Here is a 226,236-nt window from a genome sequence, read left to right on the forward strand (position 1 = left end):
CGCGGGCGGGCTGGCCGCGCCCTGCCGTCCGTGCGCCCGAACCCTCGCGTGCCCGGCCGGTCGTGCGCCCGCGTCAGCCGGGTCCGGCCGTCCGCGCGCCCGGGCTGGCCGCGCCCGACCCTCCGCGCGCCCTGCCGTCCGTGCGCCTGACCCTCCGCGCGCCCGACTCTCCGCGCGCCCGGCCGTTGGTGGGCCGGGGTCAGCCGGGTCCGGTCGTCCGCGCGGGCGGGCTGGCCGCGCCCTGCCGTCCGTGCGCCCGAACCCTCGCGTGCCCGGCCGGTCGTGCGCCCGCGTCAGCCGGGTCCGGCCGTCCGCGCGTCCGCCCCCGCCCCCGCCCCGGGCGGTCCCGACGCAGCAGGTCAGGGCCGGAAACGGTACGCGACTGGTCATATGACAGAAGCGCCGCGATCCCGTCTCGCCGAATCATTGCCGTGGTCACAGAACACGCCCACGGCCGGGGCAATCGAGCAGGTACCGGAGCACGCGTATGACGGTCCACCCACCCCCACCGGCGGCCGAAGGGGAATCCGGCCGCCGATCGCGCCTCGCGCCCCTCGCGCACCCCCTCGGCCGGAACGGCGAGATCGAGCGGATCCCGCGGTGCGTGACGCGGCAGCCCGGCGGCCCCCGGGCGCTGCTGCTCCTCGGGGAGGCGGGAATCGGGCGTACGACCCTGTTCCGCCACGCCCGCGAAGCGGCCGACGGCGACGGCGCGCTCGTGCGCTCGGCGCAGGGCTGGGCCGCGCACCGGCAGCCCGTACCGCCCACCGGCCGGGGCAGGCCGGAGATGCGGGAGGAAGCCGAGGGCAACCCCCGGACTCCGGTGGCACCGAGCCGTCGTACACCCGCGCCTGTCCGCGAGGCGCTCTTCGGCGGCGGACCGGCGTGGCGCCCGGCCACGGCACGGCCGGCCGGGGCCCGGCTCGACGCGCTTGCCCCGGAGGCCGGACCGCCCCCGTTGTGCGCCGCGGGTAGGGTCTCCGGCCTCGCGGGGTTCAGCGCGGCCTTCCGCGGACGCTTCGGCGTGTCCTCCACGGACCGGCCCGACCGCCGGAGCGCGGACCGCACGACGGGAGACGCGCCGTGCTGACCCGAGTCTCGGCCCTTTCCGCCGACGGGCTGTCCTTCTCCACCCGGGACCTCCCTCCCGGCGACCGTGCCGCCGGCTGGCGGCGCGCGCTGTCGCGGGCCTTCGTGGACCTGGAGGTCGCCGCGGAGCACGGCCGCCCCTGGGCCGGTGAGCTGGCCGTCGAACGCTGGGGGCCGCTCCAGATCGCCACGGAGGAGTCCGGCCCGGGCACGCTCGTGCGCGGTGCCCGGTCGGTGGCGGCCGACGGCCGCACCCACATCCTGGTGCGCCGGCAGCTGGACGGCACCGCGTTACTCCTCCAGGACGGCCGCGGCGCCGAACTCCTCCCCGGCCGATGGGCGTTCCTCGACGCACGACGCCCGTTCCGGATCGTCCTGCCGCGGTCGCAGCGGGCCCGGACCCTCGTGCTGCCCAGGGCACACCTGCACCTGGACGAAAGGCAGCTGTCCGTGCTCACGGCCACCGTCGTGGACGACGCGGGGGAGGGCGCGGCAGCCCTGCTGCTGCCGCTGCTGTGCGGGCTCGTCGAGGAGATCCCCCGGGCCCCGGCGAGCCGGCGCGAGCAGCTCGCCCAGGTGACGGCGGAGATCCTGGCCACCGTGGCCCTCGAACAGGCCGGCAGCCGGCCCGTGCCCGCGCTGTGGGAGCGGATCACGGCGTCCGTGCAGGACCGGCTGGCCGAGCCCGGACTCGCCCCGCAGGACATCGCCGATCAGCACGGCATCTCGCTGCGCTACCTGCACCGGCTGTTCCAGCAGCACGGCACCACCGTCAGCTCCTGGGTGCGGGCCCGGCGCCTGGAGGGGGCGCGCGGGGAACTCGCCCAGCCGGGCGCGGCCCACAGGGCGATCGCCGCGGTGGCCGCCCGCTGGGGTTTCACCAGCCCGTCCCACTTCAGCCGGACCTTCCGCGAAAGCTACGGCATGTCGCCGGCGCAGTGGCGCGCTGCCGCGGCGGCCACGGCCGAGCCGGCCCCGGACCCCGCGGAGGTCCGCGCTGTGCGCTGACAGGCACCACCCGGGGCACTGCCGGCCCGGTCGGCCCCGTCCTCGTTCCCTAGCTTTCGGTGCGGATGGTTTCGACGGAGGGGACGGTGATGAAGCGCAAGGTGATGGCAGGGGTGCTGCCGGTGCTCATGGTGGCGGTGAGCGTGGTGGGATCCGGGGCGCCCTTCTCGGCCCAGAGCGAGGCCGCCGCCGCGCCGGCCTCCAGCACGGCGGTCGGCGCCCAGTACGACACCACACACGTCTACGTCACCCCGGGCGCCTTCGTCATCAGCTGGGAGGCGACCTTCGGCGGCAGCCACACGGCCAAGGCCGTCACGACCGGTGTCCCGGAGAACGACGGCCGCGGTGACATCCGGGCACGGACGGGGAACTCGTCGACGAGGAGGCCGTGACGAGCGAGCCGGACGCCGCGCGATGGCGGGCCGTCGGCGAAGGAGGCCGCGACGCATGTGATCCCCCGGGCCGAGAGCCACTGAGAGCATCTTCGCCGCTATCGCCCGCACCGCACGGCGGGCCTCCCGATATGGAGAACCGACCGATGAACAGCAGAGAACCAGGTCCGGACAAAGGCGGCCACGCGCGCCTTCGGCACCTCAAGGAGCGGCTGGCCGAACATCACCGCCGCGCGCGGGCCGAACACGAGGAGGCCGAGCTGGACGGCGCCGTCGACGGTGCGGCGTTCGACCTCGGAACGGACATCGCGCACCCCACGCTCGGCGGCGCCGAGTCCGGGTACGACGTCGACATGGACCTCGGCGTGGACCGCCGGGAGTAGCCGACGCCGTGCCCGGTTCCCGGCCGGGCTCAGTCGAGGGCGCCTCCGGTGACCCCGGCGGTGATGTGGCGCTGGGCGAGGACGAGCAGCACGGACGCCGGGACGGACGCCAGGACGGCGGTGGCCATGAGGGCGTTCCAGTCGTTCGTGTGCGCGCCGACGTACTGGTAGAGGCCGACGGTCACCGGCCGCACCCTGTCCGTGGTGTTCAGCGTGAGCGCGAACAGGAAGTCGCCCCAGGCGAGAAGGAAGACGAAGAGGCCGGCGGTGATCAGCGCGTTCACGCTCAGCGGAAGCACCACGGAGCGCAGGACGCGCAGCCGCCCCGCGCCGTCCACCCGGGCGGCCTCGATGATCTCCCGCGGAATGCCCCGCATGGAGGCGCGCAGCAGGAGGATCGCGAAGGGCACCCCGGCGGTCGAGTCGGCGAGGACCAGCCCGCCGAAGGAGTTCAAGAGCCCCAGGTCGCTGTAGGCGCCGTACAGCGCGTCGGCCACGACGATGCCCGGCACCGCCTGGGCGACCAGGATCCCGAAGAGCACCGGCGTGGTGCCCCGCGGCGGGAACCGGGCCAGCGCGTAGGCGGCCGGCACGGCGAGCGCGAGGCTCAGCACCACGCTGCCGAACGCCACGACGACGCTGGTGACGAGGCTCCGTCCCTGATCGCGCAGGGCGGTGGCATAGCCGCCGAAGTCCGGATGCCGGGGGAACCAGCCTGCCCGCAGGACGTTTCCCGTCGGCTGCAGCGAGGCGTTCACCATCCAGTAGACCGGGAACAGCATCAGCGCGAGCAGGACGATCCCCGCGAGCGTGGACAGCGGGCCGGGTGCGGACGCGCGCTTCACGGCGGTGCCCCTCAGGAGTTCAGGGCGCGACGGCGCGCGCGCAGATGGACGTAGGCGAAGCCGAGCGAGACGAGGATGAGCAGATTGCCCGTCGCGGCGCCGCGCCCGAACTCGAACTGCTCGAAGGACAGCGCGTACGACCGGGTGGCCAGGGTCTCGGTGGCGCCGGCCGGTCCGCCGCCCGTCACCACGAGGACGAGGTCGAACACCTTGACGGTGTAGACCGCGCCCAGCACCAGCACGACACCGGCCACCGGGCGCAGCAGCGGCCAGGTGATGTGCCGGAACGTCGCCGTCCGGCCGGCGCCGTCCAGCCTCGCCGCCTCGTACAGCGGGGCCGGGATGTCCTGGAGGCCGCTGTACAGGAGCGCGGTGTTGAACGGGATGCCCACCCAGACGTTGACCAGGATCACCGAGACCAGCGCCTCGTCGGTGCCGGTGAGCCAGGGCACCCCGGACGACACCAGGTGCAGGTCGCGCAGCACGCGGTTGACGACTCCCGAGTCGGTGTCGAGCATCCATCGCCAGGTCGTGCCGGAGACGACCAGGGGCAGCAGCCACGGCAGCAGCAGGAGCGACCTGAGCACGCCGCCGAGCGGGAACCTCCGCCGGAAGAACAGGGCGAGGGCCAGCCCGAGCACGAACTGCCCGAGCAGCGAGGCGGCGGTGAACACGACCGTGGTCAGCACGGTCGGCCAGAACAGGTCCGACGACAGGACCTTCGCGTAGTTGCGGAGCCCCGCGAAAGGCGCTGAACCGGTGTAGAACGTCGTGGCCGTGTACTGCTGGAAGCTCATCACGAGGGTCTTGACGACCGGGTAGCCGAGGAACAGCAGCAGATAGGCCGTCGCGGGCAGCAGGAACAGCCACGGGGCGAGCCGCCGCCGGACCCGGTCAGGAATCCGTGGCGATCCGCTGCGCATGCCTGAGTGCTTCCTCCGGTGTCCGCTCGCCGGTCAGGGCGGCCTGGACGGCGGTGTAGATCCCGGTCGCCGCCCGGGGCCATTCGACGCCGAGCCGTGCGGTGCGGGACCGGGAGCGCTCGACGCTCCGGACGAAGGCCGCCATCGAGGGGACCCGCCGGGCGTAGCGGGCCGCCACCGCCGAGCGGGAGGGGACCGTGCGGTACTGCTCGGCCACGGCGAGCATCCGCGCGGGGTCGTTCAGGCAGGCGAGGACCCGGGCGGCCTTCTCCTGCCGTGCCGCGGAGGGGCCGCGCGGGACCGTCCACACCTCGCCGCCGAGCGGGGTGACAAGGGTCTGCCCCGGCCGGCGGACGGGTATCGGGGCCACCCCCCACCGCAGCCCCTCGGTCCTGTCCAGCGCGGCTGTGCGCCAGGGGCCGTTGACCATCATGGCCGTCCGGCCGGCGACGAACTGGTCGTGCACATCGGCCTGCGTCCAGTTCAGCACCGACTTCGACATGGACCCGCTGTCGACGAGGTCGGTCCAGAGCCGGAGGGCCTGCGCGGCCTGCGGGCTGTCCAGCCGCCGCTCGTCCCCGCCGTTGGACCACAGGAAGGGCAGGAACTGCCAGGTGCCCTCGAACGAGGCGTTCGCGTCCACCGCCATGCCGTAGCGGCCCGGACGGGTCAGCCGGGCCGCGGCCGTCTTCAGCTCGTCCCAGGTCGTCGGTACGGCGACACCGGCCTCGGCGAGCATGTCCTTGTTGTAGAAGAGGGCGACCGTGCTGACCGTGGGCGCCAGCCCGTACACCTCGCCCCGGTAGGTGCCCGCCGACCGGATGCCCTCGGCGTAACCGCGGGCGTCGATGCCGTATCGGCCCAGCGGGGTCAGCGCGCCGGTCCGGGCGATCTGCTGCAGATCGGGGTTGTCCAGCATCAGCAGGTCGGGGAGGGTCCGCGACGCCGCCTGGCGCAGCACCGCGGGGACGAGCGAGGCTCCCGGGACGCTCCGGTGCTCGACGGTGACGCCGGCGGCCTTGCCGCAGGCGGTCAGGCGCTCGCCCCACTGGGCGTGCTCGGTGGTGTCGGTGTAGTAGTCGAGCGCGGTGATGGCGGTCACCTCGCGGCCGGCGGATCCGGAGCTGCCGCCGCACCCGGTGGCGGCCAGTACCAGCGCGACGGTTCCGAGCAGGGCGGTGAGCCGCCGCGCCGGCGCTCTGACCGGTGAGATCATGGAGGTGCCTTCCCGAGGGGTCTGGTGCCGGAGTGCCGATCCCGGGAGGTGAGGGCGAGACGGTCCATAGCGGCATCTTCCGGTCCGATCGGGGATGCTATCGCATTCAACTTCTTGGCTGATCTTCGGCTCAGAGGTCCACGGCGGCACCACGGGCACAGCCGCGGGCCGCCGCCTCCCGGATCATCGCCGCCACGCCGCCGGGCCGCGCGAGCACCACGGCGTGCGAGGCGTCCAGCACGTACTCGGTGGCCGCCATGCGCTGCGCCATGAAGCGCTGCGCGGTGGGGTTGAGCATCCGGTCGGCGGCGGCGATGGCGTACCAGGAGGGCGCCCCCGCCCATGCCGGAGGGCCGGACCGCGCGGTCAGCGCCCGCTGGGCGATCGGGCGTTGTGCCACGGACAGCACGCTGGCCAGCCGCGGTGACAGGTCGGCGGCGTACACCTGGGGGAAGCGTTCCGCGCGGATGTACAGCTCGCGGTGCGGGCCGGCGGAGCAGGGCGCGGGCACGGCGGCGGCGACCATCGCGTCCGCCGCCGGCACCGGAGCGAAGCGGCTCGTGACGTCCAGCAGGCACTCTCCGGCGTCGAGGCCGAACGCCGCCACGTAGCACAGCGCCACGACCTTGTCGGTGCCGGCGGCGGCCTCGGTGACGACCGCCCCGCCGTAGCCGTGGCCGGCCAGCACGACCGGGGTGTCCAGCCGGCGCAGCACGGTTTTGAGGTAGGCGGCGTCGTGCGCGAGTCCGCGCAGCGGGTTCGCCGGGGCGAGCACCGTCAGTCCGGTGGTCTGCAGGAGCCGGACGACCCCCGCCCACGACGAGGCGTCGGTGAACGCGTCGTGCACGAGTACGACGGTCGGCGGAAGGGGGGTGGGGCCGTGCACTCCATGACCTCCGGCTGGGTGGGGTGCCCAGCCAAGCGCATCCGGGTCCGCCCGGCATCGCGTGAACGTACCAGGCGTGCGCTCACTCGTCGGGCAGGGCCATCACCAGATGGGCCAGCTGGACACGGGAGTTGACCGACAGCTTGCGGAAGGCCGCGGTCAGGTGGGTGTTGACCGTGTGCGGGGAGACGACGAGCGCCTCCGCAGCCGTACGGTTCGTGTGGCCCTCGGCGACCAGGCGCGCGACCTTCCGCTCCGAGGCCGTCAGCGACGCCCAGCCCTGGACGGGGCGCTGCCCGCCCGTGGCCGCGCGGCCGGTGGCCCCCGCGGCGTGCAGATCGCGCCGCAGGCGGGCCGCCACGGCGTGCGCTCCCGAGGCGGCGAACGCCTCATGGGCCCGGGTCAGTTCGCGTACGGCCTCGGGTTTCCGTCCCGCCGCCAGCAGCGCGCGTCCGAGGTCGGCGCGGGCCGTGGCCCGGACCAGCGGGCGCGGACTGCCGTCGAGCAGGGCGACGGAACGTTCCAGCAGGGCGAGGTCGTCCGTCACGAGCCCGCGGGCCCGCGCCGCCACCCCCGCGGCGGTGGGCACCGAGGGATTGCGCGCGGCGTGGGATTCCGCCTGCGCGGCCAGGTCCTCGGCGAGCCGGTGGTCCGCGCCGCGCACGGCCATCCGGACAGCGGAGCCGACCCAGGTGCGCAGCAGCCGCCAGCGCAGCAGCGGCCCCTGCTCCTGCACCCGGCGGATCCGGTCGACGGCCAGCGACACGTCCCCGTCGGCGTCCGCGTGGACCGCCTCCAGGAACCGCACCGCCGCGGTGTTGCCCGGGTTCGGCTTGGCCGCCAGCCTCTCCCGCGCCTGCGCCAGATGCTGCCGGGCCGCCTCCTGATCACCGCGCAGCAGGGCGATCCGGGAGCGGATCACCCGCGCGTTCACCTGCTGGACGGGCACCTGTACGTCGTCCTCCAGGCGCTCCATCGTCACGAAGTCGGCGTCGGCGTCGTCGAGCCGGCCGAGCCCCAGATGCTGCTGCCCCTGCGCCCACAGCAGCATCGCCTCGCGGATCCCCCCGAATCCGTCCGCCGCCCTGGCGAGCAGCCGCTCGCCACTCCGGAAGTCGTCCATGTGCTGGTACGCGACGATCTCCTCGGGGAAGAACGCGGGATCGACGGCGCGCAGCGCGGTGAACCGTTCGAGCGCCACGGAGTTCTCGCCCGCGTTGAGCGCGATCTCACCGAGCGCGAACAGGGCCTGGACATGGGCCTCCCGGTCGCCGGTCGCGACGGCGGCCCGCAGCGCGTCCTCGCCCGCCGCACGCGCCGGCGCGAGATCGTGCCCCCGGGACAGGGCCAGCGCGCGCAGAGCGGTGAGACGCGCGCCGACCTCCGGGGCGGTGCCGGCGACCGCGAGGGCCGCGTCGGCGCGGCGGCGCAACTCGTCGGCCAGGTCCATGTTCCACAGCGTCGCGCCGAGGGCGGCCTGCAGCCGGCCGAACGTCCGGACCGGCGGCAGGCCCGCCAGCAGCCGGTCGCCGGTCGCCAGCGCCTCCCGGTACCGGCCGGCCCGGGTCAAGGTGCCGATGGCCTGCTCACCCACGGCGTACCACAACGGCCGGGCGGTCGGCACCAGTTCCAGGGCGCGCGTCACCAGGTCGGCGGCGAGGCCCGGGGTGACCGGCAGGACGTCGGCGGCAGCGCGCCGCAGCAGCGTCACCGCCTCCTCGTCGCCGGGCAGGGCCCCGCGCAGGATGTGTGACACCACGTCGATCGGCTGGTGGCCGGCGGCGACGAGCCGGCCGGCGGCCTCCCGGTGCAGCGCCTTCCGGGCCGAGGGCGGGATGTCCACGTACACCGCCTGGCGCAGCAGATCGTGCCGGAACACCAGCCGTTCGCCGTCGTCGTCCAGCAGTCCCGCGCCCACCGCCTCCTCCAGCGCCTCGATCAGCTCGACGGGCGGCCGGCCGCAGAGCGCCGCGGCGTCGTGGAAGCCGAAACCGCGTCCCAGCACCGCCCCCATCTGCAGGAAGCGCAGCGTGCCGGGGCGCAGGGACCGGAGCCTGCCGCGCACGCCCACCACGAGTCCCGGGGGCACCGGCGCACCGGAGGCGTCGGCGCCGCGCAGCCCGGCGAGCATCTCGACCGCGAGGAACGGGTTCCCGCCGGCCCCTTCGAGCAGGTCGCGCACCCGCTCGTCGGCGGCGGTCCCGAGGGCGTCACCGGCCAGCTGCCCGATGGCCGCGCCGGACAGCGGGCCCAGGGCGAGGGTGTGCACCGGGAGTTCGTCGCGTACGGCGGCTACGATCTCCTCCGCCGGGCCGCCGACGCCCTGCCGCCCCGTCAGCAGCCACAGCACCGGTGAGGCCCGCAGGCGCCTCGGCAACTGCGTCAGGGCGAACCTGCTGAGCGGATCGGCCCACTGCACATCGTCCAGCGCGATCAGCACCGGCAGCCGGCCCGCGCGGGCCTCGATCACCTCGGCGAGGCGCTCCACCAGCCAGATCCGCTGGTCGTGACGGCGGGCGAGGTCGGCCAGCGCATCGCCGGACAGCAGCGGCCGGTCGCCGTGCAGGACGCAGGTCGCCAACGACGACAGCGGTACGAGGTGGTGGAGTTCGTCGGCCTTGCCGAGGCCGACGGAGAATCCCGCCGCACCGGCCCCGGCGACGGCTTCGCCGAGGAGCGTGGTCTTGCCGATGCCCGGTTCCCCCCGGATCAGGGCGAGCGCGCCGCTTCCGTCGTGTGCCACCGAGGCGATCAGCCTCCGAAGCTCTTCGAGTTCGGCCTCGCGGCCGCGCAGCCCGCTGCGGGACAGCGCTCCGCCGGACACCGTCACGCCCAGCCCCTCCTTGTCCGCACCCGCCGTCCCGGCCGGCACTCCGGAGGCCCACTATGGCAAAAACGGCAGCTCAGCGCATATGCGATGGTTACGGCGAGCGGGCGGTGCGGCCCTCGCGGACGAGGCCGGAGCGGATCTTCAGGCGCTCAGGCCCCGCGGCTCCCGGGCCGAACGGGCCGCGCCCAGGGCGGAGTTCCGCCACTCGGCGGGGGAGACGCCGTAGGCGGCCCGGAACACCCGGCTGAAATGGGAGGCGCTGGTGAATCCCCAGCGGTGGGCCACCGCCGCGACGGTCCGCCCGGCCGGCTCCCGGCGGGCCAGATCGCGCCGGCACTGCTCCAGCCGGCGCTGCTGGATCCACCGGCTGACGGTGATGTCCTCCAGCTGGAACAGCTTGTGCAGATAGCGCACGGAGATGTGGTGGGCCCGGGCGATGGCGTCCGGCGTCAGATCCGGATCGGCGAGGCGCTGGTCGATGTAGGCGCGGATCCGCAGCAGCGACATCCGGGCGCCGCTCGGGGTGTCCGCGCAGGTCCCGCCGAGCCGCTCCTCGGCCAGCGTCTGCACCAGGTCCACGACATTGCGGGCGATCAGCTCACCCGTCCGCTGCGGATACGTTCCGGCCGCGTCCACCAGCCGGGACAGGAACGGCGACAGCAGCCCGCCGAGCGCCGAGTCGGCGCCGAGCGCGGACGCCGTGATCTGCCGCAGGTCCGACTCGCTCAGGCCCAGGACCTCGCGCGGCAGGACGAGAGACTTCGTGCGGAACGCCTCGGGCAGGGTCAGCCGTACGGGCCGTGCCATGTCGTAGACGAAGAGCTGCCCCGGCCGCACATACGCCTCGCGGGTGTCCTGCTCGATCCGGGCGACCCCTCTGGTCAGCAGCTTCACGACCACGTAGTCGTCGTCGGCGGAGCCCGCGATGAGCCGCGGGGTCCGCCGGGCCCGCAGCGGATCGCCGTCCACCGTCACGACCTGCATCGGTCCCAGCGGGGACGTACGGATCGTGCCGCCGTCGACCTCGTCGGGGACGCCCATGTCCACGGCGCCGAACGTCCGGGACAGGGCCTCGCGCCAGTACGCCCGCCGGCGCTGGGCCGGCACCGCTTCGGTGGTGTAGAGGGTGCCCGTGAGCCCGGGTTCCGGCGTGGACGATTCCGGCGACATGATCTCCGCCCTTCGGCAAGTGCGCTTTCCAGCCACACCGTGCCAGCGCGGACGGTCCGTCACATCGCGCGAATCCGTGAGATCAGGAAGCCGGTCCGTCGCCCCCCACCTGCTGTGATGTCCCCCACGTACCCTTGCCGTCGCGGAGAAGGGCTACCTAAGTTCGGTGATATGTCCGTTCCTGATGCCCCCCGTCCCGACGAGCCGGTCGACTTCACCGTCGATCTCACCGGCCATGAACTGACCCGGCGTGCCCATGTCATGGAGGCGCTGGGCGCCGACTGGGACCCCGTGCAGGTGATGCGCGACGAGCAGGCGGCGTACGAGCTGCTGTACTCGGGCCTCGACGAGGAGCAGCAGCGGCTGTACGACACCCTCGTCGCCGCCGGTGTCCTCCCGCAGCGCGGGGACGGCCGTGCTGCCGCTTGACCCCGAGGCGGACATCGGGCGACGCGCCTGGGTGACCTGCCCGAACTGCCGGGACCACCTGGGCTGCCCCACCTGCGAGGAGCGCCGCAGGTGCACGGACCACTGGCGCTACCTGCTCTCGAACACCGGCAGCCTGATCCACCTCCAGTGCCCCTCGTGCACCCACGTCTGGGACCACGAGACGGGATTCGGTGCGACCCGCGGCGGCCGGCCCCGCGGACCCGGGGGCCGGTGACCACCGTGCTCGGACGGCCGGGGCCGTAGGAGGATCCCGGCGCCGTCAGCGCGACCGGGGACGTCCGGCTCCCGGCGCGGCGACGGCGACGGGGCCGAGGCGGACGGCCTGGGCCGGCTCCCGCTCCGGCAGGCCGACGTCCTGCTCCTGGAGTGCGATCACCGTCGCGGTCCCGGGCGGCGCCCGGGGCGGCGCGGCCGGCAGGGCCTTCGCCGTGGGGCGATCGAGAACGGCCGCGGGTCCGTCGAGGAGCGGCACCGGCGGCTGGCGCGGCACGGCGCGCGATGGCCGGGCGCCCGCGCTGCCCCCGGGGCGGCAGCCGCCCGCCGGGGCCCGCCGGTGCGTCGAGCGGCAGGGCCGGCAGGCCGGCCGCCTCCGACGCGGACCGCGGTCGCTCGCCGCCGGCCGGGCCAGGAGCAGGTTCTCGCGCAGGGCGCAGGGCGCAGGGCGCCGGGCAGCGGCTTGACCGGCCGGCCCGCACGGGCGAACCGGCGGGGATCGGCGGCGACGGGCCGGCCGTCGAGCACATGGCGCAGGCGTCCGCCGTGCGGCGGGTGCAGCCCGGCCGCGACGGCCGCCGGCGTCGACCTGCCCGCCCCGCCGGGGCCGGTGACGGCCGGGCGCCGCCCCGGCGCGAGCCGCAGCCGGACCCCGCCCGGCGCGGGAGCGGTGCGGCCGGGGTGCCGGACTCCCGGGGAGTGGCGGTCCTGACGGCGCGCGATCCGTCCGTGGTCCCGTCCGGCTGGTTCAGGAACGGACCAGCGGGGTGTCCACCAGGTGCTCGGCCAGGAACCACGCCTGGAGTTCACCGGTGCGGACGATCTGCGAGACCAGCAGGTCGTTCGTGCCGTCGTCGCCCAGCTCGGCGGCGCGGGAGGCGGCGTCATGGGCCTCGGTCAGGATGGTCTCGTGGGCCGCGAGGAGCCGCGAGAGCATCGCCGGGACCTCCTCCACGCCGTCCGGCGGGCGCGGGATCGAGGTGATCTCGGCGACGTGCCGGGGATCGCCCACGGCGACGCCGCCCAGGGTCTGGACCCGCTCGGCGAGGACGTCGACCAGTTCCAGCTGCTCGCCGGCGTGCTTGTCCAGGAGCAGATGCAGCTGGTAGAAGGTCGCGCCGCGCATGTTCCAGTGGTGCTTCTTGTAGAGGCCGTAGAGGATCTGGGTGTCCGCCAGCACCTTGTTCAGGCGCTGGCACGCGTACACGCGCGCCTCGTAGGACAGGGCGATCGGGAACTGCTTGACGGTCCCGAACTCCTGGATGACCGCGCCCTTCTGATGCAGCCACGGCTGGCTGCTGCTGGGCTTGGCGGCGGTGGTCATGGTGTTCCTCCTGCTGGTGCCGTGCTCACGTACGCGGTCGACGCTAGGGGTCGAAGCGGTGGCCGCCTTGCCTGGGAGCGCACGCGCAGCCGCCTGTCAGCGCACGGGTACCGGCGGGATCGCCTCCCGTGCCGCTCCGTCTGCGACTGTCCGGCGAAAGGAGGCGGCGGTGGCCGTACGGTGGGGCCCGAGGGGGAAGGCCGCCGACAGGCGGACGAGGTGTCGTCCCGCCGCCCGCGGACCCGTTGTGACGGCGCGTGGGACCTGCCCGCCTCCATGATGGTTGAATGTAGAACAACATTCGGGCTGAGAGGTGATCACCATGAGCGATGTCGAGGCGGAGCCCAGGGAGGCGCGGCGCGGCGAGGAGGACGCCGGCGAGCCGCCGGGCGGGACGCCACGGGTCGAGGTGCTGGCCCCGCGCGACGTCCCCCTGGGCGGCCCGCGCGCGATGACCGTACGGCGCACCCTGCCGCAGCGCTCCCGGACCCTGATCGGCGCATGGTGCTTCGCCGACCACTACGGCCCGGACGACGTCTCCGTGACCGGCGGCATGGACGTCGCCCCGCATCCGCACACCGGTCTGCAGACGGTGAGCTGGCTCTTCAGCGGAGAGATCGAGCACCGCGACAGCCTGGGCAGCCACGCCTTCGTCCGGCCCGGCGAGCTGAACCTCATGACCGGCGGCCACGGCATCGCCCACACGGAGGTCTCCACCGGGCGGACCACGGTCCTGCACGGCGTCCAGCTCTGGGTGGCCCTGCCCGAGGAGCACCGCGGCACCGCACGCGACTTCCAGCACCACGTCCCCGAGCCCGTACGGACCGAGGGTGCCGAGATCCGCGTCTTCCTGGGCTCCCTCGCCGGGGTCACCTCCCCGGTGCCAGCCTTCTCGCCCCTGCTCGGCGCCGAGATCGCGCTCCGGCCGCACACGTCCGTCACGCTCGCGGTCGACCCCGGCTTCGAGCACGGACTCCTGGTCGACCAGGGATCCGTCCGCCTCGCCGACACCCTGCTGCGCCCCGCCGAGCTGGGCTACGTCCACCCGGGCCCCGGCACGCTCACCCTGGCGAACGAGTCCGACGACACCGCACGTGCGGTCCTCCTCGGCGGCACCCCATTCGAGGAAGAGATCGTCATGTGGTGGAATTTCATCGGCCGAAGCCATGAGGACATCGTCAGGGCCCGGGCGGACTGGCAGAATTCATCCGACCGTTTCGGCACCGTCGACGGATATCCGGGAGAGCGCCTTCCCGCGCCTGTCCTGCCCCATGCCACGCTCACTCCGCGGCGGAATCCGCCGCGTCACTGACCCTCTTTCGAAAGGCATCCGATGAGCCAGCCTTCCCCCGCCCCGGTCGTCGAGCGCGTGGACGCCAGGAATCGCTACGAGATACGCGTGGACGGCGAGCGCGCCGGTCTCACCGCCTACCGCGACCGCGGTGACCAGCGCGTCTTCTACCACACCGAGATCGACGAGGAGTTCGCCGGCCAGGGCCTCGCCGCCCGGCTGGTCCAGGAGGCACTCACCGACGTACGGAACTCCGGCAAGCGGATCGTGCCCGTCTGCCCGTACGTGGCCAAGTTCCTCAAGCGGCACGAGGAGTTCGCCGACCTGGTCGACACCGTGACACCCGAGGTCCTGCAATGGCTGGACACCGAATTGGGCTGAACCACCCCGCCGGCCGTCACATCCGGCGGCCGGCTTCTCCCATGAGCAGCCGAATTCCAGTGGCGTGGCTTTTCCTGCGAAACGTCACGCCCTTCGGTTCTGCGGATTTCCGCACCCGGGAATTCAGCGCGGCCCAGGAGTAGACGAGGTAGCCCTCGATGAAGGGTTCCGGGTCGTTGCCGTCCTGGTAGAGCCCCCACGCGAGGGCCCCCGTACGGCGCCGCGAGCGCGCCACCTGGTGCATGCGCTCCGTGAGCTCGGCGCGGTCGCGGGACGGCACCCGGTGCCCGAGAGCGCACGGGAGGTGATCCGTCGGCGCAGGACTCCGGGCCCTGGTCCGGTGCGGGGGACGCGGTCACCGCCCTGGCACCGGGGCCGGACGCCGGGGACCGGCACGCAGCGGGGCCGGGGCGCCCCCGGTGAGGGGGGGCGCCCCGGCCGCTGCGACGCGCTCCGGCGGGACCTCAGGACGGCGGCCTGGTCCAGGCCGGGTCGGATGCGGACAGGCGGTGCGTCACCGCCGAGGTGAGCGCGAGGAGCAGCACGGACAGCCCCAGCGCCAGCACGAGACGGTCGTGCAGGACGAGCTCCGCTCCCACGAACGCGCCCAGCAGCATGGCGATCACGGACAGGATCCGGCGGCCGGGCCTCGGCGCCGCGCCCCCCGCCGCACGGGAGTCCGCCGCAAGACCGGTGAGGGTCAGTGTCAGGACGGTCGTGGTGAGGTCAGGGACCCCGAGGCGCCGGGCGACCGCGTTCTGCAGACCCATACCCAGCCCGAGGCACACGATGAGCGTGTACTGGACCCCGGGGGTGACCCGGCCGTCGACGACCGCCGTGACGACGACGGTGACCCCGACCAGGACCGTCTGCACGGCGGTCGCCGTCGTCAGCAGACGCCCGCGGTGCCCGCCGGACCGGGTCGCCAGCCAGCCCCCGGACAGCGCGCCGAGGAGGAACACCACCAGCGCGACGACCGAGGCGAGCGCGGACAGACTCGCCGCGCCGCCCAGCGCGAAACCGAGGAACACCACGTTGCCCGTCATGTTGGCGACGAAGACGTGCCCCAGCGCCAGATAACTCACCGCGTCGACGAGACCGGTGACCACGGTCAGCGTCAGCATCAGCGGAGGAAGCGGGCCATGGCGGTCCCCGCTCGGCGGTACCAGCGTGCGGGCAGCGTCAGTCAGCAGGCTGCGCATGGGTCCTCCCTTCCGGCGCCCTCGGCGCGCGGTGCAGCACCAGGCGGGTCAGCAGCCCGCTGGCGGGGCCGATCACGATCGCGGCGACGGCGACCCACACCGGCCACGGGGCGATCCCCAGGGCGTGGTCCACGGACCAGCGGCCAGGCCCGGTCAGGGCCAGCGAGGCGGAGACCACGACGAGGACCAAGGGGTACTCGTAGCCATCGTTCTGCACCCAGAGGCCGTGGTGCCACTTCACGGTGCCCGCGACGGTCATCACGCCCATGGCGGCCATCGCCGCCAGGGGCGTGAGCAGACCTGCGGTCAGGAACAGGCCGGCACCGATCTGACTGGCGCCCGCGACGACCGCGGTCAGCCGGCCCCCGACGAAGCCGTCGTGCCGGAACTCCTCGGTTCCGCCTGCCAAGCCGTGGCCCCCGAGCCGGTAGCTCACCTTCTGCACTCCGTGCCCGGCGACGAGGAGTCCCGCCACCAGCCGGAGGACCAGCAGTCCCGCATCCATGTCTTCCTTCCTGTTCCTGATTCGGTCCTTGATCCTTCGCCGGGTGTGGGGTCAGCCGGCCGCGTGGGCGCCGATGAAGGCCTGCGCGTAGACGACACCGAGGCCGTAGGCGCCGGCGTGCTCCTTGACCACGTCGGTCACCGGCACGTACGTCTCGGTACGGGCCCAGTCCCGCTGGAGCTCCAGGAGCACCTGCACCCAGGTGACCGGGACGACACCGGCCTGGACCATGCGCTGGACGGCGTGCTCGTGGGCCTGCGGGCTGACGCCGCCGGACGCGTCGGTGACCACGTAGACCTCGTAGCCCTGGGCGAGGGCGGAGAGTGCCGGCAGGACGACGCAGACCTCGGTCCACAGACCGGCTATGACGATCTTCTTGCGGCCGGTGGCCTTGACGGCCTCGACGAACGCGGAGTCCTCCCAGGCGTTCATCGAGGTGCGGTCGATGATCTTGTGGTCGGGGAAGACCGCGGGCAGCTGCGGCATGATCGGGCCGGAGAAGGACTCGGCGGCCACGGTGCTGAGCACGACGGGAACGTCGAACACCCTGGCGGCCTTGGCCAGACCCACGGTGGCGTTGATGATCGCGGTGCGGTCGCCGCTTCCGGTGCCGAAGAACATCTGCGGCTGGTGGTCCACGAACAGCACCGCACAGTTGTCGGGCGTCAGCAGGTCGGGGCTGGGGGACGCGGTGACCTGGGCGATGTCGACCATGAGGGGAACCTCTCTCGGTGTCAGTACGAAACAGTGGGACGGAGACCCGGCGGGGGCGGGGGCAAATGCCCTGCACCCGCCGGGAGTTCAGAGGAAACAGGGATCGAACGGCGTGTCGGCGGCGGCCGGGAGCAGCCCCCGGCGCTCGCGCCACGCGCGGTGCTGCTCCGACTCGGCGACGGCCTCGCCGAGCGCCGCCGCCTGGCGCGCGCCCGCCGACCGGGACGGCCGGGCCGCCTGGTAGCCGCCGAAGTGCGCCACCGGGCTCCACTCGGGAGTGACCGCGGGAAGCTCCTCGTCGAGCCCGGCGTACTCGCCGGCGGCGTAGACGATCCGGCCGCCGGTGACCGTGAGCAGCGACTCGATGTGTGCGATCTCCGGCTCGGGCACGGTGAAGAAGTCGTCCGACAGTACGGCGAGGTCGGCGTGACAGCCGGGCCGCAGCACGCCCTTGACCTGCTCCTCGCCGGTCAGTTCGGCACCGGCGACGGTGAACATGCGCAGGGCGGTCCGCCGGTCGACGCGGTTGCCGGGCGGCCGGAGCACGAGGTCGCCGACGCTGCGTCCGCTCACCAGCCAGTGCAGGGCGATCCAGGGGTTGTAGCTGGAGACCCGGGTGGCGTCCGTCCCCGCCGCCACGGTCAGGCCGCGTTCGAGCATGGCCCGGATCGGCGGGGCGTCCGCGGCCTTCCCCGGGCCGTAGCGGCGCAGGAACGCCTCGCCCTGGAAGGACAGCCGGTTCTGGACGGACATGGCTCCGCCGAGCGCGGCGACCCGGTCGAGGCTGTGGGCAGACACGGTCTCGGCGTGGTCGAACAACCAGCGGTTCCCGGCCGGGAACAGCCCCTCGGCCGCCAGCTTCTCGAAGACCGCGAGGTCCCGGCGGATGGTCTCGTCGTAGGTGGCGTGCAGCCGGAAACCCCAGCCCTTCTCCATGAGGAGCCGGACCGCCTTCTCGAACTCCGGCTCATAGGCGCCGAGTTCGGGGCGCGGCTGGGCGAAGTTCTCGAAGTCCGCCGCCGCCCAGGTGAGATTCTCCCCGGCCCCGTTGAGACGGAGCCAGGCGTCGCCGTCCTCGGGGCTCGCCGTCTCGGTCCAGCGGGTGAGATCGGCCAGCTCCTGGCCCGCGGTCTGCGGGAAGAGGTGGTAGGCGATGCGCAGCGACAGCTGACCGGCCCGCGCCAGCTCGATGACCGTGCTGTAGTTCTCGGGGAAGTTCTGGAACCCGCCGGCGGCGTCGATCGCCGAGGTCAGACCGAACCTGTTGAGTTCGCGCAGATAGTGACGGGTAGAGACCTTGCGGTCCTCGCCCTCCAGCACCGGCGCCTTGGCCAGCGTCGAGTACAGGACGAGGGCGCTGGGCGCGGCCAGCAGCATGCCCGTCGGCTCGCCGTCCCGGCCGCGGACGATCTGTCCGCCCCTCGGGTCGGGCGTGTTCTTGTCGAACCCGGCGGCCCGCAGCGCCGCCCGGTTGAGGACGGCCGACTGGTACAGGTGCAGGACGAACACCGGGGTGTCGGGGGCAGCCGCGTTCAGTTCGGCTGCGGTCGGCAGCCGCCGCTCGGCGAACTGCTCGGCCGACCAGCCGCCGACCACCCGCACCCACTGGCCCTTCGGCGTCCGAGCGGCCTGTTCCCGCAGCATCGCCAGGCCCTGACGGAGTGTCGGCACCCCGTCCCAGCGCAGCTCCAGCACATAGTTGAGCCCGCCGCGGATCACATGCAGATGGGCGTCGTTGAGACCGGGGACCATCCGCCGCCCGAGGGCGTCCACCACCTGGGTGGCCGGACCGATGTGCGGGGCCACGTCCTGGTCGTCACCGACGACCGTGAGGACACCGTCCCGTACGGCGAGCGCCTCGGCCTGCGGGCGGCGCGGGTCCCCCGTATGGATCTTCGCGTTGCGGACGACGAGCTCCGCGGCATTGTCGGCGGCCTGGGGAACCAGCCCGCCGACCGGCATTGCAGACACGTGTGCGGGACCTCCGGGATGAGCGTCTTCGCGGGTCCGCCGGGTTCGGCCGCGGCGGACGGGAAGGGCGATGGATGGAAAGAGCGGCGCCGGCGCGGGAGTTCGCCGTCGGTCACTGTGCGGACCGCGACCGCTGTGCCGCCACGCTAGGCCCGGTGGACGCCCCCGGGTGTCCCGTCCGTGCACGGAAACGTTCCCCACAGCGCACTCGGCGCACACCGGCGGGCGGTGCGGGTGCGGGGCGTCCGCCCGCAGGCCGGACCGGGTGCGGCCGTCGTGCACTGTGAGCACGCCAGGCGTGCGCTGACAGGCAACCGGCGCGTCCACGGCGGTTCTAACGTGCACTCCAGCGGCGCCGGAAGCGCGCAGCACCCCATCCGGGCCGTGTGCCGGGACGACCGGCCTCCCCGACGCAATTCCAGGAGATACCCATGTCCGATGCCCTCACTCCGGCCCAGCCGGTACTGGAACCGGCCGCGGCCGAGTTCGCCGCCGCGACCGCCAACCCGCCGTACCTGTTCGACCTGGCCCCGGCGGACGGTCGCAAGGCGGTCGACGAGGTGCAGTCCGGCGACATAGCCGAGCCGGCGGTCGACGAGGAGTGGATCACCGTCTCGGGCGGCCCGACGGGCAGTGTCCGGGCGCGGATCGTGAAGCCCGCCGGTACCACCGGCACCCTGCCCGTCATCATCTACATCCACGGCGCGGGCTGGGTCTTCGGCAACGCGCGGACCCACGACCGGCTGGTGCGCGAACTCGCCGTCGGCGCGGCGGCAGCGGTCGTCTTCCCGGAGTACGACCTCTCGCCCGAGGCCCGCTACCCGGTCGCGATCGAGCAGAACTTCGCGGTCGCCCGGTGGGTGGTGGAGCAGGGCGCGACCAAGGGCCTCGACGGCTCCCGCGTCGCCGTGGCCGGTGACTCCGTCGGCGGCAACATGACGGCGGCGCTGACGCTGATGGCCAAGGAGCGCGGCGGCGTCCCGCTGGTCCAGCAGGTGCTGTTCTACCCGGTCACGGACGCGAACTTCGACACGCCGTCCTACCACCAGTTCGCCACCGGCTACTTCCTGCGCCGCGACGGCATGCAGTGGTTCTGGGACCAGTACACCACCGACGAGTCCGAGCGCGCCCAGATCACCGCGTCCCCGCTGCGCGCCACCACCGAACAGCTCGCGGACCTGCCGCCGGCGCTGGTCATCACCGGCGAGGCGGACGTGCTGCGCGACGAGGGCGAGGCGTACGCCGACAAGCTCCGCGCGGCGGGCGTGCCGGTCACCGCGGTGCGCTTCCAGGGGATCATCCACGACTTCGTGATGCTCAACGCCCTGCGCGGCACCCACGCCGCCGAGGCCGCCATCACCATGGCCGTCCGTACGCTGCACGCCGCGCTGCACACCGCCTGACACCGAGGAGACACCCCAGCCATGAGCACCACCACGCCCACCGTCGTCCTCGTCCACGGCGCCTTCGCGGACGCCGCCAGCTGGTCGGGGGTCATCGATGACCTGCAGAGCGCCGGCATCCCCGTGATCGCGCCGCCGAACCCGCTGCGCGGCCTGGTGGCCGACGCCGCGTACGTCGCCTCCGTCGCGTCCCAGATCGACGGCCCCGTCATCCTGGTCGGCCACTCCTACGGCGGCGCGCTCATCACCGTGGCCGGCACCACCGACAACGTCGTCGGCCTCGTCTACATCGCCGCCTACGCCCTGGAGGAGGGCGAGAGCCTCGGTGAACTGCAGGGCCGCTTCCCGCTGTCGCCGCTGGTGAGCAACCTCAAGGAGTGGACGTATCCCGTCGCGGGCGGCGACCCGGCCGTCGAGGTCACCATCGCCGAGGACGCCTTCCCGTCGGTCTTCGCCGCCGATGTGCCCGCTGACGTGACCAAGGTCCTCGCCGCGGCGCAGCGCCCACTCGCCGCGGCGGCCTTCGAGGAGAAGGCACCGGCCGCCGCGTGGCGGACCAAGCCGTCCTGGGCCCTGGTGGCCGGCGCGGACAACGCGATCAACCCGGAGGTGGAGCGCTTCGGTGCGAAGCGGGCCGGGGCGACCGTGATCGAGGTCGAGGACGCCTCGCACGCCGTCGCCGTCTCCCGGCCGAGGGCGGTCGCCGACCTGATCCGGGAAGCGGTTCGCGCGACGAGCTGATCCGGCGACAGGCCGGCCGCGCGGACGCCTCCCCGCATCGCGTCCGCGCGGCCTCGCGGCCCGGTACGCGGGTCACCGCTCCGCCCGCGGCGGGGACCCCTGCGCGCGCCGGACCCTCGGGCGCGCGCCGGCCGCGTCCAGCGGACGCGGGGGAGCCGGACCCGTGCGTCGTACCGCGCACCACCGAGAGCGGACCGTCACCCGAGCCGGTCGTACCGCCCGGAGAACCGGAAGGCGCTGCCCTTCACCCGGTACCTGGTACCCGGTACAGGAAATACACCGCGCCACCGAGTACCGCCCACTGCCGGGGATCGCTCTCGTACGGGCTCAGGCGGACCGTGTCCGGGCCGAACGCGGCGGGCCGCGCGATGACGTCGCGGACCGGTCGGAGGCCTGGGGCGCGGTCTTCGGGCGCTTGGCCGGGTCGATGTCGGCCGAGGAGGTCGATGACGGACCCGGCGCTTCCGTAGCCGCCGGTCCGCGTCATGGCCGAAGGCATTCCCGGCTCGTCGCCGCCGAGGTACGGCCGGCCAGCTCCTTTGGACTGCCGCCCCGTGCGCGGCAAGGTCCCGTTGCCGGGCCCGCCGTCCCCGGCCACGCCCGCCGTCGGGTCGCTGCTCGGGCCGAGGAAGGGGTGCGCGGGTGTCCGAGGCGGTGAGGCCGGCACCGAGGGGGAGAAGCGGGCCGCCGCCGTGCGTGCGGCCGACGGGCGTCCCCCGGCCGCCCCGCCTCCGGAGTGCGGGAGGCCCCGGGCGGGTGTGTCGCACCGCCGCCGCCATGACACGACGTCACTTGCCGATTACCCTGCGCATGTGATCAGGATGCGGGACAGCGGGGGCGGGAGCGCGGGACGCTCACGCCGCGCCGCCCTGCTGCTCGGCCTCGTCCTGGTCATCGCCGCCCACCTCACCGGCGCGGTGCACGCCTGCTCCTCCGCCGGCCCGGACCCGAGTCCCGTGCTGGCGCAGCCCGTTCCGCACCTCGCGGACGCGACCGACGGCCGGGGCTCGACCGCGCCACCCCCCGGCCACCGGCACGCGGCGGACGGTCACGGCGCTCACACGGCGGACCGGCCGCGCGCCGCCCTCGACGACACCGTGCCCGACGGCGGGGCACACCAGCCGCCGCCGCCCGCCGTGACGGGCGACCGCCTCGCGCACCCCGCGTGGCACCGGCGGTTCAGCCGCTCGCCCTCCTGCCGCTCCGGCTCCTCGCTCGTGCTCAGCTGCGTGCTGCGGCAGTAGGACGCCGCCCGCACACCCCGGCACCGGTACGCGGCGCGGGGTGTGCCCGCGCGCCCCCCACCCGCACAGCGCCCGGCGCACCGCCGCCGGGCGTGAAGGAGCCGTACGCCCATGCACCTCTCCCTGCCCGAACCGTTCGAGCCCCGTACGCCCGGAACGCCCCGCACACCTCGTACGCCCCGTAGACCCCGTCCGCTCATCGCCCGGCGCCCCGCCCATCTCGTGGGCGACACCCCGGTCCTGTGGGTGGACGAACCCTTCGCCCCGCCCGGCCGCGGATTCCACGCCAAGCTGGAAGGGGCCAACCCGGGCGGCCTCAAGGACCGGCCCGCCCTGCACATGGTCCGCGAGGCCCGCCGGCGCGGCGAACTCGCGCCGGGCGCCCCGATCATCGAGTCGTCCAGCGGCACCCTCGGCCTCGGCCTCGCCCTGGCCGGGCTGACCTACGGCCACCCCGTCACCGTGGTGACCGACCCCGGCCTCGAACCTCCGCTCGCCCGCCTGCTGACCGCGCTGGGCGCACGGGTCGTCCAGGTCGCCGCGCCGCATCCCGAGGGCGGCTGGCAGGCGGCTCGCCGCGAGCGCGTCGCCGAGCTGCTGGCCCGCACCCCGGGCGCCTACTGCCCGGACCAGTACCGCAACCCCGACAACGTCGCCGCCTACCGGCCGCTGGCGGCCGAGCTGATCGCCCAACTCGGCCGGATCGACGTGCTGGTGGCGGCGGTCGGCACCGGCGGCCACTCCGCCGGTGTCCGCGCCGTGCTGCGCGAGGTCTTCCCGCGGCTGGCGCTCATCGGGGTGGATTCGGTCGGCTCGGCGATCTTCGGCCAGCCGGCGGGCCCCCGGCTGATGCGCGGCCTGGGCTCCAGCATCCACCCGGACAACGTCGACTACGCGGCCTTCGCCGAGGTCCACTGGGTGGCCCCGGCCGAGGCCGTCTGGGCCTGCCGGCAACTCGCCCGCCGCCACTACGCGTCCGGCGGCTGGAGCGTCGGGGCGGTGGCGCTGGTGGCCGGATGGGCGGCGCGCACCCACCCCGCCGGGACCAGGATCGCCGCGATCTTCCCCGACGGCCCGCACCGCTATCTGCACACGGTCTACGACGACACCTGGTGCCGCGAGCACGCCCTGCTAGGGCAGGCGCCCCCGTCGGAGCCCGACGAGATGGCCGAGCCGGACGCGCACGCGGTGACGCGGTGGACCCGGTGCGCCCGGGTCCGTGATCCGCTGGCGCGCGACCTGGCCAGGGCGGGTGCCCGGTGAAGCGGCTGCGGGTCCACGTGACCTCCTTCGACCGGCCGTCCCGGCTGCTGATGGTGAACCAGTTCGCCATCAACCTCGGCTTCTACATGCTCATGCCCTACCTGGCCGACCATCTGGCCCACGGCCTCGGTCTGGCCGCCTGGGCGGTCGGACTGGTGCTGGGGGTGCGCAACCTCACCCAGCAGGGCATGTTCCTCGTCGGCGGCACCCTCGCCGACCGCTACGGCTGCAAGCCGATGATCCTCACCGGCTGCGCCCTGCGCTCGGTCGCGTTCGTGCTGCTGGCGGTGGCGGACTCGCTGTCCGCTCTGGTGGCCGCCTCGGCGCTGACCGGGCTCGCCGGTGCGCTGTTCAATCCGGCCGTCCGCGCCTATCTCGCGGCGGACGCCGGCGAGGAGCGGCGGGTGGCGGCGTTCGCCGCCTTCAACGTCTTCTACCAGGCGGGCATCCTGGTCGGCCCGCTCGCCGGTCTCGCCCTGCTCGCCTGGGACTTCAGTGCGGTGTGCACGGTGGCCGCGCTCATCTTCGGCGCCCTCTCCGTACTGCAGGCCCGCGCGCTGCCCGCCCGGCCCCCCGCGGGCCGTGGCGCCGAACCCGCCTGGAGGGCGGTCGCCGCCGACTGGCGCACCGTCGCGGCCAACCGCCCCTTCGTGCTCTTCGCCGCCGCCATGAGCGGCTCCTACGTGCTGGCCTTCCAGGTCTACCTCGCCCTCCCGCTGCAGGCCCGCGCACTCTTCGGCCGGCACACCGCGGTGGTCACCGGCGCGGTCTTCGCCGCCTCGGCGCTGGCCGCGCTGGCGGGACAGCTGAGACTGACCGCATGGGCGCAGCGCACCCTGTCCGGGCCGCAGGCCGTCGCGTACGGGCTGATGCTCATGGGCGCGGCCTTCCTGCCGCTGCTGCCCCGCGTGCCGGGCGCCGCGGCCGGTGCGGGGGCGCTGACGGTGTGCGCGGTCCTGCTGGCCGGGGGCGGGGCGCTGCTCTACCCCTTCGAGATGGACACCGTGGTCCGGCTCTCCGGCGACCGGCTCGTCGCCACGTACTACGGCGCCTACAGCACCGCCTCCGGCATCGCGGTCTCGCTCGGCAACCTGGCCGTCGGGGCGCTGTTCGACACGGGCGTGCGCTGGCTGCCGTGGGCCGCGCTGGCCGCCACCGGGCTCGGATGCGCCGGACTCGTCGTACGGCTGCACCGGGCCGGACACCTGGGCGCGAGCGCGGTTCCGGTGCCCGGGTAGGCCAGGATCGCCGCCTTCTGGCCGGAGCAGCGGTCGCCCGGCTTCGGCCACCTCGGCATGATCGTGCCGTTCGCCCCGGGCAGGAGACGGCCTCCACCGCCCACCGGAGTGAGGGACATCAGCAGAAAGGCACTCCATGTCACCCCTGTCACCCGCGTCCGAACCGTCCGACCCTTCCGAACCGTCCGACCCTTCCGACCCGTTCGATGACCTCGACGTCCCGGCGCTGGCCCGTCGCCCCGGGGTGAAGTGGCACCGGGCCGCGCCGGGTGTGATCCCGGCGTGGATCGCCGAGATGGACTTCCCGCCCGCCCCCAGCGTGCGCGCGGCCCTGTTGCGCTGCGTGGAGGAGGACCTCGGCTACCCCTCCTGGGACGGGCGGCACGCCGACAACCCCGTGCGGACCGCCTTCGCCGACCGCATGCGAGCACGCCACGGCTGGCTGCCCGACCCCTCCCACGTGCGGGAGTTCACCGACATCAACCAGGGCCTGCAAGCCGTCCTGAACGTCTCCACCCGGCCGGGCGACGGTGTCGTCGTGCACACACCGACCTATCCGCCGTTCCTGGAGACGATCGCGAGCATGGGCCGGCGTCTCCACCCGGTGCCGTACACGCCGGACGGCGACAGCTGGTCGTTCGACGCCGAGCGGCTGGACCGGGAGCTGACGGAGCGGCCCTCCCCGGTGCTGCTGCTGGTCAACCCGCACAATCCGACGGGGCGCGTGCTGCGGCGCGAGGAACTGGAGGCGCTGGCGGCGCTCGCGCTCCGCCACGACCTGCTGGTCATCGCGGACGAGATCCACTCCGATCTGGTCCACGCCCCGCACCGGCACATCCCGTTCGCCTCGCTCTCGGCCGAGACGGCGGCACGCACGGTGACCCTGACCTCGGCCACCAAGGCGTTCAACGTGCCCGGGGCGCGCTGCGCCGTGGCCCACGTGGGCGCGGCCGGGGTGCGCGAGGCACTGGCGCACCCCAGCCATCTGTACGGCGAGCCGAACACCTTCGGCGTCGCGGCCACCCTGGCCGCTTGGCGCGACGGGGACGAGTGGCTGGAGCGGCTGCGGGAGGTCCTGGAGCGCAACGCCGCGCTGGTCCGCCAGGAGCTTCCGCCCGGTGTGCGCTACCGGGTCCCGCAGGCCACCTTCCTCGCCTGGCTCGACTGCCGCGGTCTGGAGGCGGTCCGCGACCCGCACGCCTTCTTCCTGGACAAGGCGCGAGTGCTGCTCAACGACGGCCGTACGTTCGGACCGGGCGGCGAGGGCTTCGTACGGCTCAACTTCGGTACGTCGCAGGGCATCCTGCGGGAGATCCTGCGCCGCGTCAGGGAGTCCCTGGACTGAGGGCCGCGGCCCTCCGGTGTCCGGCGGGGACGCGTACGACGAGGGCGCGGACCGCTCGGTCCGCCGCCCGCACCTTCCCGCCCGGGGGGCTCGCCGCGGTCGGCGGAACACCGCCACCTCCCCACTGTGAAGCGAATCACAGTGGGGAGGTGTCACGGTTCTCCCGCCCCGGGTGTCTCGATGGGCATGGCCGAGGATCCCTTCACCGAACACCGTCCGCTGCTGTTCACCCTCGCCTATGAGCTGCTGGGCAGCGCCGCGGACGCCGAGGACGTACTGCAGGAGAGCTATCTGCGCTGGAGCGCCGTCGACCCGGAAACGGTCCGGCATCCGCGCGCCTATCTGGTCCGCCTGGTGACCCGTCAGTGCCTCAACCATCTGCGGACGGTCAGAGCACGGCGCGAGGAGTACGTCGGCACCTGGCTGCCCGAGCCGATCCGCACCGCGCCGGAGGTGACCGACGACGTCATCCTGGCCGAAGCGGTGTCGATGGGCCTGATGCTGGTCCTGGAGACACTCAACCCGCTGGAGCGCGCCGTCTTCGTGCTGCACGACGTGTTCGGCTACACCCACGACGAGATCGCCGCCTCCACGGGCCGCACCGGTGTGGCGGTACGGCAGACCGCCCACCGCGCACGCCGGCACGTCCAGGCACGCCGCCGCCGCTTCGCGCCCGACTCCGACGCCACGCGCGCCATCGTCCAGCGGTTCCTGTCCGCCACGGCCACCGGCGACGTCCAAGCCCTGATGGACGTACTGGCGCCCGATGTGGTGCTCATCGCCGACGGCGGCGGCAAGGCGACCGCCGCCCGCCGCCCCGTCACCGGGCGGGAGGAGGTCGCCCGGTTCACCCTGGGCGTCTCCCGCACCAGCACGTCGACGGACATCGAGCCCGCCGCGTACAACGGCATGCCCGCCGCGCGCTTCCTCACCGACGGACGGCTCGACTGGGTCGTCGCGTTCGAGACGGACGGCGCGCTGATCACCGGCCTGTACGGCCTGCGCAACCCCGACAAGCTGCGCCGCGCGGACACCCTGCGCACGCTCGGCAGATGAGGAGGACCACCACCATGGAGACCATGACCGTGGAACGCGTGATCGACGCCCCCGTCGAAGAGGTGTTCGCCTGGCTCACCACGACGACGAACTACACCGCCTCACCGCTCGCGGTGCGCTGCACCCTGACCCGCGTCGGACAGGAGGCGCCCTACGGCGTCGGTGCCGTCCGCACCCATCTGTGGCTGATGGGCTGGTTCCGGGAACGCATCACCCGCTACGACCCGCCGCACGCCACCGAGTACGTCGTGGAGCGCAGCCTGCCCCCGTCCCGGCACGAACTCGGCAGCATGACCTTCACCGAGGCGGGCGAGGGCACCCTGGTGCGCTGGACGACCCGCGCCGAGCTGCGCGTCCCGCTGCTCGGGCCGCTGCTGACCCGGCTCGTCGTACGCCCCGTCCTCCTCGGCACCTTCCGCAACATCCTCGCCACCGCCGACACCGCGCTGACCCGGTCCCGGGTGTGACGTGACCGTGCCCGTCGTGGAGTCCCGGGACCCGGAGTCCCGGCACGGGCGCGTCAGCGGGCCCGGGCGGAGACGGTACGGGGGTGGTCTCCGCCCGGGGCGGCCGTCAGGCCGGACGACGCCGGGGCGCCCGCGTCAGGGCAGGGTGCGGCACAGCAGCGCGGCGGGGCCGGGGCGGCTGCCCACGCGGGTGGTGAAGGCGATCCCGGCGGCGTACTCGTTCGTCCCGCACTGCCCCTTGTAGGCGCCGGCGGCGAAATCGCCGCCGGGCGCGTCGGCGGGCCGGGTGTCGGAGCGGTCGAACCACACGGTCCGTCCGGTGCCGGACAGCGCGGTCCGTGCCGGCGCGCACAGCGCGGCCGACACGCGTTCGCCGCGCAGGCTGTAGCCGATGAGGAACTCGCCGGCGGGGCACTGGTACTTGGTGTAGCCGGACGCCCAGTCCCCGCCGGACGGTACGTTGCGCTCGTCGGTGACGACGGTCTGGCGGGCCTCGGCGGCGCGCAGGTCTCCCGTGGCGGTGTCGGTGCACAGGCCGCGCCCGCCGGTGTGGCTCAGCCCCGCCAGCCGGGTGCCGTCGGGGCAGGCGGCCTTGTGGGCGCCCTGATCCCAGTCCCCGGTGGCGCGGACCCGCAGCGATGCCACGGCGTCGCCGTGATCGGTGCTGAGCATGCGCCACAGCGGAACGGCCGCGACCGGACCGGTCCTGCCCGGCGTGGTGATCAGGTGCTGCCATGCGGTGGCCCGCCAGTCGCCGGAGTCGAGGATGCCGGAGCGGTGCCCGGAGCCGTCGTAGCGCAGCAGCGCCCAGTCGTCGTGGCCCTCGAATCCGACCAGCGGCCAGAACGCGAAGTCGGCGTCATGGTCGGCGAAGTAGTCGGTGACATTGCCGAACCAGGTGCGGGCCGCGGCGTTCGTCTCGCCCGCACCGATGCCGAACTCGCTCACCCACACGGGCGCGGTGTAGTGCTTGCCCGCCTCCGTCACGAAGAACGCCTCGTCGTCGAGGGCCGCCGACAGCTCAGCACGGGACAGGTCCTGGTAGCGGGCGTCGTGGGTCTCGCCGATGCCGGTGGCGCCGCTGTGCCGCGGGCCGGTGTAGCCGTAGAAGTGTGCCGAGTAGACCAGCTTGTGGGTGTCGACGAGGGTGTGCGAGAGGGTGCGGGCGGGGGTGAGCACCGGTCGGCCGTGCGGGAGCCCGTCCACGGGGATGCCGGTCCAGTTGACGCCCTCGATCACGATGAGGAGGCGTGGGTCGGCCTCGGTGAGGATGCGGTCGGCGGCGAGCTGGGCGGCGCCGTACCAGTCGTGGTTGTCACCCAGGCCCCAGTTGGGGTCGTCCAGGACGTCGCGCCGGACCTCGTTGTACAGGTCGGCGCCGACCACCCGTGGTACGGAGGCGTAGCGGCGGGCCATGAACACCCAGTCGTCCGCCCACTGGGCGGTGGACTGCCCGCTGTTCCAGCGCTCGTTGCCGTCGACGCCGCAGCACCACCGGGTGGTGTTGGTGTGGTTGTTGAGAATGACGGCGAAGCCGCTCCGGCTGAGGGCGTCGACCACGGCGTCGTACACCTCCAGCGGCGTCTTGCCGCGCAACTGGGGGTTGGCAGCCACCGCGCCGTCCGGCACGGGCGTCGTGCCGTGGATCATCTCGTTGGAGAACGGCAGCCGGATGGAGTTGATCCCCAGCGCGTGGAAATCCGCGAGCAGTTGGGACATGGGCGCGCGGTCGAGGCCCAGGGGAATGCCGTGGGAGTCCTGCCCGGCATGGTGGTCGGCGGGGTCGGTGACGCTTCCGCTGCCGGTCCATGAGCCCTGTGCGCCGTCCCAGTTGGCGGCCTTCAGCCGGAAGCGGTCGCCGTGGGCGTCCACGATGTAGCGGCCCCGGGTGGACAGGGGTGCGGTCCAGTCGGCCGGGTCGGCCGCGGCGGCGGCGGTCCGGTCGGGGGCGGAGTGCGGCGGTGCGGCGGCGAAGGCCGTGCCGACCGTGAGCAGGAATCCCGCGGCGGTGACGGCGATGCGGAGCACAGCTGGTGGCATCGGCATGAGGGCAGCCCCTGGGGGTCGGAGACGTGGGGGAGCCGGGCGGCCCCTCGACGGCACCGCCCGGCTGGGCGGAGTCTCCACCACCGGCACCGGACAGGGAAGAGCCGGTGCGCCGCGTTCTGTCCCCGGACCGCGTACCGGTGGTGTGATGAACACCGGTACGCACGCGGGTGGTTGGGTCCATGCGACCGGTGTTGCGAGGCGCATGCCGAAGCACCGGCCGGATCGGTCCTAGGCGACCGTGAGTACGATCTTGCCCCGGATGTGCCCTCGGGCGGCGCGCTCGTGTGCCGCCCGGGCGTCCGCGAGAGCGAACGTGCTGTCGATCGCCACACGGACCGTACCCGCGTCGAGCAGGCGCCCCAGCTCCGCGAGCTGCGCCCCGTTCGAGCGGACCTGGGTGGCCGTGACGGTGACGCCCAGCCTCGCGTTCTCCTCGTCGTCGAACGCGCCGAAATACACCGGGTAGAGCGCCCCGCCCCGCTTGAGCGTGCGCAGGAAACGCCGGCTGTCGGGACCCCCGACGGTGTCCAGGACCAGATCGACGTCACGGGCGACGTCCTCGGGCCGGTCCCTGGTGTAGTCGATGAACTCGTCGGCACCGAGTTCGCGCAGGAACGCCTCGTGGGTGCCGGAGGCGACGGCGATGACGCGGGCGCCCTTCCACTTGGCCAGCTGGAGGGCGAGGTGTCCCACGCCTCCGGCGGCGCCGTTGACGAGCACCGTGGTCGTGCTGTCGAGCGCCATCGGGCGGTGCGGGGCCTCCTGGAAGGGCGAGGGGTGATCGTGCCCGAGGGCGATCAGGAACTGCCATGCCGTCAGCCCCGACATGGGCAGGCCGGCTGCGTGCACGTGGTCGGCGGAGGCCGGCTTGCGGGCGAGATCGGACGCCGGCGCGGTGACGAACTCGGCGTACGCGCCGCTCTGCAGGGCGGCGGGGAAGCGCACCAGGCCGACCACCTCGTCCCCGGCCGCGAAGCCGTCGACGTCGGCGGCGACGGCCTCCACGACACCCGAGACGTCGGTCCCCGGGACCGAGGGGAGGGCGAACGGGGGCCTGAGCTCGGGTGGTACGTCGGGCATTCCCTCGCGTGCGTACCAGTCAGGAGGGTTGAGTCCGGCCGCGTGCACGCGGACGAGCACCTCGCCCGGCCCCGGATCGGGCACCGGGACCTCCTCATGGCGCAGCACCTCGGGGCCGCCGAACTCATGGAACCGGATCGCCCTCATCGTGCGTGGGGACATCGCTCTCTCCTGCCTGCGCCGCGGGATACGCTGAACGGATCACTGATCCAGATTAACCGGATCAGTGAACCATATTATCCGGATCAGTGAACCGGATAATATGGATCAGTGATCCGGATGGTCAAGAGAGACACGAGAGGGACAGATGCGCGCCGACGCCAGGAAGAACCGTGACCACCTGCTCGTGGTCGCGGGCGACGCCATCACCGAGGAGGGCGTCCATGTGTCGCTGCGGGACATCGCCCGCAGGGCCGATGTGGGGCTGGCCACGCTGCTCCGCCACTTTCCGACGCGCGAGGCGCTGCTGGACGCCCTGCTCCGCACGCGCTTCGACGAGCTGACGGCGACGGCGGACGACCTCGCGGCATCGGGCTCGCCCGAAGGCGCCCTCCTCTCCTGGCTGGCGGACTGCGTCGCGTGCACACGGGAGTACCGGGGCGTGGTGGCGCTGATGACGGCCGCCCTTGAGGACACCGAGTCCGCGCTCCACTCGTCGTGCGTCACCATGCGCGCGGCGGGCACGCGGCTCCTCGCCCGCGCCCAGGCCGCGGGCACGGCGCGGACGGACCTCGACGGCACGGATCTGTTCGCCCTGGTGGCGGCGCTCGCATGGCTGGGTGATCAAGCCGCGCTCGCACCTCGTGCCGGCCACCTCTTCGACGTGATCGCGGGCGCGATCCTGACGAACGGGGGAGCGGCACGCTGAGCGAAGGCGATCGCCGCCCGCGCGGGCCGCGGGTACGGGTCGGCGCGGACCGGTGCAGGCCGGTGCGGGTCCACCCGGACGCAGACGCCCCCGGCACGTGGGCCGCCGTGTCCGCAGCGGCCCACACGCCGGGGGCGTGCCGTGGGGGGAGAGGTCAGCAGTACAGGTTGTTACCGGGGCTGACGCCGAGGATCTGGGTGAACCTCTGGTACGCGTCGACGCGGCTCTGCACCTGGGCGGGGTTCTTGCCGTCGCACTCCAGGGAGCCGTTGATGCTGCGGATGGTCTGGCCGAAGCCGGCCCCGTTGACCATGGCGTTGTGCGGGGTCATCGTGCCCGGCCCCGACTGGGTGTTCCAGTACCACAGGCCGGTCTTCCAGGCCACGGCGGCGTCGTTCTGCACCAGCCAGGGGTTGTTCAGCAGGTCGATGCCGAGCGCGTCGCCGGCCGCCTTGTAGTTGAAGTTCCAGGAGAGCTGGATCGGGCCGCGCCCGTAGTACGCGGCCTGGCCCGCCGGGCAGCCGTACGGCTGCCCCCAGTCGCAGTAGTGCGGGTAGTTGGCGGTGTTCTGCTCCACGACGTACACGAGGCCGCCGGTCTCGTGGTTGACGTTGGCGAGGAAGGCCGCGGCCTCCTGCTTCTTCACGGTGTCGCTGCCGCTGTTCGCGAAGGCCGGGTAGGCGCCGAGGGCGGCCGTCAGCCCCTGGTAGGTGTAGAAGGAGTTCCGGCTCGGGAACATCTGGTTGAACTGGGCCTCGGAGACGACGAACCCGGAGGGCGTGCCGCCCCCGCCGCTCCCCGGTGCGTTCCACTTCTGGTTCGCGCCGCCGCCGCAGGTCCAGATCTGCAGCCGGGTGCTGTTGGCGGAGTTGTTGTCCCGTACGTCCAGGCACTTGTTCGCCGCCGGGTTGACGATGTCGTGGGCGGCGGTCACCACCCACTGCTGGTTGGGGCCGCCGGAGCAGTCCCACAGCTGCACGGCGGCGCCGTCGGCCGTACTGCGGTCGACGACGTCAAGACACTTGCCGAGTGCCCGCAGCGTTCCGTCGCCCGGGTTGGACCACTGCTGGGCACCGGTGCCGTTGCAGTCGTAGAGCTGTACGGCCGTGCCGTTGGCGCTGCTGGCGCCCGCCACGTCGACGCACTTGCCGGCGAGGCCGGTGATCTGCCCGTCGGCCGCCTGGGCCGGTGTGACGGCGAACAGCACGGCGAAGGACGCGGCGAGGAGGGCGGCAAGGAACCGTCCGAGGGGCATGCGGCGCGACGAGGTCCGTCTGAGGTACCGGGTATTCATGGAGAGTCGGCTCCAGTTCGCGAAGTGGCTGTGGTGCGGGGCGTCAGTCGAGGACGGTCTGCGTGACGACGACGTGGCCGTCGTCCGGGTTCAGGGTGCCGCCGAGCCGGCTGAACGCGCCGTCGGTCAGATCGAGGCACTTCGGCTCCTGCGGAGTCTGCGCGAACGTGCCCCGGTCGTTGACGCGGACCACCAGCGACCGGCCGTTGGCGGCATTGGTCACCTGGACCCTGGTCCCGAACGGCAGCTGCGGCCGGCGGCTGAGCGACGTCGCCGCCGTGTCGGCGTTGTTGTCGAACACCTCGCCGCTGGCCGTCAGGGCACCGGGCGGCTGGGGGCCGTAGTGCGTGGCCCAGCACGTCTCACCGGTCTGTGCGGCGGGTGCGTTCCATTTCTGGTTGGCGCCGCCGGTGCAGCTCCAGATCTGGGCGCGGGTGCCGTTGGCTGAGGAGTTCCCGGTGGCGTCCAGGCACTTGTTCGCCGCCGGGTTGACGATGTCGTGGGCGGCGGTGACGGTCCACTTCTGGTTGGCGCCGCCGGTGCAGGACCACAGCTGCGCTCTGGCGCCGTCGGCGGTGGAGTTCCCGCTGGCGTCCAGGCACTTGCCGAGGGCGCGGAGGGTTCCGTCGCCGCCGACGGTCCACTGCTGGGCGCCGGTGCCGTTGCAGTCGTAGAGCTGTACGGCCGTGCCGTCGGCGGAGTCGGCACCGGCGACGTCGAGGCACTTGCCGGCGAGGCCGGTGATGGTGCCGGTGGCGGCCTGGGCGGGAGACGCGGCGAGCAGACCGGCCGATACGGCGACGGCGGCGCCGACCGCGGTTCTGAACAGCGCTGAGCGTGTGGGGGGTTGTACGGCCACGGGAGGTGATCACAGCCTTTCGCGGTCGATGAAGGACGGGGAAGGCCTCACCGAGCCGAGCGCTGCAGGGGAGGCCCACCCGGCCTCCGGAACGTAAGTGGTCTGAACCAACACCGTCAAGACCCGAACGAGGCGGCCTGCGAGGGGAGTTGGCTGACCTCGGAGGTTGAATTCAAGTCAGCGCGGCGGTGCTGTGGCCTGTCACCCGGCATTCAAGTGTTGATGCCGGTGAGACGGCTGCGCCGCACCGGGGGTCGGCCCCTTCCCCGTGAACAACCCGCTTCTCGCAGCCCCTTGACGGCCCTGTGGTCCGTACCTAGGGTCCTCGTCAACCCGAGCGTTCAAGAAGTCGGATGACGTTCACATATGAGGACGGATAAGATGCAGGACACGGCTGAGATGCAGGAGAAGGACGCCCCCACCCGGCGCCGTCGCACGTCCCCGCGTTCCGCCGTCGCCCTCACGGCAGCGGTCGCCATGCTCACCACCGGCCTGCTCTCCTGGCCGGGCACCGCCCAGCGGGCCGAGGCCGCTCCGACCGCCTTCGCGCACCCCGGTGTCACCGTCTCCCGCGCCCAGCTGGACTTCGCCCGCGACAAGGTGCTCGCCGGCGCCCAGCCGTGGAAGGGCGCGTACGACCAGATGATGGCCGGCAAGTACGCCAGCCTGAGCCGCACCCCCAAGCCCCGCGCGGTCGTCGAGTGCGGTCCGTACTCCGACCCCGATTACGGCTGCACGGACGAGCGCGAGGACGCGATCGCCGCCTACACCGACGCGCTCGCCTGGTACATCACCCGCGACGAGCGCTACGCCAAGAAGGCGATCGAGCTGATGGACGCCTGGTCCGGCACCCTCCGGGACCACACCAACAGCAACGCGCCGCTGCAGACGGGCTGGGCCGGCTCCTCCTGGCCGAAGGCCGCCGAGATCATCAAGTACACGTACACCGGTACCTGGGCCGACTCCGGCCGGTTCGCGACCATGCTCCGCAACGTCTACCTGCCCAAGCTCATCAACGGCTCGAACTCCAACGGCAACTGGGAGCTGTCGATGATGGAGGCGGCCGTCGGCATCTCGGTCTTCCTGGAGGACAAGGCGTCGTACGACACCGCCATGGCGAAATTCCGCACCCGCGCCGCCGCCTATGTGTACCTCTCCTCCGACGGCGATCTGCCGAAGACCGTGCCGAGCCAGAACCTGAACACCCGCGACAAGATCGTCTCCTACTGGCAGGGCCAGTCCACCTTCGTCACCGGACTCACCCAGGAGACCTGCCGCGACTTCACCCACACCGGATACGGCATCTCGGCCATCTCGCACATCGCCGAGACCAGCCGCATCCAGGGCCAGGACCTGTACGGCACCGACGTCGGCGAGCGGCTGCGGCAGGCGCTCGGCTTCCAGGCCAAGTACGAACTGGGCACGGCCGTCCCGAGCTGGCTGTGCGGCGGGACCGTCAAGCGGGGGCTCGGCCCGATCACCGAGGTCGGCTACAACGCCCTGCACAACCGTCTGGGCATCGCCATGACCAACACCCAGACCCTGACCCAGCAGAACCGCCCGGCGGGCAGCAACAACCTCTTCGTCGCGTGGGAGACCCTCACGCACGGGGACAACCCGAACTGAGCGCACGGGGCCAGGGGCATGAGCCCCGGTGCGCTGTCGGCGGACAGCGCACCGGCACCCACGGCCACCGAACCGGGTCCCACGGGCACTGCGGACGCCGCTCATCATGGGACGGGGGGCACAGGACGGCGCGCGGATCACCCAGTGGCCCTGGCACGGCGGCAACAACCAGGCGGGGCAGGTAGCCGGCATCCCGTACGGGTGCGCCGCGCCGCGTGACGGGCGGCTGCGCGCCGTATTGATCCAGCCACTGACCTCGGAATCCGGCCACCGGCCTGACGTGGTGTTTTACAGTGGCTGCACCCGTTCCGGCGATACGACCTGCGAGGTATTCGCGAACATGCCGACCGAGACGTTTGAGTTTCAGGTAGAGGCCCGTCAGCTGTTGCAGCTGATGATCCACTCGGTCTACTCGAACAAGGATGTCTTCCTCAGGGAGCTCGTCTCCAACGCCTCCGACGCCCTGGACAAGCTGCGTCTGGAGAAGTTGTGGGACGACTCGCTCGACGCCGATGTGTCCGACCTGCACATCGAGATCGACATCGACAAGGACGCCCGTACCCTCACCGTGCGGGACAACGGCGTCGGGATGTCGTACGACGAGGTCGGTCAGCTCATCGGCACGATCGCCAACTCGGGCACCGCCCAGTTCCTCCAGGATCTGCGGGAGGCCAAGGACGCGGCGGGCGAAGAGGGACTGATCGGCCAGTTCGGCGTCGGGTTCTACTCCGGCTTCATGGTGGCGGACGAGGTCACCCTGCTGACCCGGCGGGCCGGCCAGGCCCAGGGCACCCGCTGGACGTCGCGCGGCGAGGGCACGTACACGCTGGAGACCGTCGACGACGCGCCCCAGGGCACCTCGGTCACGCTCCACCTCAAGCCCGCCGACCCGGAGAACCAGCTCCACGACTACGCCTCGCCGTGGAAGATCAAGGAGATCATCAAGCGGTACTCGGACTTCATCACCTGGCCGATCCGGTTGGAGCCGGAGCGTTCCGCCGCGGCCGGCGACGGTGACGGTGACGAGGCGCCCGGGCCCGAGACGCTCAACTCCATGAAGGCGCTGTGGGCGCGCTCCCGCGACGAGGTCTCCGACGACGAGTACCATGAGCTGTACAAGCACATCGGCCACGACTGGCGCGACCCGCTGGAGACGATCCGGCTCCAGGCGGAGGGCACCTTCGAGTACCAGGCCCTGCTGTTCCTGCCCGCGCACGCCCCCCACGACCTGTTCACGCGGGACGCCAAGCGCGGTGTGCAGCTCTACGTCAAGCGCGTGTTCATCATGGACGACTGCGAGGCGCTGCTGCCGCCGTACCTGCGGTTCGTCAAGGGCGTCGTGGACGCGGCGGACCTCTCGCTGAACGTGTCCCGGGAGATCCTCCAGCAGGACCGCCACATCGAGATGATGCGGCGGCGGCTGACGAAGAAGGTCCTGTCCACGGTCAAGGACTTGATGGCCAAGGACCAGGAGCGGTACGGCACGTTCTGGCGTGAGTTCGGCACGGTCCTGAAGGAGGGGCTGATCACCGACTCGGAGAACCGTGACGCCCTCCTCGCCGTCGCGTCGTTCGCCAGCACGCACGACGACACCGAGCCGACCACGCTCAAGCAGTACGTGGAGCGGATGAAGGACGGCCAGGAGGACATCTACTACCTGACCGGCGAGACCCGGCAGAGCATCGAGAACTCCCCGCACATGGAGGCGTTCCGGGACCGCGGCATCGAGGTGCTGCTGCTCACCGACGCCGTCGACGAGGTGTGGGCGGACGCCGTCGGCGAGTACGAGGGCAAGACGCTGCGATCCGTCGCCAAGGGGCAGATCGACCTCGACACCAAGGACGAGGAGTCCTCCGAGGACGAACGGGAGAAGCAGACCGAGGAGTTCGCCGGGCTGCTCGGCTGGATGCGGGAGCAGCTGGACGAGGACATCAAGGACGTGCGCCTGTCCTCGCGGCTCACCGTCTCCCCGGCCTGTGTCGTCTCCGACGCGCACGACCTGACCCCGGCCCTGGAGAACATGTACCGCGCGATGGGCCAGGAGGTGCCCCGGGCCAAGCGGATCCTGGAGCTCAACCCGGACCACCAGCTGGTCAAGGGCCTGAACCAGGCGTACAAGGAGCGCGAGGACCGTTCGGAACTCGCCGAGACCGCCGAGCTGCTGCACGGTCTCGCGGTGCTCGCCGAGGGCGGTCAGCCCAAGGAGCCGGCCCGCTTCGTCAAGCTGATGGCGACCCGGCTGGAGCGCGCTCTGTAGGTCGGCCCGGCGTCGGCGGCCTGCCCCGGGGGAGACACCCGTCGGGGCAGGCCGCCGACGCGCACGCCGCGCCCCGCTGCCACGGGAACCGAGGCGGAGCCCACCGCGCCCGCGCGCCAGGCGGACGTCCGGAGCGGCCACTCGGTCAGCGCGTGGAAACCGCACATCGGCCGCGAGTCGCGCGCTTTCCGGCGAACCGAGCGCGTGCATGCCGCGGTCGTGTCGTGGTGTCGCCAGATCCCCCCCGTCGGGGCCGGCTTCCCAGGCCCCGGCATCACGAGGGCCGCGCGGGTGGTGCGGGCGTGTCGGCGTCCAGCGCCGCCGCGCGGAGGGCGCTCGCCACCAGGGTGACCGGCTCGGTCGGCGGCTGGGGGAGCCGGGCCAGGAGCACCCGCCGCTGCTCCTGCGGCCCGCCGCGGACCGGAAGGACGCGAACCCCCGGCGGCGCCGCTGCGGCGAGGGCGGCCGGGACCGTGGTCAGCCCGCAACCGGCGGCCACCAGCTGGAGCTTGGCGAGCCAGTCGCGGACCGTATGGACGATGTCCGGCCGCTCGTCCAGACCCGGCCACACGCCCATCAGCCGGTCCTCGCCCGAGGAGGGGCCCGCGATCCAGCGCTGCCCGCGCAGATCGGCGACGTCGACGAAGTCCCCGCGGGCCAGCGGATGGGCGGCGGGCACCGCGAGGCACAGCGCGCGTTCGGTGAGCGTCCGGAGCACCAGCGGAGGCGATTCGGTGTCGGGCGCGCGGAACGGCGGCGCCGACGCGAGCAGGGCGAGATCGAGGCTGCCCGCCCGCAAGGCCCGTACCAGCGCGGGGGTGGTGCCCTCCCGGCTGACGACCCGCAGCCCCGGATGGCTGCGGCGGAGCGCGGCCAGAGCGCGGGGCAGCAGGAAGGCGCCGGCGGTGGGGAACCACCCCAGGCGGACCGTTCCGGCCTGCCCCGGCAGGCCCGACAGCTCCCGCGCGGTCGCCTCGATCTCGTCGAGCACGATCGTCGCCCGGCGCATCACGACGCGGCCGGCCGCCGTGAGCCGCACCCCCTCGCGCCGCCGCTCCAGCAGCTCGGCCCCCGCGGCCCGCTCGATCGCGGCGATCTGACGGGACACCGCCGACTGGGTGTAGCCCAGCGACGCGGCGGCCGAGGTGAAGGTCCCCTGCTCGGCCACGGCGCGCAGGACGCGCAGCGCGGTCAGCGACACATCGGTGAAGTCCATGACGAATACGCATACCAGACTTGCCGAACTCTCGTTGGACTCATGGATGCCGGTTTCCTAGCGTGGCAGGCATGAACGCATCACGTGTAGCCCTCGTCACGGGCGCCAACCAGGGTCTCGGCCGGGCCTTCGCCGAAGGTCTCGCGGCCCGTATGAACCCGGACGACCTGGTCCTGCTCACCGGCCGCGACCGCCGGCGCGTGGCGGACGCCGCGCGCCGGACCGCCCGACTGCCCGCCACCCGCGCCCGTGTCGAGGGCCGGGTGCTCGACGTCACCGACACCGACGCCATCGCGGGGCTCGCCGAGGAGCTCCGGGCCGCGTACGGAGGGGTCGACATCGTCCTCTCCAACGCGGTCGCCCGCGTACTGCCCGACGAGTCGCAGGCCGCCCGGGCCGACGAGTTCATCGACGTCTCCAACACCGCCACGCACGCGATCCTGCGCTCCTTCGGCCCCGTCCTCCGCCCGGGGGGCCGGCTGATCGTCGTGGCCAGCAGCCTCGGCACCCTCGGCCACCTCGATCCCCGGCTGCACCACCTGTTCGACGGCGCGACCCTCGACCAGGTCGAGTACGCCGTCGAGTCCTGGCGCAGCGCCGTCCATACCGGGACCGCGCGGGAAGCGGGCTGGCCGGTCTGGCTGAACGTGCCCTCGAAGGTGGCGCAGGTCGCCGCCGTCCGCGCCGTCGCCGCCGAGCGCCGCACGCACGACCTCGCCACCGGCACACTGATCGCGGCCGTCTGCCCCGGCATGGTCGACACCGCCACCTCGCGCCCCTGGTTCAGCGACTACAGCCAGGCCCAGTCACCGTCCGAGGCCGCCACGGCCGTACTCGACCTGGTCCTCGCCGAGCACGTCGATCCCGGCCTCTACGGCGAGCTGGTCCGCTTCGGCAAGGCCCTGCCCTGGTACGACGGCACGCCTCTGGTGGAACAGGACCGTCTGCTCACCCCGTGACCGCCCACCCCGTACGCAGGTATCAGCACTTGGCAAGGAGTTCATTCATGGGTGCGATCACCACCCCGTTCGGTTTCTCCAGCACGGCCGCCGAAGTCGCGGCGGGGATCGACCTCACCGGCCGCCGTGCCGTGGTCACCGGGGCCTCCTCCGGCCTTGGAGCCGAGACGGCCCGCGCACTGGCACTCACCGGCGCGGACGTCACCCTCGCCGTCCGGGACGAGGCGGCGGGTGAGCGCGTCGCCAAGGAGATCATCGCGTCGACCGGCAACCAGGAGGTGCGTGTCGCGCACCTCGACCTCACCGAGCCCGCGTCCGTCACCGCTTTCGCGGGCGCCTGGCGCGGCCCGCTCCATGTGCTGGTGAACAACGCCGGCGTCATGGCCTGCCCCGAGCAGTACACCGCACAGGGCTGGGAGTGGCAGTTCGCCGCCAACCACCTCGGCCACTTCGCCCTGGCCACCGGTCTGCACGCCGCGCTGGCCGCCGCGGGCGGCGCCCGTGTCGTCGCCGTGAGCTCCACCGGCCACCAGCAGTCGCCGATCGTCTGGGACGACATCCACTTCGACTTCCGCCGCTACGACCCGTGGCTGGCCTACGGCCAGTCCAAGACCGCCAACATCCTCTTCGCGGTGGAGGCGACCCGACGCTGGGCCGGCGACCAGATCACCGCCAACGCCCTCATGCCCGGGGCGATCCACACGAACCTGCAGCGTCACATCGGCGGGCAGGGCAGCGGCAGGGTCGCCGCCGACCTGATCAAGACCGTCGAGCAGGGCGCCGCGACGTCCGTCCTCCTCGCGGCCTCCCCCCTCCTCGACGGCGTCGGCGGACGCTGTTTCGTCGACTGCAACGAGACCGAGGTCGTCGGCCGCCGCTCCGGCACGCCGGCCGGGGTCGCCCGGTACGCCGTGGACCCGGACAACGCCCGGCGCCTGTGGAGGCTGTCGGAGGACCTCCTCGCAGGTGCGGCCGACATGCATGCGGCCTAGGCGTCGGATCGCCGGCGGGCGAAGAGGAGCGCCCCCGGAAGGCTCGTGTCCAGGTCGAGCAGCAGCTGGGCCTCGACCGTGAACCCGGCCGTGTCCAGCCAGGCCGTCAGCCGCTCGGGCCGCCGGTAGTGGATGTGGACGTGCATCGGGTGGCCGCCGTAGCCCTGAGTCTTCAGCCTGGTCGCGTCACCGAGGTGGAAGCCGATCAGCAGCGGCCCCCCGGGGCGCAGCACCCGGCGGAAATGGCCGAGGACCGTGGGTACGGCGGTGTCGGGTACGTGGATCAGCGACCAGAAGGCGAGCAGACCCGCGACCGACGTGTCGGGGAGGTCCAGTTCGGTCATCGAGCCCACCTCGAAGCGCAGGCCGGGATGGTCGTGCCGCGCCACGTCGATCATCGCGGGTGACAGGTCGACACCGAAGGCGTCCGCGCCCAGCCCCCGCAGGTGGGCGGTGACGTGACCGGGGCCGCAGCCCACGTCCGCCACCGGGCCGCCGCCCGCGGCCCGCACCGAGTCGGCGAACAGGGCCAGCGCGGCCCGCAGATACGGCTCCCGGGCCAGTGAGTCGCGCAGGCGCTCGGCGTAGCCGGCCGCGACCGCGTCGTAGGAGGTCCGGGTGTCCGTCAACCAGCGATCCGTGTCCATGGCCGGGCACGGTAGTCCGGTGACCGCCCCTGGAGCCAGGGGAGTTGATGGCCGCATTGGCATGGACCTGATGTACGGCAGGGACTAGGCTCTGCCCCGCCAAGAATGAGAGCGCTCTCAGGAATCTGCTGTTCCACCCCCACCCCTGGAACGACGAAGGGCAACTCCCATGAGACGCAGAAGAATCACGCGTGCCGCGCTGGCCGCGCTCCTGGTCCTCGGCGGTCTGAGCGCGGCGGGCACGCTCCCCGCCGCGGCGACCGGCTCCGCCGGCGGACCGGCCGGGGCGTCGGCCGCGGCCAGGCCCGCCGCCGACGGAATCGTGACCGCCATGCAGCGCGATCTCGGCCTCACCCGCGAACAGGCCGCGGCGCGCATCGCGGCCGAACGGGCCGCCGAGACCCTCGCTCCGAAGGTGCGCCGGGCGGCCGGCGACGCCTACGGCGGCTCCTGGTTCGACGCCGCGAACGGGCGCCTGACCGTGGCGCTCACGCCGGACGCCCCGGAGTCCGTCCGTACGGCGGTGCGGGCGGCCGGGGCCGACGTCCGTACCGTCGCGCACAGCGCCCGCCAACTGGACACCGCCAAGGCGCGCATCGACCGGATGCCGGCCCCCTCGGGGGTGAGCGGGTGGCACGTCGATCCGGCGGCCGGCACGGTCGTCGTCGACGTCGTACGCGGCGAGCGGGCTGACAACGATGTCCGGCGCTTCGTCGCCCGGGCCCGCACGGCGGGTCCCGTCACCGTCAGGACCGTCACGGCCGCCGCGCGCACCTTCGCCGCCGGAACGGTCGGCGGCGACCCCTACTACACGGGCAACGTCCGCTGCTCCATCGGCTTCTCGGTGTACGGCGGCTTCGTCACCGCCGGGCACTGCGGACGGCCGGGCGCCGGCGTCAGCGGCTGGGACGGCTCCTACATCGGAACCTTCCAGGGCTCCTCCTTCCCGGACAACGACTACGCCTGGGTGAGCGTCGGCAGCGGCTGGTGGACGGTGCCCGTCGTCCTGGGCTGGGGCACGGTCTCCGACCAGCTGGTGCGCGGCTCGGCCGTGGCGCCCGTCGGCTCCTCCGTCTGCCGCTCGGGATCCACGTCGCACTGGCACTGCGGGACCGTGCTGGCCCAGAACGAGACCGTCAACTACAGCGACGGCTCGGTGGTGCACGAGCTGACGAAGACGAGCGTCTGCGCCGAGCCCGGCGACTCCGGCGGCTCCTTCATCAGCGGCGACCAGGCACAGGGCGTCACCTCCGGCGGCTGGGGCAACTGCTCCGGCGGCGGCGAGACCTGGTTCCAGCCGGTCAACGAGATCCTCAACCGGTACGGCCTGACCCTGCACACCTACACCGGCTGACCGACGCGCACCGACCACACGCGGTCGCACCGGGGTTCCGCGCGCGCAGCCGCGGAACCCCGCCCGCGGCGCCGCGCCGCGGCTGGACCGGCGCACCCGGGCCGGCGCACCCGGGCCGGTGTGCCGGGGCGCTGACGGCCGGGGACGGACGGATGAACCGCCTGCACCCGAGGGCCGCCCGGCGGGGCGGGCTCAGTCCCCGGACCGCGGGTCGACCGGCAGGACCAGACGGAACAGGGCACCCCCGCCCGGCGCCTGATGGGCCGTCAGCTCGGCGTCGTGCGTCTGGGCGATCTGGCGGGCCATGGCCAGGCCCAGGCCGGAGCCGGGCAGGGCGCGAGCGGCCCGGGCCCGGTAGAAGCGGTCGAAGACATGGGGCAGGTCGGCGGCGTCGATCCCGGGGCCGTGGTCGCGGACGGTGATCTCCAGCCGGTCGGCGCCGGGGGCCCGGAGCGCGGCCACCTCGACCTGCCCGCCGGGCGGGGAGAACTTCGCCGCGTTGTCCAGGAGGTTGGAGAACAGCCGCGTCAGCCGGCTCGGCACCGCCGCCGCCAGGGCGGACGCGGCCGGGCGCGCGGTGTCGAGGACGAAGACGACGTGCGGCCAGTGGTCGCGGGCGGTGGTCACGGAGTGCTCCAGCAGGTCCGCGGGACGGACCAGCTCAAGGGCCTGCAGCGGCTCCTCGTCACGCGCCAGGTCGATCAGGTCGTTGACCATGGTGGTCACCTCCCGCAGCTGCCGGGTGAGCGCGCCCGTCGCCCGCTCCCGCTGGCGCGGGGTCAGCTGTTCGGCCCGCAGCAGGATCTCCGCGTTGGCGCGCAGCGCCGTCAGCGGGGTGCGCAGCTCGTGCGAGGCGTCAGCGACCAGTCGGCGCTGCGCGGCGAGGGACTCCTCCAGGGCGTCGAGCATGGTGTTGAAGCTGACCGCCAGCCGGGTGATCTCGTCCTCCCGGCCGCGCGGTCCGGGCGGCAGCTCGATGCGCAGCCCGGCATCGCGGGTGGTGGTGATCTGCTCCGCCGTCGAGGTCAGCCGGGTCACCGGGGCAAGACCCGAACGGGACACCCAGTAACCCAGCAGGGCGGCCACCGGCACCCCGGCCCCGCCGATCCCCGCCAGCAGCCCTGCGACCTGGCGCTCGGCCCGCCGGACCCCGTCGGAGCGGAGCGCCACCTGCATCGCCAGCCCCTCCCGGGCCGGGGTGGTGAGCACCCGCACCGGGTGACCGGCGACCGAGGCCGTGCTGTAGTACGGCGCCCGACGGCGAGCGGCGACCTGGCGCACCGCGTCGGTGACGGGCAGCAGATAGCTCTCCCGCGGATCGTCCCCGGCCGACTCGGGCACGAGCTGGGCGCATGCGGGCGCGGCCAGGTACCGGCACTCGCCGGCCTGCACCCCGGGCCCCTGCTTCTGGTACTGCTGGACCGCCAGTGTCGCCGCCTGGGTGAGCTGCAGGTTGAACTGCCGGTGCAGGGTGTAGACGGTGACGGCGTAGGCGCCCGCGCACACCGCCAGCGCGACGCCGGCCACCGCGGCGGAGGCGGTGAGCGCGAGACGGCGGCGCAGCGGAGGCCGGCGGTGCCGGCGGGGCCGGGTCACCGCTCGTCCAGCGTGTAGCCGATGCCGTGCACCGTGTGCACGAGCCGCGAGGCGCCGCCCGCCTCCAGTTTGCGGCGCAGATACCCGATGTAGACGGCCAGCGAGTTGGAGTCGGGGCCGAGGTCCCGCCCCCACACCCAGCGCATGATCGTCTCCCGTTCCAGCACCTGGCCGGGGTGGCGCAGCAACAGGTCGAGCAGGGCCCACTCGGTACGGGTGAACTCCAGGCGCCGCCCCGCCCGCACCGCCGTACGGCTCTCGGGGTCCACGGTCAGGTCGGCGAAGCGCAGCCCGCCCGGCTCCGGCGGCTCACCGGGGCCCGCCCGGCGCAGCAGGGCGCGCAGCCGCGCCGCCAGCTCGTCCAGCGAGAACGGCTTCACCAGGTAGTCGTCGGCGCCCGCGTCCAGACCGTCCACCCGGTCGCTGACCGCGTCGAGCGCGGTGAGCACCAGGATCGGCGTACGATCGCCGATCGCCCGCAGCCGCCGGCACACGGCGAGCCCGTCCACCACCGGCATCATCACGTCCAGCACCAGGGCGTCCGGCTCCCACTCCGCCACCGCCGCCAGCGCGGCGTGCCCGTCCGCCGCGCCCCGGACGGTGAAACCCTCCAAGGCCAGCCCGTCCTCCAGGGCGGCACGTACCTCCGGATCGTCGTCCACCACCAACAGACGGGCGGCGACGGCGGGGGACGGGTCCTGAGCTGCGTCGTTCATGGACCCAGCCTGCCAAAGAGGCCTCTTAGAAGCCTCTTAGAACCGGCCGGGACCGTGCGGGGCATGGAAACTCCGCTCTCCGTCGTGATCGGTGCCGGGGGCACCGGCGGCCATATCTATCCCGGGCTCGCGCTCGCCGAGGCGCTGCGCCGCCGGGTGCCCGACGCGGTGATCTCGTTCGTGGGGACCGAGCGCGGCCTGGAAACCCGGCTGATACCCGGGGCCGGACACCGGCTCCACACGGTCGACATGATCCCCTTCGACCGCTCGCTCGGCGCGAAGCGCTTCACCCTGCCCGCCGCGCTGCTGAAGTCCGCCGGCCAGTGCCGCGCCATCCTGCGGGAACAGCGCGCGCAGGTCGCCGTCGGCATGGGCGGCTACCCGAGCGCGCCCGTCATCCTCGGCGCCCGCCTCGCCGGCCTGCCCAGCCTCATCCACGAGTCGAACGCGGTGCCCGGCCGGGCCAACGCCTTCGCCGCCCGGCTCACCCCGCACGTCGCGCTCGCCTTCGCGGCCGGCGGGACGCGGCTGCCCGCGTCCAGCCGCCCCGAACTCGTCGGCATGCCGCTGTCAGGACCGCTGGCCTCCCTCGACCGCGAGGCCCAGCGCGCGGAGGCCCGCCGCGCCCTCGGCATTCCTGCACACACCCGGCTGCTCCTGGTCAACGGCGGCAGCCTGGGTGCCGCCCGGCTCACCGAGGCGGCCGTCGGCCTCGCCGAACACTGGCGGGACCGCACCGACGTACGGCTCCTGATCAAGACGGGACCCGCGGCCCTGGACGCGGCCCGGGCCCGGCTGCGCGCCACCGGCGCCGACCGGGTCGCCGACGCGGTGCCCTACCTGGACCACATCGACCAGACCTACGCCGCCGCCGACCTGGTGATCTGCCGCGCGGGCTCGGCGACCGTCGCCGAACTGGCCACCATCGGCCTGCCCGCCGTCCTCGTCCCCTACCCGCACGCCCCGGGCGACCACCAGACCCACAACGCCCGCACGCTCACCGAGATCGGGGCGGGGGTACTGCTGCGGGACGAGGACACCACCGCCGCGTCGCTCGGCGCGCTCGCCGGCTCCCTGCTCGACGACCCGCGGCGGCTCGGCGCCATGGCCCGCGCCGCCGGCGCGGCAGGCATCGACACCCACCACCGGGACGCCGCCGACCGGCTGGCCCTCAAGGTCCTCCGGCTCGCCGGCCACCCCCTGCCCGTCCCCGTCCCGACCGCGCTCTGACACCTCCCTGCCGCACCGAGAGAAAGGCCCCGCCATGCACACGAACGACTTCTTCCACGGCCGCACCGTCCTGGTCACCGGAGCCGAGGGGTTCATCGGCTCCACCCTGGTCGACCTCCTCCTCGCCCGGGGTGCCACGGTCCGCGCCTTCGTGCACTACAAGCCGTACGCGGAGAAGGGCAACCTCGCCCACCTCCTGGACCACCCCCGGGTGGAGCTGATCGCCGGCGACGTGCGCGATCCGGGACGGGTGATGGACGCCGTGGCCGGCTGCGACACCGTCTTCCACCTCGCCGCCCTCATCGGCATCCCCTACAGCTACGACTCCCCGGGCGCCTACGTCGCCGTCAACGTCACCGGCACCGAGAACATCGCCGAGGCCTGCCGCCGCCACCAGGTCCGCCGCCTCGTGCACACCTCCACCAGCGAGGTCTACGGCACCGCCCTGACCGTCCCGATCGCCGAGGACCACCCGCTCCAGCCGCAGTCCCCGTACTCGGCGTCCAAGATCGGCGCCGACATGATGGTCCTCTCCCACCACCACGCCTTCGACCTGCCGGTGACGGTCGTACGCCCCTTCAACACCTACGGGCCCCGCCAGTCCGCCCGCGCCGTCATCCCCACCATCCTCGCCCAACTGCACTCCGGCGCCCGCGAGATACGCCTCGGTTCGCTGACCCCCACCCGCGACTTCACCTTCGCCACCGACACCGCCAACGGCTTCCTCGCCGTGGCGCGCTGCGACCGGGCGCTCGGCGACGTCGTCAACCTCGGCACCGGCGAGGAGATCGCCATCGGCGACCTGGCCCGCAAGCTCATCGCCGTCTCGGGGCAGGACGCGGAGATCGTCGTGGACGAGGCCCGCCTGCGCCCGGCCGGCAGCGAGGTCCACCGGCTGCTCTCGGACAACTCCCGCGCCCGCACCTGGGCCTCCTGGAAGCCCGAGGTCACCCTCGACGAGGGGCTGCGCCGCACCTCCGACTGGGTCCGCGACAACCTCCACCTGTTCGCCCCCGGCCGCTACGCGGTCTGACCGCCTCCTCGCCCCTCCCCGGGGGGCCGCCGTCCGCCACGGCCCCCCGCCGGGGACCCCGAGGAATGCGAGAAGACACGGAAGGAGCGGCCATGAGCCGTCATACGAAACGGTCCCGCCGCCGGCGCAGGCGCCGCACGGGACTCCGCAGGGCCGCCCTGGCCCTGACCGGGCTCGTCCTGCTCGGCACGGCCGTGCTGGGCTGGACGCTCCTGCGGCTGAGCCGCAACATCGAGTCGTTCGACGCCTCGGGAATCGCCGGGAACCGTCCTCGGGCCGGCGCGTCGAGCGGCGAGAACGTCCTGGTGATCGGCTCCGACGCCCGCACGGGCGGCAACAGCGCGCTCGGCGGCGGCGACACGCAGGACGTGGGCCGCTCCGACACCGCGCTGCTGCTGCACGTCTTCGCCGACCGGCGGCACGCCACCGCCGTCTCGATCCCGCGCGACACCCTCGTGACCCTCCCGCCCTGCCGGCTCCCCGACGGCACCTGGACCAGGACCCGGCCGCACACCACGTTCAACACGGCCTACTCCGTCGGCGAGACCGCCCACGGAAACCCGGCCTGCACCCAGAACACCGTCGAGCACCTCACCGGACTGCGCGTGGACCACACGATCGTGGTCGACTTCAAGGGCTTCGCCGCCCTCACCGAGGCGGTGGGCGGCGTGAAGGTGTGCATGCCCCAGGACATCCACGAGAACGATCTCGACCCCCATCGCACCACCCCCGGCGCGCTGCTGTTCCACAAGGGAGAGCAGACGGTGTCAGGACAGCGCGCCCTGGACTACGTGCGGATCCGGCACGGCATCGGGGACGGTTCGGACATCGGCCGGATCAGACGCCAGCAGGCGTTCGTCGCCGCCCTGCTCAACAAGATCAAGTCGGACGGTCTCACCCCGACGAAGCTCCTGCCCCTCGCGGACGCCGCCACGCGGTCCCTCACCGTCGACCCGGGCCTCGCCTCGGCGAGCAGACTCGTCTCCTTCGCCATGTCGCTCAAGGATCTCGACCTGCACCGCACGACCTTCGTGACGATCCCCTGGCGCTACGACGGCAACCGCGTCGCCGTCGTCGAACCCGACGCCGCCCGGCTGTGGGCCTTGCTGAAGGACGACCGGCAGGCCCCCGGCAGGCACCACGGCGGGCACTCCTCGAACGGCAACACCCGCTCGGCCGACGAGGACCCGTGCTCCCGGCTGTCGTACGGATCCGGCGGCTAGGGCCTCAGAACCCGCCCAGGTCGGCCGACACCCAGTGCTCGGGCCGCATGTAGATGATGCCGTGCTCACCCAGCCGGGTCCGGTCGTACTCCACGAAGGCCGCGACCTTGTCCTGGGGGAGGTACCGCGCGGCCATCTCCCAGGACAGCTCGTCACTGTCCGGCGCCGTTCTGGTCACCGGCCCCTCCACCGACACGTAGCGCACGGTGGGCGCGGTGCGCTGCACCATCAGGCTGAAGCGCCCCGCTGACCGAATCGCCCGCGCCTTGCGGGAATCGGGGCCGGTACGCACCCACAGCTCGCCGCCCGGGGTGTACTGGTACCAGATGGGAACCGTCAGCGGGGCGCGGTCCGGTCGTTCGACGACGGACAGCGCGCCGATGTGAGGCTCCGCCAGAAACCGCTCACGTTCTTGTGGGGAGAGTGTCACGCAGTCGACCCTAACGCCGACCGCACCGGTTGTTCACGCCCGACGGCGAACGACTTGTACGCCGCCTGGGTGTCAGCCCTCTTCGCGCGCCATGACGCGTCGGGCCGCCTCGGCCTCCGCCGCCGGCGGGGACAGCTCGTCCAGCGTGTCCAGCTCGTCGTCCGCCTCCAGCTCCCGCTCCCACGCCGCCGCGAGCTGCTCCTGCTCCGCGCGTGGTTTCGCGCCGACGGCCTCCCGGTGGTCGGGGTCAAGCGCCGTCAGGAATCGTCCCACCGGATCGGTCGGCATGCAGTGCTCCTTGTCGCCGCTCAGGGTGCCGCTCCCGGCCCAGCATGGCCAACCGGGCACGCACCGCCCGCCCGACACGGCCCGAGGCCACCCTGATGGCCCTGTCCGCGGCGCAGATCGAGCGCCCGTCACCTGCGACTATGTTGGGGCCATGACGAATGACTGGCGGACGGACCGGATCGGCGCCGCCCTGCGCGGCGAGAACCCGACGGTACTGCGACGGCTCGACGCGGGATTCGCGGTGATCGGCGACGTCCAGTTCCTGCCCGGCTACTCCGTTCTCCTCGTGGACGAACCCGGCGTGGACCGCCTGTCCGATCTGCCGAGGGCCAAGCGGCTGGCGTTTCTCTCCGACATGGACCGGCTCGGCGAAGCGGTGGAGCGGGCGTGCCGGCGCCTCGACCCCGCCTTCCGCCGGGTCAACCTGGAGATCCTGGGCAACACGGACCCCTTCCTGCACGCTCATGTCTGGCCCCGGTTCGAGTGGGAGCCGGCGGAACTGGTGGGCAAGCCGGTGTGGTTGTACCCGCCCGAGCGCTGGCGTGACGAGCGGTACAGGCTGGGTCCGGAACATGACGCGCTGCGGCAGGAGATCGGCGGCGAACTGACTCGGCCGCATTCGGTGGCCTGCGGGTCCGGCGGTCCGGCGTCCTGACGGTGCACGGGCCTGAGGGACCGGGGGCGTCATGGCGCCGCGGGCCGGGCGGGCCGCCCTGCCGCGACGGCCGTTGTGAGTCCGCCGCTTCCGGTGCCGGGTCGGTTCATGTCTCGCACAGCGGCGCGTAGGCGGAGGCGTCCAGGCCGAAGGTCCAGGCGACCCCCTCCCGGGCCGTACGCGTCCTCGGCGGCACCCGCAGCCAGTAGGTGCGGTACGAACCGTCCGGCTCCGGCGTGGAGTTGACCACCTCCACCATCACCACCGGTTCGTCGCCGTCCAGGGCGACCCGCCACAGGGTGCCGGTCTCGTCCTTGTGCACCGGCTGTGCCCCCGAGTCGGCGAGGTAGCGGTCGTAGCCGTAGAACTCCAGCATCACCCGGCGCAGTTCGGCGTTCTCCTCGGACCGGATGCGCTCGGGTGCGAGCGTCCGCAACTCCTCGATGAAGGACGGCTCGACCGGCATGCCCCGCCACGCGTGCAGGGCGAACCCGTCGGGGAAGGCGAGGGCCGGGCCGTCGCCGCGGTCCACACTGCCCGCCTCGTCCCGGTGCAGGGCCGAGGGCCGTTCGCAGACGACGGCGACCTTCTCGAACGGCCACCACCAGCCCGCGCCGCGGCACACTTCGGCGAGCCCGCCCAGGGGCCCGTCGGGACGGTCGGAGAACGCCGCGAGCCACGGTGCGTCGTGCTGGCCCAGGACAGCGTCGAGGAGCACGAGCCGGACCTGCGGGTCCCCGCCGAACTCGGCCAGCACGCCCGCGCGGATCCGGTCGACGAGCGCCTGGGTGGGATTCCACAGCCGCCCACCGGTTGCCGCCCAGCGGGCGGCCCATCCACCGGCGCCCAGTTCCTCGTACAGCCGCTGCCGTTCGGCCGCCCATGGGGCACTGCGCACCGCCTCGCGCACGCTTCGGCCCCTGTCGGGCAGGGCCCGCACCAGCGCGACCCCCTCGCGCGGCGAACCCGCCCACACCACACGCTCCGGTTCGGGCAACCCCGCCCGGCGGTAGGCCAGCCGGACGCCGGCCTCCGCGCGCTCCCGGTCGGCCGGAGCCGTCGAGGCGGCCAGCGCACGCCACCGCGCGACCACGTCCCGCTCGGTCTCCCCGTACGCAGCGATCGGTGTCCGCACCCGCGTCTGCTCCCGTGTCATCGTCCGCCCCCTCACCCTCAGTCCGCCACGACCCGCACGGAACCGGGCACGTACTCCCGCTGCCTGACCACCCGGTACCAGCCCACGGGCAGGGCGATCGCCGCGTGCTCCTCGTGCACGACCCGTCCGCCCCTGGGCAGACGCAGCAGCATCGGACCGGACGCGCCGGGCTCGCGCACCAGCTCACCCGGGCCCACGACGGCGTGGGCGTGGCCCGTGACCTCGCCCAGGGCCAGCACGAGCCGCCCCCGTCCGTCCCTCGACTCCCGCGGCGCGCTCGCCACATGGTCCGGAACCGCCTCGTCGGCCACGGGCACGAGCAGGACGTCTCCCTGCCGGTACATGAACGCTCCCCTCGTCGCGGCGCACTCCGCACCGCCTCCGTGACAGCGACAGTAGGGGCCGCCACTGACAACGCCCCGAAGAAGCCCCCGCCGCTCGGCGCTGTCAGTGGCTGTTGGTAGAACTTCGGACATCAGCCCGCTTTCACTCCAGTTCCGGGAGCAGCAGCATGACCCTTGGTGACAACCCGCACGTCTTCCACGGGCTGCCCGTGTACACGTTCCCGGACGCGGAACCCGAGCGGGACCTGCCCGAACCGGAAGGGGTCGCCTGGCGGGTGGCCGCCGATGTGTACGACGGCGACGAGGAGTGGGAGGCCGTGTTCGCCCGCTTCCTGGACACGGTCGACACCACCCGGGTCCGCGCGCTGATCGTCGGAGCCTGGAAGGAGGCGTACGACACCGATCCGGCGGCCGTCATCGAGGCGCTGCTCGCCGCCCGGGACCGGCTCCCCGCACTGCGCGCGATATTCCTCGGCCACATGGAGTCGGAGGAGTGCGAGATCTCCTGGATCAACCAGCGGGACGTCACACCGCTCCTGGCCGGCTTCCCCGACCTGGAGGAGTTCGGCGTCCGCGGCGGATCGGGCCTGGAGTTCCCCGCCCTGCGCCACACCGCGCTGCGCAGGCTGACGATGGAGACGGGCGGGCTGGGCGCGGAGGTGGTGCGCGGAGTCGGCGCCAGTGACCTGCCCGCGCTCGAGCACCTGGACCTGTGGCTCGGCACGCCCGACTACGGCGGCGACAGCGAGGCCGCCGACCTTGAGCCGATCCTCTCCGGGGCCCGCCTGCCGCGCCTGCGCCACCTGGCGCTGCGCAACAGCGAGATGCAGGACGCCGTCGCCGCGGCCGTCGCGTCGGCCCCGGTGGTCGCCCGTCTGGAGAGCCTGGACCTCTCCATGGGGGTGCTGACCGACGAGGGCGCGGCGGCCCTTCTCGGCGGCCAGCCGCTCACCCACCTGCGGAAGCTCGACCTGCACTACCACTACGTCAGCGAGCCGCTCCTGGACCGCCTCCGGCAGACCCTGGAGCCCGCGGGGGTCGAGCTGAACCTCGACCGCGACGACGCCGAGGAGGACGAGGAGGAGGACGGCACGGTGTGGCGCTACGTGTCCGTGGGCGAGTAGGTGACCCCGCGACCCGAAGACCCTCGCGCGCCCGGGTCCGGCGCGGTGCGCTTCGCGGTGGTCGGCAACCCCGGCAACCGCCGCGTCGCGCTCTTCGACCAGGCGGTGCGTGCCGCGGGCCTGCCCGCTCCGCGGATCGTCGCCTGGGCGGAGGTACTGCGCGCCGGCGGGGCCGACTTCGCCGCCGGTGAACTCGTCCGGCTCGACTCCCCGGGCGAGGACGCGGACGTCGACCGGCTGCTGCGCGGCGCCGAGGACCCCGCCCGGGTGGAGGGCTCGGCCCGCTGGTACGCCTCGTTGCTGGCCGCGGTGCGCGGCCTGCGCGGCGGCGTCCGCCTTGACGACCCGGACGAGCTGGCCGTCCTGTTCGACAAGCGGCGCTGCCATGCCGCGCTGGCCGCCGCCGGCGTACCCGTCCCGGCCTCACCCACGTCCGGCACCGACGCGGCACCGGTGCGCGGCTGGGACGACGTGCGCGCCCTGATGCGGGAACACCGGATGCCGCGGCTGTTCGTGAAGCTCGCGCACGGATCGTCGGCGTCCGGCGTGCTCGCGGTCGAGTCGGCGGGCGGCGGCCGGATCCGGGCCACCACCTCCGTCGACCTCACCCCGGACGGCCACCTGTTCAACTCCCTCCGGATCCGTCGCTACGACGACGAACGGCGGATCGCGGCCATCGTCGACGCCCTGGCACCCGACGGACTGCATGTGGAGCGCTGGCTGCCCAAGGCGTCCCAGCAGGGCCGCGCCGCCGACCTGCGGGTCGTCGTGGTGGCCGGGCGGGCCACCCACGCCGTCGTGCGCACCGGCGCGTCCCCGCTGACCAATCTCCACCTCGGGGGCCGGCGGGGCGACCTCGACGCCGTCCGCACCGCCATGACGGCGGCCGGTGCCCGCTGGGCGGACGTCCTCGGCGTGTGCGAACAGGCGGCTGCCTGCTTCCCGCGCACCCTGTGCGTCGGCGTGGACCTGCTGCCGGCGATCGGCTGGCAGCGAGTGGCCGTCGGCGAGGTCAACGCCTTCGGCGATCTGCTGCCCCGGCTCACCGGCCTGCCCGGCAGCGGCGCCGAGGGCCTGGACACCTACGCCGCGCAGGTGGCCGCCGCCGTCGCCCGGCACGCACCCACCCCAGCATGACCCGCACCACCCGCACCACCCGCACGAGAACAGAACGGGAACCGCTCATGCCATCGTCTGACCCGACGCCCCCGCACCTGCCTTCGGGCACCAGCGGGCAACCGGACATGAACCGGATCGTCGGCAGCCACGACATCCTGCTCGTCACCCTCGACACCCTGCGCCACGACGTGGCGGCCGAGCTGGCGGCGGCAGGCCGGATCCCGCACCTGGCCCGCCATCTCCCCGGCGGACGCTGGGAGGAGCGGCACGCCCCCGGCAGCTTCACCTACGCCTCCCACCAGGCGATCTTCGCCGGATTCCTGCCGACGCCGGCACACCCGGGCCCGCACCCGCGGCTGTTCGCGGCGCGCTTCGCCGGCAGCGAGACCACCGCCGACGGCACGTACGTGTACGACACCCCGGACCTCGTCTCCGGCCTCGCCGGGTCCGGCTACCACACGGTGTGCATCGGGGGAGTGGGCTTCTTCAACAAGCAGGGCCCCCTCGGCTCGGTCCTGCCCGGACTGTTCCACGAGTCCCACTGGGAGCAGGAGTTCGGCGTCACATCCCCCACCTCCTTCGAGTCGCAGGTGACGTGCGCCGAGCAGGTCGTCCGCCGGCTCCCGGCCGGCCAGCGGCTCTTCCTCTTCGTCAATGTGTCGGCCCTGCACCAGCCCAACTGGTTCCACCTCACCGGCGCGACCCGCGAGGCCGGCGACACCCGCGAGACCCATGCCGCCGCGCTGGAGTACGTGGACCGGTACATCGGCCGCCTGTTCGCCGCCATGAGCAGCAGGCGCCGCTGCTTCGCCATCGTCTGCTCCGACCACGGCACCGCCTACGGGGACGACGGCTACACCGGACACCGCCTGGGCCATGAATCCGTGTGGACCGTGCCCTACGCACACTTCTTCCTCGACCCCGACCAAGACCCTGAACAGGACCCCGGCCAGGACCCCGACCAGGACCCCGACCAGGTGCCGGGCGACCGCCGGGACCCGGAGCACACGTCCGCCGAGGCCGCCCGATGACACTCGCACCGCACCTCACCGACGCCGGCCCGTACCAGAGCTACGTCTACGCCTACCCCCACAAGACGGCGTACCGCCGGCTGCCCGACCGCCCCCTGCTCAGCACCCTGTGGGCGCGGGAGCCGAAGGACACCCTCTCCCTCTATCTGCACGTGCCGTTCTGCGAGGTCCGCTGCGGCTTCTGCAACCTGTTCACCCGGATCGGCGCCCCCGACGGCCTCACCACCGCCTACCTCGACGCCCTGGAACGCCAGGCGACGACGGTCCGCGAGGCCCTCGGCGACACGGCCGGAGTCCGTTTCGCGACGGCCGCGTTCGGCGGCGGCACGCCCACCTTCCTCACCGCGGCCGAACTCCAGCGGCTGTGCGACATAGCCGAGCACCGGATGGGCGCCGACCTGCGCGCGGTCCCGCTGTCCGTCGAGGCCTCGCCCGCCACGGCCACCGCCGACCGCCTGGCGGTCCTGGCCGAACGCGGCACCACCCGGCTCAGCCTCGGCGTGCAGAGCTTCGTGGACGCCGAGGCCCGGGCCGCCGTACGCCCCCAGCGCCGTGCGGACGTGGAGGCCGCCCTCGCCCGGATCCGGGACGCGGCGATCCCGGTGCTGAACATCGACCTGATCTACGGCATCGACGGCCAGACGGACGACAGCTGGCTGCGTTCGCTGGACGCCGCCCTCGCCTGGCGCCCCGAGGAGCTGTACCTCTACCCGCTCTACGTGCGCCCCCTGACCGGCCTTGGCCGCCGGCGCCCCGACGCGGACCCCGCCTGGGACGAACAACGCCTGCGCCTGTACCGCCTCGGCCGCGACCACCTGCTGAGCCACGGCTACGCGCAGAGCTCGATGCGCATGTTCCGCCGCGCCGACGCCCCGCCGCAGAGCGCGGACGACTACGCCTGCCAGACCGACGGCATGATCGGACTCGGCTGCGGTGCCCGCTCGTACACGGCCGATCTGCACTACTCCTTCGACTATGCCGTCGACATGCACGAGATCCGCGCCATCATCGACGACTACGCGGGCCGCCCGGCGGCCGACTTCGCCCGCGCCGAGTACGGCCGCCGCATGGCACCGGACGAGGCACGCCGCCGCCACCTCCTGCAGACCCTGCTCCAGGCGGACGGTCTGGCCGTCGCCGACTACCGCTCGCGCTTCGGCGAGGACCCCGCCGACTGCTTCGGCCCCGAACTGAGCCGCTTCGCCGAGCGGGGCTGGCTGGAACGGGACAGCGGTACGCAGCGGCTGCGCCTCACGCCGGAGGGCCTGGCGCACTCCGACGCGATCGGCCCGGAGCTGTTCTCCCCGGCGGTACGGGCCGCGATGGCCGCGTACGAGCGCAAGTAGGGCGGCCCGCATGGACCTGACGATCCTCTATCGCGGCCCCCTCGCCTCCTGCGACTACGACTGCCCGTACTGCCCGTTCGCCAAGCGGCGCGACAGCACCGCCCAGCTGCGCGCCGACCGCGCGGCCCTGGAACGCTTCACCGGCTGGGCCGCCGCCTGGACCGGCGACCGGCTGTCGGTGCTGTTCACCCCGTGGGGCGAGGGCCTGGTCCGCTCCTGGTACCGGCGGGCCCTGGTGGACCTGTCCCGCCTGCCGCACGTACGCCGCGTCGCCATCCAGACCAACCTCAGCTGCCGCACGGACTGGCTGGCCGACGCCGACCCCGACACGGTGGCGCTGTGGTGCACGTACCATCCGGGGCAGACCCCGTACGACCGCTTCCTGGGCAAGTGCCGTGACCTGGCGGAGCGTGGCATCCGGTACAGCGTCGGGATCGTGGGCCTGCCCGGGCATCTGGAGCAGGCCCGCCGGCTCCGTGCCGACCTGCCCGATCACGTCTACCTCTGGGTGAACGCCGCGGAGGGCCACACCTACACCGACGCGGACGCCGCCGTGTGGACGGACCTGGACCCGCTGTTCGCCTACAGCCGGCATCCGCACGCCAGCGCCGGCCTGCCCTGCCGCACCGGCGAGTCGGTCGTCTCGGTCGACGGCGAGGGCACCGTGCGCCGCTGCCACTTCGTCCCCGCCGAGCTGGGCAACCTCTACGACGGCTCCTACCGATCGGCGCTGCGCCCGCGCCCCTGCCCCCTGGCCGTCTGCGACTGCCACATCGGCTACGTCCACCTCGAATCGCTCCCGCTGTACGACGTCTTCGCCGGCGGCGTCCTGGAACGCGTGCCGGCGGGCGGCTACTCGGGTGACCAGGGGGTCCAGGCGAGAGCGTCCCGCCAGCCGGGCCGTCCGCGAGCCCGGTCCTGAACGACCTCGGCCACGGGTTCCACCGCGAAGACCTCGTTCCAATGGCCGGTTCAGGGCTCCGGAGGAGGCAGGTAGGGGGAGAGCGCGGCCAGCTCCTCCACGGCCGCTTCGTCCGTACGCCTGCGCCAGGCTTCGTACGCCGCGAGGGCGAGCGCGTACGCCTCGTCGGCCTCCTCCGCGTCCGCGGGGTGCCGTGCGTCCTCGGCCTCCGCGTGTGCGGCGAGCCACCGCAACTGTCCGAGGACCGCCGCGCGGACCGAGGGGGCGGACGACTCCGCGGCCCGGCAGGCCAGGAAGTGGCGCGTGAGGCCCGCGCCCGGCGCGAGCCCCGCCAGCAGCCGCCTGGAGGCGTCGAGGGCACGGGCACTCTGCTCCAGATCCATGTCCGCCCGGACGAACGCGCTGACGAGTCTGTGCATCTGGACGGAGCGGGAGTAGTGGTCGATCCGCAGCATGGAGAAGCGGTTGAGGGTGCGCAGCGCGCGGCCCACCCCGATGGGGTCGGCGGGCAGACCGTCCAGCACGGCCGCGTGGTCCGGGTCACGCCGAGCGAACAGGTCCAGCGGTACCGGTGCCGGTGCCAGCGAGGCCAGGACCCACAGCATCCGCGCCGCGGACGGGTCCTCCTCCGCGATTCTGGCCACCGCGACGCGCCAGGCGGCACTGACCGATGTCTCGTAGTCGTGCGGGGGCGACATGTCCAGCAACTCGGTGCGGCGTGCCTCGAACAGACGCAGGTACTCCGGGACGGGCATGCCCGTCTCGCGCAGCCAGGCGGACGCCTGCTCCAGCGCCAGCGGCAGATCGCCCAAGGCGTCGGCGAGCCGATCCGCCTCGGCGGCGCCGAGATGGGGGCCGCGCCGACGCAGCAGGGCGATGGATTCCTGCCGGGGCAGCACGTCCAGGTCGACGGTGGGGGCCACCTGGGCCCACTGCGGGTTGCGCGTGGTGATCAGGACACTGCCGGGGCCGCCCTTCGGCAGGAACGGGCGGATCCTGTCCACGGACTCCGCGCTGTCGAACACCAGCAGCCAGCGCCGGGACACGTCACCGGCCCTCAGTGCCTCGAGGACCTGGGGGACCACGGCATGGGGGCCGGCATCGGGCGGCGGGGGCAGCCGCAGCGCCTTCGCCAGGTCGTGGAGCGCCGCGATGACGGAGGTGGGCGTCTCGGCGCGGATCCACCAGACGAGGTCGAATTCGGCGGCGTGACGGTACACGTACTCGATGGCGAGCTGGGACTTGCCGACGGCACCCATCCCGGTGACCACCTCGGCGCTCACCATCGACTCCCCGTGGCCGAGGCGTTCGCGCAGCACGCCGAGTTGCTCCTCGCGCCCCGTGAAGTGGACGTTGCGAAGCGGCACCGGACCCCAGATCGACGGCGGACGCGGCTCCGGCGACGGGCGCGGGTCCGACGCCGGCCGGGAGCCGGGCGGGCCGGCCGCCACGGCCGCGGAGTCCGCCGCAGCGACGACGCCCTCCGTCGCCGAACGGATCGATGCGCTCTCCGCGGACACGGTCGCCGGCGCAGAGTCAGCCGACAGGGCGGCGAAGGCGCGCTCGGCAGAGTCGAGATACGGCCCCGACAGCGCGCGCAGCACGGTCGCCGCCAGCTGGAGGGAGCCCCGTTCGCCGGGAGCCGCCTCGGGCGGGGCGGGGTCTCCCCCGTCGAGCACCGCCCGCAGGAATCGCTGGCCACTCGTGAGTGATCCGGAAGGCGCCGCCCGCAACACCATGTCAATGGCGCGCACGGTCTCTGCTCGTGTGGTCAGCGGCAGCAGCTGTTCGCGGACCCCGGGCCGGAAGTCGAAGGGAAGGTCGGCGGCAGTTCCGGGCCGCGGCACCGGCACGTGCCGCAGCAGCCCGCTGGCCACGACTTCGCTGAGGTGGTGGAGGCGGGTTTCGGGGAACTGGTTCTGCTGCAGGAACAGGACCGTCGGCAGGTCGAGCGGTACCGCGGCCAGCCCCACGGCCAGCCGAAACGCCGAGGGCGACAACGTCGAGCGGGCCAGCTGGACGCGCTGCTCGGCGGTGGGCGGTGCCGTCCCGGCGGCGTCGGACTCGTCGGGGTCCGACCCCTGGGGCGGTCGCGGCGCCGCCCACATCACGTGCAGCGGTACGGGATGCGCGCCGCCTCGTCCGCCCACCAGCCGTGCCCAGCCGCCGAGACCGAGCGGGGAGAGTTCCAGGACCGGCACGGGAATCCCCTCCGGGGCCGGTCCCTCGTCCCGCCCGGGGCGAGGGCCGTCGCCGTGCCACCGCGCCGGCATGGACCAGCGCAGGCTCGCGTTCCCCGGCCGGCCCGCCCGGTCGGTCAGCGCCACCAGGTCGGTGGCGATGCCTCCCGTCCGCCACGAGGACTCCGGCAGCAGATGGACCACGGCGACCGTCTGGGTCCTGGCGAGGCGGTGCAGCAGAGCCCCGACGGCCCCCGACCGCCATGCGGCCGCCAGCCCGTCGGTCACGACCAGCAGCAGCCGCCGGCCCGCCGGCGCGGTGAGTGACGCGGCGGACAGGACGCCGGTGCGGGTGCGCAGTCCCGGCACCGGCACGCCCCCGGTCCCGGCGCCGTCCTGCTGTCGCGGTTCCGTGACCAGTTGCACGGTGCGTACGGTGTCGCACACGTCCAGCTGCGGAAGCAGACGAGTGAACTCCTGTGCGGTCTGCCGCCATATGCCCATGGACGGGCTGGTGTCCGTGATCACCACGGCCTCGGCCCACGGGCGGGTGGGGGTGGTGCGCAGCAGGGGCAGCCACAGCTCGTCCTCGACTGCCCGCCGGGCGGTGGCCTCCTCGTCGAGCAGGAGCTGGTGGCGCGTCGAGCCCCGGCTCCGCAACGGGCGCAACGCCCGCTGCAGAAGGAGGGTGTTGGGCAGGGTGGGGAGCGTCGGCACCCGGACCCCTCCGGCGGCCGGGCCGTGCAGGGCCGGTGCGGGGCGGGGCGACGCGTGGGCCTCCACCGGTTCGCCGGACCGCCCCGTCGGCGGGACGCCGTCGGCAGGAGAAAGGTCCGCCGCCGGGCGCGGATCCAGGTCCGGGGGCGCGGGCCCGTCGTCGCTCTCGCCGGTGCCGGAGGCAGGGGGGACCGGTACGTCGGCGGGCGGCACGCTCTCCCGGGCCGGTCCGGACCTCAGCCACAGGGCGTCCGCGATCTCGGCGGCCGTCAGTTCGCCCGGGCGCATACGCGGCGGATCACCCATCGCTTCCTCTTCGAGTCCACGGCCTCCGTACGGGGCGGGGCCGATGCGGCACATCGTGCTCGGTCACCTGTGGTGGTCAGTATTCGTTCAAGGCCCGCCACACCGCGTCCAGCAAGGGCTCCCAGTGCTCGCTCTCCATGGAGAAGCGGCCATTGGTCACCAGGTGCACGGCGTTCAGCAACTGGTCGATGGCGAGCCCGCCGTTCTCCGCGCTGTGCCGCAGGAACTGCTGGATGAGGCCCGACGCCTGCCCGGCGGTCTCGGGCGAGAAGTGCGCCGCCACCATGGCGGCCAGCCGCTCCGGCGAAGGCTGCGGCAGATCCAGCCGCAGGCAGCGCCGGAGGAAGGCGGGCGGGAAGTCGCGCTCGCCGTTGCTGGTGATCACCACGATGGGAAAGGCCCGGCACCGGACCCGGCCCTTGTGGACCGGCGCTCTCCGGTCCGGGTCGTCGGTGCGCACCTGGACCGTCTCCGCCTCGGAGCGCACGAGTTCGGGAATCTCGTAGCTGCCCTCCTCGAACACACTGAGCAGGTCGTTCGGCAGGTCGATGTCGCTCTTGTCCAACTCGTCGACGAGCAGCACCCGCGGCCGGTCGAACGGCAGCAGCGCCGTGCCCAGCGGCCCCAGGCCGACGAACGAGCCGACCGACGGCGGCTCGGCCGCACCGGCCGGGTCGGACCCCACCGCGTCGCCGGTGAACCCCGGACCGGATACGCCCGCCCGCCAGGTGGCGGTGGCCTGCACCCTGCCGATGGCGTCGTACTGGTACAGGCCGTGCAGCAGCGTCGTACGGCTGCTGATCGGCCAGTACAGCACCCGTCCCAGGCCCAGCTCGTACGCGATCTGGTACGGCAGGGTGGACTTGCCCGTGCCCGGGAGGCCGGTGACGAGCAGGGGGCGGCGCAGGATCAACGCGGCGTTGACGACGGCGAGTTCGTCCGTACCCAGGTGGGCGGCCTGGTCCGGGCGGCCCAGCCGGCGGCGCACCTCGTCCTCGTCGCCGGGCGGCGGTTCCAGAGCGGGTCCGCCGTGGAAGCTGCGCCACGGGGGCGGAGGAGGCAGAAGGTCGGCCATGTCCGGACGGGGTACACCGGTGCCGTGGTACACCCAGGCCGCGCGGGAACGAGTCGAGTGGTCCGGACCGGCGGTGCCGCCGGAGCTGGATGTGGTCACGGGCTTCCCCTCTTGACGACCGGGCCTTCTCCGCCGTTGGTCTTCCATGGGCCGACGGCTCTGCCATCCTCCCGGAAACGGGCCGTCAGGGACCAGCGAAGTCCGCCACCGGTGGCCCTTGCCCGTCTCCCGGACGCCGTCCGGACCACGCGTCGAGTGCCGCTTCCAGTGCCCGTGCCCGGGCGGCGTACGGGCCGGACAGTGTCTTCAGCACATCCAGTTGGACGCGCAGGAAGGGTTCCGAGCCCGCGGTCACCGGCTGTTCCTCCGTCCCGTCCGCCGCCTCGTGCAGACCGCCCCAGCGTGCGACGCCCGGCACGCCGAGGGTGTGCTCCACGAAGGACGCCGCGTCGGCCAGGACCTCCGCCGTGCTCGCCCGCTTGACGGACGTGAGCAGCAACTGCCGTGCTCCGGCGGGGAAGTCGAAGGTGATCCGGTCGTGGTCGCGTACCTCGGCCGGGCGCACGACGGGCACCAGCAGTCCGCCGATGAACAGTTCCGACAGCAGATCGGGCGCCGAGCCGGGCACGGCGCGGGACTGCACGTGCCGCATCACCGGCAGGTTCAGAGGTACGGCCGCGAGGGCCGTGGCCAGTGTGCGGGCGCCTTCGGAGGCGGTGCGGCCGAAGTCCGCGATCAGTTCGCCGACCGTCCCGGCGCTGTCGTGCCACGCCGGCAAGGGCGGCGGGGCGAGCGGGGCCGCGGGTGCCGGGACCAGCAGCGTGGGCAGATGGCTCCAGCTTCCGGGACCCCGTGCGAGGAACTTGGCCCAGCGCGACAGAGCGGCCTCCCGCAGGGCGAGGACGGGCACGGGGAACGCGTCCGGCGCCGCCTCCCCGGAGCCGGCCGGCCACCGGGGCCCGCGGACTTGCCCGTACACCGCCCGGGGCCGGGGGACGATACCGGTGCTGGGCCACAGCTCCTCGGGCAGCAGGTGCACCACGACGACCGGGCAGACCTGTCCCAGGGCGTGCAGCAGGCCCCCGGCGCCGGCGGTGTACCAGGCATCGGCCAGCCCGTCGGTCAGCACCACGGCCGGCCCGGTGTTCGGCTGCCTCCCGCCGCTCCGGGGCGGCCTCGTCCACTCCGAGACCGATTCCCGGTCGAAGGTGTGCGCGGCCTCCTGCCGGCACAGGCCCAGCCGGCGGAGGAGGTGCAGGAACTCCGCGGTGACCGGACGCCAGAATTCCATGGAGAGCCAAGGATCCACGAAGATCGCGAGGTCCCAGTGGCCGGTCGCCGTGGGGCCGTGCTGTTCGGCCACCCATGCCGTGCTGTCGTCCGGCGGGCCGGAGAACCCGGAGAGCGGCGGACCGGATCCGGGCGCCTGGGGGAGCAGCGGCTTCAGGGCCGTCGCGATGCGGCGCTTGTGCAGGAGCGCCGCGGCGGGGCCGGCACCGGGGTGGTCCGGCGCCCGTTCGAGGCCGCGGGCCAGGAGCCAGTGCGGCCCGGGCTGAGCCGGGGGCCCCTCGGGGCCCGGTGCCTGGTTCGTGGATCCGCTCACTGCGCACTCCAAGGCGACGCGTCCGCCGGATGGGTCTCCGGCAGTCGGTCGGGATCGTCGAAGAGGACGACGATGTGGTCGGCCACGTATCCGCTCTGGTGCAACGCCTCGATCCGACGCGGCAGATCGGTGAGGTTCCCCTCGGCGAGCAGAGCCGTGACCATGGCGCGGAACTCGGGCCGCGTGCAGTCCTCGCGGTCCCACAGCAGGATGGGCAGACCCTCCCAGAGCGCCAGACGGCACTCCTGGAAGGCATCGCGGTTGGCCTCGGTCGGCGGCGCGCTGAGCACACAGCCGACCAGCTCCTCGTCGCTGCGGAGGGCCGCCATCAGTCGTGCGGACGCGTGTGCCTCCCCGGGGGAGTTCCACCGGATCCGGCTCGGGCTGTCGGACCGTTTCAGCTGCTGCCAGCGGTGCCGCCAGACACGGTGGTGGCCGCGGTTGTGCATCCGTTCCAGGCTCCGTACGACGACCGGGTACGCCACGGGCAGCGGAAGCGGGCCGGAGCCGCGCGCCCACGTCTCGACCGGGGAGTTCAACAGCTCCAGGGGGAGGATGAATTCGAGCCGCGCCGGGTCCCCGGCGCCCTCCAGGGCCACTTCGTCGAGGATCCGGGGGAGCACCTCCGCGATCTGGGGGAGACTGACCACCCTGTCCTCGCCCTGCCGTGACGACCGCGCGCCCGGTTCCGATCGCACCCAGTGGGACAGCACGTACCGTTCCGGGTGGCGGACGTGGGGGGCCAGCTGGACGACGAGCACCGTCTCGGCGCGGCCGGCCGGGTCCTGGGCGGCTTGCTCCCGCACCTGTTGCCTCAGCCGCGTGAACTCCTCCGCCATGTCCCAGCGTTCGGCCCAGTCGCCCGCCCAGCGCTCCAGCTGCGCACACTGTCGCTCGCCCAGCAGGAGGCGGGTGCTGTCGTCGAAGGCCAGGAGCAACAGGAAGACGAGGGTCGGCGGCGGCCCGACGGGCGGGGCGTTCAGCGCCGACAGGTAGACCATCGCCTGCCACGCCGTGCCCGCACGGGGCCCCCTGTCGACCGGCAGCCGGCCGCCCAGCGCCCTGTGCACCAGGCTCGGTACGCCGGTGTGCCGTACCGGCATCAGCAGGGTGCGCAGGGCCTCCCACTCGTCCTGCGGGAAGAAGTCGAGGGCCTGCCACTCGTCGGCCAGGTGCTGTACGGCCTGGGTGGTCTCGGGGCCGACACCCAGCTCCTCCAGTGAACGCACCAGCGTGTCCAGGCCGAACGGCACGCGCATACAGGCGTCGACCACCGATTCGAGAGCGCCGGGACCGAGGGCCGGCCCGGCCCGGTGACTCAGCTGTCGCCGCAGCTCGTTCGCCCAGGGACCGACGGAGGAGCGCAGGACGCCGTCCTGCCACAGGACGCGCAGCAGTTCCACCCGGAGACGGACCACGGAGGGGCCGCCGGCCTCCCGTGCGGCGAGCGGCACTCCGCCCGTGTTCGGGTGTGCGCCCTCCGTCCCGCTCATGCCGGTCCTCCCTCGGAAGGGCCCGGGTGCGGACCGCCGAGATAGCGTCCCAGCCGGCGGCTGAGCCCGGACAGGATCGAGGACAGTACGGCCAGCACCTCGGGGCTGGTGACCTCGCCGGACGCGAGCCGGTCCCGGATCCAGCGGGCGATGCCGGGACGGTCGTCGGGGCCGGCGGTCCGCCAGGGCACGGGAACCCAGCCGAGCACCACCTGTGATGCCGCGTCGTGGAGAACGGGGTCATCCGGCGTCAGTCCCAGCAGCAGCGGGCGCCAGATGCCGAGCATGCCGAGTCCCACCAGCCGGGCCCGTTCCAGGCTGGGGTGCCCGTGCCCGGTGTCCAGCCGGCTCAGCCAGTCCCGGGCCGCCCTGACGCCCTCCAGCCGCTGCTGTTCCCCTTCCAGCCGGCCGAACCAGCCGACGGCGGCCACGGCGTGGGCACTCGCGGCCAGTTCGACGATCCCGTGCCGTGAGTGTCCGAGCCTGATCACCGTCTCGGCGGCCGTGCCGGACGTGGCGACGGCCTTCGCGAAGTCCGCTGCCTCCGTCACTCCGGCGTATGCCGTGGCCTGCACGTATCGGACGACCTCCGCCGGTGCCACCGGGGCCCGGACCGGCTCGGCACCGCCCTCGGCCCACAGCGCCGGACACCGGCCCAGGATGCGCTGCTTCGCGGCGGGTGACAGCTGGAGGGGGTCGGGGCGGCCCGCCGCGTCGAGCAGGAAGTCGACACCGCTCATGAAGTCCATCGCGACCTGGACGCCGTCGTCCTCGCCCTGCTCCAGAAGCGCGGTGAGCGTCTCGTTGTCGATCTCGGCCTGATAGTAGGTGTGCGCCCAGGCACCCTTCATCGCCTGGGTCGCCCCGTGGCGCATCAGCCCCCGGGTGGCCGTGTGCACCAGCCGGACCCGCAGCAGGTGGGAGTGCTGCCCGACCGCGCCGACCAGCGCGGCCAGCGCCTCCAGCCACTGCGGCCGATCGGGGTGCGGCTCCTCGATGAGGCCCCGGACCAGCCGCTCGGCAGCGGCCAGCTCGGCGGGGTCGAGACTGTCGACGGCCGCGGCGGCGGCGAGCAGGCGCGGGGCGGACGAGGCGGGGGAGACGAGTTCGAGGAGCTCCCCGGGAGGGAGTTCCCCGTCGGACAGCAGCCAGTGGGCGGCGGCGAGCGCCTCGGTGTCCGTGCCCTGTGCGAACAGCCGCAGGGCACGGCGTCGGATGACGGGGGAGGGGTCCGCCTCGCCGGGGACGAGCAGGGCGGCGAGCGGGTCTCCCGGGGCCCGGGCGAGCCGGGCGTGCGCCGCGTCGACCAGCAGGGCGGACCAGGCGGGCAGCTCCGCGAGGACGGGGTCGAACCGGTGCTCCAGCAGCACCTCCAGGGCGTCGGGTGTGTCCGAGCCCGCGAGCCGGGTGAGCAGCTCGGCCCGTTCACGTGCCAGCACCGCGGTCTGCGCTGCCCGGGGTGCCTCCCCGGCCTCGTGGTCGGCGGCGGCGAGCCGCTGCCGGCACGCCTGGTCGCGGGCGGCCCGCATGCGCGGCGTCAGCTCGATGCCGAGGCCGGTGAGCGCGCCGGCGGCCTCCCGCACCACCGGCCAGGGGTGCCCGGCGCCGATCCGCTCCGTCAGATGGGCGGCCAGCGACACGAGCCCGGCCTGCCCCACGGCCCGCAGCGCGGCGGCTTCCACGTCCACCGGCAGGGTCCGGCCGAACAGCTGGGCGACGGCCTCGCGCAGGGTCGCCGCCGCCGCGGTATCCGGCCGTGACCTGGCGTCATGGGCCACGGCGGAGCCCATCGCCGCCAGGCACTCCAGCACCGCGTCGGTCCGCGCCCCGTCGGTGGTGATCACATCGGCCAGTGCCGACCACGCGGCGGGCGTGCGCAGCAGGCTCAGCGCGCCGGCCGCGACGTTCCAGGCCCGGGGTCCGGCGGAGGGCGCCAGCAGGGTACGGCGCTGGGTCGTGACGAACGCGTCGACGGACTCCGGTGCCGCGATGCGGGCCTCGCGCAGCAGCCAGGCGCCGTAGCGCGGGTCGGCGTCGGCCGCGGCGCGGCAGACCTGTGCGATCGTCTCCGGATCGGTGTCCTCGAACCCCACGAGCATGCGGGCCGGTTCCTGCCACTCGAAGCCGAGGACGCGGGCGAGCAGCGCGTTCGCGTCCGCCGCCGCGACGCGCGCGAGGACCCGGCCGGCCCAGTAGGCCTGGAACAGCTCGTGCCGGAACTTCACCAGCCCGTGCTCGTCCCGCAGGAACTCGGAGGCGAACACCTCGTCCAGCACCGCCCGCCAGTCCGGCCGTATCGTGACGAGCCGCGGCTCCAGCTGCGCGAGCGGCACGGGGCCGTGTGCCACGAGGTGCTCGGCCACCGCCTCCAGCAGCGGGGCCTTGTCCTCGAAGCCGAACCGCGTCTCGATCGCCTCGGCGCCCGGCACCCGGCGATGACGCTCGGTCAGGTAGGCCAGGGTGAAGGAGTGGAACTGCTCACCGACCGAACGGAACACCGTTTCCGTGGAGATGCGGGCCTCCACGGCCATCCACAGGAACAGCGGGGTCCGCAGCAGCTCCGGCAGGCCCTGGGGGAGGACCACTTCGCGGGTACGGTCCGTGGCACCGGAGGGCCCGGCGGCGTCGAAGCCGAAGAGGAGGGCGTCCCACGGCGTTCGCCCCGGCTCCGTGATGCGCGCGGCCGCATAGCGCCGGGCCTGCTCCGTGGTGACCTGGTGGAGCAGGACCACGGGGAGCTGGAGCAGGGACGTAGGCACGGCGCCCCGGTGGGGCGAGGTGCGGTGGCAGACCACGAGCGAGGTGCCCGGATGGCGGGTGCGCAGCGCCCTCAGCCACTCGGCGACCCGGGGCCTTGGCCGCTGGGGCAGTTCGTCGAAGCCGTCCACGAGGAGCTGAAGGCCGCCGAGCGAGAGCAGGACGCCGCAGGCGGCCGGGCCCAGCAGGGAACCCGCCGCCGAGGCCCGGGCCAGGACGTCACCATGGCCCGCCGGACCTTCCTCCAGCGCGCGGGCCAGCCCTGCCGCGTGCATCCGCAGCGGCATTCTGGGCGGAAGCGGGGGATCCGTGTCCTCACCGGTGACCGCCGCGGCGTACCGGAACTCCAGCTCCTGCAGCAGGGTCGACTTGCCGGCGCCGGCCACGCCGACCAGGGCCACGGCCTCGTAGGAGGCGAGCAGCGGCAGGGCCTCGCGCGGTTCGGTGCCGTCCTCGGTGGAAGAGCCGTCCGGGCCGTGCGCGGAGGCGTGCAGCGGGATGAAGGCCCCCCTGCGGCGTCCCAGCGACAGCATGCGCCGCTCCGCGTGCTCCGCGCACAGGGCGCGGACGGTCCGTTCCCGAGCCTTCCGTATCACCGCGGCGAGGCGCGGCCGGTCGCGTCCGGAACCCCGCACGTCCAGCTCGCTCATGATGTCGAGGAGCAGGGACCGCCGCTGGGGATCGTGCGGATCGATCAGCGGGAGCACCGCTGCGGCGAGCCGGTTGAGATCGGCGGCCGGCCAGTGCCGGCACGCGGCGGGGCCGCCGTCGCCGTCGACGCCCCAGTGCTCGCCCGCGACGCCCGAGGCGACGAGAGCAGCGGCGACCGTGTGCCGGTCGTGCATCGGGCGCGGCCACTTGAGGGTCCGGCAGGCGGCCAGCGACAGCTGCGCCAGATACTCCCGCCACCACGGCCGCTGGTCGCTCTGCGGATATTTGTGCCGCGCCGCGGCCCGGACCTGCCACAACAGCCGGAAGGCCACGCCGAAGCACTCGGACTCCCCCTCCCATGCCCAGGACCAGGCGGACGCGTCGTCGTCGCCGTGCCCGGCCACGGGTCCGAGCCGGCAGGCGACCGCGAGCAGCCGGTTGAGGCGTACGAGCGCGCACGCGTCGAGGCGCGGGCCGATCACGTTCCGCAGCAGGTTCATCTCCAGCCAGGCCGGATCGCTCAGCAGGGGCAGGCCGCGGTCGACCCGGGCGTGGTCGATGAGATAGGGGCGGTCGTCGGCGACCAGGACATTGCGCGGGTTGAGGTCTCCGTGGACGGTCGCGGACACCCAGCCCTTCGCCGGGTCGCACAGCACGGCGGGCAGATGCCCGAACGGCGGCCCGAAACGGCAGTCACCGAGCCGGACGCCCCGTGCGTCCCGGGCCAGTTCGCCGCCGAGCAGTTCCTCTGCCAGCGCCCAGTACCGCCGGATCCGCGTGTCGACCACCTTGGCGTTCAGCAGCTCGGGCGTCGGCGTCCCGCGCTCCCGGGCGGACCGCACCGCGATCGTGGTGTGGTCGGAGGGCTCGATCAGCACGGCACCCCCGTCATCGTCCTCGCGCCGGACCGCGGCCCACGGCACGGTGATCCACGCGCCGGTCCGGAACCGGGGATCCTGCTCCTCCTCGTCGGCTGCCCAGGACGCCGCGAACACATCGGCGGGGAAGACCAGGGACGGCGTGACGCCCCGGGCGGCGGCCTCGTCGACCTCCACCACGAGATCCGGCCCGAGACCGGTGTTGAACTGCTGCAGCGTGAGTTCGAGCGGGTGCGGCCGTGCCGTCCGCGAGAGCGACTCGCGCAACTGTCTGACCAGCAGGCCCACCGCACGCAGCGCGCTGCGCTCCGCATCCGCCGCCCCGTCGAGCGCCTGCTCGGCGAGTTGCTCCAGGGTGGCCACCGCGCGCCCCGGCTCGGCGATCCGTTCACTGACGTGCTGGTAGACCACGGCCTCCCGGAACCCCGGGAGCGGCTCCTCGGACTTCAGTATCCGATCGCTCACCGCGGTGATCGCCGTGCGGAACGCCGTCTCCAACTCCGTCATATGGGTCTGGTACGCGGTCCATTCCTCGCGAGCCGCCACGGGGTCCTGGAGCTTGGCGACATGCCACTCGACGGCTTCGGGTTCGCCCCACCGGATCCGGATCTCCAGCACCTGCGCGCCGCTCCACCCGCCGGTCACCAGCCGGACCACCTCCACCCGGTGCACCTGCGCCGGCAGCCGGCCCGGCCCGCCGCCCCTGGCCAGATGGCTCAGCACCCAGTCGATCTCCGACCGCTTCTCCCTCGGGATGCCGCACTCGGGCAGGAAGTGCACTTCCACCGGTTGCCTGCCCCCCAGCCAAGTCGGTTGACTGTACTCCCGCACCATATGGTGCCCGGGGGGACGGGATGTACCTGTATGTGGGAAGCCATCTGGACGGGCCTGCTGGTGGCGTTGCTCGGCTGGACCGCCAAGGTGCTGTGGACCAATCGCCGGAGACTGCATCTGCTGCGTGTGTCGCTGCGCCCCTTCGGGCAAGTGCGCGTCTCCATCGCCTCCCTGGTGCGGATCCAGGACGACGACCGTTTCGTGCTGCTGCACTCGCCCTTCCGTCCCGACTCCTACGGTCCGCCGGGCGGCGTGGTCAAGTACCACCCGACGGCCCGGCCCGAGTTGGACCGGCTGCGCTTCCAGGAGGAGCTCCGGGTCGATCAGCGGATGCGTCACGACCTGCGGGGTTTTCTGCCCGCTTCGTCGCTGCCGGGGTTCGTGCGCTGGCTCGACCGGCAGCAGAACCGCGAGAGTGCCCTGGAGGCCGTCCGCCGGGAACTGGCCGAGGAGCTGGGCGAGATCGGCCACCCGGAACTCGCCGTCGGCGTGGACGGACTGCACTTCACGCATGTACGACAGGTGGTGGACGGCCCGTTGGCGGTGCCCGGGCGTGCCTACCGGCAACTGCGTCTCCTCGACGTCTTCGACCTGGATCTCGACGCCCCCGGGGCCATCCGGCTCCGGGACGCCCTGCTGGCCCTGGCCGCTGACCCGTCCGTACCGGGTGCCGTGCTGGTAGGCGCCGACGACATTCTGCACGGCCGTCACGAACGGTTCTACGTCGCTCCCCACACCGCCTTCCTGATGGGCGACCGCCGCTACCACGCCGACCTTCCGCCGCTGCGCTGAGGACCCCCCCGCGTCGCGGACCGGGATGAGCGGGCGTCAGGGGGGCACCGGCCTCCACGGGGTTCCGCATGCCCCGTGCCGACCCTTGACAGGTGAGTCTCATAACGCAACTCTGGAGGTCAGACGCGTTCTCGGCAAGGAGGCCAGCGGTCTTGGAATGGACAGGCGCACGCTATGCGGACACACCCACGATCGAAGTGCGGACCTGGATCGACGCCTCGCCCGACCGGGTGTGGGCCCTGGTCAGCGACATCGAACTGATGCCGGACATGAGCGAGGAACTCCAGTCCGTCGCCTGGCTCGACGGCGCCGCCGGCCCGGCGGTGGGGGCCAGGTTCGTCGGCCGCAGCGAGCACGAGGCGCTCGGCAGGTGGGAGACCACGTCCCAGGTGATCGCCTGCGAGCCCGGGGCGGATCTCGCCTGGGCGGTGGAGGATCCGGACCATCCCTCCGCCGTGTGGCGTTTCCGGCTGCGGCCCAAGGACGGCGGCACCGAACTCGCCCAGTGGATGCAGCTGGGTCCCGGGCGCTCCGGGCTGTCCGCGGCCATCGACCGTATGCCGGAGAAGGAAGAGAAGATCGTCTTCGTGCGGCTGCGCGAGTTCGAGCGCGGCATGACGCACACGCTGGCGCAGATCAAGAACCGGGCGGAGGCGTGATGCGTACCGCCACCACCGTCGAGGCCTCGGGCGGCGAACACTGGTCCCGGACGGCGGACTTCGTCGTCGAGGCCGAGAAACTCGGCCTGGACGTCTGCTGGGTCGCCGAGGCATGGGGATCCGACGCGCCGTCCGCCCTCGGCTACTACGCGGCGCTCACCGACCGGCTGCTGCTGGGATCCGGCATCATGCAACTGGGCACGCGGACCCCTACGGCCATCGCGCAGACCGCCGTCACCCTCTCCAACCTGTCGGGCGGGCGCTTCCTGCTCGGCCTCGGCGCCTCGGGCCCCCAGGTGATCGAGGGACTGCACGGCGTGCCCTTCGCCCGGCCCCTGAGGCGTATGCGGGAAACCGTGGAGATCGTGCACCGGGTGCTCGACGGCGGCCGGCTCTCCTACTCCGGCGCGGAGTTCACCATCCCGCTGGCCGGCGGCGAGGCCGTCCCGATGCGGCTGTCGATGCGCGCCGAGCACCAGGTCCCCGTGTACCTGGCCGCGCTGTCCCCGGCCATGCTGCGGCTGACCGGCGAGGTCGCCGACGGCTGGCTGGGCACCAGCTTCGTGCCCGAGGGCGCGGCCGGCGCCTACTTCACCCACCTGGACGAGGGACTGGCCCGCAGCGGCCGTACCCGGGCGGACCTGGACGTCTGCCAGGGCGCCGAAGTCGCCTTCGCGCCCGATGAGGAAGCGCTGGCCGCCATGGTCGCCGGCCGCAAGAAGGAACTCGCCTTCAGCCTGGGCGGTATGGGCTCGGCCTCCACCAACTTCTACAACAACGCCTACAGCCGCCAGGGCTGGGCCGAGGTCGCCGCCGAGGTGCGCGAACGCTGGCAGGCCGGCGACCGGGACGGCGCGGCCGGCCTGGTGACCGACGAGATGGTGCTCGGCACCACCCTCATCGGCACGGAGGAGCGGGTGCGCGAACGGCTGGCGGTCTGGCGCGACGCGGGCGTCACCACGGTCCGCCTCTATCCGGCAGGGGACACCCTGGAGGCTCGGCTCACCACCCTGGGCAGGGCGATCGAACTGGTCCGGGAGGTCGACGGGGCGCCCTGAGCCCGTCGTGGCGGGGGCAGGGCCCGATGGCCGGGCTCAGCCCGCGGCCGGCGTCGGGTCCGGGTCCTGCGGGGCCTCCGGGTCCTCCAGCCGGAACCTCCGCCGGACGTCCGGGCGCCCGAGGAGCTTCGGGGGATAGCCCGGGCCGGGCCGGGCGGTCACGTCCTCCCAGGCCAGCGGTTCCTTGCAGGAGGAGCAGACCACCTCGCCGTGGGTGTCGTGGCCGCAGGTCTCATGGCGGGTGATCACCGGCGGCCCCTGCTCGTCCGCAAGCCATCGGTCCCCCCACCGGGTCATGGCGAGGATCACGCCGTAGAAGTCACGGCCCGACTCGGTCAGCAGGTACTCGTGGCGGACCGGCTGTGTCTCGTACACCCGCTTCTCCAGGAGGCCCGCCGCCACCAGCCTGCGCAGGCGCTCCGCCAGGGTGTTGCGGGCGATGCCCAGTTCCTGCTGGAACTCGTCGAACCGGCGGATACCGTAGAACGCCTCCCGCAGCACCAGGGGCGTCCACCAGTCGCCGAGCAGGTCCATGGTCCGGGCCACCGAGCAGGGCCAGTTCGCGAACGATGTGCGCCTCATAAGGCGATGGTACGAGTCTTCCAGTGAGACTCAGCAGTATGTGGGGCGTATTGCTCCGCCGGGCCGGGATCGGTCCGAGAGGGCCGGTCAGCTCTGCCGGGCGTGCATCGGATCGTGGGCGATCTCGTCGGGACACGTGCGGTGCCGTCGGCTGGCCCGCCGGTCGCGCTGCCAGTCGAATGTCGCCAGGGCGAAGGACGCCACCATGCCGATGAGCCCGGCGACCAGCGCGGCGACGAGGGCGCCGCGGTAGTCGTGGCTTCTGCCGAGCACCAGGTAGAACAGGCCGGGCAGGGCCGCGGTCCCCAGCGCCGCGCCCAGCCGCTGCCCGGTCTGCAGGGCGCCGCCCGCCGCCCCCGCCATCCGCACGGGCACGTCGCGCAGGGTCATGGTGATGTTGGGGGAGACCACGAAGCCGCTGCCGATGCCGCCGAGGAACAGGACCGGCGCGGCGAGCCAGGGCGCGCTGTGCAGGGGTGCGAAGCGGAGCAGCAGCGCGGTGCCGCCCAGCCCGGCGATCACGCCCCCGAGGCCGCACACGGTGAGCAGGCGGCCGTACCTGTCGACCAGCCGGCCGGCGACCACGGCCGCACTCGCCGAGCCGAGGGCGAAGGGGGTCACGGCGAGGCCGGAGCGGAGCGGGGAGAAGCCGAGGCCGCGCTGGTAGAAGAGGGCGAAGACCAGCCAGACGCCGCTGAAGCCGATGAAGTACAGCGTGCCGATGCCGGCGCCGATGGCGTAGCCGCGCACGGTGGTGAACAGGCGCGGGTCGAGCAGCGGCTGGGCGTCCCGGGCGACGAGACGGCGCTGCCACAGGGCGAAGCCGGTCAGGATCGCGGCACCCAGGAGAAACAGCCACCACACGCGGCGGATGCCGCCGGAGTCGGCCAGGACCAGCGGGCACATGAGCGCGAGGACGCCCAGGCCGAGCAGCAGGACGCCGGGCAGGTCCACCTGGGCCCGCCCGGAGGGCCGGGTGCGGGGCAGCAGACGGCGGCCGAGGAGGACGGCGAGCACGCCGATGGGGACATTGACGTAGAAGATCCACCGCCAGCCCTGGCCGCCCGAGGCGAGAGCGAGGATGGTGCCGCCGGTGAGGGGGCCGACGGCGGAGGAGATGCCGACGACGGCGCCGAACAGTCCGAAGGCACGGCCGCGCTCGGCCCCGCGGAACATCTGCTGGATGAGCGCGGAGTTCTGGGGCGCCATGAATCCGGCCGCCAGGCCCTGGGCGAGCCGCGCCACCACCAGCAGCGTGATGCTCGGCGCCGCTCCGCAGGCCGCGCTGAAGATCACGAAGGCGCTGAGCGCCAGCAGGAAGATGCGCCGCCGGTCCAGGGCGTCACCGAGGCGGCCGGCGGTGACCAGGGCGAGGGCGAAGGTGAGGGCGTAGCCGGACACCACCCACTGCACCTGCGCGGGGGAGGCGTGCAGGTCGCGCATGATCGTGGGCAGAGCCACCGCCACGATGGTGACGTCGAGCAGGCTCATGAATCCGGCCACGAGAGTGACCCACAGGGCATGCCACCGGTTCGGGTCCGGCTCGTACCCGTCCTCCCCGCCTCCCGGGCCCGGACCGCCCGCCGCCGATGTCGACGCTGTCACCTGGACTCCTCTCGGCCGGACCGCACCCGGGCACACCGCCGCCCCCCCCGCCGGGCACGGGTTCACATACCCCAGCGTGCTACGGAAACCGCCCGGACCGCCGCCCGAGCCGCTCGCCGCCGCACGGGCCGGGGTGGCGGCCGGTCTCAGGAATGCGCGCGGAGGAATTCGATCAGCGCCGTGTTCACCTCGTCCGGGCGCTCCTGCTGCGTCCAGTGTCCGCAGCCCTCCAACTGGAGGGGCTCGCGCCACAGGCTGGGCATCAGGGCGGGCAGGCGTGCGATGAGTTCGGGGGTGCCGGGGAAGGCGGGGACGGCGTCCCGGTCGCCGTAGATGTACAGGGCGGGCCGGGAGACGACGGCGTCCTGCCAGGGAGCGGTCAGTTCCCAGTTGCGGTCGAGATTGCGGTACCAGTTGAGCGCCCCGGTGAAGCCCTGGGAGAAGCTCTCGGTGAGCATGTCGAGATCGGCCTCGGTGAACCACTCCGGCAGCGTCTCGGGATCCGCCATGGCCGCCAGCCAGCCGCGCTCCGGATCGACCAGCGGCTGCATGGGCTCGGCCGCGCCGGGGCGGTCCCCGGACGCCCAGTAGAAGAACTTGCGCAGGCTGGTGCGGGTGTCGGCGCCGAACTCGGCGTCGGCCACCCCGGGGCGGTTGAAGTAGTTCCAGTAGAAGCGGCCGCCGAACATCTCGTCCATGGCGGGCAGCGGAGGCCGGGAACCCCGGAACGGGGGCGGCACGCTCAGGCCGGCCACCGCGCGCACCATGTCGGGGCGCAGCAGCGCGGTGTGCCAGGCGACCGGGGCGCCCCAGTCGTGCCCGACGACGAACGCCTTCTCCTCGCCCAGGGCCCGGACCAGCCCGACGACGTCACCGACCAGATGCAGGATGGAGTACGCGTCGACGGCGTCGGGATGATCACTGCGCCCGTATCCGCGCTGGTCGGGGGCGACCACCCGGAAACCGGCGTCGGCGAGCGGCCCGAACTGGTTGTGCCAGGAGTGCCAGGACTCGGGGAAGCCGTGCAGGAGTACCACCAGGGGTCCGCTGCCCTGCTCGGCGATGTGCAGCCGGATGCCGTTCACGTCAACCATGCGATGCTTGACCATGAACACGAGCGTACTCGCCGTGATCTTCGGACCGCGGTCGCACCACGGCCCCGTGCGGCCATGGCGGCGACGTCCCCGAGCGTGCCGCGGGGGGCGGCTGCGGAAGGCACCTGCGGAGGCGTTCGCGGGCGGCCCTCAGCCGTGATGCGCCCCCGCGCGCAGGCCGTCCATGACGAGGTCGAGGAGCCGGGTGGCCCGTGGCCGCCAGGTCTGGTCCGGTTCGAGCTGCCAGAGGCCCGCGATGGCGAGCATGAAGTCGTCGGCGGTGACTCCGGGGCGGATCGTGCCGGCTTCCTCGTTGGCCCGCAGGAGGAGCTCGGCCGCCGCGGTCACCGGCGTGTGGGGCGGCTTGGCCGGGCCGCCCGGTGCGCCGGTGACCTGGCGGATGGCGTCGGCGAGCCCGGCCTTGGTCATGGCGAACTCGGCGAGCCGGTCCATCCAGGCGCGCAGCGCCTCGTCGGGGGACCTCGTCTCGATCAGGTGGGTCGCGCTGTCGGCCACCTGATGGATCTCGTGGCGGTAGATCTCGAGGACGAGGGACTCGCGGTTGGGGAAGTTGCGGTAGAACGTGCCCTGCCCGACCCCGGCCTTCTTGGCTATCGCGCTCAGCGGCGCGGTCGCGCAGTGCGACAGCTCGGCGATCGCGACCTCCAGGATGCGCTCGCGGTTGCGCTGCGCGTCCGAGCGGCGGGGCGGATCCTTCTGCTGAGGCACTCGTCCTCCTCGAACGAGGGTTCGTGGCTGAACCTCGCCCTTGCTAAGCGGACAGCTGTCCGTTACGTTTCCAGATAACGGACAGCTGTCCGGTTGCGTCCACCATAGCCGCGGACGGGGCCCCACGGCAGTCACCCGTCGCCACTGCTCGGGCCCGGCACCCCGCACTTCGCTTCGCCCGCGCGGCACGGATTCCGTGCGACGCGCTCTCCGCGCCGCCCGGCACCCAGGCCGCCGGACCGCCTGCTCAGTCCTGCTACTTAGTCCTGGAAATGCGAAAGAAGCAGCTCATGGCCTCCTCGACGTCCAGTGTCATCACCTTGAAGATCAACGGCGAGAAGTACACACTGCCCGTCGATCACCGCACCACCCTGCTCGACGCACTGCGTGAACGCCTCGATCTCACCGGCACCAAGAAGGGATGTGACCAGGGGCAGTGCGGGGCCTGTACGGTCCTGCTCGACGGACGCCGGGCCGTCGCCTGTCTCCAGCTCGCCGTCGCGGCCGAGGGCCGCGAGATCACCACCATCGAGGGCGTCGCCGACGGCGAGCGGCTCCACCCCGTGCAGCAGGCCTTCCTCGATCTGGACGGCTTCCAGTGCGGTTACTGCACCCCGGGCCAGATCTGCTCGGCGATCGGGGTGATCGCGGAACACGCGGCGGGCTGGCCGAGCGCCGTCACCGGGGACCTACGCCCCGAAGCCGGACCGCCCTCCCTGACCGACGACGAGATCCGGGAACGGATGAGCGGCAACCTGTGCCGCTGCGGCGCCTATGTCTCGATCGTGGACGCGGTGGCCAGGGCGGCGGCCGAAACCGGCCACGACGCCGAGCGTACGAGCCCGGTCGCGCCCGTGAAGGAGGCCGTGGCATGAGGGAGTTCGACTACCAGCGGGCCCACGACGTCGCCGGCGCCGTCGCCCTGCTCGGCGCCGATCCGGACACCCGCTACCTCGGCGGCGGCACCAACCTCGTCGACCTCATGAAGACGGGTGTCGAACGCCCCGGCCGACTCGTCGACATCCGTGAACTCCCGCTCGACGAGATCGAGCAGACCCCCGAGGGCGGCCTGCGCATCGGCGCCACCGTCACCAACGGCGACCTGGCCGCCCACCCCGAGGTCCGGCGCCGCTACCCCGCACTGGCGCAGGCGGTCCTGGCCGGCGCGTCCGGGCAGCTGCGCAACATGGCCACGGTCGGCGGGAACCTGCTCCAGCGCACCCGCTGCGGCTACTTCGCCGACGTCACCAAACCCTGCAACAAGCGGGTCCCCGGCAGCGGCTGCCCCGCCGTCGAGGGCGAGCACCACAACCACGCGATCCTGGGCGCGTCCGGGCACTGCGTGGCCGTGCACCCCTCCGACATGGCCGTGGCCCTGTCCGCCTTCGACGCGGTCGTCCACTTCGAGACGGCCGACGGTGCGGGGGAGCTGCCGATCACCGGCTTCTACCTGCCGGTCGGTGACACCCCGCACATCGAGACCGCGCTGCCGCCGGGCGCGCTGATCACCGGCGTCACCCTGCCGCCCGCCCCGGTCGCCGTCCACTCCCGCTACCGCAAGGTGCGCGAGCGTGCCTCGTACGCCTTCGCCATCGGCTCGCTCGCCGCCGCGCTCGACGTCCGGGACGGCGTCGTCCGCGACGCGCGCCTGGCCTTCGGCGCCGTCGCCTCGCGCCCGTGGCGGGCCGTCGCCGCCGAGCGCGTCCTGACCGGTGCCCCGGCCGGAGCCGAGACCTACGCGGCGGCGGCCGACGCCGAGCTGGCGGCGGCACGGCCGCTGCCGCACAACGGATACAAGGTGGACCTCGTCCGCAACCTCACGGTGGCCGTCCTGACCGAACTCGCCGAGGAGGCCGCACGATGACCGCCTTCACCACCGAAACACCCGTACGGGCCGGCTCCGTGGGCACCGCGCACACCCGGGTCGAGGGCCGGGAGAAGGTCACCGGAGCGGCTCGCTACGCGGGCGAGATCCCGTTCGCCGACCTCGCGCACGGCTGGCTGGTGCTGTCCACCGTGGCCCGGGGCCGCGTCAGCGCCGTCGACACCGGTCCGGTCCTGGCCATGCCGGGCGTCCTCGCCGTCCTGGACCACCGCAACGCGCTGCGCCTGAACACCGACTACGAGGGCCTGCTGGGCATGCGGCCCGACCCGACCCTGGCCGTCTTCCAGCACGACCGGGTGCCGCACATGGGCTGGCCGGTGGCCCTGGTCGTCGCCGAGACCTCCGAGCAGGCGAGGGAGGCCGCCGAGGCGCTCGTGGTGCGGTACGAAGTGGAGCCCCACGACATCGAGTTCACCGCCGACCGCCCGGACGCCCAATCGGCGGGCGGCGTCATGCCCGGGGTCACGGAGAAGGGCGACCTCGACGCCGAACTGGCCTCCTCGGACGTCGTCGTGGACGCCGAGTACACCACCCCCGAAGAGCACCACAACCCGATGGAGCCGCACGCGGCGACCGCCCACTGGGACGACGGCCGCCTGGAGGTGGTCGACTCCAACCAGGGGGCCACCTGGGTCGTCGGTGACCTCGCGAACCTCTTCTCGCTCGACCCGGCCTCGGTGCGCGTGCGCTCCGAGCACGTCGGCGGCGGCTTCGGCAGCAAGGGCGTCCGCGCCCACCAGGTGGCCGCCGTGATGGCCGCGACCGTCCTGCGGCGCCCCGTGCGCGTGGTGCTGACCCGCCGCCAGATGTTCTCGCTGGCCGGCTACCGCAGCCCCACCATCCAGCGCGTCCGGCTCGGCGCCGACGCGGAAGGACGCCTGCGCGCCCTGGAACACCGCTCCCTCAGCCTCACCTCCACCGTGCACGAGTTCGTGGAGCCGAGCGCCGGTCCGGCCCGGGTGATGTACGACGCCGCCGCCCACCACACCGCCAACGAGGTCGTACGGCTCGACGTGCCTTCCCCGACGTTCATGCGGGCCCCGGGTGAGGCGCCGGGGTCGTTCGCCCTGGAGTCGGCGCTGGACGAACTCGCCGAGCGGAGCGGGATCGACCCCATCGAGCTGCGGCTGCGCAACGAACCCGACAAGGGGCCGGTCTCCGGCCTGCCCTTCGCCGGCCGCAGCCTGCCCGCCTGCTACCGGGAGGGAGCCCGCAGGTTCGGCTGGGCGGACCGGGACCCGCGTCCGGGCCTGCGCCGCGACGGCCGCCTGCTGCTCGGCACCGGCATGGCGGCGGCCTCCTTCCACGCGGGTGCCGGTCCGTCCACGGCCGCCGTGACCGCCCACGCCGACGGCACCTTCACCGTCCGGATCGCCGCGGCCGACATCGGCACCGGGGCCCGCACGGCCATCCTGCTGATCGCGGCGGACGCGCTCCGCGTGCCCACGGACCGCGTGCGGGTGCGCCTGGGCGACAGCGACTTCGGACCCGCCATGATCGCCGGCGGTTCGATGGGCACCCGCTCATGGGCCTGGGCGGTCACCGCCGCGGCCGACGAACTGCGCGACAGGCTGGCGCTGAGCGGCGACATCCCGCCGGAGGGCATCACCGTACGGTCCGACACCACCGCGGCCATCGGGGCCCTCACCCCCGCCGAACGGCACTCCTTCGGGGCGCAGTTCGCCGAGGTCGCCGTGGACGTCGACACCGGGGAGGTGCGGGTGCGGCGGATGCTCGGCATCTTCGCCGCGGGCCGGATCGTCAATCCGCTCACCGCCCGCAACCAGTTCCTCGGCGGCATGATCTGGGGCATCTCCATGGCCCTGCACGAGGAGGCCGTCCGGGACCGCGCCTCGGGCGGCCACGTCGGCGCCGACCTCGCGGGCTACCACGTCGCGACCCACGCCGACGTCCCCCGCATCGAGGCCGACTGGATCGAGGAGCCGGACACGGACGACCCGGTCGGCATCAAGGGCATCGGAGAGATCGGCATCGTGGGCGCGGCGGCGGCCGTCGCCAACGCGGTCTGGCACGCGACCGGCGTACGCCACCGCAGCCTGCCCATCCGGCCGGATCGCGTCATCCGGGCAGGGGCTCCCCGTGCTTGACATCGCCGAAGAGCTGCTCGGCTGGGTCGAGGAGGGCCGGGACTTCGCCGTCGCCACGGTGCTGGCCGTGGGCGGCAGCGCGCCGCGCGGTCCCGGCGCCGCCCTCGCCGTCGACAGCGAGGGCACCGTCATCGGCTCGGTCTCCGGCGGGTGCGTGGAGGGCGCGGTCTACGACCTGTGCCAGCAGGCGCTCCAGTCGGGCGAGAGCGTCACCGAACGGTTCGGCTACAGCGACGAGGACGCCTTCGCCGTGGGGCTGACCTGCGGCGGGACCATCGAGATGCTGATCACGCCGGTGGGTGTGCGCCAGCCCGCGCGCACGATCCTGGCGGCGGCTCTGTCGGCCGCCGCCCGGCGGGAACCGGCGGCCCTCGCCCGGGTCGTCCGCGGCCCGGCCGAACTCCTCGGCCGCGCCCTGCTGGTGCGGCCCGACGGCACGTCCGAGGGCGGTCTCGGCGGCCACCCGGACCTGGACCGCACGGCGGCGGCCGAGGCCGGGGCGCTGCTGGAGGCGGGCCGCACCGGCACGGTGGAGCTCTCGGCGGACGGCTCGCACTGCCCCGGCGGCCTCACCCTGCTGGTCGAGTCGAACGTGCCGCCGCCGCGCATGATCGTCTTCGGGGCGATCGACTTCGCGTCGGCGCTGGCGCGGGCCGGCAAGTTCCTCGGCTACCACGTGACCGTCTGCGACGCCCGCCCGGTCTTCGCCACGCGGGCCCGCTTCCCCGACGCCGACGAGGTCGTCGTCGACTGGCCGCATCGATATCTGCGGGGCACCGGGACCGACGCCCGTACGGTCCTGTGCGTGCTGACCCACGACGCGAAGTTCGACGTGCCGCTGCTGAAGACGGCCCTGCGCATGCCGGTGGCGTTCGTCGGCGCGATGGGCTCGCGCCGGACCCACGAGGACCGCAACCGGCGGCTGCGGTCGGAGGGCGTGACCGAGCGGGAACTGGCCCGGCTGCGCTCTCCGATCGGTCTCGACCTCGGCGCCCGGACACCGGAGGAGACCGCCCTGTCGATCGCGGCGGAGATCGTCGCCGCCCGGCGGGGCGGCACGGGCGTGCCCCTGACCGGTGCGACGACACCGATCCACCGCGACGACGCCGCCGGAGAACGCGGGGCGCCGGCCGTCGCCTGACACCCGGGCCCGCCCGGCGAGCGCCCCGTGCGCCCGCCGGGCGGACCCGGTCCCCCGTCACCCCCTCAGGCGGTCACAGCCGCTGCCACAGCGCCGGCGTGTTCGGCGGTTCCCAGCCGGGCTGCGCCTGATGGCCCTGGAGGCAGCGGTAGCCGGCCCCGCCGTACGTCACCGTGTCCCCCGCCTGGTAGACGGTGCCCGCCGACCAGGTGCCGCCCGGATCGCCCGGGTCACCGGGGTCGCCTGGGTCGCCCGGACCGGTCGCGGTCGTCTTCAGGGTGAGGCCGTAGGACTGGAGGATCGGGTTGACCGGCTGGAAGAACGTCGTCCCGCCGCTCGTGCAGTTGCCCGAGCCGCCCGAGGTGACGCCCTGCGCCTGGCTGCCGGAGATGAAGGAGCCGCCCGAGTCGCCCGGTTCGGCGCACACCGAGGTCCGGGTGACGCCGGTGACGGTGCCCTCCTGGTACGTCACGCTCGTGTTGAGCTGCTGCACGGTCCCGCAGTGCCAGCCCGTCGTGGAGCCGGAGCGGCACACCGAGGAGCCCACCGGGGCCTGCGTCGACCCCGCGACCTGGACACTGGAGCCGTTGACGTACGGGGTCGCCGTCCAGTTGGCGTCGGTCGCCACCCACGCCATGTCGTTCCCGGGGAAGACCGACGCCTGGAAGGTGCCCTGCGCGGCCCGGTTGGAGCCGGTGGTGGTGCTGCCGGGCCGTCCGCAGTGACCGGCCGTCGCGAACCCCTGCCGGGTGCCCTGGGTCACCGGGAAACCGATCGAGCAGCGGCTGCTGCTGTCGATGTAGTAGGCGTCGCCGCCGCGCAGGTCGTACAGCGGGCGCGGGTGTTCGGCCGACTTCACCACCCGGGCGAGAGACGCGTCGACGCGGGCGGCCGTCAGCAGCGCGCGTGCGGCGTCCGGCCGTATCGCCCGCACCACCAGCGTGTTGGTGGGCACATCGACATACCAGACCGGGGTGTCGGTGGTCGTGCGACGGGCGGCGGCACGGTCCAGGCGGGCCTTGGCGGCGTCCAGCACGGCCAGCGAGTGGCCGGCGACGACCGCGGCGGCGCCGCGCGCCCGGATCGCCGGCACATCGGCGGGATCCGTGGTGGCCACGGTCAGCGTGCCCGACTCCTGGCCGCCCACCCAGGCGCCCGCGAAGTCCGCGCCCAGCGCGAGCCGCAGCCGGCCCGCGGTGGCACCGGCCTCGGCCTCGTTGGCGAGCCGGCGTTCGGCCTGCCGCCGCGTCAGGCCGAGGTCCCGCTGGAGCGCCCCGAGCAGAGCGGGCGGCGCCGCCGCGCTGCGGAGGGTCTCGGCCGCCGTGGGCGGGGCGGGCGAGGCGGACGGCACGGCGCTCGCGGAGCCGCTGAGCCCGGCCACGAGCAGGGCACCCGCCGCCGCGGTGGCGGCGCACGCGGCTCTGAGGTGTCGTTGGAGCATGGGGAGGTCTCCTCGGATTCGGTGGGAGTGCCGACACCGTAGGGAGGTCCCGGTGCGGGACGTAAGACATCAGCCGACCCCCTGCCCCCGTGTTATGGCACCCGACCCGCCCGCCCTGCCGCCCCGCGGCCGGCCCGCTCAGGACCGGGGAGCGGCCCGCAGGCGCGAGGCGGCGTCCGGCTCAGCGCGCCGCGCGAGCCAGTGCGCGTAGCTGTCGCTGCGTGCCGCCGCGCCCGCGTGCGCCCTGCGCGCCTCGGCCAGCACCGTCGCGGCCGTGTCCGGCCGCTGTCCCGCCGCGTGCCAGCCCAGCAGGTGCCGCCACACCAACGGCGTGCCGGCGAGCGGCCGGGTGGTGACACCGGGCGTCGGCGGGAACGTGGCCCGGCACAGGCCCACCGCCCGGCCCACCTGCACCAGGTGGACGCAGGACGCGGTGTCCGTCTCGTACATGCGCCGCGGGGTGAACCCGGCCCGCGCGCAGGCCGCGGTGAAACAGTCCGCGAAACAGCCGTCGCCCGGGACGCACGCCCACTCCTCGCCGGCGAGCGCGGCCAGGCCGGCCTCCCGGCAGCGGGCGAGCGGATGGCCGTCGGGGAGCATGACGAACACGGGGTCGACGGCGATCTCCTCCCAGACCAGGTGGGGCCGTTCGGGCGGGGGAGCGGAGCCGCAGACACCGGCGAGCGCGAAGTCCAGGCGGCCCGCGGCCAGCAGTTCGGCCAGCTCCCGCTCCGACCAGGAGGCGCACGTGGTCACGGCGGTGTCGGGTGCGGCATCCGCGAGCCGGTCCACCAGGCCGCCCAGCAGCGGCCCGTGCGTGCCGCCGAGCCGGAGCCGTTCCCCGTCCGGCCGGGTCCGGGCGAACCGTGCCGCCTCCCGCTGGAGTTCGCTCACCGCGGGCAGCACGATCCGGGTGCGCTCCAGGACCAGTTCGCCGAGGGCGGTGGCCCGTACGCCGTACCGTCCGCGCTCGAACAGCGCGCCGCCCAGGGTCCGTTCGATGCGCCTGAGCTGCGCGCTGAGCGCCGGCTGCGCGAGCCCGAGCGCGGTCGCCGCCTTGGTCAGGCTGCCCGCTTCCGCGATCGTCCGGATGGTCCTGAGATGCCGCAACTCCAACTCCATGAGGGGAGCTTGCGGTGCGGCAGGGCCAGGGGCAAGAGTTTGGTACAGACCAGTGTGCGGGCAGATGCGCGCGATCCGACAGGTCTTCGAGAGGGGAGCAGGGACGATGCGAGGCACCACCGTCTTACCGGGAACCCCCAGCCGGCCCGTCCCGGCCGGGGACGTGCCCCTGCACCGGCTGGAGGTGGCGGGGCCCGGCGCCGTACCGTTCGCCGCCGGCTCCTTCGAGGCAGTGGGCCCGCTGTCCCGCTGGGACCGGCCGCACCGGCATACGTTCTACGAGATCGTCCATGTCGGCGCCGGCTCCGGCACCCATGTCGTCGATCTCGCGCGCTGGCCGGTGCGCCCCCCGCAGCTGGCCGTCATCGTGCCGGGCCAGGTGCACCACTGGGAGGGCGGCCAGGGGCCCGAGGGCACGCTCGCCCTGTTCACCGACGACTTCCTGGTGGACCATCCCGACGACCGCGAAGTGCTGCGCGCTCTCGGCGAGCGGTGCTGGTTCGACCTCGACGCCGAGCACGACCGGTCCGTCCGGCGCCTGATGGCCGAACTCGTCGCGGAGCACCGGCACCGAGCCCCGGGACACGAGAGCGTCCTGCGCTCCCTGCTCCATGTGCTGGTCGTACGCGCCTCCCGGCTGCCGGGGCGGGCCGGCGACGGCCCCGGGCCGCGCGGCCAGGGACGTCCCGCCGCCGTGGCCGAGGCGTTCGCGCGGCTGATCTCGCGTCCCGAGGCGGCCCAGTGGTCCGTACGGGAGTGCGCCGACCGGCTGGGCGTGACGCCCCACTACCTCACGCAGGCGGTACGGACCGCGACCGGGCGCCCGCCCGGACGGCTGCTGATCGAGGCACGCGTGTACCGGGCGCAGCGGCTGCTCGCCCACACCGGCCTGTCGGTACGGCAGGTCGCCGCCCGCACCGGATTCGCCGACCCCGCCTACTTCAGCCGCTTCTTCCGGCGGGAGACCGGCAGCAGCCCCGGCGACTTCCGAAAACACCACAGCCGCCACCACCAGTCCCTCGAAGCACCGCCGGCGCCCGCCTAGGTTCGTTGCCGGTCCGCGCCCCCATGAGGAGGAGACATGGACGGAACCGGCATGAACCACACCAACGACACCAACGACACGGGCGGGTCGCCCCGGCTGGTCCGCCGCAAGACGGTGCTGCGCGCGGCACTCGCGGCGACCGCCGCGATACCCGTCTCCCTGATCGGCGGCCCGGCGCTCGCCCGGGGCTTCGCCGCGAGCGGTACGGCCCCCGAGCCCACCCCCGCCTGCGACGACGGCGACGATCCCACCCCGGAGCAGATCGAGGGCCCCTACTTCAAACCCCACTCGCCGGAGCGCACCAGCCTCCTGGAGCCGGGCCTTCCCGGTACCCCGCTCACCGTCACCGGGTATGTCTTCGGCCGGGCCTGCCGCCCCCTGACCGGTGTGCTGCTGGACTTCTGGCAGGCCGACGACAACGGCGCCTACGACGGCACCGGATTCCGGCTGCGCGGGCACCAGTACACCGACTCGCGCGGGACCTTCGCGCTCACCACGATCGTGCCGGGGCTCTACCCGGGCCGCACACGGCACCTCCACGTCAAGGTGCAGGCGCCCGGCCGATCCGTGCTGACCACCCAGCTGTACTTCCCGAACGAGCCGCGCAACAACACCGACACGATCTTCGACCCGCGGCTGCTGATGACCGTGCGGGACGCGGGCGGCCGGCGGGAGGCGGCGTTCGACTTCGTTCTCGACGTCCCGCAGGACCCGGGTCCCGGTCCCGACCCGACCCCGACCGGTACCTGGGCCGTGGGTGTCACGTACCGGGCGGGGGACCGGGTCACGTACGCGGGCCGCGCCTACGTCTGCCTCCAGCCGCACACGGCCCAGCCGGGCTGGGAACCCCCGGCGGTACCCGCGCTCTGGCGGGCGGCCTGAGACGGCGGCGCGGCGCCGGGCGCGGGCAGGGCCCCGGCGATCGCGGTCCGCCCGCCGCAAAAACCCACGCCCGGGCGGGAGTTGCGGAGATAGCCTCGACGGGGCCACAGGCGACCGACGGGGAGAGGCGAGGCATGCGAGAGCAGGACTGGACCGAAGGCACACAGGAGCTGTTCGAAGCGGCGATGTTCGGCGGGGACGCGTCCGCGCTGGACCGGTCGGACGCCGCGCTGGACGCGATCGAGGCGCCGCTCTGCCTGGCGCGGGGCAAGGTACTGCACGTCCGCTTCCTGAACGACCGCGTGGAGAACAGCCGGGAACTGGTGCTGTTCGAACGCGCGGCCGAGGTGTATCAGCGCCTGGGGGACGTGCGGGGCGAGGCGGAGGCACTGTTCTGGACCGGCTGCTGGCACCAGGTCGTCAAGGGCGACGGTGCCACCGGCGGACCGTACTTCGAGCGGTCGTACGCCCTCGCGGAATCGGCAGGCGACCGGAAGACGATGTCCTACGCCGTACGCCATCTCGGCTTCGCCGACCTGGCGGCGGGCCGGCTCGACCAGGCCCGCGAGCGGTTCACCGAATCGGTGACGCTGCGCCGGGAGATCGGCTTCCGGCCCGGGGAGGCGGCCGGACTGGTGGCGCTGGCCCACCTCGCGGCCGACACCGGCGACCGCCCGACGGCGCTGCGCCACCTGGACGAGGCCCAGTCGGTCGCCGACAGCTGCGGTGCCAAGACCGTGTCGGGGTGGATCGAGGAGGCTCGGCGCGTCGTCGCCGGTTCCTAGGCTCCCGCGCACGTGCCGGTCACCGCCCCTCGTCGCGGCTGTGGCCGCCAAGGCCGGCGCACGGCGCGGCTCGGGCGCCGTGCCCCGAAGAGCCCGGGTCCCCGCCGCCGGTGGTGCGGCGGGGACCCGGGCCGCGCGCCGCTCCGGGCTGGTGGCGCCGGAAGGCGAGGCTCGGGGAAACGGGGCGGGCGACGCCGCTCAGGTCCGGACCGGACGCGTCAACTGGTGAAGGAGAACTCCTGAACTCCGCTGATGTCGGCTTCAGTTGTTGACGCCAGGCACCGGTGCGGCTACAACCCGGGGAGAGCGCTCTCACGCCTGCTGTTGGTCCTTCCCCACGCACGCCGACCGGCCTGAGGAGACCACGTATGCAGACTCTCACCAGCGCACCCAGCCGCAGAGCGACCCGCGGACCCGCCCTCGCCCCGGCCACCGCCCGTGCCCGCACGGCGCTGGGCCTGGTCGCCGTCCTGTTGGCGGCCCTCGTCACGGCCCTGACACCGGCGCCCGCGCACGCCGCCGACCAGCTGCTGTCCCAGGGCCGCCCCGCGACGGCGTCCTCGGTCGAGAGCGGCGCCTTCTCCGCCGCCGCAGCGGTCGACGGCGACCCCGGCACCCGGTGGTCCTCGGCCTTCGCCGACCCGCAATGGATCCAGGTGGACCTCGGCTCCGTCCAGCAGCTCACCCGGGCCAGCCTGACCTGGGAGGCCGCCTATGCGAAGGCCTTCCAGATCCAGACCTCCACCGACGCGCGGAACTGGACCACCGTCTATTCCGCCACCACGGCCACCGGCGGCACCCAGAGCCTCGGCATCACCGGCAGCGGCCGCTACGTCCGCCTCTACGGAACCGCGCGCGCGACCCCGTACGGCTACTCGCTGTGGGAGTTCCAGATCTACGGCCCCGGCGGCACCACCACCCCGCCGGACGACTTCTGGGGCAGCACCAGCGACATACCGCCCGCGGCCAACGCCGTGGAAGTGAAGATCCTCAACCGCACCAACGGCAAGTATCCCGACAGCCAGGTCTACTGGAGCTTCAACGGGCAGGTCCACTCCATCGCCGAACAGCCCTACCTGGACATGCCGGCGAACTCGGCGGGGCGCATGTACTTCCACCTCGGCTCGCCCGACAGCCCGTACTACGACTTCATCGAGTTCACGGTCGGCAACAACGTCTTCAACGGCAACACCACCCGGGTCGACGCCTTCGGCCTCAAGCTGGCCATGCGCCTGCACGCCAAGGACGGCTACGACGCCGAGGTCGGCGAGAACAGGCAGACCTTCGCCGAGGACCGCGCCACCACCTTCCAGCGCTTCACCGACGCGGTGCCCGACCAGTTCAAGGTGCTGGCCCGGACCCAGGCGCCGTACCGGATCATCGCGCCCGGCAGCGACCCGAGCTTCCGCGCGGGCGGCGCCAACGCCGGCTACTTCACGGCCTACGCCCAGTCCGTCGGCGTCAACGCGGCCACCTCCGACATCTTCGGGTGCGCCGCGTCCCTGGCGGGCAACCCCGCCATGTGCGCCGCCCTCAACCGCCATGTGGCCACGCTGCCGGCCTCCCAGCAGGGCGACCCGGCCCAGTTCTACAAGGCGGCGCCCGGCAACTACTACGCCAAGTTCTGGCACGACAACGCCATCGGCCACCTCGCCTACGGCTTCCCCTACGACGACGTCGCGAATCAGTCCTCCTTCGTCTCCCACGGCAATCCGCAGTGGCTGATGGTCGCCGTCGGCTGGTAGCCCGCCGACAGCACCGGGGACACACGGCTCCCCGGGCGGCACCGCACCGCCGTGCCGCCCGGGGAGCCGTGCCCGTCCCGCTCGCGGGCCCGGTTCGCGCACGGCGCCACGGGAGGCTGAATCGCGCTGTCGCCGCCGGTGTCGGCGAGCGGCGGCGCGACGAAGTGGCGTATGACGGGGAGGACTTCCACCACTCACCACTCAGGGGGGTCCTGATGACGGATCGCACGGCCTCGATCGAATCGATGGAGCAGCTCGCGGTGGTCTGGCGGGCCATGGTCCTCGACCGTGACACGGATGCCGATGTGCGCGACCTTCCGGGCATCGCCGTCCGCTGGGCGGACTCGCGGTTCGCCTTCTGGAACTGCCTCACGCTGACCGAGGTCGACGCGGACCCGGCACGTGTCGGAGAACGCCTGAGCCAGGCCGCGGACATCATGCGAGCGAAGAAGCACCCCGGATTCCTGTGGCTCTTCGAGGACCTCCTCACGGACGAGGCCCGCGCACAGGTCCGGACAGCGGCCGAGCGGGCGGGCCTCGCCTACGCCTTCCCCGGCACCGGTATGGCCGGGGACCTCCTCCCCGTCCCCGCGCCGTCCCACCCGGACCTGACGTTCGTGCGCGTAGCCACGGACGAACACCTCACGGCGTACGCCGACCTGAACTCACGCGCCTACGGCTTCCCGCTGGAGGATGGCCGCGACGGGCTCTGCGGCTCCACGCTCTGGAAGAGCGGCGTCCACGCCTACCTGGGGCTGCGCGACGGCGTGCCGGTCACCTGCGCGGCGACGGTGGAGGCGGACGGGCGCCTCTTCGTCGTTCTCGTCGCCACCAGCCCGGAGTGGGAGCGCCGGGGCTACGGCGAGGCGGTGACGCGCAAGGCCCTCTACGAAGGCGCCCGCGCCACCGGCCTGACCCGGGCCACCCTGCACGCGACCGAGGCCGGGGCGCCGGTGTATCCCCGCATCGGCTTCCGGCCGAACTCGCCGGTGCACTTCTACGGCCTGCGGGCGTGACCTGCCGCCCCTCCGCCCCGTCGCCTCCGCCACCGGGCAACCCGCCCGGTCGACGACCGGGGCGTCGTCCTGGCGCGGTTCCGGGTCCGGGTCGAGGCCGGTGATCCGGTCGGCGTAGTGCGGAAATGATTCTGCGGGTGACTTCGTGCGGCGGACGGCGGAACGGGCGTCCCCGATCCCTGATCATGGGCGCGCGCCGGGCCGGGCGGTCCCGTCGTTCCCGGCCGTGGCGTTCCCTTCCTTCCGTCTTCCTTCCCTGAGGAGTGCACAGAGTGCGTGTCCGTAACCTGCTGACCGCTTCCCTCGGTTCCGTCGCCCTCGCCCTCGCCCTCCTGGGCGCCGGCACCGCCGCCGCGACCCCGGCCGCCGCCGATCCGTGCGGCTTCTACAAGACCGGCTCCGACGCCTTCTACAACCACTGCACCTCCGACGGCTCCCGCGTGGTGATCAAGGTGGAGGTGGCGTTGGCGCCCGACTACGAGACCTGCGTGGGCCCGGGCCGTACATGGCTGGGCTCCGCCGGCAAGGTCCAGGGCGCCCACTACACGGGCCGCACCTGCTGACGCGCGGCGCGTCGTCGCCGCGGGCGACCGGGGCCGCCCCTTCCCGCGAGCGGTCCCCGGTCAGGCGCCGCGACCCACGCCCTCACATGGCGCGGGCCCCCGCCCTGATGGCCTCGCGGATGCGGAAGTAGGTACCGCAGCGGCACACGTTGCGGATGCCGTCGAGGTCGGCGTCCGTGATCTCACGGCCCTCCTCCGCCACACGGCGCACCAGGGCGACGGCGGCCATGATCTGGCCCGGCTGGCAGTAGCCGCACTGTGCCACGTCCTGGTCGAGCCACGCCTCCTGCATGGGGTGCAGCTCCGCGCCCACCGTGGCGGGCAGCCCTTCGATGGTGGTGACCTCGTCGGTCGGGCCGAGGTCCTTGACCGGGATCGCGCAGGGGTTGACCGCCCTGCCGTTGAGGTGACTGGTGCAGGCCTTGCAGACGTTGATGCCGCAGCCGTACTTGGGGCCGGTGACCCCGAGGACGTCGCGGAGCACCCACAACAGCCGTACGTCGTCCGCGACGTCCACGGTGACCTGCTCGCCGTTGAGGCGGAATGTGTGCTGGGGCACGGGGCTCCTTGCGTCAGTGGGCGTGGTCCAGGCCGTCGGTCGGGGAGGCCGGCACGGGCGGAACGGTCGGTTTGGGCGTGAAGGAGAGCGTGCCGTGGTTGATCGGGAAGCTGGTGGGCATGGTTCCGGTCGCGCGGCCGTAGGCGCAGGCCACCGCGGCCATCGACGCGGCCACGCCCAGCTCGCCGGCGCCGCCCGGCTCCCCGGTGGTGGTCGGCATGACGATGATCCGCAGCTCGGGCGGCGTGTTCCACTGCCGGGTGTAGAAATAGTTGTCCCAGCTGGCTTCGAGGAAGTGGCCGTCACGCAGGTGCAGGCTCGACGTCAGCGCCAGTGCGATGCCGTCCATGACGCAGCCCATCATCTGCGCCTCCAGGCCGCGCGGGTTGACGGCGAGACCGACGTCCACGGCGAAGACGGCTTTGGTGACGCGCGGGCCGGCCACGCCGTCACGGACGGGGCGGTCGACGGTCTGCGGGCGGCAGTCGATCTCCACCAGTGCCGCGCTGACGGAGTGGTACTCGGAGTGGAAGGCGATGCCCTGGGCGGTGCCCGCCGGCATGGTCCGGCCCCACTCGCCCGCCTCGGCGACCTTGTCCAGCACCGCCCGGGCGCGATCGTCCTGGAGGAAGTCGTGCCGGAACCGGTAGGGGTCCTTGCCCATCCTCGCCGCCAGCCGGTCGACGACCAGTTCCCGGGCGCAGGTGGCGTCGGGCGAGTAGACGTTGCGCATGCTGCCGGTGTTGAAGTCCTTGTTCGTCTCGTTCAGGAGCCGGCTGCTGGCACCGAACGCGTAGGGCATCGACTGGGAGAGCTGGAAGAACGTCTCGGAGAACCCGATGTCGCCCACGGGCAGCCGCGCGGCGAGCGAGGTGAAGATCTCTCCGAGCCCGTGACCGAAGTCGGTGGCGACGCTGGTGTGCCGCTGCTTGTAGGCGAGCACGGTGTCGCCGAGGTAGTCGATGCGTACGCGGGACGTGGCCATGGGATGGGCGCGGCCCTGCCGGCAGTCGTCGGCGCGGTGCCACATGAGCTTCACGGGCTTGCCCATCTTCCTTGACGCCTCAGCGGCTTCCAGAGCGGCGTCGAAGAACAGCTTGCGGCCGAAGGAGCCGCCGCCCTCGGTGACGTGCACGGTGACCGCGTGCAGCGGCAGGCCGAGCTTGGCGGCGATCGCCTCCCGGGCGACGATCGGGGATTTGAGGGACGCCCAGATCTCGGCGCGGTCGGGACGTACGTCGGCCACCGCGCAGTTGGGCTCCAGCGCGCTGTTGCCCCGGAAGTGGAAGGTGAACTTTCCTTCCACGCTCGGGGTGAGCGGCGGGAGCCCGAGCGGGGGCTCGGCGGCGCGCAGCTCCTTCAGTACGGTCTCGTCGGACTGCCCTTCCGCCGTACCGGGCCGCCAGGTGACCTCCAGGGCGCGTACGGCGTCGATGCACTGGCCGAAGGTCTCCGCGCGCACCGCCACCCCGGTGGAGATCACGGCGGCGTCGGTGACGCCGGGCATGGCCAGGATCCCGGCCAGATTGGCCACCGATCCGACCTTGCCGTTGATGGTCGGCGGGCGGCACACCATGGTCGGCCTGGCGTCCGGGACGTCGAGGTCCATCGCGAACTTCTTGCGCCCGGTGACGGCGGCCAGCGCGTCGACCCGGCCGCGCGGGGTCCCGATGACGGTGAACTCCTCACGCGGCTTGAGTTCCACCGGAATCCGCCCGGTCGTCGTGCTCGCGGCCTTCTCGGCGAGCGCGCCGATGCCGATGCTCCGGCCCGCGAGGTCCGTGACGACTCCGGCCTTCAGGGTGAGGTCGGTGACCGCGGCGCCGAGCTCGATCGCCGCGGCCCGCAGCAGCCGCCCCCGGGCGACCGCGGCGGCCACCCGGATCGGATGATAGGTGGAGACGGTGGTGTTCGACGCGCCGGTGAGCTGGTTGAAGAGGAGCTCGGGACGGGCGTCGGCCAGCGTCACGCTGATCCGCTCCAGCGGTACGTCCAGTTCCTCGGCGATCAGCATGGCCGTGGACGTCGTGATGCCCTGCCCGACCTCCGCACGCGGCAACGCGAACGACACGGTGCCGTCCGTGCGGACCTCGACCGTGATGAGGCCGGAGGTGGGCAGCGCGGCCGCGGTCATCACGTCGTTGAGGTCGAGGAGTTCCGTGAGCTCCGGTGACGGGATGCCGGCCTCGGCCGCGGGCGCCGCACCCAGCTCGGCCGCGGCCACGAGGGTGGGAGCCGCCAGCACATACCCGAGGAAGCGTCTGCGCCCGACGACATGCGCCGCGGATTCCCGGCGGGGTGAACGATCAACGCTGGTCATGAACGAGGGAACTCCGCTCTGCGCCCTGGCGGTCGCCGCCCGCGCACCTGTGACATCACCCAACCCGACCGTTTCTACCACGCGTTGACGCGGGCATCACGATCCTCGGCCGGAGCCCTGGCCGGTCGCGGACGTTCCGGATCGGCTCGGTCACGTCCGCCGATCGACGCCGGCCGCCCCGCCGGACCGCCGCACGGGCCGGGGATCGCTCACCGCGCCGGCTCCAGCAGTTCGACAGGGCCGGACAGCGCGGCGCGTACCTGCCGTGACACCTCGTCGACCAGTACCTCCGGCTCGTCGCGGCCGAGGGCGTCCAGGGTCAGCGCGGCCACTTCGCCTGCCGCCGTCTTCGGGGCGTCCACACCGGCCGTGGCATCGGTGTCCACGAAGCCCACGTGCACCCCGACGACCAGGGTTCCCTGCGGTCGCAGCCCGACGCGCAGCGCGTTGGTCAGCGACCACTCGGCAGCCTTCGACGCGGCGTAACCGGGCCACCGCATGTTCACCCGCCACGACGCCACCGACAGCATGTTCACCAGGGCTCCGCCGCCGTTGGCCGCGAGCACCGGTGCGAACGCCCGCGTGACCGCCCAGGTACCGAAGTAGTTGACCTCCATCTCGCGCCGCGCGCCCTCCAGGGTGCCGTCCAGCAGCGCCACACCGGCCTGGATGCCGGCGTTGTTGACGACGATGGTCGCGTCGGCGGCCGCTTCCGCCGCTGCCGCGATCTGCTCGTCGTCGGTGACGTCGAGCGGCAACGCCGTCACGCCGGGCTCCTGGGCGCGCGCGGGGTCGCGGACGCCCGCGTACACCTTGGCCGCACCCCGGGCGAGCAGGGCGCGGGTGAAGGCCAGTCCGATGCCCCTGTTGGCCCCGGTGACCACCGCGACCGCACCCTCGATCTCCATGGCAGGACACCTCGTCTCGTGCGTACGCCGCCGCTCGGGGCCGGAGGCCGCGAGTGACGGTGAAAGGAATCGCGAGAGGAATCGCGAGAAGAACCGACGGAGCCCGTGCCTTCAGGGTCCCCCTGCGCCAGGGCCGGTGCATCTCGGGGCGCGCTACACTGGACATGGTAATAAGTGAATCTGCTGCGCATATGTCGACGTTGTCGCCGTCATGGAAAGAGGGCCGAGAATGTCCTGGACTGCGACGGCTCGGTACGGGCTCGACCCCGCCCCGGGCGGGCTGGCCTTCGTACAGGACCTGCTCAACACGCTCTCCGCCGGGAAGCCGCGCGAGCCCGACCTCCTGCAGACGAGCGAGGGCGCCGGCGCCTGGCTAGACGAGGCCTTGCGGAGCTGGAGCGGCGCGACCCACCGGCCCGCACCCGGCATCGAACTGACGGCCGAGGATGTGCGGGGCCTCCGCGAGTTCCGGGACGACCTGGCCCAGGTCCTGGAGGCGCGGGCCGGCCATTCGGTACCGGAGTCCGGGCCGGTGGCCTCGCTGATGACCCTCCCGGCCGCCCTGCGGCTCGACGAGCACGGGTCCCTGCGGGCCGAGCCGCGGGGGACGGGATGGCGGCAGGTGGCCTCGCTCGCCCTGATCGAGGCCTACCAGGCGCAGTGCACCGACCTGCTGCGCCGCCTGAAGTCCTGCCGGAACCCGCGCTGTGCGACCGCCTTCTACGACCGCTCCCGCAACAACAGCGGGGTGTGGCACGACGTCCGGGTCTGCGGCAACGCGGCCAACCTGCGCAACTACCGCGCACGCAAGCGCGCCGGCGCCGAGCGGACCTGACCTGGCCGTCGACGCCCTGGCACCGCACCTTCCGCACCCCGGGCAGATCAGACGTAGCGGACGCCTTCTCGACCGCTGGGCCGGGCACGTCGACCTGTGCTCCCTATATAGCCACTCCGGTCCGCGGGCGGCGCACATGCGCGAGTGTCGCCGCGTACAGGAGGAGGAACGCCGCGGTCACCGTGGCCAGGAGCGCCCAGGACACCGGCCGCCAGCCGGGGACGCCGGTTCCGCGGAGCCAGCGGATGAGGAAGTTGCCGCCGGCCGCGACCGGGAACGAGAAGAGCCAGTAGCCGTAGTGGAACGACGGCTGGCGCAGGTCCGGCAGCAGGAAGACGACCACCAGCAGGGTGAAGAGCACCAGGCCGGCGAAGCCCTCGCCCACGGCGTCGAACATGCCGTGACGGGCCGACGTCCAGGCGAGTCCGCCGGTGGCCGGCGGGATGACCAGTACCGCGAGGGTGGGCCGGGCCGGCCCCGGCATGCTGCCGCCGTGGGCGACCAGACCGCCGAGGACGACGGTGCCGAAGGCGAGCCAGTACAGGACACCGACGGCGAAGGCCGCCGCCGCGACCTGCGGCAGGTCCAGCGCCGACGCGGTGGAGCTGGAGATGAACGGGGCCGACACCACGGGCAGCAGATACCCCGGGTGCAGCGGAGCGGAGGCGAGTCCGCCGGTGACCCAGTGCGCCAGGAGGCGCGCGGCGATGATCGCGGCCGCGGCGGCGAACACGGCGTACGCCCATCGGGCCGCGTCCAGGTCGTAGCGCGAGAGATGCCCCATGACCAGCATGCCGACGATGGGGACGTAGGCGAGCGTGAAGCCCTTGCCCGGGTGGTGCAGGTCGTCGAGGACGTTGCGCCACCGCCCGCCGCCGTGCCGTACGTACTGCACCAGCAGGGCCGCCCACACCAGGCCGCTCAGGGCGAAGAGGGCGTCGCTCACCCACGGGCGGGCGCCGAGGGTCTGCGAAGCGGCCTGCCATGCGCCGCCGAGCCCGGCCGTGCCGAGAGAGATCGACTGCAGGCTGATCCTCTCCGCACGGACGTCGGGCGCGACGCGCCCGACCACTGCTGCTTCGTCTGTGCCGACCGACTGCATGGTGGCCTTTCCTGCTCCGCTCCGGAGCCGATGTCGCTCATTGTGGGGAGATGGCCACCAGGCGTGGGGGTCGCTCGGGGTGCCGTGGGATGGGACGAGACTACGACATAACTGTAGCTCATACGATTATGTCGTGTCCCGAGTGGCATCCCGGGGCCGCCGCGTCAGATCGTCATCGGCTCCTGCAGCCAGCGGCTGATCCGGTACGGCAGCCACCAGGCGAGCGGGCCGACGTCCAGGACGAGCTTCTCCGTGCGGAAGTCGTCGAGGACATCGGCCGGCACGGAGTCCGCCGGCGCCCCGTACGCCAGACGCTCGATCGTGTCCTCGTAGTGCGGCTCGTCGGCGGTGAAGCGGCGCAGCTCCCCCCAGCGGCGGTCCCGGATCTGCACGAAGCCGGGGCCCTTGCGCCACAGGCACTTGCACAGGTAATGGCCCTGCTGCCAGGTGCGCAACGCCTCGCCGGCCCCGGCGGGACCCTCGATGCGGCGGGGTGGCTGGAGATGGCTGAGCACCTTCCAGACCTCGTCGGCCCCGGCGGGGAGCCGCAGGTCCCACTCGACGACGACGGCTCGCGCGGTCAGATCCCGCACCAGGCTCAGCGCGGCCACCGCCTGCCCGGCCCGCTCCGGGTCCCGGCCGGCGGCGACGTCCACGGGCGCGGGCAGCCGGACGCGCCGGGCGCCGAGCTGCCAGAGCCGCTCGCTCTCGCCCTCCGGCGGTCCGGGCAGAACGAGTTCGCCCAGGAACATGCCGGGGAGTTCGCAGGCGGCGGGATCGTAGTCGCGCCAGGCGAGGACGGCGGGCGGACTCAGGGTGCTCGTGCCGTTCATGGTCGTACTCCTCCTCGGGGCGCGGTCACGCATGCACGGGCTCGGCGGGCTCGGCGGGCTCGGGCCGCGACGCGTGGGTGTGGCGCATGAAGTCCAGGCGCAGCAGGTCCTCGTTCACGGCGGCCGGGGCGATGTGCACGTACTGCCCGCCGTCCGTGAAGACGATCCCGAGCAGGACCCAGCGGTCGAGGAGGCGCTGCACGCCGGCCTCGTCGCGGGCGGCGCCGGGCTCCTTGCGCCCGGCCTTGCGGGTGAGGGCGGCCACGGCGTGCGGCTGGTCGAGCAGGCGGAAGACGGCCACCTCGAAGGGGTCGGTCAGTTCGGCCGTCCGCCAGTCGAAGGCGCGGCGCCGCGAGACGAGAACGATCCGGTCGCCGAGATCGGTGTGGGTCAGCCGGGCGTCGGCGTGGTGCTTCTTCCACGCGGCCAGCGCGTCGTTGAGCGCGGTGACGGTCGGCTCGCCGATGCCGCGTGCCGGTGCCTCGAAGACGTAGGCGAGGTCGTACAGCTCCTTCTCCGGCAGATCGTAGGTGAAGCGGTAGTGCTCCTCGGGCCTGAGGCCGGTGAAGCCGAGTTCGGGGCGCTCGAAGTACGGGCTGAAGCGCTCGATGGCGATCCGGGCCGACAGGTCGACCGGGGGATCGAGGTGTTCGAGCGCCGGTATCTGGGCGATCACCGGGTCGTAGTCCTGGGTGGTCTCGCCGGGGAAGCCGTGCAGGTAGTTCCAGGCGACGGACAGGCCGGTCTCGGCTCCGTCGCGCAGCATCCGGACGTTCTGGCAGCCGCTGACGCCCTTGTCCATCAGATCCAGGACCTGGTGGTTCAGCGATTCGATGCCGGGCTGGACGTAGATCATCCCGGCGTCGGCGAGGGTGCGGAGCTGGGAGCGGCGCATGTTGGCCTTGATCTCGATGTGCAGCCGCAGGTCGTACTCGCTCTCGATGATCCGGGGCAGCACGGTCGTCAGATAGCCCATGTCGAGGATGTTGTCGACGACATACATGTCCAGGACCCGGTGGCGGCGGGCCAGTTCGATGATCTCCTGGTAGAAGGTGTCCGGGCTCTTGGAGCGGAACTCCATGAACGAGCCGTTGAGCCCGCAGAAGGTGCAGTGGTGCTTCTCGCCCCACCAGCAGCCGCGGGCGCCCTCGACCACCAGCTTCGGCTCGACCCAGTGGCGGGCGGCGGAGGCGGCGAGGCGCTCGAAGTAGCCGCTGTAGTCGGGCGGCAGGATCGCGGCGGGCGGCAGCGGACGCGTGGCCATCGCGTTGGCCAGGCTCTCGCCGCCGGGGCCCCGGTGGCACAGGCCGGGCACCCCGTCGAGGTCGGAGCCGTCGGCGAGCGCGGTGAGCAGCTGCGGGAAGGCCGCCTCGCCCTCGCCCCGTACGACGTGGTCCACGAAGGGGAAGTTGCGGTGCACGGCGGCGCCCTGCGCGCCGTCGCAGTTGGCCCCGCCCAGGACGGTGACGATCTGCGGGGCGAGCTGCTTGACCCGGCGGGCGGCCGCGAGTGCCGCGGCGTTCTGCTGGAAGGTGGAGGTGAACCCGACGACATCGGGCGCGTGCGCGACGATCCGCCGGGCGATCTCGTCGACGAACTCCGGCACCACCTGGTGCAGCGCGTGGGTCATGGCCATGCGCGACTTCTTGAGTTTCCCGCGCATCACCGAGGTGAACTCCTCCTCGCGCCAGTGCGGGTCGTCGTAGAGGGCCGAGGAGAACACCCAGTCGCCGCAGCCCATGAAATAGGACGACAGCGCGTAGTACTCGTAGTCGTCACCGGTGAACTCGGTACGCGCGGTGATCCAGTCGGTGAATTCGAGATTGGCGTGCAGGACCTCGGCCTCGGCGCCGGGCACGCGTTCGTCCACGCTCCGTTTGAGGATTCCCAGCGCGAGGGACGGAAGGTCGATGGGCGACCAGGGCATGTTGACCAGCAGGACACGCATGTCGGCTCCTCGGAAGGGGGGGACCGGCCGGCCCGGCGGTGCACCGCCGGGCCGGCCGGCAGGGGTCAGTCCTCGTCCGTGTCCTCGGCGTTGCGGAACGGGACGGTGACGGTGATGCCGACGCTCGGCTTGCGGTTCTCCTCGTCACCCGCGAGCGGGTCGTTGTGGATGATGTCCTTCTGCATGGGTCCTTCTCCTCTCCGTGGTGTGTACGGCGGTGTGGTGCTCCCCGCTCCGGTCGGAGTCGGGTGTCTGGGGGCGGCGGCGTGCCGGGCCGCGCAGTTCCCGGTCGAGGAAGACCACGGCCCGGCGCAGCACGGTGACGTGGTCGCCGCCGTCGTAGCCGTCGTGGCCCGAGTCGAGCCACAGCGATTCGTGCCGGGCTCCGGCGGCGCGCAGTGCGGCGAGGTAGCCGCGGATCTGACCGGGCGGGCACTTGGCGTCATGGGTGGCGGCGGCCACCAGCAGCGGATCGCGGACCTCGGCGGCGTAGTGGATCGGTGAGCTGCGCGCGTAGCGCTCGGGGACCTCGTCCGGGGTGCCGCCGAAGAGCCGCTCGTCCAGGGCACGCAGTGCGGGTGTGGTGGTGCGGTGGGCGGCCACGCTGTCGGCGACCGGCTTGACCGCGACGCCCGCCTGCCACAGTCCGGGGCGGGTGCCGAGGGCGAGCAGGACGAGGTAGCCGCCCCAGGAGGTGCCCCACAGCCCCACGGCGTCGGGGCGGACCAGCCCGCGTGCGACCAGGTCGGCGCGGACGGACGCCAGGTCCTCGACCTGGGTGAGGCCGACTCCGCCGCGGAAGGCACGCCGCCAGCGCGGCCCGTACCCGGTGGAGCCGCGGTAGTTGACGCGGGCGACGGCGAAACCGGACGCGACCAGGGAGTGGACGACGCCGTCGTAGGCGTCCCGGTCGTGGTCGGCGGGTCCGCCGTGCACCAGGAACACCGCCGGGACCGGGGCGTCCGGTGTGCCGGGCAGGCTGAGCAGGGTGTGCACGGGCCCGTCCGGGCCGGGCGTCCACACGTCCCGGTGGGTGCCGGGGAACGGGTCGGGGAGGTCGGGCAGCACGGGCAGCGCGGTGCCCCGGGTGGAGCACAGCCGTGGGGGCCGGTCGGTGGCCGTCCAGAGGTAGTGCAGGTCGCCCCCCGGGCGGGTGGCGGCGTCCAGCAGGGTGCCCGGCGGGGTGGGGACGGGGGTGAGGGTGCGTGCCGTGAGGTCGGCGCGGTGCAGGGTGGAGGATCCGTGCCGGTCCTGCCGGACCAGGACGGTGCCGCCGTCGCCGTCCCAGCGGGCGGTGACCTCCGTGTCGAAGGCGCACCAGTCGTGGGTGGTCAGCCCGGTACCGGGCCGCCAGGACGCCAGGAGGTAGCGGTCGTCGCACTCGCGGACGAGGAGCAGCTCCTGCGCGCCGTGCCCGGCGGGGGCGAAGCCCAGGGACCACAGCCGGCCGGTGCCGTCGCCGGGCAGGACGGCCCGTACGGCACCCTCGCGGGTGAGCACGGTGACGGTGCCGGCACCGGCGAGGGCGAGCAACCGGCCCTCGGGGGTGATGCCGGTGAGCGTGACATGGCCCTCGACCCGGGCCACCGTGCGGGCCGTGCCGCCGCGGGGGCCCACATGGACGGTGGTCGCGTGGCCGTCGCCGGCCGCGACGGCGACGGTGCCGCTGTCGCTGACGGCGAGGCCCCGGGGGAGTCCGGGCGGGACGTTCGTCAGCCCGGGCCGGTCGGGTCCGCCGGCGAAGGGCTGGAACCGCCAGTGTCCCGCCCCGTGTTCGTCCTCGTCGAACCACCACACGTGCGCGTCCCGGTCGATGGCGCCGTGCAGGGTGCCCCGGGGGCGCCGGGTGACCTGCCGGGCCCGGCGGGCGGCGGCGTCCCAGGTGAACACCTCGCACCGGCCCTCGGCGTCGGAGGTGAAGACCATCCTGGCCGGGTCGGCGGCGCACACCTCCGGCAGCGCGGCCCGGTACACCTGGTAGCCGCCGCTCATCCGGCGGCCTCCGCCGACAGGACGCCGCGCACCGCGCGCCGGGAGCTGTGGGCCGCGAGCAGGGCCAGCAGCACACCGCAGACGACGGCGGGCGCGGCGGGGGAGACCCGTGCGGCCAGGGCACCGGCGAGGACGGGCGCCAGCGCGGCGGCGCCGGTGGTCGCCGTCGCCAGCACCGCGCCGGTACGGGCCTGCAGCGCGGGCGCGGTGGCCTGCAGGGCCCGGGCCTGGAGCACGATGGACGCGAGCGGCATGAGCAGGCACACCAGGCCGAACAGCAGCCCGTACGCCCACGCGCCCGTGAAGACGGCCGGCGCGGCGGCGAGCGGGACCAGCAGCCAGGTCACGCCGGTGACGACCTGGGGAGCGCCGAGGCGCCTCGCCACTGTCGGGGCGGCGAGCGCGCCGGCGAGACCGGCGGCGCCGGAGAGGGCGAGGATCGCGCCCAGCACGGCACCCGGATGGCCCTGTCCCCGGAGGGTGAAGACGGCTCCGTAGTACAGCGCGACCACGACGGCGTTGACGGTGGTGGCCCAGATCAGGACCAGGCGCAGCAGCGGGGAGCGGCGTACGAGCCGCAGCCCGGCCAGGCTCTGCCGGAGCAGGCTCTCGCCGGGCTGCCGGGTCTCCGTGGCCGTGAGGTCGGTGCGCATGGCCGCGACACAGACCGCGGTGACGACGTAGGAGAGGGCGTCGGCGAGGAACGGCAGCGCGCGAGCGGCCTGGTAGAGGACTCCGCCCAGTGCCGGGCCCGCGATGAGGGCACCCTGGTCGGCGGCGCTGAGCCGGGCGAGGGCCCGGGGCTGCTCGGGGCCGGGGCAGACCAGCGCGACCGTCCCGCGTGACGCCGCCTCGAAGGCGGCGGTCGCCAGTCGCTCGACCAGCACGGCGGCGAGGATCAGGCCCAGCGGCGGCCTTCCGGTGGCCAGGGCGAGGGCCACGCAGCCCATGGCGAGCGCGGAGACGGCCGCGGAGCCGAGCATCATGCGCTTGCGGGCGCCGCGGTCGGCGGGCAGCGCGACGAGCGGGCCGAGGAGCAGCCCGAGTGCCGTGGAGACACCGGCGATCAGGCCGACGGTCTGGGGCGAGTGGCCCAGCCCCAGCAGGAGCAGCGGCAGGACGGTGCCCGAGGCCTGGCTGCCGATCCCGTCGGCGGCGTTGGCCCACCACAGCAGCCGGAAGTCAGACGTGTCCGCCCGTTGGTGGGACGGTCGTGCGGGTGACACTGGCCGTTCCACGAAGCACCTCACCGATGTGGCGAAATTGTGCGGAAAGTGTGTCCGGAGCGGAGCGAGCGGGATCGTAATCGAGCGCGAAGAAGCGTCACAAGGGTCCGAAGTGCGTGGCTGGATTCATGCCATGGGGAGATGGCGGAGGGCCGATCCGCCACAGGAGCGAAGAGGGTCTGATCATTCCGTATAGGGGACGGGGGTCGCCCCCGCTCGCCAGGGAAAACGCGCGGCGGCTCCCGTCCCCGGCCCGGGAGCGCGGGGCTCGCGGGCCGGGACGAGGGGCGGCCCGTCCGGGCCGCGGGGGCACCGGCGGCGCGATGCTTTCGTCCGAGAATCCCCGCCGCCGTCGCCGCGGCAGCCGGTCTTGGGCAGGGGGCTGTGCTGTGGTCACGGGTGTCGGCGGCGAGGCTCGCCATGGGGTGCCCGCGATGGTCGCGTCGGCTTTCCGGACGAGGCGGCCGCGTGGAGTCTCCGTGGCGGTTGCGCGCGCCGGGCGGGGCACCAACCATGGACGGGAGGGGCGTGTCCGCCCCAGGCCGTCATCACCCCCCAGCCGTCGGTGTGATCCCACCACGGGGTCCCGGCCCGCACGCGTGCCCGTGACATGGAGCGAACATGACCGAGCTTCCGCCGCCCATCACGCCCTACCTCGAACCCGCCGCGAAGGAACTGGCCGAGGCCACCGACCCGCACCCGCGGATCTACGAGGTCCCCCCGGAGAAGGGCCGGGACATCCTGGCCGGCCTGCAGAGCGACACCAGCGTGCCCCGCCCGGACGTCGCCGAGGAGTGGGTCGACGTGGACGCGGGCCAATGGGGCACGGTCCGCACCCGCATCATCCGGCCCAAGGGCGTGACGGGCCCGCTGCCGGTGGTGTTCTACATCCACGGCGCCGGCTGGGTCTTCGGCGACGAGAAGACGCACGACCGCCTCTTCCGCGAACTCGCCGTCGGCGCCGACGCCGCGGGTGTCTTCCCCGTCTACGACCGGGCCCCGGAGGCGAAGTACCCCACCCAGGTGGAGCAGAACTACGCCGTGGGGCAGTGGGTCATGGAACACGGTGCGGAGCACGGCCTGGACACCTCACGCATCGCCGTCGCCGGCGATTCGGTAGGCGGCTGCATGGCGACCGTGTTCGCGCTGATGAACAAGGAGCGCGGCGGGATCGACCTCAAGGGTCAGTGCCTCCTCTACCCGGTGACCGACGCCGGGTTCGACACCCCCTCCTACCACCAGTTCGCCGAGGGCTACTACCTCACCCGCGACGGCATGAAGTGGTTCTGGGACGCCTACACGAGCGACGACGCCCAGCGCGCCGAGGCGTACGCCGCCCCGCTCCAGGCGTCCCTGGACCAGCTCCGCGGACTGCCCACGACCCTCCTCATCACCGACGAGGCCGACGTGCTGCGCGACGAGGGCGAGCAGTACGCCAACAGGCTGCGCGAAGCCGGCGTGGACGTCACCGCGGTCCGGGTGGGCGGCATCGTCCACGACTTCATGCTCCTGGACAGCCTCCGCGACACCCGCGCCACCAACGTCGCCCGCAGACTCGCCGTCGATTTCCTGAAGACGGCGCTGCACGGCGACTGACGGGCGACGCGGCGCCCGTCCGGGGACCGAGCCGGCCAGGAACGGCGTCGCCACCTGCCGGGTGCCCGATGCCGCCAACTCCCCCTCTCTGAGGAGGAGCCGCCCTCAACATCCCGGGAAGCCGCCCCGAAAACCGGCGCAGCGCCTCCTCATCCGGCGCCCGGAGCGCTTCCCGCTCGCGGGTCCCAGAGTCCTCCGGCCTCGCCGCGGTCCAGGTGCTCGGCGTAGACACCGACCTTCCACGCGATGAGCGAGCGGCAGTCCTCCAGCGCCCGGATCCGCGCCTCGACGCGCTGCTGATGGGCATCGAGGAGCCGCAGGCGTTCTGCCTCGTTGCCCGGCCCCTGCCGGACCAGTTCGGCGAACCGCTTGAGGTCGGCTAGCGGCATGGCGGACTCGCGGAGCCTGACGCAGATCAGCAGCCAGTCGACATCCGCGGCGGTGTAGCGGCGCCGGCCCCCGGAGGTGCGCCGGACCGGTCCGACGAGCAGGCCCTCGCGCTCGTAGAAACGCAGCGCGTGCACGCTGAGTCCGGTCCGCCCGGCCACCTCGCCGATGCTCAGCGGCTCGGGCTCCTCACGGGTCTCGGCGGTCGTCATACCCCCAGGCTACGACTTGATCCAGACCTCGCTCTAGATCGTAGCGTCGTCGACATGACCACCACTGAACAGCGGCCGCTCGGCTCGCCCTTCTCCGCCGCGACCACCGCCGAGGACGTCATGGCAGGCGTCGATCTGACCGGTGCGTGCGCCGTCGTGACCGGGGGCTCCTCCGGACTCGGGCTGGAAACCACCCGGCGCCTGGCAGCCGCCGGAGCCCGGGTCGTCGTGCCGGCCCGGCGGCCGGACGCCGCCCGCGCCGTGCTCGCGGAGGTGCCGGGGTGCGAGGTCGTTCCCATGGACCTGGCCGACCTCGCCGGAGTCCGCGCCGCCGCGCGACGGATCAAGGACCTGCTGGACCGGCTCGACCTCCTGATGGCCGTCGCGGGGGTCATGGCCACTCCCGAGCGGCGCGTCGGGCCGGGCTGGGAAGGCCAGTTCGCCGCCAACCACTTCGGGCACTTCGCGCTCGCGTGCGAGCTCTATCCGCTCCTGGTGGCCGCCCAGGGCGCGCGCGTCGTCGTCAACAGCTCCGCCGGACACACCCTGACCGACATCCGCTGGCACGATCCGCACTTCCGCACCGGCTACGACAAGTGGCTCGCCTACGGCCAGGCCAAGACCGCCAACTCCCTTTTCGCCGTGCGTCTCGACACCCTCGGACGTGGCGACGGCGTCCGCGCGTTCGCCCTCCACCCGGGCAAGATCATCACCGGCCTCCAGCGCGAGATGACGTCGCGGGAGCAGATCGACCGCGGCTGGGTGGACGAGCACGGCCATGTGATCGGCGCCGGCTTCAAGACGCCGTCCCAGGGTGCCGCCACGGGCCTGTGGGCAGCCACCTCCCCGCTCCTCGACGGCCGTGGCGGCCTCTACCTCGAAGACTGCGACATCGCGCCCGTCTCGGCCCCCGACGCCCCCATGGACGACGGCGGCGTCCGCGCGTACGCCGTCGCCCCCGGCCCTGCCGCGCGCCTCTGGGACCTGTCCCTCGCGGCGACCGGCGCCACCCCCGTCACCCCCCTCACTCGGTGAACCCGCCCCGGGTGCGGCGGACTTCCCCGGACTTCCCCGCCATGGTGCCGGGCATGTCGCGCCAGCTGGCTCACCGTCGGCGGCACCGTCGTGACCGGCGACTCCACCTCGGCCACCGCCTGGCCACCCCGCTTCCACGGCCCACCGGACCGGCCCCGACGCCACTGGCTCGACCACCCGGACCCGCGCGAGCCACCGAACCGCGCCGCCGCCCTGAACGAATCCACCCGCGCCGGCGTCGACGCACTGTGAACACTCATCTGTCTGATCGACGTCGTGTGGTGGCGGGGCTCGTCGGGGTTCTGGCGATCCTGACGGGATGTTCGGCGTGTTCGGCGTCAGGACCGCCCGGGGCGGAGACCGTCACGAGGAACGAGCCGATCACCCGGCCGGTGACGGTCGAGGACGACGGGCGGACCCTCAGCGTCATGGTGATGTCAGGCGGCTGCGACGGCACCCCCCGCCTGCGGGCCTCCGAGGCACCCCACACCGTCTCGCTCACCGTGCGGATCCCCAGCCGGACCGGAGCGGACGTCGTCTGCCGGGCCGACGCGCGCCTTGGCCCGGTACGCGCGACGCTGCACTCCGACCTCGGTCCGAGGACGGTGAACGACGGGACGACCGGCCGTCGACTCCCGGTTCACGGACGGTGAGCAGGCCGGTCGCGGCCTGAGGCCAGATGCCGGGACGTCACCGTCCGACACCGGGCGCCGGCGGCGGGAGCGTGGCGAACAGGGCGTCGAGAGCGGGCCGGTAGGCGTGTTCGGCCGGGGCGGCGAAGCCGATGAGCAGACCTGCCGGGCGCCCGTCGGGGTCGATGTGGAGTTCGGTAAGGCCGCGCAGGGCCACTCCCCGACGGGCGCACACGGCGAGGATCTCGTCCTCCGGCGGCCAGCCGGCGGGGAGGGACACGAGGGTGTGCAGGCCGGCGGGGACGCCGTGGGCGGTCAGGCCGGCCACGCGGCCCACGCGGGCCAGGAGCAGTTCCCGTCGGCGGCGGTAGCGCAGGCGGGCGGCCCGGACATGGCGGTCGTAGGCGTGGGTGGTGATCAGGTCGGCGAGGATGAGCTGGGTGAGGCTCTCGGTGTACAGATCGGCCTGCTGCTTGGCCGCCACCACCGGTTCCACCAGCTGGGGCGGCAGGGCGAGCCAGGCGAGGCGCAGGGCCGGACCGAGGGTCTTGGACGCCGTGCCGCAGTAGACGGTCCGCTCGGGAGCGATGCCCTGGAGGGCGCCGACGGGCTGGCGGTCGTAGCGGTACTCGCCGTCGTAGTCGTCCTCGATGACCAGCCCGCCGGTCGACCGCGCCCAGGCGCCGACGGCCTGTCGCCGGGCCGGGTGGAGGGGCACGCCGGTCGGGTACTGGTGGGCGGGGGTGAGGAGCACGGCGTCGACGCCCGGGGCGAGGGCGTCCACACGGGCCCCGCGGGCGTCGACGGGCAGGGCCGGGGTGGCGAGTCCGGCGCGCTGGACGACGGAGCGGAAGACGTCGTGACCGGGATCCTCGACAGCCACCGAGGTCGCACCGTGCCGGGCCAGCACACCGCTGAGCAGGCTGAGTCCCTGGTAGTACCCGGAGGTGATGACGATGCGGCCGGGGGTCGTGACCACCCCTCGGGTGCGGCCCAGGTAGTCGGACACCGCGGTACGCAGTTCGATCCGGCCCTGCGGGTCTCCGGCGCCGAGGGCCGCTGCGCGGGAGCCGGTGACCACCCTGCGGGTGGCGGCGATCCAGGCCCGGGCGGGGAAGGCGCCGACATCGGGAAGGCCCGGGCGGAGGTCGTGGCGGGGGCCCGCCGGTGCCGGTGCGGCCGAGGCGGACGGCACGGTCTGCGGCGGTACATCGGCCACGGTGGTGCCCGATCCCGGCCGGGTGGTCAGGAATCCCTCTTCGACGAGCTGGTCGTAGGCGGCGGTCACCGTGCCGCGGGAGAGCCCCAGTTCGCCGGCCAGCCCCCTGGTGGAGGGCAGCAGGGTCCCCGCGGTGAGCCGCCCCTGCCGGATCGCGTCGCGCAGCGCCGACTCCAGACCGCAACGGCGGCCGCCCGAGGCGTCGAGAGCGAGATGCAGGTCGACGCGCGAACCGGACCAGGATTTCGGCATGGAACCGGATCTTATCTCCGGTCCGGTACCCGCCTAGCCTCAAGATCCAAGTGACCAGCGGACCCACAGACGCCGGGAGGCACCCCGATGACCGTGATCGCCCACCTCAGCGACACCCACATCGACAGCGCGCCGCGCAGCATCGAACGGACCCGGGCCGTCATGCGCTACCTGGAGGATCTGCCGTACGACCTGGACGCCGTCGTGGTCACCGGCGACGTCACCGACCACGGCCTGCCGGACGAGTACGAGCGGGCCCGCCGCCTCTTCGCGTCACGGCACCCGGTGCTGTTCTGCCCCGGCAACCACGACAGGCGCGACGCCTTCCGCCGTCACCTGCTGGCCCAGGACGGTGCGACGGCCCCCGTCAACCAGGTGCACCGGAGCGCGGACGTGGTGATCGCCCTGTGCGACTCGTCCGTGCCGGGCGAGGACGAGGGCCTTCTCACCGACGACACCCTGGCCTGGCTGGAGGACGTACTGGCCGGGACGCCGGACCGGACGCCCGTGCTGATCGGCTTCCATCACCCGCCGACGCGCTTGCACGTCCCGTTCGTCGACGGCATCCGCCAGTTCGGCGCGGAGCGGCTCGCCGCCCTCGCCGGCCGCCACCGGAACATCGCGGGCTTCCTGTGCGGCCACGCCCACACCGCGGCGGCCACCGTCTTCGCAGGACGCCCCCTGCTGGTGGCCCCCGGGGTCGTCTCCGCCCTCCGCCTTCCCTGGGAACACCGCGCCACCCCGCAGGACCATGTCCACCTTGACCAGCCGCCCGCGCTGGCGTTCCACGTCCTGGACGACACCGGCCGGCTCACCACGCACTACCGGTACGTCGGCATGTGAGCGCGCCACTTCTCCTGCGCTCCGGGGGAGTTCGAGCAGGCGGCCGACGGCAGGCCGGACGAGGCGGCGGCGGAACCGGAATCCGGCGCAGGCCCGCACCGCGACGGCGCGTCCGTCTCGCCCACCGGAGCCCGACAGAGATCACTTCCGCGATGCGGGGTGCCGGAGGGGGATATCGGATGGCCATCGGGTCATGCCGCCGGCAGGCTGGGGTCATGGACGCCCGGTTCAGTGACGTACCCAGGTATCCCTGGCTCGGGGACCCGATCGACGCCCGCGCCCTGTTCGCGCCGGAACACACCGCGCTGATGGTGATGCCGCGCGGTCTGGCGCCCGCCGACTGGAGTCAAGAAGCGGTGCCGTGCTGGACCGTCCGGGATCTCGTCGCCCACCTCCTCGGCGACTTCTACGGGCGCCTCGCCCGCGGCCGTGACGGACACCGGGAAGGCCCCGCCTTCGCGCCGGGTGAAGCACTGGAGACGTTCATCCACCGCGTCAACCAGGAGTGGGTGGAGGCCGTTTCCCGGGTGAGCCCGGCGGCGCTCACCGACACCGTCGGCCTGATGGGCGGTCAGGTCGCCGAGTTCTTCGCGGCGACCGACCCCGGTGCCCCGTCGCTCGGCGTGTCCTGGGCCGGGGCCGACCCGGCACCGATGTGGCTGGACAGCGCCCGGGACTTCACCGAGTTCTGCACCCACCGCCAGCAGATCCGCCATGCGGTCGGTCAGCTCACCGATCCCGGTCCGCGACCCCTGTCCGTGGTCCTGGACACCTTCATGCGGGCTCTGCCGCACACGTCGCGCGACGTCGACGCGCCGTCCGGCACCCAGGTCCAGCTGCACATCGACGGCCCGGCGGGCGGCACCTGGACCGTGACGGCCCCCGGGCCCCGTTGGTCACTGGCGCGGCCGGACACCGTACGCCCCACCGCGCTCGTCCGCCTGGACGCGGAGACCGCCTGGCGGCTGTGCACCCGAGGCATCGGCCCGGCCACCGCCCTGGCCCGTGCCCGGATCGACGGCGACCGCGGCCTGGCCGAGGCCGCCTGCCGGATCGTGTCGATCATCTACTGACCGCGGCCCCACCTCGCGGCCCCACCTCGCGGCCCCACCTCGCGGCACCGCCCAGGGCATCCGCCGACGGGCCCCTCCCGACCGGCCCGCGGCCCGCGCCGGGGCGGCGGCCTGCCGGTCACACCCTGTTGGCGCGGGACTCCGCGACCGCTGACTCCCACCTGATCTCGCCGTCCTGCCAGTGACCGGTGGGAGCCAGACCGGCGGCGGAGGCGACGGCGGCGGAGGCGTGATGATCCGGATGAATGTGCGCACGGATCACCCGCACGCCTTGCTCCCGCAACCAGGAGACCAGCCCCTGTGCCGCCTCGGTGGCGATCCCGCGCCCTTGCCACGGAGTCCCGACCACCCACGCGACCTCGGCGGTCCACCCGTGCTCCGCGGCAGTGATCGTCGCCTGCACCGTCCCGGTCAGACACTTCTCCTCACGGAGCCGGATCACCCAGTTCCACCAGGTGACCGAGGGATCGGGCGAGCCGGCCACCAGGCGTGCGTACCGTGCGCGCAGAGCCTGCGCGGAGTGCGGGGAGCCGCCGACGAAGACATGGAGCGCGGGGTCCGCGAGCACCTCGGCCATCTCGTCGGCGTGCGCCACGGCGAGCGGCACAAGGCTCACCCGCCCGGTCTCGACAGTCCCGGTCTCCATGCCCTCCACGCCGTCTCCTGTCCGTTGTCCGTCCGTCCCCGCTGCCCGTCCGACACTACGTGCCGTCACGAGCGCTCATTCACCACGCCCCCGAGGTCCTCGGCACGGGTGGCGGCGGGCGCGCACCCGGCCAGGCGCGTCGAACCCGGACACGAGGTGTTCGCCGACCGGCGGCGGATCGGGGACACCCCGGCCGGCCGCCCGCCGGGACGCCCGCCCCCTGACGGGCGGTACCCGGCCGTCCTCACTGCCCCCCGCCACAGCATCCGGGCCGAGCCGAGGCCCCCTCGCCGGTCTTCAGGCGGCAGAAGCAGGACGCCTCGATCGGTACGTCCGCCAGCGCGGCGGCGATCTTCAGCTGCTGGGCGACGATCTGCGCCTCGCCCTCCTTGCCGCGGCGCACGAGGCACTCGTGCAGGCCGTGCAGGGCCCAGACGTTGCCCGGGTGCTGCAACGGGCGCGGCAGCGTGTCGTCGAGTCCGAGGTCGGCGCGGTAGACGGCCTCGGCCTCCGAGACCAGGCCCTGTTCGAGGAGCAGCGCGCCGTAGGCGTGCCGCGTGGGCTGCATCCAGCCCCACGGTTCGTCGTACGGAAGGCCGTCGTCCAGCTCGATCGACCGGCGCAGCGCCGCGAACGCCGCCTCGTGCCTGCCCTTCCGGTACTCCAGCTCTCCGTCCAGCATCTGCGCGGCGACCGCCAGGATGTCGGCACAGGTGTTGTTGAACAGCATCCGGGTCCGCGGCACCCGGGCGCGTGCCGTACGGAAGAGTTCGCGTTCCCGCTCGGCCTCCTCGACACGGCCCGTGGCCGAGAGGGCCACCCCGCGCGCGTAGTGCAGCATGGCTGTGGTCACGCAGTACAGCTGTGCGTCCGCGGGCATCGGCAGGCCGAGGATGTCGTCCCAGCGGCCGAACCGGATGAGCACGTGCACCCGCATCGCGAGGAAGCCCTCCAGCCAGTCCGCCATGGGCGGGCTCGTCACGCGCAACAGCTCCTCGGGCACGGCCGCTTCGAGCCGGCCCGCCGTCTCGATCGCGTCCTTGAAGCGGCCGAGGAACATCGCACCGTAGATCTTGAAGTGGTGGTTGTGACACCGGTACAGGGTGTAGAAGTTCATCGCACCGGCCCTGGCGAGGAACTTCTCGTCGGCCGCGATCGCGTCGGTGTTGTCGGAGACCACCCGGCGGTAGTCGCCGCAGAGCACCTCCAGGTGCGACGGCATGTGCCGGAGATGGCCGGCGTCCGGCACCAGGCCGCGCAGCCGCTCACCCGCCGGGAGTGCGGCCTCGGGGGTCGGGGACATCTCCATGAGGTGGATGTACAGGTGGAGCAGCCCCGGGTGCCGCGCGCCCGCTTCCGTGGCGATCGCCCGCTCCAGCACCGCGCCGGCCTCGACGGTGCGCGAACCCGGCGCCGGCTCGCCCGTGCGGATGTCCCACAGCTGCCAGGGTGTGAGGTTCATCAGGGCGTCGGCGTAGAGGGCGGCCACGTCGAGATCGTCGGCCGCCGCGAGATGGACGTCTCGCATGCTGTCGGCATAGGCGACGCTCCACACCGGGCAGTCCGCGGCGTCCGGTGCCTCGGCACGCGGATAGCGGGCACCGAGTGCCTCGATGAGGGCCCGCTCGACCAGGGTGGCACCGGCCGCCTTCGCGTGCGCGCGCCGCACGGCGGCGTGCGCACGCCGCACCGTGCGGCCCAGGTCCCGCTCGTCGAAGAACTCCCAGGGCTTGTTGTAGTTGGGGCCGAGTGCGTAGGCCAGGCCCCAGTCGGCCATGGCGCACTCGGGATCCGCGGCGGCCGCGGCCTCGAAGCAGCGGACGGCCTCCTCGTGGTTGAAGGCGTACGTCCAGTTCAGCCCGCGGTCGAACCAGATCTGCGCCTCGGGCGACGACGTCGTCACCGGCCGGCCGTGGCCGCCGAGGTCGTAGTAGCGCATACGGGCTCCTCAAGGCTGACGGCCCCCGTCCAGCTCACCGGGGCCGGACGACGACGGTGGGCGGTACGACGACCCTAGCGAAGGACGCCGCGGACTCGGCCGCGTTCAGGGGGGAAGACACCCGGGACGCCACCTGTCCGGACACCGGCCATCGCACCAGCCCTCGCACTGACCGCGCACCAGCCCTCGCACCGGCCCGCGAGGGCCCTTACCTGTCAGGTCATCGCTCTCGGGCCGCCCTCATGCCAGGATCATCGGCGTACGCCAGCCCGATCCACCGAAAGGACGCCGCCGTGCCCGCCTACGTGATAGCGCACCTGCAGGAGGCCGCCCCGCACCCGGAGATCGCCGACTACATCGAGCGTATCTCCGCCACCTTCGAGCCGTTCGGCGGCCGTTTCCTCGTGCACGCGGCACAGCACGAGGTCGTGGAGGGCAGCTGGCCCGGCCATGTCGTGGTGATCTCCTTCCCGTCGACCGCCGAGGCGCGGGCCTGGTGGGACTCGCCCGCGTACCAGGAGATCGCACCCCTGCGCTCACGCCACATCGACGGCGACATCATCCTGGTCCCCGGCGTTCCCGAGCACTACGACCCGGCAGGCACCGCGAAGGCGCTGCGGGAGTCCATGTCCGCCGAGTAGCCCCCGGGTTCCGGGCCGGCGGCCCGGCGCGGCCGGACATCCCGGGTCGCCCCCCCCGCGCGAAACGCGCGTGCGTACGCGATCCCGGGCGTGCCACGATGACGCCGGGAAGCGAGGTCTCGTGGACGAGATGAGGCGATTCAGGCTGGCGCTGGCCGCATGGGCGGCGGGTGGCACGGGGGCGGGCACGGCCGCGGCGGCGGCGCGGGAACTGGCCGACGGCACCGTGCGGTCGATCGTGCTCGTCGAGGGCAGCAGCGACCAGGCCGCGCTGGAGACGCTGGCCCCGCGCTACGGCCGCGACCTGGGTGCCGAGGGCGTCGCGGTCGTACCGCTCGGAGGCGCGACGAACATCGGGCGTTTCCTGGACGTGTGCGGTCCCGCGGGGCTCGGCCTCCCGCTGGCCGGGCTCTGCGACATCGGCGAGGAGCGGTACTTCCGGCGTCATCTGGAGCGGGTGGGGCTCGGGTCCGGGCTCACGCGCGCGGGACTGGAGACACTCGGCTTCCATGTGTGCGTCGCCGACCTGGAGGACGAGTTGATCCGCGCTCTGGGGACCGAGGGCGTGCGGCAGGTGATCGAGGCCCAGGGCGAGACGCGCCCCTTCCGCACCTTCCAGAACCAGCCCGCACAGCGGGTACGGCCCGTGGAGCACCAACTGCGGCGCTTCATGGGCACCCACAGCGGCCGCAAGGCGCTCTATGCGCGAGCGCTGGCCGAGCACCTGGACCTGGCACGCGTCCCCCGGCCACTGGAGCGCCTCCTCACCAGGGTCTGACCCGGCCGCAGCCGGCTTCGCGGGCTCGGCGACTCGACCGCGGTGTCAGACCCCCCTGTCATCATCCGGTCATGCTGTACGACACCTCGACGGCCGAACTGCCGCTCGCCACACGCGCGGACGCGCGCTCCGGCAACACGAGCCAGTGGGAGTACGACGCCGGGACCGGCCCCAGCAGCGCGAGAGGCGCCCGGTGAACATCGCGGCCCGGCTGCCGCGCGCGCCCGTCGGCGGCTGAGCGGCGTACGGCGCGTCTGCCCCTCGCGCCGCTCCGGAGTGCCGGAGGGCGGACGGTAGTGCCGTCGGCCGTCGGCAATTCAGTCAGCTGTTGTGCGCGACCGCTGCGTTCAAGTCATCTGATCTACCACCCCTTGACTCCCGATTGACCATCTCTTTACCTTCGATGGTGATGGGTGAGCGGTACAAACCCATCACTTCACGGCGATTGCCGGATCCCTGTCATCTCTCTCATTTCCGGAGGTTTCAGCATGGAGCAGCTCATCAAGCGCATGACCGAGGAGTCCGTGTGGCGCAAGTGGGTCGCCGTCAACTCCGCCCAGGGCGCGAAGGACGGCTGTATCAGCGCCAAGCCCAAGAGCGGCTGCATCTCCTGACCGGCTGACGCCGCACGGTGCCGGCGCGGCCGTCCCCGCGTCGGCACCCCCGCTCCTCCCGCCGCCGACCCCGCCCCGGAGAGCCCCCGTGAACCACCTGCCGAGCGCCGACGTCCTGGACCAGGTGCGCGACATCCCGATCTACCGCGCCTCGGTCGAGCGCGGCCACTTCCCCGTCCTGGAGAAGCCGGAGATCGCCCGGGGCTTCCCGGACAACTGGATGACCCCCGGCCTCGCCCGCGCACTGGAGGCGGGAGAGGCCGAGTTCGTGCTCTCCACCGGCACCAACCACGCGCGCATGCAGCTGATCAGGCCGCCCTACTTCCTGCTCCGCTCCTACTACCGCCTGTGGAGCGAACACCCCGAACTCGGCGCCTCCTGGCACGATGGCGCCAGGCGGGCCTCCCTGACCACGGTTCTGGCCACCGAGCACGTGGCCCGCGTCAACGCCCGCAAGCCCGGGACCACACCGGGGGAACGCTGGCTGGACGACCGTACGCTCTACCTCAACCGCCGTCTCGACCCGGCCGGCTGGGAACGCGGCGAGGTCGAGCGCATGCTCGCCGAGATCCGCGAAGTGGCCGGGGCGCACCCCGGCGGCGCGTACCTCCTGGACTGCTCCGGCTACCACTTGGCGCATCTGATCCGCAAAGTCGCCGCGTGGGACCTGTGGGACGGCTTTCCACGCCCGGCAGGCATCGTCCACGCCTACGAGTACACGCCGCTGAACGTCCGTGCCTATCTGCGCGACCACTTCGACTGCCCGGTGGTCGACCTCTTCGGCAGCACCGAACTCGGCTACCTCTTCTACAGCGACGCCGAGGGCCGCTACCAGCCCTACCTGGACGACATGAGCGTGGAGCTGATCCCGGTGACGCCGGGCAGCGGCATCCACAGCCTCATCGTCACCAGCGTCCGCAACCCGTACATGCCGCTGGTCCGCTACCGGTCGGGCGACTGTGTCCGCACCCGCGACGGCAGCGCCGACCCCGAGCAGATCGTCTCCTTCTGCGGACGGGAGAAGGAACTGCTGCCCACGCCCCGGGGCCCCGTGGCCCAGGCCGACCTCGACGACCGCATCACCGACGTCTGCCCCCGCGTCTTCCTGCACCAGCTCCGCCTCACCGGCGAGGGCGAGTGCGTGCTGTCGTACACGACCTTCGACGACGCCCCGCTCGCACCCGGCGGGTCGAGCGAACTGGCCGCCTCCGTCAGCGCCTTGACCGGACGCTCCTGCCGGGTCGAGCACCGATCCGGCATACCCGTCGGGCGGTCCGGCAAGTACGCCTGGCTGACCACGCCCCACCCGTCCTGACGCGTCCCGCACCGCCACCGGGCGGGTGGGAACCACCGGCCCCGCCCACCTACGAACCCGACAGGATGCCGTATGCCCACGTCCACAGCGCACGCTCCCTCGGACGCCCCCGCCGCACCGGCCCCCACCGCCGAGGAACTGCTCGGCCCCGCCCTGCACGAGGAGGTCGTCCGGCACTTCGCGGCCAAGCCCGGTGCCCCGGCCGACTCCACGGTCCGGCACCAGGTCCGCGAATGCCTGCGCTACCTCTACCTCGTCTCCCGCCACGCCGACCGGCTCGGCGGCCTCTTCCTCCCCGTCGAACAAGACATCGACGAGATATGGCACTACCTCATCCTGCAGACGCGCGAGTACCGGGAGCTGTGCGAACAGCGCCTGCCCGGCGGCCACTTCATCCACCACCGGAGCATCTCCTACGGCGCCTACCAGGACGCTCCCGGCCGTGCGACCGCGGCCGAGGAAGCACTGCGCTGGCTCCCCCTCTACACGGCCGCGTTCGGCCCCTTCGACGAGGATTCCCTGCCGCACTGGACGATCGTGCGGTTCCTGCACGAGGAGCTCGGCCTGTCCCTCGCGGAGATAGCGGAGACTGCACGGGCGGCGGAGGCGGCGGACGCGGCGCAGGGGGCAGCGGACCCGACCGGTGACGCGCCGGCGCCCGGCCTGCCCACCGGGCGGCCGGACGGCGCCGCGGTGCCGCTCCGGGGACACGCGTGACCGAAACGGTCCCGCCGGCCGTGGCGCCGGACCGCTCCCGGGTACTGCGCCGCGTCCTGACGGTGCTCGTCGTCTCGCAGACGCTCGGCGGCGCCGGCATGGCGGCCGGCATCACCGTCGGCGCGCTGCTCGCCCAGGACCTGCTGGACTCGACGAGCCTGGCCGGGCTGCCCGCCGCCCTCTTCACCGGCGGAGCGACCCTCGGCGCCGCGGGCCTCGGGCGGGTCTGCCAGCGCCGGGGGCGCCGCCCCGGTCTGGCCCTCGGCCATGGCATCGCCGCACTCGGCAGCGCGGGCGTGGTCGCGGGAGCCGCGACGCGATCGCCCGTCCTGCTGCTCACCGCGCTCTTCGTGTACGGCGCCGGTACGGCCACAGGGCTGCTCGCGCGCTACGCGGGCGCCGACCTCGCCCCGCCCGAGCGACGCGGACGCGCCGCCGGCACCGTGCTGTTCGCCATGACACTGGGCGCGGTCGCGGGCCCGAACCTCGTCGGCCCCACCGGTGCGTTAGCCCACGCCTGGGGCATCCCGCGGCTGGCCGGACCGTTCCTCCTGGCGGCTGCCGCCTACGCGGCCGCGGCCCTGGTGCTGCTGGTGTGGCTGCGCCCCGACCCCCTGCTCCTGGCGCGGGCCCAGGAGCCTCCCGGTGCGCCCGCCGGGCGCGGCACCGGACCGCGCGGCCAGGTGCGGGACGCCCCTGGCGTCGTCACCGGCGCCACCGTGATGATCACCGCGCAATTGGTGATGATCGCCGTGATGACGATGACACCCGTTCATATGATCGGCCATGGACACGCGACGCAGGCCGCGGGTCTGGTCATCGCCTTGCACGTGGGCGCCATGTTCCTGCCCTCGCCGCTGAGCGGTCTGCTCGCCGACCGGGTCGGCAGACGGCCCGTGGCAGCCGCCTCCGGGGCCGTACTGCTGAGCGCCGGCCTGCTGGCCGGCCTCGCCCCGCCGTCCTCTGCCGCCGTGCTGGCCTGCGCGCTCGTCCTGCTGGGTGCCGGCTGGAACCTGGCCGTGATCAGCGGTACGGCACTGATAGCCGACGCCGCCCCGGCCGAGCACCGCGCCACGGTGCAGGGTCTGGCCGACGTGGGGATGTCCGTCGCCGGAGCGACCGGCGGCATGGCGTCGGGCCTGGTGATGGGCAGCGGCGGCTACCCGGCCCTGGCGACGGCGGCGGGCGTTCTCGCCCTCGCGGTGATCCCCGCGGTGGCGCTGCGCGGCACACCGCGCTGACCGTGCGCCCGGGACACCGGCACATCGGGTCCCTCCGGCCCCGTAGGGCGGGCACGCCGGGCCAACGGGGCGGCCCTGCGCACCTCGCGCAAGCCGCACACGTCGCTCAAGTCGCCTTCTCGGTGCGCCTCATGCATTGAGGCGGCCGAAAGTGGACGCGTACGAGGTGGGGGAGAAGCCGCGGCCAGGCGGCGGGTCCCTTCTTCGGCGTACCCCGCGCCGCCCGTGTGGGCGGGCGGGGATCATGCCCGCGGGCGAGGCGTCCTGCGCGTCGGGGCCGGGCGGCACACCTCGCCTCCGCGCCGGGGCGCACCGTCCTTGCGCGGCTCATCAGGGCTTTCCACCGATGGGGCCACGATGCCGCCGCCGCGGGCGCGACCGGGCAGGCCCGGGGAGGGCGGCCGGGGCGTGGCCGGGGCGGACGGTCACGCGGACGCGTGCTTCGTACGGACAGCTCCTGGGAGCGACAGCGGCCAGTACGCTTCTCGCTGGCTCCGGTTGACCGGTTTTCGTCGCTGTTGGGGGGATGCCGGAGCTTTCAGGGCACCTGTGCGCCGGAAACGAACTTGGGGGAGATTCCTTTGACCTTACGCTCAACCCTGCCCAGCGGGCAGCGCAGACGTCATGACACCCGATGGCGCAGGTGGGCCGTGGCGCTGACGGTGGCGGTCCTCGCCATCACCGCGGGTACGGCCTCAGCGGACGTGCGCACCGACACCGCACCCGGGACCGTCACCCTGGCCACCAGGAACGTGCACCTCAACGCGGCCGCGACAACCTGCTTCCAGAAGTCCTATCCGAACTGCGTCAGTTCGGACCCGAGTGTGTCCTTCCAGCTCGTGAGCCGGGGCAACACCAGCGCGTGCACGTTCGCCCTGCACACCGCCTGGGGCGACGGCACCACCGACACCGCCGACTTCAGCGGGGGCCCCGACGGGACACTCCTGACCCCGGTGAAGCACAAGTACACCAAGCCGAGTCCCTTCATCGCGCCGAAGACCTATGCCATCACCTGGGCGGTCACGGTCCTGACGGGCGGCAACTGCTATCCCAGTTCGGACGGGCTCAGCTTCGCCCGCACGTGCACCTCCGGCGCGCTGAGCGGGAAGGCCTGGGGTTCGCGGTTCCCCACCAGCTCCCGGCTGGAGGACCTGGCGGACGGCTTCCGGGGCAAGGTCACCTCGTTCATCCGGGCCATGCGGCAGGGCGGCATCACGGTGACGCCGGTCGCGACGCTCCGGCCGCCGCAGCGGGCGTACATGATGCACTACGCCTGGCTGGTCGCCAAGAAGAAGATGTCCGCCGACAAGGTGCCGCCGTTCAAACCCGCGAACGGGCAGGCCCGGATCGACATCTGCTGGCAGCACACCGACGCGAAGGGCGCCTTCGACTCGGCCGCTTCCGTGTCGGCCGCGCAGAGCCTGGTCACCGCCCTCGGGATCGACCCCCGCCTCAGGGTGGCGCCCGCCCTGAACACCCTGCACACACAGGGGCTCGCGATCGACATGACGACCACGTGGTCGACCCGCAGTGTCGTGGTCACCGACCACGGCGGTCACCGGGTGACGATCTCGACGACCCCGCACAGCGGGCTGAACCCCAAGCTCATCTCGGTGGGCCGCGGCTATGGAGTGATCCACTTCTCGCCGGCCGCCGATGACGCCAACCACTGGTCGTCCACCGGCCACTGATCCCCGGCACCGGTACGGCATCCACCCCGCCGCGGCATCACCCCGCCCTCCTCCTCGCCGTCCACCGCGACGGCCCGGGGGAGGGCGGATCCCTGTGCTCCACGCGGCCCGGGCGCCGGCGCCCCCACCCGCGGGTGGCCGGCCGCCCGGCGCGCGGCCGGTCCCATGGCGTACGCCGCGACGGGCATGAGCGCGCCGAGCAGCAGCCAGCCGAGCGCCCCCCGCTCCAGGAGCAGCCAGGTCACCACCACGGGGCCCAGCGTGCGGGCGACGGTCACACCGGTGCCGAAGAAGCCCTGGTACTCGCCCATCCGGTCGGCCGGCGCCAGATCGAAGGACAGCTGCCAGGAACCCGCCGACTGCTGCATCTCGGCCACGACCTGAAGCACCGCACCGGCGATCAGGATCGCCGCCGCGGGCCAGGCCGGCCGTCCCGCCGACAGGGCGAACACCGCGCAGGACGCGAACATCACGAGCCCGGACCTGCGCAGCACCCGCAGGGCGCTGCCCAACCCCGTCACGGCCTTGGCCGCTCGCACCTGGAACAGCGTCACGGCCAGGGTGTTGAGCACGAACAGCCCCGAAGCCAGCCAGGCCGGCGCCCCCGTCCGCTCGGTGATCCACAGCGGCAGCGCCAGACTGAGCAGCGGCAGGCGCAGCAGCAGGACGGCGTTGAGGAGCGCGACCAGGGCGTAAGGCCGGTCGCGCAGCACCTCGAACCGCCGGCCGCCGCCGACCGTCGCGACGGCGGTCACGGCAGGCAGCCGCAGCAGGAGCAGCGCGCACAGCAGGAAGCAGAGCGCGTCCAGCAGCAGCACACCCCGGTATGCCACCGCCGTCCCGGCGCCGAGTGCGAGTCCGCCGAGCGCCGCGCCCACCGCGAGTCCGCCGTTCAGTGTCGACTGCAGCCGCGCCAGCAGCCCCGTCCGCTCCCCGGCGGGCACCAGTCCGGCCAGCAGTGCCTGGCGGGCCGCCGCGAGTCCGGACTGCGCGGAGGCGTAGACGCAGGCCGTGAGGACGAACGGCAGGAAACCCCGAACCAGGAGGAAGCCGGCGACCGCGGCCGAGGTCGCCAGCGCCAGCAGCACCGATGTGCCGCGCGGCCCGCGCCGGTCCGCCAGTCGCCCGAGCGGCACCCCGACCAGGGAACCGACCGCCCAGGCGAGGGTCAGCCCGAGCCCCGCCTTCGCGGGAGCGAGCCCGACGACCTGAGTGAAGTACAGCGCCGAGGTCACGTAATAGGCGCCGTCCCCGATGGAGTTGGCGAGCTGGGCGAGGGCCAGGAGCCGCTGCGGTCGGTTCGTCATACGGTTGACGGTAAGGGTCCGGTGGGGCAGCGGACAGAGCCAATGGGCGCCTGTGCCGGTGACCCAATTCAGTGTTCGTGCGCCGGGTTCCGGGAGGTGCTCCCGTCCGGCGAATCGGCGGGGGCGAACGTCGCACGGTACGCCGTCGGTGAGGTCCCCAGGGCTCGCCTGAAGTGCAGGCGCAGATTGGACGGACTGCCGAGGCCGGACTGCTCGGCCACCCGGTCGACCCCCAGTTCCGTGCTCTCCAGGAGTTCGCGGGCCCGGTCGAGCCGGGCCGTGAGCAGCCAGCGCAACGGCGTCGTCCCGGTCTCGGCGACGAAGCGTCTGGCGAAGGTGCGCTGTGCCAGGTGCGCGTGCGCGGCGAGCCCGCGTACGGTCAGCGGTTCGTGCAGACGGGCCAGGGCCCAGGTCCGGGTGGCGGCGAGCGTGGTGCCGTCACCGGCCGCGGCCAGCGGGCGTCTGATGTACTGCGCCTGCCCGCCGTCCCGGTGCGGTGCGGCGACGAGCGTGCGGGCCACCTCGTTGGCCGTCGCCGCGCCCAGGTCGCGGCGGACCAGGTGGAGGCAGAGATCCATCCCGGCCGCGACACCGGCGGAGGTCAGCACCCGGCCCTCGTCGACGTACAGCACGCGCGGGTCCACCTCGATCCGTGGGTACCGGGCCGCCAGCTCGCCGGCGAACCGCCAGTGCGTGGTGGCGGTACGGCCGTCCAGCACACCGGCGGCGGCCAGCGCGAACGCGCCGGTGCAGATGGACACCAGCCGGCCGCCGCGTTCGTGGTGGCCGGCCAGCGCCCTCAGCACGGCCGGTGCCGGTTCGGCCAGGTGCGGGGCGTAGCCCGGGACGACCACGGTGTCCGCGTGCCGCAGGGCCTCCAGCCCGGCCGTCACGGCCAGGTCGAACCCCGCGGTGGTGGGCACCGGCCCGGGCTCGCGCCCGCAGAGCGTCATCGCGTACGGCGCACCCGGTACGGAGGTGAAGACCTGGGTCGGAATGCCCAGGTCCAGGGGCAGTACCCCGTCCAGCGCCAGCACCGCCACCCGGTGGGGCGGGCCGCCGCCGGCGTGGCCGTTTCCTCTCGCATGGAGGCAATGCTGCCACTGTCGTCGCAGCGTGCCGCCGTCGACCATGGATGCCATGGACGATGCGATGAACGAGCCGACGATCACCGGCGGGGTCCCGCCGCTCCCGGACACGCCGCTGGCCCGCCGTGCGCTGACGCTGGTACGCGCCACCGAGTCCGCCGCGACCGCCCACCACAGCATCCGCAGCACGCTGTTCGCCCGCCTGTGCGCCGACCACGGCGGCGCACAGGCGGGCCGGGACTACGATCCGGACCTGCTGTTCCTGGCCTGCCTGCTGCACGACCTCGGCCTGACCGAGGAGGGCGACCGCCGGCAGCGGTTCGAGGTGGACGGCGCTGACACGGCGGCGGAGTTCCTCACCGCCGAGGGGCTGCCCGCGGCCGATGTCGACGCCGTGTGGGAGGCCATCGCCCTGCACACCTCGTCGGGCATCGCGGAGCGGCGCGGCACGCTGTGCGCCCTGACGCGGCAGGGGATCGGCGTGGACTTCGGCCTCGGCGCGGACTTCGTGTCCGACGCGGCGGGCGCGGCGATCCACGCCGCGTACCCGCGGCTGTCCATGACCACCACGCTCGTCGACGAGATCACCGCCCAGGCCCTGCGCCGTCCCGAGAAGGCGCCGGACTACTCGATCGCCGGCGACCTGCTGAGGGAACGGTCCACGCCGCCCCGTACGACCCTGCTGGAGACGTTGGCGAGCGCGGGCCGCTGGGGGAACTGAGCCCGCGCCCGCCCGCGCCGTCACCCGGCAGGGCCGGAGCCGTCCGCCTACTGGAGGATCTCGCAGGGGCAGTGCCGGAACTCCAGGCCCAGTTCGCTGTCCACGGCCTGGCTGGAACGTGTGGCGGCCGCGCTGACCATCTCCCAGGACCCGTACTTGAGGTACAGCTGGTCCGCGGTCGGGCCGAGCGGGTTGCCGTACTTCTTGATGTTGCGGGCCTCCAGCTCGGCGACCGCTTCCCGCGTCATGCCCGCGCGGACGATGTCCTTGGCGTCGTTGCGCATCTGGACCAGGGTCCGCGCGATGTCCTCCTCCGAGCGGCCGTCGGCACGCATGGCGCATTCGGTGCGTTCCATGTCCTCCAGCAGGTCGTGGTAGCGCATGCGCTGACCGCGGGCGACCTCGCGCTGCTGCGGTGTCTCGCTGCGGATCTGGCACACGACGGGTTCCGGGCTGGTGCAGGGGCCGTCGTCCGGCGGGTCCTGGGAGAGGGGGCCCACGATGACCGAGCCGCACTCGACGGCGGCCCGGCAGACATGGGCGGCCTGCGCGGCGAACACGGGTTGCGCGGGGACGAGTACGGCGTGGGCGGCCAGGACGACAGGGACGAGGCGTCGGGCCGCGGAACGCAGACGGGGAAGTGACATGCGCCCATGGTCGAGTCGATCACCGGGGCATCAGCGCAGTTCAGACGTCACATACCCCTTGCGGGTGCGGGAGTGCACCCGTCGGAGTGACACGGACGGGGGCGAGGGCCGGCCGCTGCCGCCGGCGCCTGACGGGGCCTCAGGCGTCGGCCGACTCGGCGTTCGCCCGGTCCGTGATCAAGGTCAGCACGCGGCCCGCGACCGCCAGGTCCTCGGTGGAGATGCCGGCGTACAGCCGGGCGGAGATCCCGGCCGTCTCGGCGGCGGCGCTTTCGTACAGCTCCCGTCCGGCGTCCGTGATCCGTATCCGCGAGGCCTCCGCCGGGTCTTGTTCCAGCAGCTCCGCGGCCGTCAGCTCCTCGATCACGCCGCGTACGGCCGAATCGCCGGCCTTGAGCGAGCCGTTGACGTCGGCGGCCAGCTGGTCGCGGTCGACGGTGCCGCCGGCGGTCACGACGAGCCGGAGCGTCACGTTCTGGTGGAACGTGGCTCCGCGGCGGGCCAGCACGCCCTCCAGGAGGGCACGCCCGGCGTAGTGCGCGAGGCCGATGACGCGGGCGTCGAGCAGGGGTGCGGTGGTGGTCATGACTGCTCCTTCTCGTGGGCGAGCGCAGGGCGGGGGCCTCCGCCGCGGCGCTCTCGGATGCCGAACCGATGGCCAATACAGTACATGGCTACTATGTCCATGGCTACTATTTTTCTGCGGATGCCCGCGGGCCGTGGTTCGATGGCGATCGTACGATGGGGTGACCGCGTCACTGTCGCCACCGTGCTGAGGATCCCGAGGAGTCACCGTGCCACGCCCCCGTGCCGTCGCCCGAACCGTGGAGCACCCCGAGCTGTCGGAGGTCTCGCTCCAGCAGGTCCTGGAGGCGCTGGTGGACCCGGTGCGCCGGATGCTGGTGTCCCAGCTGGTCCGGGCGGGTGCGGACCTGAGCTGCGGCACGTTCGACGTGTCGGTGTCCACGTCGACGCGCACCCACCACTTCAACGTGCTGCGCGAAGCGGGTCTGATCCGCCAGTACTACGTGGGGACGACCAAGATGAACACGCTGCGCGAGGCGGAGATGGAGGTCCGCTTTCCGGGCCTGCTGTCGGCGGTGACGGCCGCGGCGGCGGCCGAGCAGGAGGCGCAGGCGAGGTCCTGACCCACGCCCGTTCCTCCGGCAGGGGGCAGGCCTGGGCGGGCCTCGGCCGAGCGCGGTCGCCGGACCTCACGCACCGCCGCATCGGCAAGGCGGTCGACGGCGGTGGGCCGGCCCCGGACCGCGTCCCCGCTCGACGCGGAACCCGCCGGCTCCTCCGTTGAACTGCTCGGCCGGCCCCCGCGTACCTGTTGCTGTGGGTGGCACCGTGCCGCCCAGAGCGAGGGTTGAACGATTTCAGTGGATTCGGGCCGTCCGGGAAGCAGCGCACGAGGCACGGCCGCCCCGGCGGGGCGGCAGGAGAAGACGGGCGGAGCACCCGTCCAGCGGCAGGTGCTGGGGCTGGACGGACTGCGCGGCCTTGCGGCCCTGTACGTGGTCCTGTTCCACTGCTGGCTGTACGCCTTCCCGGGGTATCCCGACAGTTCGGCGCCCGGCTGGCTGGACGGGCTGATGTTCGGGCGCCTCGCGGTCGTCTTCTTCCTGGTGCTGTCCGGTTTCTCCCTGGCGATCGCGCCGGCGCGGCACGGCTGGCGGTCGGACGGCACCCGGCGGTTCCTGCGCCGACGCGCCTGGCGCATCCTGCCCCCGTACTGGGCGGCACTGGCCATGAGCCTCGCCGTTTCCTGGTTCGTGGTGCCGGCCTCCCACGTCGGACCGCCCACCGGCACGTCGCTTCTGGTGTACGGCCTCGTCGCGCAGGACGTGTTCACCGCTCCGACGCCGAACGGCGCGTTCTGGTCGATCGGTGTGGAGGCCGAGCTGTATCTCCTCTTCCCCCTTCTCCTCTTCGTGCGCCGGCGATGGGGTGCGGCGGTCCTGCTCGCGTGCGTGGCACTTCCGGTGATCGCCCGGGGTCTGGCGGCGCCGGGCGCGGTCCCTGTGGAGGGCGACAACTGGCTCGCACCCCATCTGGCACCCGTGTTCGTCGCAGGCGCGATCGGAGCGGGGGTCGTCGTCGCGCCGGACAGGGTCCGGCGCCTGCCGTGGGGGTGGCTCGCCGTGCTGGCCGCCGCGCCCGTCATGGCACTCGGCGTCATCCATGGCTCGGTCTGGACCGTGCGTCACTACTTCTGGATAGACCTCGCCATCGCTCCCGCCATGACGATGCTCCTTGCCTCGGTTGCCACCGGCAGACCCGCGATCCTCGTAAAACTCCTGACCGCGCGCCCCGTTCGAGGGCTCGGCGACTTCTCCTACAGCCTCTACCTGATCCACCTGCCGATCGTCCTGGCCGTGATGCGCCGGGCAGCCCCGCATGTCGTACCGGCCGGCCTGCCCACGTTCTGGTTCACCCTCGCCCTGGCCCTGCCGGTCTCGGTGCTCGGCGCCTGGCTGTTCTCCCGCATCTTCGAAATGCCCTTCAAGCGCGACAGGTCCTGGAATTCCATGCGCGCGCCGGGCCGTGCCCGGCAGGGCCAATGGCCGGGGGGAAGAGTCGTGGTGGAAGCGTCTGACGGCTGAGGCGCGGGCGGACGGGCTGATGCGTGCGGGCGGCATGCGCCCGGGCCGGTCGCCGACCGGCCCGGGATGCCTGGGAGGTCCGTGCCGTCGAGCCGGTACGGACCGTGCGGGCAGCCGGCCCGGTCAGCCGGGCTCGCCCGCGGGGTCCGCGGACACCGTGATCGCGCGCTTGAGGATCTTGCCGGTGGGTCCCTTGGGCAGATCGGCGATCCGGACGAGCCGCGGGTACTTGTACGGGGCGACCCTGGCGCGGACGAACTCGCGCAGCTCGTCGGGTGTGCTGGTGGCGCCGTTCCGCAGGGTGACCACGGCGGCGATCTCCTCGCCGTGGGTGGGGTGCGGGACTCCGACGACCGCGGCTTCGGCCACCGCGGGGTGCTGGTAGAGGACCTCCTCGATCTCGCGGGGGTAGACGTTGAAGCCGCCGCGGATGATCAGGTCCTTCTTCCGGTCGACGATCCGGAAGAGACCGTCCGGGTCGCGGACGCCGATGTCGCCGGTGCGCAGCCAGCCGTCCACGATCGTCTCGGCGGTGGCCTCGGGACGCCGCCAGTAGCCCTTCATGACGTTGTGTCCGGAGATCGCGATCTCGCCGGGCTCGCCGTCCGGAAGCGGGTGCCCCTCATCGTCCTGGACCCGCATCCGGACCCCCTCGATCGGGGTGCCGATGGTCCCGGGCCTGCGGGGGCCCTCCGGGTGGTTGAACGAGGCGACCGGTGAGCTCTCCGAGAGGCCGTACCCCTCCAGCACGGTGCAGCCGAAGGCCGTCTCGAAGCCGTGCAGGACCTCGACGGGCAGCGCGGCGCCGCCGGAGATGCACACGCGCAGCGAGGACATGTCGGCGGGGTCCGGTCCACCGCCGGTGCCGCTTCCGGCGTCGGCGAGGCGCGGTGCGGTGTGGGCGAGGAGTGCGGCGTACATGGTCGGCACGCCGAGGAAGACCGTCACACGCTCGCGCTCGATCAGCGCCGGCACCTTGGCGGGGTCGAACCGCGCCAGCAGTGCCAGACAGGCGCCCGCCGCGACGGCGCAGTTCAGCCCGACGACCTGGCCGAAGGAGTGGAACAGGGGCAGACCGCCGAAGACCACGTCGTCCTCGGTGAGCTGCAGCAGGGTGCGGGCGGAGACCTCGGTGTTGCGCCGGAGGTTGTCATGGGTGAGTTCGGCGCCCTTGGGCGTGCCGGTGGTGCCCGAGGTGTAGAGGATGACGGCGGTGTCGTCGGCGGCGCGGTGGGCAGCGTCGGCCACGGGTGCGTGCGCCGCGAGCAGCTCGCGCAGACTGCCGGGGCCCACCACCAGGTGCGGGGTGCCGCAGTCGTCCGCCGCCGCGCGTCCCTCGGCGGCGTGGTCCTCCCAGGCCAGCAGCAGCGCCGCGCCGGAGTCGGCGAGGTAGTGGCGGACCTCGGGTGCCTTCAGCAGCGGGTTCACGGGCACCACCACGGCACCGGCCCGCAGGATCCCGTAGTAGAGGACGGCGAAGGCCGGGACGTTCGGCAGCATCAGCCCCACCCGGTCGCCGGGGCCCACGCCGTGGGCCCGCAGGACGGCGGCCATCCGTGCCGTGCCGTCGGCCAGTTCGGCGTAGCTCAGGGACTCCGCCGCCAGCCGCACGGCGGGTCGCGCGGGGACGCGTAACGCGGTCGACGTCAGCAGGGTCGCCAGGTTGGCGGACGCGGCGGGTGCGGCGGGGCGGGTGTCGGGACGGCTCACGGCAGGGCTCCCCCAGGTATCGGTATCGCGGTCGGCATCCGGACGGGCGGCACAGGTTCTCGACCGTTCGGCTGGTGGTGACGGGTTCGTCGCGAGCCACCATCGGGCTTCTGGGATACGGTGTCAACCAATCGATTGGTTGGAAGTCCCCCCCGATCCTTCAGGAGCAGCCGTGGAACGTCCCGCCCGGGAGCCCCGCCGGGTCGTCGCGAGGGAGGCGGTCCTCCCCGAGGGCGTCACCCCGCCGGGTACCCGCGGCAAGATCCTCCGGGCGGGCCTTGAACTGTTCGCCGAGTCCGGCTTCGCGGGCGCCTCGATCCGCCGGATCGCCGGCATGGTCGGCATCAACTCGGCGACCCTGTACGCACATTACCCGTCCAAAGGCCATGTCCTCGCCGAGCTGGTGCGCATCGGGCACGAGGAGATGTGGACCCGGCTTGCCGAGGCCGCCGCCGTCACCCGCGACGAGAGCGCCGCCCGGCAGCTGGCCGCCCTGGTCCGCGCCCATGTCCTGCTCCACACCGACTATCCGCTGCTGGCCGTGGTCACCAACGGCGAGCTCCACGCCCTGCCGCCCGAACTGGCGGCGCCCTCGCTGCGGTTGCGCGAGGACTGCCGCCGACTGCTCGCCGACGTACTCGAACGCGGCGCCGGGAACGGCGAGTTCGAGCTTGACGACACCCTGCTGGCGGTCACCGCGATCGGCGGCCTCGGCGTGCAGGTCGCGCAGTGGTTCGGCCCCTCCCTCGACCGCACCCGGGAGCAGGTCGCCGACCAGTACGCGCGGTTCGCGCTGCGCATCGTCAACGCCCGCCGCTGAGCACACCGGTTCAGCGGCCCCGCCCGGTACGGTTTCCCGCCCCGCTCGGTGCGAGCCCTTACCGGTCCCGCGGGAAGGCCCCTACCGGTCCCGCGGGAAGGCCCTTCCCGGTCCCGCGTCCGTGTCCCGCGCGCGCTCTGCGCTCTGCGCTCTGCGTGAAGGAGTGACCACGCGACCGGTCCCCGCGCGACGGTCTTCGGGCCCTGTGGGACGGCGTGCGCTGACGACCCCGAGGGTTGCGTGCGCCGACGACCCCGAAGGTCACGTCGCGTCGCGCCCCGGGGGGGGGGGGCTCAGCCGAACCACCGGGCGAGGGCGGCTTCCAGGGGCGTGCCGTCGGCACTGGACCAGGCGACATAGCCGTCGGGCCGGACCAGCAGGGCCTCGGCCCCCTCGGCGCCCTCGACTTCCCCGTCCGTCTCGGCCACCACGTGGTCGATCCGGTCGGACCGGTCGCCCGCGGACCGCCGCTTGCCGTCGAGGGAGAGCAGCAGCCCCTTGCCGGAGTGCATCAGCCCGCTCACCCGGGCCGGACCGGCCTCGGTGGTCAGATCGAGGTCGGTCATGCGGGGGCCGACGCCGGGGTACTGGATGTCGAGCCCGGACATCATGCCTGAGATGTACCGGTTGGTCTCGGGCAGGCGCAGCAGCTCGGTCGTGAGGTCGCGGAGCGCGGCGACCTCCTCGTCCCGGCCGGGGTTCATCAGCACGGTCTGGGCGCGGGTGTGCCGCAGCACCCGTGCCGCGACCGGGTGACGTTCGTCGTGGTAGGTGTCCAGCAGGCCCGCGGGTGCCCAGCCGTTCACCTCGGCGGCGAGTTTCCAGCCCAGGTTGACCGCGTCCTGGACGCCCAGATTCACGCCCTGGCCGCCGATGGGCGCGTGGATGTGCGCGGCGTCCCCGGCGAAGAACACCCGGCCCTCGCGGTACCGCTCGACCTGCCGCACGGCGTCGCTGAACCGGGATGCCGCGCGCAGCTCGCCCAGTTCCGTCTCCGGCCCGTACACGGCCCGCAGCGCCTCGCGGACCTCGTCGACGGTGACGGGTGCCTCGCGGCCGGGAGCGTCCCCGGAGGCCTTGCCGAAGATCAGCCGGTAGAGACCGCCGTCGAGCGGGTGCAGGATGCTGAAGAAGCCGTTGGCGAACCTGGGGTACTGGCTGAAGTGGCCCCGGGTGGTGGGGACCTCGTCGGACCGGGACGCGAGGGTGAGGTCGGCGGCCACGGCGGGCATCTGCCCCGCCCTGCCGGGGAACGGGGTGCCCAGCGCCGCGCGGACCGCGCTGTGCGCGCCGTCGCACGCGACGAGGTGGCTGCCGCGGATCGTCCCGACGGAGACGCCGTCCGCGTCCTGTGCGACCGCCGACACCTCGTGTCCGCGCAGCACGGGCACACCCCGGTCGGTCAGGCGCTGTTCGAGGCAGGCCTCGAGCCGGGCCTGCGGGAGGGGCACGGGGTACGGGTGGCGGGTGCGCCAGGGCCGGCAGTCCAGCTCGACGGGCAGCATGGCGAAGTGCCCGCCGGTCGCGCGTTCGGACGGGTTGTCCGCGAGCAGCGGCTCCAGCAGTCCGCGCAGGTCGAGCACCTCCGCGGTACGCGGCTGCAGTCCGCCGGCCCGGGACTGGGGGTTGCGCGTGCGCTGCTTCTCCAGCACCACGACCGGCACCCCGGCCAGCGTCAGTTCATGGGCCAGCATCAGCCCGGTCGGACCGGCCCCGACCACGATCACCTCAGTGCGCACGATGTCCTCCTGGATTGCACTCGATGCAAAACTGCACTCAGTCTACCAGGAGGTAGACTGAGTGCATGAATCAGCGGATGGGCCTGCGGGAACGCAAGAAGGAACGCACCCGGGAGGCGATCGCGAACACGGCGATCCGCCTGTTCCTGGACAAGGGCTTCGACCAGGTCTCGATCACCGAGATCGCGGAGGCGGCGGAGATCTCCCGGCGGACCCTCTTCGCGTACTTCCCGGCGAAGGAAGACCTCGTACTGCACCGGTTCGCCGACCACGAGAGCGAGGCGGCCCGGACCGTGCGTGCCCGGCCGGCCGGTCAGCCGCCGCTGGAGGCGCTGCGGGAAGGGCTGCTGGACGCCTTGGCGCGGCGGGATCCGATCACCGGCCTGAGCGACGACCCGGAGGTCATGGCCTTCCTCCGGATGATCGTCGGCGCGGAGAGTCTGGCGGCGCGGCTGACCCGGTACACGTCCCGCGGGATCGAGGCGCTGGCCGAGGCGTTCGCCGAGGCCGGCACCGACCCGCTGGTAGCCCGTCTGGTCGCCGCCCAGGTGATCGTGGTCCAGCGGCAGCTGTCCGAGATGAACTACGAGAGCCTGGCGCACGGCGCGACCGCCGACGAACGCTACCCGGATGCCGTGCGGGCCGCGCAGCGGGCGTTCGACCTGCTGCGCGACGGCCTCGGCGCCCACGGCTAGACGGCACGTCCGCGCCGGCGCCGATCCGGGCCGCCCGTGTGGCGAACACCCCCTGTCACCTCACCTCGCCGGGCACGCGATCCGCCGACCCCAGGTCTGCGCGGCCGGACGGCTGTGCGGTCGGCAGGCGGGCCCCGGGCGCCTCAGTCCGTGACTTCCGCCGGCAGCACCGCGCGGACCTCGTAACCGCCGTCGTCGGTCGGGCCCGAGGCCAGGGTGCCGCCGAGGAGTTCGGCGCGCTGGCGAAGACCGATCAGACCGTGGTGCGCGCCCGGCAGCGGGAGGGCCGGCTGGGTCGGCGCGGTGTTGGTGACCTTGACGTGCACGGCACCGTTGACGTGCAGCAGGTCGATGCGCGCGGTGGCGCCGGGGGCGTGTTTGCGTGTGTTGGTCAGCGCCTCCTGGACCGTTCGGTACACAGCGCGCTGGACGGTGGGCGGAAGCCCGCCCGGCAGATCCATCTTCAGCTCGGTCCGCAGACCGCAGTTGTCGGCCAGCCGCTGGATGTCGGTGAGCACCGGCTGCGGAGTCAGTTCCGTGGGGCGGCCACCGGAGGCACGGAGGACGCCGACCATATGGCGCAGCTCGTCGAGGGTCTGCACACTCAGCCGCCGGATCGTCGCAGCGGCCTCCTTGGTGTCCGGGTCGGCCGTGCCGACCTGCAGCGCTCCGGCGTGCACGGCGATCAGGCTGACCTGGTGGGAGACGACGTCGTGCATCTCCCGCGCCAGCTGGGCGCGCTCCTTGGCCAGGGCGGCCTGGGCGGTCAGCAGCTCTTGGTGGTCGTGTGCCTCGGAGATCTCGGTCAGCCTCAGCGACAGGGCGCGGCGGGTCTGCACCAGCTGCCCGAGGAAGACGGCGGCGGCCGCCGTGGCGGCGCTGTAGCCGAGGGAGATCACCGTCGATGTCCTGGTCAGATCGAGCGCCCCCGAGGGCAGGGACGTCGTATCGGCGAACGTGAAGGCCAGGGCGCCGAGGACCAGCAGCGTCCGGGGGCGGCTGAACGAGGCCAGCGTGTACAGCGCGGCCAGGCAGGCGAAGACCGCGTCGGACAGCAGCACGGCCGGGAGGGTGAGGAGGAAGGTGAGCAGGGGCTGTCGCCGGCGCAGCAGCAGGGCGACGGCTGCGGCCAGGCCGAAGGCCATCCGCAGCGGCTCGGTGATGTCCCAGTGGGCCCACACGTCGAGGAGGGCCATGGCCATCGCCGCGGCGTCCAGGAGCAACGGGGGCGGTCGGCGGGCCATCACGGCTCCTTCGCGAGGAGTCCGGCGCGCTGGGCGAAGAGGGCGGCCTGGACTCGGCCGCTGACCTGCAGTTTGGTGAGGATCGCGCTGACGTGGTCCTTGACCGTGCCGGTGCTCAGGTGCATCCGGGTGGCGATGTCGGCGTTCGACAGACCCTCGGCGATGAGGACGAGCACCTCACGCTCCCGGTCGGTGAGCCGTTCGACCCCGGACGGGCGCCCCTGCGGGCCCGCGCTCAGGAATCCGTCCACCACCGTGCGGGTGACCTTGGGCGACAGCACCGTGCCGCCGCTGGCCAGGCTCTGCACCGCCAACGGCAGTGACTCGGGATCGGTGTCCTTGAGCAGGAATCCGGCGGCGCCCGAGCGCAGCGCCGTCTCCACGTACTCGTCCATGTCGAACGTGGTCAGCATGGCCACCACCGGCGGCTGCGGCAGCGCACGGATGTCACCCAGGATGGTCAGGCCGTCCACGTCCGGCATGCGGATGTCCAGCAGCACGACGTCGGGGCGCGTCTCACGCACCATGCGGAGGGCCTGACCGCCGGACACCGCGCCAACGACCTCGATGCCGTCGGCGGCATCGAGGATGCGCTGGAAGCCCGTGCGGATCAGGGCCTCGTCGTCGACCACCAGTACCCGGATCACGTGTGCTCCACCTTCTAGCGGGCCACTATCCGATTGTTACCACGCCGGGCCCGGCTCCGCCGCCGGGCGGTGTGCGGCGGACGGCGGGGGGTGGAGCGGCCGTCTTGCGGTGGTCAGGCGGTCTTGCGGTGGTGGTGAGGTGGAGGGGCCGTGGTGCGGCGGCGCGAGCGGGCGGCTCGGGTCACGGCCGGCCGGTGAGGCATACGGTTCCCCGGCCGGTGCGCGGGGGCAGCACCGCGATGGACACGGAGCCGTAGGGCAGCTGTCGCTGCTGCGGGACGATCAGGTGGCCGAGTCGGGCGTTCCACCGGCCGTCGCGCAGCGTCAGCGTGATCGCGGCCAGGGGCGGCACGTCCAGGTGCCAGAAGGCGCGAGCGGGCGCGGACAGGACGTGCACCAGCGCGGCCCGGACGACGGAGGGCTCGGCGATCACGAGTACGTGCCCCGTGTCGGCGGGCAGATCACTCAGCCAGGCCGCCGTCCGACGGCACAGCCGCCTGACCGACTCGCCTCCGTGCGGCGCGGCATCGGGATCCGTCAGCCAGGCCGAGAAACCGAAGGGGTCCTCGGCCGCGACGTCCTTGAACGTGCGGCCTTCCCACACGCCGCAGTCCAGGTCGCGCAGGCCGTCCTCGGGCACCGCCTCGACCCCGAGCGCCTCGGCGGTCTGCGCACAGCGGACCGAGGGCGTCCGCAGAGCCTGTGTGCAGGGCGGAAGGGGGGTGCGGGTGGCCGTGATCTCGCTCCGGCCGTGTGCACTCAGGGCACCGTCCCCGAAGGTCCGGACATGGCTGCCTTCTCCGGCGCTTGCGCACAACATGGTCAGTCGCACGGTCACCATCATCGGACCTCCATCTGCGAGCGGGACGGTGCGTCACCGGCTCCGCGTGGGAGCGAGGCGGGCACGTCCAGCGGCGTAGAACGGGTACCCAGGCGGACTCGGGACCACAAGGGCCTCGGCACCTGCGACAGGATTCAGTCCCCGCTCCGGCTCCGTCGTGAACGGTGTGCCGGCACAGAGCGGAATCCCCTCCATCACCACACTTCAGGACGGGTGCCGCCGCGACCATCCGGCATGTGGCCGGACTACCCCCGCCAGCTGGCGGGGCTTCGCCTCCGTGGGCGGCCGGGCTGCCGGCCTGCGGTGGCGGCCGGATCCCCGCCGGACGGCGCCGGGATCCACCCGCGCGGACGGCCCCGGGATCCGCCCCCGCGGACGGCGTCGGGACGCACCCCCGCGGACGGCCTGCGGGAGCCGGGTCCGGCCGGGGGAGTGGAGGCACGGTCCGCCCGGGGGAGCCCCGCCCCCCGTTACTGGGCGGGGTCACGGCGTGGTGGGCCCGTGCGCGAGCGTGAGGCGCGGAGACGGCGGCAGCGGCGCGGGCGCCGCCGTCTCCCCGGTGGCGCTGAACGCCTCGTCATGTGGGCGGCGAAGCGGCGCGAGGCCGCGAGCCGGGCGGTGGGCGGTGGGCGGCGCGTCCTGGACGCTCCGTTGGGCCATGAGCAGCATGACCAGGTCGTCGACGGCGAAGCCGCGCCGCAGCCGGCCGGTCTCCTGGGCACGGCGGGCCAGTTCGGCGATCGCGCGCGGCGTCTGCTCCCGGTCGGCCGCGAAGTCCATCGTCTTGGGACAGGCCATATGACGGGGCACATCCCCCGCCCCGCTCGCACGGCCGGTCGGCGGCTTCCAGGACGGCACTACTTCGGTGTCCGGCAAGAGGTTTCGCGGTTCACCACGGCCGCGGTGTACGACCGCGGCGGTACGGGTCACAGCGACCCCCTCCCGCTGCCGCGCACCGCCGCCGCCACCGAACCGCGCGAGCTGCTCCTCGCCCAGCGCACCTCGCCCCGTGCCTTCTCGTGCCCCATTTCCTCAACCGGCGCGCGACCGGCGCGGGCGAGCAGGATTCCGCTGGCGGCACGGCGAGACACCGTGCTGAGATGGAGGCCATGCGCTTTTCCGTCTCCATCCCGCAGCACGCCGACGAGTCGTTCACCCTGACCGGACTGCGCGCGTTCCTGCGCAGAGCCGAAGAACTGGGTTTCGAGAGCGCCTGGACCCAGGAGAGCGTGCTGGGCGCCTGGCCCCTGCTCTCCCCGATCGAGATCATGACGTACGCGGCGGCCTGCACCGAACGGATGCGGCTGGGCTGCGCCGTGTTCGTCACCCCTCTGCACAACCCGGTGCAGCTGGCCAAGAGCCTGGCCACGCTGGACCACCTCAGCGCGGGCCGCCTGGAGGTGGGCGTCGCCACCGGTGGGCAGGGCCGCCCGTTCGCCGCGTTCGGTATCGACGGCGAGGGCCTGGTGTCCCGGTTCCTGGAACACCTGACCGTCATGAAGGCGCTCTGGACCGAGCCCCGCGTCACCCTGGACGGACGGTTCTGGCAGCTGGACGACGCGGCGATGGAACCGAAGCCGGTGCAGCGGCCCCATCCGCCGGTCTGGTTCGGCGCGGCGGTGCCGAACGCCCTGCGCCGGGCGGTACGGCACGGCGACGGGTTCTTCGGCGCCGGGTCGCAGACCACGGCCCGGTTCGCCGAGCAGGTGAAGGTGGTACGCGAGGCCCTCGCCGAACAGGGCCGGGCCCCGGCGACGTTCCCGATCGCCAAACGGGTCTACATCGCGGTCGGGCCGCACGACGAGACGCTCCGCGAGCGAGCCCGGGACGTGCTCTCCGCGATGTACGGCCGCCCCGACGACCTGAGCGGGGTCGCGGTGTACGGCACGCCGGAGCAGTGCGTGGCGGGGCTGCGGGAGGTGGCCGCGGCCGGTGCCGAACGGATCCTGCTCACCCCGCTGTTCGACGAGGCGGAGCAGCTGGAACTGCTGGCCGGCGAGGTCCTGCCGGCCTACCGCCGGACCGAGAACGCGGCAACCTGAGAGACCGCCGCCCCGCGTGATCGCCTGCGCGGCGGGCGCCGGTGGCCTGCCGGGCGCGGACGCGGTCGCCTCCTGGGCCGACATGAGCGGGCGGCAGGATGCCGTGCCCGCGTGGGAACCCGGTCGGCGCCGCGTCAGACCTCGGCGCCGGGCCCGCCGGTGGTCACACGACGGCCGCGGCCACCTCGCCCGTCCCGGTACGGCCGGGCCGTACGACGCCGCCCGACTCCGCGGCGAACGTGACCAGGCCGGCCCGCCCTGACTCGTCGCGCCCCGCTCGCCCGCGCTCGTACAACGTCGGCCGGCCGCTCGGGGCCGCGCGGCACCGGCTCTCCGTCCACGGAGGTGTACGGCCCCGCGGCCCTGGCAGCCGCCGCGCGGCAGGTGCACCCCGGGCCGGTGGTTACGGCCCCCGGCGCCCAGCACCGCGATCCGCCCGGACAACGCCCGGCGAACGACCCGCGACCGGAACGGAGTTGAGGTTCACTGGCACCAGGGGGCGCGGGGGCGCCCCGGGACGGAGCCCGGGGATGACGGACGGCACTGCCGAGCAGGAACACCTGGACGGAGACCTCGCCGGCGTGTCCGACGAGGAGCTGCAGGAGTGGATCGACGAGGCCCGCGCCGAACTGGCCCGGCAGGCGCCGGGCGATGATCCCGAGGTGTCCGCGACACGGGTCGCCATGGGTCTGTGGCTCGCCGAGCTCGCCGAACGCCAGGGCGACGGCCGCCATCTCGAAGCCGCGCTCACCGCCGTCGCACAGGCGGTCGCCGACGACCCCGGCCACGACGACGCCCAGGTGTGGCAGGGCATCCTCGGCCAGCTGCACTGGGCCCGGTACGAGGCCGCCTTCGAACCCGGCATGCCCCCGGACCGGCTCCTCGCCCTCCTGGCGGAGCCCGTCCGGCACCTGGAGGCCGCCGCGGACCTCCTCGCGCCCGGCGAGGAGCTGAGCCGCCAGGTCGGGGCCCGGCTGGGCCTCGCCTACGGGTTCCGCTTCCTCGGCACCAGCGACCCGGCCGACCTCGAAGCGGGCCTCACCCGGCTCGGCGAGGCACTCGACGGCGTACCCGAACCCATGGGCCAGCCGTCCTACTTCCGCTTCCACTACGGGCAGCAGTACGCCCGCCGCTTCGATCTGACCGGCAACGAGGCCGACCTCGACCGGGCCTGCGCCGAGATCCGGCGGGCCGTCGAGGACGGCGAGAGCTCCACCGAGCGCGAAGGAGGCTGGTTCCCGGCCGCCCGCGCCCAGCTGGCCCGGATCCTGCTCCTGCGCGTGCCGGCGGTCCGCGAGCACCGCAACCCGCACGACGTCGCCCTGGCCCTGGCGCAACTGGACCATCTGCCGCTCGACAGCCCCCTCCTGGCCGAGTTCCCGGCGCCGGTGCTGAGGCAGTACGGCCGCCTGCTGCGCGAGCGGGGCGTCGAGCAGACACGCCCCGCGGACTCACGACGGGCCCTCGCCGTACTGCGGCAGACGGCCGAGCGGTGGCCGGCGGACGCCCCCGACCGCTGGAGCGTCCTGATGGACCTGGCCGCGGGGTGGCAGGTGGTCGCACTCGACACGCTCGACGCCGAGGCGCTGCGCTGCGCGGAGGACGCCTACGCCGAGGCCCTGTCCGACCCCACGTGTCCGCCGGGCCTGCGCAACTTCCTGGAAGCCACCCGCGGATACCTCAGGGGAGTCCGGGTCCGGGCCGGGCAGCTGCCGGACGATCCCGGCGACCCCGTCATCGCGGCGGGACGGCGGGCGGCGAGCGCGCTCCAGCAGGGCATGGCCGCGCCGGACGCGGACGGCCCACCGGACGGCGGGGACGCGGCGCACGACCTCCAGTGGCGTGGCCTGACGAGCACCGGACCCATGGGCGACGACCTGCAGCGGGTGATCGAGCGCTGCCAGGACGCCGACGCGGCCGTCGTTCTGCGCCGTCTGCCCATGATGCTCATGGCCTTCTTCGCGCCCTTCCTCAGCGGTCTCGGCATCAGCCCCGCCGCCGGGGAGATCATGGAGGCGGTCCGGGCGGCCATGGCGGCCCTCCCGCAGGAGGATCCCCTGCGGACGAGCCTGCACATGGTGGCCGGCCAGACCGCCATGACCGTCGGCGGGCAGTCCTACGACGTCGGTCAACTCCAGATCGCGCTGGAACAGTTCGACATCGCCCTCGCCCGGCCGGACGCGGCGGCGGAGGACGACGCGCTGCGCGGCGCCCGGGAGGTCTGGCGGGTCGCCGCGCTCTCCTTCCGCTCGCAGGTGCGGGGGACGCAGGACGCCCTCGCCCAGGCCGCCGCCGAGTTGGGCCGCCTGCGTACCGATCCGTCCGTGACGGCCTACACGCGCGTGTACGCGTCGGTGCAGCACGCCGTGATCAGATTCCGTCAGGCGTTCGCCTTGAGCGATGCCACCGCGTTGGCCGCGGCGGAGGAAGAACTGCGTGCCGCTCGGGACCGCCTCCCGGCGGACGACGCCGTACGTTCCAAAGTGGTCGCGCTGCTCGACGTGATGGCCTCCGCCCGGCAGTTCGCCGCCGCCGGCGCCCCCGACCGCGCCGCACCGCGCGTCGAGCACGCCGACCCCGACGCCATCGCCCCCGACCGGGTGCGACGGGAGTCGGCGGCGCTGCCCCGACGGGACCGTGCCGAGGCCCTGGGCATGGCCGGGATGGCACTCGGCCTGCGGCTCATGCGGGACCCGGACGCCGGCCGGCTCGACGAGGCCATCGCACTGCTGCGGGACGCCCTCGTGCTGGACCCCGCCGACGACGGCGGGAACGGGGTCCGGTACGCCCACACCCTGGCAACGTTCCAGCTGCACAAATACCACGCGGGCCGGGACGAGGCCGACCTGGACCAGGCCGTCCGCTGGTCCGAGGAGGCGGTGCGGCTCGCGGCACACCCCGGGCACTTCGGATGGGCGACGGCGGCCATGCAGCTCGCCGACGCGTACCGCGCGGCCGGCCGGGCCGGTCGGACCGAACAGCTGGCGCGCAGCCGCGAGGTGGGGCTGCGCGCCCTGAGCGGCCACGCCTGGCAGGTCCTGCTGCAGTCCCGCGCACAGGACACGGCCGAGCCCATCGCCGTCGCCGCCGCACAGGCGCTGAGGGTGGCGCGCTGGTGCATCGCCGACGGCTGCCTGGAGGAGGCGGCGCATGCGCTGGACGCCGGGCGCGGGCTCGTCCTGCACGCGGCATCGGCCGCCGGCACGGTGCCGGAGCGGCTCGCGGCCGCCGACCGCCCCGACCTCGCCGCCGAGTGGCGTGCGGCGGCCGCCGCGCACGGCTCCGGACCGGCCGAGAACATCCCCGGTGACCTCCGCTACCGGGTGCTCCAGGCCCTGGCGGGCACCGCCGACCCCGTGGCCGCGGCGCCATCGGCCGACCCCGCCGGCACGACGGCGCCACGCGACCGCCTCGGTCACCTCCTCACCCCGCCGCCCGTCCCCGACATCGCCACCGCGCTGCGCCGCACCGGTGCGGACGCCCTGGTGTACCTGGTGCCCCGCGAGGGCACGGGAACCGGGCAGGGCGGCTGCGCCCTCGCCGTCCACACCGACGGCCGGACGAGCGTCGTCCATCTGCCGGGCCTGACCGCTGACGCCCCCGCGCTCGCCGCCTACCTCAGCCCGCGGACGGGGTCCGGAAACCGCGACATGGGGCCGGTCGCGGGTGCGCCGTCCGCGTCCCCCGACGGCCGGGCCGCCGAACGCCGCACCCTGGAAGCCGTCTGCGACTGGGCGTCGGGAGCCGTGACGGAGCCGCTGCTCGCCCACCTCCGCGCCCGGGGCGCCACCCGGCCCGCGAAGGTGGTGCTGGTCCCCATGGGGCAACTCGCCGCCGTACCGTGGCACGCGGCCCGCCGGGCCACGCCGGACGGCCGCCACCGGTACGCCCTCCAGGACGCCGTCGTCTCGTACGCCGCGTCGGCCCGGCTGTTCTGCGAGGTCATGGCCCGCGAGCCGGTTCCGTACGACGCGCCGGGCCTGGTCGTCGGGAACCCGACCGGCGACCTGCCCCACGCCGGCCGGGAGGCCGGCGCCCTGCACACGGCCTTCTACCGCAGCGCCCCGTACCTGGGACGGCACGCGAGCGGCGCGGCCACCGGCGAGGGCACTCCGGGGGAAGTCCTCGGCTGGCTGCGGCTGCGCGGCCTGTCCCCGGCCGGAGTGCTCCATCTGGCCTGCCACGCCGAGGTGCTCCAGGGCTCGGCCGCCCGTACCTCGCACCTGCGTCTGGCGGGCGGCACGCTCGCCGCCGAGCAGCTCACCGAGCACGCCCAGCGCCGCGACCGGCCCGGCCGACTGGGCCTGGTGTCGCTCGCCGCCTGCACCACCCATGTCTCCGGACGCGGCCACGACGAGGCGTTCACCCTGTCCACGGCGTTCCTCGTGGACGGCGCGCGGTCGGTGCTCGGATCGCTGTGGCCGGTGCCGGACGAAGCGACCTCGTACCTGATGTTCATGGTCCACCACTACCTGCACGCCGAGCGTGCGCGCCCCGCCACGGCACTGCGCCTCGCCCAGCTGTGGATGCTCGACCCCGACCGGCGCACCCCCGCGACCATGCCGCCCGAACTCGCCGCCCAGGCCGGCTCCGTGGACCCGGACGACCTGCGGGGCTGGGCCGGGTTCACCCATCTCGGCCAGTGACCGCGCCGGCCGGAACTCGCCCCGCGGCCAGCCCGGTTGCGCCCGGGAGCGCGGGCCGCGGCCTGCGAGACTTCCTCCATGGGGACTGTGTACGCGCTGTTCGCGGGAATCGACGACTACCCGATCGAGCTGCGGCGGCTGAGGGGCGCCGTCAACGACGTGGAAGCGGCCGCGCGTCTGCTCGCCGACCTGGGCGACGGAGCCTTCGAGCCGCTCCTGCTGCGGAACGACGAGGCCACGACCGAGGCCGTCGTCACCGCCGTCCGCGACCACCTCGGCGCCGCCGGGCCCGGCGACACGGCCCTCTTCTGGTTCTCCGGGCACGGCACCGACTACGAGGCCGTCCTGCCCCTGCACCGGCGGACCGAGGCCACCGGCCGCTACCAGGCCCTGGTCTGCGCCGACAGCACGCGCGAGGGCGGGCGCCCGCTCGTCGACAAGGAGCTGGGCGCGCTGCTCGACTCGGTCGCCGCGCGGGGCGCACACGTCGCCGCCGTCCTCGACTGCTGCTTCTCGGGCGGAGCCACCCGCAGGCCCGCCCCGCCGGACCACACCGCCCGCTACGCCCCGCCCGCCGCTTGGTGGGGCGAGCCCCGCGGGGAGCAGCGGGCGGCCGGGGCCACCGGGGCACCGGCCGGCCGCCATGTCCTCCTCGCCGCCGGCCGGCTCAACCAGTTGTCCTACGAGCGGGACTTCGACGGAGTGCCGTACGGCGTGTTCACCCATGCCCTGCTGGAGGCGCTGCGGGCGGCGGGACCCGGTGCCACCTACCGCGATCTGCTGGCCGCCGCGCACTGCCGGGTCCAGACCGAGCGCGCCGATCAGCACCCGGTCCTCTTCCCGCCGGAGCCCGGAGGCATCGCCGACCAGCCCTTCCTCGGCGGCGCCGTCACCCGGACCCGCGGCCCGCACCTGCTGCGGAACGGACCGTACGGCTGGGAGGTCGACTGCGGCCGGGTGCACGGGCTGCGCGATGACGGCCCGGGAGCCGCCGAGTTCACCGTCACCGCGCCCGGTGCCGCGCCCCGCGTCGTACGGGCCAGGGCCGTCCACGCCGACCGTACCGAGGTCGCCCCCGCGGGCTGGGAGCCGGATCGCCGGCAGGTCTATCCGGTCGCGCTGTCGGCGCTCGCGCTGCCGCCCACCCGGGTCCGCGTCGAGACGCCGGACGCGTCCTCCGCCGCGCGCCGAGCCGCCGGCCTGGTACGGGAGGCCCTCGGCTCGGCGGGCCCCGACGGCGCACCGACACCGCTGCTACGGCTGGTCGACGACCCGGGCCCGGCCCCCGGCCACCTGCTGCGCGTCGTCGTGTCCCCAACACCGGGCACCGGCCTCGGGGCCGCGGTCCTGCGGCGCGACGGCTCGGCCGCCGTACCGCCGCTGCGACTCGGCGGCCCGGAGGACGCCCGGCAGGTCGCCGACTGCCTGCACCACCTGGCCCGCTGGCACCAGCTGCTCACCCTGGACAACCCGGCCTCACCGCTGACGGACCTGGTCCGCGTGGAGATCCTCCCCTGGACCTACGACGGACCCTGGAGCTCCGACGGCCCGAGCCCCATCCTCCCGGACGGCAGCGGCGAGATCGTCTGCCGCTACGGCGCCTCGCCCTCCGGCCGCCCGCGGGAGCCCTGGCTGTCCATCCGGCTCCACAACCGCTCGCCGACCCGGACCCTGTGGTGCGTGCTGCTCAACCTCACCGACAGCTACGCCGCCCACACCGGCCTCTACCCGGGCCACTTCATCGGGCCCGGCCGCACCGGATTCGCCCTGGACGACCGCCCGGTGGCGCTGACCGTCCCGGCACGGCGGGCCCGCCCCGGCGCGGAGGTGCGGGACTGGCTGAAACTCATCGTGGCCGAGGGCGAAGTGAACACCGTCCCCTTCCATCTGCCGCCCTGGGACCCGCACGGCTCCGACGACCGCGGCACCCGACGGGCCGCGCCGGACGGACTGCTGCGTCTCGCACCACCCGGCCACGGCGACCGCGACATGGGGGAGACCCGTGCGCAGGGTCCGGGCCAGTGGACGACCCGGACGATCCCGCTGCGCACGGTCATCCCGGCACAGGACCCGGCCCACGGCTGACCGGCGCGGGGCGGGCCGCCGCCGTACGCCGCTCAGGGCGCCACACGCGCGTGGTACGGCGCGAGCACGGAGTTCAGCCATGCCTCGCCCTCCGGCGTGCCGAAGTCGACGGCCGGCACCTCGGACTCGGCCACCACGTCCCGCCCGCACCGGTCGCCGAACAGGATCACCGCCCGGTCGGCGGGCTCCCGCTTGGACGGCCAGACGAAACCCTGAGCCCACGGCTCGGTACGGTCGCGTATCCAGTGCCCCCAGTTCCGGGTCCACGGATACTCGGCGGCTTCGGCCTGCACCAGCCAGGTGTCCTGCCCCACCGCCGCGAGATCGGCACCGGACATCAGCGACACCACCGTGACGTCCGCCGCGAGGCGCAGGAACGTGAAGCGTCTGCCGGTCACGCCCGCGCGCGGCAGCAGCCGGGTGCCGCCGTCCGGAGCGAACGGCACCGAGCGCAGCAGCGTCTCGCAGACCGCGGCCGCCGGCTCCAGCCCCGCGTACAGGTAGGAGTAGCCCCGGCTCCGCGTCGCGTCGAAGCGCCCGCCCCCGTAGAGCCCGTCGGCCGGGACGGGGTTGAACGCGGTCCCGTCGAGCGAGGAGCCGTGCACCCGGAACAGCGCGGTGCCCTCGGTGAGCGTCACCTTCGTAGGAGTGCCCGGCAGTGCTGCCGGCGGAGGTACGTTCGGCACCGTCACTCCCCGTCCAGCAGTGACCGTGCCGCACCGGCCAGCTCCTCGTCCCGGGCCGCACCCAGCAGTGACGCGGGCGCGCTGCCGAGCCAGGCGTTGTCCGACAGCCACCAGTCGGCCACCCCCCAGGGGTCCCGGTCCGCGTCGAGGATCGTGTTCACCTCCAGCACCACCCGCCACGGCAGCGCGCCACGGCTGAACTGGAAGTCCGGCAGCAGCGTGCGCCCCTGGGGGCCGGGGAGCCGGATCAGGGCCGGGTCCAGCGGATCGCCGCCCTGGTCGCGGACGTACGTGTCGTCCAGCGCGGGTTCCGCGAGAAGGCGCCTGCGGACGGGGCCGAGGACGGGACCCACCATCGGGCTGCGGTCGATGAGGAGCACGGCGAGATCGGCGGCGCGGAAGCCCTGGACGGTGATGTTCCGTTCGGTGTCGCTGTAGCGGCCGTCGTCCCCGGCGATCAGCCGACGGGTCTCGTGCGGCGGGAGGGAGTCGAGAACCAGCCGCGCGGCGGCCTCGGCGTGGGCGGGATCCTCCGCCGCGCCGTCCGGTCCGCGCATCGCCTCGAGGGCCGAGGCCAGCCGCCGCCCGGCCTCTCCCGGAAGATCGGTGAGATACGGCTCCAGCCGCTCCCAGTCGGCCGCCGCCGAGGCCAGCACCTGCAACGGATTCACCGGCTCCCCCTTCCCCGGCTTCCCGGGCTCCACGGGCGCGCTCACGGGCGTGCGGCACACCGGGCTCGACCGTACCGCCGACCCAGCCGGTGCAGCGGCCAACACCGGCGGAACACAGGGGAGTTGTCCGGAACGGGTATCCCGGAGCCTTGCCCGCCCCCCCCGGGCGCCGGTCGGGCGGCGACGAGGGAGGCGGGCGAGACCGGTCACGCATCCGGCACCACGCGCCGTCGTCGCCGACGGACACGGAAGCCGGCACGGCCGCTAGGGCCGTTCGGTGGTCACCGGGTGGTCACTCGGTCGGGACGAGGTGGAAGAGGCCCTCCGGAAGCCCGAGGGGACCCATCTGGAGCAGGCCCCCGATCGGATTCGGTTCGACGCGCGACCCCTTGGCCGCCACGGCGTTCATGGGCGCCTCCGCCTGGGCGGGGGACGCGGACAACAACATGCTGGCTGCGACGGCGACAAGCGCCGTCGGGATCATCTTGTGCATGGCTTGATCAACGACACTCGGCGCGATTGGTTCGGCGGGCGCAGCAGGAGTCCAGCCGACCAGCCGTATGGGAGAGCGCGGCACGATTGCCTAGACAAGAGTTGCCGCGACAACTAGACTGGCCGTGTGAAGAGGACAAGTGGGCTCCACGATCACCTCGGCTACTGGCTGCGTCGCCTGTCGGACGAGGTCCACGGCCGGTTCGAGGCCGAACTCGGCCGGTACGACGTCACGGTCTCCCAGTGGGGAGTGATGGCCGGCGTGTTCCACGGCCACGACACCACCAAGGCCGTGGCCGCGCACATGGACATCGATCCGGGAGCCGTCTCCCGCCTGGTCGACCGTCTTACGGCCAAGGGCCTCGTCCGGCGCGAACCCGACCCCGCCTCCCGGCGCACGGTCCGGCTGGTCCTGACCGAGCGGGGGCAGGCCCTGGTGCCGGTGCTGGCCGAGCTGGCCGATCGCAACGACGCCCACTACTTCGGGTCGCTCGACCCGGGCCAACGCCACCGGCTGGAGGAATGGATCCGACGGCTGGTGGGCGAGGCCCATCCCGCCGCACCCCCGACAACCAGTGAAGGAAGCGCACCATGAGCGTCAGGATCTCCGTCACCAAGACCGTCGCGATCGACCGCCCGTACGAGGAGGTGCACGCCTTCCTCGCCGACCCTGCGAACTGGCCCCGGTGGGCCGTGGTCAACATCCAGTCCATCGAGCCGACCGACGACCCCGACTGGTGGCGCATGTCGACGCCGCAGGGTCCGGCCAAGCTGCGTCTGCGTGCCCGGGCCGAGTCCGGCGTCCTCGACCACGACTACGTCGACGACACCGCTTCATGGCGCGTACCGGCCCGGGTGGTGCCCAACGGCGACGGCGCCGATTTCATGATCACCTTCCATCAGCCGCCGTCGCTCACCGAGTCCGCCTTCAGAGAGCAGGCCGATTTGGTCGACATCGAACTCGCCACGCTCAAGAAGATCCTCGAGACGGATAGGGCGGGTCGGGCGGATCGAGACGGGGGCACGGGCTGACCTGCGCCGGCTAGCCGGGCAGGCACCCGCTCGCGAACAGGGAGTCGCCGTTGACCGTCACGGTGGAGCACACCACCGACAGGTTGTTGACGACGTAGGTGTGCGGACCTGTCGGTGTCTGGGCGTTCGACGTCGCCGTGCCGACCGTGAAGTGGTAGGGCGTGCCTCCGTCGGCGAAGCCGCACGCCGACGCCGAGGCGAAGAGGTTCGGGAAGAGGTATCCGGAGCCGGCGGGCAGAAGCGCGATGGACGTCGACGTCGGGCAGTGAGCGGAGGTCGACGCGTGCGCGGCCTGGGCCGGAGCGCAGACGGCGACGGCACCCGCGAACGCCGCGACCGCGCCCGCCGTCGCGCCCCGGCGGAGGAGCTGTCTCATGGGATTTCTCCGAGAGGTCGATGGGTGGTGCGTTGCGACCACTCAGCCTCGCCGTGCCGCGAGGCCCGGACCAGGCGCATACCGGCCAGGCCGCCGGTGGGGCGTGCGGGGCCTGCCGTTCAGCCGTTGAGGAGGGTGCCGCTGCTGGTGTCCAGGGGCAGGGCGCCCGACGGCCGGGTCACACGGACCGGCTTGCCGAGGTGGCTGAGATCCAGCGTGAGGGTGGCCAGGGACGTCGACGCGTCCTTCAGCGCGAGGCGGGCCCGGACGAGGCGTCCGCGCCCGTCCACCCACGCCTCGGCGGTGGCCGGCAGATCACCGCCGTACCCCGCGCGGAAGTCGGCCATCTTCTTCCGCGTCTGCGCGGCCATGCGCATCGTGAGCGTGCTGTGGTCGAGGACGCCGCTGTAGCGGGTGGCCTTGACGCCCTTCACGGTCTCGGCGCCCAGGGAACGGACGTCCCGCATCCGCGCGACCTGCGCAAGAGTGTGTTCGGGGTCGTTGAACGGGGCCCGGAAGAGGTAGTGCGCCTCGGCGGTGCGGCGAGCGGCCACCGCCCACGTCCGGTCGACGCCCTGCGGCCCGGTGTTGCGTACGTACACCTCGTCCCCGAGGAACCGCTCCTCGGCGCGGCTGCTGCCCTCCACGAGCCGCACGTCGAGGCTGCCCGTGTCGGCGGCCATGTCGACACTGCCCTTCGTCCGGATGTGATACGTCTCGCCGGCGCCCGCGGTGAGTTCCAGTGTGGTGCCGACGCCGGCGCTGGTGTGCCTGGTCGCGGCCACGGCCGCGCGTACGGCCTCGGCGGGTGCGGGGGAGTCGGCGGCACGGGACGCCTCGGTCCGGCCGCACGCCGAGCAGAGCACGGCGAGGGCAGCGGTCAGCACGACGGCGGGGCGGCGCATGGCGGGTTCTCCACTCTCAGGAAAGGCGCTGTCACATTCCGGGCCGCCTCGCCTGCGCGTCCTGCCTGCCTCGGGCAGCGGCGTCTCGCCGGGGACCGGCGGCCGCCACCGCCGGTGACTTTGTCCGTGCTTGACCATAACAGAGCACGTGTCGGACCGATCAGGCGCGGGACCTGCGAAGACGCTGCGGCGACGACCGCACCCGGCGGGCCCGAGGGTGACCCGCGCGCCCGAGCGGCGGGGCCCCCGGCTTCGGAGGAGCCCGGGCTGGTACAACGGACCGGGCCGGGATCATGAACACGACGCGGGGAGGACGACATAGCCAGGGCGCGCGGAGACGACGACATAGCGAGGACGTGGATGAGGCGATCCCGAGGCGACACGGAGGCGCGGCTGCTCGCGCGCTTCGCGGTGCTGGCCGCGATCGGCGCCGCTGCCGTGCTGATCCGGGCGCTGGACCGAGGCGGACTGCTGATCATCGGAGCCGGGCTCCTCGGGCTGATCGTCTGCGCCGCCGGCGTCTGGTGGTTCCTGGCGCACCGCGGCGTGGTGCGGCTGTTCGGTGCGCTGATCGCGCTCGCCGCGCCCATCGGCGCCCTGGTGGTCTTCACGCAGAGCGGCGTGTGGCAGACGGCCCTGCTCTCCAGCCTGTGCTGGGGCGCGACGCTGGTCTGCGCCCGGTCGGCGCTGCGCCGGTCGCGTCCGCAGCGGGTCATGCGGGCGAGCCCCGCGCCCCGGCCGCGACGGCCGGTGCTCATCATGAATCCGAAGTCCGGCGGCGGGAAGGTCGGCCGCTTCGGCCTCGTCGAGCGGGCCGAGCGGCTCGGCGCGCGGGTGATCCTGCTCGATCCCGACGTCGAGACGGATGTCGCGGCGCTGGCCCGCGAGGCCGTGGCCGAGGGCGCGGACCTGCTCGGCGTGGCCGGCGGCGACGGCACCCAGGCGCTGGTCGCCGCGGTCGCCGCCGAGCACGGCCTGCCCTTCCTCGTGATCTCCGCCGGTACCCGCAACCACTTCGCCATGGACCTCGGCCTCGACCGCGCCGACCCCGCCCGCTGCCTCGACGCGCTCACGAACGGCGAGGTGCTCAGGGTCGACCTCGGCGACGTCGCCGGCCGCGCCTTCGTCAACACGGTGTCGTTCGGGGTGTACGCGGATGTCGTGCAGCACCCCGAGTACCGCGACGACAAGGCGGGCACCGCCCTCAGCCTCATGCCGGACCTGCTGCTCGGCGAGGACGTCAGCGGTCTGGACGCCCGCGTCGACGGCACCGCGCTCACCGCCCAGCAGGCGCTGCTGGTCAGCAACAACCCCTACATCTCCCCGGACGAGTTCAGCGGCGGCGGCCGCCGGCCCCGGCTGGACAGCGGCGAACTGGGCGTGCTCGGGATCCGGGTGGAGAGCGCGGCACAGGCCGCGGACCTGGCGGTACGGGGCTCGCAGTCCGCGGGGCTGACCGTCCTGACCGCGCAGCGGGTCGAGGTGACCTCCGACGCGGACGAGATTCCCGTCGCGGTGGACGGCGAGGCCCTGCGGATGCCAGTCCCGGTCGTGTGCGCGCTGCGCCCCGGCGCCCTGCGGGTCCTGGTGCCGCGCGACCGTCCGGGCAACGTGGTCCCCGCGCCGCCCGTGAACTGGCGGCAACTCCTCGACCTCGCGTTCGGCCGCCCCGAGCGAACACCTGAAGGAGAGCCCCGTGTCTGACCGGAACACCGTCCGGCCCACCGCGTCGGTCCGGCGTACCGCCGCCGCCGGCCGGAGCGCCGCGGCCTCCGTGCTCCGCGACCTCCACGCCATCGACGGCGCCCTGTACGCGGCCGTGGCCGCCACCCCCACACCCACACTGGACCACGCGCTGCGCCGGCTGTCGCACGCGGCCGACCACTCGAAGATCTCGCTGAGCGTGGCCGCGGGCCTCGCTCTCGTGCCGGGACGCCCCCGCCGTGCGGCCCTGGCCGGGGTCTGCTCGGTCGCGTTGGCGTCGGCGGCGGCGAACCTGTTCGGCAAGCGGATGGTCCGCCGGCGCCGGCCCGACCGGGAAGAGGCCCGCGTGGTGGTGGACCGGCACGTACCCATGCCGGAGTCGGCGTCCTTCCCGTCCGGCCACACGGCCTCGGCGACCGCCTTCGCCACCGCCGTGGGTGTCGTACTGCCCCCGGCCGCCGTGCCGCTCGGCGCGCTTGCGGTCGCCGTGGGCTACTCCCGCGTCCACACCGGTGTGCACTACCCCGGCGATGTCGCGGCCGGCGCGGTCCTCGGCTTCGCCGCCGCGGCGACGTCCTTGGCCCTCACGCACGTCCCGCTGTACCGCTCCACGCCATGAGCTGCGGACGGGATGCCGGCCGAGACGGCCGCGGTCGCCGGGCTGCCCGGAACCCGCGCCGCCGGTCGAGGCGATCGTATGGAGATGTCCCGGACCCTCGCCGTGCGAACTGGTCCTGGCGCACTTCGCCGGGAGAACCTGGCCCGGAGGACGTGCACGCGCGAGGACCGGGGGCCGGTGGCGGCCCGCTGTCCGGACGGCGTTCCCACGACCGTGTCCGCCAGTTGATCGTCGACCGAGGAGTTCAGATGCGTCTCAGCAAGCGCGCGGTTGCCGCCGTGTTCGTGGCCGCCGCCGCCTTCGCCACTGCGGCACCGCAGGCCGTGGCCGCACCGATGCCCTGGGAGACCAGCGAGGTGCCCACGACCACCACCCACGTCACCGACTCCGCGAAGGCCGGGGGGAGCGGCACGGTCACCGTGCTGTGCGGAAATCCTTGCTACCAGTAGGCGGCCGGTCCCGGCTCCCGGCCGCCTCCGCGTCCGGCCGAGGGTCTCAGTCGCCCCCGCGGGCGGACTGAGACCCTCGGTGACGCTTAGGTCAGGACTGCCGCTTCTCGATGGTCACGGACTCGATCGCGATGTCCGAGACGGGACGGTCATTGCGCCCCGTCGGGGCCTTGGCGATGGCGTCCACGACCTCCTGCCCCTGGACCACCTCACCGAAGATGGTGTGCCGGTTGTTCAGGTGGGGCGTCGGCCCGACCGTGATGAAGAACTGGGAACCGTTGGTCCCCGGGCCGGCGTTGGCCATGGCCAGCAGGTAGGGCCGGTTGAACTTCAGCTCCGGGTGGAACTCGTCCCGGAACTCGTAGCCCGGACCTCCGGTGCCGTCGCCCAGCGGGTCGCCGCCCTGGATCATGAAGCCTTCGATCACCCGGTGGAAGACCGTCCCGTTGTAGAGGGGCCCCTCGCCCGGCGCCCCGGTCTCCGGGTTCTCCCACTGCTTGCTCCCGTCCGCGAGGCCGACGAAGTTGGCGACCGTCACGGGCGCGTGGTTGGGGAACAGCCTCACGACGATCTTCCCGAGGGTGGTGTTCAGCGTTGCAATCAGTTCTTCGGCCATGCGCTTCCGTCCTGTCCTTCGCGCCCTGAACAGGGCTCTCTCTTCATCACATCGAACCAGCGACGCCGCCGGGACGCCCGCAGGACACACCATGCGGCGGCATCACGCCGGGCCGGGCCGACAGTTCATCACACGCCGTGTGTACGGAGCCGACGGGGGCCGGTGGGCGCTGGTGCCGGGTGGGTCGCGGGCCGGGGCCGGCCGTAAATCGCTTGACCCCGCCCTGGGGCGACGCCTGCACTGTGGCGGACACCATGAGCCGGGGTGCCGGTACCCCAGGGAGGCAGCGGAGCAATGGACATCCGTCCCACGACCGACCAGGACCTCGACGTCTTCGTCGACACACTCCATGCCGCGTTCGGACGCTTCCCGGAAACCCCGACCGAGCGCGGCGGGGTCTGGTGGGCGGCGCTCGAAATGGACCGCAACCTGCTCGCCACGACGGCGGAAGGACGGCCCGTCGGCACCGCCGGGGCGTACTCCTTCGAGCTGACCCTGCCCGGTGAGATCCTCGTACCGGCCAGCGGGGTGACCGCCGTCGGCGTGCTGCCCTCGCACCGGCGCCGGGGCGTGCTCAGCGCGATGATGCGGCATCAGCTCACCGAGCTGCGGGCCCGCGGGGAGTTCCTGTCCGTACTGCTGGCCTCCGAGGCCCTGATCTACCGCAGGTTCGGCTACGGACCGGCGACGTACACACAGCGGCTCACGGTGCCTCGCCACCAGGGCGCCCTCGCTCTGCCGCGGGCGGGCAAAACCGCCGGCACCCCCGCGGCCGGCCCGGACACCGGCACGGTCGAGTTGCTGCGACGAGCCGAGTGCGGTGAGATCCTCGAAGAGGTCTACGACCGGTACCGCCGCGCGCAGCCCGGTGCGCTGTCCCGCCCGTCGCGCTGGTGGGAACGGGGCGCGGGGCAGCCCCCGATCTCCCCGGCGCCGCGCTATGTGGCCGTCCACCGGGACGCCGAGGGCGTCCCTGACGGGTACGCCAGCTATTCGCTCGCCGAACCGAACACCTTGACGGTCGACGAGACCGTCGCCGCCGACGACGCCGTCTTCGCGGCCCTGGCTCGATTCGTACTCGGACACGACCTGGTCGCCCAGGTCGTCTTCAAGCACTTCCCGCCCGCGCACCCGCTGCGCTGGCAGTTCGCCGACTTCCGGGCCGGCGAGGTGAGCGGCGACACCGACTGGCTCTGGGTACGGCTGCTGGACGTCCCGCGTGCGCTGACCGCGCGCGGCTGGTTCACGGACGGCGAACTGGTCCTCGACGTCGACGACCCCTTCCTCGGCGAACACGGCCGCTACCTGCTGACCGTCCGGGACGGCGAGGCCGACTGCGTCCCGACGGACCGGGAACCCGACCTGTCCCTGGACGTGAGCGACCTGGGCTCGGTCTACCTCGGCGGCACCGCCCCGAGCACGCTCGTGCGCGCCGGACACATCAGGGCCCACCATCCGGGCGCGGCCACCCTCGCCGACGCCCTCTTCCGCGCCGAGCGTCCCCCGCACTGCCTGCACTGGTTCTGACCACGCGGATACGGTCCCGGGAGGACGGACCTCCCGGGACCGCTCGGTCCCGGTGCGCGGGGGAGGTCAGCCGAAGTTGTACACGGTGACGGTCACCGATCCGCCTTCGGCGCTGATGGTGTACGCGCCGGGGCCCGTGTAGGCCACGCAGCCGTCGGCGAGGACGTCGTCCTCGTTGATACCGGTGTCGTCCTCGCCCACGAAGGCGCACACCTCGGTGACGGGGTGCGGCACGAACCTGTGCTCGGCACCGCCGAACAGCGGATAGCGGGGCTGCGTGGGCGTGTTGATGTCCCGGTCCGGGTGTTCCCACAGCGCGGTCTGCTGGCCCCACGGCGCCCTCACGACGACTTCGCCGTAGGGCTCGGGCAGGTTGTTGTCGTCGCTCTCGCGGGGGTTGGAGAAGTCGATCGAGTACGTGATGGGTCCGCCGGGCACCTGAGCCTGGGCCGCTCCGGCGCTCACCCCGCCGGCCAGCAACAGGGCTGTCGAGGCCAGAACCGCGAATCGGACCGCAGATGTGGAGCGCACTGCCATCTCCCTTCACTTGAAGTAGTCGAGCGACTACCCCCGGTAGACTAGGAGGGGGTGTGTCGCGCTCCGCCGGACTCATCGGGTAAACCCCCCGGAGGGATGGGGGCGAAGCGCGGCGGGGTCATGGTCCGGGTGCGCGCGAGTTCGAGCGCCGCAGTCCGGGGTCCGCGCTGTTCGCCGGGCGCGCGGGCGGCCGGTGTTCCCCGTGTGGACCACTCGGCGTCCGGGCCGCAGAACGGCGCCTGCACAGGCCCCCTCCCCGCTCCGCCCCCCCCGCGCCACCGGTTCACCAGTTCGAGTGGACCTCGCCGAAACGGCACCTGCGGCGCCCCGGCAGTGACGCACTCTGGCATGCCGGAATGCCCAACTCACCGTCGAGAGGACCGACTTGAGTACAGGAAGTGATCCCGGAAAACCCTCCGAAGAACTGCGCTTCACGTCGCCACGTCTGACCGTGCTCCAGCGCCGACCCGTCACCACCTGGTCCATGGCCCGGCGCCTTCCCCACCTCGTACGCCGCGCCCTCTCGCTCGCCTGGAAGATCGACCGCCGCGCCGTCGTCTCCCTCCTCGCCTGCCAGGCCCTCTCCGCCGCGCTGGAGGCCTTCGGACTGGTCGCCACCACCAGCACCATCACCGCGCTGATCTCCTCCGGCCACATCCAGGACCGCCTCACCGACGCCGTCCCCGCGCTGTCCGTCCTCGCCGCGGCCGCCGGCGCACGCGCCCTCCTGGCCATCGCGATCGTCAACGTCTCCAGCCGGCTCTCCCCGCGCATCTCCCGTGAGGCCGAACTGGAGATGCTGAACGCCGCCGTGGCGGCCGAGCTGACCGCCTACGACCAGCCCGGCTTCAACGACATGTGGGACAACGCCGACCGGGGCGCGGAACTCGCCCAGGATCTGATCACCCAGTCCCAGCAGCTGATGGCCTGCCTCGCCTCGATCATCGCCGCCGCCGGTGTCCTCACCGCCCTGCACCCCGTGCTCCTCCCGCTCCTCCTGCTCGCGGTCCTCCCGCAGGGACTCGCCAGCATGAAGAGCGCCCAGGTCACCTACGAGGCAAGCCGGGCCATGGCCTCCGAGCGCCGCATCCTCGCGCTGCTGCGCTGGTACATCGTGGACAAGGCAACCGCCGACCAGGTCCGCTCCGGCACCATGGCCGGCTTCCTCCTCGGCCTGTACCGGAAGATCGGTGCCCGCGTGGACGCCGCAACCGACCGAGCCGTCAACCGGGGCGGCCGGTACGCGCTGATCGGGGCCCTCGCCGGAGGCGTCGGAGCCGTCGTCGTCTGGGCCGCGCTCGGGCTGCTGCTCGCGACCGGGCACATGTCCGTCGCCTCCGCCGGCACCGCGGTGTTCGCGCTGCGCACCGTCGGTTCGTCGCTGCGCGGCCTGGTCGGCTACGGAGCCCAGCTCTTCCGCACCGGCCTGTACTTCGATGACTGGGTCGACTTCATCGGAGAAGCCGGCGGGCACCGTATGCGGCGCGGCACCGCCGTCGCCCCGCCGCCCGAGGCCGTGCGAGCGGAGAACCTCACCTACACCTACCCCGGCGCCGACCGGCCCGCGCTGGACGGCGTGACCCTCGAAGTACGCCGTGGCGAAGTCCTCGCCCTGGTCGGCGAGAACGGGTCGGGCAAGACCACCCTGTCCAAGCTCCTGTCGGGCCTGTACCTCCCCACCCACGGCCGCGTCACCTGGGACGGACAGGACATCGGCAGCTTCGACCCCGACGCTCTGTGGGCGCAGACAGCCGTCGTCCCCCAGGACTTCGCCCACTGGCCCCTCTCGGCCCGGGAGAACATCACCCTCGGCCAGCCCCACGGCGGTGACGACGTCGTCCGCCTGGCCGCCGAACGCTCCGGCGCCCACGAAGTGGTCGACGGACTGCGCAGCGGCCTCGACACCCTCCTGGCGCGTGAATGGTTCGGCGGCGTCGAGCTGTCCGGCGGCCAGTGGCAGCGCATCGCCATCGCCCGCGCCTTCCACCGCCCCGCCGGTCTCCTCGTCATGGACGAACCCACGTCGGCCCTGGACGCCCGCGCCGAGCACCGCATCTTCACGGGCCTGCGCGAAGTCGCCGAGGACCGCGCCGTCGTCCTCGTGACCCACCGGCTCGCCAACGTCGCCGTCGCCGACCGCATCGTGGTCCTCGACCACGGCCGCGTCATCCAGACCGGCACCTTCGAAGAACTCACCGCCGTGCCGGGCCTCTTCCGCGAGCTGTGGCTCCTCCAGAACGACCGCACCGTCCCCTCCCCGCGCCCCGGAACACCGAAGGAGCAGACCGCATGACCGGCCGGAAGGGGGCCGGGCCGGTGGCTGACTGGATCCCCCGGGAAGAATGGATCCGCACGCTCCCTCAGGTGGTCGTGGCCGCGTGCGTGACGGCCCTCGACCCCGACGGCCGGATCCTACTGCTGCGCTACGGCCCCGGACGGCCCGGCGGCGGAGTCTGGTGGCTGCCCGGCGGCATGCTCGACCACGACGAACACCCCATGGAGGCGGGCAGCCGGGAGCTGCGCGAAGAGATCGGCATCGGCCTGGCGGGCGCGCTCCCGCTCATCGGAGTCGACTACCGCAACGACGTCGAAGGCACCGGCCCCGTGATCGACTACTTCTTCGGCGGCGGCACCCTCGCCCGGGACCGGCCCGTCGAGCTCAGCCCCGAGCACGACCGGCACGCCTTCGTGCACCCGACGGAACTGGACGGCTTCCCTCTCGCGGCCCGCGCACAGACGCTGATCGCCCTGCGCCGTGCGCTGATGTCCGGTACCGCGGTCTACCTCCGCGACGGGCTGCCCCTGTGAACCGTCCCGCCGCCCCGGCACGCGCACCCGCCCCGAGTGACGGGAGGGCCGCGCCGAACAACCGATGTCCGGATCTGCAAGCAGGACGCCATTGCTGACGCGTCAGCAGCCCACGTAGCGTTCACATCGGGTCACCACGTGATGACCCGGACCTTTACCGATGCATCTTCTTGGGGGTTACAGGCATGCCCACGACCACTCTGCGTGAGCTGAACGCGTTCGACGACAGCCCGGCCGTCCTCGCCGACTCGACGGTCATCCTGATCGACTACCAGAACACCTACACCCAGGGCGTCATGGAGCTGGACGGCTGGAAGGACGCCCTCGCCGCCGGCGCCACCCTGCTGGCCAAGGCCCGCGAGGCCGGGGCGACGGTCATCCATGTCGTCAACGACGGCGGCGAGGGAACCCCGTACGACATCCGCGCCGAGATCGGCCGCATCCACCCCGCGGTCGCCCCGGTCGACGGTGAAGTGACCGTGGTGAAGACCAAGCCGAACGCGTTCCTCGACACCGACCTCGGGGACCTGGTCGACGCCGCCGGGAAGAACGACGTCGTCATCGCCGGGTTCATGACCCACATGTGCGTCGCCTTCACCGCCCAGGGCGCGTTCCTGCGCGGGAACCGGCCCACCGTGGTGGCCGACGCCTCCGCGACCCGTCCGCTGCGGACCCAGGTCGCGGAGGTCTCCGCCGAGTCCCTGCACCACGGCGCGCTCGCGACCATCGGTGACCTGTACGGCGTGGTCGTCCCGTCGGCGGCACAGCTCGGCTAGCAGTTCCCCGACTCCGTTGCGGGTCAGACGCGGTCCGTTCCCCGGCGCGTCTGGCCCGCTTCGGTCATCTGTGCGCAATGTTCTGTTTGCCCGAAACGAAACCGGAAGCTCCGTTTCGTGGTCAATGTCACATGATCGTACAGTCCATGGCTGAAAACAGCGTGTGATCCGCTAATGGTCCTCGCAACACCCCCACAAATACGGTCACTTGGTGGCGGGCGCCGACTGGTCGGCGCCCCCTTCGAACAGAAGGAACACACCTCACGTGACTACGCGAAGAACCGTCCTCGCCGGCGCCACCGCTGTCAGCGCGGCCACCCTCCTCGGCACGGCCGCCCCGGCCTCGGCCGACGGCGGCACCGGCACTCCGACGACGTCCACCGCGGCCCAGAAGGACGCCCGCGACGCGATCCGCCAGGTCAACGCCGACATGCGCGGCAACTACGCCGCACTCAAGGCGGACCTCTCCCAGCGCCTGTCCCCGATGATCGTGGTGACGAACACCGCGACGGGCGGTCAGTTCACCCTGCTCCACAACGGCACGACCGAGACGGTCCAGCCGGTCCCCGAGTACTTCGAACTGGCCAAGTCCATCGCGCACGTCCCGCTGGGCATCTACTCCGTCCTCGCCCAGTACCTGAGCGACCAGGTCCCCAACGTCCCCAACCGGGACCGCATCGACGCCCACGACCTGGACATGGTCGCCGCCAAGGGCCAGGGCGACCACGGCTGGGTCACCCCGCTCACCGGCTTCAGGACCACGCTGACCACGGCCCGCGACAAGCTGACCGCCGCGAACCTCCCCAAGGACCTGCACGACAGCTGCAAGTTCATCCTGGACGAGGCGATCCACTACATCGACGGCGTCCTGCACGACCAGGTCTTCGACATCCCGGGCTACGACGTCTTCTCGAACAAGGTCTACCCGAAGATCCGCACCAACATGGTCTTCTCCGCCAAGGCGCAGATCGACGGCATCGAGGGCCAGATGAAGAAGTGGCGCACCAAGCTCGGTGAAACCGCCTGGTCCGAGCTGTACGTCGTCGTCTTCTCCATATGGACCACGTCCGTGCTGAACCAGGCGTCCATCATCATCAAGCGGTGCATGGACCAGTCCAAGGCCGACGCGCACCTGATCGACGTCCCCACCGCCGAGACCCTCAGCAACCCCATCGCCGTCGCCCGCGACAACCTCGCACGCATCGTGCAGGACAACATCGCCGCCGAGATGGTCTTCGCCGCTGACGCTGAGATCGCCACCGCCCTCAAGGGCCGTCAGGACCTCCTCTCCGAAGAGATCCTCAACCAGCTCGGCACGGGCGGCACCGCCGACCCCGCCGCCTACAAGGGCTCGGCCGCCACGGCCGCCGCGAGCGCCGCCCTCGCGGCCGGCAAGGACGCCTGCCCCTGGCACCAGGCCCAGAAGGCCGCCGCCGGCATCTGACCCGACAGCGCCACCCTCTGAACGGCTCCCTCCGGAACACCGACGCGGGAACACCCGCACCGGCCCCCGGAGGGAGCCGTTCCCTGTGCCCCGACCGATCAGAGCAGCACCGAACACCCAGGGAACCATCCGTGCCGTCCACCAGGACCAGACACACCCGCACCACCCCGCCACCCGCCGCCCGCCGCACACACCGGGCCCTCACGCTCGCCGCCCTGCTCCTCCTCGCCGCGAACCTCCGCGCGGCCATCACCGGCGTCCCGCCCGTCCTCGACACCCTCCAGACGGCCTTCCACCTCACCGGCACCCAGGTCAGCGTCCTCACCACGCTCCCCGTGCTCTGCCTCGGCGCCTTCGCCCCCGCCGCCCCGGCCCTCGCCCGCCGCACCAGCACCGAAACCGTCCTCGCCGCCGCCTGCACCCTCACCCTCGCGGGCATCCTCACCCGCACCTTCCCCACCCCCGCGGCCCTGTTCACCGGCACCCTGCTCGCCGGCGCCGGAATCGCCCTCGGCAACGTCCTGATGCCCGCGGTCGTCAAACGCCACTTCCCCGACCGCGTCGGCACCATGACCGGCCTCACGATGACCCTCATGGCCGCCACCGGCGCCCTCGCCGCCGGCCTCGCCGTCCCCCTCACCACGTACGCCGGGTGGCGCGAAGCCCTCACCCTGTGGGCCGTGCCCGCCACGGCCGCCGGCGCGGTCTGGACCCTGCTCGCCACCCGCCGGACCCGGCAGCGCCCCGAGACGACCGGGACGGCCGGCACGGCGACGGCGCGGCCGTCCGTACTGCGATCCCCGCTGGCTTGGGCCGTCGCCGCCTTACTCGGCATCGTCAGCCTCTGCTTCTACGTCCTGGTGGCGTGGACACCCGACATCATGCGGGACCAGGGATACCCGGCAGCCGAAGCCGGCGCGATGACCTCCCTCATGCTCACCGTCGGCATCCCCCTCGGCCTGGCCGTCCCCGTCGCCGCCACCCGCGTCACCGACCAGCGCCCGCTCGTCGCCGCCGTGATCGCCCTCAAGGCCGCGGGGCTTTCCGGGATTCTCCTCGCCCCCCAGCACGCATGGGTATGGACGGGCGTACTCGGCATCGCCATCGGCGCGGCCTTCCCCCTCGCCATGACCCTCCTCAGCCTGCGCTCACCGGACCCCGCCACGGCCGCGCGCCTGTCCGCCATGGCACAGACCGGCGGCTACCTCCTCGCCGGATGCGGTCCCGCGGCCATCGGCATCCTCCACACCTTCACGGGCAGCTGGCACACCCCCCTGCTGCTCCTGATCACGCTCACCGTCCCCGAACTCGCGGTCGGGCTCGTGGCCGCGCGACCCGGGTTCGTCGGCGCCCGCTGACCCCGGCCGCCCGCACCCGCCGAACTGCCGCGGGACGAGCGGTACACGAAGACGGCGCCCCGGCCCCACCGGCCGGGGCGCCGCGGTGCCGGGGCCGCACGCGGGCGGGCAGTCCGGGTGCGCGCGCCGGGTCATGGAGCGATCCCGACCCCTTCGATCCGGCTCCACGCCCGCTCCTGCCGTGCGGTCATGGCGGGCCAGCGCAGGCCGCCCGGCCGCGCCTGGACCCGCGACGCGTACGAGGACGGCCGGAAGCCGGGCCGGTAGAAGCAGCCCGTGCCGTAGGTGCGGTCGAACGAGGCGCAGGAGCCGGCGATCGAGCGTGCCGTCGGCTTCCTGCCGGTGCGGACCCATGCGTCCAGCGCGGCGAGGGAGCCGGCGTACTCGGCGTCGCTCAGTTCGCTGTGCTCGGTCTCCGAGGTGAACGTCTGCACCAGGTACTTGTCCCGATGGAAGCCGCGCAGGGCGGCCCGGTAGGCGGCCTCGTGCTCGACGAACGCCGTCGGGTCGCCGATGGCGTGGAGCGTGAGCACGGGGATCGACACCCTGCCCGTGAGATCGCTGTCGTAGGACAGGTCGCGCCGGGCGGTGGGGTCCGCCGAGAAGCGTTCGACGCCCGTGTTGAGTGCCGTGTCGTCGTGCGATCCGGTGTACCGCACGCCTTCGTCGGAGAACGGGTTGCGGTCCCCGAGGCGCTCGTGCACGATGTCGCGGAACGTGAAGACCGAGAAGCGCAGGTGCGATTCGAGGGTGCGTTCCGGGATCCCGGTGACGGCCAGGATGTCGTCGAGGTTGCGCTGCTGCAGCGCGGTCCGGTCCCGCGGCGCGGAGGCGTAACCGGTGCACTCCTGCAAGCGGGCCCGCAGACCCGCGGTCGTCAGCGTGGAGCCGGGGCGCAGTCCCTGCCACAGCGGATACTGCGGTTCGGTCGGGCGCGGGAGGTTGCGGCAGTAGTACTGGTAGACCACGCGCAGGTCCACCCGGTAGTCGTAGCCGCGTGATCCGCCGGCCAGTACCCCGCTGGTGAGCAGGGCCCCGTCGTAGGGTCCGCGCGGTGCGGCGTAGGTCTCCACGACCTTCGCGGCCACGTCGCCGCCCCACGACTGGCCGTGCACGTAGGTCTTCCTCGGACGGCCGAACGCCGAGACGAAGAGCCGCCGGACGTTCTCGGTGTCGGCGGCGGCCATGCGCGTTCCGTAGCCGCCGCGGCGGTAGGACGACCCCGCCCAGGCGTAGCCCTCCTCGACCATCACCGACCACCGCGCCAGATCGTCCGTGCTGCGTGCCGGGTCCGAGGCGTCGCCGAGGTCGGGCCCGCCGTGGGCGTGTACGACGAGTGAGCCGTTCCATCGCTCCGGGAGCGCGATCGCGTAGGGGGCCCCGTTGGCGTCCTGCCCGGTGTAGCAGGCGGCCCGGGCCGTCAGACCGGCCGGGCAGGCCGCGGGTACCGGGCCGCTGTCCGCGGCCTGCGCGGGCGGCACGCCGGTCAGGACGCCCGCCGCGAGCCCCGACAGGGCCAGCGCGCTCCACCTGCGGGACACACCACCCTGACGTGGTGTCACAGCCCTTCTCCATCTGGCCACAGCGCTCTCTCCTGTCTGCCCGGGTACGGCGTCGTGCCGAGCGCTGTGATGCTAGGAAGGCACGGGCCCCGGAGCCATGGATCACGTCGTTCTGTTCATACTGTGCACACGGCGGGCGGGACTCCGCCCGGAGGTCACGACCCCGGGGCCGCCCTTCGCTGAGCCTGGTCGAACTCGGTCAGCGGGTCGCCGCCGGCCTGCCAGGGCCACGCGGTCACCGTGCCGCCCAGCATCTCGAAGATCGGGCGGGCCTCGCGACGCCGGTCGGCGGCCATCAGCGCGTAGGCGAGGAGGTTGAGGTCGGCGCGCGCCTTGGCGTGGCGGAGGAAGCCCGGCTGCACCCAGGTCGTGGCCACGCGGTCCAGGGCCTGGGCGGCCATCGCGTGGGACCAGTGGTTGCGGGCCACCAGTGCCTCGAAGCCGCCGCGTTCGAGGACGGACTGGTACTGGAGGACCTGGGCGGTGAGTTCGGTCCCCGCGCAGGGCGCGTTGGCGGGCATACGCGCGCGCATGCCGTCCACGAACTCGAGGACCTGGAGGCGCGAGCCCGCTTCCTCCGGGGTGAGGTAGCCCAGCATGCTCAGATAGGCGTCGCGGTTCCAGCGGTCGCGGGCGATCACCTCGTTCCATACGCCGAACACCTGGGGCTGCTCCCAGCGTTGGAGGCGGGCCAGTCGCAGGAGGACCACCCAGGGAGTGGGGTCCTGCGGGGAGAGTTCGGCGGCCCGCAGACAGCAGTCCAGCGCGTCGCCCGTGTCCTGCGGCCGCTCCTGCGAACGGGCCCGGGACGTCTGCGTCCAGGCGCGCAGCACGAGCGCGTGCGCGTTGCCGGGCTCGCGCGCGGCCCAGGACTGCGGCACATGGGACTCGGTCAGGAAGTCCGCCAGCACCCCGAGCCGGTGCGTCCTGCGGTCCCAGTCGTCCGGCTCCTGCGCCAGGAGACGGGAGATCTGCGCGACGCACAGGTCCGTCGTCGCGATCGTTCCCGTCCGCGTCGTCGCCACCAGGGACTTGAGCAGCCTGCCCAGTTCCTGGTCGTCGAGTTCCGGGGCAAGACGTGTCTTATTGCGCCGACTTGAAAGAAATGCCATGCCGGGAGGCTAGAAGCGATCACATGTTATGCAAGGTGTACACAAAGATCGTTATGGTTTGGACCTATTACCCGGAGTTAGGTGCGCTGTACACGGTTAGGCGCGGCTGAGGGGCCGGGCGACGGCCCGGCCCCTCGGTACGTCCGCGTCCTCAGCGCCGCGCGCGGCCGTCGGCCGTCGGCGAGTGAGGCGTCACGGCCGGGGTTCGATGAGGTGGGTGACGGCGCGGCGGAGGCGTTCGCCGTCCACGGTGATGTCGACCGCCTCGTTGTAGAAGGCGAGCAGCCCCTTGACGGCGGTGACGGCGGGGAGCGGGTCCGGGTAGCTCCACACGATGTCGGGCGGAACGTCGCCCTCGCCGTGCCAGGACCAGTACTCGGCGGTTCCCTTGTAGGGGCAGCCGGTGTGCTGCTCGGTGCGGGTGAAGAGGTCGAGACGGACGTCCTCGCGGGGGATGTAGTAGCGGGTGGGCAGCCCGGTCTCGAAAAGGAGCACCGGGCGGCGGGTGTCCGCGACGATCGTGCCGCCGATCTCGACCTGCACGTGCCGGCTGCTGGGGAGGGCGTCGACGCGCTTGTGCGGGTCGCGCGGGTGGACGAAGATCTCCTCCTCTTCCTCGTACCAGTGGTCGAGCCCCCTCCCGGTGCGCTGGAACCACTCGAAGGCGATGTGGCCGGCCAGGTCGTCACCGGGGTAGACCCAGGCGGCGTTCTCCAGCGGCTCGCCGTCCAGGTCCAGGTCGTAGAAGGTCCGCGAGCCGGCGTGCGTACCGGTCGGCGGGTTCTTCGCCGGCCGCAGCAGGTCCTCCCGGACCTCGCCGCGCGGGAACGCGTACAACGGCACGGGCGCGTCGGGCTCCCACACGAGCACGGGGTGGCGGCTGTCGACGACGGTGACATCGCCCTTGCGGCCGCGGACCCAGCGTTCGCTGGGCTCCCACAGGAGGCCGTCAGGAGTGGTGCGCAAGGAACGGGCGGTGGTGAGCGCGGTCATGACGGGATCTCCTCGTCTCGGTCATGAGGCGGCTTCGGTGACGTACGGGCATTCCTCACCCCAGTCTGCGGCCTGCCGCGGGCCGGCGCGGGGCGCCGCGGGCGATCAGGCGCTGACGGTGCGCAGGAAGTGGTCGGCGTCCTCGGGTTCGGCCAGCCGGCCCACCTCCAGCCAGGAGCCGTCGGTGAAGCGGAGCCGGAACGTGGCGAATCCGCGCGGCTGGCCCGCCTCTCCCTCGACGCGTACCTGATCGAGGGAGAACTCCGCGAAGGTCCGGAAGTCGTCGGCCCTGGTCGGCGACAGCCGGCGGCGCGGGGAGGTGGCGACGCAGACGCGGTCGCGGCCCAGCACGACGAGACGCTTGGGGTTGGGGGAGTGCCCGTACCAGCGCAGCAGGAGCTGACCCGCGGTCTTGGCCCAGTCCCCGTCGAAGACGCCGTCGGCCGGGCGCGGGCCGCGGTCGCGGGTCTGGCCGGGGTCGGCAGCGGAACGCCGGGCCTCGGGTGGCGTCCGAGGCTGTCCTGCCCGCGGTCCGTCGGTCCGTCGCGGCCGGGACGGCCGCTGGATCCGGTCGCCCAGTCTGTCGATCAGCATCATCGGGACCACGACGAAGAAGAAGAGCACGGCACCGACGTACAGCAGCCAGTGGTGCCCCGGTTTCAGCCGCCCCTTGCCCGCCGCGCGGTGCACGTCCTTGGGCGGCGTGGGTATGGGCTTGTGGACTTCGCACCAGACCAGTGCCAGGGGCTCTTCACCGAGGATCGTCCGGGCCCGCCGATGTACCGCGCGTTTCGCCATGCCGAGGATCCTAGGCCGGGCCTCCGCGGCACCGGCGACGCGCCTTCCGGCACCCCGGTCCCGCCGGTCCCGCGCCACGCGACGCGACGGACGCACACGTCGGACACGTGCCGGACAAGGGGGCGGACCCGGCGCCGGACAGGGGTCGGACAGGGGTCGGCCCGGCCCGTGCCGCGCGTCGTGCGCGAAGCAGCTGAAGTGGCCGCCCCCTTGCGCCACCTGCGACAATCGGCTTGTCCTGCGATCGAGGAGGAAGCCCGTGTGCCGCCTGTTCGGACTCAGCAGCGCCCCGCACCGCACCCGCGCCACCTTCTGGCTCCTCGACGCACCCGACAGCCTCAGCCGGCAGAGCCATCACGACCCCGACGGCACCGGCCTCGGCTACTTCGCCGCCGACGGCACCCCCCACGTCGACAAGGCACCCATCGCGGCCTACCGGGACCGCGCCTTCGCCGAGGACGCCCGGACGGTGGAGTCCGTCACCTTCCTCGCCCATGTGCGCTACGCCTCCACGGGCAGTCTGGACGCCCGTAACACCCATCCCTTCCAGCAGGAGGGACGGCTGTTCGCGCACAACGGGGTCATCGAGGACCTGGACCGGCTCGACGGCCATCTGGGTGATGACCGGTCACTGGTCAAGGGCGACACGGACTCCGAGCGGTTCTTCGCCCTGATCACCCGGGAGACACGCAGGCACGGCGGCGACGTCACCGCCGGCATCGAGCATGCCGCCCGCTGGATCGCCCGGAACCTGCCCGTCTACGCCCTCAACCTGATCCTCGTCACCCCGGACCAGCTCTGGGCGCTGCGCTACCCGGAGACCCACGAGCTGTACGTCCTGGAGCGCGCGGCCGGCGGCCAGCACGGAGGCCGCCATCTGGACCACAGCGGCACCCACGGCCGCATGCGCGTCCACTCCGCCGGCCTGGCCGACCAGCCCTCCGTCATCGTCGCCAGCGAACTCATGGACGAAAACCCCCACTGGCGCCCGATGGAGCCCGGGGAACTCCTGTACGTCGGCCCCGGCCTGCAGACCCACCGCCGAGCGGTCCTGCCCGAGCCCCCCGCGCACCGGCTCACCCTCGACGACCTGCGCCCTGACGCCGCCGCGTCCCAGAAGGCCGCGTAGCGGCGAGCCCCGGCCCGCCCTCGGCCATGAGGATCCGGGCAGGATGCCGGCCCTCCCGGCCGAGAAGTATCCGGCCTGATGCTGATGATGTATCAACCATTTGATTACACTTCTGCCCGTGGCGGATTCGGTGAAGTGGCTGACGGCGGAGGAAGAGGACGCGTGGCGGGGCTTCCTCCGGTTGCGCGACCGGCTGGAGGCGCGGCTGTCGCGCCTCCTGCAGGCCGAGTCGGGTCTGTCCGGCCCGGACTACGCGGTGCTGGTCGGTCTGACGGACGTGCCGGAGGGGCGGCGGCGCTACCAGGATCTGACGCGTGAACTGGAGTGGGAGAAGAGCCGGATGTCCCACCACATCGCCCGCATGGCCAAGCGGGGCCTCGTGGTGCGGGAGGAGTGCGCCGAGGACGCCCGGGGGGCTTTCGTGGTGATCACGGAGGCCGGCCGGGCGGCGATCGAGGCCGCAGCTCCGCTGCATGTGGAGGCGGTGCGGTCGATGTTCCTCGACCATGTCACGCCGGCCGAGCTGCGCGTGCTGGCGCAGCTCTCGGAGCGGGTCATCGCCGCACTGGACGAGGACGCCTCCTGAGCGGATGAGTCCGGTGGGGGCGGCCGGTCGGGAGGTGGGCGCGGAAGCGTACGACGGAATTCCACGGCGCGCGCTCGCGTCCCCGCGCCCCCGCGCCCGCGTGTCCGTGATCATGGCCGAATGACGAGCAGGCAAGTTGACGCATCAACTGTGTGCTGAATAGCTTCGTTGACGTATCAACCAGGTGCTCCTCCCAGGACAAGGACGGCTGCCATGAGTGAGAAGATCATCGCCGTGACCGGCGCGACGGGCTCGCAGGGCGGCGGTGTCGCCCGGACGATCCTCGCCGACCGCGACTCGGGATTCGCGGTGCGGGCGGTCACCCGGAACCCCGCTTCGCCCGCCGCCAGGGAACTCGCGGCGCTCGGTGCCGAGGTGGTGCAGGCGGACTTCCATGACGAGCCGACCGTGCACGCGGCGTTCGAGGGCGCTCACGGTGCCTTCCTCGTCACCAACTTCTGGGCCCACGGCTCGGCGGAGAAGGAGACCGAGGAGATCGGTGTCCTCGTCCGGGCGGCCAAGTCGGCGGGCCTGCGGCACGCGGTCTGGTCGACGCTGGAGGACACCCGCGAGCTGCTGCCGCTGGACGACGACCGGATGCCGGTCCTCCAGGGCAAGTACAACGTGCCGCACTTCGACGCCAAGGGCGAGGGCAACCGGCTCTTCACGGAAGCCGGAGTACCGACGACCTTCCTCAACACCACCTACTTCTACCAGGGCTTCCTGGACGCCTTCCTGCCCAGGCGCGGCGACGACGGCGTCCTGACGGTGACCATGCCGTTCGAGGACGGCAAGCTCCTGGCCGGCGTGGACGTCGCGGACATCGGCCGGACGGCATACGCCCTGTTCCAGGGCGGCGAGCGGTTCATCGGCCAGACCGTCAGCCTGGCCGGCGACCATCTGACGGGTGCCCAGTACGCGGAGAGGCTCAGCGCCGCGCTCGGCGAGCCGGTCCGCTTCCAGTCCGTGCCCTACGACGTCTTCCGCGCCCTGGACATTCCGGCGGCCGAGGAGATCGCCAACATGTTCCAGTACTACGGGGACTTCGACCGGGAGTTCACCGGCGTCCGTGACCTGGACCGGCTGCGCGAGATCAACCCGGCGCTCAAGAGCTTCGACGCCTGGCTGGCCGAGAACGCTTCGAAGATCGAGGTGGCCTGAGTGAGCGCCGCTGCCACCGCGGTCCGGGAGGGGCAACGGACATGAGCGGCGGATCGCTCGACGGCAAGACCGCCCTGGTCACCGGTGCGAGCCGGGGTATCGGCGCGGCCATCGCGCGCCGCTTGGCCCGAGAGGGCGCCGCGGTGGCCCTCACCTACAACTCCTCGGCGGGCCACGCCGAGAAGGTCGTCGAGGACATCGTCTCCGAGGGCGGCAGGGCCGTGGCGCTGAAGGCCGACGCCGCGGACGCGGAGGCCGTCCGCGCGGCGGTCACCGGCACGGTGGAGGCGTTCGGCGGCCTGGACATCCTGGTGAACAACGCAGGCGGCGGCACGATGAAGCCCATCGGGGATCTGACCCTCGACGACTTCGACCGGGAAGTCGCGGTGAACATCCGGGCGGTGTGGGTGGCCACCCAGGAGGCCCTCCGGCACATGGGCGACGGCGGCAGGATCATCTCGATCGGAAGCGTCTTCGCCGACCGGATCCCCATGGCCAACGGTACGACGTACACGCTCACCAAGGCCGCCGTCGCGGGCTTCACCCGGGCGCTGGCCCGGGAACTGGGGCCGAGGGCGATCACGGTGAACACGGTCCAGCCCGGCCCGGTCGCGACCGACGCGAACCCGGCGGACGGCGAGTTCGCCGAGCTGATGACACGGCTCACCCCGGTCGGCCGGTATGCCGCGCCGGAGGAGCTCACCGGGCTGATCGTCTACCTCGCGGGCCCCGAGTCGGCCTATGTCACGGGAGCGACCCTCAACATCGACGGCGGCTACGCCGTCTGACATCGGCGGCCGCGCCCGCGGGGGTGTCCCTGCCGTGCGACGCCGCAGCGCGCACCGCCCGACCGCCGGGCGGTGCGCGCTCAAGTCATCGGCCGGTAGGCACTGATGACATAGAGGGCCTCGTCGTCGATCGTGTTCTTGTCGTAGTCCAGTGAGATCCGTACGGGGTGCCCGTCGCTCGCGTACGTCGCCTGCGCGGTCTCCGCGTCGTCCCCGCGGGCCTGCTCCAGCTTCTTCAACAGGCCGCCGATCGTGGGTACGTCGAGGTGCCGCTCGCGTGCCTGTCGCCTGCTGTCCTCGTCGAGTCCGACGACCTTGGCGACGGTGCCCTCGCGCACGTCGACCCGGAAGGTTCCCGCCAGGACCGATGTGGTGGACGTCAGTGTGTAGCTGTACGAGGCGGGCTCCTGCCACGCCACCGTGCCCGCCGTGCCGGTGCCTCGGGTACCCCGCCCTCCGGTGTTCGCGGGGGATGCCGTGTCCGCGGCGCCGCATGCGGCGGTGAGGCAGAGCAGGGTGCCGGTCAGCGCGGCTGCGGGCAGAAAGCGCGCACGGGGACGTCCGGGCCTCATGGTGGCCCTCCTTCGAGTCGGTTACGACTCTGACGCCGGCGCGTCCGAAAACGTTCAAACGGTCCTGTGGCGCGGCGTCGGTGGAGAGTGGGCCGACGTCTGGTCCGGCCGTCGAGGTGTGCCTGGCCCGTCCGTCGAGGTGCCTGCGGGCCCGGGCGGGATCGTAAACCGCGGTGGGCCGGTGGGCCGGTGGGCCGTTGGGCTATGCGCTCGCGGCCGGTGTCGTCGGGCTCGGATCACGGCCGGCCTCCTGGGCGGCGAGTACGGTCGCGCGGAAGGTGGCGACGACAGGGCGCAGGTCGGTGTGGTGCCATGCGGCCCACAGGCGTACCGACGCGTCGAGCCAGGGCAGTTCGTGGACGGTGACGGCGGGCTGGGAGGCGTGGGTCATGCTCCGCTGGATCAGGGCGCAGCCCAGGCCGGAGGCGACCAGGCCGAGTGCGGTGAGGGGTTCGGGGGCTTCGAGGCGGATGTCGGGGGAGAAGCCGGCCGCGGCGCAGGTGGCGACGAAGGCGTCGCGCCAGCCGGGGGCCCGGCTGTCCTCGACGGCGATCCATGGCTGCCCGTCCAGGTCGCCCGGCCGGATCCCGGGCCGCTCGGCCAGCGGGTGCCCGGTCGGCAGGGCCAGCAGCAGCGGGTCTTCCAGCAGGAGTGCGCCGCGCAGATCGGGGTCGTCCTGCGGGGGTGCCTGGGGGGTGAGGGCGATGTCGAGGCTGCGCTGGCGCAGGCCCTCGAACTGCTGAGCCGCGGGCATGTCGTAGAGGGCGACGTGGATGCCGGGCCGCTCGTCGTGCAGGGTGCGCAGGGCGCGGGGGAGCACCCCGGTGTGCATGGCGTCGCCGACGTACCCGATGCACAGGCCGCCCTCCTCGCCGCGACCGAGGCGCCGGCCGAGGTTCTCCAGGCGGGCGGCGTGGCGCAGCAGGGCCCGGGCCTCGCTGAGGAAGATCCTGCCGTCGGAGGTGAGACGGATGCGCTGCTGGGTGCGTTCGAAGAGGGTGAGGCCGAGGTTCTTCTCCAGCTGAGCGATCTGGCGGCTCAGCGGAGATTGGGAGATGTGCAGGCGCTCGGCGGCGCGGCCGACGTGTTCCTCCTCGGCCACGGCCACGAAATAGCGCAGTTGTCGCAGGTCAAGCACGTAAGACTCTCCAGGACTCAAATGTGTCCAAGTAAGTCTTGGACAGTCTGATATCTCGATCCTAGCCTCGGTGGAGCAAGAGGCGCGGAGGAGAGCAAACCCGCTCGAACTTCGCGTCAGACCTGATTTCCACGTGAACTATTGCAGAAGGATCTCTCCCCATGGCCATCAAGTCCCTGCTGCCGGCTCCTCTCGGCTTCGGTACCGCCCCGCTGGGCAACATGTTCCGCGCCATCCCCGACGAGGAGGCCGCCGCCACCGTCGAAGCCGCCTGGGACGCGGGCGTCCGCTACTTCGACACCGCTCCCTTCTACGGCGCGGGTCTGTCCGAGATCCGGCTCGGCGAGGTCCTGGCCGGCCGCCCGCGTGACGCGTACGTGCTGAGCACCAAGGTGGGCCGCGTCATCCTCGACGAGGAGGAGGACCCCGCCGCGCGAGACCTGGGCGAGAAGGGCGGCCTGTTCGAGCACGGCCGTCCCCACAAGATGATCGACGTGTACACCGCCGACGCGACACTGCGCTCCATCGAGGACAGCCTGCGGCGCCTGCGGACCGACCGTCTGGACATCGTGTGGGTGCACGACGTCGCCCAGGACTTCCACGGCGACCAGTGGCTCTCCGTCTACGAGAGCGCCCGCACGGGCGCCTTCCGGGTCCTGCAGCGGCTGCGGGACGAGGGCGTGATCAAGGCCTGGGGGCTGGGCGTCAACCGGGTGGAGCCGATCGAGCTGACCCTGGATCTGGACGAGCCGCGGCCCGACGCGTTCCTCCTGGCCGGCCGCTACACGCTCCTCGACCACGAGCGGGCCCTGCAGCGGCTGCTGCCGGCGGCCACCGCGAACGGGGTCGAGATGGTCGTCGGCGGCCCCTACAGCTCGGGCGTGCTCGCCGGCGGCCGGCACTTCGAGTACCAGCAGGCTCCCGCCGGGATCATCGCCAAGGTCGAACGGATCAAGGCCCTCGCCGCCGACCACGGTGTGAGCGTCAAGGCGGCCGCCCTGCAGTTCGCCCTGGCCCACCCCGCCACGGCGGCCGTCGTACCCGGCGCGACCCGGCCAAGCCGCATAGCCGAGGACGTCGCCGCGCTCGGTGAGCAGGTACCGGCAGCCTTCTGGAGCGCCCTGCGCGAGGAGCACCTCATCGCCGCCGAGGCCCCCACCCCCACCGTCTGACCTGGCCCATCCCTTCCCCATCCCCTTCAGCGAACCCTTCGCACGGAACCAGAGGAACAGCGCCATGGCTTCCACCACCGCCTCCGTCGACCTGCCCGTCTCCCCCGACGCCGTCTGGAAACTGATCGGCGGCTTCGGCTCGCTGCCCGACTGGCTCGCCTACATCCCGGAGAGCGAACTCGGCGAGGGCGGTCGTACCCGCCGGCTGACCAACCAGGACGGGGGCGTCATCGTCGAACGCCTGCTGGCCTTCGACCACGCCGCCCGCAGCTACACCTACGCCATCGAGCAGGCCCCGTTCCCGGTCACCGCCTACCGGTCCACCCTCAGCGTGCACGAGGTGTCCGGCATCCCCGACGCCTCGCGGGTGGAGTGGTCCGGGACGTTCACGCCGGCCGGGGTCAGCGAGCGTGAGGCCGAGGAACTCTTCCACACCATCTACGCCGACGGGCTCGCCGAGCTGGAGCGCACCGTACGGTCGTGAGCCCGCGGTCGGCAGGGCATGCCGTTCGGCCGCGCGGGCCTCACCGCCCGGCGGTCCGCATCTCCTCCGCGCCCGGCACCTCTGCCGGGGCCGAGGGGCGGGGCGGCCGGACGACGCCGGCCGCGACGGCGGCTGTGACGCAGCACAGTACGGGGAGGAAGAAGGTGAGGTTGAGGGGGATCAGGCGGGTGAGCGGTCCGATGACGGCGGGTCCGGCGAGCATGCCGACATAGCCGAGACCGGAGACGCGGGAGACGTTGGCACCGGCGGCGCTCTGGTCGTAGCGGCCGGCGGCGCTGAAGAGCTGCGGTACGCATCCGGAGAGCCCGGCGCCGAACACGGCCCAGCCGATCAGGGCCAGGGGGATCCACGGGGAGAGGGCCGCGGTGGTCAGGCCGAGTGCGGCGACGCAGGCGCCGCGGCGGAGGATGGCCGCCGGGCCGACGCGTGCCGCCACGCGGTCGGCGAGCAGGCGGCCGACGGTCATGGCGGTGGCGAAGGCGCCGTACGCGAGGGCGGCGGTGGCGGCCGGCGCGTCGAGCACCGTGCTCAGATGCAGGGAGCTCCAGTCGTTTGCCACGCCTTCGCACAGCATGATCATCAGTGCCAGGCAGGCCAGCACCCAGATGGTCCTGGGGGTCTTGCGGCGGCCGTTCGGGGCGGCGGCGCCCTCGCCGCCCTCTCGGGGACCGGCCGCCGAGGGCCGCAGGAGTGCGCGGGCCGCGGCCAGGTCGACGACCAGGCCGGCGACCGCCACCGCCCCGAGCGTCGTCACCGGGCTCCAGTTCCAGCTGAGCGTACGGGCGCCGACCAGCGAGGCGAGGACGCCGCCGATGGAGAAGGCCGCGTGGAAGGCCGACATGACGGGCCGGCCGTACCGGTGCTCGACCAGCACGGCATGGGCGTTCATGCTCACGTCCAGGCACCCGTTGCAGAGGCCGAACACGATCAGCGCCGCCCCGAGCGCCCATGCCGTCCCGGCGAGGCCGGGCAGCACGACAGCGGCGCTGCACAGCGCCGCGCTGAGCGGAACGACGGTACGGGCCCCGAGGCGGTCGGCGAGGGGGCCGGCGATCTGCATGCCCGCGAACGCTCCCGCGCCGAGCAGCAGCAGGAGCCATCCGAGCAGGGCGTGATCGATCCCGGTGCGGTGCTCGATGGCCGGGATATGGACGATCCACATCCCCATGACGAAGCCGTTGAGGGCGAAGTACGTGAAGGTGGCCAGTCGGCCGACGCGCAGGTCTCTCTCCATGCTTCGAACATAACGAACACTATCGCTGTTCGGAAAGTTGCCTGACGAACACGCTTGATGTTCACTTGTCGCATGTCCAGCGCACAGCGACTCAGGCAGATCACCGAGGCCGTACGGGAGGCGGGCCGTCTCGGCGTCGCGGAACTGGCCGCGCTCACCGGCTCCTCGGAGATGACCGTCCGCCGCGACCTGGAAGTCCTCGCGGACCAGGGCGTGGTGGAGCGCTACCGCGGAGGGGCCAGGAGCCTGCTGCTGCGCGGCGAGGAGCCTCCCTTCGCGCTGCGGGCCCAAGAGGGCGCGGACGCCAAGCGGCGCATCGCCGCCGAGGTCGCGAACCTGATCGCCGACGGGGAGTCCGTGGTCCTCGACAGCGGCACCACCTGCCTGGAGGTGGCACGCGCGTTGCGGGACCGCCGGGTGACCGTCGCACCCCTGTCGCTGCACGCGGTGAACGAACTCACCGCGGCCCCGAACGTGACTCTCCTGGTCCCCGGCGGCCGCCCGCGCCCGGGAGAACTGGCCCTGACCGGCCCGCTGACCCAGGCGTCACTGGCCGCACTGCGCTTCGACACGGCGGTCATCGGCTGCTGCGGCCTGACCGCGGCCGACGGCCTGACCGCCTACGACCTGGACGACGCGGCCGTCAAGCGCACCGCGATCGCCTCCGCCCGCCGCGTCATCGCCGTCACCGAGTCGGCGAAGCTGTCACGCACCTCGCTGGCCTTCGTCGCACCGCCCTCCGCGCTGCACGCCCTGGTGACCGACGAGGCGGCGCCAAAGGACGAGACCGCGGCGATCGCCGCCGCCGGCGTCACGGTACGACGCGTGTGACCCGCGTCGTCGCCGTGCGAGCCGGAGCACGGCCCACTGGGCCCCGCGCGCCCTCCCGCGATGCGCTGCCGCTCCGGCTAGGTCGCCGACCGGCCGGGCGTCTCGCCTCGCGGCGGCAGCAACGGCTCCAGCCAGGACCACTGTGTATCCGTCAGATCTCCACGTGCCACAAGACGTGATCATCACCGATCAAGATCCACTTTTGCAACACGCCCTGGCAGGCACCCGCCGGCCGGTGCGGAGGCGCGGTCAGGCGGGCTGCCACAGCTCGACCCGATTGCCCTCGGGATCGGTGACCCAGCCGAATCGGCCGACGCCCTCCATGTCCTGCGTCTCTTCGGCGACGTCCGCGCCCTTGGCGCGCAACTGCGCGAGCATCGCGTCCAGGTCCCGGACCCGGAAATTGAGCATGGCTTGCTGGGTGCGCGACCCGAAGTAGTCGGTCTGCGACTCGAACGTCGCGAACACCGTCGGCCCCGGTTCCTGTCGCCACAGGCCGTTCTCGTCGGCGTCCAGGCCCAGGCAGTCGCGGTACCACGTGTTCAGGGCCACCGGGTCGGCGGCCCGCATGAAGTGTCCACCGATACCAAGCACACGTTCCATGCCGCTATCTTGCCAGGTCATGGGGGAGCACCGCGGGGGAGACGCCGGTCAGTCCGCAGCTGATGTCCCACAGCCGCGCGGCGACCGCGGCGTCGGCGAGGTGACCCCAAACCGCTTCCTGTCGAGGAGCGCCCCGCAGACCGAAGAGGCGGGGGCCCCACAGCTCTCCTCCGCGCGCGGCCGGATCGAGCACCGCCCGGACCGCGGGCCATGCTCCGGCGTGCTTGCCCTGGACGAGCAGAGCGGCGGGTGCCCCGCGCAGCCGCGCGCCCGCGGTCCGCACATGGACCGGCGCCCGCGACGGGGTGAGGGAGTCCAGAGCACCGCCGGGATGGACCACCAGGCTCTGCACGGAGCTGCCGAGCGCGCGCAGGCGGCGGTCGAGTTCGAGCCCGAAGTACATCTGTGCCAGCTTGGACCGCCCGTAGCTCTGCTTGGGCCGGTAGGTCCGCCGGGACTGGAGGTCGTCCAGGTCCAGCCGTTCCGACTTCGCCGCGAAACTGCCGACGGTCACGACGCGTGCCGCCGGTGCGGCCGACAGCAGCGGCATCAGCCCTGCGGTCAGCGCGAAGTGCCCGAGGTGATTCGTTCCGAACATGAGTTCATGACCGTCCGCGGTCTCGCGGCGAGGCGGGACGTCGAGTGCGACGCCGGCGTTGTGGACCACCGCGTCGAGACGGTCCACCCGCAGCGAGTCGACCGTGGTGGTGAGAGTCGACAGGTCGGCGAGGTCCAGCCGCACGACACGTACCTGCGCGCCGGCCACGCGTGAGCGGATGGAGGCCGCGGCGGCTTCGGCCTTCGCCGGGTCGCGGCTGCCCAGTACGACGGTGGCTCCGGTGGTGCACAGCTGTTCAGCGGTGAAGTACCCGATGCCCGCGTTGCCGCCGGTCACCAGGAAAATCCTTCTCTCGGCACGCGGTAGCCGGTGAACGCTCCAGGACGGGGTTGAGGACGTGGACGACATGGCGGCAGGCTCCTTCGATCGGAGAGGACGAGACGGGCACGGCCCGCTCCTCCAGGGGGCTTGTCGCTCACGGTTCCAGCGGGCACCGACATATCGCCTACGGATCGCCGTCGGCCGCGTCGGGAGACCGACATTTCGCCGACGCGGAGCGCCGGTGCGGCGCCACGGAGGCGCGCGCCCGTCGGGTACCGAGGTCAGCCGGAGGGCGGCGTACACCGACACACTGTCGGCGCACGCCGCCCGTGGGTGCTCTCCGGCCCTCGTGCCGTGGCCGCTACCGTCGTCCTACGCGTCCGACTCCGTCCGTGACCCGGCGGGCAGTCTTCAGAGGCTTCCGACGACCCGGGCGGGGGTGACGCGGACGACTACCCTCTCCGCGTCCTCCTTCGACGCCGGATTGAAGTCGGCGTAGTCCTTGCCGGTGTACTTGCGCGACAGCTCATCGATCAACTCCTGGCCGCCCTCAGTAGTCATGACGGCCGTGCCGCGGATCTCCGCGTAGGTGTAGGGCGCGTTCGGAGGGTTGATCATGAGGTTCACGCGCGGGTCGCGACGCAGGTTCTTCTCCTTGCGGCGACCGACGGTCGTGGAGAACAGCAGATCGTCACCATCACGCTTGAGCCAGACGACGGACTGCTGGGAGCTGCCGTCGGGCTGGATGGTGGCGACGGTCACGAAGACCGGATTCTCATCGATGTATTTCTTCAGGTCTCCTGAAAGCACAGCGCGGCCCCTTCCCTTGAGGACGACATCCGAAGTGACCTGCCCACACTAGGTGATCCCCCTGTGCCCGGCCGAGGTTCTCGCCCGGCGCCCGTCACCCAGCTGCCACGACCTCCCCGGCCGTGACCTGAGGAGGATGAGGGAGGAGCGAGGCGAGGTTGTCCCGTACGAAGTCCGCGGCCCTCGCGATCGACTCTTCGGCCCCGGTCCGGTCCTCGAAGACGCTGGTGGAGAGCATCACTCCGTCCCCGGCATCAACCCAGTAGTAGGCCACGAAGCCGGGGACCTGACGGAGCAGCGACACGAACCCCTGGTTCACCCGACGGCCCGCCTCAGCCGGATCCGTCACCCCTTCATAGCGCCGAACCACTGCGTACACGGCTGATCTCCTCACGGATTCCGAGGTCACCTGGCGCGAAGGGACATACCCCCCGTCATGAGTCCCTCGCTCGCGGGAAGTCCGGAAGGCACTCGGATAGACGCATCGGCGCTTCGATCCGGGGGTGCTTGTCCGTGGGGAGGGCGGGTGCGGGACGGCCGGCCCGTGCGCCTGCGCATGCCTGACGTCCTAGCCGTCGATGTCGAGCGCCGTCCCGTACAGGCGGTCCACCTTCAACCGGATGACCACCCGGCGCTCCGCGACCAGCTCCTCCAGGAACGCCCGTTCATCGTCGGGCTCCGCGCCCGGCGGGATCATGTCCAGCAGTTCCCGGCCCACCGCGTCGCCCGCGACCGTCGTGGTCTCGGACACCTCGGCCTCGCCCTCGGCGACGGCGAAGGACCACACGTCACCGCCCTGCACATGCAGCGCCGCACGTGGGTCGTGCCGCAGGTGCTCGACCTTGACGCGATCGGCCGTCGTCGAGAAGCGCGCCACGCGGGCATCGGCGTCCCAGCTGTACAGCATCGTGGTCAGGTGGGGGTGGCCGCTGCGCTTGACGGTGGCGAGCGTGCCGAACCGCTGCTTGCCGAGCAGTTCGGAGAGGGCCGCGTCGGTGAGGGGGCGAGGTGCCGGTCGTTGAGTCATGACGTGATCAACACACTGAGCCGTGTGGGTATTTCACGGCCGTCGAGTGCCGCCCTCACCATGGCCGACGCCCTGGTCCGTCCGTGTGATCTCTGATCACGTGCCGCCCGGGCGGCGGGCCGTCCTCGGATCGGTCGGCGCCGGTCGGCTTCGGCGGGCTCGTTCGCCGTGCGGGCGGTGCGGGACGTTCGACGGCCGTCCCCTCCGTGCCCCGCGGCGCGGGCGTCCTGAAGCTGGTCGGGGGAGTGCACGACTGTCCCCGACTCGCGGGCGTCGCATCCCGTGCTGACGATGGAGGAGCAGGACCATCGAATCTCTCCTGGGAAGGCACGAGACCGTGACCCGACTCAGCGGCTCAGGAAGGGCCCGCCGCCGGATCCTCGTGGCAAGCACGCTCGGCAGTCTTCTGCTTGCCGGCGGGGTGGCGGCCTGTGCCGACGGAGGCGGCCAGAGCCCGGCTGCCTCGCCCCCGGCCGGCACCCCCGGCACGCCGAATGCCTCGTCGTTCTCCGGCTCCCCGCCGTCGGCCATGGCGTCCGCGGCCTCGTCGGCGATCAGGTCGGCCCGGGCCTCCGCCTCGGCCGCCGCGTCGTCCGCCTCCGCGCGGGCCTCCGAGTTCGAGGCGTCGGTGGACGCCGAGACCCAGCGCAGGAGCGCGGCGGCGCAGAAGGCGCTCAAGGACGTCAAAGGACGCGGAAACGCCCTGTCCGAGGTCGGCATGACCGGGATTCCGCGAGCGCAGAGCGGCGGTGTGCTCGCTGTCCTGGTCACCATCACGAACAAGACCGACCGTGAGGCCTCGTATGCCGTCCAGGTCGACTTCAAGGACTCCGCCGGCAAGGTGGTCGAGACGCGGTATGTCGGCGCGGAGAAGCTCAAGCCCGGGAAGAAGGAACAACCGATCGCCTTCAGCCATCAGCCGCCCGAGCCGAACCTGACGCCGTTCCTCGCCAAGGCACAGCGCTACTGAGGCAGAGCGCTACTGAGGCAGAGCGCTACCGAGCGGAGCGCTACTGAAGACCCGGCACCGGGGATTCAGGCCGATCCAGTGGACATCGCCGGTGCCGGCCATGAGAATTGACGCGATTCACAGCCACCACCCCCACACCGAGACTTCTGCCCGGTGACGGAGTCGGCGCGGAGGGCGTGCCCCCGCTCCGCGCCAGCACTGGACGGCTCCAGGCGGCGACCACGGGTCGGTACGTTCGGGCACCGACGACCAGGTGTGTGCCGTCCCGCCGGGCAGCGCGAAGGATTCGCCGTGCCATCGGCGGACTACCGCTCTCTGCTGCGTACCCCGGGCACCGCGGCATTCTTCCTGTCCGCATCACTGGGACGGGTCGGCCTCGCGATGACCAGCCTCGGCATCGTCTGGCTCGTGCACGACCAGACCGGCACCTTCGCCGCGGCCGGCCAGGTCAGCGGCGGGTTCGCGGTGACCGACGCGCTCGTGGCGCCGCAACTGGCCCGGCTCGTCGACCGGTTCGGGCAGACCCGCGTCCTGCCGCCCACCCTGCTGGCCCACGCCCTTGCCGTGGCCGTCCTCGTGTCCCTGGCCGCCGCCGATGCCTCCCACGCCCTCCTGGCCCTGGGCGGTGCACTGGTCGGGGCCACCGTTCCCCAGCTAGCGGCGATGTCCGCGGCGCGCTGGGCGGCACTGCTGCGCACCGATCGAGCGGCCGAACTGCCCACCGCCTTCGCGCTGGAGTCCGTCGGCAACACCGTGGCCTTCCTCGTGGGCCCGGCGGTGGTCAGCGCACTCGCCGCGGCCGGACGTCCCATGACCGGCATGGTGCTGGCCGCGTCCTTGTCGGTGGTCGGCGGCCTGGTCCTCGCGGCGCAGCGCGGCAGCGCGCCCCCGACGGCGGCCGACAGCGGCACGCACGCCCGTGCGGACCGCTCGTTGCTGCGCAGCGAAGTCCTCGTACTGATGGGCCTCAATCTCGCCCTCGGGGTCTTCTTCGGCGCCATGCAGGTGTCGGTGACCGCCTTCGTGGTGGAGCGGGGCGCACCGGGCGCCGCGGCCCCGATCCTCGCCGTCTCCAGCTGCAGCGGCCTGCTGGCCGGATGGCTGTACGGGCTGCGCCGGTGGCGTGCCGCGCCCCCGGTGCAACTACTGGCGGCGACGGGTGCGTTGACACTCGGCACCTCGCTGCTGCTCACGGTCGGCTCGCCGCTCGGGCTCGGCTCGGTCGTGGCCCTGACCGGTGCCACGATCCCGGTCCTGCTGGTGCTCTTCTCCGTGCTCACCGAGGCCACCGTCCACCGGTCCGTCCTCACCCAGGCGTTCTCCTGGCTTGGCTCCGCCAGTGCGGGCGGCTCGGCCGCCGCCGCGGCCGTCGCCGGCTGGGCGATCGACGCGCTGGGTGCACGCGGTGGCTTCACGGTCACCGCCGCGGCCGCCGCCGCGATGACACTTCTGAGCCTCGTCGGCCTGCGCCTGCTGCGCCCGCCGACGGTGCGGCCGGGACACGCCGCGTCGACGAGGACGTGAGGCCCGGGGGCGGCGGTGGTTGGCCCACCGCCGCCCCCGGGCCTCGTACGCGAACGCCGGCTCCTGCTGCGGGACGGGTCAGGGCTTGTACCAGCAGACCGTCACACCGCTTCGCGCCCCGCAGCCGATCTTGGTGAACCGGCTCTGGATCATGTTCCAGTAGTGACCCCACTGCGTCTTGTAGTTCTCGCTGTTGGGGTCCTTGTTGGGGTCGGCGTCGTACTTGCTCTTCTCGGCGGCCCACTGACCGGTGGCCGCGGCCGGCCCCGCGGTCGACATGTTCTCGGCACCGTTGAACGAGGGGGAGTGCTTCAACGAGCCGGGCCCGTTCGGGGTGGAGTCAGGGTTGTCGGCCCATGCCTGTGCGTCCTTGGCGACGGCGGCGTCCCAGGTCAACGGGGGTGCGCCGGCCTCCTTGCGCAGGGTGTTGGTCTCGTTGACGATGGTCTGCTGATCGCCTCCGCTGACGTCGGAGACAGTCGCGGAGGCACTCGTCGCGAACATCGTGCCTCCCGCCATCAGCCCCGCCGCGATGGCGGCCACGGCCTGATGACGTACCCACGTAGGCTTGTTCATGGCGACCCCCTGGTCGCAGATAGAGCGGCAGATACCGCCGGCGAGCATCACCCGTCCCGGAGGCGGGCCTTGTGGCCAGGCTCGCGATGGCCGAGCCGTGGGGCCTGCCGTGGCGGTGGCCGGGAGAGCAACCGCCGGCAAAGTGGCCTGGTCGGGGGGCCGTACGGCCACCCCTTTCGCCTGAACCAGCCTAAGCCGGAGGTGTCCGCGCGTCGACCGGGGGCCCAGGACGCCGGTGAACGAGCAGTGCGGACGTCGCGCGACGCGCACAACTCAGTGACGCCGTGGGCGGGTTCCCGCCGACGTGCGGGAACCCGCCCACGGCGCCGGACGAGGAACCGGTGCTGAGAGGCAGGCGTGCAGGGTGCCGGCCCTCGGCAGGCAGCTCGCGCGCGGAGGGCCGCCCCCTACTCGGAGGCCACCCGGCAGGCGCTCGTCGCGGTGCTGTCCGTGACGCCGGCCTTGGCCAGATCGGACACGCACTGCTCGTGATTGCCGGTCAGGCCGACATAGCAGGCCATCCTGACGGAGTCCGGCGCCTCACCGCCCTGCAGTTCCCGTTCGACCTGGTTGACGCAGCTCGTGATGTCCGCGTGGGCGGCGGGCGCCGCGAGAGCGGCGCCCCCGAGCGCGAGGGAGAGTCCGGTGAGGACACCGGCGATACGGGCCGACGTGCGCATGAGACGCACCTGCTTTCGGGGATCGTCGAGCGAACCCGGCCCAGGCGGTGCCGAATCCGCGTGGGTGGCGCGCCGAGCGACGCCCGGCGGCATCGGTCTCCTTGCCCTTCTCGCAGCGGCGTGCTGCTACCGCGACTTGACGGCGAACAGTTCGACGGCGAACTGGCCCTTCGTGCCGATCCCGGTCTCCTTGAACTCACAGTTCAAGATGGCGGCCCGGTGGCCCCGACTGCTGGCCAGCCAGCCGTCGACATGGGCCTTCGAGGAGTCGAAGCCCGGTCCCGAGACGTTCTCGGAGGACGGTCCCGCCGGCGAGTAGCCGGCCTTCTCCATCCGGGACAGCGCGCTGGACCCGTCCGATCCGTCGTGCCCGGTGATGTTGTTCGCCGCCATGTCGTCGGCGTGGGCCTGTGCGGCCTGCATCAGCCGCGGATCCTCCTTCAGCGGCTCGCAACCGGCCTTGGCCCGCTCGGCGTTGACCAGGGAGAGGATCTCGCCCGGCGATGAGTCCTGCACAGCGCGGGCGACCGAGGCCGGCGCCGCGGCGGCCGCCGTCGCCGAGGCGCCCGCGGTGACGGCGCCGCCCACCACGAGCAGCGGTGCGGTACAGGCCGCGGCACACGCGCGGCGGATGCGGCGGTTCCTGACAGGCATGTGAATTCCCCTTCGTTCACGAGGTCATGGGGAACCACCCACCGCACCTGGCCCCCGGGGCGACCGCTCGGGAGCGGCGCGCGGGACGGTGAGCGGCCTGGGGCGAGACGCACACCCCCGCAGGGCATGCGGGGCACGTCTCCTGCTCCTTCCACCGTACGACCGGGGGCGCCTCCCCACGAGCCGGCGAGGTCCCCGCCCGCCTGCCCACCCTGTGTGCGCGGCCGGACACGCCGTCGCTGCTTCTCGCCCTGCTCCGCTCAGGGCGTCGCGCGCACGATCACGAGGGACCCTTCGTACGTCGGCTGTGTGCGCAGGTGACCGAACTCCTCGTCCCAGGTGCCGGATGCCAGGTCATGGCGCAGGGTCCGGTCGAAGTGCTCGCGAGTGTGGTCGTCGGCGAAGCTCCAGGCGGAGCAGGCCTGGCGGGCGGCGGGGTCGAGCAGCATCTCGGGGCGGCCGTAGTACGCCTCGTTGAAGCCGTCGGTGCAGTCCAGGGGGACGGGTACGGTGTGGACGGTGCTGGTGCCGCCCAGGGCGGCGGCGAGTTCCTCGACGGGCGGGTACCGGCGGGCCTCGATGTCCAGCACCTCCGGTGCGTACCGGTACAGCCAGAAGTCCCGGACCTGAGCGGGGTCACAGGTCAGGACGACGACGGGCCCGTCGGTCACGCGTCGCATCTCGCGCAGCCCGGCCCTGGCGTCGGACCACTGGTGCACGCTGAACAGCGTCATGGCGGCGTCGAACTCGCCGTCGGCGAAAGGGAGGTCCTCGGCCACGGCGTCGATCGCGCGGGCAAGGCGCGTCGGCCGCTGGGCGCGCATGGACTCGGAGGGCTCGACCGCCGTCACCGTACGTGCCGCGCTCTCGTACGAGCCCGCGCCCGCGCCCACGTTGAGCACCCTCCGGGCGTCGCCCAGGGCCTCGGCGATGAGCCGGGCGACCCGTTCGTCGGGCCGACGGTAGGAGGAGCAGCCGGAGCCGATCGCTCCGTAGTCGACGTCACCGGCGCCGCCGTCCTGGGTGCGGGTGGTCATGGGGGTTACCTCGCCTCGTGAGCAGGATCGTGAGCGGGAACGGGGAAGGTCGATCTCCATCCTGCATGTGCGATGAATATTCGACAATCACCTGGCAAATGCTCGGCTGAATCCACAAAAGGCATTGCGGATGAGCTTGGAATGTTGGAGGTAGTGACAACGCGCCACGCCGCCGGGGCCCGGCCACCGCGGATCGCGTTGCCGAAGACGATCACGGTGGCTACGGTCGGCCCATGGCTGATGACGAATCGACGCGCGCGACGCGCCTGCTCGATGCCCAGGCGAAGGCCGTGCGGCTCTTCGCGGAGATCGAGGAGCGCGGGCTCGTGGCGCCGGGCGAGGGGGAGCGCGCGGTCAGCGACCGGATCCGGGACCTGGCGAACGAGCTGTTCGGGACGGTGCGGCACTGGCACAAGCGGATCGTGCGGTCCGGACCGAACACCCTCCTGCCGTACAAGGAGAACCCGCCGGACCGGGTGATGGGCGCGGACGACATCGTGTTCGCCGACTTCGGCCCGATCTTCGAGGAGTACGAGGCCGACTTCGGCCGTACCTTCGTCCTCGGCGACGACCCGGTCAAGCACCGGCTGCGGGACGACCTGCCGGAGGTCTTCGCCGCGGGCAAGCGGTTCTTCGAGGGCGATCCGGAGATCACGGGCGCCGCCCTGCACGCCGAGGCCGCCCGGCTCGCCGCCGGGGCGGGCTGGGAGCTGGGCGGCTGGCACGCCGGGCACCTGGTCGGCGAGTTCCCGCACGAGAAGATCGACGGAGCGGACGTCGAGTCGTACATCACCCCCGCCAACGACACCCCGCTGCGGCGCACCGACCAGGCCGGGCGCCGCTGCCACTGGATCCTGGAGATCCATCTCGTGGACCGCGAGCGGGGCTTCGGCGGGTTCTACGAGGAACTGCTCACGCTCTGACCGGTCACGCCCGCTTCGTGCAGCGCCCGCCACACCCGGTCGCGGGTGAAGGGCAGTTCGGTGAACCGGATGCCCGTCGCGTCGCGCAGCGCGTTGGCGAAGGCGGGCGCGACCGGGTTGAACGGACTCTCGCTCATCGATTTCGCGCCCAGGGGACCGATGGCGTCCGCGGTCTCCATGAAGTGGACCTCGGTGCGCGGGACGTCGGCGTACTGGGGGAGCCGGTACTGGCGGAAGGCGAACGTCTCCACCTTGCCGTGTGCGTCGATGCGGACGTTCTCGAAGAGGGTGGAGCCCAGGGCCTGCGCGACCCCGCCCTCGACCTGCCCGCGGCACTGCATCGGGTTCATGACCTTGCCCGCGTCGGCGGCGTGCACGCTGCGCAGGATGCGGATCTCGCCGGTGCCCGGATCGACGGCCAGTCTGAACCACTGGGCGTTGAAGGCGACCGAGCGCGGAGTGCCGCCGAAATTGCCGTCGGCGGCCAGCTCGACTCCGACGGCGCGGGCGGCCGCGTACAGCTCCTTCAGCGGCAGGCGTCCGCCGGGGTGCAGCACGGCCTCCTCCGAGAGCCGGCACTCCGCGCGCGCCAGGCGCAGGTGGGCGGCGGCGAAGTCGAGGAGCATGTCGGCGAGGGCGCGGGCGGCGCGCAGCGTGGCCTTGCCGGCGACGACGGTGCCGGTGGAGGCGAACGCGCCGGTGTCGTGGCGTACGACGTCCGTGTCGGACTGGCGGATGGTGATCCGGTCGACGGTGGTGGTGAGTTCGCCGGCCGCGATCTGCCGGTGCACGGTGGTCGTGCCGTTGCCGAACTCGGCCGTGCCGACGGCCAGGTCGAAGGTGCCGTCGGGCAGCAGCGTCGCCCTCGCGTCGGCGATGTGGCCGCCGGGCGGCCCGGTCGCGATCATCGCGAGGGCCGCGCCCTCGCCCACCAGCCAGCCCTCCGGGGCGGGACGGCCGGCCCCCGTTTCCGCCTGGGCCCGGCGCACGATGCCGATGCACTGGTCGAGGCCGTAGCTGGCGATGTGCAGGTCCTCCTCATGGCCGCCGGGCGTGACCATCGGCTCGTCGGCGCCGATGACGTTGCGGGCCTTGAACTCCAAGGGGTCGAGACCGAGCCGCCGGGCCAGTTCGTCGAAGGCGGACTCGACGGCGAACATCACCTGTCCGAGGCCGTAGCCGCGGAAGGCGCCCGCCGGAACGGTGTGCGTGTAGACGGAGAAGGCGTCGACCTTCTTGTTCAGGGCCCGGTAGATCGCCATGGACTCGCCGACGCTGTGGAACATCACCGCCGGGCCGTGATTGCCGTACGCGCCGGTGTTCGCGACCACACGGAGCTGGAGCGCGGTGAGGACGCCGTCACGGCGGGCGCCCGCCTTCACCTGGATCGTGAAGGGGTGGCGGGTGGTGGCGCCGTAGAACTGCTCGGCACGCGTGTACTCCAGCTTCACCGGGCGGCGCAGTCTCAGTACGGCGAGGGCCACGATGTCCTCGACCAGCATCTCCTGCTTGCCGCCGAAACCGCCGCCGACCCGGCCCGCCATCACCCGGACCCCTTCGAGCGGCAGGTCGTACAGGGCGCACAGGGCGCGTCGGGTCAGGAACGGGGTCTGCGAGCTGGTGCGCACGGTGAGGCGGCCGTCCTCGTCGAACCAGGCGACGGCTCCGTGCGTCTCCAGGCTGGCGTGCTGCCCGCGCTGGGTGCGGTAGGTGCCCTCGTACACGGCGTCGGCCTCGGCGAACCCGGCCTCGACGTCCCCTGTCTCGCCGTGCGCCTCGCCCACCACGTTGTTCTCGGGCCGGGAGATGCGGTGCGTCCTCGCGTCCTTGTCGTGGACGACGGGTGCCCCCGGGCGCATGGCCTCCTCGGGGTCGAGGACGGCGGGCAGCACCTCGTACGTGACCTCGATGCGGCGGCAGCCCTCCTCGGCGGCGCCCTCGCTGTCGGCGACGACGGCGGCGACGCGCTGGCCGATGTAGCGGACCGTGTCGTCCAGGACGCGGGTGTCGTCGGGGTCCTCCTCGGGGTGCTCGTGGCGGGCGGTGGAGAAGTGCCGCTCGGGCGCGTCCTCGTGGGTGAACACGGCGTGCACCCCGGGTACGTGCAGGGCCGCCGAGGTGTCGATCGCGACGATGCGGGCGTGCGCGTGCGGGGAGCGCAGCAGCTTCATGTGCAGCAGGCCGGGCACGTCCACGTCGAAGGTGTAGCGCGCGGTGCCCGTGACGACCTGCGGCCCGGCCGGGGCCGGCAGGCTGCGCCCGACCGACTCGCCGGGCGCCGGTTCCTCGGTGTTCTTCACCCCGCGCACGGCGTCCTCGATGGCCCGGTAGCCGGTGCACCGGCACAGGTTGCCCTTGAACGCCCTGGGCAGATCGGCCAGTTCCTCCTCGTCGAGGGCTGCCGTGGTCATCAGGAAACCGGCCGTGCAGAAGCCGCACTGGAAGCCCTGGGCGTCCAGGAACCTCTGCTGCACGGGGTGGAGGTCGCCCTCGGGGGAGGCCAGCCCCTCCACCGTGGTGACCCGGTGGCCGTCGGCGCGGAAGGCGGGGTACAGGCAGCTGTGCACGGGCCTGCCGTCGACGTGGACCGTGCAGGCGCCGCAGTCGCCCTGGTCGCAGCCCTTCTTCACCCCGAACCAGCCGCGTTCGCGCAGGTACGTGCGCAGACACTGGCCGGGGCGCGGCTCTTCCTCGTGCGACCGTCCGTTGACCTCGACCTTCATCGTGCCGCCTCCTGGGCCAGCTCCCGGCGGATCTCCTCCGCGTACCGGAACGTCATGTGGCGCCGCCACTCGGGCAGCCCGTGGATGTCGTCGAACCACTCGTCGTCGGCGACGGCCGAAACGATCGCCGCCCGCAGTGCCCCGGCGGTCGGCGGCAGCGGGAACCACAGCCGGAACGGCCGGACCGTGGAAGCGGTGAGGGTGACGGCGAAGGAACCGTCCAGCGGGTCGAGCGTGCCGATGATCAGCACACCGGAGCGGCCGAGACCGTACAGCGACGCCTGCCGGAACGCCGTACGGCAGGCCAGGGCGCGGGCCGGCAGGGTGACCGACCGCAGCAGCTCGCCCTCGGCGAGGACCTTGCGGCCCGCGCCGGTGATGAAGTCGACCACCCGGACCCGGCGCCGGGCACCGTCCTGCGCGATCAGCAGGCACTCCCCGTCGAGTCCGGCCGTGAGAGAGATCATCGGGCCGGCCGGCAGTCCGTTGCCGAGGTTTCCCCCGACCGTGGCCATGTTCCAGATCTTGAACGAGGCGAGGAACGCCCGGCAGCACTGCTCGAACAGCGGCGCCGCCTCGGCGGCGAGCCCCCGCGCGAACCCGGACAGCTCGGCGATGGTGCAGGTGGCCGCTATCTCCAGGGAGCCGTCCCGGTGCCGCCGCACCGGGGTCCAGCCCAGCCGGCTCAGATCGATCAGGCGGCGCAGGTGCGGCTGTGGCTCCGAGAACAGATACGTGCCCCCACCGAGCCAGGCGTCGCCCGGCCGCCAGGGCGCGGGATGCCTCGCGTCCCGGATCTCCACCACCGTGTTCAGGTCCATGACGGCCAGTGAAGCAACGAGAACCGGCCAGAACGACTGTTTCACAGTACGGAAACGACGGCTTTCCCCGCTCGATACTTGGTGAATCAACCAAGAGGCATACCGCTGACCCTTTCTGGCACTTACGATGCCCTGACTCGCATGCACCTGGTGAATGTGAGATGCCGGGTGTCGGGCACTGCCACCCGGCAGTCGTATGAGGAGCCGGAACGCATGCACGTCGAACATCTCCTTCAGGACGAATCTCTCGGCCTGCGCCTGCTCTGGGCCGAGAACGCACTGCTGAAGCGCGAGATCAGCGGAGTCACCGTCACCGACCTGGAGGACCCGGCCCGCTTCGTCCGGCCGGACGAGGTCGTGCTCAGCGGACTCGTCTGGTGGAGCGCGGCCGGGGGCAGGGACAAGGCCGAACGCTTCGTGTCCGGGCTCAGGGACGCGGGCGCCGTCGCCCTCCTCGCCGGCGAGGAGACGCACGGCTCGGTCCCCGCAGACCTGGTCGAGGCGTGCGTACGCCATGGAGTGCCGGTCGCGGGCGTACCTGCCCATGTGATGTTCCGCGCCATCACGGACGCCGTGTACCTGAGGCAGTGGGGCGGTCTGAGCCGCCACCACGCGCTGCCCGAGCATGTGCGGGTACGGCTGGACCGGCTGGTCGCGCAGGACGCCGACCCGGCCCTGGTCCTGGCCACCGTCCTGGCGCACCTCGACGCGGGCCCGGCCTACGTCCTGACGCCGTCGGGGCGGACCGTCGCCGCGACACCGGGCGCCGCACCGCTTCCGGCGCGTGAGGCCGCCGTCCTCACCCGGAGCCACAGCGGCGCGGCGGTACCGGTGGAGGCCGACCCGGCCACCCCGTACGAACGCTGGTACCTCCATCTGCCGGACGGGGTCGCCGTCCCCCCGCGGCTGATGCAGGAGATCACCGCCGTCCTGGGCCGCTGCCAGGAGGCGTCGGCCCGCCGGCGGGCCGACGGACACCGGACGGCGGCGGAACTCGGCAGGCTGCTGACCGCTCCCGAGGCCGGTGACCCGGTCCCCGCGGTGCGTGCCTGCGGCCTGCCGGCGGAAGGGCCGTACCGCGTGGTCGTGGCCGACACCGGCGCACGGCACGACGGACTGGCGCGAGGCGCGCTGACGGAGGCGGTCGCGCAGGTGGCCCCGGCGTTCTCAGCGGTGGGGCACCTGCCCGACGGAACCGCCTTCGCGGTGGTGCCCGAGGACGCCGCCGCGGATCTGGCCGGGATCTGGCCACTGGTGGCCGCCTGTGAGCCGGACGCCCTGCTGCACGGCGGGCTCGCCTCCCCGGCCACCGATGCGGCCGGACTGCCCGGCGCCCTGGCCGAGGCCAGGTACGCCCTGACGTCCGCACGGTCGGCGGGGTCCGGCACACTGACCGACGCCACGACGCTGACCACGGTGGACGCGCTGCTCACGGGCATACCCACCGAGGTACGCGTCACCTACAGCCGCGGTGTCCTCGGCCCGCTGTTCGACACGGAGAGCGCCTCCGCCGCAGCGCTCCTGAACACCTTGGAGGTCTTCCTCGCCCACGACGGCTCCTGGGCCCGCACCGCCGAGGCGCTGCACCTGCACGTCAACACGGTGCACTACCGGATCCAGCGCATCGAGCACTTCACCGGCCGCGACCTGTCCCGCCTCCGGGACCGCCTCGACCTGTGGGCGGCCCTGCTGTGCCGCACGGACACGAGCGGCGCACCGGCCGCTACGGCCGTTCGACATGCAGGCTCGTCGACTTCACCCGCGCGACGACCGTGACCCCGACCGCAAGACCGAGCTCGTCCACGGCCTCCCGGGTCACCAGGGACACGACCCGGTGCGGACCGGCCTGGATCTCCACCCGGGCCACGACATCGTCCATCGTCATGGCCGTGACGATCCCGGTGAGCGCGTTGCGCACGGACGTGGGCGGACCGGGAGCCCCGGACCGCTCGTCCTCGGCCGCCTTCTCCCGCGCGAACCGCGCGAGACCCACGCCGTCGATCACCCGGTTCCCCGTGCCGTCCCGCCCCATCGGCAGCCGGCCCGCGTCCGACCACCGGCGGACAGTTTCCGGACTCACCCTCAACAGGCGCGCGGCCTGGCCAATGCTGTACGTCGGCACCCCAGAACCCTAGCCGTCCCCTCTCGCCCGGAGGCCGCGCATGCTGCTGCGCCAGCTGGAGTACCTCGTCGCACTCGCCAGGGAACGCCACTTCGCCCGTGCGGCAGCCGCCTGCTACGTGTCGCAACCCTCGCTGTCGGCGGCGATCCGCAGGCTCGAACACGAGCTGGACGTCCCGATCGTGCGGCGAGGCCGGCGGTACGAGGGGCTGACACCCGAGGGGCAGATGGTGCTGGAGTGGGCCCACCGGATGCTCGCCGAGCAGGAGGCGCTGCGCCAGCGGCTGTCAGCGCTGCGCGGCGGCCTGACCGGCACGCTCCGGCTGGCGGTCGTACCGACGGCCGTGCCCGTGGTGTCCCTGCTGACCACGCCCTTCTGCGACCGTCACCCGCGAGCGGGGGTGACCCTGGAGTCGCTGTCGTCCGCGGAGATCAGGCGCGGCCTTGCGGAGTTCGGACTGGACGCGGCCATGACCTACCTGGACGACGGCGCACTGCGCCATGTGCGCCGCTTCCCGCTGTACGAGGAGCGCTACGTCCTCCTCACACCGGTCGACGGCCCGCTCGGCGACCGCGACGCCGCCCGGTGGTCGCAGGCCGCGGTCCTCCCGCTGTGCCTGCTGTCGCCGAGGATGCGCAACCGCCGGATCATCGACGGATGTTTCGCGGCCGACGGGGCCACCGCCGCCCCGGCGATCGAGTCGGACAGCGTCGCCGGGCTCTACGCCCATCTGCCCGGCGGGCGCTGGTCCAGCGTGATCTCGCATGCCTGGCTGCACATGTTCGGGGTGCCGGACGGGATGCGCGTGGTGCCGCTGGAGGGACCCGCGCACGGCCCCCGGGTGGGACTGGTCGTCGCCCGCAGCGAGCCGCAGTCCGTCCTGGCCGAGGCACTGCTGACAGTGGCACGCGAAGCGGGACTGCGGGACGCGCTGGACGAACTGCTGCGGACGTATCTGCACCCTGATAGCCGCTGACTATGCCCGCATAGCAAGGATCGCTTTGACCGGGGAGAATGACGGCGAGCATCGTGAACCACATCTTCCACAACACAGTTGAGGAGCCGCGACATGGCCAAGGTTCTCTGTGTTCTGTACGACGACCCGGCCGAGGGATACCCGACCGAGTACGCCCGCGACGACCTCCCCGCGATCGATCACTACCCCGGCGGCCAGACCACCCCGACCCCCGAGGCCATCGACTTCACCCCCGGCCGCCTCCTCGGCAGCGTCTCCGGCGAACTGGGCCTGCGCGGCTACCTGGAGAAGGCCGGCCACACCCTCGTCGTCACCTCCGACAAGGACGGCGACGGGTCGGTCTTCGACCGCGAGCTGCCCGACGCCGACATCGTCATCTCGCAGCCGTTCTGGCCGGCGTACCTCACCGCCGAGCGGATCGCCGCCGCGAAGAACCTCAAGCTGGCGATCACCGCGGGCATCGGCTCGGACCACGTCGACCTCGACGCCGCGATCGCGCACGGGGTGACGGTCGCCGAGGTGACGTACTGCAACAGCATCAGCGTCGCCGAGCACGTGGTGATGATGACGCTGTCCCTGGTGCGCAACTACCTGCCCTCGCACCAGGTCGTCCTCGACGGCGGCTGGAACATCGCCGACTGCGTGGCCCGCTCGTACGATCTCGAGGGAATGCACGTCGGCACGGTCGCCGCCGGGCGCATCGGCCTCGCGGTCCTGCGCAGGCTCGCGCCGTTCGACGTGAAGCTGCACTACACCGACCGGTACCGGCTGCCTCGGGAGGTCGAGGAGGAACTGGGGCTCACGTTCCACGAGACCACCGCCGACATGGTCCCGCACTGCGACGTCGTCACCATCAACGCACCGCTGCACCCGGAGACCGAGGGCCTCTTCGACGAGGAACTGCTGGCGACGATGAAGCGCGGCGCCTACCTGATCGACACCGCCCGGGCAAAGATCGTGGACCGGGACGCCGTGGTCCGCGCCCTGCGCAGCGGCAGGCTGGCCGGGTACGCGGGGGACGTCTGGTACCCCCAGCCGGCCCCCGCCGACCACCCCTGGCGCACCATGCCGCACCACGGGATGACCCCGCACATCTCGGGCTCGTCCCTGTCCGCGCAGGCGCGCTACGCGGCCGGCACCCGGGAGATCCTGGAGTCCTGGTTCGCGGGCCGTCCGATCCGCGACGAGTACCTCATCGCCGACGCCGGCGGCCTGGCCGGAACCGGCGCGCACTCCTACTCGGTCCACACATGACCTGACCGGCGGCGCCCACCGGTGGCTCGCGAGGAGGTCAGGCGGGGCGCGGAGCGCGCCGGCTCCTGCGCCGGGCCAGTTCCTCGTCGTCGACCAGGGTCAGCATGGGCTGACCCGGCGCACACATCATCGTCACGAGGAAGCGGCTCCAGGAATCCGTCCGGTTGTTCCCGTCCTGATAGTGGATGACGTCGCCGCCCGGCTCCCAGAACGTCTCGCCGGCCTTGATGACGCGCTCCGGCTCGCCTTCGAGCTCGAAGAGCATCTCGCCCTCCAGCATGTAACCGAACGCGGGACCGGAGTGCCGGTGCGGAGGGGTGCCGGGGTCGCCCGGAGGAAAGGCGACGATGACGGTCATCGCTTCGGCACCTTCGGGGACGGTCAGCGGTGTCGCCGTCTGCAACAGGGTCAGCGCCGTCTCCCACGCGTGGGAACGGGGCGCCTGGTCTGCGCCCGTCGGCTCGTCGTTCGACATGTATGCCTCCACGGGCCATGTCACGAAGGCGGCGGAGGCCGCCCCCGCCGAACCGCTGGGGCGGCCTCCGCCGGCGTGTACGGTCCAGTCTCGCACCGGCTCCGGGGTGCCGCCTCCGGTCGGCGGCGGCACCCCGGCCCCCGGCGGGCACTCCCCGACTTGACACGACGTCAGACATACCGGGCAGCTTCGGATGTTCCTCCGCCGTCATCGGGCATGATGAGCCAGCTGATTCATCTACGACCTCGGTGGAGCGCGCATGTCGAACACCCCGGCTGAGCTGCGGTACGCGGAATCACATGAGTGGGCCCGGCTGGAGCCGGACGGCACGGTGACGGTGGGGATCAGCGATCACGCCCAGAAGACACTCGGCGACATCGTCTTCGTGGAGCTGTCGGAGGTGGGCAGGGTCCTCGAGGCCGGCGACGCCGCCGGTGTCGTCGAGTCGGTCAAGGCCGCGTCGGACTACTACTCTCCGGTGGGTGGTGAGGTGATCGCCGTCAACGAGGAGGTGTCCGACAGTCCGGAGCTGATCAACGAAGACCCCTACGGCACGTGGATCGTCCGGCTCAAGCCGTCCGACAAGGCCGAACTCGACCGGCTCATGGACGCCGCCGGCTACCAGGCCGCCATCGGCGAGTGAGCCGTACCCCCGCGAAGACCTTCGAGGTCTGCGGCGCGTCGCCGTCGCCGTCGCCGTCGCCGCCGTCGGCCGCGCGCCGCCTGACGGCACGGCGGCAGCGGTGACCAGGCTGACGGGCGGCGCCCTGCGAGTGACGATCTTCATCGGCGAGAGCGACAGCTGGCACCACAAGCCGCTGTACAGCGAGATCGTGCACCGGGCACACAAGGCCGGCCTGGCCGGCGCGTCCGTGTTCCGCGGGGTGGAGGGGTTCGGCGCCTCGTCCCTCATCCACACCTCGCGGCTGCTGTCGCTGAGCGAGGACCTGCCGGTGGCCGTCGTCGTCGTGGACACCGAGGACCGGGTGCGGGCCTTCCTGCCGCAACTCGACGAGTTGGTCGAGTCGGGGTTGGTGATCCTCGACGCGTGCGAGGTCATCCGGTACGCGGGCAGGGAGAAGGAGGCGTGAGCCCCGGGTGGTGCGGAAGCGGAACGACTCCGCAGTCCCCGGGGCACGCTCACGGCCCTGTCCGCGGCCGGCCGGGCCTGCGGCTCTGATCAGTCGGCGGAGACCTTTCTCCGGCGCGATCCCGTGTCCGCGGTGAGCGCTTCCTCGACGAGCCGGTGCGCGTACGCCGCGTCGAGTCCCTCGGGGCGGAAGAGGATCCGGTACATCAGCGGCGCGACGACGTGGTCCACGACCGACTCGACGTCGGGGGTGCTCTCCCCGCGGTCGGTGGCGCGGGCGAGGACGAGATCGATCTGCTCGGCCGCGTAGGCGGAGCACTGGCCCGCGTTGCTGCCGTCGGGGTCGCCCAGCAGGGCGTCGCGCACATAGGCGCGGCCCGAGGGGGAGGACATCTCGTCGAGGAACTGCTCGGCCCAGGTCATCAGGTCGGCGGAGAGGGACCCGTGGTCCTCGGGTGCCGTGTCGGGGCGCAGCCGCTCGACGGCGACGTCCGACAGCAGTGCCTGGAGGTCGCTCCAGCGCCGGTAGATCGTCGACGGGGTGACTCCGGCCCGCTGGGCGACCAGGGGGACCGTCAGGGCGTCCCGGCCCAGCTCGGACTCCAGCTCGCGCACTGCCGTGTGCACCGATGCCTGGACCCGGGCGCTACGGCCGCCGGGGCGCACCATCTGTCGACTCATATCTTCACCTTAAAGCAATTTTCTTGCGTCTAGAGGGGAGGCGAGCGTGCGGGCGGGGCGGGTCGCCTCGTACGCGTGGCCGACCCGCAGGAGTCCGGCTTCGCCGAGGGGCCGGCCGAGGAGCTGCATGCCGATGGGCATGCCGGCGCTGTCGTGGCCGACGGGCAGGGTCAGGGAGGGCACTCCGGTGATGTTGGCCGGGGCGGAGAGGCGTACGTAGGCGTCGGGGACGGCCTCGGTGGTGCCGTCCGGCCAGGTGACGCTCTGTTGCCCGGCCTTGACCGCGGTCGTCGGGACGGTGGGCGCGGCGATGACGTCGACCTCGTCGAGCAGGTGGGCCCAGGCCCGCCGCATGAGGGTACGGGCGCGCTGGGCGCGCAGGTAGTCCCCGGCGGACATGAGGGCGCCGGCCTCCAGCAGGACGCGTACGTCCGCTTGGTACAGCTCGGGGGCCGTGCGCAGGCTGCCCTCGTGGTAGGCGGTGGCCTCGGGGACCATCAGGCCCCAGTGGGTGGCCTGGATGTAGCGGGCCATGGGGATCTCGACGTCGACCAGGCGTGCGCCGAGGGCCTGGAGCTCCCCGATGGCGTGCCGGACGGCGGCCTCCACGTCAGGGTCGACGCGCTCGAAGTAGTACGTGCCCGGTACGCCGACACGGAGTCCGGAGAGGTCCGGCAGGCCCGGCGCGTCCGCCCGCGCGCCCGGGCGGTAGTCCACGGCGGGCGTGTCGAGCGAGGCGGGATCGCGGGGGTCGTGTCCGGCCAGCACGGACAGCACCAGGGCGGCGTCCTCGACGGTGCGCGTGAGGGGGCCGACGTGGTCCAGCGACCAGGACAGGGAGGTGACACCGTGGCGGGGGACGAGGCCGTAGGTCGGCTTGAGGCCGACGACTCCGTTGAGCGCGGCCGGTACGCGGATCGAGCCGCCCGTGTCGGTGCCCAGGGCGAAGGTCGCGGTGCCCGCGGCGACGGCGACGGCCGAGCCTCCGCTGGACCCGCCGGCGATCCGGGTGGCGTCCCAGGCGTTGCGGGTCTGCGGGGTGGTGAGGCCGTAGGCGAACTCGTGGGTGTGGGTCTTGCCGAGCAGAATCGCCCCGGCCGAGGCCAGGCGGGCGGCGACAGTGCTGTCGGCAGCGGCCCGGTGGTCCGCCCGGACCCGGGAGCCGGCCGTGGTCGCCGTGCCGGCGACGTCGATCAGGTCCTTGAGGCCCATGGGGATTCCGTGCAGCGGGCCGCGCGGACGGCCGTTCGCGATCTCGTGCTCGGCCTGCCGCGCCGCCCGGCGTGCCCCCTCCGCGTCCACCGTCGCGTAGGCGCCCAGTCGCGGCTCGGTCGTTTCGATGCGCTCCAGGACATGGTCCACGAGTTCCACGGGGGACAGCGCGCGGTTCCGGATCGCGTCCGCGGCGGCGGCGAGGGACAGCTCAGACGGCCACATCGCGCCCCGCCTCCTTCGCGCCGGCGTCGAGCTCCGTCTTTTCCCCGCGTGCGCCGGGCTCCGCTGGTTCCGCGTGTGCGCGGCGCTCCGCCTCTTCCGTGCGCACGTCGTGCCGGACCTCCTCCGCGCGATAGGCGGTGGCGGGAGGGGTGTCGCCGAAGTCCAGCTCCCGCAGCAGCGCCACGACGGAGTGGATGTGCCGGGCGGTCGCCGCTACGGCGGCGTGCCGGGCGTCTTCCAGTGGCAGTCCGGCCCGCCCGGCCCAGCGGGCCGCCTCCAGCGGTGTCAGTTCGTCGGCGGACATGGGTGTTTCCTCCCTCATCGGCTCCCCTTCAGTTCCACCGGGCTTCTTCTGCGTCAGGGTGGAAGGGAGAGCGCCGAGTCGTTAAACGCTAATGCTTTGCGTTAACGCACTGTAGGCCCTAAGGTGCACTAAAGCAAACCGATTGCGTTAGTGGGAGTCTACGGATCATGACCACATCACCCGCCGGCGAGGCCGCCGCCCTTCCCTCCTGGACCGTCGGCGACGTCACCGTGCACCGCATAGACGAGGTGCCCCTGCCGCCCGCGACCGGGCCCTGGCTGCTGCCGGCCGCCACCCCGGCCGTGGTCGCCGGGCAGGACTGGCTGCGCCCGGACTTCGCCGACCGCGAAGGCGTCCTGCGCCTCGACAGCCACAGCTTCGCGTTCACCGCCGACGGGCTGCGCGTCCTGGTCGACACGGGAATCGGCAACGGCAAGACGCGGGCCAACCCGGCCTGGCACGACCTGAGCACCGACTACCTGGAGCGCCTCACCGCCGCCGGCTACCCCCCCGAAGCCGTCGACCTGGTCCTCCTCACCCATCTGCACACCGACCACGTGGGCTGGAACACCCGGCGGAGCGACGGCGACTGGGTCCCCACCTTCCCCAACGCCCGCTACGTCACCTCGCGCGTCGAGCACGAGTTCTGGAGCGGCTACGCCATGGACGAGCCGCGCCGGCAGATGTTCCTCGACTCGGTGGTCCCCGTCGAGGAAGCGGGTCTGCTCGACCTCGTCGACGTCCCGGCCGACGGGACCGACGTCGCCCCCGGCGTGCGGCTGATCCCCACCCCGGGGCACACCCCCGGCCATGTCGCCGTGCGACTGGGCAGCGGCGGCGAGACAGCGGTGATCACCGGCGACTGCATCCATCACCCCGTCCAGTTCGCCGATCCCGCGATCGGCTCCTGCGTCGACATCGACCCCGAGCGGTCCGAGGCCTCGCGCCGCGCACTGCTGGGCTCGCTCGCCGGCACGGACACCCTCGTGCTGGGCACCCACTTCCCGCCGCCCACCGCCGGGCGTGTGATCGGCCAGGGGGACGCCTACCGCCTCTCACCCGTGCCCGCCGCCCACTGACCAGGCGACGGTCCGGGGCCGGACCACGTTGTCAGTGGCGCCTGCGAGGCTGGACGCATGGATCGCGATGACGAGGAGTTGCTGCGCGGCCGGGTCTACGGCGCGGACCACGACCACCCGGGCCCGGAGCCCGGCCGGCGCTACGTCGAGCTGGTCGGCGGGCCGCTGGACGGGCTGCTGCTCGACGTCACCGGCTGGACGGCGGGGGAGATCGACACCGGTGCCGCGCTCCCGACCGAACTGGGCCGGTTCGGCGCCGGGGGCCGGGCGGTGTACACCCCGCGCCCTGGCGACCCGGGCCGCTTCGACTGGACCGGCGACACCCCATGACGTGCCGCCGGTTCCGCCCGCCGCGGCCGGTGCCCCGCGCCTCAGTACCGCGGCGGCGGGGCCACGTCGGCGCGGATGTGGTCGACCGCCCAGTACCAGTTGTTGCCGGCGTTGAAGACACACCAGGTCAGGGTCACCGCGCGGGCACCTGCCTTTGGCCGGTCGGACGGTTCGGAACCTCGATGACCTCGTTCGGCCGGAAGGTGCGGTTGCTCCCGCTCAGCGCAGTTGCTCGGCCAGTCCGACGATGATGCCCTCAGGGCCGCGCAGGTAGCAGAGCAGATAGCTGTCCTCGAACCGGGCCATCCCGCCGACGAGTTCGGCGCCGTGAGGGCGCAGACGGGCGACGGTGTCCTCGATGTCGTCGACGGCGAACATGACGCGGTGCGTGCCCAGGATGTTGTGCGGCCGGTTGCGCGGTCCGGCGCTGATCGCCGCCGGGCTGCGGTACTTCGCCAGTTCGAGCCGGCTGTGACCGTCCGGGGTCCGCAGCATCGCGATGTCGCAGTGGACGCCGTCGAGTCCGGTGCACTGGTCGGCGACGAGTCCTTCGACCTCCGCCCTGCCCTCCAGCTCCATACCGAGTTCCACGAAGAACGCGATGGCGGCATCCAAGTCGTCGACGACGATGCCGACGTTGTCCATCCGCTGAATCGCCATGCTGGTTTCTCCTTATTCCTCGTGCGGCCGGTGGCGGCCGCTGATGTCCCTGGGACGGAGACGGTGGCACGTTCTCGACATCCGCGGACCGCCGGACTCCGAAAAATGTGGATCGCGCCTCGGCGCCACTACAGCAGACCCGCGAGCCAGGCGCCGCCACCCGAAGCGGAGTCGTCCGTACCCCTCGGACGACGGCTGACGGTCTCCCCGTCCCGCGGCCGGCGGACCTCCCCTCGGACACCGTCCCGTTCGCACATGACGTGCTGACGGATACCAGCCGGTGACGGACACCCCTGTACGCGACGCCGCTCGGCCGGCCTCAGTCGAGCAGGGCGCCCGGATTGAGGATGTGGCGGGGGTCCAGCGCGTCCTTGGCGGCGCGAAGGGCGAGTGCGAAGGGTTCCGGGCGCTGGAGGTCGTAGCCGGGGCGGTGGTCGCGGCCGACGGCATGGTGGTGGGTGATGGATGCGTGGTGCCGGCGCAGTGCGTCGCTCGCGGCGGCCTTGATGTCGTCCCAGATCTCGACCTCGTCGCCGGGGCGGCCCGCGACGGCGACGGTGAAGTAGGGGGCGGCGCCGTCGGGGTAGACGTGGGTCAGGCGACAGGTGATGGTCGCCTGGTGTCCCGTGGCTTTCAGGGCGGCGGCGCCGACTTCGGTGCGGACGGTGTCGATGAGGGCGGGAATCCTCTCCCAGGTGGCGGCGGTCTCGAAGGTCTCGACCACGGCACCCATGCGGGCCAGGCCGTCGCGCAGATAGGGCATGCGCAGGAACGCCGAGCGCCAGGCGGTCACGGCGGCGTCGGCCGGGGTGTCACGGTCCGCCGCCGGAGCCTCGCCGCGGCCACCGTGGGCCCGGGCCAGGTCCAGGGCGGCCGCGAGGCGGCCGTCGACGCGGGTGGCGGCGGATTCGAAGCCCAGGACCAGGACGCTGGAACCGTCGTGCGAGGCGCCCGACAGAAGCGCTTCGCCGGGGTCGAGCAGACGGCAGTTGGCCGGGGCGAGATCGGACTGGGCGATCGCCCGCACCGCGTCAAGGGCGCGGTGGAAGTCGGTGAAGGACACGGAAGCCGAGGCCTTGTACCGAGGGCGTTCCTGCAAGCGCATCCATGCCTCGGTGATGACGCCCAGGGTGCCTTCGCTGCCGAGGAACATCCGGTCGGGCGACGGTCCGGCGCCGGACGCGGGAAGCCGCCAGGACGTGCCGGTTCCGGCGGGCGTGACCACGCGCAGCGACTGCACGAAGTCGTCGATGCGGGTGTGAACGGTGGCGTAGTGGCCGCCCGCCCGGGTGGCCAGCCAGCCGCCGAGGGTGGAGAACTCGAAACTCTGCGGGAAGTGGCGCAGGGTGAGGCCGTGCGGCCGCAACTGCTCTTCCAGCAAAGGACCGAGGGCCCCTGCCTGGATGAGGGCCGAGCGGCTGGCGGAGTCGATCTCGAGGACCCGGTTCATCGACGTCAAGTCGAGCGACAGCACGGCGTGGTGGGCGTCGCCGCGGTACTCCACACCGCCGACCACCGAGGAGCCGCCGCCGAACGGGATGACGGCCACGCCGTGCTCGCCGGCCCAGTCCAGCAGATCGGCCACCTCGTGATCGTCGGTCGGCCGGGCGACCAGGTCCGGGATGCGGCCCGGCCGGCCGCGCAGGGCCCGGATGACGTCGCGGTAGGCCTTGCCCATGGCATGCGCGGCGCGCGCCTCGGGATCGGCGGTGACCAGGTGTGCCAGCGCGCCCGGAGGCGTCACGCGGGAGCGGCCCACGCGCAGGTCGGCAACCCGGGGTACCGGCAGCGGGCGGCCCAGGGTGCCGGGCAACAGGGCGCCCATCGCGGCGCATTCGGCGTCGTCGGGGTGTGCGTCGGCGTAGCCCCAGCCCCACCAGGAGCGGGCGCGGGAGGTGCCGGGGACGGTCGCGGTGGCAGGCATGAGTGTGCTCCCAGCGGGATCCAAGTAACTTACCCAATGGTAAATTACCCTAGGGTAAGATCTAGGTCATGACAATGCTTCCCTCCAAGGCCGGCACCAAGGGCGTGCCGAGGGCCGTGCGCGAACGACAGGTTCTGACCACGGCAACCGAGGAGTTCGGCCGCCATGGCTACGAGGCCACGACCATGGCCGCCATCGCCGCGCGCGTGGGCGTCACCAAGCCGCTGCTGCACCAGTACTTCGGCAGCAAGCAAGACCTCTACCTCGCCTGCCTCGACCCGGTCGGCAGCCGGCTGCTGGACGCCGTCCGCGCCGCGATGGCCGGACCCGGCACCGGTGCGCCGCCCACCTCCCTGCGCGTACTGGACGCACTGTTCACCGCCCTGGACGGGCAGCGCGAGGCATGGTTCGTCCTCTACGACGCCACGCTGCCGGCCGGCAGCGACGCCGCCCACCGGGCGGCCCATTACCGCGACGCCATCGACGACCTCGCCGCGATCGGCACCGCCGACCTCCTGCATACGGCCGGATCCAGTGACCCGCTCGACGCCGACGCCCTCAAATTCGCCTGGCGCGGCCTGTGCACCGCCCTGGTCCGCTGGTGGATCAACCACCCCGACCAGTCACCCGAAGCCATGACGGCGCGCTGCGCACGGATCTTCGCCGCCGCCCGTTCCCTCGGAGCCGTCGGCGACGACGGCGTATAGGCCCGGGCGACGGCCCGCGCGAGGGAACGTCCCGCGCGTCACGCCACGGGTGCCGCGCCGGCGGCCTGTCTCCTGGCGGAGCCGCGCCGGCGCCCGCCACGGCGGCCGTACCCCCTGGTGTCCGGCCTTGGTGTGGATCGATGCTAGTGTGGCACTGCCGACGCGGGGTGGAGCAGCTCGGTAGCTCGCTGGGCTCATAACCCAGAGGTCGCAGGTTCAAATCCTGTCCCCGCTACAAGAAGAAGGGGCCCGCATATGCGGGCCCCTTCTGCATGAGGTGCAGACCGCCGCCAGGAACGAGCTCATGAGCAGCCGGGCGCCCACGGCAGCGCGGCCAGGTCCCCCCCCCCAACTCGCCGCGCGCGGGCCCGAGGAGCCGGGCGGGTCAGATGCCTCCCGGCAGGGGTGCCTCCGGGCTGACCAGCCGGGCCTCGCGCAGCCCGCGCCAGAACCGGGCCGGGACCTGCTCGTGGAGCGCCGCCAGATCCTCGGCGATACGGCTGGGCTTCGTCGCCCCGGGGATGACGGCCTCGCTCACCGGGTGCGCGAGGCTGAACTGCAGCGCGGCGGCCTTCATGGACACTCCGTTGTGGTCGGCGATCTCCCGGATGCGCCGCACCCGTTCGATGATCTCCGGAGGCGCGTCCGCGTACTCGAAGTGGGTTCCGCCGGCCAGGACTCCGGAGCTGTAAGGACCGCCCACCACCATGCTGACTCCCCGTTCCTCGGCCATGGGCAGCAGCCGCTCCAAGGCGTGCCGGTGGTCGAGGAGGGTGTACCGCCCGGCCAGAAGGAAGCCGTCGGGCCGCGGTTCGTCGAGTGCCAGGGTCAGCTCGATGGGCTCGGTACGGTTCACCCCCAGCCCCCACGCCTTGATGACGCCCTCGTCCCGCAGCCTGGTCAGCACGCGGAACGCCCCGGTCCTGGCCTCCTCCAACTTGCCGAGCCACTCGTCGCCGTGGAAGTCCTGGGCCACGTCGTGCACCCAGACGATGTCCAGCCTGTCCACGCCGAGGCGTTCCAGGCTGCCTTCGAGTGAGCGCTCGGTCGCGTCGGCGGTCCACTCATGGACGATGGTGTTCGGCCGCCCCGCAGAGAACAGGCCCCCCTTCTCGCCCAGCGCGCGGCTGCCGGTGTCGACCTCGTCGAGAACGACCCGGCCCACCTTGGTGGCCAGTACGAACCGGTCCCGCGGCTTGTCGGACAGCAGCTCGCCGAGGCGTATCTCGGCGAGACCGGCGCCGTACAGGGGAGCGGAGTCATAGAAGCGGATGCCCTGGTCCCAGGCCGCCTTGAGGGTCGCGGACGCTTCCTCGTCGGGGACGGCGCGGAACATGTTGCCCAGGGGGGCCGTGCCGAAGCCGATGCGGTCGGGAAGGATCCTGTCCAGGCTCATGATGGTTCCCTTCCAGGCGAACTTCCGACGACGGGCAGGCCCGAAAACCCGAGCAGCAGCGGGCGACGGTTCATGCGGGCCGCGGCCAGGGTGCTCAGGGGTGCGCCGACGGCCATGCCGGCTGCCGCACATGCCTTCGCGCACATGAGCGGCCATCCGCTTCCCCGGTCTCGCGGGCTTCCGTCCGTCCCCTTGCGCCGACGCCGGCATTTCGATTATGCACCTGGAACAGCTTCAGTCATTTCCGGATCGTCAGCGGCGGAAGGAAGCGCGTGAGGCTGTCGCCTACATGACCGTTGCCGTTCGACGCCGCGTCTCGTAGGTCTCGCTCTCCTCGTCCTCGTCCTGGTCGACGCACTTCGCCAGGCACCGGGTCCGGGAGAGCGTGAAGACGCCGTACGAGAGCAGGACGACCCCGAGGAGGGCCGGCACGAGCCACACGCCGTGGCGTGGCGACTCGGCGTAGAGGGTCACCCCGAGGCAGAAGCTGACCACGGCATCCCCCAGGGTGAGCGCCGGCTGGGAGGCGATGAGGGGGCCTCCTCGCATGGCGTAGCCCAGCACGACGACGGAGGACGAGCCGGCGAGCGCGAATCCGTAGGTCTGCCGCGCGAGGAAGAACGCGGCGGCTGCGTCCCGGGACAGGATGTCCATCGCGGATTTCACGAGGGCCGCCGTGAGGGCGTTGCCGAAGGCCGCCGCTGCGTCCAGGCATGCCGCGCGGGCCGGACCGTGCGGGCGGCGCAGCCCGACGAGGACGAGCCCGGCCTCGATCGCGCCGATGACGGCGATCGTCGGAATCCGCCACACGCCGGGGACCTGGGCGCGTCCGCCGGAGGGCGCGGCCGAGAAGAGGCTGACCGCGAGCCCCACGAAGAATGGCAGGACACACCACCACGCCTTACGGGACACCTGGACCCGGAACACCATGCTGCCGAAGACGAGCGATAGGGGCAGTTCCAGGATGAAGACCGGCTGGACGGCGGCCATGCTGCCGAAATCGAGTGCGAGTGCCTGGAAGAGCGCCGAGCCGACGACTCCGAGAATTCCGCCGAGCCAGAGGGGATTGCGCAGCAGGGCCCCGAGGAGGGCGAGAGGGGAAGGTGATTCGGGTGTGGTCGTGGCGGCACGTCGCCGCCGGACCGTGCCCCATGCGTTGCTGCCGGCGGCAAGCACGGCGAATGCCATCGCGAGAATCATGTCGATCGCATCGCTTCGGGATTCCCGGCCGCGGCGGGGGATACGAGCCGGGCGGGCCGGCGCCGCGGCCCGCGCCGGGGCGTCAGGCCCGGTGGTACTGGATGGGTGCGCTGACGGTGCCGCCGAGCTGGTGGGCGGCGTGGCGGGCCCAGTAGGGGTCGCGCAGCAGCTCCCGGGCCAACAGGACGGCATCGGCACGGCCGGAGGCGATGACATCCTCGGCCTGCGCGGGCTCGGTGATCATGCCTACGGCGGCGACGGGCATCCCCGTTTCGTTGCGGACGCGGTCGGCGAAGGGGACCTGGTAACCCGGGCCGCTGGTGATCGTCGCGTCCGGCACGATGCCGCCGGTGGAGACATCCAGCAGGTCGACGCCGTGTGCCATCAGCTCCTTGGCGAGGCGGACGGTGTCGTCGGCGGTCCAGCCGTCACGGGCGTCCTCGGGGTTCTCCGAGAGCCAGTCGGTGGCGGAGACGCGGAAGAACACCGGCAGGTCCTCGGGCCATACGGCGCGCACCGCGTCGACGACCTCCAGGGCGAAGCGGATCCGGCCCTCGAAGGACCCGCCGTACTCGTCGGTGCGGTGGTTGCTCTGCGGGGAGAGGAACTGGTGGATCAGGTAGCCGTGGGCGCCGTGGATCTCGGCGACCTGGAAGCCGGCCGCGAGCGCGCGTACGGCGGCGTCGGCGAACTGCTGGACGATCTCCCGGATACCGGCCGTGGTCAGTTCCTCGGGAACCGTAGACGTCTCGCCGAAGGCCACCGCGCTGGGGCCGACCGGTGTCCAGCCGAACGGCTCGTCCGGGGCGATCTGCCGCCCGCGGTCGACCCAAGTGCGCTCGGTCGACGCCTTGCGCCCGGCGTGCGCCAGCTGGATGCCGGGGACGGTGCCCTGGGACTTCAGGAAGGCGGTGATGCGCCGGAACGCTGCGACCTGGTCGTCGTTCCAGATTCCGAGGTCGTAGGGGCTGATCCGGCCCTCGGGGCTGACGGCGGTGGCCTCGGTGATGATCAGTCCGGTGCCGCCGGCCGCACGAGCCGCCAGGTGGGCGAAGTGCCAGTCTGTGGGTGCACCGACCCCCTTGCCGTCCGGCTCGGCGCTGTACTGGCACATCGCCGCCATCCAGACGCGGTTGGGGATCGTCAGTGACCTGAGGTCGAGGGGGGTGAACAGCGGGTTCAACGCGTGTCTCCTCGGGGCTGTGGGGGAGCGGCGGACGCGCGGGCCGCTTCGGGCGGCCTGTGCGTACCGTACGTCCTATGTAATTGCAGACGCGGGTAGTTTATTTCCGCCCACTATCCGCGCAGGTGTCGAGGTAGGGCTCTGGACACCGGGGGGCAGCCGTCCGGCGTCGACGCGGGGGCACGGCGGCGGTCGCCCGTTCGGCGGTCGGGGCCCGGTGTCCGCCGGATCGGCGGCGCCGGATCCGTCTACCGTGGACAGGCGGGGGCCGACTCAGGACAGGACCGCCATGGACCTACAGCTCAAGGGCCGCGTCGCCGTCGTCACCGGGGCGAGCAAGGGCATCGGCCTCGCCGTCGCCGATGCCTTCGCCCGTGAAGGCGTACACGTCGTCGCCGGCAGCAGGAGCGTCACCCCCGAGCTGGAGGCGCTTCGCGACAAGTACGGCGTCACCGCGGTCTCGGTCGACCTGTCCACCGTGGACGGCCCGGGCGCGCTCGTCGGGCGCGCTGTGGACCAGTACGGCAGGGTCGACATCCTGGTCAACAATCTCGGCGCCGCGACACCCCGTCCCTCCTTCTTGGACATCGACGACGCGGAGTGGCGACGGATCTTCGACCTGACGCTGTTCAGCGCGATCCGGGCCAGCCGTGCGGCGCTTCCCCGCCTGCTGGACGCGGACGGGGGAGCCATCATCAACATCAGCTCCATCAACGCGCGCCTGCCCTTCCCCTCCGTCGTGGACTACTCCGCGGCCAAGGCCGGGCTGGCCAGCCTGACCAAGTCGCTCTCCGAGGAGTTCGCACCGCGAGGTGTCCGGGTCAACGCGATCGCCCCGGGACCGGTCCGCACCCCCTTCTGGACCGCACCGGGTGGCTTCGCCGAGGCCGCGGCGGCCCAGGCGGGCACCACCGCGCAGGAAGCCATGGATGTCGTCGTGCCGCGGAGCATGGGCATCTCCACCGGACGGGTCACCGAAGCCCGCGAAGTCGCCGACCTGGCCCTTTTCCTCGCCTCTCCGCTCGCCGGGAACATCACGGGGGCCGAGTTCACCATCGACGGCGGCCAGGTCAAGACGGTGTGAGCGCAGGCGCCCGCCCGCCGGGCCGCCGCGAAGCCGGTGGCCCGGCCCGATCGCACTTCTCCAGGACGAGGTGCGGGACCCGCCGTCCGCGCAGATCGGTGCGGGATCCACGGGAGGAGGAGTCGTCAGCGAGAGGAAGCCCGGAAGATCACCTGCTTGCCCTCAACCGCACTTGAGGTCGTACGTTCCCGGCATGACCTGCACAGCACGCAGGGCCCGCACCGAAGTGCCAGGAAAGGACCTCCCATGACGACCCCGCAGATCTCCGACGCCGAACTCGCCGGACAGCCCGCCGCGTACTGGACCGGTGTCGCCTACGAGGCACTCATCGCGTACACCCGGGCCCAGCAGGCCGAAAAGGGCTACACCCAGCCCCAGTTCTGGCTGCTGCGCAACCTGTCGGCGAACGACATCTCCCCCGACGGCGCGGGGATGACCCTGCCCGAGCTCCGGGAGGCCATGGCCTCCTACATCCGGCCCGAGGACGATCTGGCGGCGGAGGCCGAGGTGCTCCTGGAACGCGGCTGGCTGACCCGGGACGCCGAGCACCGGCTGTGGCTCACCGAGGAGGGTGAGCAAGCCCGCGTCGACCTCGCGCGAAACGCTCCCGCGATCCGCGCCGCCCTCCACGAGGGCATCGACGACGCGGACTACGTCACCACGGTGAAGGTGCTCCAGCGACTGATCCGCAACGCGGGCGGACCGGTCGCCTGACGGCGCTGACGCCGTAGCCGCCGCCGGCGCGGATCCCGGGAGACGACCTGACCGTCCCGGACCCGCATGAGAAGGCGCGGGCACGTTCCCCGTGGAGTCGTCCGGCAACGTGAACTCCTGGGCGAACCCGGCGGATCGATCCAGGTCGTCGCACCCCCTCACGGGGTGTCACGGGAACCGAGCCAGGAAAAGACGAAAGTCAGCGGCATGCTCGGCGTCGGCCGGGGTAGACGCGTCCATGCCGGACGACGGACCGGCGACGACGATGGTGATCGACTGGGAGGGGCGCATGATGGCGACGGCCGTGCAGACCACTGGGCAGATGGTGGACGTTCCGGAGATCGCCGATCCTTCGAAGGTGGCGCCGAAGGACGCACGGGAGCTGTCGAAGCTGTTCTTCGGGCGGCTGTCCGTGCTGGAGGAGGGCACGCCCGAGTACCAGGACGCGCGCAACACGCTGATCGAGATGAACATGTCCTTGGTCCGCTACGCGGCCGGCCGGTTCCGCAGCCGGGGACCGGAGGAGATGGAGGACATCGTCCAGGTCGGCATGATCGGACTCATCAAGGCGATCGACCGGTTCGAGCTGTCCCGCGAGGTCGAGTTCACCTCCTTCGCCGTGCCGTACATCGTCGGTGAGATCAAGCGGTTCTTCCGCGACACCTCCTGGGCCGTGCACGTCCCGCGCCGGCTCCAGGAAGCGCGCGTCCAACTCGCCCACGCGAACGAGGAACTGCGCACCCGCCTGGGGCGGACGCCGACCACCAAGGAACTGGCCGAGCTGATGAGCCTCGACGAGAACGAGGTCGTCGAGGCCCAGCTGGCCTCCAACGGCTACAAGTCCTCTTCCCTGGACGCGGCGATCAACGGCAGCGAGGACGGTGAGTCCGCGCTGGCCGACTTCATCGGCGACGAGGACGCGGCCCTCGGCCTGGTCGAGGACTTCCAGGCCCTCGCCCCGATGATCGTCGAACTCGACGAGCGCGACCGCAAGATCATCCACTGGCGGTTCGTCGAGGAACTCACCCAGGCCCAGATCGGCGAACGCCTGGGCGTCTCCCAGATGCACGTCTCCCGGCTGATCTCCCGTCTCCTGGGCCGCCTGCGCGAAGGCATGCTCAGCACCTCCTGAGAGTCGGAGCGGGGATCGGGCGGGGGAGAGCCCTCGGCCGCCGTCACTCCGCAAACGACGCCGGGGCCCTCGCTACGGAAGCGAGGGCCCCGGCGTCGCGCCTGTGTCTACTGCTTGGGAGGCTTGACGGCGATGTCGAGGTAGAAGGCGTCGATGCTCCGGACCGCCGCCTCGAACTCTTCGAGGTTGACGGGCTTGGTGACGTAGGCATTGGCGTGATGGTGGTACGCGCCGGTGACGTCGTCGGGGGCGGCGGACGTCGTCAGCACGACAATCGGGATGGTCCGCAGTTCGGCGTCCTCCTTGACCACGGCGAGGAACTCGCGCCCGTTCATGCGCGGCATGTTGAGGTCGAGCACGATGAGGTCGGGGCGCTCGTTCCCCTGGTCGCGCAGGTAGTCAAGGGCTTCCATACCGTCGGAGACCCGGGTGAGATTCCGGGTACCGCGATCGGAGAGAGCGTCCTGAATGAGCATCGCGTCCGCGAGGTCGTCCTCGACCAGCAGCACGTCGTAGGGGCGGATTGCGGCGGCAGCCATGATTCACGTGCTCCGGGGTGTAGGGCGATGAGAGGGATGGTGTGCGCGGTTGGTGACCAGCCCCGGCCAGCGGCGCCGCGCTCCCTGGCGGCTCATGCTGACGGCCTGGCCGATCTCGGGGTAGCCGGCTCCGCTCGCGGCGGCGGTGAGGGCGGCCTGGTCCTCCAGATGCCGGACGGCCTGCTTGACGTTCGCGAGGACGAACAGGCGCAGCAGAGCATGCCTGCGGGATTCGCCGGCCGTGTCGACGGATTCCGCCGGTGAGCGGGCGCTCTCCTGGCTGAGCCGCCGGGCGAGTTCCTCGACCAAACGAGTCACCAGCACGGCCGTGTCCTCACTCGTTGGGCGGGGAGCGGAGGGTGAGCCAGGCATGGGCACCACCCTACGGCGTTGATCCAGCACGGGACAACATACGTTGTCAGGCCGCGGGTACAGTGTGCTTGCCGCGTGCCCGGCGCGGACCGGATGACCGGCCGAGGGAGAGAAGTCCACCGCCATGAATAGCAAGCCGTCAGGAACCGCGGGCGCTTTCGCGGGCTGGACGACCCGCCGTTGGCTGAGGGCAGGGGTGTCCGCCACCTTGATGGTCCTGGCGGTGCTGGGAGCGCTGGGCGGCTGGGCGATGTGGCGCACCACACAGGTCACGACCTCGTTGGTGGAGCGGCGCTCGCCCGCCCTGATCGAGTCGATCCGGCTGGAGGAGGCGCTGGTCAACCAGGAGACCGGCGTCCGCGGCTACGGTCTGTCCGGCCGGCAGGACTTTCTGCAGCCGTACACGGAGGGCCTGGCCGACGAGAAGGCGGCGCTCCGCCGTCTGCGGCCCCTGCTCCGCGACGACGACCAGGCCCGTGCCGACCTGGACGCGGTGGAGAAGTCCGCCGGTATCTGGCAGCAGCGCATGGCCCGGCCCGTCGTGGCGGCCTCCCGCGAGGACGCCGCGAAGATCACTTCCGAACGGGCCGGCGAGGGCAAGGCGGCCTTCGACTCGCTGCGTCGCGCGATGACACGCCAGCAGACCCACCTGGAGAACGAGCGGACGGCGGCCACCCATGAGCTGCGGCGGGCGGTGACCCTGCGGAACTGGATGTTCGCCACCATCGCGGCCGTCATCGTCCTGGTGGCGGTGCTCGTCTTCGAGGGCCTGCGACGCGGCGTCACCGGTCCGCTCGCCCAGCTCGGCCTGGCCGCCCGTGACGTCGCGCAGGGCCAGTTCGACCGTTCCCTCAGCGGTACGGGCCCCGCCGACCTGCGCCGGCTCGCCTCCGACGTGGACTCCATGCGCCTGCGGCTGGTGGAGGAGCTGCGGTTCACCGAGGCGGCCCGCAGGCTGGTGGACGAGCAGGCGGAGGACCTGAAGCGGTCGAACGCCGAACTGGAACAGTTCGCCTACGTCGCCTCGCACGACCTGCAGGAGCCGCTGCGCAAGGTGTCCAGCTTCACCCAGCTGCTGCAACGGCGCTACGGGGGGCAGCTGGACGCGAAGGCCGACCAGTACATCGACTTCGCCGTGGACGGCGCCAACCGCATGCAGGTCCTGATCAACGACCTGCTGGCCTTCTCCAGGGTCGGCCGGGTGCACAACGACCACCAGACCGTCGATCTGGAGGCGGTGCTGGACAGGACGCTGGGCGACCTCAGCGTGAGCGTCGAGGAGACCGGCGCCGAGATCACCCACGACGCGCTGCCCACCGTCGTCGGGGACCCGACCCAGCTGGGCATGCTCTGGCAGAACCTGCTGTCCAACGCGATCAAGTTCCGCAGTCCCGACCGGCCGCCCCGCATCCACGTCGGCGCCGTGTGCGACGAGGGGGTGTGGGAGTTCGCGGTCACCGACAACGGCATCGGGATCGCGCGGGAGTTCCAGCAGAAGGTCTTCATACTCTTCCAGCGTCTACACACCAAGGACGCCTATCCAGGCACCGGCATCGGCCTGGCGATGTGCAAGAAGGTCGTGGAGTTCCACGGCGGCACGATCAGGATCGACCCCGAGTACAAGCTCGGCACCCGCGTCGTCTTCACCCTCCCCGCCCTCCCGGCCGCGACGGCGGCCCCGGACAGAGAGACACAGCCGTGACCGCCCCTGTCGCAGGCCACGACGCGCCGTACGCCGTGCTGCTGGTGGAGGACGACGACGGAGACGCTCTCCTGGTCGAGGAGCTCCTCCACGACACCGATCTGCCGCACACCCTGACGCGGTGTCGCACGGCCGCCGACGCGCGCCGGGTACTGGCGGCGGACCCTGTCGACTGTGTGCTGCTCGATCTGCACCTTCCCGACGCGTCCGGAGTGGACACCGTCCAGGCGATCCAGACGGACACGCAGGCCGCCATCATCGTGCTGACCGGACTGGACGAACCCCGCGCGGGCGTTGACGCCCTCGCCGCGGGCGCCCAGGACTACCTCATCAAGGGCAAGGTCGACCCGGAGCTGATGCAGCGGGCCGTCCGCTACGCCGTCCAGCGAAAGCAGGCCGAGCGCGCCAACGCCGCCCTGCAGATCGGGCGGCTGCGCGCGGAGGAGAACGCCCGTCTGGAACGCGGGCTGCTGCCCGAGCCCCTGCTGTCCTCCTCCGTCGTCACCGCTTCCAGCCGCTACTACCCCGGACGGGCACAGGCCCTGCTGGGCGGTGACTTCCTCGACGTGGTCCAGACCGACGACGGCCAGGTCCACGCGATCATCGGGGACGTCAGCGGTCACGGCCCCGACGCCGCCGCGCTCGGCGTCTGCCTCCGCATCGCCTGGCGGGCCCTCACCCTCGGCGGTCATCGCGACGAGCACCTGCTGCAGTTCCTGGAACAGATACACATCGCCGAACGCGCGGGCAACGATCTGTTCACCACCTGCACCCTCATCACCCTGGACCCGGCGGCCGCCACCCTCACGCTGCACCTCGCCGGCCACCACGAACCCCTCCTCGTCACGTCCGACGGCACCGAGGAGGTCAGAGCCGCCCACGGCATCGCGCTGGGCATCGCACCCGGCCTGGGCAACTGGCCCGCCACCAAGCTCGCTCTGCCCGCACGCGGCGCGCTCATCGCCTACACCGACGGCCTCATCGAGGGCTTCGCGGACGACGCCGGTGCCGACCGGCTCGGAGTGGAGGGCCTGCTGCGGCTCATCGACACGCTGCACACGTCCGATCCCGGCACCCACCTCGACCGGCTCATCGCCCGCACCCGCGCGCTCAACGCGGAGCGCCACACCGACGACCTCGCCGTCCTGCGCCTGGACTGGAACACGGACGCGCCCCGTCGTACCGCCCAGGCCCGGCGCTCCGTGCCCTGGTCATGAGCCGGCTGCCGCCCGGCCGCCGCTGAGATCGCGGGGGCGACCGCCTGGCGGCGCCTGCCTCCGGGACAGCGCCGGGACGTAGGCGCGGCCACCGGAATCGGTGCACGTACCGGGTGGTTTCGTGCGAAGACGTCAGCCGTACGGTCGCCGGGCGGGTAGTGAGTCGACATGGATGACCATGACGTGCAGGCGGAGCTGCGGGCGGCGCTCGACCGGCTGGCGTTCGCCAACCGGAGTGCGGCGGTCCTGTCGAGCACGCTGGACGCGGTCGAGGGACTCAGGCGCCTGTGCCATCTCCTGGTGCCCGGCGTGGCCGACTGGTGTGCCGCGGACCTGATGGACGAGGACGGTTCCGTCAAGCGGGTCTGCGTCGTGCACCGCGACGCGGACGCCGACCTGACCGGTCTGACGGGGCCGCTGCCGCCGATGCCGGAGACGACGTCGGAGCCGTTGTCACGGGTGCTGCGCGGCGCCGGCCCCCTGCTGCTGCCGGTCAGCGCGCCGCCGAACGCGCAAGAGGCGCCCGATCCACTGCACGGCGTTCTGCGGGAGCCCTTCGCCCGTCTGGGCGGTGTCTCCATGATCGTGGCACCGCTGCGGGCCCGCCGCAGGGTGGTGGGCGCGCTGACCCTCGTACGCGGTGCGGGCCACCCGCCGTGGGGCGACACGGATCTGGCACTGACGGAGGACCTGAGCCACCGTATCGGGCTGGCCGTGGACAACGCCCGGCTGTACGCGGAGACCCAGGACGTCGCCGAGCGCCTGCAACGCTCCCTGCTGCCGGACCTGCCCGTCGTGCCGGGTCTGGGGATCACCGCCCGGTACGCGCCCGCTGTCGTCACCGCGCAGATCGGCGGGGACTGGTACGACAGCTTCGTCCTGCCGCAGAGCGGCGACACCACCCTGATCATCGGGGACGTCACCGGCCACGATCTGCGCGCGGCGGTGATCATGAGCCAGGTGCGGAACATGCTGCGCGGCATCGCCTGCGACCGGGAGGAACCCCCGGGAGTGATCCTGCGCCGGCTGGACCTCGCCGTCGAAGCCCTCTACCGGCACCGGACCGCCACCTGCGTGTACGCGCTGCTCAAGGATCAGGAAGGCGGCCCCTGCCACCTCGAGTGGGCGAGTGCCGGGCATCCGCCGCCGCTGCTGGTCACCTCGACCGGTGACACCACCTATTTGCACGAAGGGCACGGCCTGCTGCTGGGCGTCGACCCGCACGCCGAGCGCCCCAGTGCGAGCCGGCTCCTGCCGCCGGGCAGCACCCTCCTGCTGTACACCGACGGGCTGATCGAGCGTCGTGGCGAGACCATGGATCACGGTATGACGCGGCTCCGGCAGCACGCGGCGGCATTGATCGACCGCGAGCTCGACGAATTCTGCGACGAACTGCTCGACGGACTGGTGGCGGGCACCCACGACGACGTCGCCCTGCTGGCTCTGCGCCTGCCGCCGGCCGCGCGCTGAGACCGCGGCGGTGCTTCCAGTCCGGTCAGGCGGCCGCGGCGCGCTCCGGCGGACTCACTTCGCTCGCGTGGGCTTCGCCAGCTCCGCGTTGAACTGAGCGCCGATCAGAAGGGCGAGGTTGGACAGCCACAGCCAGATCAGGAAGACCACGACGCCTGCCAGCGATCCGTACAGACGGTGGTAGGTGCCGACGTGGGAGGTGTAGACGGCGAAGCCGACGGACGCGACCAGCAGCAGCGCGACCGCTAGTGCGCCGCCGGGTGCCATCTTGCCGACCCGGCGGGAGGACTCGGGGCCCGAACGGTAGAGGACGAGCACCAGGGCGACGGCGACGGCGGCCAGCACCGGCCACCGGAGCGTGGCCCAGGCGGTCTGCGGCCCGGTACCCAGGTCCAGGAACCGGCCCACACGCCGGGCCAGGCTGCCGCTGAGGGACAGCGCGAGGGTCGACGTGAGAAGCAGGGAGATCAGGACGAGGGCCGTGGCGATGATGCGCGGAGCGGTGCGCCAGACCGGCCGGTCCGCACTGACGTGGTGCATGGCGTGCAACGCCCGGCGGAAGACGCTCAGATAGCTGCATCCCGACCACAGGGCCCCCGACCCGCCGAGAAAGATCAGCGTCCACGCCGCCGACGACTGTTCGGCCATCTGCCGCAGAGAGCTGCGCAGCAGACCGCGGGACGCGGACGGGACGGCCTGGGCCATGCGATCGATGACCTCCGGCTTGGCCGTGGGGATGGTCAGGCCCACGATCGAGAGGATCACCAGCAGCAGCGGGAACAGGGCCAGGACCGCGTAGTACGTCAGGGCGGCGGCCCAGTCGGTGACGTCGTCGTTCCAGACGGACACCGGCGTCCGGCGCAGTGCCGCCCACCAGCGAGCGGCGCGACCGCCTGCGTCCTCCATGGCGTCGATCCCCTCAGTGCGCGGTCCGGCCCGGTGATGCCGTCGGAAAAGGCGTACCCGGAATCTCGCCGGACAGGCCCTTTTCGAAAGGTCGAACAGGAGTGAATGAGTTTCACTTGACAGGTCGGGTCCCGTGTGGCGAGAGGCGGCTTGTGCCCCGGCTTTCCCTTCGTAAACAAAGGGCCGTGGGTGAATGCTCGCCGAATTGCCGGGAAACCGATTGTGCAGGAGGTTGATAAATATGGTTCCCCTGCTGCTTGTTCTGCTTCTCGCGCTGGTCCTCTTCGGGGCCGGCTTCGCCCTCAAGATTCTCTGGTGGGTCGCCGTCGTCGTCCTGGTGCTGTGGCTTCTGGGCTTCGTCATGCGCTCCACCGGCACAGGCGGCCGCCGCGGCCGCTGGTACCGATGGTGAGCGAACCCGCACCCGTTCCTTCACAGGGTCCCGCCGAGGGCTCCAGAGCTTGTCGCTCTGGAGCCCTCGGCCGTTCGACGTGGCGGACGTGAGGGCGCTCAGTGCGCCGTCACCCAGGCGGGCCTCCAGGTTCCGGCGGCGTCATGGCCGGTGGCTGTGGCGGCGAGGTGGGCGCGGAGGGCGGCCAGCGCGGGGTGGGGGTTGTCCCGGTGCCAGAGGAGCGAATGCGGGTAGACCGGCGTCGGATCGGTCACCGGGATACGCCGCAGGCCGTGGCCGGCGGGCCAGACGAGGCGCGTGTGGCCGCCCATGAAAGTAGCCAGCGCGGGGGTGTCGGCGACGGTGTCCAGGAGCGCGTCGGAGCCGAAGTTGGGTCCGGTCGCCTCGATGGCGAGACCGAACTCGGCGACGAGGTCCTCGTAGTACGCGGCCCACTCGGTACCCGGGACGATGCCCGGCATCCAGATCCGGTGGCCGGTGAGCTGTGCGACGGTCACCGATCTCGCGCCGGCCAGGGCGTGAGCGGGGCCGGTGAGGAGCTGGAGCGGCTCGTCGACCACCCGGACGGACTCGATGTCCTCGGGAAGGGGCCGCCCCGGCACGGCGACCGCGCGGAAGGTCGCGTCGACCGCACCCGACCGGATGGCGGCGACGGCTGTATCGATCTCGAACAGCGTCACCACGTCGAGCGCGATCTCGGGATGCGCGCGGTGGAAACCGCGCATCAGGCCCGAGGCCGCACCCCGTGAGGCGATCACGTCCACGCGGAGCGGACGGCGGCCGGGACGCACGGACGTGACCGCGCGCTCGGCGACGCGCAGCAGCTCGCGCGCATGGGGCAGGAACGCCTGCCCGTCGATGGTCAGCTCGGCGCCGCGCGGGGTGCGGGCGAACAGCCGCACGCCCAGGGTGCGCTCCAACGCGGCGACGCGCTTGGAGACGGCCTGCTGGGTGACCCCGAGTTCGGCGGCCGCCTCCTGGAACCGCCCCGCGTCGGCGGCGGCGACGAAGGTCCGGACGGTGTCGAGGTCCATGCCGGACAGCCTACGGCCACAACCGATGGTTGTGGCCGCCGCCTCCGCGGTTGTTTGATCCCTGGCGGTGATGCTCGCTTTGATGCTTCCGATCGCGGATCGGTTGTGCGGGCGAGTGGCGAGGGGCATCTGACATGGGGAGCGGGCACCGGCCGGGACAGCTGCTCGGAGGCGGGCTGGGTCGGCGGTTCGGATGGCTCTGGGGGGCGTACGCGACCAGTGCGCTCGGCACCTGGCTGGCGTTCGGCGCCTTCCCGCTGATCGCCGTCCAGGTGCTCCACGCCGGACCGGCCCAGGTCGCCGCGCTCGCCTCCGTGGGGGCGGCGGTGGGCGCGGTCGTGGCGGTGCCGCTCGGTCCGTGGGTGGAGTTCCGCCGTAAAGGGCCCGTGCTGATCGCGATGGACCTGGCGCGGTGCGCGGCGCTGCTGACGGTCCCCGCCGCCTTCGCGCTCGGCGTGCTCACCTTCCTTCAGCTCCTGCTGGTCTCGGTTGTCGTGGCGGCGGCCGACATCACCTTCCGTGCCGCCTCCGGCGCGTACCTGAAGGCGCTGCTGCCGGCCGAGGACCTGCTCGTCGCCAACGCCCGGTTCGAGTCCACGGCCTGGACGACCACGATCGTCGGACCGCCGCTCGGCGGCGCGGCGATCGGGCTCCTCGGTCCGGTGGCGACGGTGGTGGCCGACGCGGTCAGCTACCTGCTCTCGGCCCTGGGCATCCGGGCGTCGGGCGGACACGAGCCCCGGCCCGAGCGCCCGGCGGCCGCGCGCCTGAGGGCCGGGGACCTGCTCGACGGCTGGCGGTACATCCTCGCCGACGCGACACTGCGTCCGCTGTTCTTCAACACCGCCTTGTTCAACGGCCTGGTGACGGCTGCCCAGCCGCTGCTCGCCGTCCTGATGCTGGGCCGGCTCGGGTTCACACCGTGGCAGTACGGCCTCGCCTTCGCGGCGCCCTCGATCGGCGGGCTGCTCGGTTCACGGCTGGCCAGGCCGCTCGTCACCCGGTTCGGGCAGCACCAGGTCCTCGTCGTGACCGGGGCGCTGCGCGCGCTCTGGCCCGTCGGCCTGGCCTTCCTCGAGCCGGGCACCGGAGGGCTGCTGCTGGTGATCGGCGTCGAACTCGGACTCATCTTCTGCTGCGGGGTCTTCAACCCCGTCTGCACGACCTACCGACTCGAACGCACCTCGGCCGATCGGGTCACCCGCACACTGTCCGCCTGGGCGGTGACGACCAAGGCCACGACCGCGCTTCTGACGGCGCTCTGGGGTGTGCTGGGCAGCCTGCTCGGCCCGCGTACGGCCATCGGCCTGGCCGGTGCTCTCCTGCTGGCGACCCCGCTGCTGCTGCCCCGCCGCCCGGCAGCGCTCGTCTCCGATCAGGCGGTGGCGTAGCCGGACAGGGCGGGCTCCAGGAGGCCGAAAGCCTGGGCGGCTTCGGCGGCGATGACGCGAGTGATCTCGTCGTCGGGGCGGCCGGCGAGGGTGAGGGCCTGGATGCGGTGGAACAGCACGCGGTGGACGGTGCTCAGCAGGCCGGCGGCGGTCTGGACCGTGATGTCGTCGGGTGCGGCGCCGGTGGCCGCGGCGAGCGCCTGAGCGAGGTGGTGTTCGCGCTGCTCGTGCAGGCCCTGCAGGCAGGTGGTCAGCGTGGGGCTGTCGGCGACCATGCGGGCGAACTCCTGGCCGGAGAAACCGGCGACCGGGTCCTGGGCGGCCGTGGCGTCGGTGAACGCGCGGCGCAGTGCGGCCAGGGCTGATTCGCCGGGGTGCCGGGCGGCGACGGCGTGGGCCAGTGAGGCGGCGAACTCCTCCTGGTGGTCCAGGGCCAGGTCTTCCTTGCGGGCGAAGTAGTTGGTGACGGTCTTCTTGGCGACGCGGGCGGCGGCGGCGATCTCGGCGATGGTGGTCTGTTCGAAACCCTGGGCGATGAACAGCCGGGTGGCGTGGTCGGAGATGAGCTGCCGCGTCTCCTGCTTCTTCGCCTCACGCAGCCCGGGGGCCGGGGCGGGCGTCTGGGTGGCCATGACGCAATCTTACCCTCGTAGCAACTTTATGTTGACCCCCTCGGGAGTCCCACAGTAAAGTTGCCATGGTGGTAAGTTTGCGACGAAGGAACGCTTGGATCCCGCCGTCGCGGCCGCCGACCCTCGTCCCCACGCCCCCAGGGAGTCCTCGTGCAGTTCATCGCCTCCACCGTCTCGCTGACCGTCGACGACGTCGCCGCCTCCCAGGCGTTCTTCACCACCCACCTGGGCTACGGCGTCCGGCAGGCCGCCGAAGGCTTCGCCTCCCTGTCCCGGCCCGACGCGATCGATGTCGTCCTGCTCGCCCGCGGCATCGAGGTGCTGCCGCCCGGCCAGCGCGACCGGCACGCCGACGGCCTGATCCTGGCCTTCACCCTCGGCAGCGGCCTGGAGGAGCAGGAGAAGCGGCTGCGCGAGGCGGGGGTCGAGATCACCATGCCGCTGCGTCAGGAGCCGTGGGGCGAGCGTCTGTTCCAGATCGCCGACCCCAATGGCGTGATCGTCCAGTTCGTCGAATGGGTCACTCCCGAGCAGGGCTGAACCGCATGCATGGCAGCCCCCTGGGCGGTGGATGGGCGGAACCGGGCGAGGGGCCCATAGGGGCCGGCGGCTTCTCCGGGGGGTGCCGCGGCTCTCCGCCGAGTCCGCTTCTGTCGGTGCCACGCGGAGCGGGCGCGGCGCCGCAGGGGTGGCCGGCGGGTCCAGGGCGGGCGGGCGACTCCGGTCCGTCGGGGCGCTATGTGCACTATGCGTAGATATTCTGTGGAGTGTGATCGAGTCTGGACGGCTGCAGCTCCGTCGTCGCCACGGGCGGGGGACGGTTGTACTGCTGTCGCCGGTGATCGTGACCGCCGTCATCGCCAGCCTGGCGTACGCCACTCCTCCGGAGATGGCCTTCAGCCGCCTCCTGCCCGCGGCCCCGGCCCTCGCCGCCGCCATGTGGCCGGTGCTCCCCACCGTGCTGCTGGGGACGGTCTGCCTCTGTCTGATGATCGGCCTCAGCATCGTGTTCCCCGGTCTGGGGACGTGGTGGACGGCTTCGGGGATCATCGCGGTCACCGTGGCGGCAGCGTACGGAAGCCATGTCCGGCTCCAGCGGGAGAGGACCCTCTTTCAGGTGCGGCTCGTCGCCGACGCGGCGCAGCAGGTCGTGCTCAGTCCGATGCCTCGCCGCTTCGGGGGTGTCGAGATCGAGTCGCTGTATATCGCGGCCGCGGCGGAGGCCCGTATCGGCGGGGACTTCTACGAGGTGGTCGACACGCGGTTCGGGGTCAGGCTGCTCATCGGCGACGTCCGGGGCAAGGGGCTGCCTGCGGTCGGGGCGGCAGCGGCGATCGTCAACTCCTTCCGCGAGGCGGCCTACGGCGAGGCCGACATGGTGAGCATCGCGCGCCGGCTGGATGCCAGCACCACCCGTTACAACGCCGCCTTCCCCGCCGACGGACTGACGGAGCGTTTCGCGACCGCCCTTCTCGTCGAGATCCCGCACGAAGGGGGGCGCATCCAGATCCTCAACTGCGGACACCCGCCGCCGCTCCTCAGGAACCGGGGGGAACTCCGTGTCCTGGAGCCCACCGCTCCCTCGCCGCTGCTCAACCTCGCGGACCTGATGGGCGATCAGTACAGCATCGACACCTTCGGCTTCGCCGTCGGGGACATGCTCTTCCTCTATACCGACGGGGTCGCCGAGGCCCGCGCCCGCGACGGCGAGTTCTTCCCGCTGGCGGCCTGGATGCGCGGACAGCCTCCGGTGCCGCCCCGCGAGTTGCTCACGGCTCTCCACCGCGACCTGCTGCACTACAGCAGAGGACGCCTCGACGACGACATCGCCGCCCTCGCCGTGCGCCTGAGTGAGCCCGTGGAGAAGCCGCGGCTCGGGTAGGCGCGACGCGGGTGTTCAGGGCACGTTCGCGGGAAAGGCGGCACGTCCTCCGGCAGGGGACCGGTTCAGGCGCGCTGGATCCAGTCCGGGTCCAGGGTGTCGGTCAGGCCGGCGGCGGTGAAGGCCGCCTCCAGTTCGGCGCGGCCCTCGGTGAAGTGGGCCCAGCTGTCGTGGTGGACGGGAACGACGCGGCGGGCGCCGAGTATCCGGGCGGCTTCGGCGGTCTGGGTGCTGTCCAAGACGAGCAGCCCGCCGTCGTAGAGCATGGGGAAGCGGGGGGCTCCGGCGAAGAGGACGGCGGTGTCCAGCGGGGCGAAGCGCTCGGCGATCTCCTTGACCGCGTCGAGAGAGGCGTTGTCGCCGCTGACGTAGACGGTGGGCAGGCCGTCGCCGGTCAGGACGAAGCCGACGACCTGACCGGAGACCGGCTCGACCTCTTCGCGCGGGCCGGGACCGTGGATGGCCGGGACCCCCGTGACGGTGACCGTGCCGCCGTCGGGGCGGCTCAGCTCGACGGACTCCCAGTCGGCGAGGCCCTTGGCCGGCTTCCCGAGTCGCCGGGCGCCGCCGGGGGTGGTCAGGGTGAGCGGGACGTCGGACAGCAGGGCGCGGCCGGAGTGGTCGAGGTTGTCGGCGTGCTCGTCGTGCGAGAGGAGGACCACGTCGAGGGGGCCGAGGTCGGCGGGGGCGGCGGCGGAGGGGGCGGTCTTGGTCAGCGTCGGGCGGCCGGCTGAGGCGTAGTCGCCGGGGCCGTCGAAGGTGGGGTCGGTCAGAAAGCGCAAGCCGCCGTACTCGAAGAGGGCGGTCGGGCCGCCGAGGACGTGGACGGGGAACTGCTCGGTGGGTGTGTGGGCAGAAGACACGAAAGACACCTCACGGATGAGTGGTTGGCTATCCGTGAAGTGACGCTACGCGCTTCTCACGGATGCGGGCAACCCGTACCATGAGATACATGAAGGAGATCGTGACCGGCGGGCTCGCCCTGCCGCCGGCGCCGGGCGAGGAGCGGTACCCCTCCCTCGCCCTCGCCAACAGTGCCGTGGCCCTGCCCGGCGGACAGTTCGCCGACCTGCTCGGCACTCCGGCGGCGGCCGATCGGTGGCTCGGCGATCACGGTCTGGCCCCGGCCGACGCCGGGATGCAGGAGATGTGCGCGGCGCAGCTGCGCTCACTGCGCGAACAGGTGAGGACGCTGCTGGCCTCCCGCGTCGCCGGCCTGCCCGCCCTCCCCGCCGCCATCCGAGCCGTCAACGACGCGATGACCCGGGTCCCCACGGCCCCGCTGCTGCACTGGGACGAGAAGAGCGGCCCCTACCGCGCGACCCCGCACCCGACCACCCAGATACTCGACCACGCTCTGGCGGCCCTCGCGTCGGACGCCGCCGACCTGCTCACATCCCCCGACGCGGAGCGCCTGATCGCCTGCGGCTCCCCGCCGTGCAGCCGGTACGTCCTCCGCCACGGCCGTCGCCACTGGTGCTCGACCCGCTGCGGCGACCGCGCCCGCGCCGCCCGCGCCTACGCCCGCCGGACCCAGACTCCAGGTGAGCAATGACCCCCGCCGCCGGGACCGGATGCGGTCCGGGCTCGCGGGCTCACCGGTGCGCGGTGCCGGTCAGGGCGACCCGGACACGGACCTCGGAACCGAGGGCCTGACCACGAGCCGCGATGCGATGATGCGTCCGTGGTGACAGACGCCGAGTGGGCTCGGATACGCAGGGGCCTGCGGTTCGGGCAGGTCTTCGAGGGCACCGTGGTGCAGGTTCCCCGGCCCGGTGCTGTCGGGATCTTCGTGGACATCGGCCTGGGCGTCGGCGGTTTCGTGGACGTCATGTTGCTGCCGCAGGAGAGCGAGAACTGGCCGGCGGAAGGCACGGTCACCGATTTCGAGATCTGGTGGGCCGACAGCCGCCGGCAGATCCGGCTGAAGCCGACCGACTCCCGCTATCTGCGGGACGACTTCACAGATTTCGTGGAGCGCTTCCGCCCCGATTGGCCGTCCGATGCCGGCCGGCCCGTACCGGACTAAGGCCGCGGAGCCTTCGACGAGGGGGACGCCGGTCGACCGTCGGCCGCTGCCGACCGCTGATCCGAAGGGTCAACTCCAGGGTTCCCGGTAGGGGTTCTCGCCCAGCACCCGCGCCGCGGCCGGGCAGAGGTCTTCGCCGTAGAGCTGGTTGCTGCCGTATGCGGAGCCCCAGAGATCGGACGCGGCCCGGGCCACGGCACGCCAGCTGAATTCCGTCGGTCTGATGTGCCGGCCGGGCCCCCGGCCGCATCGCCTCCCGCCCGGCCGGCTCGGCGGGCAGACCGGGTGATCCTGCTTCAGCGGCGGAACCCGCGTTCAGCGGAGCGCGGGTGCACGTTGAGGAAGTCCTCGAACCACTGATCCGGTTGCAGGGCGGCTGGGATGGGGCAGACTCCAGCGCCGGTCCCCGCGGCGTCCGGGGTATCGCTGTAGCGCCGGTCGTACAGCCACAGTACGTCGTGATCCTGGAAGAACAACTCCGCGCAGGCGTCGAAGTCGTAGTCGTCGCGGTGTGTGGGCAGGGTCGCGTGGGACGGGCTGTCCTCACCGAAATCCGCGCCCTCGGGTGCGTCGTCGAGGGCGAGATGCAGAACCATCTCCTCGGCCGCGCAGGTGGGGTGGGGCCACTTGCCGCGCGCCAGGTCGCCGGCCAGGTCGTCGCACGCACGGGCCAGGCCACGCCGCCACTGCCGGCTCTGGCGCCAGGTGACCCGCGGCAGCCGGGAGAAGAAGCCCCAGGTGCCGTCGTCCTCCTCCAGCACGGGCCGGTCCTGCAGCTCTTCCACGTCGTCGTACGCCGTGTCCGCCAGCCACACGAGCGCGCCGAAGAGCCGGTCGGCCGTGCGCGGGGTGAGCCACCAGCTGCACTTCTCGCAGTCGTCCTTCTCGCAGCCGCAGGCGGCGGGGCAGGGGAAGAGGGAGGCGAAGTCCGGCTGCGGCTCCTCGCGCGCGACGGACGCCTCGGCCATGCGCTGGGCCGCCGCGTACGGGTTGGCGGCCCGGCGCAGCCGCCAGCCCGTCCCGAAGTCGACGTGGACGGGCTCGGGGGACCAGTCGGCCACTTCGTCTCCGCGCGCAGACAGCAGCAGATGGCCCTCCTGCGCGTCCGTCAGGCAGTCCATCCCGGGCAGCTCGCCGGTCGTCTCGGCGGCGAACATGACGGCGCCCACCACGTCGTCCGGATCCTCCTCGCCCAGTTCCTCGTCCGGCAGCGGCTCCCAGCCGCCGGCCGTCGCGGCGTTGAGCACCTTGGCCTGGTCGTACACATGGAACTCACGCAACTGCGCCACCCGGACCACCGGACCGGACAGCTCGGCCAGCCGGGCATCGGCCGGCGAGCGGGTCGCGGAAATGGGCAGCTCCTCCTCCTGGCCGCTCTCCCGTCCCCAGTCGACGCAGGCGCCGGAAGGCCACGCGAACATCGTGGCGGCGTTGATGGGCCATACACCGGCACAAGCCCGCTCAAGAGCCTGCCGGAAGGAGGCGGCGGGGGCGTCCGGCAAACCCGTGACGACCATGTGCGCCGTGTCCTGCTGGCGCGGGGTGAGGGCGCCATGGAGAGCGGAGAGGGAGAGTAAGAGCGCAGCATGCTGGGCCAGGAGCGCGTCGCGGCAGGTCAGGACGGTCTGCAGACAGGTGGGCCCGGCCGGGTGTGCCAGCAGGACGAGTACCCGGCTCTTGCTGCTCGAGTGCTCGCACAAGAAGTCACGGGGAACGGCAAACGCGGATGCCTGGACGGCTGTCATAGGGAAGCTCCAACGGTGCGCGGTCAGCCGGAGTTGACGGCAGACGAGGAGGGGAGCTGCTGGTGGGCGCGGTGCAATCGCATCTCCGGACAGCGTGGAAGCCTGATTCGACTGGTGCCGTCGGTACAAGCGACGACCCGGGTCCGAGCACTGACTCTAACGCGTGTATTCGCATGTGTGCAGGCGGTTTCGGACAATCACCGGTGTCTGAGGTTATAGGTGTTCCGGGAACTCACCAGCACGGCAGGGGGCATGGGCCGCCGCCGGCTCCCAGCATCGGACGCGGGGCGTGGTGCCGGCTGAAGGGACGGCACGGCCGGCCGGCCGTGCATGGGAAACACGCCATGGCCGAAGCACTGGACTGTCGGATTCCGTCTGCCGGCTCCGATCGACGCCGGCCGTGGCGAGCGAGTCGCTCAGCCCACGCCGTGGGCGAGAGCTGGTCTGTCCGTAGGTGACCGGCGGTGGGACTCGGCGCCCGTGCGGAACGGAGGACGGGCGTTCATCACGGGTCGCCGGCCGTGGCGCCCGCGGGCGGGGCCCGGCGGCGGGCGGTGTCGCGCAGGACGGTGTGAGCGGGGCGTCGCCGCGGTCCCGGGGTGTTCCTCGCATCGGGACGGCAGCCGGTTGAGCCACCGGGCGGGGACCAAAGGTTGCCGGAACTGCGCGGTGGTCGTGCAAGCGTGCGCGTACGCGTCCACGGAGGGTGCCGTCGGCACGCGAGCCGTGCGCGGCGGCCGGCCCTCGGGGAGCCGGCGCCCCAGGCACCGCTGCCTGCGGCGGACCGTGTCCGACGGGACCGGCCGGGCGGCTTTCACCGTAATGGCGACGGAGCGCCGGGTGATCGATATCGACCGTCGTCACGTCGCTGACCTGCGCAAGCGATCAGGAGGGAGGGCAGCGGAACCTGACTGGGCGACACATGTGGCGAACCGTCAGGTTGCGGACCTGACGGACTGTCGGTTGCCTCGTGAGTGGAACACAGCAAGCGCAGACCGGTCGGACACTGTTCCTTGGAGGATTCGCATGCGGTACAGACACATGGGTGCAGGAATCGGACTGGCTCTCGGTGCCCTCGGACTGCAGATCCCGTCCGCCGCCGCTGACGACTCGGATGTCAGTATCGAGCCGTGGAACGCCTACCCGGGTGCCACGGTCACGGTCAGTACGCGGGCCTGCGACGCCGACGCGGACTACGGCAAGGGCTTCTCGGACGTGGCAGGGGAGTTCCACCTCTTCGAAGGCGACGAAAAGGGGGTGCTCACCGGCCAGTTCCAGATCCCGGAAGGGGCCAAGCCGGGCAGCGACACAGTGACCCTGAAGTGTCCGCCACTGACCATGGTCAAGGAAACGTACCAGGTCACCGGCCTCCCCCCGAACGGGTCGGTCGGCGCCGGCTTCGGGCCGGCCGAGGACACGGACATGGGGCTCGCCGTGGGCGGCGGGCTGCTCTTCACGGTCGCCGCCGGGGGCGTGCTCTGGATGTGCCGCCGCCCGAACGGCAACCGGACCTGACCGTCCGACATGAGCCAGAGCCCGACCGTGACGGCACCCGGACATCACACCGGCACTCCCCGAGATCCGTTCGTCCCCGCGGTGCGCCTTCTGTGCTGCGTGATGACGGTAGGCGCGGTGATGCTGATCAGCGGGGTGCACGGCGAGAAGCCACCGCGGCCGTCGGCGGCCCAGGCCCTCTCCGTCTCCGCCGATCTCAGCCGCTCCACGGCCCGTGCGCTGCCCCCTGCGGACCCGGTCCGGCTACGGATCGCGGCCATCGGGGTCAATGCCCCGATGACACGAGTGGGCCTCGACGCGGCCGGGGCCCTGCGGACACCACCGCCCGGCGAACCCGGCTACGCCGGCTGGTACGGCGACGGCACGGCTCCCGGTTCGGCGGGAACCGCCGTCGTCGCCGGGCATGTGGACACACCCACCGGCGCACCCGGAGTCTTCTACGACCTCAGCACCCTGACCAAGGGCGCCACCGTCGAGATCACCCGGGCGGACCGGCGGACAGCGGTGTTCACCGTCCGAGCCGTCGAGCTGTACGACAGGGCGAAGTTCCCCAGCAAGAAGGTGTACGGCAGTTCCGGCCGGCCCGAACTCCGGTTGATCACCTGCGGCGGCGGCTACAGCAAGCGCACCGGCTACCTGGGCAACGTCGTCGTCTACGCGGCGCTCACCGCGATGACGTGACCGGCGGGGAAGCGGCCGGCCGTGTGGCTCAGGCCGTGTACGAGACGTGTACCTCCTTGAAGCCGAGCGAGCGCAGGAGGCCCTGCAGCATGGCGGTGGTGTTGGTCTCGGCCCGTGCGGTCAGACCGCTGTCCTTCGCGGCGTCGCCGATGTGCCGTACCGCGAGTTTCTGCACGGCCTGCTCGCTGTTGGGGTTGTCGGAGAACAGGTCGCCGAGCCGGTCGAGCAGGCCACGCTGCTTGGACACGGCGTAGGAGTGGTCGGGGTCCAGGGCCGGCCGGCCGAGCTGGGCGTGCGGGAGCCGGAGGGTGGCGGAGGTGCGGTCGCCGTCGACCTTCACGTCCCTCTCGCCGACCCGGCCGAGGTCCACGTAGGCGTCCACGGTGCCCGCGCCGACGTACAGGGTGCGGGTGCCTCGGATGGCGTCGGGGAGGTACTTGGCGTTCTTCTCCAGGTCCACGACGACCTGGAAGGTGCCGGAGGCAGCCTCGTAATGGCTCATGTCCTGGATGGATTTGAGGAGCGCGGGTCCCGAGCGGTCGTGCGTCTCGGTGCCGAACAGGTCCTTGATGCCCGGGAGCACGGCCAGCCGGATCCCCGCGAACAGCACCGCGAGCACCAGCACGAACGCCGTGAGCAGCTTTGCCCAGCCGGGCATGCGCCGGGGCGGTCTCGTGACGGACGTCGTCATGTCGACGGTCCTCCTTCCTGACCGTCGGATTCCCGCCCCTCGCCTTTCCAGACCCTCGCGTTGGCCGAATGGCGCCCGTATCCGGACGCGATCGAGGGGCGGGCGGCCGAGGCCGAGCGCCGCCCGGGGCACGTCGGCGTGCCCCGCGCGTACGCGGGGATCCTGTCCGGCCCCGCCGCCCCGCTCGTTCCCGGCGAGCCGCCCGCGGACCTCGCCACCCGACACGCACGCGAGCTGAGTCCGCTTCGCCGCCCCCGGCGATCCCGGCGGGGACCGGTACGACGACGAGCGCAGGGCCACGATGCGCAGCGTCGCCGAGTGGCACCAGGGCGACGATCCGCGCGGCGAGGAAAGGCGGGCCCGGAGCCGACGGACGTACGCCGGACGGTCCAGGTCGAGGCCGGTGGCACGGGTGCGGGCGGCGGCGGCGCCGGCGCGCGTCTCGTTCCGCCTTGCGGGCTGACTTCGGGTCAGTCGCGGACTCCGTATCTCATTCTTAAATGATCAACAAGCGATTGAAAATCAGGCATCCCGGACCCCGAAACCTTGTTGAAACGTTTCGATCTTGACTGTTTCATGGGGAGTATTTCCCCATGATTCATTTCGGTGCCGGCCCCTCCGGTCCGCGCTCCATAGTCCGAAAACACCCCGTCAATCTCGTTGAAAAGTTGGCCGCGATGGTATCCGCAGGCGCCTGACCGGGGCCGCAGCACGACGAACGGGGCCGCTGTGGCTGTCCTATGTGATCGTCGTGCGTACAAAATGCGTCACTATCGAAAGGGTTGTTGATCGGGTTAATGTGTCACCTGGAACTGTGTGAACAGTCACTCAGGGAGATGCATGAACTCCTTATCCGTGGGGTCCGCTCAGGCGGTGCGGAATGCTGACAGTCCGAATGTGACGCGGGAGGAGGCATGATGAAGGGGATGCCGCCGGTGGCTCCGCCCGCTGGTTCCGGTTCGCTCGGAACACGGGGAACCGTATTGATGGAGCGCGACGAACAACTCGACCGCGTCCGGGCGTGGTTGGCGGCCCCGCAGCCGACGGCGGGGCAGGTCTTCCTGCTGGAGGGCACCGTGGGCGCGGGCAAGACGGAGTTCCTGCGCGAAGTCACGGAGCACGCCCAGTCCGTCGGGTTCATCACGCTGAACGCCGTCTGCTGTGCCGAGGAGCGGGACCTGCCGTTCGGCGCCCTCAGCCAGCTGTTCGACAGCCCGGCGCTCCCCCCGGAACTGCGGGGCCGCATCTCACCGGTGCTGCGCCGCCTCATGGGGTCGACCCGGGCCGAGAGCATGCACGAGGCCGTGGAGCGCAACAGGGCCGACATCTGGTACGACCTCTTCCTGCCCGTCGTCGAACTGGCCGCCACCGCACCGGTCGTGGTGTGCGTGGACGACATCGACCACATGGACGCCGCGTCGCAGCAGTGCCTGTCGTACCTGGTCCGCCGGCTCGGCTCGGCACCCCTCCTGATGGTGTTCACCGAACGCGCGGAGCCGTGCGGGACCCACCGCCCGTTCCATGCCGAACTCCAGCGCCAGCCCTCCGTCGTGTCCGCCCGGCTCACCCCGCTGTCCCCGCAGGCCGTACGCACCCTGATCGACCTGCGCCTCGGCGCGGGGGCGGCCCGCGAGCTGAGCGAGACCTTCACCACCTACAGCGGCGGCAACCCCCTGCTGCTCGACGCGCTGATACACGACGAGCAACTCGCCGGCGAGGTCCGCCAACAAGGCTACGGACGCGCGCTGTTGAACTGCCTGCACCGCAGCGAGCCCCACACACTGCGGGTCGCCCGCGCCATGGCGGTCTACGGCGACGGCGCCTCGGCGGAGGAACTCGGGGCCCTGGTCGACACGGACGCGGGCACCGTCGAGCGGACGCTGCGCACCATGACCGAGGCCGGGCTGCTGTGGGTCGGCCGGTTCCGGCACGCGCTGGCCGCGCGCACGGTGCTGGACGACCTGCCCCCGGCGGACCGGGAGCAACTGCACCACCGGGCCGCGCGCCTGCTCTACAACCAGGGTGCTCCGGCGGCCGACGTCGCCCGCCACCTCTCCGATGCAGGCCAGGCGGCGGAGCCCTGGGCGCTCCGCGTGCTGCTGGACGCGTCCGCGGAGGCACTGCTCCACGGCGAGGTGCAGCGCGCCCTGCGGTACCTGAACTCGGCGCAGCAGTCGTGCACGAACGAGAGGGACCGCTGGGAGGTCAGGGCCAGGCTCGCCCAGGCCGAATGGCAGCTCAACCCCTCCGCGTCGCTGCGGCATCTGACAGCGCTCACCGAGGCGGTTCGCAACGATCAACTGGACCCCCACGAGACCATGCTGCTCGTGCGGCAGCTGCTCTGGCTGCACCGCACGCCGGAGGCCGCCGAGATCCTGTCGCTGCTCCGCAAGCGGGCGGCGCGGCCAACGGCCACGGGACTCGCGGCCGGGTCCGGCACGCCGAAGCAGCCGGCCGACATGCACGACATGGAGGTGTGGCTGGCCTGCACCTACCCGCCCCTCGCGGGACGGGTGCAGAGCGGGCCTGTGCCCACCGGTCCCGAGGGAGCACCCACCACCCGCGGCCGGAGCTTCTGGCTGCAGTCGATCGGTGCGCTCTCCGGGGGCCTCGTCCGCAGGCGCACCGGCGAGACACAGGAGTGGGCCTCGCACGTCCTCGGTCAGCTCGACCTCAACCACAACGCCCCCTGGGCCGAGGAAGCGACGCTGCTCGCACTGATGTCGCTCGTCTACAGCGGCCGGCTCAGCGACGCGGCCAACCGGTGCCGGAGCCTGGACGAACGCCACAACGGGCGCCTGTCCCCGATGTGGCAAGGCGTCCTGGACGCCGCCGAGGCGGAGATCCGGCTGCGCCGAGGCGATCTCCGGGAGGCGGTGAAGCGAGGCACGTCGGCCCTGGAGCATGTGTCGATACAGGGGTGGGGCACCGCTGTCGGCCTGCCGCTGGGCACACTGATCCTGGCCCACACCCGGATGGGGGAGTTCGACGATGCCGCGGCGCTCGTCAACCGGAGTGTCCCCGAGGAGATGTTCCAGAGCAGGTACGGACTGCACTACCTGTATGCCCGCGGGCACTACTACCTGGCCATGAACCGGACGCGCGCGGCGCTCGGGGACTTCCTCTCCTGCGGCGAACTCATGGGCAAGTGGGGCCTGGACCTGCCCGGCATCGTGCCCTGGCGGAGCAGCGCGGCCGAGGCATGGCTGCTGCAAGGCAACCGGGACCAGGCCAAGCGCCTGATGAAGGAGCAGTTGACCCTTCCCGGGCCGGAGGACACCGTCAGCCGGGCGCTCGCCCTGCGGCTCATGGCCGTGTTCAGCTCGCTGGGGCAACGCCCCCGCCTGCTCGGGGAGGCCGCCGACCTCCTGGAGGCGGACGGCCACACCTACGAGCTGGCCAGGACCCTGTCCGACCTGGGACGGGCCTACCACGCGCTGGGCAAACACCGACGGGCGCGGGTCATCATCCGCCGCGCCTGGAGAGTGGCGCACCTCTGTCAGGCGGAACCCCTGTGCCGGGAGCTGCTGCCGGACACCAGCGCCGAGGCGGGTCTGACGGAGGACGAGGAGCGGACGACGGCCATCGCCTCGCTGACCAACTCCGAGCGCAGGATCGCCTCGATGGCGGTCATGGGGTACACCAACCGGGAGATCGCGGAGAAGCTGTTCATCACGCCCAGTACGGTCGAGCAGCATCTGACGCGGGTCTACCGCAAACTGTCCGTGAAGAACCGTCAGAGTCTGCCGGGCTACCTGCGCAGTGACTCCGGCTGATCCCCCCGGCCGGCGCCACGCCCCGCACCGGCCCGGGAACCTCCGGATCCTCGTCTACCCGCTTCGCCCCGGCCCCGGCGACGAGGTCCGCTCCACGATGCGGTGGGCGGCGCGCAGACCCTGCGCGGTGGCCCGTACGGCGTTGAGCGCCCGGGCGTCCGCGGCGCCGCCCGCGATCTCGAAGGGGACTTCGGCCTGGCGGAGCACGGCGACGACATCGCGTCGGCTCTCCTGACCCGTGGCGAGGACGACATGGTCGGCGGCCACCAACCGCCGTTCCCCGCCGGCTTCGACGACGACGACACCGTACCGGGTGATCTCCTCGTACCCGACACCGGTGAGCAGGCGCACCGAGGCGGCGCGCAGCTCCTCCATGACCACCCACCGGGTGGAGGCGCCGATCCCGGTGCCGATCCTGCCGCCGCGCCGCATCACCGTGACCTGCCGGGAAGCACCTGCCGGGGCGGATGCGGTCCGTCGCACCGGAGCCGCCTGAGACGGCGCGGTGATGGCGCGGGAGGCGAGGAACTCCTCCGGGGTGAGGGCGGGGGAGGAGCCGCAGGCGAGGAGGTGGGCCAGG

At 72.8% G+C, this 226,236-nt stretch carries 208 protein-coding genes, 1 tRNA gene and 4 pseudogenes (1 of these 213 only partly in view); 112 read left to right on the plus strand and 101 right to left on the minus strand.

The window, feature by feature from the left end; genetic code table 11:
• Positions 1–604: 604 nt before the first annotated feature.
• The 4 genes from ACF073_RS11000 to ACF073_RS11015 all read left to right on the plus strand — a co-directional run bounded on the left by ACF073_RS11000 (position 605) and on the right by ACF073_RS11015 (position 2,872).
• On the plus strand, positions 605–1,090 hold the full coding sequence (locus ACF073_RS11000) for a hypothetical protein (RefSeq protein ID WP_392068498.1): 486 nt from the start codon (positions 605–607) through the stop codon (positions 1,088–1,090).
• Positions 1,084–2,097 carry a helix-turn-helix domain-containing protein gene (locus ACF073_RS11005; RefSeq protein WP_392068500.1) on the plus strand — a complete coding sequence of 338 codons (1,014 nt, stop codon included), beginning with the start codon at positions 1,084–1,086 and terminating at the stop codon, positions 2,095–2,097. The genes ACF073_RS11000 and ACF073_RS11005 overlap by 7 nt, the downstream gene beginning before the upstream one ends.
• A gap of 89 nt (positions 2,098–2,186) precedes the next feature.
• On the plus strand, positions 2,187–2,489 hold the full coding sequence (locus ACF073_RS11010) for a hypothetical protein (RefSeq protein WP_392068502.1): 303 nt from the start codon (positions 2,187–2,189) through the stop codon (positions 2,487–2,489).
• Positions 2,490–2,635: 146 nt separating this feature from the next.
• Positions 2,636–2,872, plus strand: coding sequence for a hypothetical protein (locus ACF073_RS11015; protein WP_392068503.1), 237 nt, complete (start codon positions 2,636–2,638; stop codon positions 2,870–2,872).
• Positions 2,873–2,901: 29 nt separating this feature from the next.
• On the opposite strand, the gene ACF073_RS11020 is transcribed toward ACF073_RS11015, so the two are convergent.
• From ACF073_RS11020 to ACF073_RS11045, 6 genes are all read right to left on the minus strand, one after another.
• Positions 2,902–3,717: a carbohydrate ABC transporter permease gene (locus tag ACF073_RS11020; RefSeq protein ID WP_392068505.1), complete on the minus strand. Its 816-nt coding sequence runs from the start codon at positions 3,715–3,717 to the stop codon at positions 2,902–2,904.
• Positions 3,718–3,728: 11 nt separating this feature from the next.
• On the minus strand, positions 3,729–4,640 hold the full coding sequence (locus ACF073_RS11025; protein ID WP_392068506.1) for a carbohydrate ABC transporter permease: 912 nt from the start codon (positions 4,638–4,640) through the stop codon (positions 3,729–3,731).
• Positions 4,612–5,856, minus strand: a complete 1,245-nt coding sequence (locus tag ACF073_RS11030) for an ABC transporter substrate-binding protein (protein WP_392068508.1) — start codon at positions 5,854–5,856, stop codon at positions 4,612–4,614. The genes ACF073_RS11025 and ACF073_RS11030 overlap by 29 nt, the downstream gene beginning before the upstream one ends.
• A gap of 130 nt (positions 5,857–5,986) precedes the next feature.
• Positions 5,987–6,703, minus strand: coding sequence for an alpha/beta fold hydrolase (locus ACF073_RS11035; protein ID WP_392068510.1), 717 nt, complete (start codon positions 6,701–6,703; stop codon positions 5,987–5,989).
• 121 nt (positions 6,704–6,824) lie between these two features.
• Positions 6,825–9,572 carry an ATP-binding protein gene (locus ACF073_RS11040; protein WP_392068511.1) on the minus strand — a complete coding sequence of 916 codons (2,748 nt, stop codon included), beginning with the start codon at positions 9,570–9,572 and terminating at the stop codon, positions 6,825–6,827.
• Positions 9,573–9,713: 141 nt separating this feature from the next.
• The gene (locus ACF073_RS11045) at positions 9,714–10,742 is read right to left on the minus strand and encodes a helix-turn-helix domain-containing protein (RefSeq protein WP_392068513.1); all 1,029 of its coding nucleotides are present in this window, start codon (positions 10,740–10,742) and stop codon (positions 9,714–9,716) included.
• Positions 10,743–10,913: 171 nt separating this feature from the next.
• Here ACF073_RS11045 and ACF073_RS11050 point away from each other — a divergent pair, with 171 nt between their 5' ends.
• Entirely contained in the window at positions 10,914–11,171 is a 258-nt protein-coding gene (locus ACF073_RS11050) for a DUF6400 family protein (RefSeq protein ID WP_392068515.1), read from the plus strand.
• A complete protein-coding gene (locus ACF073_RS11055) occupies positions 11,158–11,406 on the plus strand; it encodes a hypothetical protein (protein ID WP_392068516.1) in 249 nt (82 codons plus the stop codon). The genes ACF073_RS11050 and ACF073_RS11055 overlap by 14 nt, the downstream gene beginning before the upstream one ends.
• 747 nt (positions 11,407–12,153) lie before the next feature.
• Here the strand turns inward: ACF073_RS11055 and ACF073_RS11060 are convergent.
• The gene (locus ACF073_RS11060; RefSeq protein ID WP_392068518.1) at positions 12,154–12,729 is read right to left on the minus strand and encodes a Dps family protein; all 576 of its coding nucleotides are present in this window, start codon (positions 12,727–12,729) and stop codon (positions 12,154–12,156) included.
• 322 nt (positions 12,730–13,051) lie between these two features.
• Between ACF073_RS11060 and ACF073_RS11065 the strand changes: the two genes are divergently transcribed.
• Together ACF073_RS11065 and ACF073_RS11070 are read left to right on the plus strand one after the other, a co-directional pair.
• Positions 13,052–14,041 (plus strand): pirin family protein, encoded by a 990-nt coding sequence (locus ACF073_RS11065; RefSeq protein WP_392068520.1) that lies wholly within the window; start codon positions 13,052–13,054, stop codon positions 14,039–14,041.
• Positions 14,042–14,062: 21 nt separating this feature from the next.
• A complete protein-coding gene (locus ACF073_RS11070) occupies positions 14,063–14,401 on the plus strand; it encodes a GNAT family N-acetyltransferase (RefSeq protein WP_392068522.1) in 339 nt (112 codons plus the stop codon).
• Between the two features lie 16 nt (positions 14,402–14,417).
• Here ACF073_RS11070 and ACF073_RS11075 read toward each other — a convergent pair whose 3' ends face one another.
• The 5 genes from ACF073_RS11075 to ACF073_RS11095 form a co-directional block, all read right to left on the minus strand.
• On the minus strand, positions 14,418–14,681 hold the full coding sequence (locus ACF073_RS11075) for an MFS transporter (protein WP_392068524.1): 264 nt from the start codon (positions 14,679–14,681) through the stop codon (positions 14,418–14,420).
• 184 nt (positions 14,682–14,865) lie between these two features.
• Positions 14,866–15,603 (minus strand): YoaK family protein, encoded by a 738-nt coding sequence (locus tag ACF073_RS11080; RefSeq protein WP_392068526.1) that lies wholly within the window; start codon positions 15,601–15,603, stop codon positions 14,866–14,868.
• Entirely contained in the window at positions 15,584–16,108 is a 525-nt protein-coding gene (locus ACF073_RS11085; RefSeq protein WP_392068528.1) for a DoxX family protein, read from the minus strand. The genes ACF073_RS11080 and ACF073_RS11085 overlap by 20 nt, the downstream gene beginning before the upstream one ends.
• A gap of 51 nt (positions 16,109–16,159) precedes the next feature.
• Complete coding sequence (locus tag ACF073_RS11090; RefSeq protein WP_392068531.1) at positions 16,160–16,822, minus strand: hydrolase; 663 nt, start codon at positions 16,820–16,822, stop codon at positions 16,160–16,162.
• An 87-nt stretch (positions 16,823–16,909) separates the two neighbouring features.
• Positions 16,910–18,784: an amidohydrolase gene (locus ACF073_RS11095; protein WP_392068931.1), complete on the minus strand. Its 1,875-nt coding sequence runs from the start codon at positions 18,782–18,784 to the stop codon at positions 16,910–16,912.
• A 440-nt stretch (positions 18,785–19,224) separates the two neighbouring features.
• On the opposite strand from ACF073_RS11095, the gene ACF073_RS11100 reads away from it, so the two are divergent.
• The 8 genes from ACF073_RS11100 to ACF073_RS11135 all read left to right on the plus strand — a co-directional run bounded on the left by ACF073_RS11100 (position 19,225) and on the right by ACF073_RS11135 (position 27,550).
• Positions 19,225–20,196 carry an alpha/beta hydrolase gene (locus tag ACF073_RS11100; protein ID WP_392068533.1) on the plus strand — a complete coding sequence of 324 codons (972 nt, stop codon included), beginning with the start codon at positions 19,225–19,227 and terminating at the stop codon, positions 20,194–20,196.
• 21 nt (positions 20,197–20,217) lie between these two features.
• Positions 20,218–20,937, plus strand: coding sequence for an alpha/beta fold hydrolase (locus ACF073_RS11105; protein WP_392068535.1), 720 nt, complete (start codon positions 20,218–20,220; stop codon positions 20,935–20,937).
• 821 nt (positions 20,938–21,758) lie between these two features.
• Positions 21,759–22,181 (plus strand): hypothetical protein, encoded by a 423-nt coding sequence (locus ACF073_RS11110; RefSeq protein ID WP_392068932.1) that lies wholly within the window; start codon positions 21,759–21,761, stop codon positions 22,179–22,181.
• Positions 22,182–22,292: 111 nt separating this feature from the next.
• Positions 22,293–23,444, plus strand: a complete 1,152-nt coding sequence (locus tag ACF073_RS11115) for a PLP-dependent cysteine synthase family protein (RefSeq protein WP_392068536.1) — start codon at positions 22,293–22,295, stop codon at positions 23,442–23,444.
• Entirely contained in the window at positions 23,441–24,682 is a 1,242-nt protein-coding gene (locus ACF073_RS11120) for an MFS transporter (protein ID WP_392068538.1), read from the plus strand. Before ACF073_RS11115 ends, ACF073_RS11120 begins: the two co-directional genes overlap by 4 nt.
• 136 nt (positions 24,683–24,818) lie before the next feature.
• Positions 24,819–26,027 carry a MalY/PatB family protein gene (locus ACF073_RS11125; protein WP_392068540.1) on the plus strand — a complete coding sequence of 403 codons (1,209 nt, stop codon included), beginning with the start codon at positions 24,819–24,821 and terminating at the stop codon, positions 26,025–26,027.
• A gap of 186 nt (positions 26,028–26,213) precedes the next feature.
• A complete protein-coding gene (locus ACF073_RS11130) occupies positions 26,214–27,083 on the plus strand; it encodes an RNA polymerase sigma-70 factor (RefSeq protein ID WP_392068543.1) in 870 nt (289 codons plus the stop codon).
• Between the two features lie 14 nt (positions 27,084–27,097).
• On the plus strand, positions 27,098–27,550 hold the full coding sequence (locus tag ACF073_RS11135; RefSeq protein WP_392068933.1) for an SRPBCC family protein: 453 nt from the start codon (positions 27,098–27,100) through the stop codon (positions 27,548–27,550).
• A 135-nt stretch (positions 27,551–27,685) separates the two neighbouring features.
• Here the strand turns inward: ACF073_RS11135 and ACF073_RS11140 are convergent, their stop codons facing one another.
• On the minus strand, positions 27,686–29,596 hold the full coding sequence (locus ACF073_RS11140) for a glycoside hydrolase family 5 protein (protein WP_392068545.1): 1,911 nt from the start codon (positions 29,594–29,596) through the stop codon (positions 27,686–27,688).
• Positions 29,597–29,827: 231 nt separating this feature from the next.
• Positions 29,828–30,841 (minus strand): NADP-dependent oxidoreductase, encoded by a 1,014-nt coding sequence (locus ACF073_RS11145; protein ID WP_392068547.1) that lies wholly within the window; start codon positions 30,839–30,841, stop codon positions 29,828–29,830.
• A 145-nt stretch (positions 30,842–30,986) separates the two neighbouring features.
• On the opposite strand from ACF073_RS11145, the gene ACF073_RS11150 reads away from it, so the two are divergent.
• Positions 30,987–31,547 carry a TetR/AcrR family transcriptional regulator gene (locus tag ACF073_RS11150; protein WP_392068549.1) on the plus strand — a complete coding sequence of 187 codons (561 nt, stop codon included), beginning with the start codon at positions 30,987–30,989 and terminating at the stop codon, positions 31,545–31,547.
• Between the two features lie 154 nt (positions 31,548–31,701).
• Here ACF073_RS11150 and ACF073_RS11155 read toward each other — a convergent pair whose 3' ends face one another.
• Both ACF073_RS11155 and ACF073_RS11160 read right to left on the minus strand, forming a co-directional pair.
• On the minus strand, positions 31,702–32,802 hold the full coding sequence (locus ACF073_RS11155; RefSeq protein WP_392068551.1) for a glycoside hydrolase family 19 protein: 1,101 nt from the start codon (positions 32,800–32,802) through the stop codon (positions 31,702–31,704).
• Between the two features lie 82 nt (positions 32,803–32,884).
• Positions 32,885–33,670 carry a lectin gene (locus tag ACF073_RS11160; RefSeq protein WP_392068935.1) on the minus strand — a complete coding sequence of 262 codons (786 nt, stop codon included), beginning with the start codon at positions 33,668–33,670 and terminating at the stop codon, positions 32,885–32,887.
• Between the two features lie 429 nt (positions 33,671–34,099).
• Here ACF073_RS11160 and ACF073_RS11165 point away from each other — a divergent pair, with 429 nt between their 5' ends.
• Together ACF073_RS11165 and htpG are read left to right on the plus strand one after the other, a co-directional pair.
• Complete coding sequence (locus ACF073_RS11165) at positions 34,100–35,326, plus strand: alginate lyase family protein (protein ID WP_392068937.1); 1,227 nt, start codon at positions 34,100–34,102, stop codon at positions 35,324–35,326.
• Between the two features lie 340 nt (positions 35,327–35,666).
• Positions 35,667–37,583, plus strand: a complete 1,917-nt coding sequence (gene htpG / locus ACF073_RS11170) for a molecular chaperone HtpG (protein WP_392068553.1) — start codon at positions 35,667–35,669, stop codon at positions 37,581–37,583.
• Between the two features lie 274 nt (positions 37,584–37,857).
• On the opposite strand, the gene ACF073_RS11175 is transcribed toward htpG, so the two are convergent.
• On the minus strand, positions 37,858–38,799 hold the full coding sequence (locus ACF073_RS11175; protein WP_392068556.1) for a LysR family transcriptional regulator: 942 nt from the start codon (positions 38,797–38,799) through the stop codon (positions 37,858–37,860).
• A gap of 71 nt (positions 38,800–38,870) precedes the next feature.
• On the opposite strand from ACF073_RS11175, the gene ACF073_RS11180 reads away from it, so the two are divergent.
• Together ACF073_RS11180 and ACF073_RS11185 are read left to right on the plus strand one after the other, a co-directional pair.
• A complete protein-coding gene (locus tag ACF073_RS11180; protein ID WP_392068558.1) occupies positions 38,871–39,758 on the plus strand; it encodes an SDR family NAD(P)-dependent oxidoreductase in 888 nt (295 codons plus the stop codon).
• 47 nt (positions 39,759–39,805) lie between these two features.
• On the plus strand, positions 39,806–40,750 hold the full coding sequence (locus ACF073_RS11185; protein WP_392068560.1) for an SDR family NAD(P)-dependent oxidoreductase: 945 nt from the start codon (positions 39,806–39,808) through the stop codon (positions 40,748–40,750).
• Here ACF073_RS11185 and ACF073_RS11190 read toward each other — a convergent pair.
• A complete protein-coding gene (locus ACF073_RS11190; RefSeq protein ID WP_392068562.1) occupies positions 40,747–41,397 on the minus strand; it encodes a class I SAM-dependent DNA methyltransferase in 651 nt (216 codons plus the stop codon). The two genes, ACF073_RS11185 and ACF073_RS11190, sit on opposite strands and share 4 nt — an antisense overlap.
• Positions 41,398–41,566: 169 nt before the next feature.
• Here ACF073_RS11190 and ACF073_RS11195 point away from each other — a divergent pair, with 169 nt between their 5' ends.
• The gene (locus ACF073_RS11195) at positions 41,567–42,751 is read left to right on the plus strand and encodes a S1 family peptidase (protein WP_392068563.1); all 1,185 of its coding nucleotides are present in this window, start codon (positions 41,567–41,569) and stop codon (positions 42,749–42,751) included.
• A gap of 192 nt (positions 42,752–42,943) precedes the next feature.
• Here ACF073_RS11195 and ACF073_RS11200 read toward each other — a convergent pair whose 3' ends face one another.
• Both ACF073_RS11200 and ACF073_RS11205 read right to left on the minus strand, forming a co-directional pair.
• Positions 42,944–44,347, minus strand: a complete 1,404-nt coding sequence (locus tag ACF073_RS11200) for an ATP-binding protein (protein ID WP_392068565.1) — start codon at positions 44,345–44,347, stop codon at positions 42,944–42,946.
• Positions 44,344–45,063, minus strand: coding sequence for a response regulator transcription factor (locus ACF073_RS11205; RefSeq protein ID WP_392068567.1), 720 nt, complete (start codon positions 45,061–45,063; stop codon positions 44,344–44,346). Before ACF073_RS11205 ends, ACF073_RS11200 begins: the two co-directional genes overlap by 4 nt.
• 63 nt (positions 45,064–45,126) lie before the next feature.
• Here ACF073_RS11205 and ACF073_RS11210 point away from each other — a divergent pair, with 63 nt between their 5' ends.
• The 3 genes and pseudogenes from ACF073_RS11210 to ACF073_RS11220 all read left to right on the plus strand — a co-directional run.
• Positions 45,127–46,293 carry a glycosyltransferase gene (locus ACF073_RS11210; protein ID WP_392068569.1) on the plus strand — a complete coding sequence of 389 codons (1,167 nt, stop codon included), beginning with the start codon at positions 45,127–45,129 and terminating at the stop codon, positions 46,291–46,293.
• Between the two features lie 34 nt (positions 46,294–46,327).
• Positions 46,328–47,326 carry an SDR family NAD(P)-dependent oxidoreductase gene (locus tag ACF073_RS11215; RefSeq protein ID WP_392068571.1) on the plus strand — a complete coding sequence of 333 codons (999 nt, stop codon included), beginning with the start codon at positions 46,328–46,330 and terminating at the stop codon, positions 47,324–47,326.
• A gap of 65 nt (positions 47,327–47,391) precedes the next feature.
• Positions 47,392–48,513, plus strand: a pseudogene (locus tag ACF073_RS11220) (LCP family protein); the annotation flags it as partial.
• Positions 48,514–48,553: 40 nt separating this feature from the next.
• Here ACF073_RS11220 and ACF073_RS11225 read toward each other — a convergent pair.
• Positions 48,554–48,979, minus strand: coding sequence for a pyridoxamine 5'-phosphate oxidase family protein (locus ACF073_RS11225; protein ID WP_392068573.1), 426 nt, complete (start codon positions 48,977–48,979; stop codon positions 48,554–48,556).
• Positions 48,980–49,051: 72 nt separating this feature from the next.
• Positions 49,052–49,267: a hypothetical protein gene (locus ACF073_RS11230; protein ID WP_392068575.1), complete on the minus strand. Its 216-nt coding sequence runs from the start codon at positions 49,265–49,267 to the stop codon at positions 49,052–49,054.
• 151 nt (positions 49,268–49,418) lie between these two features.
• Between ACF073_RS11230 and ACF073_RS11235 the strand changes: the two genes are divergently transcribed.
• A complete protein-coding gene (locus ACF073_RS11235; RefSeq protein ID WP_392068577.1) occupies positions 49,419–49,922 on the plus strand; it encodes an HIT family protein in 504 nt (167 codons plus the stop codon).
• Positions 49,923–50,028: 106 nt separating this feature from the next.
• Here the strand turns inward: ACF073_RS11235 and ACF073_RS11240 are convergent, their stop codons facing one another.
• Positions 50,029–51,078, minus strand: a complete 1,050-nt coding sequence (locus ACF073_RS11240; RefSeq protein ID WP_392068579.1) for a DUF6745 domain-containing protein — start codon at positions 51,076–51,078, stop codon at positions 50,029–50,031.
• Positions 51,079–51,095: 17 nt separating this feature from the next.
• Positions 51,096–51,422: a hypothetical protein gene (locus tag ACF073_RS11245; protein WP_392068581.1), complete on the minus strand. Its 327-nt coding sequence runs from the start codon at positions 51,420–51,422 to the stop codon at positions 51,096–51,098.
• A 167-nt stretch (positions 51,423–51,589) separates the two neighbouring features.
• On the opposite strand from ACF073_RS11245, the gene ACF073_RS11250 reads away from it, so the two are divergent.
• The 5 genes from ACF073_RS11250 to ACF073_RS11270 all read left to right on the plus strand — a co-directional run bounded on the left by ACF073_RS11250 (position 51,590) and on the right by ACF073_RS11270 (position 56,964).
• Positions 51,590–52,546: an STM4015 family protein gene (locus ACF073_RS11250; RefSeq protein WP_392068583.1), complete on the plus strand. Its 957-nt coding sequence runs from the start codon at positions 51,590–51,592 to the stop codon at positions 52,544–52,546.
• A gap of 45 nt (positions 52,547–52,591) precedes the next feature.
• The gene (locus ACF073_RS11255; protein WP_392068585.1) at positions 52,592–53,683 is read left to right on the plus strand and encodes an STM4014 family protein; all 1,092 of its coding nucleotides are present in this window, start codon (positions 52,592–52,594) and stop codon (positions 53,681–53,683) included.
• A 107-nt stretch (positions 53,684–53,790) separates the two neighbouring features.
• Positions 53,791–54,696, plus strand: coding sequence for an STM4013/SEN3800 family hydrolase (locus ACF073_RS11260; RefSeq protein ID WP_392068939.1), 906 nt, complete (start codon positions 53,791–53,793; stop codon positions 54,694–54,696).
• Positions 54,693–56,042, plus strand: coding sequence for an STM4012 family radical SAM protein (locus ACF073_RS11265; protein ID WP_392068586.1), 1,350 nt, complete (start codon positions 54,693–54,695; stop codon positions 56,040–56,042). Before ACF073_RS11260 ends, ACF073_RS11265 begins: the two co-directional genes overlap by 4 nt.
• Positions 56,043–56,052: 10 nt before the next feature.
• Positions 56,053–56,964, plus strand: coding sequence for an STM4011 family radical SAM protein (locus ACF073_RS11270; RefSeq protein ID WP_392068588.1), 912 nt, complete (start codon positions 56,053–56,055; stop codon positions 56,962–56,964).
• A 50-nt stretch (positions 56,965–57,014) separates the two neighbouring features.
• Here ACF073_RS11270 and fxsT read toward each other — a convergent pair whose 3' ends face one another.
• From fxsT to ACF073_RS11295, 5 genes are all read right to left on the minus strand, one after another.
• The gene (fxsT, locus tag ACF073_RS11275) at positions 57,015–60,167 is read right to left on the minus strand and encodes an FxSxx-COOH system tetratricopeptide repeat protein (protein ID WP_392068590.1); all 3,153 of its coding nucleotides are present in this window, start codon (positions 60,165–60,167) and stop codon (positions 57,015–57,017) included.
• Positions 60,168–60,243: 76 nt separating this feature from the next.
• Complete coding sequence (locus ACF073_RS11280) at positions 60,244–61,341, minus strand: AAA family ATPase (protein ID WP_392068591.1); 1,098 nt, start codon at positions 61,339–61,341, stop codon at positions 60,244–60,246.
• 85 nt (positions 61,342–61,426) lie between these two features.
• Positions 61,427–62,845, minus strand: a complete 1,419-nt coding sequence (locus tag ACF073_RS11285) for a hypothetical protein (protein WP_392068593.1) — start codon at positions 62,843–62,845, stop codon at positions 61,427–61,429.
• Positions 62,842–64,338: a hypothetical protein gene (locus ACF073_RS11290; protein WP_392068595.1), complete on the minus strand. Its 1,497-nt coding sequence runs from the start codon at positions 64,336–64,338 to the stop codon at positions 62,842–62,844. The genes ACF073_RS11285 and ACF073_RS11290 overlap by 4 nt, the downstream gene beginning before the upstream one ends.
• A complete protein-coding gene (locus ACF073_RS11295) occupies positions 64,335–69,410 on the minus strand; it encodes an NACHT domain-containing protein (RefSeq protein ID WP_392068597.1) in 5,076 nt (1,691 codons plus the stop codon). Before ACF073_RS11295 ends, ACF073_RS11290 begins: the two co-directional genes overlap by 4 nt.
• A gap of 78 nt (positions 69,411–69,488) precedes the next feature.
• Between ACF073_RS11295 and ACF073_RS11300 the strand changes: the two genes are divergently transcribed.
• The 3 genes from ACF073_RS11300 to ACF073_RS11310 all read left to right on the plus strand — a co-directional run bounded on the left by ACF073_RS11300 (position 69,489) and on the right by ACF073_RS11310 (position 71,967).
• On the plus strand, positions 69,489–70,250 hold the full coding sequence (locus ACF073_RS11300) for a hypothetical protein (protein ID WP_392068599.1): 762 nt from the start codon (positions 69,489–69,491) through the stop codon (positions 70,248–70,250).
• Between the two features lie 152 nt (positions 70,251–70,402).
• The gene (locus ACF073_RS11305; RefSeq protein ID WP_392068601.1) at positions 70,403–70,909 is read left to right on the plus strand and encodes an SRPBCC family protein; all 507 of its coding nucleotides are present in this window, start codon (positions 70,403–70,405) and stop codon (positions 70,907–70,909) included.
• Positions 70,909–71,967 (plus strand): LLM class flavin-dependent oxidoreductase, encoded by a 1,059-nt coding sequence (locus ACF073_RS11310; protein ID WP_392068603.1) that lies wholly within the window; start codon positions 70,909–70,911, stop codon positions 71,965–71,967. Before ACF073_RS11305 ends, ACF073_RS11310 begins: the two co-directional genes overlap by 1 nt.
• A 36-nt stretch (positions 71,968–72,003) precedes the next feature.
• On the opposite strand, the gene ACF073_RS11315 is transcribed toward ACF073_RS11310, so the two are convergent.
• The 4 genes from ACF073_RS11315 to ACF073_RS11330 all read right to left on the minus strand — a co-directional run bounded on the left by ACF073_RS11315 (position 72,004) and on the right by ACF073_RS11330 (position 75,977).
• Entirely contained in the window at positions 72,004–72,549 is a 546-nt protein-coding gene (locus tag ACF073_RS11315; RefSeq protein WP_392068605.1) for a winged helix-turn-helix transcriptional regulator, read from the minus strand.
• Between the two features lie 87 nt (positions 72,550–72,636).
• Positions 72,637–74,154: an MFS transporter gene (locus ACF073_RS11320; RefSeq protein WP_392068608.1), complete on the minus strand. Its 1,518-nt coding sequence runs from the start codon at positions 74,152–74,154 to the stop codon at positions 72,637–72,639.
• Between the two features lie 146 nt (positions 74,155–74,300).
• A complete protein-coding gene (locus ACF073_RS11325; protein ID WP_392068611.1) occupies positions 74,301–75,263 on the minus strand; it encodes an alpha/beta fold hydrolase in 963 nt (320 codons plus the stop codon).
• Between the two features lie 135 nt (positions 75,264–75,398).
• The gene (locus ACF073_RS11330; RefSeq protein WP_392068613.1) at positions 75,399–75,977 is read right to left on the minus strand and encodes a TetR/AcrR family transcriptional regulator; all 579 of its coding nucleotides are present in this window, start codon (positions 75,975–75,977) and stop codon (positions 75,399–75,401) included.
• 290 nt (positions 75,978–76,267) lie between these two features.
• Between ACF073_RS11330 and ACF073_RS11335 the strand changes: the two genes are divergently transcribed.
• From ACF073_RS11335 to ACF073_RS11350, 4 genes are read left to right on the plus strand one after another with little or no spacing between them, the layout of a single operon-like run.
• Positions 76,268–76,852, plus strand: a complete 585-nt coding sequence (locus ACF073_RS11335) for a (2Fe-2S)-binding protein (RefSeq protein ID WP_392068614.1) — start codon at positions 76,268–76,270, stop codon at positions 76,850–76,852.
• Positions 76,849–77,841 carry an FAD binding domain-containing protein gene (locus tag ACF073_RS11340; protein WP_392068616.1) on the plus strand — a complete coding sequence of 331 codons (993 nt, stop codon included), beginning with the start codon at positions 76,849–76,851 and terminating at the stop codon, positions 77,839–77,841. Before ACF073_RS11335 ends, ACF073_RS11340 begins: the two co-directional genes overlap by 4 nt.
• Entirely contained in the window at positions 77,838–79,970 is a 2,133-nt protein-coding gene (locus tag ACF073_RS11345; protein WP_392068618.1) for a xanthine dehydrogenase family protein molybdopterin-binding subunit, read from the plus strand. Before ACF073_RS11340 ends, ACF073_RS11345 begins: the two co-directional genes overlap by 4 nt.
• Positions 79,963–81,111: an XdhC family protein gene (locus ACF073_RS11350; RefSeq protein WP_392068620.1), complete on the plus strand. Its 1,149-nt coding sequence runs from the start codon at positions 79,963–79,965 to the stop codon at positions 81,109–81,111. The genes ACF073_RS11345 and ACF073_RS11350 overlap by 8 nt, the downstream gene beginning before the upstream one ends.
• 73 nt (positions 81,112–81,184) lie before the next feature.
• Here ACF073_RS11350 and ACF073_RS11355 read toward each other — a convergent pair whose 3' ends face one another.
• Positions 81,185–82,552 carry a trypsin-like serine protease gene (locus ACF073_RS11355; protein ID WP_392068622.1) on the minus strand — a complete coding sequence of 456 codons (1,368 nt, stop codon included), beginning with the start codon at positions 82,550–82,552 and terminating at the stop codon, positions 81,185–81,187.
• A gap of 138 nt (positions 82,553–82,690) precedes the next feature.
• Positions 82,691–83,674: a LysR substrate-binding domain-containing protein gene (locus ACF073_RS11360; RefSeq protein ID WP_392068623.1), complete on the minus strand. Its 984-nt coding sequence runs from the start codon at positions 83,672–83,674 to the stop codon at positions 82,691–82,693.
• A 106-nt stretch (positions 83,675–83,780) separates the two neighbouring features.
• On the opposite strand from ACF073_RS11360, the gene ACF073_RS11365 reads away from it, so the two are divergent.
• From ACF073_RS11365 to ACF073_RS11390, 6 genes are all read left to right on the plus strand, one after another.
• Positions 83,781–84,719 carry an AraC family transcriptional regulator gene (locus tag ACF073_RS11365; RefSeq protein WP_392068624.1) on the plus strand — a complete coding sequence of 313 codons (939 nt, stop codon included), beginning with the start codon at positions 83,781–83,783 and terminating at the stop codon, positions 84,717–84,719.
• Between the two features lie 51 nt (positions 84,720–84,770).
• Positions 84,771–85,601 (plus strand): carbohydrate-binding protein, encoded by an 831-nt coding sequence (locus ACF073_RS11370; RefSeq protein ID WP_392068941.1) that lies wholly within the window; start codon positions 84,771–84,773, stop codon positions 85,599–85,601.
• A 134-nt stretch (positions 85,602–85,735) separates the two neighbouring features.
• A complete protein-coding gene (locus ACF073_RS11375) occupies positions 85,736–86,386 on the plus strand; it encodes a tetratricopeptide repeat protein (protein WP_392068625.1) in 651 nt (216 codons plus the stop codon).
• Positions 86,387–86,754: 368 nt separating this feature from the next.
• On the plus strand, positions 86,755–88,131 hold the full coding sequence (locus tag ACF073_RS11380; RefSeq protein ID WP_392068626.1) for a beta-1,3-glucanase family protein: 1,377 nt from the start codon (positions 86,755–86,757) through the stop codon (positions 88,129–88,131).
• A 215-nt stretch (positions 88,132–88,346) separates the two neighbouring features.
• Positions 88,347–89,147 (plus strand): GNAT family N-acetyltransferase, encoded by an 801-nt coding sequence (locus ACF073_RS11385; protein ID WP_392068627.1) that lies wholly within the window; start codon positions 88,347–88,349, stop codon positions 89,145–89,147.
• Positions 89,148–89,419: 272 nt separating this feature from the next.
• Positions 89,420–89,710 (plus strand): DUF6355 family natural product biosynthesis protein, encoded by a 291-nt coding sequence (locus ACF073_RS11390; protein WP_392068628.1) that lies wholly within the window; start codon positions 89,420–89,422, stop codon positions 89,708–89,710.
• A gap of 82 nt (positions 89,711–89,792) precedes the next feature.
• Here the strand turns inward: ACF073_RS11390 and ACF073_RS11395 are convergent, their stop codons facing one another.
• The 3 genes from ACF073_RS11395 to ACF073_RS11405 form a co-directional block, all read right to left on the minus strand.
• Entirely contained in the window at positions 89,793–90,269 is a 477-nt protein-coding gene (locus ACF073_RS11395; protein ID WP_392068630.1) for a (2Fe-2S)-binding protein, read from the minus strand.
• A gap of 13 nt (positions 90,270–90,282) precedes the next feature.
• Positions 90,283–92,589 (minus strand): molybdopterin cofactor-binding domain-containing protein, encoded by a 2,307-nt coding sequence (locus ACF073_RS11400; RefSeq protein ID WP_392068632.1) that lies wholly within the window; start codon positions 92,587–92,589, stop codon positions 90,283–90,285.
• A 209-nt stretch (positions 92,590–92,798) separates the two neighbouring features.
• Positions 92,799–93,497, minus strand: coding sequence for an SDR family oxidoreductase (locus tag ACF073_RS11405; protein ID WP_392068634.1), 699 nt, complete (start codon positions 93,495–93,497; stop codon positions 92,799–92,801).
• Between the two features lie 229 nt (positions 93,498–93,726).
• Here ACF073_RS11405 and ACF073_RS11410 point away from each other — a divergent pair, with 229 nt between their 5' ends.
• Positions 93,727–94,332, plus strand: a complete 606-nt coding sequence (locus ACF073_RS11410; RefSeq protein WP_392068636.1) for a CGNR zinc finger domain-containing protein — start codon at positions 93,727–93,729, stop codon at positions 94,330–94,332.
• A 103-nt stretch (positions 94,333–94,435) separates the two neighbouring features.
• Here the strand turns inward: ACF073_RS11410 and ACF073_RS11415 are convergent, their stop codons facing one another.
• The 5 genes from ACF073_RS11415 to ACF073_RS11435 all read right to left on the minus strand — a co-directional run bounded on the left by ACF073_RS11415 (position 94,436) and on the right by ACF073_RS11435 (position 101,433).
• Positions 94,436–95,434, minus strand: coding sequence for a hypothetical protein (locus ACF073_RS11415; protein WP_392068637.1), 999 nt, complete (start codon positions 95,432–95,434; stop codon positions 94,436–94,438).
• Between the two features lie 164 nt (positions 95,435–95,598).
• Positions 95,599–96,267 (minus strand): DUF5825 family protein, encoded by a 669-nt coding sequence (locus ACF073_RS11420; RefSeq protein ID WP_392068639.1) that lies wholly within the window; start codon positions 96,265–96,267, stop codon positions 95,599–95,601.
• 25 nt (positions 96,268–96,292) lie between these two features.
• Positions 96,293–98,215: a RiPP maturation radical SAM C-methyltransferase gene (locus tag ACF073_RS11425; RefSeq protein ID WP_392068641.1), complete on the minus strand. Its 1,923-nt coding sequence runs from the start codon at positions 98,213–98,215 to the stop codon at positions 96,293–96,295.
• Positions 98,216–98,359: 144 nt separating this feature from the next.
• Positions 98,360–100,207: an alpha/beta fold hydrolase gene (locus tag ACF073_RS11430; protein ID WP_392068643.1), complete on the minus strand. Its 1,848-nt coding sequence runs from the start codon at positions 100,205–100,207 to the stop codon at positions 98,360–98,362.
• On the minus strand, positions 100,204–101,433 hold the full coding sequence (locus ACF073_RS11435; protein WP_392068645.1) for an MFS transporter: 1,230 nt from the start codon (positions 101,431–101,433) through the stop codon (positions 100,204–100,206). Before ACF073_RS11435 ends, ACF073_RS11430 begins: the two co-directional genes overlap by 4 nt.
• 621 nt (positions 101,434–102,054) lie before the next feature.
• On the opposite strand from ACF073_RS11435, the gene ACF073_RS11440 reads away from it, so the two are divergent.
• Positions 102,055–103,029: an alpha/beta hydrolase gene (locus ACF073_RS11440; protein WP_392068646.1), complete on the plus strand. Its 975-nt coding sequence runs from the start codon at positions 102,055–102,057 to the stop codon at positions 103,027–103,029.
• Between the two features lie 149 nt (positions 103,030–103,178).
• Here the strand turns inward: ACF073_RS11440 and ACF073_RS11445 are convergent, their stop codons facing one another.
• A complete protein-coding gene (locus tag ACF073_RS11445) occupies positions 103,179–103,628 on the minus strand; it encodes a MerR family transcriptional regulator (RefSeq protein WP_392068648.1) in 450 nt (149 codons plus the stop codon).
• Positions 103,629–103,682: 54 nt separating this feature from the next.
• Between ACF073_RS11445 and ACF073_RS11450 the strand changes: the two genes are divergently transcribed.
• From ACF073_RS11450 to ACF073_RS11460, 3 genes are all read left to right on the plus strand, one after another.
• Positions 103,683–104,663 carry an SDR family NAD(P)-dependent oxidoreductase gene (locus ACF073_RS11450; RefSeq protein ID WP_392068650.1) on the plus strand — a complete coding sequence of 327 codons (981 nt, stop codon included), beginning with the start codon at positions 103,683–103,685 and terminating at the stop codon, positions 104,661–104,663.
• Between the two features lie 90 nt (positions 104,664–104,753).
• Positions 104,754–104,915: a hypothetical protein gene (locus ACF073_RS11455; RefSeq protein WP_392068651.1), complete on the plus strand. Its 162-nt coding sequence runs from the start codon at positions 104,754–104,756 to the stop codon at positions 104,913–104,915.
• A 140-nt stretch (positions 104,916–105,055) separates the two neighbouring features.
• Complete coding sequence (locus ACF073_RS11460) at positions 105,056–105,316, plus strand: hypothetical protein (RefSeq protein ID WP_392068653.1); 261 nt, start codon at positions 105,056–105,058, stop codon at positions 105,314–105,316.
• 37 nt (positions 105,317–105,353) lie between these two features.
• Here ACF073_RS11460 and ACF073_RS11465 read toward each other — a convergent pair whose 3' ends face one another.
• The gene (locus ACF073_RS11465; protein WP_392068655.1) at positions 105,354–106,766 is read right to left on the minus strand and encodes a PLP-dependent aminotransferase family protein; all 1,413 of its coding nucleotides are present in this window, start codon (positions 106,764–106,766) and stop codon (positions 105,354–105,356) included.
• A gap of 87 nt (positions 106,767–106,853) precedes the next feature.
• Between ACF073_RS11465 and ACF073_RS11470 the strand changes: the two genes are divergently transcribed.
• On the plus strand, positions 106,854–107,609 hold the full coding sequence (locus ACF073_RS11470) for a metallophosphoesterase (protein ID WP_392068657.1): 756 nt from the start codon (positions 106,854–106,856) through the stop codon (positions 107,607–107,609).
• Positions 107,610–107,824: 215 nt separating this feature from the next.
• A complete protein-coding gene (locus ACF073_RS11475) occupies positions 107,825–108,682 on the plus strand; it encodes a maleylpyruvate isomerase N-terminal domain-containing protein (protein ID WP_392068659.1) in 858 nt (285 codons plus the stop codon).
• A gap of 118 nt (positions 108,683–108,800) precedes the next feature.
• Here ACF073_RS11475 and ACF073_RS11480 read toward each other — a convergent pair whose 3' ends face one another.
• Together ACF073_RS11480 and ACF073_RS11485 are read right to left on the minus strand one after the other, a co-directional pair.
• A complete protein-coding gene (locus ACF073_RS11480) occupies positions 108,801–109,328 on the minus strand; it encodes a GNAT family N-acetyltransferase (protein ID WP_392068661.1) in 528 nt (175 codons plus the stop codon).
• 244 nt (positions 109,329–109,572) lie between these two features.
• Positions 109,573–111,267, minus strand: coding sequence for a hypothetical protein (locus ACF073_RS11485; protein WP_392068663.1), 1,695 nt, complete (start codon positions 111,265–111,267; stop codon positions 109,573–109,575).
• A 293-nt stretch (positions 111,268–111,560) separates the two neighbouring features.
• Between ACF073_RS11485 and ACF073_RS11490 the strand changes: the two genes are divergently transcribed.
• The 8 genes and pseudogenes from ACF073_RS11490 to ACF073_RS11525 all read left to right on the plus strand — a co-directional run bounded on the left by ACF073_RS11490 (position 111,561) and on the right by ACF073_RS11525 (position 118,264).
• A complete protein-coding gene (locus ACF073_RS11490) occupies positions 111,561–111,908 on the plus strand; it encodes a DUF1330 domain-containing protein (protein ID WP_392068665.1) in 348 nt (115 codons plus the stop codon).
• Between the two features lie 121 nt (positions 111,909–112,029).
• Positions 112,030–112,686 (plus strand): TOPRIM nucleotidyl transferase/hydrolase domain-containing protein, encoded by a 657-nt coding sequence (locus ACF073_RS11495; protein WP_392068667.1) that lies wholly within the window; start codon positions 112,030–112,032, stop codon positions 112,684–112,686.
• Positions 112,687–112,757: 71 nt separating this feature from the next.
• Positions 112,758–112,883: a hypothetical protein gene (locus ACF073_RS11500; protein ID WP_392068669.1), complete on the plus strand. Its 126-nt coding sequence runs from the start codon at positions 112,758–112,760 to the stop codon at positions 112,881–112,883.
• A 291-nt stretch (positions 112,884–113,174) separates the two neighbouring features.
• On the plus strand, positions 113,175–113,300 hold the full coding sequence (locus ACF073_RS11505) for a hypothetical protein (protein ID WP_392068671.1): 126 nt from the start codon (positions 113,175–113,177) through the stop codon (positions 113,298–113,300).
• A gap of 88 nt (positions 113,301–113,388) precedes the next feature.
• A complete protein-coding gene (locus tag ACF073_RS11510; RefSeq protein WP_392068673.1) occupies positions 113,389–114,615 on the plus strand; it encodes a hypothetical protein in 1,227 nt (408 codons plus the stop codon).
• Positions 114,616–114,687: 72 nt separating this feature from the next.
• Positions 114,688–115,200, plus strand: a pseudogene (locus ACF073_RS11515) (hypothetical protein); the annotation flags it as partial.
• A 128-nt stretch (positions 115,201–115,328) separates the two neighbouring features.
• A complete protein-coding gene (locus ACF073_RS11520; protein WP_392068674.1) occupies positions 115,329–116,573 on the plus strand; it encodes an MFS transporter in 1,245 nt (414 codons plus the stop codon).
• Positions 116,574–117,154: 581 nt separating this feature from the next.
• A complete protein-coding gene (locus ACF073_RS11525; RefSeq protein ID WP_392068676.1) occupies positions 117,155–118,264 on the plus strand; it encodes a hypothetical protein in 1,110 nt (369 codons plus the stop codon).
• Here the strand turns inward: ACF073_RS11525 and ACF073_RS11530 are convergent.
• Positions 118,198–119,571 carry an MFS transporter gene (locus ACF073_RS11530; protein ID WP_392068679.1) on the minus strand — a complete coding sequence of 458 codons (1,374 nt, stop codon included), beginning with the start codon at positions 119,569–119,571 and terminating at the stop codon, positions 118,198–118,200. The two genes, ACF073_RS11525 and ACF073_RS11530, sit on opposite strands and share 67 nt — an antisense overlap.
• Before the next feature lie 68 nt (positions 119,572–119,639).
• Positions 119,640–120,713, minus strand: a complete 1,074-nt coding sequence (locus ACF073_RS11535; protein WP_392068681.1) for a GlxA family transcriptional regulator — start codon at positions 120,711–120,713, stop codon at positions 119,640–119,642.
• On the opposite strand from ACF073_RS11535, the gene ACF073_RS11540 reads away from it, so the two are divergent.
• Positions 120,712–121,380 (plus strand): HD domain-containing protein, encoded by a 669-nt coding sequence (locus ACF073_RS11540; protein ID WP_392068682.1) that lies wholly within the window; start codon positions 120,712–120,714, stop codon positions 121,378–121,380. The genes ACF073_RS11535 and ACF073_RS11540 overlap by 2 nt on opposite strands.
• Positions 121,381–121,427: 47 nt before the next feature.
• On the opposite strand, the gene ACF073_RS11545 is transcribed toward ACF073_RS11540, so the two are convergent.
• Together ACF073_RS11545 and ACF073_RS11550 are read right to left on the minus strand one after the other, a co-directional pair.
• Complete coding sequence (locus ACF073_RS11545; protein WP_392068684.1) at positions 121,428–122,027, minus strand: hypothetical protein; 600 nt, start codon at positions 122,025–122,027, stop codon at positions 121,428–121,430.
• A gap of 139 nt (positions 122,028–122,166) precedes the next feature.
• The gene (locus ACF073_RS11550; protein WP_392068685.1) at positions 122,167–122,613 is read right to left on the minus strand and encodes a MarR family transcriptional regulator; all 447 of its coding nucleotides are present in this window, start codon (positions 122,611–122,613) and stop codon (positions 122,167–122,169) included.
• A 208-nt stretch (positions 122,614–122,821) separates the two neighbouring features.
• Between ACF073_RS11550 and ACF073_RS11555 the strand changes: the two genes are divergently transcribed.
• Positions 122,822–123,175 carry an ArsR/SmtB family transcription factor gene (locus ACF073_RS11555; protein ID WP_392068687.1) on the plus strand — a complete coding sequence of 118 codons (354 nt, stop codon included), beginning with the start codon at positions 122,822–122,824 and terminating at the stop codon, positions 123,173–123,175.
• Positions 123,176–123,412: 237 nt separating this feature from the next.
• Positions 123,413–124,636, plus strand: coding sequence for an acyltransferase family protein (locus tag ACF073_RS11560; RefSeq protein ID WP_392068689.1), 1,224 nt, complete (start codon positions 123,413–123,415; stop codon positions 124,634–124,636).
• 123 nt (positions 124,637–124,759) lie between these two features.
• Here ACF073_RS11560 and ACF073_RS11565 read toward each other — a convergent pair whose 3' ends face one another.
• A complete protein-coding gene (locus tag ACF073_RS11565) occupies positions 124,760–126,346 on the minus strand; it encodes a long-chain fatty acid--CoA ligase (protein ID WP_392068691.1) in 1,587 nt (528 codons plus the stop codon).
• Positions 126,347–126,518: 172 nt separating this feature from the next.
• On the opposite strand from ACF073_RS11565, the gene ACF073_RS11570 reads away from it, so the two are divergent.
• A complete protein-coding gene (locus ACF073_RS11570; protein WP_392068693.1) occupies positions 126,519–127,166 on the plus strand; it encodes a TetR/AcrR family transcriptional regulator in 648 nt (215 codons plus the stop codon).
• Positions 127,167–127,459: 293 nt separating this feature from the next.
• Here the strand turns inward: ACF073_RS11570 and ACF073_RS11575 are convergent, their stop codons facing one another.
• Entirely contained in the window at positions 127,460–128,905 is a 1,446-nt protein-coding gene (locus tag ACF073_RS11575) for an FAD-dependent monooxygenase (protein ID WP_392068695.1), read from the minus strand.
• A 65-nt stretch (positions 128,906–128,970) separates the two neighbouring features.
• Here ACF073_RS11575 and ACF073_RS11580 point away from each other — a divergent pair, with 65 nt between their 5' ends.
• Positions 128,971–129,600: a TetR family transcriptional regulator gene (locus ACF073_RS11580; RefSeq protein ID WP_392068696.1), complete on the plus strand. Its 630-nt coding sequence runs from the start codon at positions 128,971–128,973 to the stop codon at positions 129,598–129,600.
• Between the two features lie 143 nt (positions 129,601–129,743).
• On the opposite strand, the gene ACF073_RS11585 is transcribed toward ACF073_RS11580, so the two are convergent.
• The 4 genes and pseudogenes from ACF073_RS11585 to ACF073_RS11600 all read right to left on the minus strand — a co-directional run.
• Positions 129,744–130,844 carry a sensor histidine kinase gene (locus ACF073_RS11585; protein WP_392068698.1) on the minus strand — a complete coding sequence of 367 codons (1,101 nt, stop codon included), beginning with the start codon at positions 130,842–130,844 and terminating at the stop codon, positions 129,744–129,746.
• Positions 130,844–131,491, minus strand: a complete 648-nt coding sequence (locus ACF073_RS11590; protein WP_392068700.1) for a response regulator — start codon at positions 131,489–131,491, stop codon at positions 130,844–130,846. Before ACF073_RS11590 ends, ACF073_RS11585 begins: the two co-directional genes overlap by 1 nt.
• A gap of 181 nt (positions 131,492–131,672) precedes the next feature.
• A complete protein-coding gene (locus tag ACF073_RS11595; protein ID WP_392068942.1) occupies positions 131,673–132,332 on the minus strand; it encodes a histidine phosphatase family protein in 660 nt (219 codons plus the stop codon).
• Positions 132,333–132,815: 483 nt separating this feature from the next.
• A pseudogene (locus ACF073_RS11600) lies at positions 132,816–133,127 on the minus strand (TetR/AcrR family transcriptional regulator); the annotation flags it as partial.
• A 314-nt stretch (positions 133,128–133,441) separates the two neighbouring features.
• Between ACF073_RS11600 and ACF073_RS11605 the strand changes: the two are divergent.
• The 3 genes from ACF073_RS11605 (at position 133,442) to ACF073_RS11615 (ending at position 141,105) form a co-directional block, all read left to right on the plus strand.
• Complete coding sequence (locus tag ACF073_RS11605; RefSeq protein ID WP_392068701.1) at positions 133,442–134,374, plus strand: LLM class flavin-dependent oxidoreductase; 933 nt, start codon at positions 133,442–133,444, stop codon at positions 134,372–134,374.
• 530 nt (positions 134,375–134,904) lie between these two features.
• Positions 134,905–139,020 (plus strand): CHAT domain-containing protein, encoded by a 4,116-nt coding sequence (locus ACF073_RS11610; protein WP_392068703.1) that lies wholly within the window; start codon positions 134,905–134,907, stop codon positions 139,018–139,020.
• Between the two features lie 78 nt (positions 139,021–139,098).
• A complete protein-coding gene (locus tag ACF073_RS11615) occupies positions 139,099–141,105 on the plus strand; it encodes a caspase domain-containing protein (RefSeq protein WP_392068705.1) in 2,007 nt (668 codons plus the stop codon).
• Between the two features lie 32 nt (positions 141,106–141,137).
• Here the strand turns inward: ACF073_RS11615 and ACF073_RS11620 are convergent, their stop codons facing one another.
• The 3 genes from ACF073_RS11620 to ACF073_RS11630 all read right to left on the minus strand — a co-directional run bounded on the left by ACF073_RS11620 (position 141,138) and on the right by ACF073_RS11630 (position 142,955).
• Positions 141,138–141,791 (minus strand): RES family NAD+ phosphorylase, encoded by a 654-nt coding sequence (locus ACF073_RS11620; protein WP_392068707.1) that lies wholly within the window; start codon positions 141,789–141,791, stop codon positions 141,138–141,140.
• Between the two features lie 2 nt (positions 141,792–141,793).
• Positions 141,794–142,462 (minus strand): hypothetical protein, encoded by a 669-nt coding sequence (locus tag ACF073_RS11625; protein ID WP_392068709.1) that lies wholly within the window; start codon positions 142,460–142,462, stop codon positions 141,794–141,796.
• 292 nt (positions 142,463–142,754) lie between these two features.
• Positions 142,755–142,955, minus strand: coding sequence for a hypothetical protein (locus ACF073_RS11630; RefSeq protein ID WP_392068710.1), 201 nt, complete (start codon positions 142,953–142,955; stop codon positions 142,755–142,757).
• Positions 142,956–143,081: 126 nt separating this feature from the next.
• Here ACF073_RS11630 and ACF073_RS11635 point away from each other — a divergent pair, with 126 nt between their 5' ends.
• Positions 143,082–143,549 carry a MarR family winged helix-turn-helix transcriptional regulator gene (locus ACF073_RS11635; RefSeq protein WP_392068711.1) on the plus strand — a complete coding sequence of 156 codons (468 nt, stop codon included), beginning with the start codon at positions 143,082–143,084 and terminating at the stop codon, positions 143,547–143,549.
• Positions 143,546–143,986 (plus strand): SRPBCC family protein, encoded by a 441-nt coding sequence (locus tag ACF073_RS11640; RefSeq protein WP_392068713.1) that lies wholly within the window; start codon positions 143,546–143,548, stop codon positions 143,984–143,986. The genes ACF073_RS11635 and ACF073_RS11640 overlap by 4 nt, the downstream gene beginning before the upstream one ends.
• A gap of 10 nt (positions 143,987–143,996) precedes the next feature.
• On the opposite strand, the gene ACF073_RS11645 is transcribed toward ACF073_RS11640, so the two are convergent.
• Complete coding sequence (locus ACF073_RS11645) at positions 143,997–144,362, minus strand: hypothetical protein (RefSeq protein ID WP_392068715.1); 366 nt, start codon at positions 144,360–144,362, stop codon at positions 143,997–143,999.
• Positions 144,363–144,481: 119 nt separating this feature from the next.
• On the minus strand, positions 144,482–145,267 hold the full coding sequence (locus ACF073_RS11650; protein ID WP_392068717.1) for a hypothetical protein: 786 nt from the start codon (positions 145,265–145,267) through the stop codon (positions 144,482–144,484).
• A gap of 360 nt (positions 145,268–145,627) precedes the next feature.
• Between ACF073_RS11650 and ACF073_RS11655 the strand changes: the two genes are divergently transcribed.
• The 3 genes from ACF073_RS11655 to ACF073_RS11665 all read left to right on the plus strand — a co-directional run bounded on the left by ACF073_RS11655 (position 145,628) and on the right by ACF073_RS11665 (position 148,039).
• Positions 145,628–146,971: a diacylglycerol/lipid kinase family protein gene (locus ACF073_RS11655; protein ID WP_392068718.1), complete on the plus strand. Its 1,344-nt coding sequence runs from the start codon at positions 145,628–145,630 to the stop codon at positions 146,969–146,971.
• Entirely contained in the window at positions 146,964–147,590 is a 627-nt protein-coding gene (locus ACF073_RS11660; protein ID WP_392068720.1) for a phosphatase PAP2 family protein, read from the plus strand. The genes ACF073_RS11655 and ACF073_RS11660 overlap by 8 nt, the downstream gene beginning before the upstream one ends.
• A 248-nt stretch (positions 147,591–147,838) precedes the next feature.
• Complete coding sequence (locus ACF073_RS11665) at positions 147,839–148,039, plus strand: hypothetical protein (protein ID WP_392068723.1); 201 nt, start codon at positions 147,839–147,841, stop codon at positions 148,037–148,039.
• Positions 148,040–148,130: 91 nt separating this feature from the next.
• On the opposite strand, the gene ACF073_RS11670 is transcribed toward ACF073_RS11665, so the two are convergent.
• Entirely contained in the window at positions 148,131–148,655 is a 525-nt protein-coding gene (locus ACF073_RS11670; protein WP_392068724.1) for a peptidylprolyl isomerase, read from the minus strand.
• Positions 148,656–148,949: 294 nt separating this feature from the next.
• On the opposite strand from ACF073_RS11670, the gene ACF073_RS11675 reads away from it, so the two are divergent.
• Positions 148,950–150,182 (plus strand): GNAT family N-acetyltransferase, encoded by a 1,233-nt coding sequence (locus ACF073_RS11675; RefSeq protein ID WP_392068726.1) that lies wholly within the window; start codon positions 148,950–148,952, stop codon positions 150,180–150,182.
• Positions 150,183–150,248: 66 nt separating this feature from the next.
• On the opposite strand, the gene ACF073_RS11680 is transcribed toward ACF073_RS11675, so the two are convergent.
• Complete coding sequence (locus tag ACF073_RS11680) at positions 150,249–150,713, minus strand: hypothetical protein (RefSeq protein WP_392068728.1); 465 nt, start codon at positions 150,711–150,713, stop codon at positions 150,249–150,251.
• A 391-nt stretch (positions 150,714–151,104) separates the two neighbouring features.
• Here ACF073_RS11680 and ACF073_RS11685 point away from each other — a divergent pair, with 391 nt between their 5' ends.
• The 5 genes from ACF073_RS11685 (at position 151,105) to ACF073_RS11705 (ending at position 157,105) form a co-directional block, all read left to right on the plus strand.
• On the plus strand, positions 151,105–153,012 hold the full coding sequence (locus ACF073_RS11685; RefSeq protein WP_392068730.1) for an ABC transporter ATP-binding protein: 1,908 nt from the start codon (positions 151,105–151,107) through the stop codon (positions 153,010–153,012).
• On the plus strand, positions 153,009–153,527 hold the full coding sequence (locus tag ACF073_RS11690; protein WP_392068732.1) for an NUDIX hydrolase: 519 nt from the start codon (positions 153,009–153,011) through the stop codon (positions 153,525–153,527). Before ACF073_RS11685 ends, ACF073_RS11690 begins: the two co-directional genes overlap by 4 nt.
• A 185-nt stretch (positions 153,528–153,712) precedes the next feature.
• Entirely contained in the window at positions 153,713–154,303 is a 591-nt protein-coding gene (locus ACF073_RS11695) for an isochorismatase family protein (protein WP_392068733.1), read from the plus strand.
• Positions 154,304–154,568: 265 nt separating this feature from the next.
• A complete protein-coding gene (locus ACF073_RS11700; RefSeq protein ID WP_392068735.1) occupies positions 154,569–155,747 on the plus strand; it encodes a hypothetical protein in 1,179 nt (392 codons plus the stop codon).
• A 131-nt stretch (positions 155,748–155,878) separates the two neighbouring features.
• Positions 155,879–157,105, plus strand: a complete 1,227-nt coding sequence (locus tag ACF073_RS11705; protein ID WP_392068737.1) for an MFS transporter — start codon at positions 155,879–155,881, stop codon at positions 157,103–157,105.
• A gap of 131 nt (positions 157,106–157,236) precedes the next feature.
• On the opposite strand, the gene ACF073_RS11710 is transcribed toward ACF073_RS11705, so the two are convergent.
• The 4 genes from ACF073_RS11710 to ACF073_RS11725 form a co-directional block, all read right to left on the minus strand.
• Entirely contained in the window at positions 157,237–158,667 is a 1,431-nt protein-coding gene (locus ACF073_RS11710) for a hypothetical protein (RefSeq protein WP_392068738.1), read from the minus strand.
• Positions 158,668–158,822: 155 nt separating this feature from the next.
• The gene (locus ACF073_RS11715; RefSeq protein WP_392068740.1) at positions 158,823–159,779 is read right to left on the minus strand and encodes a hypothetical protein; all 957 of its coding nucleotides are present in this window, start codon (positions 159,777–159,779) and stop codon (positions 158,823–158,825) included.
• A 192-nt stretch (positions 159,780–159,971) separates the two neighbouring features.
• On the minus strand, positions 159,972–160,772 hold the full coding sequence (locus ACF073_RS11720; RefSeq protein ID WP_392068741.1) for a DUF427 domain-containing protein: 801 nt from the start codon (positions 160,770–160,772) through the stop codon (positions 159,972–159,974).
• Between the two features lie 105 nt (positions 160,773–160,877).
• Complete coding sequence (locus ACF073_RS11725; protein ID WP_392068743.1) at positions 160,878–161,570, minus strand: hypothetical protein; 693 nt, start codon at positions 161,568–161,570, stop codon at positions 160,878–160,880.
• A 259-nt stretch (positions 161,571–161,829) separates the two neighbouring features.
• On the opposite strand from ACF073_RS11725, the gene ACF073_RS11730 reads away from it, so the two are divergent.
• The 4 genes from ACF073_RS11730 to ACF073_RS11745 all read left to right on the plus strand — a co-directional run bounded on the left by ACF073_RS11730 (position 161,830) and on the right by ACF073_RS11745 (position 165,234).
• Positions 161,830–162,699 carry a class II glutamine amidotransferase gene (locus tag ACF073_RS11730; RefSeq protein ID WP_392068744.1) on the plus strand — a complete coding sequence of 290 codons (870 nt, stop codon included), beginning with the start codon at positions 161,830–161,832 and terminating at the stop codon, positions 162,697–162,699.
• 118 nt (positions 162,700–162,817) lie between these two features.
• A complete protein-coding gene (locus ACF073_RS11735) occupies positions 162,818–163,285 on the plus strand; it encodes a MarR family winged helix-turn-helix transcriptional regulator (RefSeq protein WP_392068746.1) in 468 nt (155 codons plus the stop codon).
• A gap of 213 nt (positions 163,286–163,498) precedes the next feature.
• Complete coding sequence (locus ACF073_RS11740; RefSeq protein WP_392068748.1) at positions 163,499–164,446, plus strand: NmrA/HSCARG family protein; 948 nt, start codon at positions 163,499–163,501, stop codon at positions 164,444–164,446.
• Between the two features lie 41 nt (positions 164,447–164,487).
• Positions 164,488–165,234: a 3-oxoacyl-ACP reductase family protein gene (locus tag ACF073_RS11745; protein ID WP_392068749.1), complete on the plus strand. Its 747-nt coding sequence runs from the start codon at positions 164,488–164,490 to the stop codon at positions 165,232–165,234.
• 80 nt (positions 165,235–165,314) lie between these two features.
• On the opposite strand, the gene ACF073_RS11750 is transcribed toward ACF073_RS11745, so the two are convergent.
• Positions 165,315–165,806 carry a DUF6174 domain-containing protein gene (locus tag ACF073_RS11750; RefSeq protein WP_392068751.1) on the minus strand — a complete coding sequence of 164 codons (492 nt, stop codon included), beginning with the start codon at positions 165,804–165,806 and terminating at the stop codon, positions 165,315–165,317.
• A gap of 202 nt (positions 165,807–166,008) precedes the next feature.
• Positions 166,009–166,944 (minus strand): LysR substrate-binding domain-containing protein, encoded by a 936-nt coding sequence (locus ACF073_RS11755; RefSeq protein ID WP_392068753.1) that lies wholly within the window; start codon positions 166,942–166,944, stop codon positions 166,009–166,011.
• A 161-nt stretch (positions 166,945–167,105) separates the two neighbouring features.
• Between ACF073_RS11755 and ACF073_RS11760 the strand changes: the two genes are divergently transcribed.
• Positions 167,106–168,116, plus strand: coding sequence for an aldo/keto reductase (locus tag ACF073_RS11760; RefSeq protein ID WP_392068754.1), 1,011 nt, complete (start codon positions 167,106–167,108; stop codon positions 168,114–168,116).
• 64 nt (positions 168,117–168,180) lie between these two features.
• Entirely contained in the window at positions 168,181–168,600 is a 420-nt protein-coding gene (locus ACF073_RS11765; RefSeq protein ID WP_392068756.1) for an SRPBCC family protein, read from the plus strand.
• A 40-nt stretch (positions 168,601–168,640) separates the two neighbouring features.
• On the opposite strand, the gene ACF073_RS11770 is transcribed toward ACF073_RS11765, so the two are convergent.
• A complete protein-coding gene (locus ACF073_RS11770) occupies positions 168,641–169,855 on the minus strand; it encodes an MFS transporter (RefSeq protein WP_392068759.1) in 1,215 nt (404 codons plus the stop codon).
• 72 nt (positions 169,856–169,927) lie between these two features.
• Here ACF073_RS11770 and ACF073_RS11775 point away from each other — a divergent pair, with 72 nt between their 5' ends.
• Entirely contained in the window at positions 169,928–170,686 is a 759-nt protein-coding gene (locus ACF073_RS11775; RefSeq protein WP_392068761.1) for a DeoR/GlpR family DNA-binding transcription regulator, read from the plus strand.
• A 249-nt stretch (positions 170,687–170,935) separates the two neighbouring features.
• Here the strand turns inward: ACF073_RS11775 and ACF073_RS11780 are convergent, their stop codons facing one another.
• The 5 genes from ACF073_RS11780 to ACF073_RS11800 all read right to left on the minus strand — a co-directional run bounded on the left by ACF073_RS11780 (position 170,936) and on the right by ACF073_RS11800 (position 174,006).
• Positions 170,936–171,289, minus strand: coding sequence for a VOC family protein (locus tag ACF073_RS11780; protein WP_392068763.1), 354 nt, complete (start codon positions 171,287–171,289; stop codon positions 170,936–170,938).
• A 4-nt stretch (positions 171,290–171,293) separates the two neighbouring features.
• Positions 171,294–172,256: an SDR family NAD(P)-dependent oxidoreductase gene (locus ACF073_RS11785; protein WP_392068765.1), complete on the minus strand. Its 963-nt coding sequence runs from the start codon at positions 172,254–172,256 to the stop codon at positions 171,294–171,296.
• A gap of 324 nt (positions 172,257–172,580) precedes the next feature.
• The gene (locus ACF073_RS11790) at positions 172,581–172,979 is read right to left on the minus strand and encodes a PPOX class F420-dependent oxidoreductase (protein WP_392068767.1); all 399 of its coding nucleotides are present in this window, start codon (positions 172,977–172,979) and stop codon (positions 172,581–172,583) included.
• Positions 172,980–173,073: 94 nt separating this feature from the next.
• Positions 173,074–173,358, minus strand: coding sequence for a hypothetical protein (locus ACF073_RS11795; protein WP_392068769.1), 285 nt, complete (start codon positions 173,356–173,358; stop codon positions 173,074–173,076).
• 189 nt (positions 173,359–173,547) lie between these two features.
• Positions 173,548–174,006, minus strand: a complete 459-nt coding sequence (locus ACF073_RS11800) for a pyridoxamine 5'-phosphate oxidase family protein (protein WP_392068770.1) — start codon at positions 174,004–174,006, stop codon at positions 173,548–173,550.
• A gap of 382 nt (positions 174,007–174,388) precedes the next feature.
• Here ACF073_RS11800 and ACF073_RS11805 point away from each other — a divergent pair, with 382 nt between their 5' ends.
• Positions 174,389–174,976 carry a hypothetical protein gene (locus ACF073_RS11805; protein WP_392068772.1) on the plus strand — a complete coding sequence of 196 codons (588 nt, stop codon included), beginning with the start codon at positions 174,389–174,391 and terminating at the stop codon, positions 174,974–174,976.
• A 291-nt stretch (positions 174,977–175,267) separates the two neighbouring features.
• Complete coding sequence (locus ACF073_RS11810; RefSeq protein WP_392068774.1) at positions 175,268–176,500, plus strand: MFS transporter; 1,233 nt, start codon at positions 175,268–175,270, stop codon at positions 176,498–176,500.
• A gap of 78 nt (positions 176,501–176,578) precedes the next feature.
• Here the strand turns inward: ACF073_RS11810 and ACF073_RS11815 are convergent, their stop codons facing one another.
• The 4 genes from ACF073_RS11815 to ACF073_RS11830 all read right to left on the minus strand — a co-directional run bounded on the left by ACF073_RS11815 (position 176,579) and on the right by ACF073_RS11830 (position 179,447).
• The gene (locus ACF073_RS11815; RefSeq protein ID WP_392068775.1) at positions 176,579–177,076 is read right to left on the minus strand and encodes a CAP domain-containing protein; all 498 of its coding nucleotides are present in this window, start codon (positions 177,074–177,076) and stop codon (positions 176,579–176,581) included.
• Positions 177,077–177,483: 407 nt separating this feature from the next.
• A complete protein-coding gene (locus ACF073_RS11820) occupies positions 177,484–177,756 on the minus strand; it encodes a hypothetical protein (protein WP_392068777.1) in 273 nt (90 codons plus the stop codon).
• A 126-nt stretch (positions 177,757–177,882) separates the two neighbouring features.
• On the minus strand, positions 177,883–178,410 hold the full coding sequence (locus tag ACF073_RS11825) for a CAP domain-containing protein (protein ID WP_392068779.1): 528 nt from the start codon (positions 178,408–178,410) through the stop codon (positions 177,883–177,885).
• A 260-nt stretch (positions 178,411–178,670) separates the two neighbouring features.
• Complete coding sequence (locus tag ACF073_RS11830) at positions 178,671–179,447, minus strand: class I SAM-dependent methyltransferase (RefSeq protein WP_392068780.1); 777 nt, start codon at positions 179,445–179,447, stop codon at positions 178,671–178,673.
• A gap of 233 nt (positions 179,448–179,680) precedes the next feature.
• On the opposite strand from ACF073_RS11830, the gene ACF073_RS11835 reads away from it, so the two are divergent.
• Positions 179,681–180,370, plus strand: coding sequence for a M24 family metallopeptidase (locus ACF073_RS11835; RefSeq protein WP_392068782.1), 690 nt, complete (start codon positions 179,681–179,683; stop codon positions 180,368–180,370).
• On the opposite strand, the gene ACF073_RS11840 is transcribed toward ACF073_RS11835, so the two are convergent.
• Both ACF073_RS11840 and ACF073_RS11845 read right to left on the minus strand, forming a co-directional pair.
• A complete protein-coding gene (locus tag ACF073_RS11840; RefSeq protein WP_392068783.1) occupies positions 180,346–183,093 on the minus strand; it encodes a molybdopterin-dependent oxidoreductase in 2,748 nt (915 codons plus the stop codon). The genes ACF073_RS11835 and ACF073_RS11840 overlap by 25 nt on opposite strands.
• Positions 183,090–183,914, minus strand: coding sequence for an FAD binding domain-containing protein (locus ACF073_RS11845; RefSeq protein ID WP_392068785.1), 825 nt, complete (start codon positions 183,912–183,914; stop codon positions 183,090–183,092). The genes ACF073_RS11840 and ACF073_RS11845 overlap by 4 nt, the downstream gene beginning before the upstream one ends.
• 213 nt (positions 183,915–184,127) lie before the next feature.
• On the opposite strand from ACF073_RS11845, the gene ACF073_RS11850 reads away from it, so the two are divergent.
• Positions 184,128–185,690 carry a PucR family transcriptional regulator gene (locus ACF073_RS11850; protein ID WP_392068787.1) on the plus strand — a complete coding sequence of 521 codons (1,563 nt, stop codon included), beginning with the start codon at positions 184,128–184,130 and terminating at the stop codon, positions 185,688–185,690.
• On the opposite strand, the gene ACF073_RS11855 is transcribed toward ACF073_RS11850, so the two are convergent.
• Positions 185,638–186,036 (minus strand): molybdopterin-binding protein, encoded by a 399-nt coding sequence (locus ACF073_RS11855; protein WP_392068789.1) that lies wholly within the window; start codon positions 186,034–186,036, stop codon positions 185,638–185,640. The two genes, ACF073_RS11850 and ACF073_RS11855, sit on opposite strands and share 53 nt — an antisense overlap.
• 40 nt (positions 186,037–186,076) lie before the next feature.
• On the opposite strand from ACF073_RS11855, the gene ACF073_RS11860 reads away from it, so the two are divergent.
• A complete protein-coding gene (locus tag ACF073_RS11860) occupies positions 186,077–187,012 on the plus strand; it encodes a LysR substrate-binding domain-containing protein (RefSeq protein ID WP_392068790.1) in 936 nt (311 codons plus the stop codon).
• Positions 187,013–187,105: 93 nt separating this feature from the next.
• Positions 187,106–188,266: an NAD-dependent formate dehydrogenase gene (locus ACF073_RS11865; protein ID WP_392068792.1), complete on the plus strand. Its 1,161-nt coding sequence runs from the start codon at positions 187,106–187,108 to the stop codon at positions 188,264–188,266.
• Positions 188,267–188,303: 37 nt separating this feature from the next.
• Here the strand turns inward: ACF073_RS11865 and ACF073_RS11870 are convergent, their stop codons facing one another.
• Positions 188,304–188,741: a cupin domain-containing protein gene (locus ACF073_RS11870; protein WP_392068794.1), complete on the minus strand. Its 438-nt coding sequence runs from the start codon at positions 188,739–188,741 to the stop codon at positions 188,304–188,306.
• Positions 188,742–189,000: 259 nt separating this feature from the next.
• Between ACF073_RS11870 and gcvH the strand changes: the two genes are divergently transcribed.
• The gene (gene gcvH / locus ACF073_RS11875) at positions 189,001–189,384 is read left to right on the plus strand and encodes a glycine cleavage system protein GcvH (RefSeq protein ID WP_392068796.1); all 384 of its coding nucleotides are present in this window, start codon (positions 189,001–189,003) and stop codon (positions 189,382–189,384) included.
• A 100-nt stretch (positions 189,385–189,484) separates the two neighbouring features.
• On the plus strand, positions 189,485–189,832 hold the full coding sequence (locus ACF073_RS11880; protein ID WP_392068797.1) for a DUF190 domain-containing protein: 348 nt from the start codon (positions 189,485–189,487) through the stop codon (positions 189,830–189,832).
• 89 nt (positions 189,833–189,921) lie between these two features.
• Here the strand turns inward: ACF073_RS11880 and ACF073_RS11885 are convergent, their stop codons facing one another.
• From ACF073_RS11885 to ACF073_RS11895, 3 genes and pseudogenes are all read right to left on the minus strand, one after another.
• Complete coding sequence (locus ACF073_RS11885) at positions 189,922–190,512, minus strand: TetR/AcrR family transcriptional regulator (RefSeq protein WP_392068799.1); 591 nt, start codon at positions 190,510–190,512, stop codon at positions 189,922–189,924.
• Between the two features lie 9 nt (positions 190,513–190,521).
• Positions 190,522–191,949 (minus strand): amidase, encoded by a 1,428-nt coding sequence (locus ACF073_RS11890; protein WP_392068800.1) that lies wholly within the window; start codon positions 191,947–191,949, stop codon positions 190,522–190,524.
• A gap of 106 nt (positions 191,950–192,055) precedes the next feature.
• Positions 192,056–192,253 (minus strand): annotated as a pseudogene (locus ACF073_RS11895) (hypothetical protein); the annotation flags it as partial.
• A 167-nt stretch (positions 192,254–192,420) separates the two neighbouring features.
• Here ACF073_RS11895 and ACF073_RS11900 point away from each other — a divergent pair.
• Together ACF073_RS11900 and ACF073_RS11905 are read left to right on the plus strand one after the other, a co-directional pair.
• Positions 192,421–193,332 carry an MBL fold metallo-hydrolase gene (locus tag ACF073_RS11900; protein WP_392068801.1) on the plus strand — a complete coding sequence of 304 codons (912 nt, stop codon included), beginning with the start codon at positions 192,421–192,423 and terminating at the stop codon, positions 193,330–193,332.
• Positions 193,333–193,389: 57 nt separating this feature from the next.
• Positions 193,390–193,662, plus strand: coding sequence for a hypothetical protein (locus ACF073_RS11905; RefSeq protein WP_392068803.1), 273 nt, complete (start codon positions 193,390–193,392; stop codon positions 193,660–193,662).
• Between the two features lie 219 nt (positions 193,663–193,881).
• On the opposite strand, the gene ACF073_RS11910 is transcribed toward ACF073_RS11905, so the two are convergent.
• Entirely contained in the window at positions 193,882–194,322 is a 441-nt protein-coding gene (locus tag ACF073_RS11910; protein ID WP_392068804.1) for a VOC family protein, read from the minus strand.
• A 319-nt stretch (positions 194,323–194,641) separates the two neighbouring features.
• Positions 194,642–196,246, minus strand: coding sequence for an FAD-binding oxidoreductase (locus ACF073_RS11915; RefSeq protein ID WP_392068806.1), 1,605 nt, complete (start codon positions 196,244–196,246; stop codon positions 194,642–194,644).
• A gap of 68 nt (positions 196,247–196,314) precedes the next feature.
• Here ACF073_RS11915 and ACF073_RS11920 point away from each other — a divergent pair, with 68 nt between their 5' ends.
• The gene (locus ACF073_RS11920) at positions 196,315–196,953 is read left to right on the plus strand and encodes a TetR/AcrR family transcriptional regulator (protein WP_392068808.1); all 639 of its coding nucleotides are present in this window, start codon (positions 196,315–196,317) and stop codon (positions 196,951–196,953) included.
• A 161-nt stretch (positions 196,954–197,114) separates the two neighbouring features.
• Positions 197,115–197,188 (plus strand) — tRNA-Met (locus ACF073_RS11925).
• 150 nt (positions 197,189–197,338) lie between these two features.
• Here the strand turns inward: ACF073_RS11925 and ACF073_RS11930 are convergent.
• The 3 genes from ACF073_RS11930 to ACF073_RS11940 all read right to left on the minus strand — a co-directional run bounded on the left by ACF073_RS11930 (position 197,339) and on the right by ACF073_RS11940 (position 200,732).
• The gene (locus ACF073_RS11930) at positions 197,339–198,349 is read right to left on the minus strand and encodes an aldo/keto reductase (RefSeq protein ID WP_392068810.1); all 1,011 of its coding nucleotides are present in this window, start codon (positions 198,347–198,349) and stop codon (positions 197,339–197,341) included.
• A 285-nt stretch (positions 198,350–198,634) separates the two neighbouring features.
• A complete protein-coding gene (locus ACF073_RS11935) occupies positions 198,635–199,537 on the minus strand; it encodes a DMT family transporter (protein WP_392068813.1) in 903 nt (300 codons plus the stop codon).
• A gap of 94 nt (positions 199,538–199,631) precedes the next feature.
• Positions 199,632–200,732: an NADH:flavin oxidoreductase/NADH oxidase gene (locus tag ACF073_RS11940; RefSeq protein ID WP_392068815.1), complete on the minus strand. Its 1,101-nt coding sequence runs from the start codon at positions 200,730–200,732 to the stop codon at positions 199,632–199,634.
• 289 nt (positions 200,733–201,021) lie between these two features.
• Here ACF073_RS11940 and ACF073_RS11945 point away from each other — a divergent pair, with 289 nt between their 5' ends.
• The 3 genes from ACF073_RS11945 to ACF073_RS11955 all read left to right on the plus strand — a co-directional run bounded on the left by ACF073_RS11945 (position 201,022) and on the right by ACF073_RS11955 (position 203,662).
• A complete protein-coding gene (locus tag ACF073_RS11945; RefSeq protein WP_392068817.1) occupies positions 201,022–201,816 on the plus strand; it encodes an SDR family NAD(P)-dependent oxidoreductase in 795 nt (264 codons plus the stop codon).
• Between the two features lie 246 nt (positions 201,817–202,062).
• Positions 202,063–202,530: a MarR family transcriptional regulator gene (locus ACF073_RS11950; protein ID WP_392068819.1), complete on the plus strand. Its 468-nt coding sequence runs from the start codon at positions 202,063–202,065 to the stop codon at positions 202,528–202,530.
• A gap of 289 nt (positions 202,531–202,819) precedes the next feature.
• Entirely contained in the window at positions 202,820–203,662 is an 843-nt protein-coding gene (locus tag ACF073_RS11955) for an RNA polymerase sigma factor SigF (RefSeq protein ID WP_392068945.1), read from the plus strand.
• A 107-nt stretch (positions 203,663–203,769) separates the two neighbouring features.
• Here the strand turns inward: ACF073_RS11955 and ACF073_RS11960 are convergent, their stop codons facing one another.
• Both ACF073_RS11960 and ACF073_RS11965 read right to left on the minus strand, forming a co-directional pair.
• Positions 203,770–204,201: a response regulator gene (locus tag ACF073_RS11960; protein WP_392068820.1), complete on the minus strand. Its 432-nt coding sequence runs from the start codon at positions 204,199–204,201 to the stop codon at positions 203,770–203,772.
• A gap of 3 nt (positions 204,202–204,204) precedes the next feature.
• Complete coding sequence (locus tag ACF073_RS11965) at positions 204,205–204,525, minus strand: hypothetical protein (RefSeq protein ID WP_392068822.1); 321 nt, start codon at positions 204,523–204,525, stop codon at positions 204,205–204,207.
• 172 nt (positions 204,526–204,697) lie between these two features.
• Here ACF073_RS11965 and ACF073_RS11970 point away from each other — a divergent pair, with 172 nt between their 5' ends.
• From ACF073_RS11970 to ACF073_RS11980, 3 genes are all read left to right on the plus strand, one after another.
• The gene (locus tag ACF073_RS11970; RefSeq protein ID WP_392068824.1) at positions 204,698–206,275 is read left to right on the plus strand and encodes an ATP-binding protein; all 1,578 of its coding nucleotides are present in this window, start codon (positions 204,698–204,700) and stop codon (positions 206,273–206,275) included.
• Positions 206,272–207,492, plus strand: a complete 1,221-nt coding sequence (locus tag ACF073_RS11975) for a PP2C family protein-serine/threonine phosphatase (RefSeq protein ID WP_392068826.1) — start codon at positions 206,272–206,274, stop codon at positions 207,490–207,492. Before ACF073_RS11970 ends, ACF073_RS11975 begins: the two co-directional genes overlap by 4 nt.
• A 168-nt stretch (positions 207,493–207,660) precedes the next feature.
• On the plus strand, positions 207,661–208,962 hold the full coding sequence (locus tag ACF073_RS11980; RefSeq protein WP_392068828.1) for a PP2C family protein-serine/threonine phosphatase: 1,302 nt from the start codon (positions 207,661–207,663) through the stop codon (positions 208,960–208,962).
• Positions 208,963–209,016: 54 nt separating this feature from the next.
• Here the strand turns inward: ACF073_RS11980 and ACF073_RS11985 are convergent, their stop codons facing one another.
• On the minus strand, positions 209,017–209,868 hold the full coding sequence (locus ACF073_RS11985) for a YihY/virulence factor BrkB family protein (RefSeq protein ID WP_392068830.1): 852 nt from the start codon (positions 209,866–209,868) through the stop codon (positions 209,017–209,019).
• Positions 209,869–210,109: 241 nt separating this feature from the next.
• On the opposite strand from ACF073_RS11985, the gene ACF073_RS11990 reads away from it, so the two are divergent.
• A complete protein-coding gene (locus ACF073_RS11990) occupies positions 210,110–210,280 on the plus strand; it encodes a hydrophobic protein (RefSeq protein ID WP_392068832.1) in 171 nt (56 codons plus the stop codon).
• Between the two features lie 98 nt (positions 210,281–210,378).
• Here ACF073_RS11990 and ACF073_RS11995 read toward each other — a convergent pair whose 3' ends face one another.
• Complete coding sequence (locus tag ACF073_RS11995; protein ID WP_392068833.1) at positions 210,379–211,314, minus strand: LysR family transcriptional regulator; 936 nt, start codon at positions 211,312–211,314, stop codon at positions 210,379–210,381.
• A gap of 134 nt (positions 211,315–211,448) precedes the next feature.
• On the opposite strand from ACF073_RS11995, the gene ACF073_RS12000 reads away from it, so the two are divergent.
• Positions 211,449–212,705: an MFS transporter gene (locus ACF073_RS12000; protein WP_392068835.1), complete on the plus strand. Its 1,257-nt coding sequence runs from the start codon at positions 211,449–211,451 to the stop codon at positions 212,703–212,705.
• Here ACF073_RS12000 and ACF073_RS12005 read toward each other — a convergent pair.
• On the minus strand, positions 212,690–213,337 hold the full coding sequence (locus tag ACF073_RS12005) for a TetR/AcrR family transcriptional regulator (RefSeq protein ID WP_392068837.1): 648 nt from the start codon (positions 213,335–213,337) through the stop codon (positions 212,690–212,692). The two genes, ACF073_RS12000 and ACF073_RS12005, sit on opposite strands and share 16 nt — an antisense overlap.
• Before the next feature lie 150 nt (positions 213,338–213,487).
• Here ACF073_RS12005 and ACF073_RS12010 point away from each other — a divergent pair, with 150 nt between their 5' ends.
• Together ACF073_RS12010 and ACF073_RS12015 are read left to right on the plus strand one after the other, a co-directional pair.
• Complete coding sequence (locus ACF073_RS12010) at positions 213,488–213,877, plus strand: VOC family protein (protein ID WP_392068838.1); 390 nt, start codon at positions 213,488–213,490, stop codon at positions 213,875–213,877.
• A 229-nt stretch (positions 213,878–214,106) separates the two neighbouring features.
• On the plus strand, positions 214,107–215,219 hold the full coding sequence (locus ACF073_RS12015) for a PP2C family protein-serine/threonine phosphatase (RefSeq protein WP_392068840.1): 1,113 nt from the start codon (positions 214,107–214,109) through the stop codon (positions 215,217–215,219).
• 65 nt (positions 215,220–215,284) lie between these two features.
• On the opposite strand, the gene ACF073_RS12020 is transcribed toward ACF073_RS12015, so the two are convergent.
• Complete coding sequence (locus ACF073_RS12020) at positions 215,285–216,082, minus strand: MBL fold metallo-hydrolase (RefSeq protein ID WP_392068841.1); 798 nt, start codon at positions 216,080–216,082, stop codon at positions 215,285–215,287.
• A gap of 89 nt (positions 216,083–216,171) precedes the next feature.
• Between ACF073_RS12020 and ACF073_RS12025 the strand changes: the two genes are divergently transcribed.
• Positions 216,172–216,774 (plus strand): CGNR zinc finger domain-containing protein, encoded by a 603-nt coding sequence (locus tag ACF073_RS12025; protein ID WP_392068843.1) that lies wholly within the window; start codon positions 216,172–216,174, stop codon positions 216,772–216,774.
• A gap of 129 nt (positions 216,775–216,903) precedes the next feature.
• Positions 216,904–217,248, plus strand: a complete 345-nt coding sequence (locus ACF073_RS12030) for a S1 RNA-binding domain-containing protein (protein ID WP_392068845.1) — start codon at positions 216,904–216,906, stop codon at positions 217,246–217,248.
• 296 nt (positions 217,249–217,544) lie between these two features.
• On the opposite strand, the gene ACF073_RS12035 is transcribed toward ACF073_RS12030, so the two are convergent.
• The gene (locus tag ACF073_RS12035) at positions 217,545–218,948 is read right to left on the minus strand and encodes a hypothetical protein (protein WP_392068847.1); all 1,404 of its coding nucleotides are present in this window, start codon (positions 218,946–218,948) and stop codon (positions 217,545–217,547) included.
• 1,086 nt (positions 218,949–220,034) lie between these two features.
• Here ACF073_RS12035 and ACF073_RS12040 point away from each other — a divergent pair.
• Both ACF073_RS12040 and ACF073_RS12045 read left to right on the plus strand, forming a co-directional pair.
• The gene (locus tag ACF073_RS12040; RefSeq protein ID WP_392068849.1) at positions 220,035–220,508 is read left to right on the plus strand and encodes a sortase; all 474 of its coding nucleotides are present in this window, start codon (positions 220,035–220,037) and stop codon (positions 220,506–220,508) included.
• Positions 220,509–220,610: 102 nt separating this feature from the next.
• The gene (locus ACF073_RS12045) at positions 220,611–221,189 is read left to right on the plus strand and encodes a class F sortase (RefSeq protein WP_392068851.1); all 579 of its coding nucleotides are present in this window, start codon (positions 220,611–220,613) and stop codon (positions 221,187–221,189) included.
• 28 nt (positions 221,190–221,217) lie between these two features.
• Here ACF073_RS12045 and ACF073_RS12050 read toward each other — a convergent pair whose 3' ends face one another.
• Positions 221,218–221,880, minus strand: coding sequence for a DUF4230 domain-containing protein (locus tag ACF073_RS12050; RefSeq protein WP_392068853.1), 663 nt, complete (start codon positions 221,878–221,880; stop codon positions 221,218–221,220).
• 986 nt (positions 221,881–222,866) lie between these two features.
• Between ACF073_RS12050 and ACF073_RS12055 the strand changes: the two genes are divergently transcribed.
• A complete protein-coding gene (locus ACF073_RS12055; RefSeq protein WP_392068855.1) occupies positions 222,867–225,656 on the plus strand; it encodes a LuxR C-terminal-related transcriptional regulator in 2,790 nt (929 codons plus the stop codon).
• A 54-nt stretch (positions 225,657–225,710) separates the two neighbouring features.
• Here the strand turns inward: ACF073_RS12055 and ACF073_RS12060 are convergent, their stop codons facing one another.
• Positions 225,711–226,236 carry the end of an FAD-dependent oxidoreductase gene (locus ACF073_RS12060; RefSeq protein WP_392068856.1) on the minus strand. The gene runs 1,574 nt beyond the window's last position, so 526 of the gene's 2,100 nt are visible here — the last part of the coding sequence; its start codon lies beyond the right edge, outside the window — the gene reads right to left on this strand; the stop codon is at positions 225,711–225,713.

Origin of the sequence: Streptomyces sp. NPDC015171 (genome assembly GCF_043079545.1) — a bacterium.
GTDB lineage: Bacteria > Actinomycetota > Actinomycetes > Streptomycetales > Streptomycetaceae > Streptomyces.

Bases quoted from the DNA above. Each gene is read 5' to 3' on its own strand.
- ACF073_RS11010 (WP_392068502.1), top strand. From the start codon at position 2,187: ATGAAGCGCAAGGTGATGGCAGGGGTGCTGCCGGTGCTCATGGTGGCG.
- ACF073_RS11015 (WP_392068503.1), top strand. From the start codon at position 2,636: ATGAACAGCAGAGAACCAGGTCCGGACAAAGGCGGCCACGCGCGCCTT.
- ACF073_RS11025 (WP_392068506.1), bottom strand. From the start codon at position 4,640: ATGCGCAGCGGATCGCCACGGATTCCTGACCGGGTCCGGCGGCGGCTC.
- ACF073_RS11030 (WP_392068508.1), bottom strand. From the start codon at position 5,856: ATGATCTCACCGGTCAGAGCGCCGGCGCGGCGGCTCACCGCCCTGCTC.
- ACF073_RS11045 (WP_392068513.1), bottom strand. From the start codon at position 10,742: ATGTCGCCGGAATCGTCCACGCCGGAACCCGGGCTCACGGGCACCCTC.
- ACF073_RS11050 (WP_392068515.1), top strand. From the start codon at position 10,914: ATGTCCGTTCCTGATGCCCCCCGTCCCGACGAGCCGGTCGACTTCACC.
- ACF073_RS11060 (WP_392068518.1), bottom strand. From the start codon at position 12,729: ATGACCACCGCCGCCAAGCCCAGCAGCAGCCAGCCGTGGCTGCATCAG.
- ACF073_RS11065 (WP_392068520.1), top strand. From the start codon at position 13,052: ATGAGCGATGTCGAGGCGGAGCCCAGGGAGGCGCGGCGCGGCGAGGAG.
- ACF073_RS11070 (WP_392068522.1), top strand. From the start codon at position 14,063: ATGAGCCAGCCTTCCCCCGCCCCGGTCGTCGAGCGCGTGGACGCCAGG.
- ACF073_RS11080 (WP_392068526.1), bottom strand. From the start codon at position 15,603: ATGCGCAGCCTGCTGACTGACGCTGCCCGCACGCTGGTACCGCCGAGC.
- ACF073_RS11085 (WP_392068528.1), bottom strand. From the start codon at position 16,108: ATGGATGCGGGACTGCTGGTCCTCCGGCTGGTGGCGGGACTCCTCGTC.
- ACF073_RS11090 (WP_392068531.1), bottom strand. From the start codon at position 16,822: ATGGTCGACATCGCCCAGGTCACCGCGTCCCCCAGCCCCGACCTGCTG.
- ACF073_RS11095 (WP_392068931.1), bottom strand. From the start codon at position 18,784: ATGCCGGTCGGCGGGCTGGTTCCCCAGGCCGCCGACAATGCCGCGGAG.
- ACF073_RS11100 (WP_392068533.1), top strand. From the start codon at position 19,225: ATGTCCGATGCCCTCACTCCGGCCCAGCCGGTACTGGAACCGGCCGCG.
- ACF073_RS11105 (WP_392068535.1), top strand. From the start codon at position 20,218: ATGAGCACCACCACGCCCACCGTCGTCCTCGTCCACGGCGCCTTCGCG.
- ACF073_RS11110 (WP_392068932.1), top strand. From the start codon at position 21,759: ATGCGGGACAGCGGGGGCGGGAGCGCGGGACGCTCACGCCGCGCCGCC.
- ACF073_RS11115 (WP_392068536.1), top strand. From the start codon at position 22,293: ATGCACCTCTCCCTGCCCGAACCGTTCGAGCCCCGTACGCCCGGAACG.
- ACF073_RS11125 (WP_392068540.1), top strand. From the start codon at position 24,819: ATGTCACCCCTGTCACCCGCGTCCGAACCGTCCGACCCTTCCGAACCG.
- ACF073_RS11130 (WP_392068543.1), top strand. From the start codon at position 26,214: ATGGCCGAGGATCCCTTCACCGAACACCGTCCGCTGCTGTTCACCCTC.
- ACF073_RS11135 (WP_392068933.1), top strand. From the start codon at position 27,098: ATGGAGACCATGACCGTGGAACGCGTGATCGACGCCCCCGTCGAAGAG.
- ACF073_RS11140 (WP_392068545.1), bottom strand. From the start codon at position 29,596: ATGCCGATGCCACCAGCTGTGCTCCGCATCGCCGTCACCGCCGCGGGA.
- ACF073_RS11145 (WP_392068547.1), bottom strand. From the start codon at position 30,841: ATGTCCCCACGCACGATGAGGGCGATCCGGTTCCATGAGTTCGGCGGC.
- ACF073_RS11150 (WP_392068549.1), top strand. From the start codon at position 30,987: ATGCGCGCCGACGCCAGGAAGAACCGTGACCACCTGCTCGTGGTCGCG.
- ACF073_RS11155 (WP_392068551.1), bottom strand. From the start codon at position 32,802: ATGCCCCTCGGACGGTTCCTTGCCGCCCTCCTCGCCGCGTCCTTCGCC.
- ACF073_RS11165 (WP_392068937.1), top strand. From the start codon at position 34,100: ATGCAGGAGAAGGACGCCCCCACCCGGCGCCGTCGCACGTCCCCGCGT.
- htpG (WP_392068553.1), top strand. From the start codon at position 35,667: ATGCCGACCGAGACGTTTGAGTTTCAGGTAGAGGCCCGTCAGCTGTTG.
- ACF073_RS11175 (WP_392068556.1), bottom strand. From the start codon at position 38,799: ATGGACTTCACCGATGTGTCGCTGACCGCGCTGCGCGTCCTGCGCGCC.
- ACF073_RS11180 (WP_392068558.1), top strand. From the start codon at position 38,871: ATGAACGCATCACGTGTAGCCCTCGTCACGGGCGCCAACCAGGGTCTC.
- ACF073_RS11185 (WP_392068560.1), top strand. From the start codon at position 39,806: ATGGGTGCGATCACCACCCCGTTCGGTTTCTCCAGCACGGCCGCCGAA.
- ACF073_RS11190 (WP_392068562.1), bottom strand. From the start codon at position 41,397: ATGGACACGGATCGCTGGTTGACGGACACCCGGACCTCCTACGACGCG.
- ACF073_RS11195 (WP_392068563.1), top strand. From the start codon at position 41,567: ATGAGACGCAGAAGAATCACGCGTGCCGCGCTGGCCGCGCTCCTGGTC.
- ACF073_RS11205 (WP_392068567.1), bottom strand. From the start codon at position 45,063: ATGAACGACGCAGCTCAGGACCCGTCCCCCGCCGTCGCCGCCCGTCTG.
- ACF073_RS11210 (WP_392068569.1), top strand. From the start codon at position 45,127: ATGGAAACTCCGCTCTCCGTCGTGATCGGTGCCGGGGGCACCGGCGGC.
- ACF073_RS11215 (WP_392068571.1), top strand. From the start codon at position 46,328: ATGCACACGAACGACTTCTTCCACGGCCGCACCGTCCTGGTCACCGGA.
- ACF073_RS11230 (WP_392068575.1), bottom strand. From the start codon at position 49,267: ATGCCGACCGATCCGGTGGGACGATTCCTGACGGCGCTTGACCCCGAC.
- ACF073_RS11235 (WP_392068577.1), top strand. From the start codon at position 49,419: ATGACGAATGACTGGCGGACGGACCGGATCGGCGCCGCCCTGCGCGGC.
- ACF073_RS11240 (WP_392068579.1), bottom strand. From the start codon at position 51,078: ATGACACGGGAGCAGACGCGGGTGCGGACACCGATCGCTGCGTACGGG.
- ACF073_RS11245 (WP_392068581.1), bottom strand. From the start codon at position 51,422: ATGTACCGGCAGGGAGACGTCCTGCTCGTGCCCGTGGCCGACGAGGCG.
- ACF073_RS11250 (WP_392068583.1), top strand. From the start codon at position 51,590: ATGACCCTTGGTGACAACCCGCACGTCTTCCACGGGCTGCCCGTGTAC.
- ACF073_RS11260 (WP_392068939.1), top strand. From the start codon at position 53,791: ATGAACCGGATCGTCGGCAGCCACGACATCCTGCTCGTCACCCTCGAC.
- ACF073_RS11265 (WP_392068586.1), top strand. From the start codon at position 54,693: ATGACACTCGCACCGCACCTCACCGACGCCGGCCCGTACCAGAGCTAC.
- ACF073_RS11270 (WP_392068588.1), top strand. From the start codon at position 56,053: ATGGACCTGACGATCCTCTATCGCGGCCCCCTCGCCTCCTGCGACTAC.
- fxsT (WP_392068590.1), bottom strand. From the start codon at position 60,167: ATGGGTGATCCGCCGCGTATGCGCCCGGGCGAACTGACGGCCGCCGAG.
- ACF073_RS11290 (WP_392068595.1), bottom strand. From the start codon at position 64,338: ATGAGCGGGACGGAGGGCGCACACCCGAACACGGGCGGAGTGCCGCTC.
- ACF073_RS11300 (WP_392068599.1), top strand. From the start codon at position 69,489: ATGTGGGAAGCCATCTGGACGGGCCTGCTGGTGGCGTTGCTCGGCTGG.
- ACF073_RS11310 (WP_392068603.1), top strand. From the start codon at position 70,909: ATGCGTACCGCCACCACCGTCGAGGCCTCGGGCGGCGAACACTGGTCC.
- ACF073_RS11315 (WP_392068605.1), bottom strand. From the start codon at position 72,549: ATGAGGCGCACATCGTTCGCGAACTGGCCCTGCTCGGTGGCCCGGACC.
- ACF073_RS11325 (WP_392068611.1), bottom strand. From the start codon at position 75,263: ATGGTCAAGCATCGCATGGTTGACGTGAACGGCATCCGGCTGCACATC.
- ACF073_RS11335 (WP_392068614.1), top strand. From the start codon at position 76,268: ATGGCCTCCTCGACGTCCAGTGTCATCACCTTGAAGATCAACGGCGAG.
- ACF073_RS11340 (WP_392068616.1), top strand. From the start codon at position 76,849: ATGAGGGAGTTCGACTACCAGCGGGCCCACGACGTCGCCGGCGCCGTC.
- ACF073_RS11345 (WP_392068618.1), top strand. From the start codon at position 77,838: ATGACCGCCTTCACCACCGAAACACCCGTACGGGCCGGCTCCGTGGGC.
- ACF073_RS11355 (WP_392068622.1), bottom strand. From the start codon at position 82,552: ATGCTCCAACGACACCTCAGAGCCGCGTGCGCCGCCACCGCGGCGGCG.
- ACF073_RS11360 (WP_392068623.1), bottom strand. From the start codon at position 83,674: ATGGAGTTGGAGTTGCGGCATCTCAGGACCATCCGGACGATCGCGGAA.
- ACF073_RS11365 (WP_392068624.1), top strand. From the start codon at position 83,781: ATGCGAGGCACCACCGTCTTACCGGGAACCCCCAGCCGGCCCGTCCCG.
- ACF073_RS11370 (WP_392068941.1), top strand. From the start codon at position 84,771: ATGAACCACACCAACGACACCAACGACACGGGCGGGTCGCCCCGGCTG.
- ACF073_RS11375 (WP_392068625.1), top strand. From the start codon at position 85,736: ATGCGAGAGCAGGACTGGACCGAAGGCACACAGGAGCTGTTCGAAGCG.
- ACF073_RS11380 (WP_392068626.1), top strand. From the start codon at position 86,755: ATGCAGACTCTCACCAGCGCACCCAGCCGCAGAGCGACCCGCGGACCC.
- ACF073_RS11385 (WP_392068627.1), top strand. From the start codon at position 88,347: ATGACGGATCGCACGGCCTCGATCGAATCGATGGAGCAGCTCGCGGTG.
- ACF073_RS11400 (WP_392068632.1), bottom strand. From the start codon at position 92,589: ATGACCAGCGTTGATCGTTCACCCCGCCGGGAATCCGCGGCGCATGTC.
- ACF073_RS11405 (WP_392068634.1), bottom strand. From the start codon at position 93,497: ATGGAGATCGAGGGTGCGGTCGCGGTGGTCACCGGGGCCAACAGGGGC.
- ACF073_RS11410 (WP_392068636.1), top strand. From the start codon at position 93,727: ATGTCCTGGACTGCGACGGCTCGGTACGGGCTCGACCCCGCCCCGGGC.
- ACF073_RS11415 (WP_392068637.1), bottom strand. From the start codon at position 95,434: ATGCAGTCGGTCGGCACAGACGAAGCAGCAGTGGTCGGGCGCGTCGCG.
- ACF073_RS11420 (WP_392068639.1), bottom strand. From the start codon at position 96,267: ATGAACGGCACGAGCACCCTGAGTCCGCCCGCCGTCCTCGCCTGGCGC.
- ACF073_RS11425 (WP_392068641.1), bottom strand. From the start codon at position 98,215: ATGCGTGTCCTGCTGGTCAACATGCCCTGGTCGCCCATCGACCTTCCG.
- ACF073_RS11430 (WP_392068643.1), bottom strand. From the start codon at position 100,207: ATGAGCGGCGGCTACCAGGTGTACCGGGCCGCGCTGCCGGAGGTGTGC.
- ACF073_RS11440 (WP_392068646.1), top strand. From the start codon at position 102,055: ATGACCGAGCTTCCGCCGCCCATCACGCCCTACCTCGAACCCGCCGCG.
- ACF073_RS11445 (WP_392068648.1), bottom strand. From the start codon at position 103,628: ATGACGACCGCCGAGACCCGTGAGGAGCCCGAGCCGCTGAGCATCGGC.
- ACF073_RS11450 (WP_392068650.1), top strand. From the start codon at position 103,683: ATGACCACCACTGAACAGCGGCCGCTCGGCTCGCCCTTCTCCGCCGCG.
- ACF073_RS11465 (WP_392068655.1), bottom strand. From the start codon at position 106,766: ATGCCGAAATCCTGGTCCGGTTCGCGCGTCGACCTGCATCTCGCTCTC.
- ACF073_RS11470 (WP_392068657.1), top strand. From the start codon at position 106,854: ATGACCGTGATCGCCCACCTCAGCGACACCCACATCGACAGCGCGCCG.
- ACF073_RS11475 (WP_392068659.1), top strand. From the start codon at position 107,825: ATGGACGCCCGGTTCAGTGACGTACCCAGGTATCCCTGGCTCGGGGAC.
- ACF073_RS11480 (WP_392068661.1), bottom strand. From the start codon at position 109,328: ATGGAGACCGGGACTGTCGAGACCGGGCGGGTGAGCCTTGTGCCGCTC.
- ACF073_RS11485 (WP_392068663.1), bottom strand. From the start codon at position 111,267: ATGCGCTACTACGACCTCGGCGGCCACGGCCGGCCGGTGACGACGTCG.
- ACF073_RS11500 (WP_392068669.1), top strand. From the start codon at position 112,758: ATGCTGTACGACACCTCGACGGCCGAACTGCCGCTCGCCACACGCGCG.
- ACF073_RS11505 (WP_392068671.1), top strand. From the start codon at position 113,175: ATGGAGCAGCTCATCAAGCGCATGACCGAGGAGTCCGTGTGGCGCAAG.
- ACF073_RS11530 (WP_392068679.1), bottom strand. From the start codon at position 119,571: ATGACGAACCGACCGCAGCGGCTCCTGGCCCTCGCCCAGCTCGCCAAC.
- ACF073_RS11540 (WP_392068682.1), top strand. From the start codon at position 120,712: ATGGACGATGCGATGAACGAGCCGACGATCACCGGCGGGGTCCCGCCG.
- ACF073_RS11535 (WP_392068681.1), bottom strand. From the start codon at position 120,713: ATGGCATCCATGGTCGACGGCGGCACGCTGCGACGACAGTGGCAGCAT.
- ACF073_RS11545 (WP_392068684.1), bottom strand. From the start codon at position 122,027: ATGTCACTTCCCCGTCTGCGTTCCGCGGCCCGACGCCTCGTCCCTGTC.
- ACF073_RS11550 (WP_392068685.1), bottom strand. From the start codon at position 122,613: ATGACCACCACCGCACCCCTGCTCGACGCCCGCGTCATCGGCCTCGCG.
- ACF073_RS11580 (WP_392068696.1), top strand. From the start codon at position 128,971: ATGAATCAGCGGATGGGCCTGCGGGAACGCAAGAAGGAACGCACCCGG.
- ACF073_RS11585 (WP_392068698.1), bottom strand. From the start codon at position 130,844: ATGGCCCGCCGACCGCCCCCGTTGCTCCTGGACGCCGCGGCGATGGCC.
- ACF073_RS11595 (WP_392068942.1), bottom strand. From the start codon at position 132,332: ATGGTGACCGTGCGACTGACCATGTTGTGCGCAAGCGCCGGAGAAGGC.
- ACF073_RS11605 (WP_392068701.1), top strand. From the start codon at position 133,442: ATGCGCTTTTCCGTCTCCATCCCGCAGCACGCCGACGAGTCGTTCACC.
- ACF073_RS11610 (WP_392068703.1), top strand. From the start codon at position 134,905: ATGACGGACGGCACTGCCGAGCAGGAACACCTGGACGGAGACCTCGCC.
- ACF073_RS11615 (WP_392068705.1), top strand. From the start codon at position 139,099: ATGGGGACTGTGTACGCGCTGTTCGCGGGAATCGACGACTACCCGATC.
- ACF073_RS11630 (WP_392068710.1), bottom strand. From the start codon at position 142,955: ATGCACAAGATGATCCCGACGGCGCTTGTCGCCGTCGCAGCCAGCATG.
- ACF073_RS11640 (WP_392068713.1), top strand. From the start codon at position 143,546: ATGAGCGTCAGGATCTCCGTCACCAAGACCGTCGCGATCGACCGCCCG.
- ACF073_RS11645 (WP_392068715.1), bottom strand. From the start codon at position 144,362: ATGAGACAGCTCCTCCGCCGGGGCGCGACGGCGGGCGCGGTCGCGGCG.
- ACF073_RS11650 (WP_392068717.1), bottom strand. From the start codon at position 145,267: ATGCGCCGCCCCGCCGTCGTGCTGACCGCTGCCCTCGCCGTGCTCTGC.
- ACF073_RS11655 (WP_392068718.1), top strand. From the start codon at position 145,628: ATGAGGCGATCCCGAGGCGACACGGAGGCGCGGCTGCTCGCGCGCTTC.
- ACF073_RS11665 (WP_392068723.1), top strand. From the start codon at position 147,839: ATGCGTCTCAGCAAGCGCGCGGTTGCCGCCGTGTTCGTGGCCGCCGCC.
- ACF073_RS11670 (WP_392068724.1), bottom strand. From the start codon at position 148,655: ATGGCCGAAGAACTGATTGCAACGCTGAACACCACCCTCGGGAAGATC.
- ACF073_RS11675 (WP_392068726.1), top strand. From the start codon at position 148,950: ATGGACATCCGTCCCACGACCGACCAGGACCTCGACGTCTTCGTCGAC.
- ACF073_RS11690 (WP_392068732.1), top strand. From the start codon at position 153,009: ATGACCGGCCGGAAGGGGGCCGGGCCGGTGGCTGACTGGATCCCCCGG.
- ACF073_RS11695 (WP_392068733.1), top strand. From the start codon at position 153,713: ATGCCCACGACCACTCTGCGTGAGCTGAACGCGTTCGACGACAGCCCG.
- ACF073_RS11715 (WP_392068740.1), bottom strand. From the start codon at position 159,779: ATGGCATTTCTTTCAAGTCGGCGCAATAAGACACGTCTTGCCCCGGAA.
- ACF073_RS11720 (WP_392068741.1), bottom strand. From the start codon at position 160,772: ATGACCGCGCTCACCACCGCCCGTTCCTTGCGCACCACTCCTGACGGC.
- ACF073_RS11725 (WP_392068743.1), bottom strand. From the start codon at position 161,570: ATGGCGAAACGCGCGGTACATCGGCGGGCCCGGACGATCCTCGGTGAA.
- ACF073_RS11740 (WP_392068748.1), top strand. From the start codon at position 163,499: ATGAGTGAGAAGATCATCGCCGTGACCGGCGCGACGGGCTCGCAGGGC.
- ACF073_RS11745 (WP_392068749.1), top strand. From the start codon at position 164,488: ATGAGCGGCGGATCGCTCGACGGCAAGACCGCCCTGGTCACCGGTGCG.
- ACF073_RS11750 (WP_392068751.1), bottom strand. From the start codon at position 165,806: ATGAGGCCCGGACGTCCCCGTGCGCGCTTTCTGCCCGCAGCCGCGCTG.
- ACF073_RS11760 (WP_392068754.1), top strand. From the start codon at position 167,106: ATGGCCATCAAGTCCCTGCTGCCGGCTCCTCTCGGCTTCGGTACCGCC.
- ACF073_RS11765 (WP_392068756.1), top strand. From the start codon at position 168,181: ATGGCTTCCACCACCGCCTCCGTCGACCTGCCCGTCTCCCCCGACGCC.
- ACF073_RS11770 (WP_392068759.1), bottom strand. From the start codon at position 169,855: ATGGAGAGAGACCTGCGCGTCGGCCGACTGGCCACCTTCACGTACTTC.
- ACF073_RS11775 (WP_392068761.1), top strand. From the start codon at position 169,928: ATGTCCAGCGCACAGCGACTCAGGCAGATCACCGAGGCCGTACGGGAG.
- ACF073_RS11780 (WP_392068763.1), bottom strand. From the start codon at position 171,289: ATGGAACGTGTGCTTGGTATCGGTGGACACTTCATGCGGGCCGCCGAC.
- ACF073_RS11785 (WP_392068765.1), bottom strand. From the start codon at position 172,256: ATGTCGTCCACGTCCTCAACCCCGTCCTGGAGCGTTCACCGGCTACCG.
- ACF073_RS11800 (WP_392068770.1), bottom strand. From the start codon at position 174,006: ATGACTCAACGACCGGCACCTCGCCCCCTCACCGACGCGGCCCTCTCC.
- ACF073_RS11815 (WP_392068775.1), bottom strand. From the start codon at position 177,076: ATGAACAAGCCTACGTGGGTACGTCATCAGGCCGTGGCCGCCATCGCG.
- ACF073_RS11820 (WP_392068777.1), bottom strand. From the start codon at position 177,756: ATGCGCACGTCGGCCCGTATCGCCGGTGTCCTCACCGGACTCTCCCTC.
- ACF073_RS11825 (WP_392068779.1), bottom strand. From the start codon at position 178,410: ATGCCTGTCAGGAACCGCCGCATCCGCCGCGCGTGTGCCGCGGCCTGT.
- ACF073_RS11830 (WP_392068780.1), bottom strand. From the start codon at position 179,447: ATGACCACCCGCACCCAGGACGGCGGCGCCGGTGACGTCGACTACGGA.
- ACF073_RS11835 (WP_392068782.1), top strand. From the start codon at position 179,681: ATGGCTGATGACGAATCGACGCGCGCGACGCGCCTGCTCGATGCCCAG.
- ACF073_RS11840 (WP_392068783.1), bottom strand. From the start codon at position 183,093: ATGAAGGTCGAGGTCAACGGACGGTCGCACGAGGAAGAGCCGCGCCCC.
- ACF073_RS11845 (WP_392068785.1), bottom strand. From the start codon at position 183,914: ATGGACCTGAACACGGTGGTGGAGATCCGGGACGCGAGGCATCCCGCG.
- ACF073_RS11850 (WP_392068787.1), top strand. From the start codon at position 184,128: ATGCACGTCGAACATCTCCTTCAGGACGAATCTCTCGGCCTGCGCCTG.
- ACF073_RS11860 (WP_392068790.1), top strand. From the start codon at position 186,077: ATGCTGCTGCGCCAGCTGGAGTACCTCGTCGCACTCGCCAGGGAACGC.
- ACF073_RS11865 (WP_392068792.1), top strand. From the start codon at position 187,106: ATGGCCAAGGTTCTCTGTGTTCTGTACGACGACCCGGCCGAGGGATAC.
- ACF073_RS11870 (WP_392068794.1), bottom strand. From the start codon at position 188,741: ATGTCGAACGACGAGCCGACGGGCGCAGACCAGGCGCCCCGTTCCCAC.
- gcvH (WP_392068796.1), top strand. From the start codon at position 189,001: ATGTCGAACACCCCGGCTGAGCTGCGGTACGCGGAATCACATGAGTGG.
- ACF073_RS11885 (WP_392068799.1), bottom strand. From the start codon at position 190,512: ATGAGTCGACAGATGGTGCGCCCCGGCGGCCGTAGCGCCCGGGTCCAG.
- ACF073_RS11890 (WP_392068800.1), bottom strand. From the start codon at position 191,949: ATGTGGCCGTCTGAGCTGTCCCTCGCCGCCGCCGCGGACGCGATCCGG.
- ACF073_RS11900 (WP_392068801.1), top strand. From the start codon at position 192,421: ATGACCACATCACCCGCCGGCGAGGCCGCCGCCCTTCCCTCCTGGACC.
- ACF073_RS11905 (WP_392068803.1), top strand. From the start codon at position 193,390: ATGGATCGCGATGACGAGGAGTTGCTGCGCGGCCGGGTCTACGGCGCG.
- ACF073_RS11910 (WP_392068804.1), bottom strand. From the start codon at position 194,322: ATGGCGATTCAGCGGATGGACAACGTCGGCATCGTCGTCGACGACTTG.
- ACF073_RS11915 (WP_392068806.1), bottom strand. From the start codon at position 196,246: ATGCCTGCCACCGCGACCGTCCCCGGCACCTCCCGCGCCCGCTCCTGG.
- ACF073_RS11920 (WP_392068808.1), top strand. From the start codon at position 196,315: ATGACAATGCTTCCCTCCAAGGCCGGCACCAAGGGCGTGCCGAGGGCC.
- ACF073_RS11930 (WP_392068810.1), bottom strand. From the start codon at position 198,349: ATGAGCCTGGACAGGATCCTTCCCGACCGCATCGGCTTCGGCACGGCC.
- ACF073_RS11935 (WP_392068813.1), bottom strand. From the start codon at position 199,537: ATGGCATTCGCCGTGCTTGCCGCCGGCAGCAACGCATGGGGCACGGTC.
- ACF073_RS11945 (WP_392068817.1), top strand. From the start codon at position 201,022: ATGGACCTACAGCTCAAGGGCCGCGTCGCCGTCGTCACCGGGGCGAGC.
- ACF073_RS11950 (WP_392068819.1), top strand. From the start codon at position 202,063: ATGACGACCCCGCAGATCTCCGACGCCGAACTCGCCGGACAGCCCGCC.
- ACF073_RS11955 (WP_392068945.1), top strand. From the start codon at position 202,820: ATGATGGCGACGGCCGTGCAGACCACTGGGCAGATGGTGGACGTTCCG.
- ACF073_RS11960 (WP_392068820.1), bottom strand. From the start codon at position 204,201: ATGGCTGCCGCCGCAATCCGCCCCTACGACGTGCTGCTGGTCGAGGAC.
- ACF073_RS11970 (WP_392068824.1), top strand. From the start codon at position 204,698: ATGAATAGCAAGCCGTCAGGAACCGCGGGCGCTTTCGCGGGCTGGACG.
- ACF073_RS11980 (WP_392068828.1), top strand. From the start codon at position 207,661: ATGGATGACCATGACGTGCAGGCGGAGCTGCGGGCGGCGCTCGACCGG.
- ACF073_RS11985 (WP_392068830.1), bottom strand. From the start codon at position 209,868: ATGGAGGACGCAGGCGGTCGCGCCGCTCGCTGGTGGGCGGCACTGCGC.
- ACF073_RS11990 (WP_392068832.1), top strand. From the start codon at position 210,110: ATGGTTCCCCTGCTGCTTGTTCTGCTTCTCGCGCTGGTCCTCTTCGGG.
- ACF073_RS11995 (WP_392068833.1), bottom strand. From the start codon at position 211,314: ATGGACCTCGACACCGTCCGGACCTTCGTCGCCGCCGCCGACGCGGGG.
- ACF073_RS12000 (WP_392068835.1), top strand. From the start codon at position 211,449: ATGGGGAGCGGGCACCGGCCGGGACAGCTGCTCGGAGGCGGGCTGGGT.
- ACF073_RS12005 (WP_392068837.1), bottom strand. From the start codon at position 213,337: ATGGCCACCCAGACGCCCGCCCCGGCCCCCGGGCTGCGTGAGGCGAAG.
- ACF073_RS12025 (WP_392068843.1), top strand. From the start codon at position 216,172: ATGAAGGAGATCGTGACCGGCGGGCTCGCCCTGCCGCCGGCGCCGGGC.
- ACF073_RS12040 (WP_392068849.1), top strand. From the start codon at position 220,035: ATGGGTGCAGGAATCGGACTGGCTCTCGGTGCCCTCGGACTGCAGATC.
- ACF073_RS12045 (WP_392068851.1), top strand. From the start codon at position 220,611: ATGACGGTAGGCGCGGTGATGCTGATCAGCGGGGTGCACGGCGAGAAG.
- ACF073_RS12050 (WP_392068853.1), bottom strand. From the start codon at position 221,880: ATGACGACGTCCGTCACGAGACCGCCCCGGCGCATGCCCGGCTGGGCA.
- ACF073_RS12055 (WP_392068855.1), top strand. From the start codon at position 222,867: ATGGAGCGCGACGAACAACTCGACCGCGTCCGGGCGTGGTTGGCGGCC.